This window comes from Nonlabens xiamenensis (assembly GCF_003865345.1).
GTDB lineage: Bacteria > Bacteroidota > Bacteroidia > Flavobacteriales > Flavobacteriaceae > Nonlabens > Nonlabens xiamenensis.
In genome coordinates, this window is the sequence record NZ_RMVE01000002.1 from 461,370 (window position 1) to 692,055 (window position 230,686).

General features: G+C 41.7%; 225 protein-coding genes, 2 tRNA genes and 1 pseudogene (2 of these 228 only partly in view). 106 read left to right on the forward strand and 122 right to left on the reverse strand.

Features of this window, described 5'->3' with window-relative positions:
* On the reverse strand, nucleotides 1-2,427 hold the 5' portion of the coding sequence (locus EGM47_RS06985) for a GEVED domain-containing protein (protein WP_124980058.1). It extends 1,323 nt beyond the left edge of the window; the window shows 2,427 of its 3,750 coding nt (coding positions 1-2,427); it begins with the start codon at nucleotides 2,425-2,427; the stop codon falls past the left edge of the window.
* A gap of 464 nt (nucleotides 2,428-2,891) precedes the next feature.
* Between EGM47_RS06985 and ffh the strand changes: the two genes are divergently transcribed.
* Complete coding sequence (gene ffh / locus EGM47_RS06990; RefSeq protein ID WP_124980059.1) at nucleotides 2,892-4,220, forward strand: signal recognition particle protein; 1,329 nt, start codon at nucleotides 2,892-2,894, stop codon at nucleotides 4,218-4,220.
* An 18-nt stretch (nucleotides 4,221-4,238) separates the two neighbouring features.
* Nucleotides 4,239-5,126, forward strand: coding sequence for a bifunctional 5,10-methylenetetrahydrofolate dehydrogenase/5,10-methenyltetrahydrofolate cyclohydrolase (locus EGM47_RS06995; RefSeq protein ID WP_124980060.1), 888 nt, complete (start codon nucleotides 4,239-4,241; stop codon nucleotides 5,124-5,126).
* Nucleotides 5,127-5,274: 148 nt separating this feature from the next.
* Here EGM47_RS06995 and EGM47_RS07000 read toward each other — a convergent pair whose 3' ends face one another.
* Nucleotides 5,275-6,066 (reverse strand): membrane metalloprotease, encoded by a 792-nt coding sequence (locus EGM47_RS07000; RefSeq protein WP_124980061.1) that lies wholly within the window; start codon nucleotides 6,064-6,066, stop codon nucleotides 5,275-5,277.
* 37 nt (nucleotides 6,067-6,103) lie between these two features.
* On the opposite strand from EGM47_RS07000, the gene EGM47_RS07005 reads away from it, so the two are divergent.
* From EGM47_RS07005 to EGM47_RS07050, 10 genes are all read left to right on the forward strand, one after another.
* Nucleotides 6,104-6,667, forward strand: a complete 564-nt coding sequence (locus tag EGM47_RS07005; RefSeq protein WP_124980062.1) for a DUF2059 domain-containing protein — start codon at nucleotides 6,104-6,106, stop codon at nucleotides 6,665-6,667.
* A 2-nt stretch (nucleotides 6,668-6,669) separates the two neighbouring features.
* The gene (locus tag EGM47_RS07010) at nucleotides 6,670-7,164 is read left to right on the forward strand and encodes a YkgJ family cysteine cluster protein (protein WP_124980063.1); all 495 of its coding nucleotides are present in this window, start codon (nucleotides 6,670-6,672) and stop codon (nucleotides 7,162-7,164) included.
* A gap of 135 nt (nucleotides 7,165-7,299) precedes the next feature.
* Entirely contained in the window at nucleotides 7,300-8,067 is a 768-nt protein-coding gene (locus EGM47_RS07015; RefSeq protein WP_124980064.1) for a TrkA C-terminal domain-containing protein, read from the forward strand.
* A 216-nt stretch (nucleotides 8,068-8,283) separates the two neighbouring features.
* Nucleotides 8,284-8,760 carry a TlpA family protein disulfide reductase gene (locus EGM47_RS07020; RefSeq protein ID WP_124980065.1) on the forward strand — a complete coding sequence of 159 codons (477 nt, stop codon included), beginning with the start codon at nucleotides 8,284-8,286 and terminating at the stop codon, nucleotides 8,758-8,760.
* On the forward strand, nucleotides 8,757-9,467 hold the full coding sequence (locus EGM47_RS07025; protein WP_124980066.1) for a thioredoxin family protein: 711 nt from the start codon (nucleotides 8,757-8,759) through the stop codon (nucleotides 9,465-9,467). Before EGM47_RS07020 ends, EGM47_RS07025 begins: the two co-directional genes overlap by 4 nt.
* Nucleotides 9,468-9,716: 249 nt before the next feature.
* Nucleotides 9,717-11,111 carry an MBL fold metallo-hydrolase gene (locus tag EGM47_RS07030; RefSeq protein ID WP_124980067.1) on the forward strand — a complete coding sequence of 465 codons (1,395 nt, stop codon included), beginning with the start codon at nucleotides 9,717-9,719 and terminating at the stop codon, nucleotides 11,109-11,111.
* An 11-nt stretch (nucleotides 11,112-11,122) separates the two neighbouring features.
* The gene (locus EGM47_RS07035) at nucleotides 11,123-11,440 is read left to right on the forward strand and encodes a rhodanese-like domain-containing protein (protein WP_124980068.1); all 318 of its coding nucleotides are present in this window, start codon (nucleotides 11,123-11,125) and stop codon (nucleotides 11,438-11,440) included.
* 1 nt (nucleotide 11,441) lies between these two features.
* Nucleotides 11,442-11,846, forward strand: a complete 405-nt coding sequence (locus EGM47_RS07040; RefSeq protein WP_164510836.1) for a rhodanese-like domain-containing protein — start codon at nucleotides 11,442-11,444, stop codon at nucleotides 11,844-11,846.
* 4 nt (nucleotides 11,847-11,850) lie between these two features.
* Nucleotides 11,851-12,669: a 3-deoxy-8-phosphooctulonate synthase gene (gene kdsA, locus EGM47_RS07045; RefSeq protein WP_124980070.1), complete on the forward strand. Its 819-nt coding sequence runs from the start codon at nucleotides 11,851-11,853 to the stop codon at nucleotides 12,667-12,669.
* A gap of 171 nt (nucleotides 12,670-12,840) precedes the next feature.
* Nucleotides 12,841-13,314 carry a GIN domain-containing protein gene (locus EGM47_RS07050; protein WP_124980071.1) on the forward strand — a complete coding sequence of 158 codons (474 nt, stop codon included), beginning with the start codon at nucleotides 12,841-12,843 and terminating at the stop codon, nucleotides 13,312-13,314.
* Nucleotides 13,315-13,412: 98 nt separating this feature from the next.
* Here EGM47_RS07050 and EGM47_RS07055 read toward each other — a convergent pair whose 3' ends face one another.
* Together EGM47_RS07055 and EGM47_RS07060 are read right to left on the reverse strand one after the other, a co-directional pair.
* Nucleotides 13,413-14,168: a glycoside hydrolase family 25 protein gene (locus EGM47_RS07055; RefSeq protein ID WP_240642326.1), complete on the reverse strand. Its 756-nt coding sequence runs from the start codon at nucleotides 14,166-14,168 to the stop codon at nucleotides 13,413-13,415.
* Nucleotides 14,161-14,535, reverse strand: a complete 375-nt coding sequence (locus EGM47_RS07060; RefSeq protein ID WP_124980072.1) for a DUF1801 domain-containing protein — start codon at nucleotides 14,533-14,535, stop codon at nucleotides 14,161-14,163. Before EGM47_RS07060 ends, EGM47_RS07055 begins: the two co-directional genes overlap by 8 nt.
* Before the next feature lie 241 nt (nucleotides 14,536-14,776).
* Between EGM47_RS07060 and EGM47_RS07065 the strand changes: the two genes are divergently transcribed.
* The 6 genes from EGM47_RS07065 (at nucleotide 14,777) to EGM47_RS07090 (ending at nucleotide 19,047) form a co-directional block, all read left to right on the forward strand.
* A complete protein-coding gene (locus tag EGM47_RS07065) occupies nucleotides 14,777-15,415 on the forward strand; it encodes a hypothetical protein (RefSeq protein ID WP_124980073.1) in 639 nt (212 codons plus the stop codon).
* A gap of 23 nt (nucleotides 15,416-15,438) precedes the next feature.
* Complete coding sequence (locus EGM47_RS07070) at nucleotides 15,439-15,732, forward strand: winged helix-turn-helix domain-containing protein (protein WP_124980074.1); 294 nt, start codon at nucleotides 15,439-15,441, stop codon at nucleotides 15,730-15,732.
* 10 nt (nucleotides 15,733-15,742) lie between these two features.
* Nucleotides 15,743-16,270 carry a hypothetical protein gene (locus EGM47_RS07075; RefSeq protein WP_124980075.1) on the forward strand — a complete coding sequence of 176 codons (528 nt, stop codon included), beginning with the start codon at nucleotides 15,743-15,745 and terminating at the stop codon, nucleotides 16,268-16,270.
* Nucleotides 16,271-16,274: 4 nt separating this feature from the next.
* Nucleotides 16,275-17,678 (forward strand): DUF4153 domain-containing protein, encoded by a 1,404-nt coding sequence (locus tag EGM47_RS07080; protein WP_124980076.1) that lies wholly within the window; start codon nucleotides 16,275-16,277, stop codon nucleotides 17,676-17,678.
* Nucleotides 17,679-17,966: 288 nt separating this feature from the next.
* Entirely contained in the window at nucleotides 17,967-18,671 is a 705-nt protein-coding gene (locus EGM47_RS07085) for a DUF1361 domain-containing protein (RefSeq protein WP_240642327.1), read from the forward strand.
* Nucleotides 18,649-19,047 (forward strand): ribosomal maturation YjgA family protein, encoded by a 399-nt coding sequence (locus EGM47_RS07090; RefSeq protein ID WP_124980077.1) that lies wholly within the window; start codon nucleotides 18,649-18,651, stop codon nucleotides 19,045-19,047. The genes EGM47_RS07085 and EGM47_RS07090 overlap by 23 nt, the downstream gene beginning before the upstream one ends.
* Here the strand turns inward: EGM47_RS07090 and ctlX are convergent.
* The 38 genes from ctlX to rpsL form a co-directional block, all read right to left on the reverse strand.
* Nucleotides 19,044-19,982 (reverse strand): citrulline utilization hydrolase CtlX, encoded by a 939-nt coding sequence (ctlX, locus tag EGM47_RS07095; RefSeq protein ID WP_124980078.1) that lies wholly within the window; start codon nucleotides 19,980-19,982, stop codon nucleotides 19,044-19,046. The genes EGM47_RS07090 and ctlX overlap by 4 nt on opposite strands.
* Before the next feature lie 3 nt (nucleotides 19,983-19,985).
* Nucleotides 19,986-20,906: a dimethylarginine dimethylaminohydrolase family protein gene (locus tag EGM47_RS07100; RefSeq protein ID WP_124980079.1), complete on the reverse strand. Its 921-nt coding sequence runs from the start codon at nucleotides 20,904-20,906 to the stop codon at nucleotides 19,986-19,988.
* A 216-nt stretch (nucleotides 20,907-21,122) separates the two neighbouring features.
* The gene (locus EGM47_RS07105; RefSeq protein WP_124980080.1) at nucleotides 21,123-22,409 is read right to left on the reverse strand and encodes a citrate synthase; all 1,287 of its coding nucleotides are present in this window, start codon (nucleotides 22,407-22,409) and stop codon (nucleotides 21,123-21,125) included.
* A 385-nt stretch (nucleotides 22,410-22,794) separates the two neighbouring features.
* A complete protein-coding gene (locus EGM47_RS07110) occupies nucleotides 22,795-28,005 on the reverse strand; it encodes a reprolysin-like metallopeptidase (protein ID WP_124980081.1) in 5,211 nt (1,736 codons plus the stop codon).
* A 237-nt stretch (nucleotides 28,006-28,242) separates the two neighbouring features.
* Nucleotides 28,243-29,529: a phosphopyruvate hydratase gene (gene eno / locus EGM47_RS07115; protein ID WP_124980082.1), complete on the reverse strand. Its 1,287-nt coding sequence runs from the start codon at nucleotides 29,527-29,529 to the stop codon at nucleotides 28,243-28,245.
* Nucleotides 29,526-30,644 (reverse strand): glutamine-hydrolyzing carbamoyl-phosphate synthase small subunit, encoded by a 1,119-nt coding sequence (gene carA / locus EGM47_RS07120; RefSeq protein WP_124980083.1) that lies wholly within the window; start codon nucleotides 30,642-30,644, stop codon nucleotides 29,526-29,528. The genes eno and carA overlap by 4 nt, the downstream gene beginning before the upstream one ends.
* 83 nt (nucleotides 30,645-30,727) lie before the next feature.
* Nucleotides 30,728-31,198 carry a 50S ribosomal protein L17 gene (gene rplQ, locus EGM47_RS07125; RefSeq protein ID WP_124980084.1) on the reverse strand — a complete coding sequence of 157 codons (471 nt, stop codon included), beginning with the start codon at nucleotides 31,196-31,198 and terminating at the stop codon, nucleotides 30,728-30,730.
* Between the two features lie 30 nt (nucleotides 31,199-31,228).
* Entirely contained in the window at nucleotides 31,229-32,221 is a 993-nt protein-coding gene (locus EGM47_RS07130) for a DNA-directed RNA polymerase subunit alpha (protein WP_124980085.1), read from the reverse strand.
* 24 nt (nucleotides 32,222-32,245) lie between these two features.
* Nucleotides 32,246-32,851, reverse strand: coding sequence for a 30S ribosomal protein S4 (gene rpsD / locus EGM47_RS07135; RefSeq protein ID WP_124980086.1), 606 nt, complete (start codon nucleotides 32,849-32,851; stop codon nucleotides 32,246-32,248).
* Nucleotides 32,852-32,936: 85 nt separating this feature from the next.
* A complete protein-coding gene (rpsK, locus tag EGM47_RS07140; RefSeq protein WP_124980087.1) occupies nucleotides 32,937-33,326 on the reverse strand; it encodes a 30S ribosomal protein S11 in 390 nt (129 codons plus the stop codon).
* A 12-nt stretch (nucleotides 33,327-33,338) separates the two neighbouring features.
* A complete protein-coding gene (gene rpsM, locus EGM47_RS07145; protein WP_124980088.1) occupies nucleotides 33,339-33,713 on the reverse strand; it encodes a 30S ribosomal protein S13 in 375 nt (124 codons plus the stop codon).
* A 3-nt stretch (nucleotides 33,714-33,716) separates the two neighbouring features.
* A complete protein-coding gene (gene ykgO / locus EGM47_RS07150) occupies nucleotides 33,717-33,833 on the reverse strand; it encodes a type B 50S ribosomal protein L36 (protein WP_009779203.1) in 117 nt (38 codons plus the stop codon).
* A gap of 2 nt (nucleotides 33,834-33,835) precedes the next feature.
* Nucleotides 33,836-34,051: a translation initiation factor IF-1 gene (infA, locus tag EGM47_RS07155; protein WP_008613577.1), complete on the reverse strand. Its 216-nt coding sequence runs from the start codon at nucleotides 34,049-34,051 to the stop codon at nucleotides 33,836-33,838.
* Entirely contained in the window at nucleotides 34,051-35,385 is a 1,335-nt protein-coding gene (secY, locus tag EGM47_RS07160) for a preprotein translocase subunit SecY (protein WP_124980089.1), read from the reverse strand. Before secY ends, infA begins: the two co-directional genes overlap by 1 nt.
* A gap of 9 nt (nucleotides 35,386-35,394) precedes the next feature.
* Nucleotides 35,395-35,847, reverse strand: a complete 453-nt coding sequence (gene rplO / locus EGM47_RS07165) for a 50S ribosomal protein L15 (protein ID WP_124980090.1) — start codon at nucleotides 35,845-35,847, stop codon at nucleotides 35,395-35,397.
* Between the two features lie 11 nt (nucleotides 35,848-35,858).
* Nucleotides 35,859-36,038, reverse strand: coding sequence for a 50S ribosomal protein L30 (gene rpmD, locus EGM47_RS07170; protein ID WP_124980091.1), 180 nt, complete (start codon nucleotides 36,036-36,038; stop codon nucleotides 35,859-35,861).
* Nucleotides 36,039-36,049: 11 nt separating this feature from the next.
* Nucleotides 36,050-36,574, reverse strand: coding sequence for a 30S ribosomal protein S5 (rpsE, locus tag EGM47_RS07175; protein ID WP_124980092.1), 525 nt, complete (start codon nucleotides 36,572-36,574; stop codon nucleotides 36,050-36,052).
* Nucleotides 36,575-36,592: 18 nt separating this feature from the next.
* Nucleotides 36,593-36,940, reverse strand: coding sequence for a 50S ribosomal protein L18 (rplR, locus tag EGM47_RS07180; protein WP_124980093.1), 348 nt, complete (start codon nucleotides 36,938-36,940; stop codon nucleotides 36,593-36,595).
* A gap of 12 nt (nucleotides 36,941-36,952) precedes the next feature.
* Nucleotides 36,953-37,495: a 50S ribosomal protein L6 gene (gene rplF, locus EGM47_RS07185; RefSeq protein WP_124980094.1), complete on the reverse strand. Its 543-nt coding sequence runs from the start codon at nucleotides 37,493-37,495 to the stop codon at nucleotides 36,953-36,955.
* 9 nt (nucleotides 37,496-37,504) lie between these two features.
* Nucleotides 37,505-37,903 carry a 30S ribosomal protein S8 gene (gene rpsH, locus EGM47_RS07190; protein WP_124980095.1) on the reverse strand — a complete coding sequence of 133 codons (399 nt, stop codon included), beginning with the start codon at nucleotides 37,901-37,903 and terminating at the stop codon, nucleotides 37,505-37,507.
* Between the two features lie 18 nt (nucleotides 37,904-37,921).
* A complete protein-coding gene (gene rpsN / locus EGM47_RS07195; RefSeq protein ID WP_124980096.1) occupies nucleotides 37,922-38,191 on the reverse strand; it encodes a 30S ribosomal protein S14 in 270 nt (89 codons plus the stop codon).
* Nucleotides 38,192-38,197: 6 nt separating this feature from the next.
* Entirely contained in the window at nucleotides 38,198-38,749 is a 552-nt protein-coding gene (gene rplE, locus EGM47_RS07200; RefSeq protein ID WP_124980097.1) for a 50S ribosomal protein L5, read from the reverse strand.
* A gap of 1 nt (nucleotide 38,750) precedes the next feature.
* The gene (gene rplX / locus EGM47_RS07205) at nucleotides 38,751-39,062 is read right to left on the reverse strand and encodes a 50S ribosomal protein L24 (RefSeq protein WP_124980098.1); all 312 of its coding nucleotides are present in this window, start codon (nucleotides 39,060-39,062) and stop codon (nucleotides 38,751-38,753) included.
* Nucleotides 39,063-39,071: 9 nt separating this feature from the next.
* Nucleotides 39,072-39,440, reverse strand: a complete 369-nt coding sequence (gene rplN / locus EGM47_RS07210; protein WP_124980099.1) for a 50S ribosomal protein L14 — start codon at nucleotides 39,438-39,440, stop codon at nucleotides 39,072-39,074.
* Entirely contained in the window at nucleotides 39,440-39,697 is a 258-nt protein-coding gene (gene rpsQ, locus EGM47_RS07215) for a 30S ribosomal protein S17 (RefSeq protein WP_124980100.1), read from the reverse strand. The genes rplN and rpsQ overlap by 1 nt, the downstream gene beginning before the upstream one ends.
* A 6-nt stretch (nucleotides 39,698-39,703) precedes the next feature.
* Nucleotides 39,704-39,886 carry a 50S ribosomal protein L29 gene (gene rpmC / locus EGM47_RS07220; RefSeq protein WP_124980101.1) on the reverse strand — a complete coding sequence of 61 codons (183 nt, stop codon included), beginning with the start codon at nucleotides 39,884-39,886 and terminating at the stop codon, nucleotides 39,704-39,706.
* 9 nt (nucleotides 39,887-39,895) lie between these two features.
* Nucleotides 39,896-40,315 carry a 50S ribosomal protein L16 gene (gene rplP / locus EGM47_RS07225; RefSeq protein WP_124980102.1) on the reverse strand — a complete coding sequence of 140 codons (420 nt, stop codon included), beginning with the start codon at nucleotides 40,313-40,315 and terminating at the stop codon, nucleotides 39,896-39,898.
* A gap of 12 nt (nucleotides 40,316-40,327) precedes the next feature.
* On the reverse strand, nucleotides 40,328-41,050 hold the full coding sequence (gene rpsC / locus EGM47_RS07230; protein WP_124980103.1) for a 30S ribosomal protein S3: 723 nt from the start codon (nucleotides 41,048-41,050) through the stop codon (nucleotides 40,328-40,330).
* Nucleotides 41,051-41,057: 7 nt separating this feature from the next.
* Nucleotides 41,058-41,468, reverse strand: coding sequence for a 50S ribosomal protein L22 (gene rplV, locus EGM47_RS07235; RefSeq protein ID WP_124980104.1), 411 nt, complete (start codon nucleotides 41,466-41,468; stop codon nucleotides 41,058-41,060).
* Nucleotides 41,469-41,474: 6 nt separating this feature from the next.
* Nucleotides 41,475-41,753: a 30S ribosomal protein S19 gene (rpsS, locus tag EGM47_RS07240; RefSeq protein WP_124980105.1), complete on the reverse strand. Its 279-nt coding sequence runs from the start codon at nucleotides 41,751-41,753 to the stop codon at nucleotides 41,475-41,477.
* 3 nt (nucleotides 41,754-41,756) lie between these two features.
* The gene (gene rplB, locus EGM47_RS07245) at nucleotides 41,757-42,581 is read right to left on the reverse strand and encodes a 50S ribosomal protein L2 (RefSeq protein WP_124980106.1); all 825 of its coding nucleotides are present in this window, start codon (nucleotides 42,579-42,581) and stop codon (nucleotides 41,757-41,759) included.
* Nucleotides 42,582-42,593: 12 nt separating this feature from the next.
* Nucleotides 42,594-42,884, reverse strand: coding sequence for a 50S ribosomal protein L23 (rplW, locus tag EGM47_RS07250; protein WP_124980107.1), 291 nt, complete (start codon nucleotides 42,882-42,884; stop codon nucleotides 42,594-42,596).
* Between the two features lie 4 nt (nucleotides 42,885-42,888).
* Entirely contained in the window at nucleotides 42,889-43,518 is a 630-nt protein-coding gene (rplD, locus tag EGM47_RS07255; protein WP_124980108.1) for a 50S ribosomal protein L4, read from the reverse strand.
* Nucleotides 43,518-44,135, reverse strand: coding sequence for a 50S ribosomal protein L3 (rplC, locus tag EGM47_RS07260; RefSeq protein WP_124980109.1), 618 nt, complete (start codon nucleotides 44,133-44,135; stop codon nucleotides 43,518-43,520). The genes rplD and rplC overlap by 1 nt, the downstream gene beginning before the upstream one ends.
* 90 nt (nucleotides 44,136-44,225) lie before the next feature.
* Nucleotides 44,226-44,531: a 30S ribosomal protein S10 gene (gene rpsJ, locus EGM47_RS07265; RefSeq protein ID WP_084061557.1), complete on the reverse strand. Its 306-nt coding sequence runs from the start codon at nucleotides 44,529-44,531 to the stop codon at nucleotides 44,226-44,228.
* Between the two features lie 12 nt (nucleotides 44,532-44,543).
* A complete protein-coding gene (fusA, locus tag EGM47_RS07270; RefSeq protein WP_124980110.1) occupies nucleotides 44,544-46,685 on the reverse strand; it encodes an elongation factor G in 2,142 nt (713 codons plus the stop codon).
* A gap of 3 nt (nucleotides 46,686-46,688) precedes the next feature.
* Complete coding sequence (gene rpsG / locus EGM47_RS07275; protein ID WP_124980111.1) at nucleotides 46,689-47,165, reverse strand: 30S ribosomal protein S7; 477 nt, start codon at nucleotides 47,163-47,165, stop codon at nucleotides 46,689-46,691.
* 67 nt (nucleotides 47,166-47,232) lie between these two features.
* A complete protein-coding gene (rpsL, locus tag EGM47_RS07280) occupies nucleotides 47,233-47,607 on the reverse strand; it encodes a 30S ribosomal protein S12 (RefSeq protein WP_015361172.1) in 375 nt (124 codons plus the stop codon).
* A 171-nt stretch (nucleotides 47,608-47,778) separates the two neighbouring features.
* Between rpsL and EGM47_RS07285 the strand changes: the two genes are divergently transcribed.
* The 5 genes from EGM47_RS07285 to rlmB all read left to right on the forward strand — a co-directional run bounded on the left by EGM47_RS07285 (nucleotide 47,779) and on the right by rlmB (nucleotide 55,849).
* Nucleotides 47,779-49,443 (forward strand): BamA/TamA family outer membrane protein, encoded by a 1,665-nt coding sequence (locus EGM47_RS07285; protein WP_124980112.1) that lies wholly within the window; start codon nucleotides 47,779-47,781, stop codon nucleotides 49,441-49,443.
* Nucleotides 49,444-49,559: 116 nt separating this feature from the next.
* On the forward strand, nucleotides 49,560-52,583 hold the full coding sequence (locus EGM47_RS07290; RefSeq protein WP_124980113.1) for a SusC/RagA family TonB-linked outer membrane protein: 3,024 nt from the start codon (nucleotides 49,560-49,562) through the stop codon (nucleotides 52,581-52,583).
* Nucleotides 52,584-52,597: 14 nt separating this feature from the next.
* Nucleotides 52,598-54,088 (forward strand): RagB/SusD family nutrient uptake outer membrane protein, encoded by a 1,491-nt coding sequence (locus EGM47_RS07295; protein WP_124980114.1) that lies wholly within the window; start codon nucleotides 52,598-52,600, stop codon nucleotides 54,086-54,088.
* A gap of 14 nt (nucleotides 54,089-54,102) precedes the next feature.
* Nucleotides 54,103-54,945 (forward strand): hypothetical protein, encoded by an 843-nt coding sequence (locus EGM47_RS07300; RefSeq protein WP_124980115.1) that lies wholly within the window; start codon nucleotides 54,103-54,105, stop codon nucleotides 54,943-54,945.
* Between the two features lie 172 nt (nucleotides 54,946-55,117).
* Nucleotides 55,118-55,849, forward strand: coding sequence for a 23S rRNA (guanosine(2251)-2'-O)-methyltransferase RlmB (rlmB, locus tag EGM47_RS07305; RefSeq protein ID WP_124980116.1), 732 nt, complete (start codon nucleotides 55,118-55,120; stop codon nucleotides 55,847-55,849).
* A gap of 4 nt (nucleotides 55,850-55,853) precedes the next feature.
* Here the strand turns inward: rlmB and EGM47_RS07310 are convergent, their stop codons facing one another.
* Nucleotides 55,854-56,534, reverse strand: coding sequence for a rhomboid family intramembrane serine protease (locus EGM47_RS07310; protein ID WP_124980117.1), 681 nt, complete (start codon nucleotides 56,532-56,534; stop codon nucleotides 55,854-55,856).
* Nucleotides 56,535-56,656: 122 nt separating this feature from the next.
* Here EGM47_RS07310 and EGM47_RS07315 point away from each other — a divergent pair, with 122 nt between their 5' ends.
* Nucleotides 56,657-57,949, forward strand: a complete 1,293-nt coding sequence (locus EGM47_RS07315; RefSeq protein ID WP_124980118.1) for a replication-associated recombination protein A — start codon at nucleotides 56,657-56,659, stop codon at nucleotides 57,947-57,949.
* On the opposite strand, the gene EGM47_RS07320 is transcribed toward EGM47_RS07315, so the two are convergent.
* The 9 genes from EGM47_RS07320 to rsfS all read right to left on the reverse strand — a co-directional run bounded on the left by EGM47_RS07320 (nucleotide 57,931) and on the right by rsfS (nucleotide 65,534).
* On the reverse strand, nucleotides 57,931-58,629 hold the full coding sequence (locus EGM47_RS07320) for a YjjG family noncanonical pyrimidine nucleotidase (RefSeq protein WP_124980119.1): 699 nt from the start codon (nucleotides 58,627-58,629) through the stop codon (nucleotides 57,931-57,933). The genes EGM47_RS07315 and EGM47_RS07320 overlap by 19 nt on opposite strands.
* Nucleotides 58,619-59,926, reverse strand: a complete 1,308-nt coding sequence (locus EGM47_RS07325) for a DUF7033 domain-containing protein (RefSeq protein ID WP_240642329.1) — start codon at nucleotides 59,924-59,926, stop codon at nucleotides 58,619-58,621. Before EGM47_RS07325 ends, EGM47_RS07320 begins: the two co-directional genes overlap by 11 nt.
* Complete coding sequence (radC, locus tag EGM47_RS07330; RefSeq protein ID WP_124980120.1) at nucleotides 59,923-60,621, reverse strand: RadC family protein; 699 nt, start codon at nucleotides 60,619-60,621, stop codon at nucleotides 59,923-59,925. The genes EGM47_RS07325 and radC overlap by 4 nt, the downstream gene beginning before the upstream one ends.
* Nucleotides 60,622-60,687: 66 nt before the next feature.
* Nucleotides 60,688-60,966, reverse strand: coding sequence for an acyl-CoA-binding protein (locus EGM47_RS07335; protein WP_124980121.1), 279 nt, complete (start codon nucleotides 60,964-60,966; stop codon nucleotides 60,688-60,690).
* Entirely contained in the window at nucleotides 60,967-61,617 is a 651-nt protein-coding gene (locus tag EGM47_RS07340; RefSeq protein ID WP_124980122.1) for a phosphatidylserine decarboxylase family protein, read from the reverse strand.
* Nucleotides 61,607-62,440, reverse strand: coding sequence for a phosphatidate cytidylyltransferase (locus EGM47_RS07345; RefSeq protein ID WP_124980123.1), 834 nt, complete (start codon nucleotides 62,438-62,440; stop codon nucleotides 61,607-61,609). The genes EGM47_RS07340 and EGM47_RS07345 overlap by 11 nt, the downstream gene beginning before the upstream one ends.
* Nucleotide 62,441: 1 nt before the next feature.
* Complete coding sequence (locus EGM47_RS07350; protein WP_124980124.1) at nucleotides 62,442-63,059, reverse strand: LUD domain-containing protein; 618 nt, start codon at nucleotides 63,057-63,059, stop codon at nucleotides 62,442-62,444.
* A 63-nt stretch (nucleotides 63,060-63,122) separates the two neighbouring features.
* The gene (ftsH, locus tag EGM47_RS07355) at nucleotides 63,123-65,147 is read right to left on the reverse strand and encodes an ATP-dependent zinc metalloprotease FtsH (RefSeq protein ID WP_124980125.1); all 2,025 of its coding nucleotides are present in this window, start codon (nucleotides 65,145-65,147) and stop codon (nucleotides 63,123-63,125) included.
* 15 nt (nucleotides 65,148-65,162) lie between these two features.
* The gene (gene rsfS / locus EGM47_RS07360; protein ID WP_124980126.1) at nucleotides 65,163-65,534 is read right to left on the reverse strand and encodes a ribosome silencing factor; all 372 of its coding nucleotides are present in this window, start codon (nucleotides 65,532-65,534) and stop codon (nucleotides 65,163-65,165) included.
* An 86-nt stretch (nucleotides 65,535-65,620) separates the two neighbouring features.
* On the opposite strand from rsfS, the gene EGM47_RS07365 reads away from it, so the two are divergent.
* A complete protein-coding gene (locus EGM47_RS07365; RefSeq protein ID WP_124980127.1) occupies nucleotides 65,621-66,328 on the forward strand; it encodes a biotin--[acetyl-CoA-carboxylase] ligase in 708 nt (235 codons plus the stop codon).
* On the opposite strand, the gene EGM47_RS07370 is transcribed toward EGM47_RS07365, so the two are convergent.
* Nucleotides 66,325-66,711, reverse strand: a complete 387-nt coding sequence (locus EGM47_RS07370) for an SRPBCC family protein (protein ID WP_124980128.1) — start codon at nucleotides 66,709-66,711, stop codon at nucleotides 66,325-66,327. The genes EGM47_RS07365 and EGM47_RS07370 overlap by 4 nt on opposite strands.
* A gap of 9 nt (nucleotides 66,712-66,720) precedes the next feature.
* On the reverse strand, nucleotides 66,721-67,362 hold the full coding sequence (gene pyrE, locus EGM47_RS07375) for an orotate phosphoribosyltransferase (RefSeq protein WP_124980129.1): 642 nt from the start codon (nucleotides 67,360-67,362) through the stop codon (nucleotides 66,721-66,723).
* 103 nt (nucleotides 67,363-67,465) lie between these two features.
* Between pyrE and EGM47_RS07380 the strand changes: the two genes are divergently transcribed.
* Nucleotides 67,466-67,981 carry an NUDIX hydrolase gene (locus EGM47_RS07380; protein WP_317126871.1) on the forward strand — a complete coding sequence of 172 codons (516 nt, stop codon included), beginning with the start codon at nucleotides 67,466-67,468 and terminating at the stop codon, nucleotides 67,979-67,981.
* Here EGM47_RS07380 and EGM47_RS07385 read toward each other — a convergent pair.
* From EGM47_RS07385 to EGM47_RS07400, 4 genes are read right to left on the reverse strand one after another with little or no spacing between them, the layout of a single operon-like run.
* Nucleotides 67,961-68,779 (reverse strand): hypothetical protein, encoded by an 819-nt coding sequence (locus EGM47_RS07385; RefSeq protein ID WP_124980131.1) that lies wholly within the window; start codon nucleotides 68,777-68,779, stop codon nucleotides 67,961-67,963. The genes EGM47_RS07380 and EGM47_RS07385 overlap by 21 nt on opposite strands.
* Nucleotides 68,776-70,530, reverse strand: coding sequence for a M14 family metallopeptidase (locus tag EGM47_RS07390; RefSeq protein ID WP_124980132.1), 1,755 nt, complete (start codon nucleotides 70,528-70,530; stop codon nucleotides 68,776-68,778). Before EGM47_RS07390 ends, EGM47_RS07385 begins: the two co-directional genes overlap by 4 nt.
* Complete coding sequence (gene coaD, locus EGM47_RS07395) at nucleotides 70,527-70,979, reverse strand: pantetheine-phosphate adenylyltransferase (RefSeq protein WP_124980133.1); 453 nt, start codon at nucleotides 70,977-70,979, stop codon at nucleotides 70,527-70,529. Before coaD ends, EGM47_RS07390 begins: the two co-directional genes overlap by 4 nt.
* Nucleotides 70,976-71,959 carry a D-alanine--D-alanine ligase gene (locus EGM47_RS07400; protein WP_124980134.1) on the reverse strand — a complete coding sequence of 328 codons (984 nt, stop codon included), beginning with the start codon at nucleotides 71,957-71,959 and terminating at the stop codon, nucleotides 70,976-70,978. Before EGM47_RS07400 ends, coaD begins: the two co-directional genes overlap by 4 nt.
* Nucleotides 71,960-72,121: 162 nt before the next feature.
* Between EGM47_RS07400 and EGM47_RS07405 the strand changes: the two genes are divergently transcribed.
* The 3 genes from EGM47_RS07405 (at nucleotide 72,122) to yaaA (ending at nucleotide 74,682) form a co-directional block, all read left to right on the forward strand.
* A complete protein-coding gene (locus EGM47_RS07405) occupies nucleotides 72,122-72,703 on the forward strand; it encodes a PASTA domain-containing protein (protein WP_124980135.1) in 582 nt (193 codons plus the stop codon).
* The gene (locus EGM47_RS07410) at nucleotides 72,696-73,745 is read left to right on the forward strand and encodes an RluA family pseudouridine synthase (protein WP_124980136.1); all 1,050 of its coding nucleotides are present in this window, start codon (nucleotides 72,696-72,698) and stop codon (nucleotides 73,743-73,745) included. Before EGM47_RS07405 ends, EGM47_RS07410 begins: the two co-directional genes overlap by 8 nt.
* Before the next feature lie 175 nt (nucleotides 73,746-73,920).
* Entirely contained in the window at nucleotides 73,921-74,682 is a 762-nt protein-coding gene (yaaA, locus tag EGM47_RS07415; protein ID WP_124980137.1) for a peroxide stress protein YaaA, read from the forward strand.
* A gap of 62 nt (nucleotides 74,683-74,744) precedes the next feature.
* On the opposite strand, the gene EGM47_RS07420 is transcribed toward yaaA, so the two are convergent.
* On the reverse strand, nucleotides 74,745-75,632 hold the full coding sequence (locus tag EGM47_RS07420; protein ID WP_124980138.1) for an aldose 1-epimerase: 888 nt from the start codon (nucleotides 75,630-75,632) through the stop codon (nucleotides 74,745-74,747).
* Between the two features lie 328 nt (nucleotides 75,633-75,960).
* Entirely contained in the window at nucleotides 75,961-78,591 is a 2,631-nt protein-coding gene (locus tag EGM47_RS07425; protein ID WP_124980139.1) for a valine--tRNA ligase, read from the reverse strand.
* Between the two features lie 113 nt (nucleotides 78,592-78,704).
* Here EGM47_RS07425 and EGM47_RS07430 point away from each other — a divergent pair, with 113 nt between their 5' ends.
* Nucleotides 78,705-79,097 carry a DUF1573 domain-containing protein gene (locus tag EGM47_RS07430; protein WP_164510837.1) on the forward strand — a complete coding sequence of 131 codons (393 nt, stop codon included), beginning with the start codon at nucleotides 78,705-78,707 and terminating at the stop codon, nucleotides 79,095-79,097.
* 7 nt (nucleotides 79,098-79,104) lie between these two features.
* Here EGM47_RS07430 and EGM47_RS07435 read toward each other — a convergent pair whose 3' ends face one another.
* Entirely contained in the window at nucleotides 79,105-80,472 is a 1,368-nt protein-coding gene (locus tag EGM47_RS07435; RefSeq protein WP_164510838.1) for an aspartyl protease family protein, read from the reverse strand.
* Between the two features lie 77 nt (nucleotides 80,473-80,549).
* Here EGM47_RS07435 and EGM47_RS07440 point away from each other — a divergent pair, with 77 nt between their 5' ends.
* The 7 genes from EGM47_RS07440 to EGM47_RS16540 all read left to right on the forward strand — a co-directional run bounded on the left by EGM47_RS07440 (nucleotide 80,550) and on the right by EGM47_RS16540 (nucleotide 88,586).
* Entirely contained in the window at nucleotides 80,550-81,740 is a 1,191-nt protein-coding gene (locus tag EGM47_RS07440) for a pyridoxal phosphate-dependent aminotransferase (RefSeq protein ID WP_124980142.1), read from the forward strand.
* Nucleotides 81,737-82,768: a UDP-N-acetylmuramate dehydrogenase gene (gene murB / locus EGM47_RS07445; protein ID WP_124980143.1), complete on the forward strand. Its 1,032-nt coding sequence runs from the start codon at nucleotides 81,737-81,739 to the stop codon at nucleotides 82,766-82,768. The genes EGM47_RS07440 and murB overlap by 4 nt, the downstream gene beginning before the upstream one ends.
* A 94-nt stretch (nucleotides 82,769-82,862) precedes the next feature.
* Nucleotides 82,863-83,069 (forward strand): membrane or secreted protein, encoded by a 207-nt coding sequence (locus tag EGM47_RS07450; RefSeq protein ID WP_124980144.1) that lies wholly within the window; start codon nucleotides 82,863-82,865, stop codon nucleotides 83,067-83,069.
* Between the two features lie 5 nt (nucleotides 83,070-83,074).
* Entirely contained in the window at nucleotides 83,075-84,184 is a 1,110-nt protein-coding gene (locus EGM47_RS07455) for a glycosyltransferase (protein ID WP_124980145.1), read from the forward strand.
* 46 nt (nucleotides 84,185-84,230) lie between these two features.
* A complete protein-coding gene (gene lipA / locus EGM47_RS07460; protein ID WP_124980146.1) occupies nucleotides 84,231-85,106 on the forward strand; it encodes a lipoyl synthase in 876 nt (291 codons plus the stop codon).
* Between the two features lie 9 nt (nucleotides 85,107-85,115).
* Entirely contained in the window at nucleotides 85,116-86,099 is a 984-nt protein-coding gene (gap, locus tag EGM47_RS07465; RefSeq protein ID WP_124980147.1) for a type I glyceraldehyde-3-phosphate dehydrogenase, read from the forward strand.
* A gap of 159 nt (nucleotides 86,100-86,258) precedes the next feature.
* On the forward strand, nucleotides 86,259-88,586 hold the full coding sequence (locus tag EGM47_RS16540; RefSeq protein ID WP_240642334.1) for an ATP-binding protein: 2,328 nt from the start codon (nucleotides 86,259-86,261) through the stop codon (nucleotides 88,584-88,586).
* Here the strand turns inward: EGM47_RS16540 and lpxK are convergent.
* Nucleotides 88,566-89,549, reverse strand: coding sequence for a tetraacyldisaccharide 4'-kinase (gene lpxK, locus EGM47_RS07475; RefSeq protein ID WP_124980148.1), 984 nt, complete (start codon nucleotides 89,547-89,549; stop codon nucleotides 88,566-88,568). The two genes, EGM47_RS16540 and lpxK, sit on opposite strands and share 21 nt — an antisense overlap.
* Nucleotides 89,550-89,589: 40 nt before the next feature.
* Here lpxK and EGM47_RS07480 point away from each other — a divergent pair, with 40 nt between their 5' ends.
* The 3 genes from EGM47_RS07480 to msrA all read left to right on the forward strand — a co-directional run bounded on the left by EGM47_RS07480 (nucleotide 89,590) and on the right by msrA (nucleotide 92,290).
* Nucleotides 89,590-90,708: a Nif3-like dinuclear metal center hexameric protein gene (locus EGM47_RS07480; protein ID WP_317126872.1), complete on the forward strand. Its 1,119-nt coding sequence runs from the start codon at nucleotides 89,590-89,592 to the stop codon at nucleotides 90,706-90,708.
* 3 nt (nucleotides 90,709-90,711) lie between these two features.
* Nucleotides 90,712-91,491, forward strand: coding sequence for a zinc ribbon domain-containing protein (locus tag EGM47_RS07485; RefSeq protein WP_124980149.1), 780 nt, complete (start codon nucleotides 90,712-90,714; stop codon nucleotides 91,489-91,491).
* Between the two features lie 124 nt (nucleotides 91,492-91,615).
* Nucleotides 91,616-92,290 (forward strand): peptide-methionine (S)-S-oxide reductase MsrA, encoded by a 675-nt coding sequence (gene msrA, locus EGM47_RS07490; protein WP_124980150.1) that lies wholly within the window; start codon nucleotides 91,616-91,618, stop codon nucleotides 92,288-92,290.
* On the opposite strand, the gene EGM47_RS07495 is transcribed toward msrA, so the two are convergent.
* A complete protein-coding gene (locus EGM47_RS07495) occupies nucleotides 92,287-93,552 on the reverse strand; it encodes an NRAMP family divalent metal transporter (protein ID WP_124980151.1) in 1,266 nt (421 codons plus the stop codon). The genes msrA and EGM47_RS07495 overlap by 4 nt on opposite strands.
* Nucleotides 93,553-93,900: 348 nt before the next feature.
* Here EGM47_RS07495 and asnB point away from each other — a divergent pair, with 348 nt between their 5' ends.
* The 20 genes and pseudogenes from asnB (at nucleotide 93,901) to EGM47_RS07595 (ending at nucleotide 111,384) form a co-directional block, all read left to right on the forward strand.
* Nucleotides 93,901-95,562 (forward strand): asparagine synthase B, encoded by a 1,662-nt coding sequence (asnB, locus tag EGM47_RS07500; protein ID WP_124980152.1) that lies wholly within the window; start codon nucleotides 93,901-93,903, stop codon nucleotides 95,560-95,562.
* A 181-nt stretch (nucleotides 95,563-95,743) separates the two neighbouring features.
* Nucleotides 95,744-97,171, forward strand: coding sequence for an anthranilate synthase component I family protein (locus EGM47_RS07505; protein WP_124980153.1), 1,428 nt, complete (start codon nucleotides 95,744-95,746; stop codon nucleotides 97,169-97,171).
* Between the two features lie 2 nt (nucleotides 97,172-97,173).
* A complete protein-coding gene (locus EGM47_RS07510; RefSeq protein ID WP_124980154.1) occupies nucleotides 97,174-97,653 on the forward strand; it encodes a hypothetical protein in 480 nt (159 codons plus the stop codon).
* A complete protein-coding gene (locus tag EGM47_RS07515; RefSeq protein WP_124980155.1) occupies nucleotides 97,650-98,219 on the forward strand; it encodes an anthranilate synthase component II in 570 nt (189 codons plus the stop codon). Before EGM47_RS07510 ends, EGM47_RS07515 begins: the two co-directional genes overlap by 4 nt.
* On the forward strand, nucleotides 98,216-99,220 hold the full coding sequence (gene trpD / locus EGM47_RS07520; protein WP_124980156.1) for an anthranilate phosphoribosyltransferase: 1,005 nt from the start codon (nucleotides 98,216-98,218) through the stop codon (nucleotides 99,218-99,220). Before EGM47_RS07515 ends, trpD begins: the two co-directional genes overlap by 4 nt.
* Nucleotide 99,221: 1 nt before the next feature.
* On the forward strand, nucleotides 99,222-100,025 hold the full coding sequence (gene trpC, locus EGM47_RS07525) for an indole-3-glycerol phosphate synthase TrpC (RefSeq protein WP_124980157.1): 804 nt from the start codon (nucleotides 99,222-99,224) through the stop codon (nucleotides 100,023-100,025).
* Nucleotides 100,022-100,663: a phosphoribosylanthranilate isomerase gene (locus tag EGM47_RS07530; protein WP_124980158.1), complete on the forward strand. Its 642-nt coding sequence runs from the start codon at nucleotides 100,022-100,024 to the stop codon at nucleotides 100,661-100,663. Before trpC ends, EGM47_RS07530 begins: the two co-directional genes overlap by 4 nt.
* Nucleotides 100,656-101,828, forward strand: coding sequence for a tryptophan synthase subunit beta (gene trpB / locus EGM47_RS07535; RefSeq protein ID WP_124980159.1), 1,173 nt, complete (start codon nucleotides 100,656-100,658; stop codon nucleotides 101,826-101,828). Before EGM47_RS07530 ends, trpB begins: the two co-directional genes overlap by 8 nt.
* A gap of 8 nt (nucleotides 101,829-101,836) precedes the next feature.
* Nucleotides 101,837-102,601, forward strand: coding sequence for a tryptophan synthase subunit alpha (trpA, locus tag EGM47_RS07540; protein WP_124980160.1), 765 nt, complete (start codon nucleotides 101,837-101,839; stop codon nucleotides 102,599-102,601).
* A 282-nt stretch (nucleotides 102,602-102,883) separates the two neighbouring features.
* Complete coding sequence (hisG, locus tag EGM47_RS07545) at nucleotides 102,884-103,735, forward strand: ATP phosphoribosyltransferase (RefSeq protein WP_124980161.1); 852 nt, start codon at nucleotides 102,884-102,886, stop codon at nucleotides 103,733-103,735.
* Nucleotides 103,735-105,027: a histidinol dehydrogenase gene (gene hisD, locus EGM47_RS07550; RefSeq protein ID WP_124980162.1), complete on the forward strand. Its 1,293-nt coding sequence runs from the start codon at nucleotides 103,735-103,737 to the stop codon at nucleotides 105,025-105,027. Before hisG ends, hisD begins: the two co-directional genes overlap by 1 nt.
* On the forward strand, nucleotides 105,024-106,214 hold the full coding sequence (locus tag EGM47_RS07555; protein ID WP_124980163.1) for a pyridoxal phosphate-dependent aminotransferase: 1,191 nt from the start codon (nucleotides 105,024-105,026) through the stop codon (nucleotides 106,212-106,214). Before hisD ends, EGM47_RS07555 begins: the two co-directional genes overlap by 4 nt.
* A 30-nt stretch (nucleotides 106,215-106,244) precedes the next feature.
* Nucleotides 106,245-107,357 (forward strand): bifunctional histidinol-phosphatase/imidazoleglycerol-phosphate dehydratase HisB, encoded by a 1,113-nt coding sequence (gene hisB, locus EGM47_RS07560; RefSeq protein ID WP_124980164.1) that lies wholly within the window; start codon nucleotides 106,245-106,247, stop codon nucleotides 107,355-107,357.
* Nucleotides 107,354-107,950, forward strand: a complete 597-nt coding sequence (hisH, locus tag EGM47_RS07565) for an imidazole glycerol phosphate synthase subunit HisH (protein WP_124980165.1) — start codon at nucleotides 107,354-107,356, stop codon at nucleotides 107,948-107,950. The genes hisB and hisH overlap by 4 nt, the downstream gene beginning before the upstream one ends.
* Nucleotides 107,951-108,024: 74 nt before the next feature.
* Nucleotides 108,025-108,756 (forward strand): 1-(5-phosphoribosyl)-5-[(5-phosphoribosylamino)methylideneamino]imidazole-4-carboxamide isomerase, encoded by a 732-nt coding sequence (gene hisA, locus EGM47_RS07570; protein WP_124980166.1) that lies wholly within the window; start codon nucleotides 108,025-108,027, stop codon nucleotides 108,754-108,756.
* A gap of 61 nt (nucleotides 108,757-108,817) precedes the next feature.
* Nucleotides 108,818-109,642 (forward strand): imidazole glycerol phosphate synthase subunit HisF, encoded by an 825-nt coding sequence (hisF, locus tag EGM47_RS07575; RefSeq protein ID WP_124980167.1) that lies wholly within the window; start codon nucleotides 108,818-108,820, stop codon nucleotides 109,640-109,642.
* A 138-nt stretch (nucleotides 109,643-109,780) separates the two neighbouring features.
* Nucleotides 109,781-110,089, forward strand: coding sequence for a phosphoribosyl-AMP cyclohydrolase (hisI, locus tag EGM47_RS07580; RefSeq protein ID WP_124980168.1), 309 nt, complete (start codon nucleotides 109,781-109,783; stop codon nucleotides 110,087-110,089).
* Nucleotides 110,090-110,139: 50 nt separating this feature from the next.
* Nucleotides 110,140-110,682: a DinB family protein gene (locus EGM47_RS07585; protein WP_124980169.1), complete on the forward strand. Its 543-nt coding sequence runs from the start codon at nucleotides 110,140-110,142 to the stop codon at nucleotides 110,680-110,682.
* A gap of 62 nt (nucleotides 110,683-110,744) precedes the next feature.
* Nucleotides 110,745-111,008: pseudogene (gene hisE, locus EGM47_RS07590) on the forward strand (phosphoribosyl-ATP diphosphatase); the annotation flags it as partial.
* 46 nt (nucleotides 111,009-111,054) lie between these two features.
* Nucleotides 111,055-111,384, forward strand: coding sequence for a YegP family protein (locus tag EGM47_RS07595; RefSeq protein WP_124980170.1), 330 nt, complete (start codon nucleotides 111,055-111,057; stop codon nucleotides 111,382-111,384).
* Between the two features lie 185 nt (nucleotides 111,385-111,569).
* Here EGM47_RS07595 and EGM47_RS07600 read toward each other — a convergent pair whose 3' ends face one another.
* The 19 genes from EGM47_RS07600 to EGM47_RS07680 form a co-directional block, all read right to left on the reverse strand.
* On the reverse strand, nucleotides 111,570-111,749 hold the full coding sequence (locus EGM47_RS07600; protein WP_124980171.1) for a hypothetical protein: 180 nt from the start codon (nucleotides 111,747-111,749) through the stop codon (nucleotides 111,570-111,572).
* 31 nt (nucleotides 111,750-111,780) lie between these two features.
* Nucleotides 111,781-112,377: a hypothetical protein gene (locus EGM47_RS07605; protein ID WP_124980172.1), complete on the reverse strand. Its 597-nt coding sequence runs from the start codon at nucleotides 112,375-112,377 to the stop codon at nucleotides 111,781-111,783.
* Between the two features lie 411 nt (nucleotides 112,378-112,788).
* On the reverse strand, nucleotides 112,789-113,091 hold the full coding sequence (locus tag EGM47_RS07610) for a hypothetical protein (protein ID WP_124980173.1): 303 nt from the start codon (nucleotides 113,089-113,091) through the stop codon (nucleotides 112,789-112,791).
* Between the two features lie 59 nt (nucleotides 113,092-113,150).
* On the reverse strand, nucleotides 113,151-113,342 hold the full coding sequence (locus EGM47_RS16300; protein ID WP_164510839.1) for a hypothetical protein: 192 nt from the start codon (nucleotides 113,340-113,342) through the stop codon (nucleotides 113,151-113,153).
* A gap of 90 nt (nucleotides 113,343-113,432) precedes the next feature.
* Nucleotides 113,433-113,753, reverse strand: a complete 321-nt coding sequence (locus EGM47_RS07615) for a hypothetical protein (protein ID WP_124980174.1) — start codon at nucleotides 113,751-113,753, stop codon at nucleotides 113,433-113,435.
* Nucleotides 113,754-113,929: 176 nt separating this feature from the next.
* A complete protein-coding gene (locus EGM47_RS07620; protein WP_124980175.1) occupies nucleotides 113,930-114,940 on the reverse strand; it encodes a hypothetical protein in 1,011 nt (336 codons plus the stop codon).
* Between the two features lie 151 nt (nucleotides 114,941-115,091).
* Nucleotides 115,092-115,265, reverse strand: coding sequence for a hypothetical protein (locus EGM47_RS16305; RefSeq protein ID WP_164510840.1), 174 nt, complete (start codon nucleotides 115,263-115,265; stop codon nucleotides 115,092-115,094).
* An 87-nt stretch (nucleotides 115,266-115,352) separates the two neighbouring features.
* A complete protein-coding gene (locus tag EGM47_RS07625) occupies nucleotides 115,353-117,545 on the reverse strand; it encodes a hypothetical protein (RefSeq protein WP_124980176.1) in 2,193 nt (730 codons plus the stop codon).
* 154 nt (nucleotides 117,546-117,699) lie between these two features.
* Complete coding sequence (locus tag EGM47_RS07630) at nucleotides 117,700-118,716, reverse strand: hypothetical protein (RefSeq protein ID WP_124980177.1); 1,017 nt, start codon at nucleotides 118,714-118,716, stop codon at nucleotides 117,700-117,702.
* Nucleotides 118,717-118,788: 72 nt separating this feature from the next.
* Nucleotides 118,789-120,210: an RHS repeat domain-containing protein gene (locus tag EGM47_RS07635; RefSeq protein ID WP_124980178.1), complete on the reverse strand. Its 1,422-nt coding sequence runs from the start codon at nucleotides 120,208-120,210 to the stop codon at nucleotides 118,789-118,791.
* A 227-nt stretch (nucleotides 120,211-120,437) separates the two neighbouring features.
* Nucleotides 120,438-121,433 carry a hypothetical protein gene (locus EGM47_RS07640; protein ID WP_124980179.1) on the reverse strand — a complete coding sequence of 332 codons (996 nt, stop codon included), beginning with the start codon at nucleotides 121,431-121,433 and terminating at the stop codon, nucleotides 120,438-120,440.
* Nucleotides 121,434-121,616: 183 nt separating this feature from the next.
* Nucleotides 121,617-123,377, reverse strand: a complete 1,761-nt coding sequence (locus EGM47_RS07645; protein WP_206052136.1) for a C1 family peptidase — start codon at nucleotides 123,375-123,377, stop codon at nucleotides 121,617-121,619.
* Nucleotides 123,378-123,389: 12 nt separating this feature from the next.
* A complete protein-coding gene (locus EGM47_RS07650; RefSeq protein ID WP_124980180.1) occupies nucleotides 123,390-124,310 on the reverse strand; it encodes a hypothetical protein in 921 nt (306 codons plus the stop codon).
* Nucleotides 124,311-124,313: 3 nt separating this feature from the next.
* The gene (locus EGM47_RS07655; RefSeq protein WP_124980181.1) at nucleotides 124,314-125,051 is read right to left on the reverse strand and encodes a hypothetical protein; all 738 of its coding nucleotides are present in this window, start codon (nucleotides 125,049-125,051) and stop codon (nucleotides 124,314-124,316) included.
* A 39-nt stretch (nucleotides 125,052-125,090) separates the two neighbouring features.
* On the reverse strand, nucleotides 125,091-126,089 hold the full coding sequence (locus EGM47_RS07660; RefSeq protein ID WP_124980182.1) for a hypothetical protein: 999 nt from the start codon (nucleotides 126,087-126,089) through the stop codon (nucleotides 125,091-125,093).
* A gap of 26 nt (nucleotides 126,090-126,115) precedes the next feature.
* Nucleotides 126,116-126,766: a hypothetical protein gene (locus tag EGM47_RS07665; RefSeq protein WP_124980183.1), complete on the reverse strand. Its 651-nt coding sequence runs from the start codon at nucleotides 126,764-126,766 to the stop codon at nucleotides 126,116-126,118.
* Nucleotides 126,767-126,838: 72 nt separating this feature from the next.
* A complete protein-coding gene (locus EGM47_RS07670) occupies nucleotides 126,839-127,174 on the reverse strand; it encodes a hypothetical protein (RefSeq protein WP_124980184.1) in 336 nt (111 codons plus the stop codon).
* A gap of 1 nt (nucleotide 127,175) precedes the next feature.
* The gene (locus tag EGM47_RS07675) at nucleotides 127,176-128,129 is read right to left on the reverse strand and encodes a hypothetical protein (protein WP_124980185.1); all 954 of its coding nucleotides are present in this window, start codon (nucleotides 128,127-128,129) and stop codon (nucleotides 127,176-127,178) included.
* Entirely contained in the window at nucleotides 128,126-129,079 is a 954-nt protein-coding gene (locus tag EGM47_RS07680; protein WP_124980186.1) for a hypothetical protein, read from the reverse strand. The genes EGM47_RS07675 and EGM47_RS07680 overlap by 4 nt, the downstream gene beginning before the upstream one ends.
* 172 nt (nucleotides 129,080-129,251) lie before the next feature.
* Between EGM47_RS07680 and EGM47_RS07685 the strand changes: the two genes are divergently transcribed.
* On the forward strand, nucleotides 129,252-130,370 hold the full coding sequence (locus tag EGM47_RS07685; protein ID WP_124980187.1) for an alkene reductase: 1,119 nt from the start codon (nucleotides 129,252-129,254) through the stop codon (nucleotides 130,368-130,370).
* 125 nt (nucleotides 130,371-130,495) lie between these two features.
* Here EGM47_RS07685 and EGM47_RS07690 read toward each other — a convergent pair whose 3' ends face one another.
* Nucleotides 130,496-131,599 carry a hypothetical protein gene (locus EGM47_RS07690; protein ID WP_124980188.1) on the reverse strand — a complete coding sequence of 368 codons (1,104 nt, stop codon included), beginning with the start codon at nucleotides 131,597-131,599 and terminating at the stop codon, nucleotides 130,496-130,498.
* Between the two features lie 322 nt (nucleotides 131,600-131,921).
* Complete coding sequence (locus EGM47_RS07695) at nucleotides 131,922-132,503, reverse strand: TetR/AcrR family transcriptional regulator (RefSeq protein ID WP_124980189.1); 582 nt, start codon at nucleotides 132,501-132,503, stop codon at nucleotides 131,922-131,924.
* A 103-nt stretch (nucleotides 132,504-132,606) separates the two neighbouring features.
* Here EGM47_RS07695 and EGM47_RS07700 point away from each other — a divergent pair, with 103 nt between their 5' ends.
* Nucleotides 132,607-134,262, forward strand: coding sequence for an aromatic amino acid hydroxylase (locus EGM47_RS07700; protein WP_124980190.1), 1,656 nt, complete (start codon nucleotides 132,607-132,609; stop codon nucleotides 134,260-134,262).
* Here EGM47_RS07700 and EGM47_RS07705 read toward each other — a convergent pair.
* From EGM47_RS07705 to EGM47_RS07730, 6 genes are all read right to left on the reverse strand, one after another.
* Nucleotides 134,259-134,906, reverse strand: coding sequence for a sensor histidine kinase (locus EGM47_RS07705; RefSeq protein WP_124980191.1), 648 nt, complete (start codon nucleotides 134,904-134,906; stop codon nucleotides 134,259-134,261). The two genes, EGM47_RS07700 and EGM47_RS07705, sit on opposite strands and share 4 nt — an antisense overlap.
* 3 nt (nucleotides 134,907-134,909) lie before the next feature.
* On the reverse strand, nucleotides 134,910-136,853 hold the full coding sequence (locus EGM47_RS07710) for an ATP-binding protein (RefSeq protein ID WP_124980192.1): 1,944 nt from the start codon (nucleotides 136,851-136,853) through the stop codon (nucleotides 134,910-134,912).
* A gap of 52 nt (nucleotides 136,854-136,905) precedes the next feature.
* Complete coding sequence (locus EGM47_RS07715) at nucleotides 136,906-138,891, reverse strand: tetratricopeptide repeat-containing sensor histidine kinase (protein WP_124980193.1); 1,986 nt, start codon at nucleotides 138,889-138,891, stop codon at nucleotides 136,906-136,908.
* A 44-nt stretch (nucleotides 138,892-138,935) separates the two neighbouring features.
* Nucleotides 138,936-139,583, reverse strand: coding sequence for a response regulator (locus EGM47_RS07720; RefSeq protein WP_124980194.1), 648 nt, complete (start codon nucleotides 139,581-139,583; stop codon nucleotides 138,936-138,938).
* Between the two features lie 9 nt (nucleotides 139,584-139,592).
* Nucleotides 139,593-139,955, reverse strand: coding sequence for a hypothetical protein (locus EGM47_RS07725; protein ID WP_124980195.1), 363 nt, complete (start codon nucleotides 139,953-139,955; stop codon nucleotides 139,593-139,595).
* A 98-nt stretch (nucleotides 139,956-140,053) separates the two neighbouring features.
* Complete coding sequence (locus EGM47_RS07730) at nucleotides 140,054-140,443, reverse strand: hypothetical protein (RefSeq protein ID WP_124980196.1); 390 nt, start codon at nucleotides 140,441-140,443, stop codon at nucleotides 140,054-140,056.
* Nucleotides 140,444-140,726: 283 nt separating this feature from the next.
* On the opposite strand from EGM47_RS07730, the gene EGM47_RS07735 reads away from it, so the two are divergent.
* Together EGM47_RS07735 and EGM47_RS07740 are read left to right on the forward strand one after the other, a co-directional pair.
* Complete coding sequence (locus EGM47_RS07735) at nucleotides 140,727-141,041, forward strand: rhodanese-like domain-containing protein (RefSeq protein ID WP_124980197.1); 315 nt, start codon at nucleotides 140,727-140,729, stop codon at nucleotides 141,039-141,041.
* 22 nt (nucleotides 141,042-141,063) lie between these two features.
* Complete coding sequence (locus EGM47_RS07740; protein WP_124980198.1) at nucleotides 141,064-141,897, forward strand: helix-turn-helix domain-containing protein; 834 nt, start codon at nucleotides 141,064-141,066, stop codon at nucleotides 141,895-141,897.
* Here the strand turns inward: EGM47_RS07740 and EGM47_RS07745 are convergent.
* Nucleotides 141,894-142,394, reverse strand: coding sequence for a 2-dehydro-3-deoxyphosphooctonate aldolase (locus EGM47_RS07745; RefSeq protein ID WP_124980199.1), 501 nt, complete (start codon nucleotides 142,392-142,394; stop codon nucleotides 141,894-141,896). The two genes, EGM47_RS07740 and EGM47_RS07745, sit on opposite strands and share 4 nt — an antisense overlap.
* A gap of 169 nt (nucleotides 142,395-142,563) precedes the next feature.
* Nucleotides 142,564-143,112: a carboxymuconolactone decarboxylase family protein gene (locus tag EGM47_RS07750; RefSeq protein WP_124980200.1), complete on the reverse strand. Its 549-nt coding sequence runs from the start codon at nucleotides 143,110-143,112 to the stop codon at nucleotides 142,564-142,566.
* A 189-nt stretch (nucleotides 143,113-143,301) separates the two neighbouring features.
* Between EGM47_RS07750 and EGM47_RS07755 the strand changes: the two genes are divergently transcribed.
* Complete coding sequence (locus EGM47_RS07755; protein WP_124980201.1) at nucleotides 143,302-146,478, forward strand: VPS10 domain-containing protein; 3,177 nt, start codon at nucleotides 143,302-143,304, stop codon at nucleotides 146,476-146,478.
* A 196-nt stretch (nucleotides 146,479-146,674) separates the two neighbouring features.
* Nucleotides 146,675-146,875 (forward strand): hypothetical protein, encoded by a 201-nt coding sequence (locus EGM47_RS07760; protein ID WP_124980202.1) that lies wholly within the window; start codon nucleotides 146,675-146,677, stop codon nucleotides 146,873-146,875.
* 12 nt (nucleotides 146,876-146,887) lie between these two features.
* Here the strand turns inward: EGM47_RS07760 and EGM47_RS07765 are convergent, their stop codons facing one another.
* Entirely contained in the window at nucleotides 146,888-148,915 is a 2,028-nt protein-coding gene (locus EGM47_RS07765; protein WP_124980203.1) for a TonB-dependent receptor family protein, read from the reverse strand.
* 376 nt (nucleotides 148,916-149,291) lie between these two features.
* On the opposite strand from EGM47_RS07765, the gene EGM47_RS07770 reads away from it, so the two are divergent.
* The 12 genes from EGM47_RS07770 to EGM47_RS07825 all read left to right on the forward strand — a co-directional run bounded on the left by EGM47_RS07770 (nucleotide 149,292) and on the right by EGM47_RS07825 (nucleotide 158,182).
* Nucleotides 149,292-149,365 (forward strand) — tRNA-Arg (locus tag EGM47_RS07770).
* Between the two features lie 541 nt (nucleotides 149,366-149,906).
* Complete coding sequence (locus tag EGM47_RS07775) at nucleotides 149,907-150,305, forward strand: hypothetical protein (RefSeq protein WP_124980204.1); 399 nt, start codon at nucleotides 149,907-149,909, stop codon at nucleotides 150,303-150,305.
* Nucleotides 150,306-150,481: 176 nt separating this feature from the next.
* Nucleotides 150,482-151,174, forward strand: coding sequence for a VIT1/CCC1 transporter family protein (locus tag EGM47_RS07780; protein WP_124980205.1), 693 nt, complete (start codon nucleotides 150,482-150,484; stop codon nucleotides 151,172-151,174).
* 32 nt (nucleotides 151,175-151,206) lie between these two features.
* Nucleotides 151,207-151,767: an HD domain-containing protein gene (locus EGM47_RS07785; RefSeq protein WP_164510841.1), complete on the forward strand. Its 561-nt coding sequence runs from the start codon at nucleotides 151,207-151,209 to the stop codon at nucleotides 151,765-151,767.
* Nucleotides 151,760-152,452, forward strand: coding sequence for a Crp/Fnr family transcriptional regulator (locus EGM47_RS07790; protein WP_124980207.1), 693 nt, complete (start codon nucleotides 151,760-151,762; stop codon nucleotides 152,450-152,452). The genes EGM47_RS07785 and EGM47_RS07790 overlap by 8 nt, the downstream gene beginning before the upstream one ends.
* 73 nt (nucleotides 152,453-152,525) lie before the next feature.
* Complete coding sequence (locus tag EGM47_RS07795; RefSeq protein WP_124980208.1) at nucleotides 152,526-152,966, forward strand: thioredoxin family protein; 441 nt, start codon at nucleotides 152,526-152,528, stop codon at nucleotides 152,964-152,966.
* A 1-nt stretch (nucleotide 152,967) separates the two neighbouring features.
* On the forward strand, nucleotides 152,968-153,948 hold the full coding sequence (locus tag EGM47_RS07800; protein ID WP_124980209.1) for an FAD:protein FMN transferase: 981 nt from the start codon (nucleotides 152,968-152,970) through the stop codon (nucleotides 153,946-153,948).
* Nucleotides 153,945-154,157: a DUF4266 domain-containing protein gene (locus tag EGM47_RS07805; protein ID WP_124980210.1), complete on the forward strand. Its 213-nt coding sequence runs from the start codon at nucleotides 153,945-153,947 to the stop codon at nucleotides 154,155-154,157. Before EGM47_RS07800 ends, EGM47_RS07805 begins: the two co-directional genes overlap by 4 nt.
* A 12-nt stretch (nucleotides 154,158-154,169) precedes the next feature.
* On the forward strand, nucleotides 154,170-155,486 hold the full coding sequence (locus tag EGM47_RS07810) for a DUF3570 domain-containing protein (RefSeq protein ID WP_394341788.1): 1,317 nt from the start codon (nucleotides 154,170-154,172) through the stop codon (nucleotides 155,484-155,486).
* Nucleotides 155,487-155,522: 36 nt separating this feature from the next.
* The gene (locus EGM47_RS07815) at nucleotides 155,523-155,750 is read left to right on the forward strand and encodes a hypothetical protein (RefSeq protein ID WP_124980211.1); all 228 of its coding nucleotides are present in this window, start codon (nucleotides 155,523-155,525) and stop codon (nucleotides 155,748-155,750) included.
* An 843-nt stretch (nucleotides 155,751-156,593) separates the two neighbouring features.
* Nucleotides 156,594-156,941 (forward strand): KH domain-containing protein, encoded by a 348-nt coding sequence (locus EGM47_RS07820; protein ID WP_124980212.1) that lies wholly within the window; start codon nucleotides 156,594-156,596, stop codon nucleotides 156,939-156,941.
* A 140-nt stretch (nucleotides 156,942-157,081) separates the two neighbouring features.
* The gene (locus EGM47_RS07825) at nucleotides 157,082-158,182 is read left to right on the forward strand and encodes a DUF3616 domain-containing protein (protein WP_124980213.1); all 1,101 of its coding nucleotides are present in this window, start codon (nucleotides 157,082-157,084) and stop codon (nucleotides 158,180-158,182) included.
* Between the two features lie 37 nt (nucleotides 158,183-158,219).
* Here EGM47_RS07825 and EGM47_RS07830 read toward each other — a convergent pair whose 3' ends face one another.
* From EGM47_RS07830 to EGM47_RS07840, 3 genes are read right to left on the reverse strand one after another with little or no spacing between them, the layout of a single operon-like run.
* Nucleotides 158,220-159,053: an MORN repeat-containing protein gene (locus EGM47_RS07830; protein ID WP_124980214.1), complete on the reverse strand. Its 834-nt coding sequence runs from the start codon at nucleotides 159,051-159,053 to the stop codon at nucleotides 158,220-158,222.
* Between the two features lie 20 nt (nucleotides 159,054-159,073).
* A complete protein-coding gene (locus EGM47_RS07835) occupies nucleotides 159,074-159,892 on the reverse strand; it encodes a DUF2490 domain-containing protein (protein ID WP_124980215.1) in 819 nt (272 codons plus the stop codon).
* 12 nt (nucleotides 159,893-159,904) lie between these two features.
* Nucleotides 159,905-161,836, reverse strand: coding sequence for a hypothetical protein (locus EGM47_RS07840; protein ID WP_124980216.1), 1,932 nt, complete (start codon nucleotides 161,834-161,836; stop codon nucleotides 159,905-159,907).
* Between the two features lie 304 nt (nucleotides 161,837-162,140).
* On the opposite strand from EGM47_RS07840, the gene EGM47_RS07845 reads away from it, so the two are divergent.
* Nucleotides 162,141-164,495, forward strand: a complete 2,355-nt coding sequence (locus EGM47_RS07845; RefSeq protein ID WP_240642335.1) for a chondroitinase-B domain-containing protein — start codon at nucleotides 162,141-162,143, stop codon at nucleotides 164,493-164,495.
* A 51-nt stretch (nucleotides 164,496-164,546) separates the two neighbouring features.
* Here the strand turns inward: EGM47_RS07845 and EGM47_RS07850 are convergent, their stop codons facing one another.
* The 8 genes from EGM47_RS07850 to EGM47_RS07885 all read right to left on the reverse strand — a co-directional run bounded on the left by EGM47_RS07850 (nucleotide 164,547) and on the right by EGM47_RS07885 (nucleotide 172,372).
* On the reverse strand, nucleotides 164,547-165,848 hold the full coding sequence (locus tag EGM47_RS07850; protein ID WP_124980217.1) for a TRAP transporter large permease: 1,302 nt from the start codon (nucleotides 165,846-165,848) through the stop codon (nucleotides 164,547-164,549).
* The gene (locus tag EGM47_RS07855) at nucleotides 165,845-166,324 is read right to left on the reverse strand and encodes a TRAP transporter small permease (RefSeq protein WP_124980218.1); all 480 of its coding nucleotides are present in this window, start codon (nucleotides 166,322-166,324) and stop codon (nucleotides 165,845-165,847) included. Before EGM47_RS07855 ends, EGM47_RS07850 begins: the two co-directional genes overlap by 4 nt.
* A complete protein-coding gene (locus tag EGM47_RS07860; protein WP_124980219.1) occupies nucleotides 166,324-167,301 on the reverse strand; it encodes a TRAP transporter substrate-binding protein in 978 nt (325 codons plus the stop codon). The genes EGM47_RS07855 and EGM47_RS07860 overlap by 1 nt, the downstream gene beginning before the upstream one ends.
* 12 nt (nucleotides 167,302-167,313) lie before the next feature.
* Nucleotides 167,314-168,531, reverse strand: a complete 1,218-nt coding sequence (locus tag EGM47_RS07865; RefSeq protein WP_124980220.1) for a DUF4861 domain-containing protein — start codon at nucleotides 168,529-168,531, stop codon at nucleotides 167,314-167,316.
* On the reverse strand, nucleotides 168,532-169,320 hold the full coding sequence (locus tag EGM47_RS07870) for a gluconate 5-dehydrogenase (RefSeq protein ID WP_124980221.1): 789 nt from the start codon (nucleotides 169,318-169,320) through the stop codon (nucleotides 168,532-168,534).
* A gap of 6 nt (nucleotides 169,321-169,326) precedes the next feature.
* On the reverse strand, nucleotides 169,327-170,166 hold the full coding sequence (gene kduI / locus EGM47_RS07875) for a 5-dehydro-4-deoxy-D-glucuronate isomerase (protein WP_124980222.1): 840 nt from the start codon (nucleotides 170,164-170,166) through the stop codon (nucleotides 169,327-169,329).
* 141 nt (nucleotides 170,167-170,307) lie between these two features.
* The gene (gene uxuA / locus EGM47_RS07880) at nucleotides 170,308-171,492 is read right to left on the reverse strand and encodes a mannonate dehydratase (protein ID WP_124980223.1); all 1,185 of its coding nucleotides are present in this window, start codon (nucleotides 171,490-171,492) and stop codon (nucleotides 170,308-170,310) included.
* Between the two features lie 52 nt (nucleotides 171,493-171,544).
* The gene (locus EGM47_RS07885; RefSeq protein WP_124980224.1) at nucleotides 171,545-172,372 is read right to left on the reverse strand and encodes an SDR family oxidoreductase; all 828 of its coding nucleotides are present in this window, start codon (nucleotides 172,370-172,372) and stop codon (nucleotides 171,545-171,547) included.
* A 300-nt stretch (nucleotides 172,373-172,672) separates the two neighbouring features.
* Between EGM47_RS07885 and EGM47_RS07890 the strand changes: the two genes are divergently transcribed.
* The 4 genes from EGM47_RS07890 (at nucleotide 172,673) to EGM47_RS07905 (ending at nucleotide 183,302) form a co-directional block, all read left to right on the forward strand.
* Entirely contained in the window at nucleotides 172,673-174,349 is a 1,677-nt protein-coding gene (locus tag EGM47_RS07890; RefSeq protein WP_240642336.1) for a hypothetical protein, read from the forward strand.
* Between the two features lie 184 nt (nucleotides 174,350-174,533).
* A complete protein-coding gene (locus EGM47_RS07895) occupies nucleotides 174,534-178,541 on the forward strand; it encodes a hybrid sensor histidine kinase/response regulator transcription factor (RefSeq protein WP_124980225.1) in 4,008 nt (1,335 codons plus the stop codon).
* Between the two features lie 208 nt (nucleotides 178,542-178,749).
* Nucleotides 178,750-181,761: a SusC/RagA family TonB-linked outer membrane protein gene (locus tag EGM47_RS07900; protein WP_124980226.1), complete on the forward strand. Its 3,012-nt coding sequence runs from the start codon at nucleotides 178,750-178,752 to the stop codon at nucleotides 181,759-181,761.
* Between the two features lie 17 nt (nucleotides 181,762-181,778).
* Complete coding sequence (locus tag EGM47_RS07905; RefSeq protein ID WP_124980227.1) at nucleotides 181,779-183,302, forward strand: RagB/SusD family nutrient uptake outer membrane protein; 1,524 nt, start codon at nucleotides 181,779-181,781, stop codon at nucleotides 183,300-183,302.
* A 19-nt stretch (nucleotides 183,303-183,321) separates the two neighbouring features.
* Here EGM47_RS07905 and EGM47_RS07910 read toward each other — a convergent pair whose 3' ends face one another.
* Entirely contained in the window at nucleotides 183,322-183,510 is a 189-nt protein-coding gene (locus tag EGM47_RS07910; RefSeq protein WP_124980228.1) for a hypothetical protein, read from the reverse strand.
* Nucleotides 183,511-183,513: 3 nt separating this feature from the next.
* On the opposite strand from EGM47_RS07910, the gene EGM47_RS07915 reads away from it, so the two are divergent.
* The 6 genes from EGM47_RS07915 (at nucleotide 183,514) to EGM47_RS07940 (ending at nucleotide 190,825) form a co-directional block, all read left to right on the forward strand.
* Entirely contained in the window at nucleotides 183,514-184,710 is a 1,197-nt protein-coding gene (locus tag EGM47_RS07915) for a glycoside hydrolase family 88 protein (RefSeq protein WP_124980229.1), read from the forward strand.
* A 24-nt stretch (nucleotides 184,711-184,734) separates the two neighbouring features.
* Entirely contained in the window at nucleotides 184,735-187,146 is a 2,412-nt protein-coding gene (locus tag EGM47_RS07920) for a glycoside hydrolase family 2 protein (protein ID WP_124980230.1), read from the forward strand.
* A 52-nt stretch (nucleotides 187,147-187,198) separates the two neighbouring features.
* Nucleotides 187,199-188,404: an alginate lyase family protein gene (locus tag EGM47_RS07925; RefSeq protein WP_124980231.1), complete on the forward strand. Its 1,206-nt coding sequence runs from the start codon at nucleotides 187,199-187,201 to the stop codon at nucleotides 188,402-188,404.
* Nucleotides 188,405-188,455: 51 nt separating this feature from the next.
* The gene (gene cdaA, locus EGM47_RS07930) at nucleotides 188,456-189,232 is read left to right on the forward strand and encodes a diadenylate cyclase CdaA (RefSeq protein WP_124980232.1); all 777 of its coding nucleotides are present in this window, start codon (nucleotides 188,456-188,458) and stop codon (nucleotides 189,230-189,232) included.
* 98 nt (nucleotides 189,233-189,330) lie between these two features.
* Nucleotides 189,331-190,029: a DUF3667 domain-containing protein gene (locus EGM47_RS07935; RefSeq protein WP_164510842.1), complete on the forward strand. Its 699-nt coding sequence runs from the start codon at nucleotides 189,331-189,333 to the stop codon at nucleotides 190,027-190,029.
* 85 nt (nucleotides 190,030-190,114) lie between these two features.
* Nucleotides 190,115-190,825: a DUF3667 domain-containing protein gene (locus EGM47_RS07940; protein WP_240642337.1), complete on the forward strand. Its 711-nt coding sequence runs from the start codon at nucleotides 190,115-190,117 to the stop codon at nucleotides 190,823-190,825.
* A 10-nt stretch (nucleotides 190,826-190,835) separates the two neighbouring features.
* Here EGM47_RS07940 and EGM47_RS07945 read toward each other — a convergent pair whose 3' ends face one another.
* Genes EGM47_RS07945 through truA form a run of 3 tightly spaced genes read right to left on the reverse strand, consistent with a single transcriptional unit; the run spans nucleotide 190,836 to nucleotide 193,817 of the window.
* Complete coding sequence (locus EGM47_RS07945) at nucleotides 190,836-192,608, reverse strand: ABC transporter ATP-binding protein (protein WP_124980235.1); 1,773 nt, start codon at nucleotides 192,606-192,608, stop codon at nucleotides 190,836-190,838.
* Nucleotides 192,598-193,065 (reverse strand): hypothetical protein, encoded by a 468-nt coding sequence (locus EGM47_RS07950; RefSeq protein WP_124980236.1) that lies wholly within the window; start codon nucleotides 193,063-193,065, stop codon nucleotides 192,598-192,600. Before EGM47_RS07950 ends, EGM47_RS07945 begins: the two co-directional genes overlap by 11 nt.
* Nucleotides 193,062-193,817: a tRNA pseudouridine(38-40) synthase TruA gene (gene truA, locus EGM47_RS07955; RefSeq protein ID WP_124980237.1), complete on the reverse strand. Its 756-nt coding sequence runs from the start codon at nucleotides 193,815-193,817 to the stop codon at nucleotides 193,062-193,064. Before truA ends, EGM47_RS07950 begins: the two co-directional genes overlap by 4 nt.
* A gap of 294 nt (nucleotides 193,818-194,111) precedes the next feature.
* Here truA and EGM47_RS07960 point away from each other — a divergent pair, with 294 nt between their 5' ends.
* Nucleotides 194,112-194,600: a metallophosphoesterase family protein gene (locus tag EGM47_RS07960; RefSeq protein ID WP_124980238.1), complete on the forward strand. Its 489-nt coding sequence runs from the start codon at nucleotides 194,112-194,114 to the stop codon at nucleotides 194,598-194,600.
* Between the two features lie 102 nt (nucleotides 194,601-194,702).
* Here EGM47_RS07960 and EGM47_RS07965 read toward each other — a convergent pair whose 3' ends face one another.
* On the reverse strand, nucleotides 194,703-195,113 hold the full coding sequence (locus EGM47_RS07965; protein ID WP_124980239.1) for a DUF4293 domain-containing protein: 411 nt from the start codon (nucleotides 195,111-195,113) through the stop codon (nucleotides 194,703-194,705).
* Between the two features lie 188 nt (nucleotides 195,114-195,301).
* On the opposite strand from EGM47_RS07965, the gene rho reads away from it, so the two are divergent.
* Complete coding sequence (gene rho / locus EGM47_RS07970) at nucleotides 195,302-197,017, forward strand: transcription termination factor Rho (protein WP_124980240.1); 1,716 nt, start codon at nucleotides 195,302-195,304, stop codon at nucleotides 197,015-197,017.
* A gap of 291 nt (nucleotides 197,018-197,308) precedes the next feature.
* Nucleotides 197,309-197,896, forward strand: coding sequence for a coiled-coil domain-containing protein (locus EGM47_RS07975; RefSeq protein WP_124980241.1), 588 nt, complete (start codon nucleotides 197,309-197,311; stop codon nucleotides 197,894-197,896).
* A 186-nt stretch (nucleotides 197,897-198,082) separates the two neighbouring features.
* Here the strand turns inward: EGM47_RS07975 and EGM47_RS07980 are convergent, their stop codons facing one another.
* From EGM47_RS07980 to EGM47_RS08005, 6 genes are all read right to left on the reverse strand, one after another.
* Nucleotides 198,083-198,625 carry a hypothetical protein gene (locus tag EGM47_RS07980; RefSeq protein WP_124980242.1) on the reverse strand — a complete coding sequence of 181 codons (543 nt, stop codon included), beginning with the start codon at nucleotides 198,623-198,625 and terminating at the stop codon, nucleotides 198,083-198,085.
* Nucleotides 198,626-198,641: 16 nt separating this feature from the next.
* Entirely contained in the window at nucleotides 198,642-199,130 is a 489-nt protein-coding gene (locus EGM47_RS07985; protein WP_124980243.1) for a hypothetical protein, read from the reverse strand.
* A gap of 19 nt (nucleotides 199,131-199,149) precedes the next feature.
* Nucleotides 199,150-200,460 carry a hypothetical protein gene (locus EGM47_RS07990; protein WP_124980244.1) on the reverse strand — a complete coding sequence of 437 codons (1,311 nt, stop codon included), beginning with the start codon at nucleotides 200,458-200,460 and terminating at the stop codon, nucleotides 199,150-199,152.
* A gap of 25 nt (nucleotides 200,461-200,485) precedes the next feature.
* Complete coding sequence (locus EGM47_RS07995) at nucleotides 200,486-200,977, reverse strand: hypothetical protein (RefSeq protein WP_124980245.1); 492 nt, start codon at nucleotides 200,975-200,977, stop codon at nucleotides 200,486-200,488.
* A gap of 77 nt (nucleotides 200,978-201,054) precedes the next feature.
* A complete protein-coding gene (locus EGM47_RS08000; RefSeq protein ID WP_124980246.1) occupies nucleotides 201,055-202,260 on the reverse strand; it encodes a hypothetical protein in 1,206 nt (401 codons plus the stop codon).
* 10 nt (nucleotides 202,261-202,270) lie between these two features.
* On the reverse strand, nucleotides 202,271-203,593 hold the full coding sequence (locus EGM47_RS08005; protein WP_124980247.1) for an OmpA family protein: 1,323 nt from the start codon (nucleotides 203,591-203,593) through the stop codon (nucleotides 202,271-202,273).
* A 97-nt stretch (nucleotides 203,594-203,690) separates the two neighbouring features.
* Between EGM47_RS08005 and EGM47_RS08010 the strand changes: the two genes are divergently transcribed.
* The 4 genes from EGM47_RS08010 (at nucleotide 203,691) to EGM47_RS08025 (ending at nucleotide 209,599) form a co-directional block, all read left to right on the forward strand.
* The gene (locus EGM47_RS08010; protein ID WP_124980248.1) at nucleotides 203,691-204,233 is read left to right on the forward strand and encodes an RNA polymerase sigma factor; all 543 of its coding nucleotides are present in this window, start codon (nucleotides 203,691-203,693) and stop codon (nucleotides 204,231-204,233) included.
* Complete coding sequence (locus tag EGM47_RS08015) at nucleotides 204,233-204,967, forward strand: hypothetical protein (RefSeq protein ID WP_124980249.1); 735 nt, start codon at nucleotides 204,233-204,235, stop codon at nucleotides 204,965-204,967. The genes EGM47_RS08010 and EGM47_RS08015 overlap by 1 nt, the downstream gene beginning before the upstream one ends.
* Nucleotides 204,968-205,039: 72 nt before the next feature.
* Nucleotides 205,040-207,943: a CHAT domain-containing protein gene (locus tag EGM47_RS08020; protein ID WP_164510843.1), complete on the forward strand. Its 2,904-nt coding sequence runs from the start codon at nucleotides 205,040-205,042 to the stop codon at nucleotides 207,941-207,943.
* Nucleotides 207,944-207,994: 51 nt separating this feature from the next.
* On the forward strand, nucleotides 207,995-209,599 hold the full coding sequence (locus EGM47_RS08025; protein ID WP_124980251.1) for a T9SS type A sorting domain-containing protein: 1,605 nt from the start codon (nucleotides 207,995-207,997) through the stop codon (nucleotides 209,597-209,599).
* 84 nt (nucleotides 209,600-209,683) lie between these two features.
* Here EGM47_RS08025 and rpsT read toward each other — a convergent pair whose 3' ends face one another.
* The 3 genes from rpsT to proS all read right to left on the reverse strand — a co-directional run bounded on the left by rpsT (nucleotide 209,684) and on the right by proS (nucleotide 211,608).
* A complete protein-coding gene (rpsT, locus tag EGM47_RS08030) occupies nucleotides 209,684-209,935 on the reverse strand; it encodes a 30S ribosomal protein S20 (RefSeq protein ID WP_124980252.1) in 252 nt (83 codons plus the stop codon).
* A 41-nt stretch (nucleotides 209,936-209,976) separates the two neighbouring features.
* Nucleotides 209,977-210,048, reverse strand: a tRNA-Glu gene (locus EGM47_RS08035).
* 81 nt (nucleotides 210,049-210,129) lie between these two features.
* Nucleotides 210,130-211,608 carry a proline--tRNA ligase gene (gene proS, locus EGM47_RS08040; protein ID WP_124980253.1) on the reverse strand — a complete coding sequence of 493 codons (1,479 nt, stop codon included), beginning with the start codon at nucleotides 211,606-211,608 and terminating at the stop codon, nucleotides 210,130-210,132.
* Nucleotides 211,609-211,719: 111 nt separating this feature from the next.
* On the opposite strand from proS, the gene EGM47_RS08045 reads away from it, so the two are divergent.
* Both EGM47_RS08045 and EGM47_RS08050 read left to right on the forward strand, forming a co-directional pair.
* Nucleotides 211,720-212,790, forward strand: coding sequence for a hypothetical protein (locus EGM47_RS08045; RefSeq protein ID WP_124980254.1), 1,071 nt, complete (start codon nucleotides 211,720-211,722; stop codon nucleotides 212,788-212,790).
* Between the two features lie 17 nt (nucleotides 212,791-212,807).
* Nucleotides 212,808-214,322 (forward strand): OmpP1/FadL family transporter, encoded by a 1,515-nt coding sequence (locus EGM47_RS08050; protein WP_124980255.1) that lies wholly within the window; start codon nucleotides 212,808-212,810, stop codon nucleotides 214,320-214,322.
* 329 nt (nucleotides 214,323-214,651) lie between these two features.
* Here the strand turns inward: EGM47_RS08050 and EGM47_RS08055 are convergent, their stop codons facing one another.
* Nucleotides 214,652-219,199, reverse strand: coding sequence for a T9SS type B sorting domain-containing protein (locus EGM47_RS08055; RefSeq protein WP_124980256.1), 4,548 nt, complete (start codon nucleotides 219,197-219,199; stop codon nucleotides 214,652-214,654).
* 166 nt (nucleotides 219,200-219,365) lie between these two features.
* On the opposite strand from EGM47_RS08055, the gene folE reads away from it, so the two are divergent.
* The 4 genes from folE to EGM47_RS08075 all read left to right on the forward strand — a co-directional run bounded on the left by folE (nucleotide 219,366) and on the right by EGM47_RS08075 (nucleotide 223,383).
* Complete coding sequence (folE, locus tag EGM47_RS08060) at nucleotides 219,366-220,037, forward strand: GTP cyclohydrolase I FolE (protein ID WP_124980257.1); 672 nt, start codon at nucleotides 219,366-219,368, stop codon at nucleotides 220,035-220,037.
* A gap of 119 nt (nucleotides 220,038-220,156) precedes the next feature.
* Nucleotides 220,157-221,641 (forward strand): cysteine--tRNA ligase, encoded by a 1,485-nt coding sequence (gene cysS, locus EGM47_RS08065; protein ID WP_124980258.1) that lies wholly within the window; start codon nucleotides 220,157-220,159, stop codon nucleotides 221,639-221,641.
* Between the two features lie 5 nt (nucleotides 221,642-221,646).
* The gene (gene yidD / locus EGM47_RS08070) at nucleotides 221,647-221,868 is read left to right on the forward strand and encodes a membrane protein insertion efficiency factor YidD (RefSeq protein WP_124980259.1); all 222 of its coding nucleotides are present in this window, start codon (nucleotides 221,647-221,649) and stop codon (nucleotides 221,866-221,868) included.
* Between the two features lie 39 nt (nucleotides 221,869-221,907).
* Nucleotides 221,908-223,383: a sodium:solute symporter gene (locus tag EGM47_RS08075; protein ID WP_124980260.1), complete on the forward strand. Its 1,476-nt coding sequence runs from the start codon at nucleotides 221,908-221,910 to the stop codon at nucleotides 223,381-223,383.
* Here the strand turns inward: EGM47_RS08075 and EGM47_RS08080 are convergent.
* Nucleotides 223,358-223,720, reverse strand: a complete 363-nt coding sequence (locus tag EGM47_RS08080) for a CoA-binding protein (RefSeq protein WP_124980261.1) — start codon at nucleotides 223,718-223,720, stop codon at nucleotides 223,358-223,360. The two genes, EGM47_RS08075 and EGM47_RS08080, sit on opposite strands and share 26 nt — an antisense overlap.
* 268 nt (nucleotides 223,721-223,988) lie before the next feature.
* On the opposite strand from EGM47_RS08080, the gene EGM47_RS08085 reads away from it, so the two are divergent.
* The 4 genes from EGM47_RS08085 to EGM47_RS08100 all read left to right on the forward strand — a co-directional run bounded on the left by EGM47_RS08085 (nucleotide 223,989) and on the right by EGM47_RS08100 (nucleotide 228,635).
* Complete coding sequence (locus EGM47_RS08085) at nucleotides 223,989-224,837, forward strand: DMT family transporter (protein ID WP_240642339.1); 849 nt, start codon at nucleotides 223,989-223,991, stop codon at nucleotides 224,835-224,837.
* A 437-nt stretch (nucleotides 224,838-225,274) separates the two neighbouring features.
* Nucleotides 225,275-227,500 carry a heparinase II/III domain-containing protein gene (locus tag EGM47_RS08090; protein ID WP_124980262.1) on the forward strand — a complete coding sequence of 742 codons (2,226 nt, stop codon included), beginning with the start codon at nucleotides 225,275-225,277 and terminating at the stop codon, nucleotides 227,498-227,500.
* Nucleotides 227,497-227,865 (forward strand): cupin domain-containing protein, encoded by a 369-nt coding sequence (locus tag EGM47_RS08095; RefSeq protein WP_124980263.1) that lies wholly within the window; start codon nucleotides 227,497-227,499, stop codon nucleotides 227,863-227,865. Before EGM47_RS08090 ends, EGM47_RS08095 begins: the two co-directional genes overlap by 4 nt.
* Nucleotides 227,866-227,873: 8 nt before the next feature.
* Nucleotides 227,874-228,635, forward strand: coding sequence for an SDR family NAD(P)-dependent oxidoreductase (locus EGM47_RS08100; protein ID WP_394341790.1), 762 nt, complete (start codon nucleotides 227,874-227,876; stop codon nucleotides 228,633-228,635).
* 99 nt (nucleotides 228,636-228,734) lie between these two features.
* Here the strand turns inward: EGM47_RS08100 and uxaC are convergent, their stop codons facing one another.
* Nucleotides 228,735-230,138 (reverse strand): glucuronate isomerase, encoded by a 1,404-nt coding sequence (gene uxaC, locus EGM47_RS08105; protein WP_124980265.1) that lies wholly within the window; start codon nucleotides 230,136-230,138, stop codon nucleotides 228,735-228,737.
* A gap of 112 nt (nucleotides 230,139-230,250) precedes the next feature.
* On the reverse strand, nucleotides 230,251-230,686 hold the end of the coding sequence (locus EGM47_RS08110; RefSeq protein WP_164510844.1) for a polysaccharide lyase family 7 protein. Its footprint extends 485 nt past the window's final position; the window shows 436 of its 921 coding nt (coding positions 486-921); the start codon falls outside the window, past its right edge; its stop codon occupies nucleotides 230,251-230,253.

Sequence of the window (230,686 nt, forward strand, 5' to 3'; positions counted from 1 at the left end):
TTGCTCAAGATTGCTAACACTAAGACCGGTGGGGACGCTCGGGGCTGTGGTATCAGCGGTGGCATCAGTAATCTCCACACTGTAATCTTCTACCTCACCATAGTCAAAGCTTCCACAAGCGGAAGGCGATGTGTTATACCTCATGATGATACGCATTCTGGTTGTTCCGTTAACTGCACCTTGAGGAATACTAATGCTTCCCGTTGCCGGACTCACCTGTGAGGCTGCGAGGCTCCACACCTGCTCTCCTGCATCACCAAAATCACCATCCTGGTTATAATCAATCCAGGCGGCATAAGCTTCGTTGTATTGAGTACCTGTCCAAGTAGGCGTAACAGAAATAGAGTAATCCGCACCCTTGCTTACCGTAGTGGACAAATTGGTGAAATTAGAATATCCACCTGTTCCCGCACCGCTGGTTTGATCAATACTATTAAATACAACTCTGGAAATATATTCGTCGTTGGTATTGTTTCCATTGGCCGAGCAATAGGATACCGCAGTTGTTGCAAAACTTAGGCTGCTGCTGTAAGAACTCAGACTACCATCTGCGCAACGGCTACGTACCTGTGCCTCATAATTGGTATTTGGGTTAAGACCTGAAATACTAATACTTGAAGTTCCAGCAGTTCTGTTGGTCCATGTAGTGGATCCGCTTTCGCGAAAGCGGAAATCATAACTCGCTCCTGCAACGGCATTCCAAGCAAGAGATGCATCCGTGCTACTAGCTCCTGAAAGGTTTAAGCCTGTAGGTGTAGTGGCATTACAAACAGGTGCTTGGGTAGTCGCACCCGTGATAATCAAGCTGTAATTTTGGCTTCCACCAGTAAGACTTCCTTTATGGGTTACTCTAATGGTATAGGTACCTGAAGGGTTGGATACTTCTACTCTTTCAAAAGGATCTCTGGTATTGTCTCCTTTGCCATTGGTCGTCACTCCGGTCAATCTCCATGGATTGTAGGTCGTTCCAGATTGGATGATCCTAATATCCAAATCATTGACCAATCTTGCACTGGTCACATTCACACTCGTAGTAGCATCCCCAGGACGGTCTGTCCATGAAATAGATGCCATCAAATCTTCCAACCCGCTGGCGGTAACTGTAATTTCGTAGGATTGACCACTATTAAGGGTCAACTCAGAAATTGTGGATCCATTACCATTATCGGTGATGGCTTCAGCAGCTCTTTTAGCATTCATCAATCCCCATCCATATACTGGATCTGGTCCTACTGGGCCAGCATCATCGGCCGTATGCAGAGCCAGACCTTTTAAACTGGCGGCACGCATAAAGGAACCATTCAGGTTGTTATAATGTTGTTGAAGCAAGAGTAAAGAACCCATTACATTGGGTGAAGCCATAGAAGTTCCTGAAATGCTAGCGTAGGCGGTATCACTGCTCTCGTAGCTGGAATAAACTCCTGTTCCATTTCCCGTGAGGTCTGGTTTAATACGGTAGTCATCGGTAGGTCCCTCGCTGCTACCAGAATTGATAGTAACTGAATTCAGGCTACCGTCTCCATTGATACTGGCATCCTGAGCGTTGGCAATCACCAGGTTATTCTTTGAGGTAGCAGATCCAGTAAGTTTGTTATAATTACTATTCCCATCCAGGGGAGATGGATCGGCGGTGTTGTCGTTTCCATCATTTCCACCGGCAACGACCATCATATAATAAGGCGCATTGAACATGATCTCATCCCAATCTCTGGATTCTTGGATATAACCTCCGAAAAAATAATCCGGTAATTGGACGCGACCAAACCGATCGCGGAAGGCATAACCATAAGAGTGGTTAGACAGCAACATCCCGCTGGCCGCCTGAGCGGTAGCTTCTGATTTATCATTGTTCCAATCATGTCCGACAGCACTAGCTCTGGGTGCCATTCCTTTGGCATTTGGTTGTGCTCCATAGGCAATCACTGTACCCGTAACATGGGCAGCATGGAAATTCAGGGTACTGGTTCCGTCACCTATACTGAAACGGTTGTTCCCTCCAGGACCGTCGTACTCTTGGTGTGTACTTCGGGCGAGTCCGCCATCCCAGATATAACCAGTCATGTTTTGTCCTTCCACGTTCAATCCTAATCCGCCATTATTGTGCAGGTAATTGGTACGTGTAGATCTGGCGGCAGCCACATTGAAGGTAGTGTAATAAATAGGCTGTCCGTCGACCACCTTTTGTAGTTCGACCAAAGTTCCATCTTCCAGCGTTGTGCGTAGGGGGAGGTTATTGGCTTTGGCAAAGGCAACAGCTTTTTCTTTTTCCTCTAAAGAGATCGTCTTAAATCTTTGCTCTAGGGAGTTTAACGCGTTCAGATCCATTCGACTGGTCATCTGCTGGCGTTGCTTTTGGGTCTGTGCAGTCGATGTAATGCATGAAAATGCGATCAACGACACAGCTACCCATAGGGTAATGTTTTTCATCGTATAAGGGTTATTAGTTTGTAGGTATTCTAGATAATTCAATTTTTACATTTCTGAAAAGATTTGGATCATATTTTTTAACCATAAATTAACGCTTGACTTTATCCGATTCACGCAGCTTATTCATTTTCAGAAAGTTGATAAAATAAAAAACATCATTTATCAAATAGTTAATAAAACTGCCATTCGTCTAATCGAATTCTAAAAAAACAAGACAGTTCTGTAGTTATTCAATAAATAAATAGGCTATTGATTGATAATTAGCATTCCGTTGAGCGATGTAAAACTTGGATGTACTGTATCCATGGTTAAAAAATCAATCCAACAAAGTAAAATGACCGGGTTTTGTAAATCCCAATTCCTGCGGTGAGACCATCGGAATTAGCTCTCATTATCCTATTGAAAACCTTGACGCTAACAGTGTGAAACTGTATCTTTGCGACCTTCAAAATCTGAGTATACCTATGTTTGATAATTTAACAGACAAGCTCGATAAGGCCATGCACCTGCTCAAGGGACATGGAAGTATTACCGAGGTCAATGTAGCCGACACCCTTAAAGAAATTCGTCGTGCCCTTGTGGACGCCGATGTCAACTATAAAATCGCGAAAGATTTCACCTCTAAGGCCAAGGAAAAAGCTTTGGGACAAGGGGTGTTGACAACGCTCAAACCTGGCCAGTTACTCACCAAAATTGTAAAAGATGAGTTGACCGAACTCATGGGAGGGGATGCCACAGGACTCAACCTTCAAGGAAATCCTACCGTCATTTTGATGTCAGGACTGCAAGGTTCAGGTAAAACCACTTTTTCTGGAAAATTGGCCAACTTCCTAAAAACCAAAAAGAGTAAAAAGCCATTATTGGTCGCTTGTGATATCTACCGTCCGGCTGCGATTGACCAGTTACACGTCGTAGGAGAAAGTGTTGGTGTCGAGGTATTCTCCAATAAAGAGGAAAAAGATCCAGTCAAAATCTCCCAGGATGCTATCGCTTATGCGAAAGCCAATGGATTTAATGCCGTAATCATCGATACCGCCGGGCGTCTTGCCGTGGATGAGCAAATGATGACTGAAATTGCCAATGTACACGCTGCCATCAAGCCTCAGGAAACACTTTTTGTGGTAGATTCGATGACAGGTCAGGACGCAGTAAATACCGCCAAGGCTTTTAATGATCGATTGAACTTTGACGGTGTTGTTCTTACTAAATTGGATGGAGATACCCGTGGTGGTGCAGCGCTATCCATCAAGTCTGTTGTTGACAAGCCCATCAAATTTATAGGTACCGGAGAAAAAATGGAAGCCATTGATGTGTTCTACCCAGAACGTATGGCCGACCGTATTCTAGGGATGGGAGATGTTGTATCCTTAGTAGAAAGAGCTCAAGAACAATTTGATGAAGAGGAGGCTAGAAAACTGAGCAAAAAGATCGCCAAAAATCAATTTGGCTTTGATGATTTCCTTTCCCAGATCCAACAAATCAAAAAAATGGGAAACATGAAAGATCTGATGGGAATGATCCCAGGGGCCGGAAAAATGTTGAAAAATGTGGATATAGATGATGATGCCTTTAAGGGAATTGAGGCCATTATTCACTCCATGACCCAGGAAGAACGCACTCAACCTCAAATCATCAATGGCTCACGTAAAAAACGAATTGCCAAAGGAAGCGGAACTACTGTAACGGAGGTTAACCAACTACTCAAGCAGTTTGATCAAATGAGCAAGATGATGAAAATGATGCAAGGTGGAAAAGGTAAGGCGATGATGAATGCATTGGGCAAAATGAGGTAAACACAAAAACTAACTAACATGACCATACTTGACGGAAAGAAAACCAGTAATGACATCAAGGACGAAATCACCCAGATCGTCAGTGAAATGAAATCAAATGGTGAAAAGGTTCCTCATCTTGCCGCAGTGATTGTCGGGAATGATGGAGCCAGCCTTACCTATGTGGGCTCCAAGGTTCGTGCTTGTGAACGCGTTGGTTTTGAAAGTACCATGGTACGTTTACCCAATACCACCAGTGAGACCGAATTGCTTAGGGAAATTAAAAAACTGAATGAAAATCCAGACATTGACGGTTTTATAGTACAGTTGCCACTGCCTAAACAAATTGATACGCAAAAAGTGTTGATGGCGGTAGATCCTGACAAGGATGTTGACGGATTTCATCCTACCAATTTTGGACGCATGGCATTGGACATGAGCACTTTTATTCCCGCCACACCATTTGGAATCCTAGAGTTATTGGATCGATATAATGTAGAAACCAAAGGAAAGCACACCGTAGTGATTGGACGTTCTCATATTGTAGGTCGGCCGATGAGTATTTTGATGGGTAGAAAAGGTTTTCCAGGAAATTCTACGGTAACCTTGACCCATAGTCATACCAAAAATATCACCCAAATCACTTCGCAGGCCGATATCATTATTACCGCACTAGGTGTCCCCGGATTCCTGAAGGCCGAAATGGTCAAAGATGATGCAGTAATTATTGACGTAGGAATCACACGTGTACCCGACGAAACCAAGAAGAAAGGCTATTACATCACGGGCGATGTGGATTTTGAAAACGTTTCAAAGAAAGTTAGTCATATCACACCAGTACCTGGTGGTGTCGGCCCTATGACCATCGCTATGCTGCTAAAAAACACATTGTTGGCTCGTGAACGCCACCGCGCGGGAGGCAAATAAGCCAGCCTTTGATCAACTATAAAAAAGTAAAAGCCGATTGACTAGTAGTCAATCGGCTTTTTATGTTCAACCAAAACTCATTGGGTGGGATTGATTATTTTCCTGTCAAATAAGTCGTTTCAGCAAAAACCGAGTTACGTAAACTCAATTATTTACCGCCGTTGGCTTGAAGGTCGGCAATACACTCGGCGTCCAATGCTGGAATACCACTACCCATCAATCCCATCATATCGGTGATGTTTCCTCCCTCTAGTTCGGCCGCCATTAAACAACCATCCACGTTACAATGTCTGCTGTTATCTGGATCTTCATGTTGGGATTGCAAGGGAGTACCCAAGTTAACCAGCCCCATGATGTGACCAAACTCGTGTTGATAAACCGCAGATTCTGTGGTGACACGTCCAGGCTGTCCCAAACCACCGCTAAACATTTCAATGGTAGGCTGAAAAATCACCAAGGAAGTATTTTTATATGCGGTTCCCAAGGTTACCCGATTACCTTCATCGTTGGCACTGGCTTCATCTGTAAACAAGACAAAAACAGCGATACTGTTGTCACTATTGAATTGGGTTCGGAACTCGTCTTCCACCTCAATGACCTCATCAATGGTGTAGGTGCCATTATTTTGTGCTGGTATTTCACGCTCTACAATTCTAATGCCTGCTGGTTTGTTGAGCCTATCGTTCAGAAAAGAGACCAAGTTATTTAGGGAAGCTGCCTCAGGGCGAGAACCACCTTCATAAACCGCCTCTATCACCAACTCTTCAAATACCTGATCACTGAGTAACTCATTAGCGCTGGCGCCTGTAGTTCTATTATTGGCATTGACACCATTCCCTCCATTACCACCTGCTCCATCATCACCGCTATCGCTTTCAGAACAGGCCGAAAGACTTAAAATCATGACAACTATAGCCAGTAAGTTCTTTATCTGCTTCATTTCAATTATTTTTAGACACCAATAATATCAATTTACCATGGATAAGATTATTAAAGTTATACTAAGTGTGTTTTTATGTGCCGCTTTCGCGAAAGCACAAGACGCCCCTTCCTATCAGTCACTGATGATGGAATATTTTGAGGTGAGCGGCATTGATGAAGAATACCAAATCGCTTACGACGGTATGATAAAAATGCTCAAAGATGGCTATCAAACCCAAGATGTTCCAGAAAGTATTTGGACCGCATATGCCCAACAGGGTCCAGCATCTATAGCTAAACTTAAGGGGATTTTGGCTGCTGAATACAGATCCATTTTTGAAGACAAGGAAGACCTTAAAAACTTGATTAAATTTTACAAATCTCCTGCCGGTCAACAATATAGAAAGGATCCCTCTGGAATGACCAGCAGCCAGCAGGCCGATTTGCAAGCCTTTATGAAATCCAATACAGGTGTAAAGCTATACAGTCGCCTTAACCAAATCAATAAAGCAAAACAAGACGCCAGTGTGTATTGGTCACGCGAACTCTTTTGTGGAGTAGTGAGTGACTTAAAGGAAAAAGGCTATAAGAGTGGAATGCCCACCGGGAATTGCAATTAAAAATGGAAGACATCTTAAGGCAATTACCAGAAATCGCCCGACAGCGTAAAAAAGAAAATACAGATTTCTTTAAACGCCTGCGCAAGAAAAAACCCAAAGGTCTGGATGGAACCGTCCAACAAATCCACGATCAGGTGTTTGAAGAAGTAGATTGTTTGAAATGCGCCAACTGCTGTAAAACCACTGGTCCTTTGTTTACCCACAATGATATCAACAGGATCGCTAAACATTTTCGGATGAAGCCAGGCGATTTTATCGACCAGTTTCTAAGAGTAGATGAAGAGGACGATTTTGTACTGCAGCAGACCCCCTGCCATTTTCTGGGAGCGGATAATTATTGCTCCATTTATGATGTAAGGCCAAAAGCCTGCCGGGAATACCCACACACGGATCGCAGAAAACTCTACCAGATCGGGAGCTTAACCGTAAAAAACACCAGTATTTGTCCAGCTGCCTTGGAAATAGTAGAGCGCATGAAGGCAGCTATATCGGTTTGATATCAGTTTTTATGGCGGTAATTTAAAGATCAAGATACGCTTACCCACGTCATACTCTTTTGAGGGATTGAACTATTAATTATAAGAGAAGACTCACGATAAATTGATAGTTTTACCATTGTAAACTTATACATCATGGTTGCAGCCTTTACCTTGTTTTTAATTGTTTCTCTATCGGCCTTGATCACCAAGATAGCCGCAATAGCCCTGGAACATACAGGCCTATCCACTGAAAGCGCTAAGTTCCAGGCCAGGTCTGCGTATACGAGCACAGGTTTTAGTACAGCTGAATCAGAAAGCATCATGAAACATCCAGTGCGACGCAAGATTATTTACAATCTAATGTTGATTGGAAATGCTGGTATTGTAACCGCTATGTCTTCGCTTATCCTGACTTTTGTTCTGCCAGACACACTGGCTTCTAGGCTTTACGGACTTTTGATTATCATTGCTGGTATGACGGTCATTTTTTGGGCCATACGTAGTAAATGGGTGGATCGCGGTCTATCAAGAATCATCAACCGACTCTTGCGTAAATACACGGATTTAGAAATACATGACTTTGCCGCAGTCTTGCACCTCAAAGATGATTATACGATTACAGAAGCGAGGGTAGATCATGATGGCTGGATGGCCCATCGCACATTGGAGGAGCTGTGTTTACGGGAAGAAGGCATCACCATCCTGGGTGTAGATCGCAAGGATCAAGGTTATTTTGGCTCTCCCTCAGGCGCATTTAAAATGCTACCTGAAGACCTGGTTACTCTTTATGGCAAGGCAGAAGGCATCAAAAGTCTATACAGTCGAAAAAACGACTGGTATGCCCAACGCGAACATGAACTATTCGTAAAAAAAGAAGAAGAACGCCGTCAGGAAGAACAGGAAAAACAGTCGGCGACTTGATTTATAGTCGGGATGAAAATGGCATTTCAGCACCTACTGGTAGGTTTTCTGCTTTAGATTTTTAAATGGAGTACTGATCCTTGCTTTATATTTCCTATATGAAATGTGAAAATTTATAACTTTTCTTACTTTTTTTATGTTAGAAGGTAGCGGGTTTAGCCAATTCTAGTTAAAAAGAATAAGAAGTCCTGAGAGGCGCTTTATATTTGATAGGATATGAAAAAAATAGTATTTCTTTTGATGGTTTTGATGGTTATCGGCTGTGATGATAGGCCCATCGCCCAGGCTACAGCCATTGATCGTGCTGACCTTCAGGAATTATTAGCTAAAGAAACCAATCAGGTCCAGGTTATTAATTTTTGGGCTACTTGGTGCGCCCCCTGTGTGGAGGAGTTACCTGCATTTGAAAAATTGGGGAGTAACTATCAAGATGAAGTAAAAGTAACATTGATCTCTCTGGATGAAGAAGCAGTACTGGAAGAAAAGGTGAATCCTTTTTTAATAGAACATGAGATCAAAAGTGAGGTAGTCGTCTTAGATGATCCTTATGCTGCAGAATGGATACCCATGATTGACGATCATTGGGACGGGGCTATTCCCGTAACCTTGATTCAGGCCAATGGAAAAAAAAGGTTTTACAACCAATCATTTACTTACGATGAATTGGAAAATGCATTAAAAGAATTTCTATGAAAACTTTAAAAGTACTTACGTTAATATTGATCGTCGCCTTAGTCGGTGTTATGGTCTCTGGAATGTTGGATTTTAATCAGCAAACCAATTATTATGCTGAACAACCGAAATCCACTGAGATTACAAACGATACATCAAATTTGACCACGATGTCAACTTCCTCCAGTGCGATTAGTGGTTATGAGATTGGGGAAGCCACCGCAGATTTTTATCTAAAAAATGTAGATAACACCATGGTTTCCATGTCCAACTATGAAGACGCTCGAGGATTCATTTTGATTTTCACCTGTAATCACTGTCCATACAGTGTGGCCTATGAGGATCGAATTATCGCTTTGGACCAAAAATACAAGCAGCAAGGCTATCCCGTTATCGCAATCAATCCAAATGATCCAGTGGCTTATCCCGATGATAGTTTTCAAAAAATGCAAGAAAGAGCCAAACAAAAAGGTTTTACGTTCCCTTATCTATTTGACGCCCAGCAAAAGATTTACCCTAAATACGGTGCTACCAAAACACCCCATGTATTTATCGTAGAAAAAGAAGGAGATCAAACCATACTCAGGTACAAAGGCGCCATTGATGACAACTACCAGGATGCTAAGGCTGTCAAAAATAAATATGTAGAAAATGCAGTGAATGCTTTGATCAGTGACCGACCGGTTGAAGTAGCAGAATCTGTAGCCATAGGTTGTAGGATCAAATAAACACCAAAGTTTGACCATACTCGTTGATCCTGTTGACCATTCCTTTACATCACATTCCAAATAATGATCTACTACCAAGTGAGTGGTAAGCCTTAAGATTAAGCTATCCATTATTTTCCAGATGGAGAGGATAAAATGATTGATAAAAGTTGCCATCAGTTTTGCTTGTCCCCACCCTTCTACCCTGCATGGTTTGCGCTTATGATATGCTTTTAATTCTTTGTATTTTTGCAGAATAATTGACACCACATGATCCTAGAGCAATATTATACCAAATGTCTTGCCCAAGGCACTTATTATATAGCCTCGGCAGGTGAAGCTGTAATCATAGACCCCTTGCGTGAGGTACAACCCTATATAGATCGTGCAGCTGCAGATGGGGTAACTATAAAATATATCTTTCTAACCCACTTTCATGCCGACTTTGTCTCCGGACACGTAGATTTGGCAGATAAAACTGATGCGACCATTGTGCTGGGTCCCAATGCGGTAACCAGTTACGCTTTCGCGAAAGCGGAACACGGACAAATATTTCAAGTGGGGGATATCAGCTTCGAATTGCTACATACGCCTGGTCATACCATGGAGTCTTCCTGTTATCTGCTAAGGGATGAGCACGGAAAGGAAAAAGCGCTATTTACCGGTGACACCTTATTTATTGGCGATGTGGGACGACCTGATCTAGCAGCAAAATCCGACTTATCCACGGAAGATTTGGCGGGTCATCTTTACGACTCTTTGCGTAAACATATCATACCATTACCAGATGATATTATCATTTATCCAGCCCACGGTGCTGGAAGTGCATGCGGTAAAAATATGAGCAGCGAGACCAGTGACAGTTTAGGTAATCAAAAGAAAACCAACTATGCATTGGCTCCCGAAATGACTAAGGAAGAGTTTATTGCTGAATTGACGACTGGCATTGCGGCTCCACCAGCCTACTTCCCCAAAAATGTTTCTATGAACAAAGGGGTCAACTCTAGTATAGATGAAGTGGTTCGTCGCGGAACCACTCCTATCAAAATAGCGGCATTTAAAGCGCTTTCAGTAGAAGAAGATGTTTTGGTGCTGGATGTGCGCAGTCCGCAGGAGTTTACCAAAGCCACCGTTCCAGGTGCGTGGTTCATAGGCTTGGACGGCCAATTTGCTCCATGGGTGGGTGCTTTGATTGAAGATATTGATCAAAAGATTATTCTGATCACACCTCCAGGAAGAGAGGAAGAGAGTGTAACCAGACTGGCACGTGTTGGCTATGACAATGCGTTGGGATATCTAGACGGAGGTATGGAAGCATGGATTGAGGCTGGTGAAGGTGTTGAGACAATGAGCAATATCAGCGCCCAAGAGTTTGTTCACGGTTTGGAGAAGCAGGCAATCGAGCACCCCATCGATGTCAGAAAACCCGGAGAATACAATACCAGTCATATTGCCGACGTACCGCTTCACAGTCTTGACGAGGTACATCGCCAAATTGAAAAATTGAATCCGAACAACACCTATCACATCCATTGTGCGGGTGGCTATAGATCCGTCATTTTTGCGAGTATTGCACGTTCAAAAGGTATTTCAAAAGTGATCAATGTAGAGGGCGGATATGCTGCCATTAAAAAAGCGACCAGAAAACAATTGGAATTAACTTAATAAGATGTTTTATGCAAAACCTCAATAATCAGGAGTGGAAAGAAAAAATTGCTGAAGATACTAATGCCGTCATCATCGATGTGCGTACAGAAGAAGAAGTAGCCGAAGGCACAATGGAAAATGCACTACATCACGATATCCTTAACCCTCCTGCATTCATGGACGCCATCAATGCCTTGGACAAATCAAAGAATTACTACCTTTTCTGCAGAGCAGGGAGTCGGAGTACGCAGGCTTGTCAAATTATGGAACAAATGGGGTTTGACCAAACTTATAATCTGACCGGTGGTTTCAGCGATTGGGATGGACCTGTTACCCAGAATTCATAGAATGAAAAAGATACTTTCCCTATTACTTGTCATCATGACAATTGCTGCTGTTTACTCCTGTAAAGATAAACAGACTGCCACTATAGTAAAAGTTTCGGCAGAAGAGGCTGATACCTTGATTAAATCTGATGATGTGACCTTGGTAGATGTCCGCCAACAAAGATTCTTCCAAGACCGACACCTGGCAAACGCCATTAATATTCCCGTTGAAAATGACAGCTTAAATGAGGCATTGGACCGTTTGGATCCAAATCAGCCTATCCTTATTTATTGCAATACGGGAAAAAGCAGTGAGCGATGTGCAACCATCCTAAAGGAAAAAGGGTTTAAGAAAATCTATGACCTTGAGGGCGGACTGGAGCAATGGGAAGCCAGCGGTCGTCAGGTCATCATCAAAAACAACTGATTTTATGGAACTGAACAAGATTCCGCAATTGAGGCATACCTCATCCGATAACTTTTTTCTGCTTTCAGGGCCTTGTGCCATTGAAGGAGAAGATATGGCCATGCGTATTGCCGAGCAGGTTGTCAAAATCACTGACAAGCTGGAAATACCCTATGTATTTAAAGGGAGCTTTAAAAAAGCCAACCGCAGTAGGATCGATAGCTTTACAGGGATCGGTGATGAAAAGGCACTAAAAATATTGAGAAAGGTATCAGAGCGATTTGAAATCCCAACAATTACCGATATTCACGAGGTTTCTGACGCCGCCTTGGCCGCCGAATACGTGGATATTCTCCAAATTCCAGCTTTTTTGGTAAGACAAACCGACCTAGTGGTAGCCGCGGCTGAAACTGGGAAAACCGTGAACTTAAAAAAGGGCCAATTCATGTCGCCCGAGAGCATGAAGCATGCTGCCAAAAAAGTAACAGATGCTGGGAACGCACAAGTTATGGTCACTGATCGAGGTACTATGTTTGGTTATCAGGACATGATTGTGGACTTTAGAGGTATACCAACGATGAGGGAGTTTGCACCTACGGTTTTGGATGTGACCCATTCTCTACAACAACCCAATCAATCCAGCGGTGTTACTGGAGGAAGACCGGATATGATTGAAATTATTGCTCGTGCTGGAGTAGTTAATCATGTAGACGGACTTTTCATAGAAACCCATTTTGATCCGAAAAACGCAAAAAGTGATGGTGCAAACATGCTAGATCTTCAATATTTGGAGGGATTATTAAGCAGATTGACAAATATTAGACGCTGCATTCAAACTTTTTAACAAACTTTTATCAATTTACCTAACAGCCCGAATTCAGTAAGAAGCGGGCTGTTTTTTTTGTTTAATTTTTGAATTTTACGGGTTAAATTTCTTAAACAGACATGACATCTGTAACAATGGGCATTTCTCCCAGTCTAATAAGTATTACTCTAATTGTCAAAAACTTATACTATGAAAAATGCATTTCTATTACTAGCCATTATGGCCACCAGTGTATGTGTGGCCCAATCCATTCAAGAGGTGGACTCCTTTTCCAAAATAATGATCCAGGCAGACGCAGATGTAACCATCATGAAATCTACCAAGGACCAAGTGGTTTTTAATGCTCCAGATGATCAATTAAGTGGTTTTACCATTGATTCTAAAAATGGGAATTTGGTGATCAAACAAAACGCCAATAGTATTGATGGTCTTAAAATACGTATCTACACCAACTCGCTCAAAGCCTTATCGGTTTCTGGAAGATCGGATGTTAATCTTCAAAACTTTACCTATGAATCAAATATGGTAATTCAAGCGTCTAACTCTGCAACAGTGAATACTGGAAACACCCAGATCAACGATCTTAAGGTGATCAGAAGTGAAGATAGCAAAGTAGTGGCCCTAAAGGCAGACAAGACTGACGAGGTTATACGCAATGGCTAATCCTATCAAGTCAATTTGATCTATCTCCTATCACTTGCCAAGAATGATAAGGTGGGACGTAAAGCCCCATCTAACAGCAAGTTATAGGAGATTGCTTTTTATTGGATCAACAGTTCCCGAAATGAACTGAGCGAACCTTTGTAAACATTTCCATCTACTAGCGTTTCTATCCCTTGCACGGGAAGTCGATCAGTAAATTGCCAAATCTGCCATGAAGATTCGGGTGCCACCACATTGTTATAGTTTGCGATCCATAATCTAGGATAAGATTTAAAGAAGGGATCAGGTTGCAGGTAATCTAGGTAAAACCTATCACCCGTGTAAATGATGGGATCCACGCCAAACTCTTTTTTTACAATTTCAATCCAGTTTTTGATGCCTTTCCGCAGGGAGGCAAGACTTTGTTTGCTAGACAAATCTTCAATATCCAACACCGGTGGTAAATCTCCTTTCACCAAATTGACTTGATGGATAAAGTTTTGGGCCTGCACAGTGCTATTGACATCTGACCAGTAATAGTGATAGGCTCCTTTAGCAATTCTGCGCTCTCCAGCCGCTTTCCAGTTTTCTTTAAAACGCTGGTCTTTTTCAGTTCCTACACTTGCCCGTATAAAAACAAATTTCAACTGTTTGAGCGTATCTGGGTGCTGCACCTTTTGCCAGTCTATTTTGCCCTGGTGATGTGAAATATCAATGCCTTGTACGGGATACTTTCTAATGTGTTTTTTCAAATAAGCATTACTAGGCAGATTGGTCAACTGCCTGTAATCGTAGCGCTCCCAAACAATTATTCCAAGAATAAGAACAATTCCCATCAAAACGATCGCCGCACCCAACCACCATTTTTTATTCATGGGAAGACAACTTTGGGGTAAGCCTTATTTGCTCCAATTCTTCAAGACAATCCAGAACCACTTGATCATCGATGGTTTCCAAACGATCAAACCTCAATGAACGCAGCATCTTGCGCTGCTCCCCTCCTACCAGTTGATCAACTTGCCGGGTAAGATGTATACCATAAGGCATACCGAGATCAACAAATTCCTTTCGAAAATTAAAAAAACAGAACATCGTCTTGTCATCGAGATAATAAAAAGGCAAGTGCCATTTAAATTTCAATTGAATGTCTGGAAAACGGGATTCAATAAGCATTTGTAAATGCAGCATTATCGCACGATATGGCTCGGGTTTTTCATGAATATAAGTATGGGCTGGGTTCATGAGATAAAACTATTGGTTTTTCCGCTTTCGCGAAAGCGGAATTTGACTAAAATATATACGAGCCTATCAGTGCCAACTAATTTGAATCAACTCCTATCTGCTGTAAAAAGGTAAACGCCCACTATATTTTAATCATTTGCTATGGATAGTCATTCCAAGTTGAAGTTGTCTAGTCGATCTGAAAAAAAAGTTTGCACAATCCACTTTTTTAATTTTACTTTGTATTTCAAAGTACTTTTTTATGACAACAGATCGTTATTTGGAAGACATCAAGGAGATCAAGACCTTAATGAACAAATCCACTCGGTTTATATCGTTAAGCGGGATGAGTGGTATTATGGCTGGCATTTATGCTTTGGTGGGAAGCCTCATTGGTTATTATATCATTACCAATGCGAGGATCCGTGGTAAAGGCGATACGCTGGACCGACTCTTTTCTACTCCGTGGGAATATAATTATAGTTTACAGATATTATTGGTAGCCGCTGGTGTTCTGTTTCTAGCTGTGGTTACCGCCTATTTTCTGACCCGAGCAAAGGCCAAAAAACATCGGCAAAAAGTTTGGACTAAGCAGTCCATCAGATTGGTAAAACACTTTTTAACACCGCTGATTATTGGCGGTGCCTTTACGGTGTGCCTTTTGAATTACAGTCTGGTCGGTTTGATTGCCCCTTGTATGCTCATCTTTTACGGGTTGGCCTGTATTCAGGCGGCTCCCTATACATTGGGAACCGTAAAATACTTGGGGTGGAGTTGTGCTATTCTTGGGTTGATCAACAGCTTATGGATAGGCTATGGATTGTATTTTTGGGCTGCTGGTTTTGGCCTCTGTCATATCATCTATGGAGCAGTCATGTATCTGAAGTACGATAGAAATTAATTTGATGATTAAAAGCACCACTCTTGAGTCTTATCCATAAATTAAATAAAGCCTTTGACCATCGTATCAGATTGGGCATCATGTCTATTCTGGTTGTCAATGATTTTGCCGATTTTAAAGAACTCAAAGAACTGCTTGAAGTTACCGATGGCAATCTGGCCAGTCACGCCAAAGCCCTAGAAAAGGGAGATTACATCAAGGTAGAAAAGTCATTTATCGGTAGAAAACCCAACACCAGGTACCTGGCTACAGACCTGGGTAAAGCAGAATTTTCCAAGCATATCGAGGCACTGGAACAAATTATTAAAGGTCGATAAACCCAATCTTATGAATTCTTTGAAAACATTTTTTTTATCCTTGTACTTTGAAATACAAAGTACTTTTATATTACTAAGAGAGGTATTTGTTACCCACTCCTTTTCCTTGTCTAGTAAAATATATGTGTTTTTCAAATCAGGTCCCTCTTGGAAGCTCCATACAAGGCAATTACTTACCTACCCTCCAAAAAGCTTAGGCTATCACCTGGGATGTTTTTTATTACAACACAAGTTTGAACCTCAACCTAAGTGTGAGGACCATGACATTTTTCACGTCATCACAGGCTATGGTGTGACCACTGCAGATGAAATAGCCATGCAGTATTGGCTTTGGGGAAATGGGAAGCGAAGTCCCTTTGTACTTCTAGCCATGGCGGTCGGCTTGGTGTTATATCCTGAAAAGTATCAGTCATTTAAAACCGCTTATATCAAAGGCCGTCTATCCAGACCCATACATCAATTGGACTTCAAGCGCCATTTGTCATCGCCTATGGATCTCTTTGCAACTATCACTACAACTCAAATCATCAAAAATTAGTACCATGAAAAAATCATTGATTATCTTCTTAGGGGGTATTCTATTTGCCACCTTATTTCACCAGCAGCACTGGGGTTTGAACGCCCTTCTCTATTCGATTTGGCTGGCAGTAACCTTGGCCATACTGAATCCTGGTTCCTTCAAAAAACCTGCAGTAAGTCTGAGTGCGCTGTCCATGTTGGGAAGTTCTACTGCCATTTGCTATCACGGATCTGGCCTCAGTAAGACAACTTTTATACTGAGCTGCCTATTGTTTATAGGCTTTGTGGCACAAGGTCGTTCCAGCGTATATGTGGCTTGGGTAAACGGTTTGTACAATTTTGTTTTTGGTGTTTTCCATGGGGTAATTCATTATGACCCCAAAGCACCAAAGAAAGAAAAGGGCCAATCAGCGCCCACAGGACAAATAATTAAAATCGTTATCATCACTTTGATTCTGGTAGTTCTGTTCACTTTATTATATAGCGGTTCCAATCCGATCATTGAACAAATGTTGGCCAATTTAGACTTTTCTTTTATTGATGTGTTTTGGGTCTTCCTCAGTACGTTAGGTGCATTGATCATGGCCAATATTGCCCAACCCAACTCAATTGAGCACATGACAAACGCAGACCTTGCTCATGGTAATCTATTACATCCGCAAGCCATGAGTGATGCAGATCAAATCTCCGCAAAAAATGAGACTCAAATCGGCACTGTAGCTATTGGGGCATTGGACCTGCTCCTCATCCTCGTACTGGTCACCGAAGTGATATTTCTCACCTCATTGACGGATTACCCTGCTTCGGCATTGTCTGATGCTGTACACTCTGGTGTTTATGCTTCTATTGCGAGTATAATACTGGCGATCATGATCATCGCCTTCGTATTTAGAGGTCGGGTCAACTTTATCAAATCCAATACAAGATTGCGCCAATTGACATACTTGTGGATTTTCTTGAATCTGCTGTTAACAGCAAGTATTTTCTTGAAAAATTTTGCTTACATCAACGACTATGGATTGACCCATAAGCGTCTGGGAGTAATGTTGTACCTGATGTTGGTTGTCATCGGATTAGTCACCACTTACCTCAAGGTTTCTTATCGTCTGAACTTCACCTACCTCATCCGGCGTAACGTCCTTCTGGGCTATTCAGTAATCGCCATTTACGCTACCATCAACTGGTCGGCCATTATATCTCAAGACCAAATTAATACCGGTAAGCCCGACAAGAAATACCTCGCTAAACTGATGCCGCAAAACATTTTGGTATTAGAAGAAAATGGTTTGTTGGAAGAAATACAAGAACAAGAAACCGAGCCCTACAAAACAATTTACCGATTGAAATCGGCCAAATTCATGAAGGAAAGAAATTGGCAGGAATTTAATTACACACTGTACAGATTTCATGAACTAACCAATGACTAGGATCAATAAATTCTCGAGTCACTCCAGTACTGCCTTGAAGTTAGCTTTCGTTTCCTTTGCAAGTGGGACTTTGATATTCATCATCTTTCAGCTGACAGCTTGGAAGGTCATGATACCTATTGGTCTGGGTTTACTGATCATTGCCTTCATTTTCAATTTGCTGTTGTTTGTCCATATGCTCATACAGATAGTTTCAGAAAAAGTCCCCTACGAGGAAGGCCTATTTGTCCTGTATTGCCAATTATTAAATCTACCTATTGCCATTTTTTATATTTCAATCTGTTTATCATGAAAACAACAAATCAATTTGTCGACAAGCAACGCAGAAGTATCGGACTGCTGTGTTTATTATCTGTCCTGTTATTGGGCGCACGTATTAAATTAACCCATGAATTTTTTATGTTGTTCCTGATCTGGAACCTTTTCCTGGCTTTCATTCCTTGGCTGATTTCCCAGTCTTTGGACCGATATATTAGTCAGCTCCAACGTAAAGAATTGAAATGGTCACATCACGGCATCCTATTAGGGGCAACGCTCTTGTGGTTGGCTTTTCTGCCCAACGCACCTTATATTATTACCGACCTGATACATATCAGACACATTCAAGGTCCTTGGCTGATTTATGAAATTTTAATGATTGCTAGCTTCGGGATCACTGGTACCTACTTAGCTTTTCAGAGCCTTCGAGAGATACAAATTATTCTTCAATGGGCAGGATGGCTTCCTAGTCACCTATGGAAAAGAATGTTTTCCTTGCTCGTACTATGCTTGTGCTCGCTTGGTATTTATATAGGTAGGGTACTCAGATACAACAGTTGGGATCTGATCACCCAACCTCAATCTTTGCTGCGAGATATGGTCAGATTGATAGGGTTCCCACGCCAAAATTTGTCCGCGTGGTTAATGATAGCTAGCATGTCCTTGTTTTTATGCCTCAGCTTTATCGTTTTTCAAAAACAAACTACACATCATGATACATCAAAGATTCAGTAAATCATTTTACCTGGTGGCTGCCGTCGCTTTATTTCTAATGGAGACAGCTATTGCCCTCTACGTAACAGATGGGTTTGTGAGGCCATTTTTGGGTGACTTCTTGGTGGTTTGGTTGGTCTATGCCTTGCTGATGTTGATAACTCCATGGCGTCCTATATTCACGGCCGGCCTTAGTCTCTTCATCGCATTTGTTGTAGAATTTGGTCAATACGTAGGTATGATTCAATTCTTGGGACTACAAGATCAAGTATGGGCCAGATGCATTTTAGGCACTAGTTTTTCGGTTTGGGATCTTCTCATGTATACCCTGGGGTGCGTAGGAATTTTGATATTGGAATCACTTCCCTCGCATTTTAAGCCTTTGATTGAGCACTAATTCTTTTTGGGTAAAAAGACCTCGGCCATCATACAACGTACGGAACCGCCTCCCAAGGTCTCAATCGTGTTAATAGACGGATGAATTATCTCGTTATACCGTTCTAGTCGATTGATTTGATCTTGGGCCAGCGATCTGTAAGCCTGATCACTCATGACCAGGAATCGTTTGCCTTCCTCATTGTGCACTTGCATCATGTTGCCAGCAAAAGCGCTGACCTGTTCTTCAGTAATCGCAATGATTTCTTTCCCGTCTTCTTTGAGATGGCGCAACATGTTTTTAGCTTCTTTTTTATCATCTATACTATCCAAACAAACAACAGCAAATTCTTCTCCCAAAGCCATCATGACATTGGTATGGTAGATGGGTAAACGCTGATCGCCAACATTCTGAAAGGCCGTAAAAATCACAGGCGTATATTCAAAATCCTCGCAGAATTCGATGAGAAGCTCCTCATGTGCTCTTGGGGATAAGCTACAGTAAGCTTTTTTATGAACCCTGTCCAGTAACAGACTTCCGGTTCCTTCCAAAAAAACTCCTTCGTCCTCGGCACTGGTGTAGTCAATGATATCTTTAATTTCGAATCCTTCCTTTTCCATCAGCTCCATGGCTTCAGGTCGACGTTCCCTACGTCTGTTTTCGGCAAACATGGGGTAAATGGCCACATCACCATTGGCATGGGTAGAAATCCAATTGTTCGGAAAAATGGAGTCTGGGGTATCATCTTCTTCCCTGTCCTGAACGATCAATACATTGATTCCTTTATTTTGTAGCGCTTTCGCGAAAGCGTCAAATTCTTCTATCGCACGCTGATTGGCATTGATAATCTTAGTTCCTGGGTCCTGGTAATAGTTATTAACCGCGGTTTGCTCGTTCAATCTAAACTTATAGGGACGAACCATAAATATGGTATCTGTAATTTGTTTGAGTTTCATGAATTAATCTCTGATTAAGGGAAGGGTTGAGCATCTCAATAAGCCTTCTTGTTTAGCAATCTCGGCATAGGGAACTTCTTCGACAGTTATGCCGTGACTGCGCAGCCATTGGTTCAGTCTTGTAAAATTTTGCTCAGAAACCACCACATCTGGAGCGATGGAGAAGACGTTGGAATTCATATGATACATCTCTTCAGCGCTGATTTCAAAACAGTTTTCTTTGCCAAAAAAGTCCACCAGGTATTCGTATTCACTTGGCTCCAGAAATCCGTTTCTATGGATAATGCATTTATTTTCGCCTACCGGTTGGAAGCAACAATCCAGATGCAATGCGTTTTGGTACGGGTCCAAATTATCTTTCCTTAAATTAAAGGACACCACCTTTTTATGCGGAAACTGTTGGGTCAACCATTCCACGCCTTCTACATTAGTCCGGGCAATGATGTAATCAGCATAATCAGCTCCTCTATAGGTCCCGACAAAAATATGATCACCGTGAAGCATCACATCTCCACCTTCTATATGAACTTCTTCAGGTGGGCGGATGACCTTTGAAGGCTCAATTTTATCGAGGACATATTGAATGGCATCTAATTCTTCTTCTCTATCAGGCAAGATATTTGCCTTGACAAATGTATCCTCAATGACAAACCCGATATCTCGGGTAAAAATTTGATTACAATCTTCGATCTGCCGTGGTCGAAAAACCTCTACCCCATATTTATGAAATACTGCTGCGACAGCGTCCATCTCTTTGACCATATCCTCATTTTTTGGATACGTGCCAGCTAGGATATGCTGTCGGGACTTGGGATCATACGCATCCTCTAAAGCGGGAACCGGACCATTGCTTTGGGCCGTTCCCAGCACTACTGCCCGCAAGCGGGAGGTCTCGTCTGTGACATGCAGTTTGATTTTTTCCATGCTGCGAATTTAATAATTCTTAGGCAGTGAAAAATGGCCAAAATCATTCCAGAAAACTTGAACTGAATGTGGTATTAAGCTAAAAATTTTCAAAATAACCAACCAAGAATGTTTGGCCAACTGACTATTTAGTCAGGTTCAACATCAAAAATTAAAACATAAAAAAACTCCCAACTTGAAGCCGGGAGTTATTTGTATGATCAGAAGTCTTATTAATTAACGCTCTGCTCTTTCTTTAAAAGCCCTGTGGTTCTCACCGGTATACACCTGACGAGGACGTCCAATAGGCTCCTTGTTTTCTCTCATTTCTTTCCATTGGGCGATCCAACCTGGTAAACGTCCTAAGGCAAACATCACGGTAAACATCTCTACGGGTATTCCCATAGCGCGATAGATGATTCCTGAGTAAAAGTCCACATTGGGATACAACTTACGATCTACAAAATAAGGATCGTTCAATGCTTCTTGCTCTAAACCTTTAGCGATATCAAGGATAGGATCTTCTACACCCAATGCGCCCAATACCTCATCAGCAGCTTTTTTGATGATTTTGGCACGTGGGTCAAAGTTTTTATACACACGGTGACCAAAGCCCATCAAACGGAATGGGTCACTTTTGTCTTTGGCCTTGGCCATATATTTTTTTGTATCACCACCGTCTTCTTTGATGGCTTCCAGCATTTCAAGCACAGCTTGATTCGCACCACCATGCAGCGGTCCCCAAAGGGCATTGATGCCCGCACTCAAGCTGGCAAATAAACCTGCGTGGGAGGATCCAACAATTCTTACGGTACTGGTCGAACAATTTTGCTCGTGATCTGCATGCAGTATCAACAATTTATCCAATGCGTTTACCACCACCGGGTCAAGGTCGTAATCGGCATTGGCCTTTTTAAACATCATTTTAAGGATATTTTCTACATACCCAAGATTGTTGTCACCGTAATCCAATGGCTGACCAGTTCTCTTTCTTAACGCCCAAGCAACCAGAACGGGAAATTTCCCCATAACTTTAACGATGGCCTTGTACATGTCCTCCTCGCTATCCACATTGACAGAGCTAGGATTAAAGGCAATCAAGGCACTGGTGAGTGAGGAAAGAACACCCATAGGATGGGCAGACTTTGGAAAACCGTCAAGTATCTTCTTGACATCCTCATCTACATGAGACTCGGCTTTGATATCATTATGGAATTTCTCCAGTTGTGATTCATTAGGCAGTTCACCAAAGATTAACAGATAGGCTACTTCAAGAAAATCAGCTTTATCGGCCAGGTCTTCGATCGCGTATCCACGGTATCTCAAGATCCCCTCTTCTCCATTGAGAAAAGTAATCGCACTCTGGCAACTACCAGTATTTTTGTATCCAGGATCAATGGTAGTCAACCCACCAGTCAGCCCTCTCAGTGCTTTAATATCAATTGCCTGCTCATTTTCTGTTCCCGTGATGATAGGAAACTCATATTTTTGACCTCCTACCTCTAATATCGCCTTATCTGCCATTGTTTAGTTTTGAATTTAGTGCTTGCGAAAATACATCACAGTCTTTGATTTTCATACGATTTGCGAGCGGAAGTTGACGACTTTAGTATAATTTTTGGGTTTCATTTATACAAATGACAGTTCGGGTGCATGATATTTATATTATTGGGATTCAAAGTGGATAGGTATAGATTTCCAGCCAACTCTTTAAAATAGCAAGGCTTTGTTACGTCAAAAATTGTCCTCATGATAAATTAACCCTAGGCTAGTTGATCAATTTCCAGAACATAAGCAAGAAAGAGAATGGTATAAATGACGCTTTCGCGAAAGCGAATACAAACAAAAGCGACGACCCTTAAAGGACCGCCGCTTGACAGATTCATGTTTCCCAAAAACTAGCTGAATCCTATTTAATAATCAATGGAATGGTAGCTTTCTGAGATGATGCACCCACCACTTGTAGGAGATACATCCCTGAACTAAGGTCATTCCCCAGATGAATCGTTTGTAGACCACTGAACTCGACGCTTGAGGCAAAAATGCGTTGCCCCATTGCGTTGAATAACGTCAGTTTTACAGTCTCACCTTCCAGCTGATCACTGGCGATATAAATGGTACCATCCTGTGTTGGATTAGGGTAAAGGTTGAGGCTATCGGCCAGGCTTTGGTCTGGTTCACTCAGCGTAACATTATCATACTCGATACGGAAACGATCTTCGTTATTCACTCCAGCAATCAACTGAAATGCATAGCTGTTAGTCCCCTGAGTTAGTTGCACCCTTGCATTGGTCAATTGATCCACCAGTGTTGCCGAAATATCTGTAGGTAAATTCAATTGAAGATTCAACACATAGTCATTGCTTCTCATTCTGGTCATGTGTACAAAGCTGGACTCACCAGCTGTTGGGATATCTCTGCGTTCAATACTTAAACGATCAGCACCTACCTGGATAGACATGGTCTCATCCTGATTTGCAAATTTTATCGCATCCTCCTGATCTACCGCGTTGTTGGCGCCAGATTGAAATCTGATGTAAAATTGATCCAAGTTGGTCATCGCATTGACATCCTGTAAACTCACCAAGATACTATAGGTTTGTTGTGGTGTTGAGAAAACATTTAAACGATCCTGGTCTATTGCTTTGTAAGCCTCTTCAAAACGAACACTGGCGGCTCCCGTCGTAGCCATGAACAAGCTTTGACCAGGTTGCAGGTATTTATTGGCTGCACTTAACGGTACAGAAAAACCATCTCCAACTGTCAAATCGATGGTAGTATAACCTCCTCTTACATTGAGTGTTGGATCGAAAATATAAAGGAAGTTGGAATTTAATCCAGTAGTTCCCGCATCGGCCACTACTTGCGTCATATCTACTACTGCCTGATAAGGGTTAGCCAACATGACGAACTCTTCATTTATTGTGGAAAAAGACTGACTGAAAGTACCTTGATGCACGGTACCAGTTGTCCGCAGTGTGGTAGGCGTCGCTGGTGGATTATTTACGGTTATATCTACGGTTCGATCTCCGCGAACCATCAATCTGTAGGGCTCGCCGACTTGTAGATTGGTCATATTGGTATTACCTGGGGAAAACCATGATTGATTATTATTATCAAATCCAAAAAGCGAATAATTTCCGGACGAAGTCACATCAAATCCATCGGCCGCACTTGGCCCAGTAATATGAGTACCAAGACCAGGGGCGTTGGATCCTCCCTCCTGCCAGTTGTCATAAATACTTGTACTGGTATTTACTGAAGAGGCGACAAACCTAAAGGCGCGTCTGGCCGGTATATAACTTTCTACGTTAAAGCTACCGTTGATAGTTGCGGCGCTTGCATCAGCCAGTTGTCCGGTATTGGTGTCGTTACTTTTAAACGTCATCATGTTTCCAGTAGACAGATTTGCTGCTCCCGGATCCAAGACACCATAAATTTCTGTAAGTACAGTAAAGCTGAGATCTGCAGTATCTGCTAGACTAAGATCATGCACCTCGATTGCACCCGTTCCTGAGATGCTTTGCGCACCGACGCCATTCAGTTGAAGACTACCATCTTTGGCATCCAGGAGACCATCTACCGACAAATTTCCTAACACTTCTAAATTCGCATCCACATCCAATCTGCTCATGCTTCCCTGAATGCTTAGGTTATTGATCAATGCATCCGTACCCATCACCGCCACACCGCTCAAAACTTGGGCATCCAACCCAGCTGTTTCCAGATTAGGGGCAAAAGGCGTCCATGAACCAGCGTCATACGTCAAGATAGGATCTTCAATATTGATTTGGAATTCGCCACCCTCCATGATTGTCTGGCTGTCTCCCAGTACAGTAAATCCGAAATCGTCGGTATTGACCAATTCCAAACTGGTATGCGTATAGGTGATTCTATTGTTATTGAGATCATCTTGGGTAAAACTATCTCCCAAATCCAGATCTGCACCACTCAGCTGTAATTCACCGTGAAATACATTCTTGGTAACGATATAAGTCAGGTTGGCATCATTAAAGCCCTCTTGCGAGACCGACAAATCTGCATCATTGATCGTACTTGAGGTATTAAAAGGTAAAGTTTTTCCAATATTCACCGGATTGGTGATGTTGTTGACATATTGTAATCTCCCACATACATCAACACTGAACTCGTGAAAGGTTCCGCCGGTACCAGAAGTTCTGTCGGTAGCCAGCAAAACCCACTCTCCCTGGGCACTTAATCCGTTGAACCTGGAAAAGGCCTGACCTGGACGCTGTACACCAGTAAGCGGTCCTGTATAACCTGGATTACAACCAAATGATTGGGTTCCGCTGTCGCTTACAATCAAGTCAAAATTCTGACCGGCTGCGCACTCCCTATTGTATACTTCTGAGAAACGACCTGATGGTGCACTCAATTGCATCTTGATATGGCCGGTATCGCCATGAGTAGCCCGCATGTAAAAGCTCAGTTCCGTGATTTCGATATCGTCTGGAACGAATACCCTTGCACTTACCGCATTTACATTGGTTTCCCAAACATTATCATTGTTTTCAAAATATTCTTGATCATAAGTATTACATACATCTTGGGACGTCTGGAACGCGCTGATACTGGATAAAGTACCACCTACACAACCGTTGGAAGGCGTGACCCTCCAGTAATAAATTTTACTATGGGTCAAATTAGATGGTTGATATTCCGTCTCGGTCTGAATGTTAGCCGATTCCAAGATAACAGAGAAATCACTGAATTCTGATACCTCGACCAAATAACCAGAGGCACTGGCCAGGTTCTCCCATTGCAGCAGTGGATTGGCCACTTGGTTTCCCGCCCCATTGATAGGTGAGGTTTGGACCACCTTGCCGACTTCGTTGTCAAAAATCTTAAATACAAAATCTTGGGTAATGGTTGCACTAGTAGCAACAGCCTCTACTGTAATATCATATTGACCTGCTTCAACAGCACCGGTGCCACTTATAACAACATCGACCAGTGTATCTGCATTGGCTGTAGCTGGAGTAAATACAGCGGTAAGACCAGCTGGTAAACCTATAGCATTAAAAGTTACCGTTTCATTGAAACCAGGAGCAGCGTTGTAGGTAAAATCAAAATCTGCGTCTGCAGGCTGGCAAGTATTTACTGCAATGTCAGTGGTCGTTAATTCAAAGGTTCCTTCCTTGATTTCAAAATCTGCATTGGTAATATCAAAGAAGTAATTATTCTCTGCCTCAACCATAATTCGTGCCTGCGTGGTTTTAGCGCCCACTGGAAGAGTAACTGCTTGTGAACCATCATTGTTAACTCCACTGGCCAGCGTGATAGGATAAGTTAGACCTCCATCCTGGGAAAGTAAAATATTGACTGTAGTTGAGTAGGTTGAATTATTAGTGCCGTTCACGTTCCAGGTGATTGTTTGGGTTTCACCTTCGTGCCAAATTTCTCCACCTGAGGGCGCATTTACCTCAAATGGTCCGGCAGAGCCGACGGTTAATGTAACACCTGCGTAACTTGTTTGACCTCCATTTGGATTATTATCCCTGATAGTACAGAAGAATCGCATACCTCTTCCCACCGAGGGAAGTGTTTCCCAGGTTGGATCAATGTTGTTGACCAAATCAGGAAGATTGGGGAAATAACGAGTTGGATCAGTAGTAGCAAATTTAGACCTGAAAAGCGGTCCATCTGTGTTGGTGGATACGGGCGGCTGGGTATTTCCAACGGCATTGTCAGCAGCCACATCCAGTTGTTCCCAGTTATAGGTGTATACCTCACCTGGATCAGGTGCGATATCAGATACACCAGTAAGTTTAAATGGGGTTGATCTTGGTACAGTTCTATTGGTCAATCCAACAGAATTGGGAGCTGTGGGATTATTACTACCCAAAGAAACTTGGGTATCACAGTTGTCTCCATCTATACTACCTTGCATTTGAAACAAGCTAATTAGATGGAAATAGGCATCAGAATTGTCTTGAACATTAGGTGCACAAATACCTGCATACCCCATGATCGTAGATGCACTACCTGTTTCATAGGGTTGAGGTGAGGGACTACCTCCAAAGCAACCATTATAAAAAGTGTGATCAGCGCCATATTGATGACCTATTTCGTGGCAAACATAATCAATATCAAAAGGGTCAAACTCTGGTGTAACGATTCCAGTTACCCCACGTTCTTTTCCTGTTCCACATGGACTGACACCAGCTATACCTCCTCCACCGGTCGAAAAAACGTGACCGATATCATAATTAGACGAACCTATTTGATTTTGTAGTGTGGTAACATTCTGGCCCAACATGGCAGATCCAGAATAATTGTCGTATGGATCTGTATTTGGGTTGGTATAAATAACCTGATCATTATTAGGGATCAGTTCAAACTGCATTGACATTTCCTGCTCATACACAGAATTCACACGTGTTAGGGTGACAATGATACCAGCAAGTGCATCTGCCACAGCATTTCCATTTGAATTATCTCCGTCATCATGATAGGCGGTATATTCGGCAGTTGCAGCAATAGCGATTCTATACCTTCTGAAAAATCGATCTTCAAAAGCTTTAGAGAAATCTTGCTCCTCAAAAGCTCTGGCAGTATTATCATCAACAACATCCATCACATGACATTGGAAGTCATCATCAGGGCTGCGGTGTAAATTCCTGCGATTATAAATAACAATAGTATTGGATTGTGATTTGGACAGAGGATCCATGTATTGGATCTGTTCACCGGTCAACAAGCCGTGAAAGCCTTTTGGCGTTATGGTGAAGTACATCTTGTTCAATGCATTATTTACGCTGTGTCCAAAGTAGGACTGAATATTGGGATACTTGGCCTGCAGACCAGGCGATACTGCTCCAGAAGTGTACACTTTAAAAGTTTCAAATTTCCCTGAGCCAACTGGAAAATCTACGGGTATACCCTGCGCACCATCGGCAAAGCGATCCACAGCATTGACCAGTTTGTTGGAAAGCGCTTGCGGATTGACATCGTAAACCTCTATATCATTTGGGGTTTTGAATCTGGACTGATGGCTCACCTTATCTGTCAACCCTGCCTCTGGAGCCAACCATATGGTTTGTGCAGTAGAAGAAATTGCAAATAAAGCACCAATTAGAAATAAGTAAAATCTATTCATTATACTAGTTTTTGGGAATACAAATAAAAACCATACATCTATGATATCTTAATTTTATCCCAAAAACTTGCATTTCAATGGTGTTTATATGCATTTGGTCGACATTTATAAATGCTGAAATATTACCTAAAACAACGAGCCACCTCAATTGAGGTGGCTCGTTCAATAAGAATATAGCTTTAAATTAGATGACCTGATCAGCCGTTTGATTAGTAAAAGGGCTGTATCAGATCGTACTTATATTTGGAAAGCCTTTCTACCTGGGTAGTAGGCGTTTTCAGCCAATTCCTCCTCAATACGGAGCAATTGATTATATTTTGCCATACGATCTGATCTGGAAGCTGATCCTGTCTTGATCTGACCAGTAGAAAGCGCTACTGCAAGATCTGCAATAGTATTGTCTTCAGTTTCCCCACTTCTGTGTGACATCACTGAAGTATAGCCAGCTTTATGAGCCATGGTTACCGCAGCAATCGTCTCGGACAATGTTCCGATTTGATTGACTTTAATCAGAATAGAGTTAGCGATATCCTTTTCAATTCCTTTGGAAAGACGTTCTACATTGGTCACAAATAAATCATCACCCACCAATTGGACACGTTCACCAGCTTTTTCTGTCAACATCTTCCAACCATCCCAGTCATTTTCATCCATACCATCCTCAATAGAGATGATGGGGTACTTATCAGCAAGTTCGGCAAGGTAGGTAGCTTGTTCTTCTGACGTACGGACCACACCTTTGTCGCCTTCAAATTTAGTATAGTCGTACTTGCCGTCTACAAAAAACTCGGCTGCCGCGCAGTCCAGGGCAATCATAATTTCCTTTCCAGGCTCATAACCGGCATTGCGTGTGGCTAACAAAATGGTATCCAAGGCATCTTCTGTTCCATCCAACGTAGGAGCAAATCCACCCTCGTCCCCTACTGCGGTACTCAAACCACGATCATGCAGTACTTTCTTCAAGTGATGGAAGATCTCAGTACCCATTTGCAGGGCTTGTGAAAAGGATTCAGCTTCCACAGGCATGACCATAAATTCCTGAAAAGCAATAGGTGCGTCACTGTGCGATCCACCGTTGATGATATTCATCATGGGAACCGGCAAGGTTGCAGCGCTGATACCACCAATATATTTATATAAAGGTTGGTTAAGTTCGTTGGCTGCTGCTTTCGCGCAAGCGAGAGAAACCCCAAGGATTGCATTAGCACCCAATTTGGCTTTGTTAGGTGTACCGTCCAAATCAATCATCAATTGATCGATATAGGCTTGTTCGAATACAGAAGTTCCTAGTAGCTCTTCGGCGATAAGGGTATTCACATTATTCACTGCCTTACCTACACCTTTTCCCATATAGGAATTTCCGCCATCTCGGAGCTCGACAGCTTCATGTTCACCTGTTGACGCACCAGAAGGCACTGCGGCCCTTCCTAAAACGCCATTGGAAGTAATGACATCTACTTCTACTGTAGGATTACCTCGTGAATCAAATATTTGTCTTGCGTGTACTTCTATTATTGTACTCATGCTGTTACTTCTTTTGTTGAGTTGATTAGATTGATAAATTGGTCAAATAGATAAGTTGCATCATTAGGACCAGGACCAGCTTCTGGGTGATATTGTACAGAGAAACAAGGCTTGGTGTTATGTTTCAGTCCTGCGACGGTATCATCATTGAGATGATAATGAGTAATGCTGATATCTTTATTTTCTTCGGTAGCCTTACGATCTACCGCAAAACCATGGTTCTGTGAAGTGATTTCCCCTTTACCAGTGGCTATATTCATGATCGGGTGGTTGATTCCTCTGTGGCCATTATGCATTTTAAAAGTAGGAATACCGTTGGCCAAAGCGATAACCTGGTGCCCCAGGCAAATACCAAATAAAGGAGCGCCTTCTTCCAAAATATCTTTGGCTACCTGAATAGCATTGGTCAACGGTTCAGGGTCGCCGGGGCCGTTAGACAGAAAGTAACCGTCAGGTTGAAAAGATTTCATTTCCTCAAAACTTGTGTCGTACGGAAATACTTTGATATAAACCCCTCTAGATGCGAGATTACGCAAAATATTCTTCTTGATACCCAGATCTAAAGCAGACACTTTGATCGGTGCGTTTTCATCACCAAAATAATAAGGTTCTTTACAAGAAACTTTAGAAGCCAGCTCCAAACCTTTCATAGAAGGCACATCAGAGAGCTGTTGCTTTAAAGCCTGGATGTCAGTAATATTACTTGAGATGATGGCATTCTGGGCACCGTGATCTCTGATATAAGAAACCAATGCTCTGGTATCCACATCGGAAAGTACCACAAGGTTTTTCTTTTTAAGGAATCCCTGCAGGTCTCCTTGTGCAGCTTCTCTAGAAAATACCTCAGAGAAATTTTTACAAACCAGACCAGCGATCTTGACGGAATCCGATTCATCATCCGCATCAGTCGTTCCATAATTCCCGATATGGGCGTTAGTGGTTACCATGATTTGGCCAAAATAAGAAGGATCGGTAAAAATTTCTTGATAGCCGGTAGTTCCCGTGTTAAAACAAATCTCGCCAGTGGCGGTTCCACCGTCACCTACTGCTTTTCCGTAAAAGATTGTACCATCCTCCAGGAGTAGAATCGCATCTTTTTTCTCTAAATATCCCATAGTGATTGTTTTTCAAAAATATTCAAAAAAAAAAGGATCAATGAACTAATCATTGATCCTTTTTCTACATTTTATAAAGAATTTTACTCTTCTTCATTGGTCGCTTTCTCGGCTGCAGGAGCAGCTGGTTTGGAAGACTTGCTTCTACGACTTCTTCTGGTGGACTTTTTGGCACCAGCTTCTAGCTTATAGGTTTCATTGAAATCAACCAATTCGATCATCGCCATGTCGGCGTTATCACCCAATCGATTACCCATTTTAATGATCCTGGTGTACCCACCTGGACGATCACCTACCTTAGCCGCCACCTCACGGAACAATTCCGTAACAGCTTCCTTGCTTCTTAACTTTTCAAAAGTAAGTCTGCGGTTGTGCGTGGTATCTTCTTTTGATTTGGTCACCAAAGGCTCGACAAATTGCTTCAATGCCTTTGCTTTTGCCACTGTAGTATTGATGCGCTTGTGCTCGATCAATGAACAGGCCATATTGGCCAACATCGCCTTGCGGTGCGCTGTTTTTCTACTTAAGTGATTTCCTTTTTTTCCGTGTCTCATTGTATTATATCTTCTTGAACCAGTCCAGGACTAGTCACGGTCTAATTTATATTTTGCTAGGTCCATTCCGAAGTTAAGACCCTTTACATTTACCAACTCCTCCAATTCAGTCAAAGACTTCTTACCGAAGTTTCTGAACTTCATAAGATCGTTTTTGTTGTAGGACACCAAGTCACCCAAGGTCTCTACCTCTGCAGCTTTCAAACAGTTCAATGCACGAACTGAAAGCTCCATATCAACTAGTTTAGTCTTGAGCAGTTGACGCATGTGCAAGCTCTCCTCATCATAGGTTTCAGTCTGCGCAATCTCGTCTGCTTCCAGCGTAATTCTCTCATCAGAGAACAACATAAAGTGGTGGATCAGAGTTTTGGCAGCCTCAGTAAGGGCATGCTTAGGGTGGATACTACCATCAGTGATAATTTCAAAAACCAATTTTTCAAAGTCGGTCTTTTGCTCAACACGATAGTTTTCGATACTATACTTTACATTTTTGATTGGAGTAAAGATAGAGTCGATAGCGATAGTACCGATTGCGGCATTGGGATTTTTGTTCTCTTCTGCAGGAACATAACCACGTCCTTTTTCAATTGTCAATTCTAAATTGAGGTTGACATTACTCTCTGTATTACAGATCACCATTTCAGGATTCAACACCTGAAAACCAGAAATATGCTTTTGCATATCACCAGCAGTAAACTGATCTTTTCCAGAGAAGCTTACGTTAACAACTTCACTGTCCACTTCATCAATCTGACGTCTGAATCGAACTTGTTTAAAGTTCAAAATAATTTCAGTTACATCTTCCACTACGCCCTCAATGGTTGAAAACTCGTGATCAACTCCTTCAATTCGGATAGAAGTTACTGCAAAACCTTCCAAAGAAGATAAGAGTACTCTTCTAAGCGCATTACCAACGGTAAGTCCGTAACCTGGTTCTAGCGGCCTGAATTCGAATTTACCTTCGAAGTCAGTGGAATCAATCATGATTACTTTATCCGGCTTTTGGAAATTTAATATGGCCATAAGATTACTTAAATGTGTTGGTTATTATTTAGAGTACAATTCAACGATCAACTGCTCCTTGATATTTTCAGGGATCTGCAAACGTTCTGGGACAGAAACAAAAGTTCCGGTCAAGTTTGCCTTGTTGAAAGTAATGTAGTCATAAACGTGCTCGTTGCTAGAAAGTGCATCATCGATCGCTGTCAAAGACTTGGACTTTTCACGCACCGCTACCTCGTCACCTGGCTGAAGCTGGTAAGAAGGGATGTTGACCAATTGGCCATTTACGGTGATGTGTCTGTGTGAAACCAGCTGTCTGGCACCTCTTCGAGATCTGGCCAGACCCATTCTGTACACCACGTTGTCTAAACGCGACTCGCAAAGTTGAAGCAATACTTCACCGGTAATTCCAGTGCTACGTACGGCTTTCTCAAACATCAAACGGAATTGCTTTTCAAGGATACCGTAAGTGTACTTTGCTTTTTGTTTTTCTTTGAGCTGAACTGCGTATTCAGACTCTTTTCCACGGCGTCTTGCGTTACCGTGCATTCCCGGAGGATAGTTCTTCTTCTCCAGCGCTTTACTAGGGCCAAAAATCGGTTCTCTAAATCTACGTGCGATTTTTGCCTTAGGACCTCTATATCTTGCCATTTTAAAAAATTATTGTGAGCGGTGTGTTACGAATTCAGGTCGATATCCTTCGGTAACCATATAACCACTCGATATTAATAGATAATTATACTCTTCTTCTTTTCGGTGGACGACAACCATTGTGTGGTAGTGGCGTCACATCGATAATCTCAGTAACTTCGATACCAGAGTTATGAATGGAACGGATGGCGCTTTCACGTCCGTTTCCTGGCCCCTTCACATAGGCTTTTACCTTGCGCAAACCAGCTTCATGTGCTACTTTGGAACAATCCTCAGCCGCCAATTGTGCAGCGTAAGGGGTGTTTTTCTTAGAACCACGGAAACCCATTTTTCCTGCAGAGGACCAAGCGATCACTTCTCCTTTTTTGTTGGTAAGGGAGATCAAAATATTGTTGAAAGAAGAAGAGATGTGTGCCTCTCCTACGCTATCAACGACTACCTTACGTTTCTTTGCTACTGTTTTAGACTTTGCCATATCAGTTACTTATTATTTGGTTGCTTTTTTCTTGTTGGCAACCGTCTTACGTTTTCCTTTACGAGTACGAGAGTTGTTTTTGGTACGCTGACCTCTCAATGGAAGTCCTGACCTGTGACGGATTCCTCGATAGCAACCGATATCCATCAAACGCTTGATGTTGATCTGAGTTTCGGATCTCAATTCACCTTCTATGGTAAATTCACCTATAGCTGCACGAATTTTTCCGATTTCGTCATCATCCCACTCGTTTACCTTTTTGTCTAGGCCAACACCTGTAGATTCAAGAACCTCTTGAGCGCGACTTCTACCTATACCAAAAATGTAAGTCAATGCTACTTCTCCACGTTTATTTTTAGGTATGTCTACCCCTGCAATTCTAGCCATAGCTTAACCTTGTCTTTGTTTAAATTTTGGATTCTTTTTGTTGATGACATAAAGACGCCCTTTGCGACGTACAATTTTACAGTCAGCACTTCTTTTTTTAACTGATGCTCTTACTTTCATAATTAGTATCTATAAGTGATCCTTGCTTTTGTCAAATCGTAAGGACTCATTTCTAATTTTACTTTATCTCCAGGTAAAAGTTTTATATAATGCATGCGCATCTTACCTGAAATATGCGCAGTGACTACGTGACCATTTTCGAGCTCTACCCTAAACATTGCGTTGGATAATGCCTCGATGATGGATCCGTCTTGTTCTATTGCTGGTTGTTTTGCCATTATGCTACTGCTTTTCTATTTTTCCCAGTCTTGATCAAACCATCATAATGACGATTGAGTAGATAGGAATTTATTTGTTGCATTGTATCAATCGCAACCCCCACCATAATTAGTAACGAGGTACCACCGTAAAACAAAGCCCATGCTTGATTAACCCCCATAAGAGAGATAACGGCTGGAAATATCGCTACAGCAGCAAGAAACAAAGACCCAGGTAATGTGATCTGGGACATGATCCTATCCAAATATTCTGAAGTCTCAGTTCCAGGACGTATACCCGGAATAAATCCTCCGTTGCGTTTTAAATCGTCAGCCATCTTATTAGTAGGAACCGTGATAGCAGTATAAAAATAAGTAAAGACGATAATCAATAATGCGAAAGTCAAGTTGTACCAGAAACCAAATATATCGCTATAAGCAGCTCCGATTGACTTCGCCCATTCAGCTTCCATTTGACCTATGGCCGATGGAACAAACATGATTGCTTGCGCGAAGATGATAGGCATTACCCCAGAGGCATTAAGCTTGAGTGGGATATACTGTCTTGAACCGAAAACATTCTTTTCGTACCCACCAGTGGCTGTACGTCGTGCATATTGCACAGGTATTCTTCTTACTCCCATGACCAAGAACACACAGGCCGCGATCACTAACAACCAAATCACCAATTCGATAACAATTAAAAACAAGCCACCCGTACCATCAAATCGGGCAACTGTTTCCTGAGCAATAGCTTGGGGAAGGGTTGCAATAATTCCCACCATAATCAATAGTGAGATACCGTTCCCAATTCCTTTATCTGTGATCTTTTCTCCCAACCACATGGCAAACACACATCCAGTTACCAAGATAATTGTGCTTATAACCAGGAACAAAGTTTGTTGATCTTTCATCATAAAGGCAGATTCCGGAACTCCTAATGTATCCAGAGTCAACAAATAACTTGGTGCTTGAATCAAACAAATACCAATGGTCAGCCATCGTGTAATTTGGTTAATTTTTCTTCTACCAGATTCACCTTCCTTCTGCAATTTCTGCAGATACGGAATAGCGATACCCATTAATTGAACAACAATACTGGCAGAAATGTATGGCATAATACCTAGTGCAAATACAGAGGCCTTTGCAAAGGCTCCCCCAGTAAAGGCATTCAATATCCCGCCAATTCCGGTTGAAAAATTAGACGCAAAACCACTAAGCTCCGTTGAATCAATTCCAGGCAACGTGATTTGGGCACCAAACCTATAAACAAGAAGTAAACTGAAAGTCATAATAATACGATCTCTCAGTTCTTCTATCTTCCAGACATTTTTTAAGGTTTCAATTAATTTCATCCGGTACGATTATACAGTTTGTGCTTGTCCTCCTGCTTTTTCTATAGCAGCTTTCGCGGAAGCGGTAAATTTATGAGCCGTTACATTAACGGAAGCTTTGATCTCACCACGACCAAGAACCTTGACCATATCGTTTTTCCCAACAATACCTTCAGCGATCATGTCATCCACAGTAATAGTGTCTGAAAGACGACCTGCTTCGTGGTAAGCCTGGATAACATCAAGGTTGACTCCAGCATATTCCTTACGATTGATATTAGTGAAACCAAATTTAGGCACACGTCTTTGAAGCGGCATTTGACCTCCTTCAAAACCGATCTTTTTAGAATATCCAGAGCGCGACTTGGCTCCTTTATGACCACGGGTAGCTGTTCCTCCTTTTCCAGAACCTTGACCTCTACCTATAATCTTACCTGCTTTCTTAACAGATCCTTCAGCCGGTTTTAAGTTATTTAAACCCATTGTAAATATTTTTAAGCCTTCTCTACAGAGACTAAATGTGAAACTTTTGCAATCATACCTTGTATCACAGAATTATCTTCATGCTCCACAACCTGATTCATTTTGCGCAAGCCTAATGCGAGCAAGGTCTTCTTTTGTCTAGAAGTCCTGTTGATCGCGCTGCGTACTTTTTTTACTTTTAACTTTGCCATCGTAGTAGGGATTATCCGTTAAATACTTTATCAATTGAGATACCACGTTGCTTTGCTACGGTCTCTGCGCTGCGCAATTGTAACAGTGCATCAAAGGTAGCTTTTACCACGTTATGTGGATTGGAAGATCCTTGGTTTTTACTCAATACATCATGAACACCTACAGCTTCCAATACGGCACGAATAGCACCACCTGCGATAACTCCAGTACCCGTTGAAGCAGGCATTAGAAGAACACGCGCTCCACCAAATTTACCTTTCTGCTCGTGCGGAATGGTTCCGTTTTTCAATGGAATTCTAACCAAGTTCTTTTTGGCGTCTTCAACAGCCTTAGCAATGGCTTCAGAAACTTCTTTGGATTTTCCAAGTCCGTGACCTACAACTCCATTTTCATCACCTACAACGGTAATCGCAGAGAAACCAAAGGCACGTCCACCCTTAGTCACTTTTGTAACACGTTGAACACCGACAAGACGGTCTTTTAAATCCAAGCCACCTGGCTTAACTACTTCTACGTTTTTATATTTTTGGTACATTATCCTAAATGTTTCAAATTAAAATTTAAGCCCAGCTTCTCTTGCTCCTTCTGCAAGGGACAACACGCGGCCGTGATACAAATATCCACCACGATCAAAAGAGACTGCCTCAATTCCCGCTGCTTTTGCCTTTTCGGCTACAGCTTTTCCAACTTCCTTGGCGACATCTTTTTTAGGGGAGTTGGAATCCAACTCTCTTGAAGATGCAGCAGCGATAGTCACTCCATCCACATCGTTAATCAATTGGGCATAGATTTCCTTATTACTTCTGAAAACCGAAAGTCTAGGACGACTTGAAGTTCCAGTAACAGTTCTACGCACTCTCTTGCGGATTTTTTCTCTTCTTGCTGACTTTGAAAATGCCATAATAACTATAAATTATGCTGATTTACCAGCTTTTCTTCTAATGATTTCACCCACAAACTTGATTCCTTTTCCTTTATAAGGCTCTGGCTTGCGGAATTCCCTAATCTTGGCAGCTACTTGTCCTACCAATTGCTTGTCAAAGGACGTCAACTTAACGATAGGGTTTTTACCTTTTTCTGACACAGTTTCCACCTTGACCTCTGGTGCAATATCCAAGATGATATTGTGAGAGAAGCCTAGCGCCAAATCAAGTTTTTGTCCTTGATTGGAGGCACGATAACCTACTCCTACTAATTCCAATTCCTTGGTAAAGCCTTCAGACACGCCTTGAACCATATTTTGGATCAGTGAGCGGTATAAACCATGCTTGGCTCTATGATCTTTTGCATCAGACGGGCGCGAAAGTACAACATTATCACCATCTACTTCAATATTAATATCAGAATATGGCTGGGAAAGTTTTCCCAACTTACCTTCGACATTAATTGTGTCGTTTTCAATCTTTACTGTTACACCAGCAGGTATAGCTACCGGACTTTTTCCTATTCTAGACATAGCTGTTTATTAATATACGTAACACAAAACTTCACCACCTACATTCTCAGAGCGAGCCTGCTTGTCTGTCATAACACCTTTAGAGGTAGAAATGATCGCTACACCCAAGCCGTTAAGCACACGTGGAAGTTCGTTTGCACCAGCATACTTACGAAGACCTGGCTTCGACAGACGCTGTAAATCTTTAATTACCGACTCTTTGGTATCGCGGTCGTATTTCAAAGCGATTTTAATATTCTGCTGTGCCGAAGTGTCTTCAAACTTGTAGCTCAAGATATAACCTTGGTCAAACAAGATTTTGGTGATCTCCTTCTTTACTTTGGAAGCAGGGATATCTACCACTCTGTGATTGGCACGCACTGCGTTTCTAATTCTAGTTAGATAATCTGCGATTGGATCTGTATTCATAATAATATCTTTAAGCCGTTACCAACTAGCCTTTTTAACTCCTGGGATTAAACCTTTATTTGCCATTTCCCTGAACAGTACACGAGAAATACCAAATTGTCTCATATAACCTTTAGGACGTCCTGTCAACTTACATCTGTTGTGCAATCTAACGGGAGAGGCATTTTTTGGAAGCTTTTGTAATGCTTCATAATCTCCAGCTTCCTTTAGAGCTTTGCGCTTTTCAGCGTACTTGTCTACTAGTGCTTGACGTTTGCGCTCACGCGCTTTCATTGATTCTTTTGCCATCTCTTCTTAGTTCTTTTTGAAAGGTAATCCTAATTCAGCAAGTAAAGATTTAGCCTCTTTATCAGTGTTTGCTGACGTTACGAAGGCGATATCCATACCCGCAATCTTATTTACCTTATCGATGTTGATTTCAGGGAAAATGATTTGCTCAGTGATTCCCAGGTTGTAATTTCCACGACCATCAAAACCATCAGCTTTAATCCCTTGGAAGTCTCTTACACGTGGAAGCGCTACAGTTACCAAACGATCCAAAAACTCATACATGCGCTCTCCCCTCAACGTAACTTTGGCACCAATAGGCATCCCCTTACGTAATTTAAAGGAAGCCACATCCTTCTTGGAAAGTGTAGCTACAGCTTTCTGACCTGTAATGGCAGTCAACTCTTCTACTGCATAATCGATCAATTTCTTATCAGCAACAGCTGCACCGACACCACGGCTCAAAACGATCTTCTGCAACTTAGGGATCTCCATTACATTCGAGTAACCGAATTCCTCCTTAAGAGATGCGCTGATACGCTCTCTATATTCTTCCTTAAGTCTAGGTATATACGACATGTTATATAGCTTCTTTTGTTGTTCTGGCAATACGTGTCTTCTTACCACCTTCTACATCATAACCTACCCTGGTAGTTTTACCATTCTTGTCAATCAGTGCTAGGTTGGATACATGCAAAGGAGCTTCCATTTCCTTGATCCCACCCTGCGGATTTGCAGCGCTGGGCTTTTCGTGTTTGGAAACCATATTTACACCTTCTACGATCGCTTTATTCTTCTCAATAAACACTTTGGTCACCTTACCTTCTGCACCTTTGTGCTCACCGGCAAGAACACGAACGGTGTCTCCTGTTTTGATTTTTAACTTTGCCATAATTTCTTGTTATAGTACTTCTGGAGCAAGTGAAACAATTTTCATGAATTGCTTATCACGCAACTCACGGGCAACTGGACCAAAAACACGAGTACCTCTCATATCAGATGTTGGATTCAACAGCACACATGCGTTGTCGTCAAATCTGATGTAAGAACCGTCTGGTCTTCTTACCTCTTTTCTGGTACGCACCACAACAGCTGTAGAGACGGCACCTTTTTTAATGTTACCATTGGGAGTAGCTTCCTTAACGGATACAACAATTTTGTCTCCTACAGAGGCATAACGTCTTTTAGTTCCTCCCAGAACTCTGATACACAAAACCTCTTTGGCTCCGGTATTATCTGCAACCTTTAATCTTGATTCCTGTTGTACCATTACTTAGCTCTTTCTATGATTTCTACTAATCTCCAGTTCTTAGACCTACTCAAAGGACGGGTTTCCATGATGCGTACGGTATCACCTTCGTTACACTCGTTCTTCTCATCATGAGCTACGTACTTCTTAGTCTTTAGTACGAACTTTCCGTACATAGGGTGCTTTTGTCTTTTAACCTCGGCAACGACGATACTCTTATCCATCTTGTTGCTCTTTACAACCCCAATACGCTCTTTTCTTAAATTTCTTGTCTCCATGTCGTACTATTTGTTATTGATAGCAGTCTTGATTCTTGCAATAGTCTTGCGCAGTTTAGTAATCTGCGAAGGATTATCAAGAGGTGACATACTATGAGTCCTCTTGAGGTCACCGTAAGCTGCCTGTGATTCTGCCAGCTTGTCCTTTAACTCATCCAGTGAGTAATTCTTTACTTCTGATTGTTTCATGACTCAATATTATTCTTGATAATCGCGAGCGACTATGAATTTGGTTTTAACGGGCAACTTTTGAGCTGCAAGCCTCAAAGCTTCCTGGGCTGTAGCCAATGGCACACCAGATACCTCAAAAAGGATACGTCCTGGTTTAACAACGGCTGCCCAATACTCCACATTACCTTTACCTTTACCCATACGTACCTCAAGAGGCTTTTTGGTAATCGGCTTGTCTGGGAAAATTTTGATCCAGATAGATCCTTCCCTTTTCATATAACGTGTAGCTGCAATACGAGCTGCTTCAATCTGTCTTGAGTTAATGAAATTAGAATCCAAAGATTTAATTCCAAAAGTCCCGTAGGCTAGCTGGTTACCGCGTCCAGAGTCACCTTTCATGCGACCTTTTTGCTGCTTTCTGAATTTTGTTTTTCTAGGTTGTAACATTTCTAGCTATTATTATTTTCTACGACGACGGTTTCCTCCACGACCAGAGCCACCACCTTTGTTTCCTTGTTGTTTCTTGGCAAGTCCTACAAGCGGAGACAACTCACGCTTACCGTACACTTCACCTTTCATGATCCAAACTTTCACACCTATTCTTCCATAAGTGGTATGAGCTTCAACCAATGCATAATCAATATCTGCACGGAAGGTAGAAAGGGGAATACGTCCATCTTTATAAGACTCTGAACGTGCCATTTCAGCTCCGTTCAAACGACCAGAGATCTGTACTTTAATACCCTCTGCATTCATTCTCATTGCTGCAGCGATAGCCATTTTGATGGCACGACGGTAAGAGATACGATTCTCGATCTGTCTAGCGATACTAGCACCGACCAAATGTGCATCCAATTCTGGACGCTTGATCTCATGGATATTAATTTGAACATCCTTACCAGAGATCTTCTTCAGCTCTTCCTTCAATCGATCAACTTCCTGACCACCTTTACCGATAATGATACCAGGTCTAGCGGTAGTAATTGTGATAGTAACTAACTTCAAAGTACGCTCGATGATCACACGAGATACACTGGCTTTAGAAAGACGTGCGTGAATATACTTTCTGATTTTATCGTCTTCAGCAAGTTTATCACCATAGTCGTTTCCACCGTACCAGTTGGATTCCCATCCTCTGATGATCCCTAAACGATTTCCTATTGGATTTGTTTTTTGTCCCATACCTGTTTTAGTTAGCCTCTACGTTATTGGTTTGACCTAACACAAGAGTAACATGGTTTGATCTTTTTCTAATTCTGTGCGCTCTTCCTTGCGGCGCAGGACGCAATCTCTTCAACATGCTTCCGCTGTCTACTCTGATCTCCTTGATAAAAAGACCAGCTTCGGCTGGATCAGCATCTTCATTCTTTGCCTGCCAGTTAGCGATGGCACTCAACACCAACTTATCCAATCTTCTGGCTGCCTCTTTGGAAGAAAACTTAAGAATGTTCAATGCATCCTCAACCTTCTTACCTCTGATGATATCGGCCACTAATCTCATCTTTCGAGGAGATGTCGGACAGTTATTCAACTTGGCCATTGCCCATTGGCTTTTTGCCTCTCTCAGCTTTTCGGCCGATTCTCTTTTACGAACTCCCATAGCCTATTATTTTTTTCCTTTGTTCTTTGCACCACCGTGACCTCTATAAGATCTCGTCGGTGAAAATTCACCAAGTTTATGTCCAACCATGTTTTCCGTAACGTATACTGGTACAAACTGACGTCCGTTGTGTACGGCGATGGTTTGTCCAACAAAATCTGGAGTGATCATAGATGCACGTGACCAGGTTTTGATTACCGATTTTTTTCCAGACTCAACATTTTGAGCCACCTTAGCTTCCAGCTTATGAAATACGTAAGGTCCTTTTTTTAATGAACGAGCCATAATTTATTTCTTTCTACGTTCTAATATATATTGAGTACTCGCTTTATTGAGGTCACGTGTGCGATAACCTTTTGCAGGTATACCGTTACGCGATCTAGGATGCCCTCCAGAGGCACGACCTTCCCCACCACCCATTGGGTGATCTACCGGGTTCATCGCTACTGGACGTGTTCTAGGTCTTCTACCCAACCATCTTGATCTACCGGCTTTACCACCTACGATCAATTGATGATCAGAGTTAGAAACCGCACCGATGGTTGCAAGACACTCCTGAAGAATTAATCTGGTTTCACCAGATGGCATCTTAACTGTTGCATACTTACCCTCACGAGCCATTAATTGTGCAAAAGAACCAGCACTACGAGCAATGATCGCTCCTTGACCAGGTCTTAATTCGATACAACTAATGATCGATCCTAGAGGAACCTGAGAAAGCTTCATTGCGTTACCCACATCTGGTGTTGCAGTTTCACCGGAAACAATGTTCTGACCTACTTGCAAACCATTTTGAGCAATAACATATCGCTTCTCACCATCCTGATAGTTCACCAAAGCAATAAAAGCAGTCCTGTTTGGATCATACTCAATGCTAGCAACCGTTGCAGGAACTCCGTGACGATCTCTTTTAAAATCAATCATACGGTAGCGGCGTTTGTGACCACCACCTTTGTAACGCATCGTCATACGACCGCTAGCGTTACGACCACCTGAGCGTTTTTTCGGAGCGAGCAAGCTCTTCTCCGGCTTATCAGTCGTGATGGCGTCGTAGCCATTCACAACTCTAAATCGCTGCCCAGGAGTAACAGGTTTTAATTTTCTTACTGACATTATAGTCTTTTATTATAGATTACTATAAAGGTCGATGGTATCTCCATCCTTCAGTTGTACAAATGCTTTTTTACGAGCAGATGTTTTACCAACTTGTATCCCTGATTTAGTGTATTTAGTATTGCGATCAATACGCGTGTTCATGGTTCTTACTTTAACCACAGTCACGCCATAAGTCGCTTCAACTTCGTTTTTGATTTGAACTTTATTTGCCTTGGGAGACACTTCAAAACCGTAACGATTTAGCAACTCACTATCGCGGGTTGCCTTTTCTGTAATGATAGGTTTTATTAAAATGCTCATGGCCTTATTTACTTAAAGTTTCTTGAATTCCTTCTAGCGAACCCTCTAAAACAACAACATTTGCTGCATTTAGAATCTTGTAAGTGCTTAATTCTGAGCTAGTTATAACATCAGAGCGCTTCAAATTTCGCGAAGACAAATATACGTTTTTATTTGATTCACCCAAGATAAAAAGGGATTTTTTGTCAGCAAGTCCCAAATCCTGAATTACCTGGATAAAATCCTTGGTTCTTGGCGCCTCAAAATTAAAGTCCTCAACCACGTGAAAATTACCTTCAGCCACCTTCTGACTCAACGCACTTTTACGTGCCAAACGCTTTTGTCCTTTGTTTAGTTTGAAGGAGTAGCTTCTTGGTCTTGGACCAAAAATACGCCCACCTCCTCTAAAGATCGGAGACTTGATAGAACCAGCACGCGCGGTACCAGTACCTTTTTGTTTCTTGATCTTACGCGTACTTCCAACAATGTCAGCACGTTCTTTGGCGGCATGGGTTCCCTGACGCTGATTGGCCAAGTACTGCTTTACATCCAAATAAATGGCATGCTCACTAGGCTCGATTCCAAACACCTCATCAGACAGTTCTACCTGACGACCTGTTTCTTTTCCTTTGATGTCTAATACTGCTACCTTCATTATTTCTGTACGATTACATAAGAGTTCTTGTGACCAGGCACACATCCTTTCACCACCAGTAGGTTCTTTTCAGCCACTACTTTCAATACTCTTAAATTTTGAACTTTTACTTTTTCATTACCCATCTGACCGGCCATGCGCATTCCTTTGAATACACGTGCTGGATAAGATGCAGCACCAATGGATCCTGGAGCTCTCAAACGGTTGTGCTGACCGTGGGTTTGCTGTCCAACACCACCAAAACCGTGACGTTTTACAACTCCCTGGAAACCTTTTCCTTTTGAAGTTCCTGATACATCGACAAATTCACCTTCAGTGAACATCTCTACAGTGATACTATCACCTAGTTTGTACTCCTCATCAAAACTTTTGAATTCGGCAACCTTTCTCTTGACAGCAGTACCAGCTTTCTTAAAGTGACCTTGAGCCGCTTTTGAAGCATTCTTGTCTGATTTGTCATCGAAACCTAGTTGCAGGGCAGCATAGCCGTCCACATCTTCAGTTCTGACTTGGGTAACAACGCAAGGACCTGCCTCGATGATCGTACATGGTATGTTTTTACCATTCTCGTCATAGATGCTAGTCATTCCGATTTTTCTTCCTATTAACCCAGACATATTTAAAAAATTAATTGTTGTTTGAAATATTTAAAAAAGTGTTGCGCTTTCGCGAAAGCGCAACACCCTATAACTCTAATGTGTGATCAATTACACCTTGATCTCTACTTCCACACCACTGGGAAGTTCCAACTTCATCAACGCATCGATAGTCTTGGATGAAGAACTGTAGATATCCAACAATCTCTTGTAGGAACTAAGTTCAAACTGCTCACGTGACTTCTTATTAACGTGCGGAGATCTCAAAACAGTAAAGATCTTTTTGTGTGTAGGCAATGGAATTGGACCCGTTACCACAGCACCTGTTGTTTTTACGGTTTTTACGATTTTTTCAGCAGACTTATCTACCAGATTATAATCGTACGACTTGAGTTTAATTCTGATTTTTTGACTCATCTCTTGAAAAAATTAGTTGTTACCTTTTGTTGCTGCGATCACTTCTTCACTAATATTAGAAGGAGTCTCAGCATAGTGTGAAAATTCCATGGTAGAAGTTGCACGCCCAGAGGAAAGTGTACGTAAAGTTGTTACGTATCCAAACATCTCAGAAAGTGGTACTTCAGCCTTGACGACTTTTGCACCGGCACGGTCACTCATATCGTTTACCTGACCACGACGACGGTTCAAGTCTCCTACGATATCTCCCATGTTTTCTTCTGGAGTAATAACTTCCAACTTCATGATAGGCTCAAGAATTACAGCACCAGCAGATTTAGCCGCAGCTTTGTAACCCAATTTTGCCGCAAGTTCAAAGGACAACTGGTCAGAATCTACAGGGTGGAAAGATCCATCCTTAAGTGTAACTCTCATGCTATCCATTTCAAATCCAGCCAAAGGTCCAGTCTTCATTGCCTCGCGGAATCCTTTTTCTACAGAAGGGATAAATTCTTTAGGAATGTTACCTCCCTTGATTTCATTCACAAACTGAAGTCCTTCTTCTATCTTACCATCTTCATTTTCATGAGCTGGTTCAAGGGTAAATACGATATCACCAAACTTACCACGTCCACCAGACTGCTTTTTATAAGTTTCACGGTGGTCAGCGCTTCTAGTGATAGCTTCTTTGTACTCTACTTGAGGAGCACCTTGACTAACCTCTACCTTGAATTCACGCTTCAAACGATCCACGATGATATCCAAGTGAAGCTCACCCATACCAGAAATGATCGTTTGACCAGAAGCCTCATCAGTTCTTACTTGGAAAGTAGGATCCTCTTCGGCCAATTTAGCCAATGCCATACCCAGTTTATCTACATCTGCTTTGGTCTTAGGTTCTACCGCGATACCGATTACAGGATCAGGGAAGTCCATAGATTCAAGAATGATAGGATGCTTCTCATCAGACATCGTATCACCAGTCTTGATATCTTTAAAACCTACGGCTGCTCCAATGTCTCCTGCCTCGATAAAATCAATGGCATTTTGCTTATTGGAGTGCATCTGGTAAATACGAGAGATACGCTCTTTCTTACCAGATCTGTTGTTCAATATATAAGAACCTGCGTCCAAACGTCCTGAGTAGGCGCGGAAAAATGCTAAACGACCTACAAATGGGTCCGTAGCAATCTTAAAAGCAAGTGCTGCAAACGGAGCGTCTACATCTGGCTTACGCAATTCTTTCTCTTGTGTGTCAGGATTAACTCCGACAATACCTTCCTTATCTGTTGGAGCAGGCAAATAGCGACATACAGCATCCAATAAGAATTGAACACCTTTGTTTTTAAATGCAGATCCACAAATCATAGGGATGATGGACATATCCATAACCGCGGCACGCAAAGCGGCGTGTACTTCCTCCTCGGTGATGGAGTCTTCATCTTCCATATATTTCTCCAAAAGATTCTCATCATAAGCAGCAACCTCCTCGATCAAAAGACCACGGTATTTGCGCGCTTCTTCCTTCAACTCCTCTGGAATGTCAATCACATCAAATGTAGCTCCCTGAGTCTCATCATGCCATACGATCGCACGGTTCTTAACAAGATCAACGATACCTTTGAAATCTGCTTCTTCACCGATGTTCAAAACGATCGGCACCGCATTGGACTTCAACATATCCTTCACTTGCTGACAAACAGCCAGGAAGTTAGCACCTTGACGGTCCATTTTGTTCACAAAACCAATACGTGGCACTTTATAGTTATCGGCAAGTCTCCAGTTGGTTTCGGACTGAGGCTCTACCCCATCCACCGCACTGAACAAGAATACCAATCCATCCAATACACGCAAGGAACGGTTTACCTCTACAGTAAAGTCAACGTGACCTGGAGTATCGATGATGTTAAAGTTATAATCTTTTGTTTCTGGTAATGGCTGGGCGTTTTCCATGGGAAACTTCCAAGTACAAGTAGTAGCCGCCGAAGTAATGGTAATCCCACGCTCCTGCTCCTGCTCCATCCAGTCCATGGTAGCCGCACCATCGTGAACCTCTCCAATCTTATGGCTTACACCTGTATAATAAAGGATACGTTCTGTCGTGGTGGTTTTCCCTGCGTCAATGTGCGCAGCAATACCTATGTTTCTAGTATATTTTAAATCTCTTTGTGCCATTTCTTAGAATCTAAAGTGTGAGAATGCCTTGTTTGCTTCAGCCATTTTGTGCGTATCCACCTTCTTCTTAACAGCAGCACCTTCTTCTTTGGCGGCAGCCAAAATTTCAGAAGCCAACTTAACCGAAAAGGATTTCTCGTTACGCTTGCGCGCATAGCTGATCAACCACTTCATAGCTGTAGAAATCTTTCTATCAGGTCTGATCTGCATCGGAATTTGGAAGGTCGCCCCACCTACACGACGGCTTCTCACCTCTACGTGTGGCATAACATTGGACAATGCATCTTTCCAGATTTCCAAAGCGGTTTTTTCTTCATCTTGATTTTTTTCTTCCACGATATCCATTGCATCATAGAATAGCTTGAACGCGGTAGATTTTTTACCGTGCAACATCATCATGTTGACAAAACGCGTTACCAGCTGGTCGTTAAAACGTGGATCCGGAAGGATAGGACGTTTCTTGGCCTGTCTTTTTCTCATTTCTTCTTGTTGAAATTGTTAAATAAAAAGACCAAACATCACTAATGTTGGTCCTTTATAAAATTGTTTACTTCTTAGGGCGCTTTGCTCCGTATTTGGATCGACGTTGTGTACGGTCTGCAACACCAGCTGTGTCCAGAGCTCCGCGTACAATGTGATACCTAACACCAGGCAAATCCTTTACCCTTCCACCTCTAACCAATACTATCGAGTGCTCTTGTAGATTGTGACCTTCTCCGGGAATGTAGGCGTTTACCTCCTTACCATTGGTAAGTCTCACACGCGCAACCTTTCTCATCGCTGAGTTAGGTTTCTTAGGCGTAGTGGTGTAAACACGAGTACAAACTCCACGACGTTGAGGACAGGAATCTAAAGCAGCCGATTTACTCTTCTTGGTTATTTTGGCTCTTCCTTTACGTACTAATTGTGAAATCGTTGGCATATTGTTTTACGCTAATAAATTAATCCCTATTTTTAGGGTGCGCAAAGGTATAATAAAAAACCAGTTATTCAAACCTCAGTTTCAAATATTTAGAATAACTTTTTTCAACCGACAAGAAACCTGGTCTTTTTGACGTTAACTTCCTGATTTCCCATCCTAATAAATGTATTGTTGAAATACTTATTTGTCCTTATTATATATATACTATTTGTACTACCGCTTTCTGCGCAGCAACTTTATCTTGAAATCAGCCAGCTAGACCCAATCACTACAGCTAGCGACTCCCTCACTAAAGTCGGTCCATTTATCAATTACGCGCAAATAAACAAAGCCTCTGATAGCCTGGTTAAAACCTACCAGCGCCGTGGTTATTTGAACTTATTGACGCAACCTATTCAAAAGAACAACGATAGTACATATCAACAATCATGGATCTTAGGCAAACGGACATCCCATGTTAAGCTCATCCTTGAAGGCCCAGAAGACTCCACCCGTTTAGCAGTGATTCCGCTTTCGCGAAAGCGAGAACAAACCATCCCCATCACATCCCTGGACAGCCTGTTGAACAAATCCACCAATGACCTGTATGCCGCTGGATACTCTTTTAATCAAATAAACCCGATACAAGTCGGCAGACTTGGTCAAGATACCCTTGAATTGACTTATCAATTGAAACTGAACCAGCAACGCCGGCTCAATCAAATTATCGTCAAAGGTTATGACAAATTCCCCAAGAAAGTTCTAGGTAAACAATTGAAGCAGAACAGTGTCTTTAACGATCGCACCATCCAACGGGTGAACAACGCAATTGCTTCTATGCCATTTGTAAACCAGACCAGAGAGCCTGGAATTTTATTTAAACAAGACAGTACCCAAATCTACTTGTATTTAGAAAAGAAAAACAACAATACGGTAGACGGGATGCTAGGCTTTAACAATGGTGAGAGTGACAAACTTGAATTGACCGGATACTTGGACCTCTTGTTGCAGAACAACCTGGACGCCGCCGAAACTTTACATTTGATTTATAGAAACGATACTGGCGAACAAAGTCTACTGGATGTTCAGGTAGAAGTACCTTACTTACTGGGATCCAACTTTGGGTTCAAAGGTGAGCTTAACTTGTTGCGTAGAGATAGTACTTATCAAAACACAAGAGTGAGTGCAGGTGCATTTTACAAACCTAATTGGGAGAGTTCGTTCGGTCTAGCTTATGAAAATAGGTTGTCTACAGCCACTGCTTCTATCGAGACTACCCCCACCGACGACATCAGTTCAAACGGGTTGGTAGCCAACTACTCCTTACTCAGGCAGAATCTTAATGATCTCTTGATGCCAGAAAAAACTGCGCTAACTGTTGAATTAGGAATACGCAGACGCCTTCTATTGGAAAAAAATGAAAATCAGCAGATCATCCACGCAACCTTTCGACGTTTATGGCATCTATCCCATAAGAGTTCAGTTTTTACCAGTGTAAACGCTAAGTGGCTCAACTCTGACAATATACAGTTCAACGAGCTTTATCAATTCGGCGGACTGGGCAGTATTAGAGGATTTGCGCAACATAGCTTTGATAGTTCCAAATACGGAACCCTGATGACAGAATTTCGCTACCGCTTGGGAGAACAGATTTACCTACATTCTATTATAGATTACGGTGTTTTTCAAAGCTTTTTCGATGAAAGACCGGTAAACATATACGGTTTTGGTGTAGGAATGGGAATTTTAACACAGGCTGGAATATTGAAATTAGGCATAGCCAATGGGCAATTTGACGATGCTAATGTGGACTTTTCCAGCACTATAGCACATTTAAACTTAAAAATAAGGTTTTAAATGTTAGCAAATCGTTAAGTAAGGCTTAAGTAAATGAGGAAATAGATGAATTAAAAGTTGTTTTATTAACTTCTTTTTTTGATTTTTGGCGCTGGCTAATTCAAATAAATCTAAACATGAAAACAAAAATCAATGGAATTTTGACGCTATTACTAGCGTTAGTTGTGCAAGTAGCTTTTGCACAGCAAACCGTTACCGGTACGGTAACTGATGCCGACGGGCCGCTTTTCGGAGCCACTGTTGTGGTGAAGGGAACTTCCACGGCAACAACAACAGATTTTGATGGAAATTATACCATTCAGGCTAGTCCAGAAGACGTATTGGTATTTTCTTTCTCCGGATATGATACTAAAGAGGCTGCGGTAGGAAATCAAACAGTGATCAATCAAAGCTTAAGCACTTCTTTAGAAACTATTGTAGTTGAAGGATATAGAACTGTTGCAAAGAAAAAATCTAACGTAGCATCAAATACCATAACTGCTGAGCAAATCGAGAACAGACCCAACGCATCCTTTATCCAAAGGATTCAAGGTCAAATTCCTGGTTTGAACATTCAGACGGCAACTGGTCAGCCTGGAGGAAACAGTTTAGTTCAACTTCGTGGACCCAGTTCTATCAACGGTAACACTGAACCTTTATTCTTAATTGACGGTGTACCAGTGGACGAAGACAACTTTCGTTCTTTGAACCCTAATGACATTGACACTTTCACTACTTTGAAAGATGCGGCGGCAACAGCTATTTTTGGTAACAGAGGAGCCAATGGTGTTATCGTAATTACCACCAAGAGTGGTAAATATAATTCTCCGCTTCAAATCAATTATTCAGGATCTACTGGTTTTGCAAGTATTCTAGATAATGATTATGATTTATATAGCGCTCAAGATTATTTGAGGTTAGAGCAACGTACTGGTAACGGATTGGGAGCAACCCTTACTGATGATCAAATCAACACCTTCACCGAAGGATCAGATTGGTCAGACGTTTTCTATAGAACAGGTGTTACCAATTCACATAACCTTTCTTTTTCACAAGGGGGTGAAAAAACCTCAAGTTTTACGTCTTTGAGTTACACTGAGCAGGATGGTACTTTGGTACAAAGTAAACTACAAAGGTTTACCCTTCGCTCTAATCTTCAAGGTAAAAGCGATAACGGAAAATTCAGATATAATACAAACCTAACCACGGGTTACTCTAAGAATGATACCCCTGGAAGTCTAGGTAGCGGATTGGTCTTTTTTAACTATGCGTTTGGTGCCTTCAATTCATTGCCTTATTTAGACGTATCCAATTATGACCCTCAAGCACTTACTGGAATTAACGCTTTCAACATTCAAGCGTCTCCATTTGTATTGTATGACAATTTATTCTTTACAGGACGTAGAGTTGACGAATTGAAGATCGTAGGTGGTGCTCAATTTGAGTATGATTTGACTAGTGATTTTACTTTAAAATACAACTTGGGAACAGATTACACGCAAACGGCTCTCTTAGATTACGAGGGTCCTGAATCAGCACTTTCCAGAGTAAGAGCAACCTTGGATGGTCGTACTACTCCTATCGATGGTAATCAGACAGAGAGTTATACAAGAGACTTTAGGTTTAACTCCAACTTGAGCCTTAACTACGCTAAATCTTTTGGTGCTGAGGATAAACATTCTGTTTCTGCGTCTGCCTACATAGAATATGTGAAAGCTCACTTTAAGTCTTTCAATTATTCAGTCGATGGTCTAAACCCTCGAACTTTTTCTCCAGGAGATGGCTCTTCATTTATTGGGGATAATGGAAACGAAGATATCTTTGTACCCACAATTGGTTCTGCCAAAAATGAATTAGGATTGTTGTCTTATTTTGCACAAGCAGATTATGACTTTGACAGTACCTACGGAATTGGAGCTACAATTAGACGTGATGCATCAAGTAGATTTACTGATGACAACAAATGGGGAACATTTTGGTCTGTTGCAGCTAGATGGAATATTGACCAGGAAGACTTTATGGATGGTTCTGTTTTCAACAACCTGAAATTGAGAGTGTCTTATGGTAGCACAGGAAACGACAGAATTCTTGGTGGTTACTACGGAGCCTTGTCCAATGTGAGAACACTTTTCGGTACAGGTCAGGGTTATGCAAACAACCAAACCTTCGTACTTGCCCAACTTGGTAACCCATCGCTAAAATGGGAAACCATTACCACAACTAACATTGGTGTAGAATTTGGTCTTTGGAATAGCCGATTAAGAGGTACGCTTGATGTTTACAATAGAGATACCACAGAGTTATTCTTCCAGCAGCAATTGTCAGCTATCGTTGGTGTAGGTACATCTAACCCTGCTAACGTAGGTGATCTTAGAAACCGAGGTATAGAACTTAGTGCTTCTTACGACATCCTTAAACCATTAGATTCTAAAGATTTCGGGCTTACGGTATTTGCTAATGTAGCATACAATGAAAATGAAATTACAAGAGTAAATGTTGAAGGAGGCCTATTGGATAACGGAAACACGGCTATCGCAGAAGGTAGAAGTTTGAACGAATATTATGTAATCCCTTTTGCAGGTGTTAATCCAGCAAATGGAGAGGCTTTATTTTTAGACATTGATGGTAACATCACTGAAGCTCCAACAAATGAGGATAGAAGGTTTACAGGAACTGATGCGACTCCAGACGCCCAAGGTGGTTTTGGTTTCAACTTGAGTTGGAATAACTTCTTCTTTGAAAATCAATGGAGTTTTATTACTGGTATTGACAGATTCGACTTTGACTACTCAGGCTATGTTGACCCTAATGACATTGGGGTGACACAATTGTCCACTGATCTTGAACGTGCTTGGACTGTCGATAACAGAGTGACAGACATCCCTTCCTTGACTGCGACAAACTTGAATGTTCCTAACAATGGAAGATTCTTGAAAGAGGCAGATTTCCTAAGACTTCGTTTCGTACAGTTAGGTTACAACCTACCAACAGACTTACTGGAAAAAATCAGCTTCAACAGCGGAAGAATTTATGTGAGTGCTGAAAACCTTGCTACTTTCTCTAAGTGGAGAGGTAATGATCCTGAGCGTCCTGACGGAGCTACACAATATGATTATCCAACACCGCAAATCTATAGTGTTGGTATTGATTTATCGTTTTAAAAAAAAAAGAAGACATGAAAAAAATAAAATTTATTGCATTAGGTGTTTTCGCACTCCTGGTTGGGTGTGAAGATGCTACGGACATTGTTCAACCTGGTGAGTTTCTAGAACCTGCAGCTTTCCAAAATGTTGATGATTTGCAAGCAGGTATTTTTGGGGTCTATTCCTCATTAGACAATTCTGCTGTCATTTCATTTACTTCAATCTTTACAGATGAAGTAAGTATTGGGCGAGCTAACGGTGGTCAGGGAGTTACTAACGATGCCGTTCACCTTTATAATTTGACTCCAAACACTGGAGCGATTTCTGGTATTTGGTATAACACCTATAGTTTCATAAATAGAGCCAACAGACTTCTTGCTGCAGCAGATGCGATCACTCCAGAAATGGGTGAAGAAGATGCTTACAATCAAGTAAGAGCAGAAGCTTTGGCGATGCGAGCGTTCGGACATGCTCAACTTATGACTTTTTATTCAGAAGATCTAACTGACCCAAGTAGTACTGGGATTGTCAATGTAGATTTTGTACCTGAATTGGGTGCTGTACTTCCTAGGAATACAGTAGGAGAAAACTTGACGTTTATATACGATGATCTCAACCAAGCTGAGAGTTTATTTCTAGGGTTGAATAGCCCAGTAATGAACCCTTCTCGTATCTTCATCAACGAAGACTTTGTACGAGCCCTTAGAGGAAGAGTGGCACTATACACAGAAAATTATCCAGTTGCAGAAGATATGGCTGACTTGTTACTAGCAGATTACTCTGTGAGTTCAAGAACTAATTTTCCAGCTGTATGGGCTGATCAGTCTACGGACGGAATTATCTTTAAGGCAGAACGTGTTGATGGAAATGGTGCGATTGGTGGTGTTTGGAACACCAATAACAGTACCGCTGGAGGAGCTCCTGTATATGAATTAAGTAGAGAGGTATTTAACACCCTGGATAACAATCCAAATGACGTAAGAAGAACTACATACGTAGATCCTACTTCTGTTATTAGTCCAACTTACATGACGGATGTTAATCCACGATTTACTGATATCCTTGTCATCGACAAATATCCTGGAGATCCCTCTTTGTCAAGTGTTCTTATCAACGATTTAAAAATCTTCCGTGCCGCCGAATTTAGATTTGTAAAAGCCGAAGCTAGAATCAATGATATGGATTTAACTGGTGCTGCAAATGAAATTAAAGCTATTCGTGATAACCGATATGGCAGCCCAGCTGCGCTACCAGTATATGCTAACGCTCAAGAGGCTTGGGCTGATGTTCTTGCTGAAAGAAGACTTGAATTGTACCTTGAAGGTCATAGATATATTGATGTTTCAAGATTAGCGAGTAAAGCCGGAGTGACTGGATACGACAGAGATGATACTGACTGTAGCATTGCAGGTTTAGCTAATTGCGATCTTTCGGTTACCGAAACTATCGCTCAGTATTGGCCTATCCCACAAAATGAAGTATCTGCAACTAATAACGTAGTAACTCAAAACGACGGTTACTAATAAATCCTATAATCATGAAAAATATATCAAAATTTTTGTTTGCTTTTCTTGCGATTGCCCTGATTGGGTGTGAGGAAGATTTAGTAATATATGACAACGTGAATGGACCCGCTTTGGTTGCATTCAGTAACTCATCCTTCGATCTAGAAATTGAGATCGATGCTACTGGTTCCGTAACGGTTCCTGTTAACGTGTCCACCATTTCTGATATGGATAGAACATTCAATATTGAAGTTTCTCAAGATCCAGAAGAGAATACCTTAGTTGATATGTCGGTGATGATACCTTCAACGGTAACGATACCAGCCAACTCTTATACTGGGGAAGTGGTGATTACCGGACAGGATGTTCCTGGTGTTGATACCGCAGTAGAGACGGTAGTTTTAAGAATCGAAGATGGTGCCGGGTTTTCTGTAGGTCAACCCACCACTATCAATGTGTTTCAGGTATGCCCTATCCCAGCAGATTATATGGTAGGCGATTATAGTTTATTTAATCTTAGTGGTGTTGTAGGACCTGGAAATGGAACGGAAAACTTTGAATCTGGAACAGTGACATTGAGTGTTGGATCATCTCCCTCTCAACGTGTTTTTTCAGCGGCTATCTATCCTGGATTTAGACCCACGGCAGTGAACAACACTATCAACCTGGTTTGTGGTAATCTCGTTTTGGGTCAAACTGGGCCATCACCTGCTCTAGGTTGTACAGCCACGCCTCTTTTATTTGGTCCTGCTACTAATCAGACGACCTATGACTTATCGGATGACACGAATATCATCGTGGCTTACAACGAGGATATCGATGGAAGTTGTGGTGGTCCATTTGCAAATCAAGCGATCTTATTACAGAAGCTCTAATCCATTTTAAGCAACTGTTGCAAAAGGCCGTTTCATAAGATTATGAAACGGCCTTTTTTTTACTTGTATTCTACAACCAGGATCTTAATGTAATAGATGAAAGAAATACATAATTTTGGTGAACAGATTAACATTGGTACATTTAACTTTAAACCTAGATTCAACTTAAATCATGCAAGAAACCACCTATATCTATGGGATCAGGGCCATAATTGAGGCCATTGAAAGCGATAAAGACATCTCAAAAATCTATCTACTCAAGGATGGGGATGGAGTGCTATTGAACCAATTAAAATCAGTAGCTCGAGAAAATAATATAAACGTGTCCTATGTGCCATCAGAAAAACTGGATCATCTCGCCAAAGGAAATCACCAAGGAGCGGTAGCCAGCATCTCTCCTGTAAAATTTCAAGACTTGGAGCAATTACTGGAAAATACCGACTTGAGCTCGCAACCATGTTTCCTTTTGCTTGATGGAGTGACAGATGTTAGAAACTTCGGTGCAATTATACGTACTGCAGAATGTACGGGTGTTCAAGGCATCGTGATAGCAGAAAAAGGAAGCGCACCCATCAACGGCGCAACTGTAAAGACCAGCGCAGGAGCTGTGTTTAATATTCCTATTTGTAAAGTTGCACATATCAAAGATGCTGTCTATTTAATGCAGGCCTATGGTATACAAACTGTAGGTGCAAGCGAGAAAGCTGATCAGTTGATTTACGATGTGGATCTCAAACAACCTACGGCCATTGTTATGGGAAGTGAAGAACGTGGTATCAACCCCTCTACCCTCAAAGTATTGGATCATACCATTAAACTACCTATGGCGGGTGAGATCGCCTCATTGAATGTGTCGGTAGCCTGTGGAGCCATTTTATATGAAGTGGTACGACAGAGGTTATAGCTCCCTATTCTTCTTCCTCTTTTGAGAGTTCAAAGAAATTACCATCCTCGTCAAATTGGCGCATAAAAGGATCATCTTGTGCATTGTAAGAATCCTCTTGCCAATGAAACCTCTTGGCGCTCGGAATCGCATGGGTTGTAACTACAGAGAGCAATAAACCTACCACTGCACCACTAAGATGTCCTTCCCACGAAATACCATCTTTGACTGGCAACACATACCAAACCATGCTTCCATAGAGAAAAACAACCACAAAACTCAAAGCCATTAATTTGTAGTGCCTCAACCAAACACCTTTAAAAAAAAGAAACGAGGTAAGCATGTATATCACCCCACTGGCCCCAATATGATAAGACGGTCGACCGATGCACCAGGTCAGCACTCCGGTTAGCAACAATCCCCAGAAAAGAATCCTTATAGATATAGGCCTGTAAAAATAGACCAAGGCGGATAATAGTATAAGCGACGGCAATGTGTTGCTCCACAGATGTTCCAAGTTACCGTGAATAAATGGTCCAAACAATATGCCTTTTAGACCATGCCATTCCAGCGGATAAATCCCTAATCTGGTCCATCTGAAATGAAATTGTATTTCAAGCCAGTAAACCAGCCACATCAAAATGACAAAACCAAAAGGGATCAACACATTTTTGGTGTCAAAACGGAAATATTCATTTTCGTCCATACCCCAAATTAACAATAAAGAAGCCAATTGTAATTAAGCTATTATGACATGACAGCTTGCCCTGAATACAATATTCACCTTATATGATTGTAGCAGGTGCCATAAAACTTTAATTTAGCAATATGCAACACACACCTCTGGCAGAACGTATCCGACCTAAGTCATTAGATGACTACCTCAGTCAAAGTCACTTGGTAGGCAAAGGCGGGTCATTGAGACAGCACATCCTAAACGGCACGATTCCGTCATTGATTCTCTGGGGACCTCCAGGAACAGGTAAGACCACTCTGGCGCAAATCATCGCTGAGGAAAGCAAGCGACCATTTTATACACTCAGCGCCATCAATAGTGGAGTCAAGGACATTAGGGAGGTGATCGACAAAGCCAAAAACTCTGGCGGTCTCTTTACTTCCAAAAATCCGATTCTATTTATAGATGAAATCCATAGGTTCAGTAAATCTCAGCAGGACTCACTGTTGGCCGCAGTCGAAAAAGGTTGGGTCACATTGATTGGTGCAACCACTGAAAACCCAAGTTTTGAGGTGATTCCAGCTCTTTTGTCGCGTTGTCAGGTATATGTGTTAGACGCTTTCGCGAAAGCGGATCTCGAAAAGCTATTGCAAAGAGCCTTAACTAAAGACGATCAACTTTCTAAAAAGGATATACAGATCAAAGAATCAGATGCTTTGATACGAATTAGCGGTGGTGACGCTAGAAAACTACTCAATGTATTTGAATTGGTGATCAATGCACAAAGTGATGCTCCGGTCGTAATTACGAATGAATTAGTGCTAAAACAAGTACAGGCCAATCCCGCCCGCTATGATAAAACGGGTGAGCAACACTACGATATCATTTCTGCCTTCATCAAGTCTATTAGGGGAAGCGACCCTAATGCCGCGGTATATTGGCTTGCACGGATGATAGAGGGAGGTGAAGACCTCAAATTTATCGCCCGTCGTATGCTGATACTGGCTAGTGAAGATATAGGAAATGCTAACCCCACAGCCCTGATCATGGCTAATAACACCTTTCAGGCGGTATCTACTATAGGTTATCCAGAATCCAGAATTATCTTAAGCCAGTGCGCCATCTATCTAGCCACATCCTTGAAAAGCAATGCCAGCTATCTGGCCATCGGCACTGCTCAACGATTGGTCAAAGAAACCGGAGATTTATCCGTACCGCTAGGACTGCGTAATGCTCCGACAAAACTAATGAAGGAATTGGGCTATGGAGAGGAATATAAATACGCGCACGATCATCCAGGCAACTTTGCCCATTATGATTTTATGCCTTCAGAAATCAGCGGAAAGGCTATCTACCAGCCCGGTGACAACCCAAGGGAAAATGCTCAACGCGAATTCCTCCAAAAACGCTGGAAAGATCACTACAATTACCGCAATAAGGATTGAATTTCTGACAATTCATGCACGTATACTTCCCCTTCTGGGATTTCCTGGTCAGTGGTATGGAACCAAATAGTAGGTATACCTACCGTCCTTGCTCCCAGTATATCTGCCTCATAACTGTCACCTATCATTAAGCTGTTTTCTGGTATAGCTCCCGACAATCGCAGGGCTTGGTGAAAAATTTCAGGTGAGGGCTTTTTTACCCCAGCAGCTTCCGCCGTAAGTACTACATCAAAATAATCTTTAAGTCCAGCCATTTTTATTTTGCGTTGTTGTACCCCATTAAATCCATTGGTAATCAGGTGAAGCTTATATTTCTGCTTTAGTTGTTCCAGCATGGCGATGCAACCGGCAAATAGATGATTGTTATTGGGCAAATACTCGATATATAGATCAGCAAAAAGATTGATCTTTTCAGGAGATACATGAAAACCACAAGCCTCAAAAGTTTGATGTAGACGTTGAAATCTCAGATCTTCCTTACTGATCTTATTTTCCCTGAACATTCTCCAAAACTGGAGATTTAAAGGTTGGTAGACCTCGATAAATTTCTCCAAGTTCAGATCTACATTATGCTCAGTAAAAATTTGCTGATAAGCTAACTTACTATTCAGATCAAAATCCCACAATGTATGGTCCAGGTCAAAGAATATATGCTCCACCTGTTCAAATCTATTCTTCATAAATATCCTGCAAAATAGTATAAATGTGGCTCTTGAGCCTTTTGTCAAACTGCCCATATTCAAACATTACAATAAATTGTCCAGAGACGTTGCGCACTTGACTTTTTAGTCGTTGCAACATATGGCTCTGACCATTGAGCATATGTCCTTCTATGCTCTTATAATGCAATGCATACGGGAATACCAGCAGCGGTGTTTGGACCTCATAGTCCAGGTCATAAAAATAAAATGGGTTGCAGGTACTGGCTCTAAAACCTGGAATAGTTTCATAACCCATACTGTAATCCTCAATCTTCTCCGTTTCCACTAAACGCTTATAGTGACCAGGCATAGCAATTTTAGAAAAGGCCGACATGGTTTTCTTTAAAGGTCGGTTGGCCAGATTCTCAAAGCGTTTTCCCTCACGTTCAATTTGTTTTTGACCCGCAAAGAAAGAATACCGCAAACCGATGTCCACATAATCTGCGATGTGTTTGATCCCTTCTCGGTACGATCTAATTCTATGCGATGTACCGTTATCTACGCGGTTGTAATTACCCAAATGAAAGAAAAAAAGCATGTCAAGCGTACTTCCCACTGGTTTTCGACTGCCTTTCCAGCTGTGCTTTAGCATCTGTATAAGATCATCATAATTCATATAAGGATCCTGACGTACGCGCATCAATACAGCTATTTGGGTCAATAATTTACTTAACCTGAACTTTTTGAGATTGTGCCAAAACATGGACAAATTCTCAATCACGCCGCGATTGCGGAATTTAAAAAAGCTACTCACTTCAACACAGACCGTTGTATGGGGTCGTTGATTGACCGTCAGGTCAACCTCAAAATAGGCAATGAGATCTAGTCTAAACGCCTTTACCCATAGGTCGACCAAGGGCAATTCAAGAAAACCAGCTTTGGCAGCCAGGCTCTCATTGGCATCATATCGACCCAGTTGATCATTGACCTGGGGAAGATATTCTTCATATCTGGTCAGTAGATAAAAGGAGGCTGAAAACAAATCAAAGGGCAGATGACTGGACTCTGGAGCTGGAAAAAATGCAGGTAATTCACCCCAAGAAATCATATCGGTGTCATGGTCATCGATACCATGCTCGTCCAGCAAACCATGGGCATAGACAAAGTATTCATCACCAACAGGTTTTTCCCCATAAGAAAACTTGATGCCAGAGTGTCCGACAAAGGCGCTCAAATCCGTTGTAAATGAGAATTCCTGCTTCATCAATCTTTTGAAAATATGTTTGAAGATATATTCCTTGCGGGCAGTTATGGTGGAGCAGTAGACTAATATCATGGCATCACATTGTTATCGGCAAAACTATAATAATCTTGTTGGGTAATGATTAAATGATCCAGCACGCGTATATCTAGTAAGCTTGCAGCAGCACATAATTTCTTGGTGAGTTGCTGATCCTGAGTGCTGGGCTTTAGATTACCACTGGGATGGTTGTGGGCCAAAATCATGGCTATGCTACCTGCTATTACCGCTTTTTGAAATACCATTCTTACATCCACCATAGTTCCCGTAAATCCACCAGCACTGATGCGATGCTTTTCTATCACCCGATGCGAATTGTCCAATAGCAACACCCAGAACTCCTCGTGGGGTAATTCACCCAATAGGGGCTGTAATAATTTAAAGGCAGCGTCGCTGGAGCTAATTTTGGGCAGTTCGGCTGGAAGCTCCATGGCCCGTCTTCTACCCAATTCCATGGCTGCTGCTATACTGATCGCCTTTGCCTCTCCTATTCCTTTATAGCTCATCAGGTCTTTGATAGATCTTTTCCCCAAAAGGTCAAGCGAATTCTGTGCATCGCTGACGATTTTCCGGCTCAGTTCTACAGCACTCATATCTGGCGTACCACTGCCGATGAGTATAGCGATTAACTCTGCCTCAGAGAGCACTTTGCTCCCTTGCTGCAGCAGTTTTTCCCTGGGTCGGTCATGAAGTGACCAGTCTTTAATGGATACACGCCTGGATGGAGTCATGAAGGAAAGATAGGGTATTGTGGAGCCTAGCATCAAATTTTCCCTCCTAAAATTCTTGAATTTCGCCTACCATGGCTTTGGATAGAGCTCTTCGATGATTTGGATGTACCGGCGTTTGGCCTCTTTTTTAGAAATTGACTGTACTTGAATTAAGGCATTCATTTTAAATGCGCTGCGTAAGTCATTGGATTCAAAACTGCGATTACTCACATAGGGTTCGTCGATGGCCCTTTTATAATACGCATAGAGATACAACTGAAGATCGGCCGGTACTTCCGACTGTTCTTCTGATGACGCTTTCGCGAAAGCGGCTTCAAAGGCCTTATCCAAATCAGAGGTTGACATTTAAAACTGGGCGAGGACGGTTTCTCCTCCTCTTACTTTTTGATTGAGCTTTACTGATACAGGCGTGTCTACTGGTAGGTAAACATCCACCCTACTCCCAAATTTAATAAATCCGCTATCTGCACCCTGAACCACAGACTCGTTTTCTTTGGCATAGTTAACGATGCGTTTGGCTAGAGCACCAGCAATTTGTCGGTACATTACCTGGGTTTTATTTTTGTGGTTAATTACCACGGTAGTGCGCTCATTGTCCTCACTGGCTTTTGGGTGCCAAGCCACAAGATATTTTCCAGGGTGGTACTTGCTATAGGCCACCTCACCTGAGATCGGGTATCTGGTCACATGTACATTTATTGGTGACATGAACACTGAAATCATGAGGCGTTCCCCCTTAAAATACTCCTTATCGTGAACCTTTTCAATGACTACCACCTTACCATCTACAGGAGATACCACCGTAGCATCATCCAAGACGATATTTCTTTTAGGGTTTCTGAAAAACTGCAATATGATGAACAGAAAACCAATAATCAGAACACTCAAGGTGATCTGCAGCCATTGGGGCACAGCCAGTAACCAGATGGCACACATCACAGTGGTGACCAAAATAAATGAAATAAGTATGATCTTGTTTCCTTCCTTATGAAACATGGTTAATGATTAAAAAGGTTAAATAGGCAAATGGTGCTGCAAAGATAATGCTATCCATTCTATCAAAGATTCCGCCGTGTCCAGGCATGATACTACCACTATCCTTTACTGCAGCTTGTCGCTTGATCTTTGATTGTATCAAATCACCAATAGTTCCAAAAAGGGCCACCACAAAAGCAATAATCATCCAATCATAAATAGAATAGCCTTCAACTTCAATCGACTTTAAATAGTAAAAAAGTCCAGCCCCTGCGACAATTGCCATTACAAGCCCTCCTAAAAAGCCTTCAATGGTTTTTTTAGGAGAAATTCTTTTCATGAGTTTGTGTTTACCAAACGTCCTTCCAGTCAAATAGGCAAAGCTATCGTTGACCCAGATGATGGCGAAAATCCCGATGAGCAGTTGTGGCTGGTAATCAGTAATGTAGTTACCATTCCTGGCTACATCAGGGATCAAAGCGAGAAACAGGCTGCTACCAATCAAATAAAGTAAAGCAATCACGTGCTTTTTGGTATTAAAGAGCGCGATGCGATCGACCAGGACCAAATCCCTAATCAAATAAAGGTTGACTAAAATGGTTGCGCCTAATAACACATAAACGTAGATCATGGGAACCGTTTGCCAAACTATGAAATAATAGGCCAAAGGAAGTATGGGATAGATCAACCATTGCTTCAGCCTAATCATAGGCATGAGTTCAATCAGGCAAAAGAACGCAAAAACACAAAAAAGCAGAATAAAAACATCTCTATGAAACGCACTGAGTACGACAAGAGACACATAAACGATTCCCGAAATGGATCGTACCAGCAGTTCCCTCATACTAAAGATCTTCTAATAAAAGTAGATACAGGCGCTTATTGGGCGTGCCGTAACTCATCAGGTCTTTCTCCTGCTGATCTGCCTGTTCCTTAAAATTCTTCAGTGTGGTGATGTTGGATGGTATATGGGTATGACTATGATGCTTAATCCCTCTCAATCCTTCACCGATAGACTCTACTATCTGGCTGGTACTCGCCAAAATGACATAGGTACCTGGAAGGTCGGCTGATTTAGTTTCTTTGATCTGTCGAGAAGAAAACAGTATCGCTCCAGTGTTGGCAATAACGTATTCACAGGTACCCAGAAAAAAAGCACTGTCTTTATTATTTTGATTGAACTGAAGATTAAAATCACCGAATCGCTCCTTCAGTCCATCGTCAAAACAAAAAACGGGTTTTTCAAAAAAATCGTGCTCCACTAAGATATCCTCAAAGTGTTGCTGGATCTCGGATTCATCGATCGCATATAGAAACCGACCACCCTGCTGGGTAAAATTATGTATGAACATTTCATCCAAAGGCAGTTTTTGTTCGGGCATGTATTTGGAGCGCTCTTCGTTAGAACGAATGCTCTCGTCATCCTCGGCCGACTTATTAAACAGCTTCTTGAAAATATTCATTGTTGGGAACAACGGTTTTAATGGATCAACGTAAATATAGGTACTTCTCGAGTGGTTGGCAAACTATTCTTCTTCATCAGTAGTAGAGATGCCATTTAGGTCGCTCCTCACCGATGATTTGAGGGCAACTGCCTGCTCTTTGACAAAGGGTCGCTCACCAAAAATCTTTTCTAGATCATCTTTGAAAATCACCTCTTTTTCCAACAAAATATCAGCCAGCTGTACCAATTTATCCTTATTCTCTTCTAGAATTTTAATGGCGCGCTGATACTGTTCTTCGATCACCTTTGAGATCTCCTTATCGATAATAACCGCAGTTTCCTCACTGTAAGGTTTAGTCATCGAATATTCCTGCTGTCCACTGGAATCGTAATAAGTTACGTTACCAACTTTATCATTTAATCCGTAGATGGTGACCATAGCCCGAGCCTGTTTGGTCACTTTTTCCAGGTCACTCAATGCACCGGTAGAGATATTGTCAAAAATCACTTTTTCGGCAGCCCTTCCTCCCATAGTAGCACACATTTCATCCAACATCTGCTCCGGACGTACAATCTGGCGCTCTTCAGGAAGGTACCAAGCAGCGCCCAGGGACTGTCCTCTAGGCACGATGGTCACTTTAACCAGTGGAGCGGCATGTTCAGTCATCCAGCTCACCGTAGCATGCCCTGCCTCATGATAGGCAATGGTCTTTTTTTCTGACGGCGTAATCAACTTATTTTTCTTTTCAAGTCCGCCGACAATACGGTCAACAGCATCCAAGAAATCCTGTCGATCTACTGCTTTCTTACCCTTCCTAGCAGCAATCAGAGCGGCCTCATTACAGACATTGGCAATATCTGCTCCAGAAAAACCAGGTGTTTGCTTGGCCAAAAAGGATACATCTAACTCATCATCCACCTTTTTTAAAGGTCTTAGGTGCACCTCAAAAATTTGTTCGCGCTCTCTTACATCTGGTAAATCCACATAAATCTGACGATCAAACCTTCCAGCACGCATCAAGGCCTTATCTAAAATATCGGCACGGTTAGTAGCAGCAAGTACGATAACATTGGTATTGGTCCCAAAACCGTCCATTTCGGTTAACAGCTGGTTCAACGTATTTTCTCGCTCATCATTGGATCCGGACATGTTGGATTTACCTCTGGCACGTCCGATGGCATCAATCTCGTCTATAAAAATGATAGACGGTGACTTTTCTTTGGCCTGTTTGAACAAATCCCTCACACGACTGGCTCCTACCCCAACAAACATCTCGACAAAATCAGAACCACTGAGTGAGAAGAAAGGCACTTTGGCCTCACCGGCCACAGCTTTGGCTAATAAAGTTTTACCTGTACCAGGCGAACCTACTAATAGGGCTCCCTTGGGTATTTTTCCTCCCAAGGATGTATACTTTTCCGGATTTTTTAAAAAATCAACAATTTCTTGTACCTCTTCTTTAGCTCCTTCCAAACCTGCGACATCCTTAAATGTGGTTTTAACATCCGTCTTTTGATCAAAGAGTTTGGCTTTAGACTTTCCGATGTTAAATATCTGGCCACCGGCGCCACCACCGGCGCCGCCGCTCATACGACGCATCAAGAAAATCCAAAGGGCAATGATAAAGATGAAGGGCAGGAAGCTGATAATCATATCCATGAAGTCTTCCTCAGCCAAATCATAGTTCAGCTTCGTCTTGGGACTGTCCTCCCGAATGGTTTGTTTTAATTGGGTTTCAAAGGTTTCACCATCACCGTATTCTACTGTATAATTGGGCAACCTCACATTGCTAAAACTAGAGGTGTTCTTGGCTTTTTTATGGGTATCGGTCTGCAGGGCTTCTTTGGTAAGAAACACCTTCGTAATCCGCTGATTGCTCACTACCGACAAACTGTCTACATCACCGTTTTCCAAGTATTCGAAGAAAGTATTGTAGTCAATCTTCTTGACCTGATTGTAGGAGCTGGAAAAAAAGTTATATCCAATAAATAGGAGTGTAATCGGTACAACGATCCACCAAATATTGATTTTCGGCTTTCCGGAGCCACCCGTTAGGTTAGGACGTTTTTTATCCTGACCTGGAGTTTTATTTGAATTTTCTGACATGCTTGTTTTGCTATATTAGTAAGTACTCTCGATGACCGTTGTTTTGGCATCACCCCAAAGACCTTCTAGGTCGTAATATTCTCTGATGTGTTTTTGAAAAACGTGTACCACGACGTTGACATAATCCATCAACACCCACTCTGCCTGATCAGTACCTTCTACGTGCCAGGCATTTTCCTTGAGTTCCTTACTTACTTTTCTTTGAACAGAATTTACGATCGCGTTGACCTGGGTATTGGAGGAACCATTGCAAATAATAAAATAGCTCGTCACCGTATTCTCGATCTCCCTCAGGTCCAGTATAGTAATATCATTCCCCTTAACATCCTCGATACCTGCAACGATTTGCGTGATGAGGGCGTCGGTGGAAACTTTGTCTTTAGTCATTAAAAATTTTTTGTATCCACAAATTTATTCTTTTTTTGAACTCGGCTTTATTAAATAAGCCATAAACTGCGGAATCCTATTATATTTTGGATATAGTCAAATTACATGCCACCGGATCAACCAACGAAGCCTTGCGGTCACGCTTTCGCGAAAGCGAGCTCCCCCACTTCACTTGTTTATATGCTCTTGCGCAATCTGAAGGCAAAGGACAACAGCAAGCACAGTGGGAGTCTGAACCTTATAAAAACCTTACTTTCAGCATTTTAATAACTGAAACTAAAGATTATTCTCATCCTTTTGAACTGAATCAGATTGTTGCCGTGAGCCTGGCCGAGTGGCTGGAATCCCGGCTTAAAATTCAAGCAAGGATTAAATGGCCCAACGACATCCTGTCAGTCAGACATAAACTGGCTGGAATTTTAGTTGAGAATTTCTTCAGCGGCCTGAATCATACTCATTCTATCGTTGGCATCGGATTAAACGTTAACCAAACCCATTTCCAATATGCGCCCAAAGCCATATCTCTATCTTTATTGACAGGAAATAGTTTTGTCCTGGAGGAACTTTTGATATCTTTTCTGGAACACCTAAAACGTAACCTTGAGCGCCCAAAAGAGGTCAAAAACCTTTATCATCAATACATGTTCAAATACTTACAATTCACCCAGTTTGAGGATGCTGATGGTGGTTTTGAGGCCAAGGTCTTAGGTACAGACGAACAAGGTCAACTTTTATTGGAACGAGAGGGAAAAATACAAAGGTATGACTTGAAGTCCTTGCGATGGTTGTATTAGAGCTTCTCCAAACCGGAAGCAAGTTGTTCCAAAAACTTTTTGATTGGTCCTTTGATCATCATGGCCATCATGGCGTTAAAATCTCCATCAAAAATAAGTTGTGCCTCAGACCCTTCTCCTGCTTCTATGATATTACAAGTAAGAGTGAATGCCAGTTTGTCACTGGTGGAACCCAACACTACTTGTGAATATGGATTTTTCTCTTTGATACCTAATGCGATTTCAGGCATACCTTTAAGTCCGAAAAGGAACTTATCCTCTCCTTGAAGCTCAAACTTGGTATCTTCTGGCATTAATTTTTTAAAATTTTCTACCTGGGTTAGGAATTCATAGAGTTCCTGTGGGTTCTTTTGCGTCTTTACGACACGACTTTCTAGATTCATTTTCAATTTTTATGCATTCCACTCGCTGGGATCTCTTCTCCAGCTTCTCAACAGCTCGATCTCGGCCTCACTAAAGTGACCCGCTTGCACTGCCTGCTCAATCAGGTGGTCATAATCACTAAGGGTGGTCAGCTCCAGATCGTACTGCTTGAAATTCTCTACAGCAAAATCGAAGCCATAAGAAAAAAGCGCCATCATTCCCTTCACTTCGGCACCTGCTTTCTTGAGGGCGTCGACTGCGTTGAGACTACTTTTTCCTGTACTGATTAAATCTTCCACTACTACTACCTTCTGACCTTTATCGAGTCGGCCCTCGATCTGATTTTGCCGACCGTGTTTTTTGGGTTCGGGTCGTACATAAATAAAAGGCAGATTCATATAGTCAGCAACGAGCATACCAATACCAATGGCACCGGTCGCTACTCCCGCAATTACATCAGGCTTTCCGTACCTGTCCTCAATTAAATGGGATAGATGCTCTCTCAAGAAATTGCGGATAGTGGGATAGGACAATGTGATCCTATTATCACAATAAATGGGTGACTTCCATCCGCTCGCCCAAGTAAAGGGTTCTTGTGGTTGCAGTTTTATTGCTTTAATTTGCAGCAATAATTCAGCAGTCTTAATTGCTATAGCCTTATCTCTTACCATGGGACAAATGTATAAAGTTTTTGTTAAAGAAGTTGCCATAATCGTTACCTCTAACAAGAGCAATTACCCGGATCACAACATCTTCAAATTGAAGAATGTAAATATGAAGAAACTGGTAAAAAAAATCGAAAAGCAGGAGATAGACAAGGTGGTGCTTTATTCTAAAAGTGATGAGAAGCTATTAAAAAGATTGCACAAACTCTTACCTGTAGTTGTAGCGGGTGGCGGCCTGGTAATCAATCAGAACAACGATTACCTATTTATCCATCGCAATGGTAAGTGGGATCTCCCCAAAGGAAAGGCAGAGAAAAATGAAACTATTGAAGAAACCTCTATACGTGAGGTAAAAGAAGAAACCGGTGTCAAAAAGCTGCGCATAACCAATTATTTGGGAGTGACCTACCATGTCTTTTCCCGCAAGGGCAAAATGAAACTTAAACAAACCCACTGGTATGTCATGGAAACTGATTCCACTAAACCACTTAAACCACAAAAAAAGGAAGGAATTGATAAGGCAGTCTGGCTCAATAAAGATTTAGCTACGGTCGCCTTACAATCTTCCTACGGTAACATTAGGGAACTCTTTCCAGATGATATGTTAATCGATCAGATCAGATAAATCTAAATAAGGCTTCAATTCGCTCGTTGCAATATCCAGAGCTGCGGTTTGGTTCAGCTCATTGAATTCTGAGGGGAGGACTAAATCGTATAGCACTCTAAGGACTGTAGTTCCATCTTCTTTACTGTAGAGTGTCCAATCCAGATCTTCCATCTCTTTGTCTTGCATCTGATACGGTGTGGTACTTAAATGTGTTCTAAAGGCTTCTGCTTTTTGAGAATCCTCAATCTCTGAAGTCATCGATGCTACTACTGGTTGCAGATTAGCATTGAGAATAGTGAACACATCCCTCCTGCGATCCTTTCTGATCAAATCGGTAAACGCAATAGAATTGAGTCTGGGCATTTGATATAGGGCAGCCAATCGTCTCTGGATTCCTTTTTTGGTGTAAGTCAAATCATAACCTACCCAGCTTTCACTTGAATTTACATGCATCAATTCTATCGCTTCTAATTGAGGATCCAATTCACTACAAAACATATCTGGATCGCTGCCATTTAGGTCGTCTAATGTAATTTCTTTATCTACCAGGATGGTAGCAATAATATCGGATTCTAAAATCTGCTTTGCCTCAGGTGTTGTTTCAAAAATGGGCAAATTAACCAGGATCGATGCACCATCACAATAAAATTCAGTGGTGAAACTGTTGGTTTTTACTTGATCGGTAAGGTCCTCTTGAAGGGCAGTTTGGGTAGACTTTCCAGCAGAGTTTTCGGATTTTACGATAGTGCTGGTATACTTGTCGTCTTTACAAGCAATCAAAAGACATAGCAATAGGGCTGTCATCAATTTTCTCATGGACGTTGATATTTATAGATGGGGTAAGTGAGATGTGCAGATTCATAATTTGGACTGTGTTTATGGATCCAGTCCAGTTGTGCAGCATTGCTTTTGGCAAAGTTGGGCAAGGCTTGTTTCAAGGAATCAAACTTTTTTTGGAGCGCTGGATGATCATCCAATAATTTCTGTGCAGTAGATTCAAACACATAGGCTGAAAAGCCTTCTTTTTGCTGGAGGACCGTATCAAAATAATTCCATTTGAAGTAAGAATCTTCTGCCAGCGGCTCTAGGGTTTCTAGAATATATCGAATTCCAGGTTGCCTCGTGGGTATCATGACATCGCTTTCGCGAAAGCGCAATTCAAATTCCTGCTCGTCAAGTTCTATATCGTAGTGTGGATAATGTCCTTCATAAGGCTTGGAACTTGTATCATAGGAAACGATTTTATAGCCAGAGACCATCATAGTGCTGTCGCTGGGTAACAATTCCATTTGGATATGGTTGTGACGCATTAACTCAATAATTTCCCACTGCCCTCTAGGCACGACATAATAATCTGGAATACGAACGGAATCTGCCGCTTTAAAGTAGTTGTGATAAACGGTCTTGCGTGTAAATGGTTTATTCCTATCATAGGTGAGCAGTTCCTGATCAGTAAGATCACTTTTGGAATTCACAGCTTCATAACCCATAAAATCCAGTGTGTCGGCTTGCGACTTATCGTTAGTGTATTTGATCGGATAGTAATTTGCCTTTTCCAATCGATCAAAAGAGGCTTTTCTGGCTTCCTTAATGGCCTCGGTATTTGTGCTACCTAAAGTAATGATTTCCTCCATGATCGCATGCGTTCCCTTTACCCTGTCTTCATAGGCTTTAAGCATGTGGGTTTCTACCATCATTCCCATAACGTTCCATAAACTCGTATAACCGGTGGAATACCTGGGATGGTCCATAAATTGTGAAAAACCCTTCTCTGGAGCCGCTCCATGTACATTGACATAAGGAGTGATGGGCAAACCTCTATCTGCCAAACGTTTTTCCAAGGCGGGCTGCAGGTTATGATGCAAGTAGGTCCCAGCAGCGCCACCCAATTTGTTGTGCTGTGTGAACAAATGAGTCAAGGTATACTGGTAATCAGCTCCGTTACTGACATGGTTATCAATAAATATATCTGGTTTGACCTTGTGGAAAATATCATAAAACGCCAATGCATTGCGGGAATCGGCCTTTATAAAATCCCGATTTAAGTCGTAATTTCTGGCGTTTCCCCTGAAACCATACGCCTCTGGGCCATTTTGATTGGTTCTGGTAGTGGAGTTACGGTTCAATGCTCCACCAATATTGTAAACAGGGATCACAGAAAGTATCAAGTTATCTGGCGCCTCCAATTTTCCAGTGGCTAGGTCTCTCATCAGAATCATAGAGGCATCTATTCCGTCGCTTTCTCCTGGATGTATACCATTGTTGATCAATATCTTGATCCGATCTTCGTTTGCTTTGTTCCATTTGATCTCTTGTTTGGAAAAACTGATGAGATGCAAGGGTTCACCATTGTCGGTTTGTCCAACATGATCCATTTCAACATTAGGAAAATCGTCTACCAAACGCTCGTAAAATTCGATAGTTTCTTGATATGTGGCAGTTTGATTACCGTTACCTAATTCAAAAGGTGTTAAATATTCCTGTACTTCCTCCTTCACTTGTTGTTCAGAATTCTTGCAGGACATTAGGCCTAAAACTGCCAATGCGATGGACAAAACTTTTTTCATATTCTTACTGTATCAGGTACCAGGCTGGTATAATCGCCATTATTTCTAATGACATCGCGAACGATGGATGATGAAATGTAGCTTTTACCAGAACTGGTGAGCAAAAATACGGTTTCGATCAAGGATAATTTTCTATTGGTATGTGCAATGGCTTTTTCAAATTCAAAGTCGGCTGGATTGCGCAATCCCCTGAGGATAAAACTTGCATCCTGTTCCTGACAAAAATCAATGGTCAATCCCGAATACGTCATCACTTTAATTTTGCGCTCACCTTCAAAAGCTTTTTCTATAAAAGCTTTTCTGTCGTCTAGGGAAAACATATATTTTTTGTCGGCATTCACACCGATAGCGATAATGATTTCATCAAAAAGTCCTAAACCCCTTTCAATAATATCATAGTGCCCTAAAGTGATGGGATCAAAACTTCCTGGAAAAACTGCTCTTTTCATGATTGATATTTTTTGATGCTGTCTTCAATGACCAATGTCAAAACTTCCTGTAAACTCCTACCAGCAGCTCTAACTTGTTTAGGAATAATACTTTCCTCACTCATTCCAGGGTTGGTATTGATTTCTATGAAATGTGGTGTCCCGTTATGGAATATAAAGTCGGCTCTGGCGATGCCTTTAAGTTTTAAAATGCTGTAGATACGTTTACTCAACTCCTGAACAGCTCTGGTAGAAGTAGTGCCGATCCGAGCGGGTGTAATTTCTTCAGACTTCCCTCCATACTTGGCCTCATAATCAAAGAAATCATTTTCACTAACAATTTCAGTGGGCGGAAGCGCGATGACCTCATCACCGATCTGGTACACACCTACAGAGACTTCTGTACCTTCTAAAAAAGATTCGATAATAATCTCGTCATCCACATCAAATGCGACTTGTAAGGCATCTGGCAACTGGCTAGCTTCATATACCTTGGACACTCCAAAACTACTTCCGCTGCGGTTAGCCTTTACAAAACATGGCAACCCAACATGTGACAAAATACGATCTACATCTACCTCTTCCCCCTGATCCATATAAAAATGTTTTCCGGTGGTAATACTCCATGGTTTAAGCACGGCAATGCAATCCCTTTTGTTGAAGGTGATTGCACTTTGGTAATAATCACAGGATGTTTGTGGGATGCTGAGTAATTCCAGCATGGCTTGAATCATACCGTCTTCTCCAGGAGTGCCATGAATCGTATTGTAACAACAATCAAAGTTGATTTTTTCCTTTCCTATCTTTATGCTGAAGTCGTTTTTGTCAACGGGCAGTTTTTGACCCTGCTCATCCGTATAGTACCATCCATCTTTAAGAATAGAAATAGGGAATACCCTGTATCTGGTTTTGTCCAAGTGCTGGGATACCACACCACCACTCTTCATTGAAATTTCCCATTCACTGGAGTACCCCCCCATCAATACCGCAATGTTCTTCATTCAGTTCTTTTAGTGGACATAAGTATGAGATCATACCTTTCCATAGACAACAAAGTTAAAAAAGTTGACGTTTCAGGAAAGATATCAATCCTTATCTTTGTTCTTTTATTAACGGTCGTACGTTAAGATTAAATTTCCACGACCAGCAATCTTTTCAACGCTATGAATTTTTTCAGATTCATCTTTACCAAAACCTTTTGGATCCAAATACTGATTGCAGCGGTAGTCACTGTTCTGTTGTGTTTTGCCTATTTATTTTGGTTGGATTGGTATACCAACCACGACCAGCGCATTCAGGTTCCTGACTTAAAAAAAATGTCTCTGACGGTTGTAGATGAAAAACTGGAAGAACTGGAACTGCGTCGCAAAATCATCGACAGCACGAGTTACAATCCTGACTTCCCACCAAGATCAGTGATCGAACAAGATCCTGCTCCAGGTAAATTTGTCAAAGAGAACCGCCAAATTTATATTAAGCTCAACCCTTCAGGATATGGTAAGATTGCCGTGCCCAACTTGATTTATAAAACAAAACGACAAGCGGTACCTACCCTCGAGGCCTTGGGTTTCAAAGTGGGTGAAATTACCTACAAGCCCAACATTGCTGAAGGCACCGTGCTGGAAATGCGCTATGAAGGTGAAAAATTGGAACCTGGAACAAAACTCAGTAAAACTTCTGTGATTGACCTTGTACTGGCCGATGGGAACCGCCCTGGTACCTATGATAATGATGCAGATGAGTGAACATTCTGATTTTGAAGAGGAAGTGGATGATGTAGAAGACTCCAAATACGAGCACCACCACTTTATAGCTGGAAAGGAGCAAAAACCATTAAGGGTCGATAAGTTCTTGATGAATTTTATAGAGAATGCGACCCGAAACAAAATTCAGCAAGGTATCAAGGATGGAGCCGTTACAGTAAATGACCAGGTGGTCAAAGCCAACTACAAGGTGAAGCCCCTGGATGAAATAAGTGTCTCATTTGAGCACCCACCCCACGAACTACTTCTGGTCCCAGAGGATTTAAACCTCAACATCATTTATGAAGACGACCATTTATGTGTGGTAAATAAACCTGCGGGCATGGTCGTACATCCGGGTCACGGAAATTATTCAGGCACCTTGATCAACGGACTAATCCATCATTTTGAAAATTTACCCAATAACTCAAGTAACCGACCTGGATTAGTACATCGGATTGATAAAGATACCAGCGGTCTTTTGGTAGTCGCCAAAACCGAACATGCAATGTCCCATCTTTCGGCCCAGTTTGCTGCTAAAACCAGTTCCAGGGAATATATCGCCATCGTATGGGGCGATTTTGAAGAAACTAAAGGGACGGTTGAGGGGAATATTGGCCGTCATCCTAAAAATCGCCTACAGAACGCAGTCTGGAGTGGTGAGGATGCAAATAAAGGAAAACCTGCGGTTACCCACTATGAGGTAGTGGAAGATTTGGGTTATGTTTCTGTGGTGAAATGTCGTCTGGAAACGGGACGTACCCATCAGATCAGGGTACATATGAAACATATCGGACATACATTATTTAACGACGAGCGATACGGTGGGGACCGAATACTTAAAGGTACCAATTTCAGTAAGTACAAGCAGTTTGTAGACAACTGTTTTAAAATCTTGCCACGTCAGGCGCTGCACGCCAAAACCTTAGGATTTGAACATCCGGACACCAAGCAATGGATGAGCTTTGACAGTGAAATTCCAGAAGACATGTTACAATGTATGGAACGCTGGCGGGTTTATGCTACCCATGCTAAGGAAAATTAAAGGCCAGTCAAGACTTCAATCAAGGCAAAATTTAAGCTCTTCATTGTACAAATGCCGCCTTCCTTCTTCCTTGAACCCGGATCGCCATGCTTTTGGGCTCAACTACATTAATTAATTGCAAATTTATCGTGCTGTCCGAGCAGGCTAATGTATTTTTAACTCAATTACAAAATTCATGAAAATACTTCTGTCGCCCGCCAAGTCATTGGACTATGAAAGCCCTTTACCTACACAACGAGGTACGCAACCTAAATTTGCAGAAGATGCTATCCAAATCAATCGCAAGTTGGAACGAATGAGCAAAAAAGAAGTCTCTGAACTCATGAGTATTTCAGATAAGTTGGCTGATCTGAACTATCAACGCTACAAAGACTTTGAGGAATCTTTTGATAAGAAAAATTCGCGGCCAGCCATCTATGCTTTTGCAGGAGATGTGTATACAGGCTTTGACGCCTATAGCCTGGACGAGAAATTGCTAGATGATGCGCAGGATAAAATCCGCATACTATCCGGTATGTATGGTTATTTGCGCGCCTTGGACCTGATTCAACCCTATAGACTGGAAATGGGCACTCAGCTGCCGATCAATAAACGCGAAGATCTATACGATTATTGGCGCGATAAGATCACTCCTACCTTGAATAAGGAGATAGAAGAAGGTGAGCTGTTGGTCAACCTGGCCAGCAATGAATATTTTAAAGCCATTGATAAAAAGAAGCAGAAAGGAAAACTTGTTTCGCCAGTCTTTAAAGATTATAAAAACGGCAAACTGAAGATTATTTCTTTTTATGCTAAAAAAGCCCGTGGTACCATGGCGAGATACTTGGTAGAATCAAAGGCTGAGAGTCTGGATGATATCAAAGGCTTTACAGGTGATGGTTATCAATTCTCTGCTTCGGACACCCAAAAAGAGCACGAGCCTGTTTTCACCAGATAAACATATTTCATTTTAAGCTTGTTCCACACCTAGGAGTAGAACTTGTCCCTGAGCAATTCATATTACAACAGCTTTAGCCTAAAGGTAGTTTGGACAGCAGCTCCTGGTTCAAGGATTTCCAACCCTTCCCCGTTGTTAAAAGCGTCTACACCGCCTGACATAGGCTCAATGGCTATAACATGGTCATAAGGAGGCCGATAGAGCTGTAGATAGGCTTCTGGTGAATCGGTAGTGAGTTCCAATTGGTAGGTGGGTGCAATCAGTCTTACCGAATTATCGGTCAAATGATAACCGTCATCCAGCATTTTACCCTGGAGTTCCATTGGATTTGTATCTATGGCCGGTTCAGATCCTACTGGTAATTGCCTACTGTCGTAAATAAAATGCTGGTCGGCATTGAATGCTAACTGACAGGCATCAACATCAGAAACATAAAAGTAGGGATGCCAACCTAAAGTAAAAGGAAAAGCCTGTTTTCCAGTATTTACTGCTTTCATTTCAAGCTCCAAAGAGCCTGCTCTCCAAGTATATGTTAGAATAATATCAAAACTAAAAGGAAAGCCATCGGCGCCAGCAAAACTTGAAGCCAATTCCACTTGCACTGAATTTTCGGTACATACTTCATTAAAAACCTCAAATTGTTGCTTGCAGACAAAACCATGAAGCGCATTATGAAACTCAGGATCGTTGATCTGCATTTGGTATTCGCTTTCGCGAAAGCGATATTTACCATCTTTGATCCGGTTGACAAAAGGAAACAATATGGCCGATGGGTAAGTAACTTCATAAGTCATACCGTCCACAGGCTGAATGAGCTTATGACCCGCCAATTGTAATTCCTGAAGGCTTCCGCCTTGATGCAAGCTGATCCTACCTATCAATTCTTGATGTTTATCCTTTATCAGTAACTGCGGAAGATGATGATGCGTGGTACGTTCTGTTTTGTACATGGATTATTGGGATGTCAATTGGATCATCTTTGAAATGCTCTAGGCCTATATCTAACATCAAAACTCAGAGGTACACCGCCTTAGTTTTATCAATTAGACATTGGGAATTACTCTCGCTATTATTCCTTTCTCCAAACATAAATCGCCAAGACAATCAAGCAGAGAAAAACAGCGATCATAACGATCGCGATGGTATTGATAGGGTTCATCTAATCCTTTGTTTTTTTAAGCAAATATTTCATCAACCAGATCACTGCCAGCACCAAGAGCACAACGCCTATGGTGCTTGCCAGTAGAACGCTTAGAGCGATGTTGTCGGTTTCATTCATTACTGCAGTGCTTTGATACTGGACTCCAAGGTTTCGATTTTAGCCAATGCATCAGCCTCCTTCTTTTTTTCCATGGCGACGACTTGTTCAGGCGCATTGCCTACAAATCGCTCATTACCCAGTTTTTTCTGCACTCCTTTAAGGAAGCCTTTGGCTCGTTGCAATTCTGCATTGAGTTTTTCAAGTTCTGCCGTTACATCAATATTTCCTTCTAAGGGAATGAAATATTCATTGGATTTAACCCTGTAACTGGCAGCACCGCCCACTTGCTTTTCTACAACTTCAATACGATCGACATTCCCCATCTTTTTAATGAGCAAATCGTAACGACTGTCCAGATTTTCATTATTGATGTGCATCAGATCAATGCTATTTTTAAAGCTGATCTGCTTATCCTTACGTACATTTCTAATACCAGAAATGACATCTTGTATCAATTCAAAGTCGGACAACAGCGCCTTGTCAATGTCACCGACACTGGGCCAGGTATTCACACAAAGTGCCTGTGCTGGGGTACGTTCTTTTATAGCTTGCCACAATTCTTCGGTAATGAATGGCGTAAACGGATGCATGAGTCTCAAGTTGTCCTCTAACAAAGCGATCACCTGTGATAATGTCTTCTGATCAATCGGCTGTTGGTATTCTGGCTTTATAATCTCGAGCAACCATCCGCAAAAATCATCAAAGATCAGTTTATATCCTGTCATCAACACGTCGCTGATGCGGTATTTGCTGTAATGATCCTCCATTGTGGCCAGCACCTGATTAAATTTACTTTTATACCAAGAAATTCCCTGAGCGCTATGCTGGGGTTGTTCAAGTTTCGGATCTACTTCCCAACCTTCAATCAATCTGTAAGCGTTCCAGATCTTATTGACAAATCCTTTCCCCTGCTGACAAAGATCTTCATCAAACATAATGTCATTTCCTGCACTGGCACTGAGTAAGAGTCCAACTCTTACACCGTCGGCACCGTACTGATCAAGAAGCTTTAGCGCATCTGGAGAGTTACCCAAAGATTTTGACATCTTGCGACGTTGTTTATCCCTCACCAGTCCCGTCAGATAAACCTTTTCAAATGGTTTCTCGTCCCTTAACTCATAACCCGCCACAATCATACGCGCGACCCAGAAGAATAAGATATCCGGTCCAGTAACCAAATCTCTGGTAGGATAATAGTAATTGATCTCCTCATTTTCTGGTTCTAGCACCCCATTAAAAACACTGATCGGCCACAGCCAGCTAGAAAACCAAGTATCCAACACATCCACTTCTTGCCTGAGGTCAGTTGCTTCTAGAGATGTATTGTTGGTTCGCTTTCGCGAAAGCGATACCGCCTCTTCCAAACTTTCTGCAACGACAAAATCCTCTTTTCCATCCCCATAGTAATAAGCAGGTATACGCTGACCCCACATGAGCTGACGACTGATATTCCAGTCGCGCACATTTTCCATCCAGTGAAAGTAGGTGCTTTTAAACTTGGGCGGTAACAATTCTATAATGTCCTCTTTGACTGCCTTGATGGCTGGCTGAGCCAGGTCCTCCATTTTAAGAAACCATTGGTCGGAAAGTCTGGGCTCGATCACGGCTTTGGTACGCTCACTGGTACCCACTTTATGTACGTGGTCTTCTTTCTTAATGAGGTAACCTTTTTCTTCCAATTCGACGGCTATTTCCTTGCGCACCACAAATCTGTCTTTACCCTCATAATGCAATCCATTACTATTAAGACTTGCATCTGGATTAAAAATATCTACCACATCCAACTGATGAGTTTGTCCGATCTTCTGGTCATTTTCGTCATGGGCAGGAGTAATTTTCAGCGCGCCTGTCCCAAATTCCATATCTACATATTCATCGGCAATCACTGGAATCTCTCGATTGACGATCGGGACGATCACCGTTTTTCCCACCAAATGAGTATAACGCTCGTCTTCTGGGTGAACACAAATCGCAGTATCTCCTAAAATAGTCTCAGGTCGGGTGGTAGCAATGGTAATATGTTCATCACTGTCCTTGATGGAATAATTGAGGTGATATAAATGGCCGTTGCGTTCTTCATAGATTACCTCTTCGTCGCTCAACGTAGTCTTTGCTTCTGGATCCCAATTCACCATACGGTATCCGCGGTAAATCATTCCTTTGTTATAAAGATCAACAAAGACTTTGATCACTGAAGCAGACATATCCTCATCCATAGTGAATTTGGTACGCGACCAATCACAGCTAGCACCTAACTTCTTGAGTTGTTCCAGAATCACTCCACCATACTCGTGGGTCCAATCCCAGGCATGTTTCAAAAACTCCTCACGGCTCAAATCATTTTTATCAATACCTTGGTCTTTGAGTTTTTTGACCACTTTGGCCTCAGTAGCAATGGACGCATGATCTGTTCCAGGCACCCAACAAGCGTTATAACCCTTGAGTCGGGCACGCCTGATCAATACATCTTGAATTGTATTATTGAGCATGTGTCCCATATGCAAAACTCCAGTTACATTGGGTGGTGGTATCACAATGGTATAACTTTCTCTCTCATCAGGCACTGAACGGAAAAAATTTTTGTCCATCCAGTATTGATACCATTTTTCTTCTGTAGAAATTGAGTCGTATTGTGGGGCTAAAGGCATGTTTGGCTCAGTTTTTGAAAATATCGACAAAAGTACTATTAACTTAAAAATTACACAGCATTAACAGCCGTTTTAAGCCCAATAGATTACTTTTAACCTTTAATACAAGGATGATGAAAAATGTACTGTTGATTCTGGCGCTTATGGTTTTAAGCTTTGGCGCACAAGCTCAGGAAAAAAAATCCCTTGATCCTCTGACTACTATCTCATTTGATACTCGGACCATGGATTATGGAACGATCACTAAGAATAGCGATGGGATACGCAGCTTTAAGTTCACCAATACTGGGGAAAATCCACTGAAAATTTACCGTATTTATTCCTCCTGTAGTTGCGACATCGTATCGCAACCTGAGGAACCAATTGCTCCTGGGGCTAGTAGCGAGATCAAGGTAAAATACGATACGATGAAAGTAGGACCCATTGTAAAAACTATTACAGTTTATGCCAATATCGAGGACAAATTGGTTCCTTTGCGTATGAAAGGTAAAGTCGTTGATCCTTAAATCTTATTCACTCGATTAAGGGTGCAAGCCTGAACTGTTTTTTGAGCTCAACACCTTGACGCGTCAATTTCAATCTTATTTTTTTTCCAGGATTGTGTTTAAAAATTTCGGCGATTTCTCCGAGTCCCATGATACTGGCATTTCTTCCGTTGATTTTCGTGATAACATCTCCTTCTCGGATATCGACCTTGTCCGCTGGGCTGCCCTTTGTTAACCAATCTACTTCCACAGTCGGTAGAATTTTATAACTGATGGTAAAAGAGGTAGAAAAACCAGATGCACTGGACATGCCAGAATCAGAGCTGTTATACCCCAAGTTGACGTTTTCACTGGACGGAATACTGTTATGATTTTGGGTGACAATTATGGTATTGTCATTTCCATACTTGACATGAATACCAGACATATTATAGTAAAAACCTTGGTCAACTAACTTGGCAATAGGCTGGACAAATAACTTGTTATTTTGATAGTCAAATAAAACGTTGGTTCGTCTTAAAATTTCGCCTCCAATGGAACCTTCTTCATACAAATCATTTTCACTCGCATTGATTAAGCTTTGGTCGTTGGGAAAAGCGACGGTAGGTTTTTTAAATTCGACACCAGAAAAACTCAATTTTTCTATTTTGCTTCTCCAACCTTCAATTGGACCACTGACTCCCCATCCCAAATAATCATTAAAACCTCTCTGTGGCTTTGCCAGAGCTGTTGAATCTTCAGCAATCCCATAGTACCAGAACGAGCTGCTACTACCTGTATCTAATAATGTATTTACAGTATAGTTTTCACCCGCTTGTTTTACTTCAATTTTTACATACGGTTTATCTCCATGAATATCCAGCGGTATCGAATTGTACCTTTTATATCTTCTGGGAATAGCTGTACTGTCTTTATAAAATTTCAATTTTTCACTTTCATAATTGACTTCGACCGCCAATTTTCTAAATAGATCTGACCCAATTACACCATTGACATCTTCTCCCAACTTTGTATTTATATCAATAGCAGCTGCATCTAAAAAAATAATATGAGCATCTTCATTAATTAATTTTCCCAACTTCATCTTATTGCCTTTACTATAAATAGCTTCAATAGGCTCTTCTTGTCCAAAACCTCGAATACTGGTGCGGTAACCCTCTTTTATCGTCAAAGAGTCGCCTTGCTTCAAATTGAAAATGATCGTGCGTTTCAATCCCGTATCTACTAAAAATTTCAGATTTAATCCATTGACTTCGGCTTCAACCTTGATCAGATTGAAACTGAGGTCAAATGATTTTGTAGCTCTTTTCTTTCCATCTATGATACGGAAAGCATCCTGAGACCAGCTCAAACTGGACAACAACATTAAAAATAGTATGACTAGGGATCTCATCATCATATAAATATATACAATTGTCTATCCTTTTTGGCTTTCCTGACACTTGGCTTACCTTTGCTTGATAAAAAGAATTCATGCCAAAGATTTCCCATAAAGGACAGCAAATGCCGTCCTCGCCCGTACGTAAACTCGTTCCCTATGCCGAGGCTGCAAAGGAACGTGGAATCCATATCTACCAACTCAACATTGGTCAACCCGATATTAAAACTCCGCCACAAGCTATCGCTGCGGTTAAAAATACCGACATGGACGTTCTGGAGTACAGCCATAGTGCCGGTAACCAATCCTACCGTGATAAATTGGTACAGCATTACAACAACAATGGGATGAACCTGAAAAGTGAGCATATCATTGTTTCCACAGGAGGTAGCGAGGCCTTGCTTTTTGCTATGGGTTCCATTTGCGATTATGGAGACGAGGTCATTATTCCAGAGCCTTTTTATGCCAATTATAATGGTTTTGCTACCGCAAGTGGAGTGACCGTTCGCCCGATACCTACCAGCATAGACAATAATTTTGCACTACCGGCTATCAGCGAATTTGAAAAGTTGATTACCGACAGAACCAAGGCGATCCTAATTTGCAATCCTGGAAATCCTACAGGTTACTTATACACCCAAGAGGAAATGGATCAGTTGACCGAACTCGTACAGAAGCATGATCTGTTTTTGGTTGCCGATGAAGTTTACAGAGAATTTGCCTATGATGGTCGCCAACACATTTCTGTAATGAACTTGGAAGGATTGGAGGATCACGCCATTATGGTAGACTCTGTTTCCAAGCGCTACAGTATGTGTGGTGCTCGGGTAGGTTGTATGGTTTCCAAAAATATGGAGGTAATGAACACCGCTATGAAATTTGCTCAAGCCAGGCTGAGTCCACCCACTTTTGCACAAATAGCAGCCGAAGCTGCACTGGACACCACTCAAGCTTATTTTGATGAGGTAATTGCCGAATACATTGAAAGAAGAGATATCCTCATTCAGGGACTTAAAAAAATTCCTGGGGTCCAAGTGGCCAATCCAGGCGGTGCATTTTATTGTGTGGCCCAACTACCTGTAAAGGACACTGACGTTTTTGCCCAATGGTTACTGGAAAATTTCCAGGTAGATAATGAGACGATTATGGTTGCACCTGCTGCAGGATTTTATAGTACACCTGGCGTAGGGAAGAACCAAATACGTATTGCTTATGTGTTGGAAAAGGAATCGCTAAAAAAATCAGTGCAAATTCTAGAAGAAGCACTCAAAGTTTATCAGGATTGATAGAGATCCACCACAATTATAACCTAAAAGAGCTGAATACTTTTGGTATTTCCGCTTTCGCGAAAGCGTACACTGCGCCTAGCTCCAGACAACAGTTGATGGAGACCCTGGGCTATTATGTGGCCGAAGATATATTTCTGATGGGTGGTGGGAGTAACATGCTGCTTTTGGATGATATCCAAAAACCGGTAGTACACGTTTGCCTGAAAGGTATTGAGCGTGTAGAAGAAAAAGACGGGAAGGTGCTCTTAAAGGTAATGGCTGGAGAAAACTGGCACGAGTTGGTGATGTACTGTATCGATCAACAACTAGCCGGAATCGAAAACTTGGCCTTGATCCCAGGCAATGCAGGAACAGCACCTATTCAGAATATTGGCGCCTATGGTGTTGAGTTAAAAGATGTATTTCACAGTTGCGAGGTAATCGATCTCAAAAGCTTGGAGTGTAAAAAGTTAAGTCTGGAGGACTGTAAATTCGGCTATCGGGATTCCATCTTTAAAAATGAAGCCAAAGGTCGCTATGTAATTAGTTCGGTGCAGCTGGAATTAACGGATCTTACTCAGGTAGAAAATTACACCATGAAAACCGATTACGGTGCGATCAAACAGGAGTTGGATATTATGGATGGTGAGCTAACAATTTCCTCATTGGCACAGGCTGTGATCAACATCCGCAGCAGCAAGTTACCTGATCCTAAGGTCATCGGTAACAGTGGTAGCTTTTTCAAAAACCCGATCATTAAAAAGGAAAAATACGAGGACATATTGCGGATGCACCCGCAATTACCGTCCTATCCTGTAGATGAAATGCATGTTAAAGTACCAGCAGGATGGCTAATTGACCGTTCAGGATTTAAAGGTAAAAGAAACGGAGATGCGGGTGTTCATGATAAACAAGCCTTGGTCCTGGTTAATCACGGCAAGGCCACCGGAAAAGAAATCCTCGAATTGTCCAAACAAATTCAACAAGCCGTCAAGGATCGCTACGGTATTCAAATTGAGACAGAAGTAAATCTGATCAACGAGTAGAAATAATAAAATGAAGACTAAATATTCACATCAGTCTTCCCAATTTTAGCATCTCATTGTATTGTCTCGAGGGCACAATATGTATCTTTGCATTATGGATTTAAAACTTATTTTAATCTCGTTTGGTTTGCTCCTGCTGGCTTTTGCGGGAATAGCCATTAAAATTTGGGCTAAAAAGGATGGTAAATTTGCTGGTACCTGCGCCAGCCAAAATCCTTACCTGAATAAAGATGGTCAAGCCTGCAGCATGTGCGGAAAACTACCGGATGAACAAGATTGTAAGAAAGAGGCCCAAGCCTGAATTCCATGGAGATAGGAATTGAGTACTATATTCTGGGAAGCTTTGCCCTGATAAACATCGCCTATTATCTCGCTCTATCAAAGGCTGGTTTCATGGAGCCTGTAGAGCCCTCTGGAAATACCACAGACCCTTGTTCGGTGATCGTTTGTTCTAAAAACGAAGTAGAAAATCTCAAAAACCTCGTTCCTCAGCTACTGCGCCAGGATCACCCCAACTTTGAAATCATTTTAATCAATGATGCCAGCGTAGACGGCACAGGCGATCTGATTGAACAATTTAAGCAGACGGACCAGCGGGTCAAAATGGTTAATGTCGTGAACAATGAGAATTTCTGGGCCAATAAAAAATATGCTTTGACCCTGGGTATTAAAAAAGCCGTCAACGACAAACTCATTTTTATAGATGCAGACTGCAACCCTGCCTCTGATAGCTGGCTTCGTCTGATGGCCCAGCAGTTATCAGAACATAAAAGCATCGTACTAGGTTATGGCGGTTACCACCAGATCAAAGGTTCGATACTCAACTCCTTAATTAGATTCGAGACAGTTTTTGCTGCGGTACAATATTTCAGCTTCGCTGCCTTAGGGAATCCTTACATGGGTGTAGGCCGCAACTTAGGCTTCACGGCTAAGGAGTTTTACGACAATCGGGGGTATATGAGTCACATGAAGGTCATGGGTGGAGATGATGATTTGTTTGTCAATGAAGCGGGAAATTCAAAAAACACAAGTCTAGTCCTAAATCCCGAAGGATTTACTTACAGCCTCCCAAAAACGAGTTGGTCCAGCTGGTGGAAACAAAAGAAAAGACATATCTCTACCAGTAGTTTTTACAAGAAAAAGGATCAATTGCTGTTGGGCCTGTTTTTTTTCTCCCAATGCGGATTTATAATTTCAGCAATAGTAGCGCTGTTTTTGGCCCCTAGCATACTGGCAGTCTTAGGTATAATTGTATTGAGATACACAATTTTCTGGATTGTTTTAGGTCGTGGTATGTATCGCTTTCGCGAAAGCGATCTTACACCATGGCTACCCTTATTGGAAATAGTGCTGGTGCTCAGTCAGCTCTTGCTATTTGTCTCTAATATGGCTCATCGACCAAAACAATGGAACTAGTCAGGTATTCAACTGGCAACGACTACATATTTACTAACTTTGTCATATGGAATTAGCAAATACATCGGTAGCGCCACCAACAAAGGGAAAGCCCAAATGGTTGCGCGTCAAGTTACCGGTAGGTCAAAAATACAAAGAACTCAGAAGCACGGTTGACAAATACGATCTGCATACCATCTGTACCTCAGGAAGCTGTCCAAATATGGGGGAATGTTGGACTGAAGGTACGGCTACCTTTATGATATTGGGTAATACCTGCACCAGATCTTGTGGCTTTTGCGGTGTAAAAACAGGCAGACCAAATACCATAGATTGGGCCGAGCCTGAAAAGGTTGCCAGATCAATCAAACTCATGGGAATCAAACATGCGGTCATCACAAGTGTAGATCGCGATGACCTTAAGGATATGGGTTCCATCATATGGAAAGAAACCGTGGCAGCCATACGCCGCATGAATCCAGAAACCACACTGGAAACACTTATACCTGATTTTCAGGGCAATAAACGGAACATCAACCGAATTGTCGAAGCTAATCCTGAAGTGGTTTCTCATAACATGGAGACCGTTAGGCGTTTAACCAGAGAGGTGCGTATACAAGCCAAATACGATAACAGTCTTGAAGTACTGCGTTACCTCAAAGAGCAAGGTGTCAATAGAACCAAATCTGGTATCATGCTGGGACTGGGTGAGCGTGAAGATGAAGTCTTGGAAACCATGCGCGACCTGAGAGAAAACAACGTAGATGTAGTCACTATCGGCCAATATCTGCAACCTTCAAAAAAACACCTGCCCGTCAAGGAGTTTATTACTCCAGAGCAGTTCAAAAAGTACGAAACTATAGGGCTAGAAATGGGTTTCAGGCACGTAGAGAGTGGTGCATTGGTGAGAAGTAGTTATAAAGCACACAAGCATATTTTGTAAAATCAGCTCATGATTAAAGTAGGGATCAACGGATTTGGAAGGATCGGACGCACTTTTTTTAGAACCGTGTGGAATCATCCAGAAATCCAAGTTGTTGCCATCAACGACCTGGCCGCTGTCGAGACGATGTCCCACCTGCTCCAATACGACTCTATTCATGGTATCATGGATGCCGTCGTTACACACGAGAAACAAGGTTTAAAAGTTGACCAGCAATCCATCGGCTATAGTCAACATGCCCATTTGAAAGACTTGGATTGGCAGGATGTGGATGTTGTGATTGAGTCCACAGGAAAATTTAAATATCGGGCGGATTTGGAGAAGCATCTGGAGGCAGGAGCCAAAAAAGTAATCCTAAGTGCTCCTCCTCTTGAAGATGATATCAAAACCATCGTATTGGGAGTAAATGATGATCTCTTAAGAGATGATGACCTGATTGTGTCTACCGCTAGTTGTACCACAAATAATGCCGCCCCCTTGATCAAGGTGATGAGAGATCTTTGCGGAGTTGAGCAAGCCTATATCACAACTGTACACAGTTACACCACAGACCAAAGCCTACATGACCAACCACATCGAGATTTGCGCAGGGCTCGAGCAGCAGGTCAATCCATCGTACCGACCACCACAGGTGCCGCCAAAGCCTTGACCAAAATCTTTCCAGATTTAAGTGATGTGATCGGTGGTTGTGGTATTAGAGTCCCGGTTCCCAATGGAAGTCTGACGGATATGACGATCAACGTCAAACGCGAAGTAATGGTAGAGGAGGTCAATGAGGCGTTTGCCGCTTTCGCGAAAGCAAATCCAGAAATATTCTCTTATACACGAGTTCCGTTGGTTTCCATAGACATCTCAGGCAGCCCTTTTTCTTGTACTTATGATGCTAATATGACCAGTGTAATCGGTAAATTGGTTAAACTTATAGGTTGGTATGACAATGAAAGCGGTTATTCCAATCGATTAAAAGATATGGTGTTGCGCATGAACAGATAAATCAGGGTAATTTCTGGTTTAGTATCGATGAAATACCCTTTTTTATCGATTATTTATTATTTTCAGACTAAATAGGGCAGTAAAAATTATATTTGGTAATTGAATAGATATCCAATTTTGTATCGTATCTCCGCATATCTGTGTTTGTTTTGGATCTACATGTCCTCTTTTACGGCTTTCGCCCAGGAAGATGCGGCTGCTATTTCCACAGATAACCAGCGTATCGCGGTTGATCTGATTTTGGATCAGGCAAATTTAGCCATGCAAAAGGCCAACTATTCAGAAGCGATCAAATTCATTAACAGCGCTAGTGAAATCGCAACGGATTCTGCGGTATATGCCAGTACCCAACTCTCCAAGAGCCGTTTACTGATCGCTACCAATCAATATGAAAAAGCCGATATACAACTGGATGACATTAAAAGTCTGCTGGATGTTGATTCTGAGGATTATTTGGAGTACATGCTCCTGAAGGCTTTTATATTTCTCGAAAATGAAAATTATATCAGAGCCAACCAATACATCTCTAGAATAGAGAAGCTGGATAACATCAATACCTCTGGTGAAATCCTTTTGGAAACAAAGCTGCGTAAAGCCCAATTGGACCTGGCCGTAGAAAATGAATCCAGAGCAGCAGTTTCTCTGTTGGAACTTACACCCTTATTGGAGGACGCTGAATTGTTTGAACTTAGCGCCCAGGCCAATTATTTGCTGGCGACGATATATGAGGATCGTGGTGAACTGGAGGATGCTGGACTGTTTTTAGACCGATCCATTTATCTCGCAGAAACCTACGATTTTGATCTGATCAAAGGAGATATCTATAAATTGAAATCTTCCATTTTAAAACAACAGGATCGCCTGGAGGAAAGCATATTGTTTTTAGAGAAGTACTATGAACTTACTAACAAATCTGATGTGCTCGAAAACGGTGCGATAAGCTCGGTGCAAGTGGAGCAATTGAAGAGGGAAAACGAATGGCTTAAGGAGGAAAATATGGCGGTCAATGCTGAACTCAAGGGGCATGATACCAGTTATATATTACTTTGCGTATTTATTACTCTCCTATCGTTGTTGACCCTTTCCTTATTTAAAAATAATAAACTCAGGGCCAAAAGTAACAGTGCGTTGGAAAATAAAAATTCGGCACTGATCGATGAAAGAGACCGCGCTCAAGATGCTGCCAAAATCAAAGCTGATTTTCTTTCTACCATCACCCACGAACTGCGTACACCTATGTATGCGGTAACAGGATTGACGCATTTATTGTTGGAGACAAACCCTAGGAAAGATCAACGTGAGCATTTGGAAACCCTTCAATCTTCTGGAGAATACCTACTATCACTGATTGATAACATTTTAGACTTCAACAAGCTTGAAGCTAACAAAGTAGAGCTGGAAAGCATCCCATTTGACCTTAAGAAACGTATTCAAGACATCACGGTATCGCTTAAAGGACAATCCAGTGACCACAAAAACAAGCTACATATCTCCTACGACAACAGCATACCAACACGATTGGCTGGTGACCCGGTAAAAGTATCGCAGATCTTGATAAATCTGATTGGTAATGCAATTAAGTTTACCAGAGGTGGGGATATCTGGATTCGCGCGCAACGAGTAGAAACGCAAGGTCATCAATGCAAGATTCATTTTGAAGTGGAAGATAATGGTAAAGGTATTTCAGGTGAAAAACAACAGGCCATTTTTGAAAACTTCACTCAGGAAGGTTCTAGCGTGACTAGAGAATACGGAGGAACAGGTTTAGGATTGGCCATTGTCAAAAATCTGGTCGAGTTGATGGGAGGTAACGTTCAATTAGAAAGTAAAGTGGGCAAAGGAAGTAAGTTCTCTTTTGATATCACCTTTGACCTTCCGGATTCCAATAAATTTTATAAAGAAAATGGTATTGGAGCCGCCAAGGATATCTCACAGGGCATCATTTCAGAAATTACCAATGAGACCATAGAGCCCATTGAATCTAACAAACCTTTCGCCGATACTACTACCGACACTCCTGCCTCACAAGAGACTGCACCAGTTCCTGCCAAAGAACCATCAGGATCTCAGGATGACGTTATCAGCTCCAAGCCACCATCGCCTAAGGACTTACTAAACAAACGCATACTAGTTGTCGAGGATAACAAGATCAATCAAATGATTACCCGGAAAATCCTGGAAGGTAAAAACTTTAATTGTGCTGTTGCTAACAACGGATTGGAAGCTGTAGAAATGGTCAACCGGGAGTCTTTTGATCTGATCCTTATGGACATACATATGCCTGTCATGGATGGAAAAGAAGCGACAAAAAAAATACGAAGTTTTGACCGTGAAATTCCAATCATTGCATTGACAGCAGTGACACTTAACGAATCTGAAAAAGAATTCTATGAAATCGGGTTTGATGACATCATACCCAAGCCGTTTAAAATGGATGATTTCTTCAGCAAAATCCAACGCGCATTTTCAAACTACCAAGTCCTCTAGTACTAAATTATCACCAATGAACTTGGTGGAAATAGACAGGTAATACAGATGGGGTAATTGATAGGTTTCCAATCTTCGGTAATCCTTTTCCGTCGTAATTACGATGTCAAACTTTTTTATTTGATCTACTTCAACCTCTTTGAACCGGTGATGATCTCCAAATTTAAAGTGTTTGAACACAAAAAATTGATTCAAGTGATTCAGAAATGGTTGTGGGTTGGCAATACCTGTCACCACCGAAATTTCTTTACCTTGAAGTTGATCAAGAGCTAGAGACCCTGCAACGCCTTGCACATAATGCTCATAAGCGATGGTGGCAAAATATAAATCTTGATCGGCGGTCGGATTCAATTTGTGAGCAATACGCACTTGCTCTTTCTCAGATAAGTCCGGCGGACATTTGGTAACCACGATCTGATCAGCGCGTTGGGCAGCACGAGAAGATTCCCTTAAATTCCCTGCAGGGAGTACATAATCATCTACATACAAATCATTAAAACTTGTCAATAAAATATAGTGGGCAGCTTTGACGTACCTATGTTGATAGGCATCATCCAATATAATGAGGTCAGGAGAATGGTCGTTCATTAGTCGCTCAATCCCATCAACTCTTTTTTCACAGACGGCGCTGATAATGGCGTCACCAAATTTTCTTTTGATTTGGAGTGGCTCATCTCCAACTTCATCCGTTGAATGATCTTCGTTCAATAAAATATAACCCTTAGTCTGCCTACCATAACCACGGCTGAGCACGGCTACTTTTTTAGGGAGATATGTGTGGATTAAATATTCTACCATTGGTGTCTTGCCAGTTCCTCCAGTAGAGAGGTTTCCTACTGCTATAACCGGTACATCAAAGCTTTGTTGGGAAAGCCAACCCTGGTCAAAAGCCAAGTTCCGCAACGCGGTAACCCCATCGTAAAGTATGGAAAACGGATATAAAAGCAGACGCAATTCTTGCATGCCTTCAAAAGTAGGTTAATTTTACAACAGACGTAAAATTATGAGCAATATGATGATCAAGGAAGTGATCGCCAGTATAGAGCAATTGGCGCCCAGGTCTTATGCAGAAGACTTTGACAATACAGGTCTACTTACAGGATCTTCTGATATGAAGGTGAAAGGTGTTCTGGTGACGCTGGATTGTTTGGAACAGGTAGTGGATGAAGCTATTGATACAGGATGCAATTTGATCGTGAGTTTTCACCCCATCATTTTTTCCGGACTGAAAAGTCTGGTAGCCAAGGATTACGTCAGCAGGGCTGTGGTCAAAGCCATCAAAAACGATATTGCTATCTATGCCACTCATACGGCATTGGATAATGCCAAAGGAGGAGTAAGTTACCGCATGGGGCAGGCCATAGGCTTGAGCGGCATGAAAACTTTGATCCCCAAAAAAAAATTAATCAAAAAATTAGTGACTTATGTTCCAACAGCTCAATTGGAACAGGTGCAGGAAGCCTTGTTTCAGGCTGGAGCAGGCAAGTTGGGCAACTATGCAGAGTGTAGTTTTGTGAGTCAGGGACAGGGTACCTTTAAAGGGAATGAACAAAGTAATCCCGCCCTAGGAGAAAGAAATAAGAGATCCACAGAGATAGAGTCACAGCTATCATTAACATTCTTACCTCATCTGGAAAACCAGATTCTACAAGCTTTACATAGTTCCCATCCTTATGAAGAAGTCGCCTTTGAAATCACCGAATTAGAAAATAAATATCAAGACATCGGAATGGGCGCTATAGGAAATCTAACCGACCCATTGGAAACCCAAGCATTTTTAGATCTGATCAAGCGATCCTTTGATACAGGATCAGTCAGGTATTCCCATAACTTTCAATCTAACAAAGGCCAGAGAAAGATAATTAAAACGGTAGCCGTATTGGGAGGTTCAGGTGCTTTTGCGATCAATGACGCCAAGGCTGCTGGGGCTGATGCCTATGTCACGGCAGATTTAAAATATCATGATTTTTTCCAGGGCGAACGATTATTATTGTGTGATGTGGGACATTATGAAAGCGAGCAGTTTACAAAAAATCTACTATATGAATATCTTAGTGAAAAATTTAGTAATTTTGCAGTTCTTTGCGCGAAAGCAAGAACAAACCCAGTAAATTATTTTTAGACGATGGCAAAAAAGACCGAGGCGACTGTAGAAGAAAAGTTAAGAGAACTTTACAACCTACAACTAATCGATTCCCGTATTGACGAGATACGCAATGTGCGTGGTGAATTACCTCTGGAAGTTCAGGATCTTGAAGATGAAGTGGAAGGATTGAAAACTCGTTTGGCAAAGCTGGATGGACATGTAGATGAACTCAATGAGAACATCAAGTCCAAAAAGAATTTGATTGAAGAAGCCAAAGCCCTCATCACCAAGTACTCTGAGCAACAGAAAAACGTACGAAACAACCGAGAGTTCAATTCTCTTTCTAAGGAAATAGAATTTCAGGAGTTGGAAATGGAATTGGCTGAAAAGCACATTAGAGAATTCAAGGCACAGATCGAGCAACAGAATGAAGTGATCGATCAAAGCAAAGAGCGCCTGAATGAGCGTGAAGAGCATTTGAAGCACAAAAAGGCTGAACTCTCAGAGATTCTTAAGGAGACCGAAAAAGAAGAGCAGGCCTTGCTCAAAATGAGTCAGGACCATGCCCAAAGTATTGAAGATCGTTTAATCAAAGCATACACCCGTATCAGAACAAGCGTTAAAAACGGACTTGCTGTGGTGCCCATCGAGCGTGGAGCATCTGGAGGATCTTATTTTACGATTCCCCCACAGGTTCAGGTAGAAATTGCCAGCCGTAAGAAAATCATCACCGATGAGCATTCTGGGCGTATTCTAGTTGATGCTGCCTTGGCCGAGGAACAGGTGGAAGAAATGGAAAAGACGTTTGCCAAACTATAGTAGTATCAGGTACTTACCCTATTTAAAAACCCTTTAACCTTTCGGTCTAAAGGGTTTTTATTTAACGATGCTTTAATACTGCACTGGCACAAGCATTGATAGTTTTGTTAAAAATACCCTATAAATGAAGACCTTATCCTTACTCCTATTAATGATCATTGCAAGCACTTGCGATACTAAAAGTGCTGAAAAAGATCAAGCATCAAATTCTACCTCAGAGACCCAGTCCACGCAAGCGCCTGTTGAAGTGCCTAGTCAAGACGGTTTAGAACGCGCCTATTTTGCCAGTGGCTGCTTTTGGTGTGTAGAAGAAATTTATGAATCTGTAAAGGGTGTTGAAGAAGCTATCTCTGGATACTCAGGTGGTCATACTAAAAACCCAACTTATGAGCAGAGCAACACTGGTAGAACAGGGCATGCTGAGGCCAACGAAATAATTTATTATCCATCAGTAGTTGACTTCAAGACTTTGGTGGATGTTTATTTTGCCTCACAAAACATCGAGCAGGTAAATGGACAGGGACCTGATCGAGGCTCTCAATACCGCAGTATTATTTTCTATCAAAATGATCAGCAGAAAAAAATCATCGAAGACAAAATTGCTATGCTGGAAAAAGACGGATTGAATGTAGCTGCTGAGGTTAAGCCGTTCGAAAAATTTTGGAAAGCTGAAGATTATCATCAGGACTACGCCAAAAAGCACCCTGATAATGGCTATATCCAGAATGTATCAATACCTAGATTTAAAAAGTTTGCTGCTAAGATGCCAGAGGTTATCCGAGAAGATGCCATGCACTAATCAAATCCGCCAAAATAGTACGCGACATAAACCAAAGAGAGTAGGCTTAGTACGACAATCCCCACGACGCTGAGTAGTTTCATCCATAGCTTTGGTTGAGCAGCTGCTGGAAAATCTTTACGGGTGACCAAAATATAGTTGAGCACGGCCACCACAGGAGCAAAAAGGAAAGATAAAATTGTTGCAATGTCCACGATCAACAAAAAACCTTTGGGTTGGTCTTTTAATAACCAACACAACAAAAATGCACCCAGGGCAGTCATAAGTAAAGCAGACAGGTAAAATCGATCTCCAAGGGAATTACCATTTCTGAAGGCTACTTCCCAACTTCGTTGAAAGGCTCTGGAATAGCCGTCCAATACCCCAATACTGGTACCAAACATGATACAAAAAGCCGCTACTGCAATGAGGTAATACGACCAAGCTCCCATGGATTCAGTGAATAAGGAGATGACCTGGTTGGCAAAACCACCACTCCCTCCCATCACTGGTATCGAGGTTCCATAAACCAAGTACGCACCCAACGTCAAAAACATCACCGCAAGTGCCGCACTGATCCAATAGCCCAGACTAAATTCTCTTACAGCTTCCTTGACTGTAGAATGATAGCCAGATGTTTTTCGTTTTTCTAGTGTCCACAAACTATTCCAGGTGCTGAGATCAACCGCGGTAGGCATCCAACCCATCAACGCTATGGCAAAAGGAATCGTGGATACCACCCAAAGCGATGGCTCTTCAAAACCAGGCTCGATAGATACTGGCCCTTTCCACAACACCATCAAAAAGGCTATTGCAGTACAGCCAATCATAACCAAACCAACCACCTTAATCACTTGGTCCAATGCTTTAAACCTTCCAAAGGCAAGAATTAAAAAGCAGATCATGACGGTAAGTACTAAGGGTAACCAAGAGAGGTCGGTCCATTGCTTGAATCTAAACAATTCTTCCATAAAAACTGCGGTAACTTGAAATACAGCAGCACTGACAAAGAATAAACTGATCAGCATGACCAAAAAATAAGCGGCAATTGCCCATATACCTAACTTACGATAGCCGTCTATTAAACTCTTCCCGGTAGCGGCAGCGTAGCGGGTACCATATTCAAAAAATGGAAATTTGAGCAGGTTGATCAGGATAATTGGCATCAAAAAGCCAAAACCATACATCATTCCAGCGCGGGTACTTTGCACTAAATGACTTACCCCTATGGCTGTACTGGCGAAAATAAGCCCAGGACCCAAGACCTTATAAAATCCTTTCATATCAACAATATACTACAGTCCGCTGAGTCGCCAAAAAACTTGGTCTTAACTAAAAATGACAATTATTTATAGATTAGACGAAAACTGGTCTAAAAATGTAGTTCAGATGTTGAGTTACCACTGTTCAGTGGTATTCCTACAAGTGAAGCCAAGTAAGTATAATTTTAATTTTTTTTAATTAATTATTTTTTTATCGAAGCTTATTTATATATTTACCTCAGTTATGACAACCAACAATAATTTCGGATTCAATAATAATTCTTTGCCCAAGGTGAAGTAGGATCTGATATATAAACTAACTCAAGGCCTACTTTCACGAGTAGGCCTTTTTTATTTAAAACTTTTATTATGTGTGGAATCGTAGGAATGTTCAACTTAAAGAAGGACAGTCAGGAACAAAGAGAAAGCGTACTGGAACTCTCAAAAAAATTAAGACACAGAGGACCTGATTGGTCGGGAATCTACTGTGGTGAAAACGCTATACTCGCTCACGAAAGATTGACCATCGTCGATCCCCAATCTGGTGGACAACCATTATACAGTCCTGACGGTAAAATTGTTTTGGCCGTAAATGGAGAGATCTATAACCACCAGGACATAAGAGCAAAATACCCAAACTACCAATTTAAAACCAAGTCGGATTGTGAAGTCATTTTGGCACTTTATGAAGACAAAGGCGTCGATTTTCTGGATGACTTGACTGGTATGTATGGATTCGCATTGTATGACAGTACCAAAGATATATTCTTGTGCGCTCGCGATCACCAAGGAATTATCCCTTTATATTACGGGACGGATGAAATGGGACAATTCTATGTAGCTAGCGAACTCAAAGCACTGGAAGGAACCTGTAATGATATAGCACCTTTCCCTCCTGGACACTATTACTATAGTGTGGATGCCGATTTTACCCCATGGTTTGACAGGGATTGGAAGGACTATGCTGCAGTACGTGAAAACAGTAGTTCAGTAGAAGAACTTAGAAAAGCTATGGAAGATTCGGTGCACAGACACCTGATGAGTGATGTACCTTATGGTGTTTTGTTGTCTGGGGGATTGGACAGCTCAATCGTGAGCGCAGTCGCCAAAAAATACGCGGCCAGAAGAATTGAATCCGGCGATTATGCCGAAGCCTGGTGGCCACAGCTGCATTCTTTTGCTATTGGACTGGAAGGCAGCCCGGATTTGGATGCTGCTCAAAAGGTAGCAGATCATATTGGCACTGTGCATCACAGTGTAAATTTTACGATTCAAGAAGGCCTGGATGCTATAAAGGATGTCATCTACTATTTAGAAACTTATGATGTGACCACTGTACGCGCTTCTACCCCTATGTATTTACTGGCCAGAGTAATCAAATCTATGGGAATCAAAATGGTGCTTTCAGGTGAGGGTAGTGACGAGATATTCGGTGGTTATTTGTATTTCCACAAAGCCCCCACTGCCGAAGAATTTCACAAAGAGACCGTAAGAAAATTGGAAAGTCTCCACCTTTATGATAACCTAAGGGCCAACAAATCTTTGGCGGCATGGGGAATCGAGGGAAGAGTGCCTTTCCTGGACAAGGAATTTATGGACATTGCCATGCGACTCAACCCTAAAGATAAAATGTGTGGCAACGGTAAAATGGAGAAACATATTCTAAGAGAAGCTTTTGAAGACTATCTGCCTAAAAGTGTAGCCTGGAGGCAGAAAGAGCAATTTAGCGATGGCGTAGGATACAATTGGATCGACACTTTAAAGGAAGTAGTAGAAAAAGAAGTAACAGACGAAATGATGGAAGCAGCCTCCTTTAAGTTTAAAATCAATCCACCGCAAAGCAAGGAAGAATATTATTACCGCAGTATTTTTTCTCAGCACTTCCCCAGCGACGCAGCGGCCAGTTGCGTACCTTCGGTTAAGTCGGTAGCTTGTTCGACACCGATTGCCCTGGAATGGGATGAGGCCTTTAAAAATATGAATGATCCGTCTGGGAGAGCGGTCAGTGGTGTACACGATGATGGATATTAAAAAAAACCTTATTTCTTGCCAGTTTAAACTGCGGTAACTACTTTTACAGTAATGAAAAGAACAACACAACATACTTGGTGGTGGAATAATACAGCTCAAAAGCCGTAAAGTTGCCCCTATGTTGAAATCATAAAAAAGGTCTACTTCACGGTAGACCTTTTTGTTTTTAGCCTATTTAAACATGACAACAACAAAACATAAATACCATCCAAAGAGTGAGCATCGGGTCATACTGGCCGATACGCTTACACCGGTGGCAATCTATATGAGGCTAAGGGACAAATACCCCAATAGCATACTCCTGGAAAGTAATGAATACGGACAGCGCAGCAATAGTTATTCTTTTATTTGTTGCAATCCAGTAGCAAATTTTGAGGTCAACTATGAGGAACTAACCCGGGAATATCCCGACGGAACCAGCGATGTATCAGATTTCTCCAGAGGAATGAACTTGGCTGATGAACTCCAGGCTTTTAAAGACAGGTTTAAACCTTCTGAGTCCAATTTCCCGTTTCCAACCAATGGAATGTTTGGGTATTTAGGCTATGACGCCGTACAGTTATTTGAGGATTTAGCATTGCGCTTTCGCGAAAGCGAAACAACAAAACAGTCTACCCCACCCATACCACTAGCCCATTATCAGGTCTTTCAAAACGTGATAGTTTTTGACCATTATTACAACCAACTTTATGTTTTTGACCACGTCTATGGAGTGCAACACCCAAAACTGGAAGAGCTCATGGCAGTTATCAATCACAGGGATGTTGCCCAATACGGTTTCCAAATTCAGGAAGAGGAAAGTTCTGAGATGACTGATGAAGAGTTTAAGGAAATGGTTCAAAAAGGAAAAGAGCATTGTAAGCGTGGTGACGTTTTTCAGATCGTGCTCTCTAGGAGATTTGAACAGGAATACAGAGGTGATGATTTTAATGTATATCGCCAATTACGAGCAATCAATCCCAGTCCGTACCTGTTTTATTTTGATTACGGCAATTTCAGGATATTTGGATCTTCTCCAGAAGCCCAATTATTGATACAGGGAGATCAAGCCAGCATTCAACCGATCGCAGGTACCTACAAGAGATCGGGAGATGACACCGCAGATCTAGCAGCAGCAGAACGTTTAAAACAGGATCCCAAAGAAACGGCTGAACACGTCATGTTGGTAGACCTGGCAAGAAATGATCTGAGCAGACATGCCAGAGAAGTAAAAGTCCAGGACTATCAAAACATTCATTTTTATTCTCATGTGATCCATATGGTGAGCAAAGTAACGGGAAGTATAGACGAAAATGATAAAATTCAATTGATAGGTGATACCTTCCCTGCGGGCACCTTGAGTGGAGCTCCAAAGTTCAGGGCAATGCAACTTATAGATTCTTATGAGCGATCAGCAAGAGAATTTTACGGTGGTGCAATAGGCTATCTAGGATTTGACGGAAATTTCAATCACGCCATAATTATTCGCAGCATCCTGTCCAGAAACAACAAGTTGTACTTTAGAGCTGGTGCGGGAGTGGTGGTTGAAAGCGATCTGGAAAGTGAAACCCAAGAAGTATACAACAAAACCAATGCCCTTAGAAAGGCAATACAAAAAGCAAATCAATGAATATGAATATCAAGCCCCTTTTTCTACTCATGATCGTTTGCATGAGTCTTCTACTTTCTTGTAAGAATGACAAAACAATCATTTATGAGTCCTATCCAAATGAGTCCAACTCAATAATGATTACCCGATCAGAAGAGTTTAAAGACAATAAGTTTAAAACTGCCGACTATTTAACTAGTGATGAGGTGTACAATGCCATGATTTTTGAATATAACGTTGGCTCTACCATACAGGCTACGGATAAGTATATGCTCAAACCTATGCTGAAACAATATATTGTAGATGATAAGTCGGTTATGGAATTGGAGTTAAGAACCTATACCTTTTCCCTGGACCTTATCGACAAAGTAACGCTCTCAAAATCAAGAAATCCAAAGATATCAGGAAAATTATTTTCCAACTTTGAGGTACAGATTCAGCAGGAAGATGAGGTAACCCTATACCGATTGGATGAAGAAGGCTATTTTAAGAAGAGCTCATGAAAAAGATATTGATCATCGACAATTACGACAGCTTCACCTATAATCTCGTGCATTATCTGGAGGACCTGGGCGCCAATGTTACCGTTTACCGCAATGACCAGATTACACCAGAAGAGTGTGCATCTTATGATGCTGTGGTGTTATCTCCAGGACCAGGGATTCCAAAAGAAGCTGGAAATCTATTGGAGATTATAAAATACCTGAAGGATAAAAAACCTTTATTAGGAATTTGTCTGGGACATCAAGCAATAACAGAAGTTTATGGAGGGAAAATAATTAATCTTGAAAAGGTTTATCATGGACTTTCGACTACCATGACCCATGAAGGTGACGCTTTTTTTAAATCTATTCCCATTAGCTTTCAAGCGGGTCGATACCACAGTTGGGTAGCCGATGCCTCAAACTTCCCCTCTGAATTAGTGATTACCGCTAAAGACGAAAATGGTCAGATCATGGCCTTAAAAGATAGAACCCTACCCATATATGGGGTACAATTTCACCCAGAAAGCATCATGACTCCCCAAGGAAAATTAATGCTGAAAAACTTTTTGGAACTCATTGCATGAAACATATACTTAATAAATTATTTGACCACGACATACTCACTAGGAGAGAAGCATATGATGTTCTAAAAATTATCACTGGGGGTGAGGTGAATGACGGTCAGATCGCTGCATTTCTCACCGTTTTTGGAATGCGCAGCATCACCGTGGAAGAACTGGCAGGGTTTAGAGACGCTATGCTGGAACAAGCTTTGTTGATCGATTTGTCAGCCTATAACCCTATTGATCTTTGTGGAACTGGTGGCGACCAGAAAAACACTTTTAATATCAGTACACTGGCCAGTTTTGTTACGGCCGGGGCTGGGATTCCCGTAGCTAAACATGGGAATTATGGGGTAAGCTCCGTCAGCGGATCCAGTAATGTGATGGAACATTTGGGCTTTAGATTTACAAATGATACCACATTGCTCACCAGACAAATTGAGTCCGCCGGCATCACCTTTCTCCACGCTCCCCTATTCCACCCTGCCATGAAAGCAGTCGGCCCTATCCGCAAGCAACTGGGCGTGAAGACCTTTTTTAATATGTTGGGACCCTTAGTGAATCCTGCTAAGCCGAAATTGCAAAGCGTGGGGGTATTTAGTTTACAGTTGGCCAGGAATTATGAATATCTGTTCCAGAACGAACCAGAAAAGCAGTATGCCATCCTTCATTCACATCAGGGATATGACGAGGTAAGTCTCACCGGCAAAACTCGTCTGGCCAGCAATAATGGAGTAAGTGATGTTTTGCCCAAAGATTTTGGTCTTCAAACTTTGCAACCCGAAGATATTTATGGGGGAGACAGTATTGTCGAAGCAGCAGAAATTTTCATGAATGTTTTGAACAACGAGGGAACTGATGCACAAAAAAATGTGGTGATCGCCAATGCTGCCACAGCTATCGCGGTGGCCAAACCTGAATTAAACTTGCACCAGGCCTCCATCACCGCAAGAGGCTCCCTAGAATCTGGAAAAGCGTTGAAAGCTTTTGAAGCACTCTTAAAACTTACTCCCACCGTATAACATGGCAGATATTCTTAAAAAAATAGTGGATCATACCACGCAGAACCTAAGGAAGAGAAAGCAGGAGATGCCCTTGCAAAAATTGCGGGAGATGCTTTTTTATTCCACCCCATGCTTATCGCTGCACAAAGCCCTTGAGGATGGAAGCGGCATTATTGCCGAACATAAACGCCAAAGTCCAAGTAAAGGATCTTTTGATTGTCCGGCCAGTCTGATTGAGATAGTTACAGGCTATGAAAAAGCTGGGGCCAGTGCGATCAGTTGCCTGACCAATCAGCATTTTTTTGGTGGTACACTGGATGATTTAAGGGATGTAAAAAAACACATCAACATTCCTGTATTGCGCAAGGATTTTATGGTCGATCTATATCAGGTCCATGAAGCCAAAGCTTACGGCGCAGACGCGATTTTACTCATCGCGGCCTGTCTGGACAAAGAACAAATGCAGGCCCTGGCGCTGGAAAGTTTGAATCTGGGCTTGGACATATTATTTGAGGTCCACCATGAAGATGAGTTGGACACCGTTAAAAAATTAAGTGCTCAGTTTCCTAAAAACAAGTATATCATAGGTGTGAACAATAGGGACCTCAAGCGATTTAAAACTGATATTCAAGTCAGTAAAGATCTGTTTCCACATTTTCCTGATGGAGTATTGGCCATCAGCGAGAGCGGAATATCAGATCCTGAAACGGTCAAAGAATTACAACTTGTCGGCTACACCGGATTTTTAATGGGAGAAGCCTTTATGAAAACGGATGATCCTGGTCGCTCCTGCGATGAATTTATTAAAGCTATACGGTCATGATGATCAAAGTCTGCGGCATGCGGGAATTGGACAATATCCAGGAATTACAACAGTTGGATCTGGATTTTATGGGACTGATCAGGTATCCAAAATCCAAAAGATTTGTAAATCATCAACGCAAGCAGGAGATCGGCCAGCTGCAAATGAACAAAGGGACTGTGGGTGTATATGTCAATGAGTCGTTGGAGAACATACTGAAGGATATCATCCCCTTACAATTGGATGTCATACAGTTACACGGTGATGAGGATGTCGCTTTCGCGAAAGCGATATTAGAGTTAGACTTGAAAGTTTTTAAGGCGATTTCGATGGGTACAGAGATGGATATGAATAGGGTAAAAGAATGGTCGAATCTGGGTCAAAGATATCCTGGGAAGTTTTTTCTTTTGTTTGATACAGCTACTCCCGAATATGGTGGATCTGGAAAAAAATTTGATTGGTCCCTGTTGGCCGATTATAATGGAAAAGTACCGTTCTTGCTCAGCGGCGGACTGAGCCCAGACGATGTGGAAGCCGTCAAGGCCTTTAAAAACGAAATGTTTCTGGGGGTCGACCTTAATTCAGGCTTTGAATTGGCGCCCGGAGTAAAAGATATCGAGGCTATTAAAAGCTTCATTAAACAAGTTAGAGATGAGTAAATATCAAGTTGATTCCAATGGGTTTTACGGCGAGTTTGGCGGTGCTTTTATTCCCGAACTCTTATACCCCAATATTGAAGAATTGAGGGACAATTACCTAGAAATTGAAAAGTCCGCCGAATTTCAGCAAGAGTTCAAAGCCTTACTGAAAGATTATGTGGGCAGACCCACACCTCTTTTCCTGGCACGGAGACTTTCAGAAAAATACGGTGCTCAGATATACCTTAAACGAGAAGACTTGTGTCATACCGGCGCTCACAAAGTCAATAATACCATAGGTCAGATTATTTTGGCTGAAAAACTGGGCAAAAAACGTATTATCGCAGAGACCGGTGCTGGTCAACACGGTGTTGCCACCGCTACTGTTTGTGCCCTAAAAGGCTTGGATTGTATCGTGTATATGGGAGAAAAGGATATTGAACGTCAGGCTCCCAACGTCGCCCGTATGAAAATGTTGGGTGCCGAAGTCAGACCGGCGACAAGCGGATCAAAGACCTTAAAGGATGCCACCAATGAGGCGATGCGGGATTGGATCAATAATCCAGAGGACACCCATTACATCATCGGATCCGTAGTAGGCCCACATCCCTACCCTGATATGGTCGCCAGATACCAATCTGTCATTTCCGAAGAAATAAAAAACCAGTTGGAAGGCCTGCCCGATTATGTGATTGCCTGTGTAGGTGGTGGTTCCAATGCCATGGGTGCATTTTATCATTTCCTGGATGACGAGGAGGTTCAACTTATAGGTGTAGAGGCAGCTGGCTGGGGAGTTGAAACGGATAAAACTGCCGCAACGCTCAGCTTGGGAACACCTGGTGTTCTGCACGCCAGTAGGTCTATTATGATGCAGGATGCCGATGGGCAAGTCATTGAGCCTCACAGCATCTCAGCTGGTTTGGATTACCCGGGTATTGGTCCTGCGCACGCCTGGTTAAAAGTAAGCCAAAGAGCAACTTATATGGCAGTTACCGATCAATCAGCGCTGGAAGCGGCCACTGAGGTGAGCCGACTGGAAGGAATTATTCCCGCGTTAGAAACCGCTCATGCCTTCTCCGTGCTGAAGGATCTTAATTTAAAGCCAACTGATAAGGTCGTCATCAATCTTTCGGGAAGAGGTGATAAGGACATGGATACGTATATGAAAGAACTCAACCTTAGATAACACAAGCCATGAAAAACAAGCTGACCGAATTATTAGCTACCAAACCCAGCCAACTACTTAATATTTTCTTTACTGCAGGATATCCGCAGATAGAAGATACCAATCGAATTCTTTCTGCTCTTGCTACTGCTGGGGTAGATCTGGTAGAAATAGGTATTCCATTTAGCGATCCGTTGGCCGATGGACCTACCATACAAGAGAGTTCAAAAAAAGCCTTGGAAAACGGTATGTCTATCGAGCGTCTATTGAGCCAATTAGAAAAGCAGGACTTAGACTTGCCCGTATTATTAATGGGGTATCTCAATCCTATACTGCAATATGGTATGAAGAATTTCTGCAAGCGATGTCAAGAGGTGGGCGTGGATGGTTTGATTATTCCCGATCTTCCTCTTCAGATTTATCTCAACGAATTTTCAGGTGTGTTTGAGGAGCATAGTCTAAGTAATATTTTCTTGGTAACTCCGCAGACTTCAGAACAGCGAATTCGGGAAATTGACCGACATAGCACTGGATTTATTTATGCTGTGAGTTCTGCCAGTACTACAGGTAGCAAAAACCAATTTGCAACCGCAACTGACTATTTGAAGAAGTTAAAGGATATGCAATTGGAGACACCCATACTCACAGGTTTCAATATCAAAACCCAATCTGACTTTAAAACTGCTTGTGAATACGTGGACGGCGCCATTATCGGTAGCGAATTTATCCGACAAATAAGCCATGGTGAGCCACTAGAGGATAAGGTAAAAGGTTATGTTCAGTCAATCAGGTAAGTTCGTTTTGCTGTAATTGCTGCTATCATAGGAATAAATTCTTAAGAAAGGATTAATTTTTATGGATTCGCTTTCGCGAAAGCTGAATGCGTCTTACCTTTACCCCATCATGAAAGTAGAATTTACACATCATCATCATTTTTACACATCGCAACAGGCGTAGTAGAAATGTATTGATGTCACTCAACATATTATCAACCGTCTGTTATACAGGCGGTTTTTTTGTTTTATAACTTAAGATTTGCTTGCATACAGACCCAAAAGCTGAAACGCACAAACAAAATGATCAGAATAGCAGTACAAAAATCAGGCAGATTGTCCGACAAATCCCTTCAACTCTTGAAAGACTGTGGGATTAAATTTGAAAACGGTGGACGCAAACTCTCCACCCAGGCCAAAAATTTCCCCATGGAAATCCTCTTTTTAAGAGATGATGATATTCCGCAATATGTAGCCAATGGAGTAGCAGATTTGGGAATCCTGGGATTGAATGAGGTAGAAGAAAAAGACCAAAAGGTCGACGTGATTAAGCAATTGGGGTTTGCCGGATGCCGATTGAGTCTCGCAGTGCAAAAGGATGTCGATTATCCCGGCCTTGAATGGTTCAATGGTAAGCGGGTAGCCAGTAGTTACACCACTATCGTAGAAAAGTTTTTTAAAGATAAAGGCATCCAGGCTACCACTGAAGAAATCGGCGGATCAGTAGAGATCGCTCCGGGAATAGGCCTTGCCGATGGTATTTGTGACATTGTTTCGACCGGATCAACTTTGATCATGAACGGACTGAAAGAAGTAGAAACAGTAATGTATAGTGAAGCTGTACTGATTTCCAATCCAACATTAGATAATCAGAAAAAGGAATTGTTGGAGAAATTGATGTTCAGGATGGAAGCCGTGCAAAATGCCGCAAAGAGCAAATACATCCTACTAAATGCCCCCAACGATAAGATAGAGGAAATTTCCAGCCTATTGCCAGGAATGAAAAGTCCGACCGTATTACCACTCGCAGAGGCAGGTTGGTCCAGTTTGCACTCCGTGATCGAGGAAAACGATTTTTGGAATGTGATTGATCAACTAAAGGATGCCGGTGCTCAGGGAATTTTGGTAAGTCCTATTGAAAAACTGATCGCCTGATGAAGATTTATACCCATCCAGTCCCTTCGGATCAAATTTCGTTACTGGAACGTCCACAACAACAAAAGCAACAAGTTGATGAGGCGGTACAAGAGATTATCGGACTGGTGCGCCGGAATGGCGACAAAGCCTTGTTGGCTTTTGCAGAAAAATTTGACAAGGCTCAATTGAACCAGCTCCAAGTGTCTCCCGAAGAAATTCAGACCGCAGCCGAATTACTATCGCCCACGCTCAAAGCAGCCATTCAAACTGCCTATGAAAATATATATAGGTTTCACGAGGCTTGTTTTACGAGGGACTATCCTGTGATCAATACCATGCCAGGTATCAAATGTTGGCGCAGGTCCATGCCAATTCAAAAAGTCGGACTTTATATTCCTGGAGGTACCGCTCCCCTATTTTCTACAGTTTTGATGCTAGGGATACCAGCCAAAATTGCCGGAAACGAGCAAGTCGTTTTATGCAGTCCTACAGATCAGCAAGGTAACATTCACCCTGCGGTTTTATATACGGCGCAACTTTGCGGTATCTCAGAGATCTACAAAACCGGAGGTGCACAGGCAATAGCAGCCATGACCTATGGAACCGAGAGTATTCCTGCAGTCAACAAAATTTTCGGACCTGGAAATGCCTTTGTAACCCGAGCAAAGGAGCTCTCACAACAAGCTGGTGTTGCGATTGATATGCCGGCAGGACCCAGCGAGGTTTTGATCATCGCAGACGCCCAGGCTGACCCAGCCTTTGTAGCGGCAGACCTGTTGGCGCAGGCAGAACACGGTCCAGACAGTCAGGTGATCTTGTTGACTGATAGTGTCGATCTGGCTCAAACTGTCCAGCAGAACATTGAAGAACAATTGGAGTCGCTTCCGCGAAAGCTAACCGCACAACAAGCACTGAAAAACAGTAAAAGCATTATTTTGACCAGCATTGAAGAATGCGTTGCATGGTCTGATGCCTATGCTCCCGAACACCTGATCATCAATACACAAAATGCAACATCTTTAGCACAATCCATCAAGGTAGCCGGTTCGGTCTTTATCGGTTCATTGACCTGTGAGAGTTTGGGTGACTATGCCAGCGGTACCAATCACACCTTACCTACCTATGGCTATGCACGTAATTACAGCGGAGTAAGCGTGGATAGCTTTGTCAATAAAGTGACCTTCCAGGAGGCAGATGCACAAGGCATTCAATTATTGGGACCAGCCGTGGAAGCCATGGCCGCTGCCGAAGGATTGGATGCTCATAAAAATGCGGTAAGCCTTAGATTATCAAAAATCAAGAAATCATGAAAGCCTTTGACCTAAAATCCATCGTACGCCAAAACATTTGGGAATTACAGGCTTATTCCAGTGCTCGCTCTGAATTTGATTTATACAGCAGTGACAAGAGTGATCTCACGCTACTTGATGCCAATGAAAACCCAGAATCCGAACAACAACTCAACCGGTACCCAGATCCGCTGCAATCCGATCTCAAAGAGGCATTGGCCCAACAGAAAGGCTTATCCGTAGATCAAATTTTTGTCGGCAACGGGAGTGACGAAGCCATAGATTTGCTTTACCGCATATTCTGCCGGCCAGGAAAAGATAAAGTGCTCATTTGTCCACCTACCTACGGCATGTATGAAGTCAGCGCCGGAATCAATGATATTGAGGTATTGCGTGTACCGTTGAAGGAAGATTTTTCTCTCAATGATGAGGAAATCGTCAAACGTTGTCAGCAAGACCAAGACAGTATTAAAATACTATGGATTTGCTCTCCAAACAATCCCACAGGAAACTCCTTGCTGAAAGCAGATCTCAAACACGACTGGCAAGCAGAAAACTACACCAAAGCTGGAATCATGGACGTAGCTTTTGCACCCGAATTTGAACAGGAATTACTGGACAACCAACAACGTTTGGATCGCTTGTTTGGGAATTTCCATGGAATCATTGTCGTGGATGAAGCCTATCAAGACTTTACCGAACATAAAAGTTTTATACACCGATTGGCCGATTACCCCAATTTGGTGGTTCTCCAAACCATGAGTAAAGCACAGGGGCTGGCCGGTGCTCGGGTAGGATTTGCTTTTGCCAGCCCAGAAATTATCCAGTTGTTCAATAAATCAAAGCCGCCTTATAATGTGAATGAGCTTTCCCAAAAAGCTGCGTTAAAGGCTCTGAGTAATATCAAAACCACGCAAGAGGCCGTCAAACAGTTGATTGACAACCGCAAGTGGCTATCTCAGGAGTTGGCTCAGTTTGATCTTGTAAAAAAAGTCTATCCCAGTGAAGCCAATTTTGTGCTGGCAGAAGTTGAACAAGCCACAAATCTCTATAATTATTTAAAAGAACAGGGAATTATTATCCGTAATCGCAGTAGTCAGATACCGAATAGCCTCAGATTTACGGTAGGAACCCAGCCAGAGTGTAAAGCAGTAATTAAGGCCATGCGAGAATTTCAAAGCGCTCAGCAACAAAACATTAACCAATAGATCAACCAACCTCCAAAGACGATCATCTTCATGAAAAAAGTACTTTTTATAGACCGAGACGGAACCATTGTCAAAGAGCCTACAGTGGATTATCAACTGGATAGTTATGAGAAACTTGAATTTTTGCCCCAAGCAATCACTCAATTGCACCGCATTGCTCGGGAACTGGATTACGAACTGGTAATGGTCACCAACCAAGACGGATTGGGAAGCGATAGTTTTCCCGAGGATACGTTCTGGCCAGTACACCAATTGATGATGAACATCTTAGAAGGTGAAGGAGTACATTTCAGCGAGGTCGTTATCGATCGAACTTTTCCAGCTGATAATGCGCCCACCCGAAAACCAGGAACAGCCTTGCTGACTCACTATATCAAAGGTGATTATGACCTGGCAAACAGCTTTGTCATCGGCGATAGAAATAGTGATATGCAGCTGGCCTTTAATTTGGGTTGCCGTGGTATACAATTACCCAGTATTACCGATGATAGTGACTTTGAAAAAGCTGAAGTGGTGGCACTAAAAACCGACAGTTGGAAAGAAATTTTTCAGTTTCTACGCGGACAACCTCGTAAAGCTAGTGTCAAACGCAAAACCAAAGAAACCGATATTCAAATTGACTTGAACCTGGATGGCTCTGGTAATGGTACAATCGATACAGGACTCAAATTCTATGACCATATGCTGGAGCAGTTACAGCGACACGGGTCCTTGGATCTGGACATCCATGTAGATGGGGATCTTGAAATTGATGAACACCATACCATTGAAGATACGGCAATTGCTCTGGGAGAGGCCTTTGCCAAAGCACTCTCTACCAAAAAAGGAATCAACCGTTACGGCTTCCTGTTGCCCATGGATGATAGCCTGGCTCAGGTAGCTATTGATTTTGGGGGCAGACCTTGGATCGTTTGGGAGGCTGATTTCAAACGTGAATATATAGGGGATATGCCCACAGAACTATTTTTCCACTTTTTTAAAAGCTTTAGCGACGCAGCAAAATGCAATCTGAATATGAAAGTGGAAGGCGATAACGAACACCATAAAATTGAGTCACTATTTAAAGCTTTCGCGAAAGCGATAAAAATGGCAGTCAAACAAACTGGGGATGGAAAATTACCCTCAACCAAAGGAGTATTATGATCGCTATCGTAAAATACAATGCAGGAAATATTGGTAGCGTCACCAATGCCTTGAACCGTTTGGGTGTAGAAAATAAGGTTACTGATGTTCCCGCTGAATTACGTGAGGCCGACAAAGTAATATTTCCTGGAGTAGGAGAAGCCAGCACGGCGATGTCGTACCTTAGAGAGCGAGGTTTGGATCTTGTCATCCAATCTTTGACCCAGCCAGTCTTGGGTATATGCTTGGGCATGCAGCTCATGTGCCAGCACAGTGAAGAGGGTGACGCAGATTGTCTGGGTATTTTTGATACAAAGGTCAAGCGCTTTCCTCAAAATAAAGGACTGAAAGTACCGCATATGGGATGGAATGTAATTCATGGAAGTACCCCAATGAAAAATTCAGTCCTGATGAATCACCTGGACGGCAGTGAGGATGTATATTATGTCCACAGCTACTATGCGCAGCCCAGCGCGGATGCGGTAGCTATTTGTGATTATATACTCGAATTTGCCAGTGTCATGCACAAAGATAATTTCTATGCCACGCAGTTCCATCCAGAAAAGAGCGCAAAAGTAGGTGAGCAAATGCTCAAAAACTTTTTAGAATTGTAATTTAACCGTTGCCTTAAGGCACAACAATAATAAGTCGGAAGGGAGAACTGTTTTTCCGCTTTCGCGAAAGCAACATGAGAATAATTCCAGCAATTGATATCATAGACGGTAAGTGTGTACGCTTGAGCCAAGGTGATTATCAAAAAAAGAAAATTTACAGCAGCAATCCCGTTGAGGTCGCCAAAAAATTTGAAGACCACGGTATTGAATACCTGCATCTGGTGGACCTGGATGGAGCCAAGCAATCTCGGGTGGTAAACTATTCAATTCTGGAAGACATCGCCAGTAAAACCAGCCTAAGGGTAGATTATGGTGGCGGTATCCGATCTGAAGAAGATGTAAAAGTGGTATTGGAAAGCGGAGCCAGACAATTGACCGGTGGTAGCGTGGCGGTCAAGAATCCTAAAGATTTTGAACGCTGGCTGACGATCTACGGTAGCGACAAAATTATTCTGGGTGCAGATGCAAAAGACGGCAAGGTGGCGACACATGGCTGGCAAAAAAGCAGCGAACTCGAACTGGATTCCTTTGTTGCAGAATGGTGCGCCAAAGGCATTGAATATGTTATCTGTACCGACATTTCCAAAGACGGAATGCTGGACGGTCCGAGTATCCAACTCTATGAGCAACTTTTACAAAACGACGAAACTGGTCGTTTGAACTTAATTGCGAGTGGTGGTGTTACAACCATGGATGACCTGTACAAACTAGAAGAAATAGGTTGTGAAGGAGCTATCATAGGCAAGGCGATCTACGAATCCACCATCAAGTTAAAGGACCTAAGAAAATTTATTGAAGAGTCTTGAATTTGAGCCCCAACTTTCCAGAAAGAAAAAACCACCTAATGCATAAACGACTAATTATTTCATGCTGAAAAAAAGAATCATCCCTTGTTTAGACATTAAGGACGGGCGCACGGTTAAAGGAATCAACTTTGTAGGCTTGAGAGATGCTGGTGATCCAGTACAGTTGGCGCGACAGTATGCCCAACAAGGTGCCGACGAATTGTGTTTTCTTGATATCACGGCTACGGTAGAAAAACGAGAAACCCTGATCCCTTTGGTAAAAGACATCGCAGCTGTATTGAATATTCCGTTTACGGTAGGTGGCGGAATCAACGATGTGCGACTGGCCAAGGAAATCATCAAGGCTGGAGCAGACAAAGTAGCTGTCAATAGCGCTGCAGTTAAAAGACCTGAGTTAATTAACGAACTTGCACAGGAGTTAGGGAATCAGTGTGTGGTCGTGGCGGTAGACACCAAACGATTGGAGAAGTCGGCGTCAAACCCGCCACAAATGCAAAAAACCAAGAAAGAAACTGAATCAGGCTATCAGAATACGGTATTTGTCGGCGGCGGTCGCTATGAAACCGACAAAGAAACCATTGCCTGGTGTAAGGAATGTGAGACGCGAGGAGCTGGTGAAATCTTGTTAACCAGTATGGATCACGATGGCACGAAAAATGGTTTTGCGCTCGAAATTACAGAAAGGATAGCTGATCAGCTCAGTATTCCAGTCATTGCCTCAGGAGGTGGAGGAAATACAGTACATTTTGTAGACTTATTTTCAAAAACCCAGGCCAGTGCAGGGTTGGCGGCAAGTATATTCCATTTTGGCGAATTGCCAGTACCTCAACTCAAACGTGAGCTTGAGGCGACAGGGATTGCCGTGCGGTTAATAGCTTCATCATAATCAAATGAGCTTTGAAGGAGTTTGACCATTCCTTACAACCCATTGAAATGCCTGAATATTGATGCTTACAGAAAAAAATAAAGCTAGTTTGGTTGCGGTTAGTGGTCTAACCCGAATTTAAAGAAGATAAAAGTTATAATGCATACATCACCTAATTTTTCAAAATACCCAGACGGACTCGTGCCAGTGATTGTTCAAGATGACGACAGTCTACAGGTATTGATGCTCGGATATATGGATGAAAAGGCATTCTCGCTTTCGCGAAAGCAAAACAGAGTCACCTTTTATTCCCGCAGTAAAAAACGTTTATGGACTAAAGGAGAAACCAGTGGAAACTATTTGGACATCCGGGAAATACATTTGGACTGTGATCAAGATGCATTATTAATTAAGGTAAAGGCACTCGGCCCCACTTGTCATCGCGGAACTACCAGCTGTTTTGACTAAAATGTTGGTTAAAGTGTTTAATTTGTAGAGATGACCCAATGACCAAACCTATGAGAATTCTTTTTGTTTACTTTCTATTTATCCTTGGCTTTTTATCACCTCAACAAGTTCTAGGTCAAGACCAAGTTTATGTCGATCAATATCTAGAACGGCTCGAACAATCCAAAAAGTACCTGATCACCGTAGCCGAATTAATGCCAGAAGAAGAATATCACTATCAGCCAACTGAAGCTTCGATGACATTTGCAGAGCATCTCATGCATATTACTTGGGCCATGGACTGGCATAGTCAATCACTGATAGGCGATCGACCGGCTAGGGATTGGGAAACGGATAATCTGCTTAAGGTGGCCAATAAATCCAAAAAAGAAATGATCGCCACCGTGATCCGTACCTTTGATAACACCATCAGCTTTATCAAAAATTTCAACCCGGATAGACTGGATGAACGACTGGATTACTTTGGCCAGAACAGATCTAAGAGGCAAATTCTCATGCTGCTCTCAGATCATGTCACTCACCACAGGGCCCAGATGTTGGTCTACCTAAGACTTAAAGGACTGCAGCCTCCCAGGTACGTACTTCATCAGTAAAGAATGCTGATACACATCATCATTGACTTATTAAAACTACTTATATGTTTAGCATCAAGGACCTTGAAAAAACCATTCACCAACGCATAGACGATCAGGTGGAAGACTCGTATACTTACTCTCTGGTTCAAAAGGGTATCAATAAAGTCGCCCAAAAAGTGGGTGAAGAAGCTGTGGAAACAGTGATCGATGCCGTTAATGGAACAGATGAAGACTTTTTATACGAAGCCAGTGATCTGATGTATCATTACCTGGTTTTATTAAAAGCCAAAGGGTTTTCACTAACCGATGTTGAAGCCGAACTGGCTAAACGTCAATCCAAATAGTAAGTTTCAAAAATGATTATTATATTTATTGAAAATTAATTTAACCATGGGAAAATTTGAAAAGTACAACGGATCCAACGGCGATTTTAGATTTCGCTTAAAAGCAGGTAATGGACAAAACATTCTTGCTAGTGAGGGATATACCTCTGCATCTGGACGCGACAACGGTATTGAGAGCGTAAAAAAGAACAGTGCCGACGAGAATCGTTATGAATTGAAAGAAACTGCATCTGGAAAATGGCACTTTAACTTAAAAGCTTCTAACGGACAAGTGATTGGCTCCAGTCAATCCTATTCTAGTGAAAGCTCTGCCAAGGCTGGAATGGAAAGTGTCATGAACAACGCTCCTGGAGCTGATGTTGTAGATGCTGACTAGCTTTCTATCTTCTTATTAAAACAATAAACCGCAAGCCTTTAAAGCTTGCGGTTTCTCTTTCTATACATCTTTTAAAACCCCTTATTTTTTGAGATGATAGTCCAAGCCACCCACATGGGTGGAATGAAATTTACTCATGGCCATTTTAACCCCTTTCTTATACGCCTCGGCATTGGTAGAGATAGCTAAGTTCGCGTTACACGATCTCCAGAAGTAGCTATAGGCTCAAAACTGGCTACTCCCGTAGTGAGTCCCTGCCCTTGCGATACTTTTGCTTTTGTTTTTTCTATTACACCGTCGATTTCAAGCGCTTTTTTGATCAGCCCATTATAGGTATTACCTCTTTCATCGGTAAAATTGATCACTGATTGAATTTTCCAGATGTCATTGGAGCCTTTAAACCTGAGACCTTTCTTTTTTTTCGGCACTCTTATAATCATAAGCGACCAGGCGCAAGTTAGTTTTTATTTTTACAGTAGCACCACTAGGATTCCAGCCTTCTTTCATTTCTTTAAACATGACGTAAAGATTTACTTTGGCCACCAACGCGTTCCCTAATTCTTTGGAAAGACTTTTATTGGAATTGATTTCGGCGTCCCCCAGCAATCCGAAACCTTTCTTCTCTCTTCCTTTTTTGTTCAGACCTTTCACATAATACTCATGCCCAGTAGGTGTTACGGTAATCATTCCTGGGATCTCAGTAGGTATTACTTGTCCACCAGTTCTTTTGGTAAACTCGGCATAAGTTTCTGTGCTTCCTACTTGATCTATACCTATGATTTCCAGGCCTTTACTTTGAAGGTCGGCCACAAATTCTTGATATAATTCATCAGTAATCTTTTGTAAATCAGCCGCAACAATACCTTCCAAGCTTAGGGCTAGTTTGGCTTTGGCGCCATCTCTTGCGCTTCCATCTCGATTATTGCTACCAGCCTTGTAGCTTACCGCATCCCTAAACATTTCAAAATTTGTTCTGAATTGCGCTATGTACACCTTTTTTTGAGCTTTTTAGGTGACATGCTTAAGTGTGTCGATTCTTTAAATTCTCCTAATGACTGCGCTTTCGCGAAAGCGAAACAACAGGTAGCGAAAAGGACACATAAAATCGTTTTTGTATTCATAGTTATTTGTGTTTTAATTTGAAACTAAATTCTATTCATTGAGCGGCTGAGACAATAAGACAAATGACGTAGATTAATGCAATTATTATTGTCGGCAGTTGGGAGCAAGGCTGATTTGAGCTTATTATTCTCGTATCGACCGGCTTTATAAATCTTACTTTGTTCCATGTATCCCAGCCCGTTTAACAGATGTTCTTTATAATTAGCGAGGATCCTGAAGTTCTGGTCAGGACCAGTGAAAAACATGTAAAGGCAGTCTTCAGAATAAGCATAGAAAAACCGATCAATACATTTTAATCCCTCTGACCAGGCATATGGGTTTTCCGTATTTGTTAGGAATCTTAAGTAGGTCTTTACCTTCACCGATGGAAATCATAGTCAAGTGCTTCCCAATATTTTCTATGGTGAAGGTTGCTTTTGAATACAGTATTTGTAAGTATTGTTTGGTCATAGGATCATAGGTATAGTAATGCCCATCGGCCTTTTGGGTACTGAGTTTGATGCCGTTTAGGCTCACCAGAATCGTATGGCTATATTTACCTCTTACCACTTGAGATTTATAGGTATAGGGTAGTTTAAGTTCCACGCGATAATGGATCTTTCTTACTGTTTCAGGATAGCTACTGCCATTTTTAAACTTTTGACTTAATTTGATTGGTTGTCATATTCATAGGTATAGGTTACCTTCTCCTGTCCTAACTCTTCCCTGGCCTCCAGTTTACCATCGCGGTAGGTATATATGAAATGGTTTACTTTGGTTCCCTGGGCATTCTGAGTGATTTCTTCAATTACACGCTGCTTTCCCTTTCTTCCATACACATACGCTGTGGTATACACAAAATCTTTTCATTTATAAACAGATTGAATTATCTGCCCCTGATCATTGTAGGAGTAAGTAGTAATTTTTGCCTCTGTGGTCTTATTTCTTTACAGCAATTTTCCCTGATCATTGTATGAAAAAGTGGTGGCAATGACCTTACCGCCAGTATACTCGTATTTGGCAATGGTACGACCACTGGAATCCCGATCAACGCTAACTGCATTATAGCTAGCTGCTTGGTCTTGCGTGGTAAGCAAACTGGAATTGATAAGGATGCCATCTGTATCAAACCATTCGTTGTCAATTTTTAACACATCGCCAAATAAGTATCCATGTCTGGTTTTGTGGTTCAACTCATCTGGAGTCAACGAATTTAATGGTGCGCGATACCAATCATGGACTACTGGTGTTTGGGCCAGAGCAATCATTTATAGGCAACAGATGGTTATAAACAAAATAGAATTTCTCAATACAATATTAATTTGAAAGCAAAGCTTCTGTAATTGAAGAGGGAATACAATGCGTCAATTGCCCTATTCTGTTTTTGCCTACATGAAAAAAAGATGTGAAAAGTTGAGAGGCGATGCCTAGATACTTTACTTGGTTAAGCCAAAGTCAAACGGGTAGCCAATACAATCTCTAGAATTGCCGACTTTTCCACCACAATTTGTTCTGAACCTTGTATTTTTTGATAGAAAGCTTGATCTACCTCAAATTCCCCTTCCTTGGTGAGAATGGTAAATGTATTTGATCCACCGTTGAGCGAACTCGAATATTTATCTAACACATAGGTATGCACAATCTTCTTTGAATGTTGTGACAATTCCCTGCGGTATTTAAAGTACCATTTAAGTAAGCTTATCAATTGCCAAATAACGATGATGGGAACTGGAAATAAAAAGATGAGTAAACCCCACCAACCCGAACTGATCAGGCTGATCATAACCCCCAAGGGCAATCCGCCAAACCAAATTGCTTTCCTCAACTTTTTATACCAGGCTTTTCTCAAAATTCTGTAATCTGAATTCGTGAGGCTGGCGTTTTTGACTCCAGGTTGAGATAAGGTATGGGTGGGCTTTTTTCCAAGGATTTGTTCATCTAACGATTCGTTTCTCTTTAATAACTCAAATTGCAAGATCATATTAGCCCGGGGAGTCACCGTAATTTCCACCAGGTCCCCAACGTGATGATTCTGATAACGCTCTGGTGCAACCTTAAATTCTTTATCCTTAATTTTAATGTAGTAAGTAACTGTAGTCTTGGTTCGGCTGCCAGCGCTACTTCTGCTAGAACCGCTTGAAGATTTACTGACCGCTTTTCGCTTATTTTGAATAGGTCCTTGGTAGACATGTTTTAGACCACCCGATAGATCTTTATATTTTTCCCAAAACATAAATCCGCAAAAGCCGACAATCATCGACATAAATCCCAGAATGATAAATTCTGGAAAATCCATACCCTTGTTGAATAGGTATTCACCGCTTACCCATCCAAAGCCAAAATAGATGATTAAGCCAAAAATCAAAGGAATGACCACAAAGCCCAACATTCCCATACGGATCAAACGTTGATCGGCCCTGGTCAGATTTTTTTCTACATAGGTGCTAGACGACATCATAACATTTAGTATTTAGTTAATCATTGAATCAATACTTAATTTTGCGAACCTTTTTTGTAAACAACCTGTCAAACATGGCACTGTCTACGGCAGTGCTATCTGGATAATACAACTTTCTAGATATGAAGCGGTCGTCTAGCTGACCCATTTACTTGTAGACTTTGTGACGTTTGATCCAGCCTTCCGTGCGATTTTCATGATTGATGGAATACGGCTCCACCATAATTTCCTTCTTAGAGAAATTCCTGCGGGTTTGAATCAATGCCCGGTCAGAAGATGCAGCGGCAGCCCTCAAAGCAGCAATGGTATCATTAGTAGGCAATGATAAGCGGCTGTGTTATGACATTGATTTGATGTCATAAAATTGCGAACAAAAAATAAGTTTTAAAATAGATCAAGTTCATTAAGATCAATACTTTACGCTTTTATATTTTTTTAATTCTTCTCGACTGCGCGTTCTTATTGCCGAACGTTTATCTGCGTCTATTTTAGGCAGCAATTTTTTTGAAATGTCAGTGGGTACCAGCATCATAAATTCAAAACCTTCCTCAAAATCATAGTGATATAATTCATTGAATATTTCCAGATAGTACTGGTCGATCTGTTCTTGGGATTTACCGGCTGCTTTGAAGGATTCGATTTCCTTGGCAAATAGAGGCCTTGCTTTATAGGAACCCAAGGCTCTCATTTCTACATATTTTTTTGCTTTTTCACTTAATGACGAACTTGTGGATGATCCAGTGCTTACCATGGAAGACTGCGACTGACCGGTAAGCGATAAAGCATACACATTTTCATTCTTTAGGTTTGAATAATTAGCCAATTCATAACTCAACTTTCCGTTGATGAATATTTGAGCGGTACCATTCTTAAGGCTCCACTTGTAAATATTATTTTTCAAATAACCCGTGGGCGTTAAAACCGATAGGCCTTTGGCAGTCTTGTAAGCAAAATATAGATTTTGACTTACAGGTGAGCCCGCATAGCCGCTGTAGCCTGGGCGCTCTTTATCGACATGCATCGTAAGATTAAGTTGGGTGAGATACACCATCCATTTACCTGGTGACGTGGTGTAAATCTTGTATTCATCCTTTGTAAGCGCCTTGCCGAAATTATAAAAATGAGTGAGTTTGCCCTGATCGTATACCAGCAGTAATTCACCTTCTTTTGCTGCAAAAGGTACTTCAGTAGGAACGTCTACAGGTAGTTCATAAATATTACGAATCAAATAATCGTAATTCCCATAACCTGCTACTGCATCCTTTTCATTTGGTAAAATCTTCAAATAGGCAGGTATGGCCAGATTTTTATCTTTTTGAGAAAACTCAAAGGTATTGTTTGACTTGCGTGCCACCAACAATGGAAGCGAAGGCTGAAACTCAACTACATCAACGGTGTTCGTTTTAGTAGATTTCTTGTCTAAAGGTTCTCCATTATAGGGTAATACGGGTTTGAGTTCTTTATCCTTTGCCTGATAATAATCATTGAGAATATAGGTAGGCTTGTTATTAACGGTTATAACTGGATCTCCATTTTCCAAATAGATCCATTTGCCAAAATGAGAATAGTCTTTTAGCTTTTCTCCCTCGTCATATACCACATAACTTTTACCGGCAATGTTGCGATAGTAAGCCATTTGCGTGTTGTAAACGGCTTGAGCATTTGCTTTTGTAACCTTTCCACCCAGTATAGAAAGTGCTTTTGCATCTGGTATGATGTAATAATTTACTTCAGGTAAATAATGAAACATATAGGCTTGATCGTTCTTACCTATTACTTCTATTTTAGAGCCTCTTAAGATCTTTCCATTAACGTAGGGAAACAATATAGGGCTGGAGGTGATGGATGGATCGGGTTCAAAATGAAATTTAGGATTGTCAAAATCTGAATAATAAATAATAGACCGTTCTTTTTTTCCAAATTTTTCATTCTTTGAAAACCGATTATACACCCAGTTGCCCTTATCATCAAATTTATACTCGTATTCATAATCATCATCGACAGAATAAATAGGTAAGCCATTCTTATAGTGGTAGGCGTAGTTAGAAATGCTCCCATCATAATTTTGGCGTTCTGTATTGACCTTAAGAACTCCATCATCAAGCGGCTGATAGGTGTATTTGCCATAGGTTGATTTTTCAGGTCTATCCTTTGATGCTTTATAAGTAATGATTTCTTTGATTATTCTTCCCTTGGCATCATATTCAAAATTCTGAATGTTTGAGCTGTGTTCTATCCTAATTAATAAGTCATTTATATAGGTATAACTGGAAAAACTTAAGACTCCATCCTTAAAGTATCCTTTCTCAACCAATCGTCCCTTATTGTCTCTCAGGCAATAAGATGAATTTAATTTTTTAGCCTCTTGTTTGGTATAAGCACAAACTTCATAGATTTTACCAGAATGACCATTCCAAACATGCTTTCCCTGTTTGTCATAAATCTGACCATCAATGGCATATACATCACCTTTGACATGTTCAGCATCCAAGGTGTGCATGTCTGCCACTGGATTTTCAGGAGCCTTATTGAAATCAGGTTGATATTGAGCAAAAGCTCCAAAAAATAATAAACAACAAACAACCGTATATAACTCTCTCATTTATGAGTTTTAATAAAACTAAATTACTTTATTGTAGAAGAAAGGTAAATAAGGCAAATGCCGTAAAGTCACGTTTATAATTAGAGCTCTGTCATGCTATCTGATGGCAAGAGGAAATCAAATAATAGACAAACGCTTAGTACTGGCTGTTACCTCATTTCTTGATGCTGGGCACACGTCTCTGGAACAATAAATCAAATTCTGTACTGCCACTGGTGGTGCTATCTGGGTAGTATAGTTTGCGGAAGATGAAGCGTTCATCCAGTCTACCCAGATTTTTATAAGTCTTATGGCGCTTAGTCCAGTCACCAGTACGCGTGTCTGTGCTGGTGCTGTACTGCTCGATCATGATTTCATTTTTGGCCAGTTCTTTTCTTTTTTCAAAGAGCGCTTGGGGCGATGTCTGGATGGCCTTTTTCAATTCTTTAATGGTTTCTGCGCTGGACTTACTGCTTCTAATCTTATAAAGACCTGTGAAGTCCAAAACATGGATCAATGGCCTGTTTTGAGTCGTACGGGCAAAAGGTTGTCCGTCGTGATAATAGATCGTTTTAGACCTCAACATCTCACCAGTTTCTGAAAAGGTTTCTTCTACCACGCTAAGTAAATGGTTGCCTGTACCGCCGTAATAAAAATAGGCTTCCTTGCGCTCGCCTTTGCGAGGTGTCATGACAGCGCGCACGACCAGATCATCTTCATATTCATACGTAGTGGCGTAATTTGTATAACGGCCTGTAGCTTTTTCCTTGAGGATCCTACCCTGATCATCGTGCTCAAAGGTGATAAGGGCATCAAATCCACCTGCGCTGGTTTTGCGCACGATGCTGTCCAGTCGCTTACCGGCGTAGAAAAATTCATCAAAGGTTTCTGACTTGTACGATCCTAAAATTTGGCGGTAATCCTGAATTTTAAGTCCGTTTTCATTATAGTTCAATACTTCCAGCATCACAGGTTCATATCCCAGACTATCTGCTTTGTAGGTCGCCGTTTGAACCCTGTACACTCGATTTTTTGACGGTGCCTCATCCTGGTAGATTGCTGGTAGTCCTATATGTTGTAAATCTGCAGGTGTTTGTGATGATACCGCTTTCGCGAAAGCGAAAAAAACAACCACCAATAGCGTTTTTATGTTTCTTTGAGGTAGGCATAAGCCGTAGTGTAAATTGATCATAATTGCCATTTTTATTTAAAAAGTCTCGTGCTTATTACATCCACACACCGACTCATCATATCTTTGTTAGTTTTATTGCTTGTAGGACTGGCCGTTGTAGAAATCTCCAGTAATGATTTGCATGGGTTTTGCATCGTCGATGGGTACATAGGTGTATTTGGGGACTTTGTTTTTAATGATCACGACCTCGCCTGTATCTGCTTTTTTGAATTCATAACCGTAGGTGCTTCTAATCTGTTCACCTTCTGCAATGAGGATCCACTGCTGTGCTGCCGTATCTGCATAAAGGATAAAGGGTGCCTTAATCACCTCAGGCTCTATGAACGCTCCATCTACAGCAGTTACATCCTTCTTGACACGGTAGTAGGTTGTGTTTTCTTTTGCATAATAGAGCCAGTGGTTGTTGTCTTGAAAGAGTTTGATATCCTCATTACCATAAAGCGAATACCGGATACTATTACCATGAAAAACTTCGATTTTATTTTGATTCCATTTCAATAATAGCGGCATATCCTTTTTAAACAGCTCCAATGGCAACAGCTCATTATTAGGCAACCCATTAGGCATGAAGTTTCTTTTGATGTAATAATTACCATCGTAAGGAAAGTGAACAATCACATCATCGCCATGGACTATATAAAGCGTGTTATACTCTTTTTTGTTTAGGTAGAATTGAGGTCTTTTACCAGGCACCCTTTTTATGGTGAGCAGTTCAGGACGTAACTCATCATGATAGAAAATTTGCTTTATCATGTAATAATTGGGTTCTTTTCCTTTTTCTGCATCTGCTATATAAGTCCCGCGATCATCCCGTACGGCATAGTATGTCTTGTCATACCAGTCTGTACGCCATTTGATTTTTCCGTTTTCAAATGATTTGATTTCTATTTCACGTGCATTTTTCTTGTCAGGCCAGGTGGTCGTCATGGTCACCACGACTTCTTTACCTTTTGTTTCGTAACTGTAGACCGTTTTCTTTTTTCCTTCCAGTACTTCTTGATCCAACCTTCCTTTACGGTCGTAGGTATAAGTATGGGTTCCCGCAAAGTCTGTTTCTGTAATCAACCTACCGCCGTCATCATAACTGTAAGTGTATGATGTTGATGACTTTCCATCATTATAGCTGGTAACTTTAATGATTCTGCCTTTTTCATCCAGATCAACTATATAGGTATTGTCACGTGCAGCATCTTCAGGCGATTGATTGATAAAGTCCATGATGGTTTTACCGCCATCAAAAATCTGTAGGCCCTGTTCATTATATCTTTTTTTATCTGCAATGGCAATACCATCTGCATACTCATGCCATTTTACAAATAACCCTGTTGCAGTTGGGTTTAACGGTGCGACGGCTATATCTACGGCAGGTTCAAGATCAATCTTTTGTGCAGAAACGTTGCTCCATCCCACAAAGAAAATACACGCGATTGTCGCAGTAAACTGCAATCCCGTGAATCTGATTATCGCCCTGTAATAATGTATGTTGCTCCTCATTAGTGTTTGTTTGAAAGCAAAATTGCCTTAATTCCAGATGCTGTGAAATAAGGCCATTGGCCTAGATTTCCACCGATCAATGTTCTTCTCATCTTTGGCAAAGCAGGTATTAAAGCGCTCTGGATCATTAAAAACTCGCTAATACTATAAACTTGCATTTGCTACATATACTGCATAAAAACATTTTCCATCTTCCACCACAGGTTTTAAGAACCACTCAACCAAAATCAATTGTCCTTCATAAAAGAATCGTCAGCTTCTAGCTTGCCAGCGGTCGATCCATCTGGATAGGTTATCTTACGCATAATTAACCGAGGCTTATCATAGAACCAATGCCTGCGATTGTAATGAGCGATCCAATCTCCATTTTGATGGGTATAGAATGTGATGTGATTTTTAAATCCCTCTTTCTGTTTCTCTGAAAGATCATAAAGGTGGTAGTCAATAAGATTCTTGTAAGCTTCCAGATTGAACTCAATTTCCTCCGTCAATTGATTAGGATGAATATTTGGATACACATCAAAGCTTTTCATAAAGAAAGAAGGATTGTCTGGCATGTAGATATTCACTCGTCCTATTTTATTTCCATTGCTAGTATAATCAAAGACTGGAGCCATGTCGTCCCCGTATGATACCGCTGTGGTTTTCATCCCAGTTAAACCCAGGATGCGATTGGTATGCTCCCATTTAATCGTTTTCCCATTATGCACGTAGTGCATCATCTCCTTGCGGTTCCCATCAGTGGATCCATTAAAGGCAAGTGTGTCATTATTCTTTATATAACCTACCAGACCGTTCTCGTCCAGTAAGAACTCTATGTTTGTGTTTATGGTACCCGTATACTTATAGTCAGCAATATGCACGCTACTTGGCACGCCATTCTCGTGCTGGATGATGGTTTTAACATGTTTAGACAAATTATTGAACGAATATTGCTTTGCGGTAAATAGGGTCACGAAACCCGCTTGGTTGAAAGTAAAATCATTTTCTGCGACCTTTTGCCAAGTCGCTTTATCTTTTTCCCACACATAGACTGCCTCTTCAATCGCAGTAGGAAGATTCTTTTGATTGATCTGTGAATAAGACAAATATGGTACTATGGGATCGGGAAAGGATCTATACGCATCGACCATTAGATCTTGGCCTGCGACATCGCACAAACCCGCAATGATGAACACCATTGCTAAGAAAATTTTTAATTGCTTCATTTGTTGAACTATCATATTCATTGTATTACAAACACCAAATTTGCTATAAAGGGAGTGATCATGAAATAGGGCAACTGCCGTAACCTGAACTTGAGATATTAAGTTCACGCATTCGCGCCTTGTCTGGCGGCAGGCAGGAAAGCCATGATCCCACAAGCCACTTCACTATTATCCTTCATCACGTTTCTTAAATTGATTCTACAAATTACCCCACTTCCCACCTGGCAACTTCACGGCCATAAAAATCTTGTTATTGAAGTGCCAGACTTGTGCTTTCAAGGGCATGGTTTGTCTGTAGACCGTAAGTTCTTTTTTGGAACTGTTGACTTTAAGGGTATCACTTGTAAATTTGAGATAATGCTGGTTGAAGTAATCGGTTGCTTGCTGTGCGCTCTCAAAAACCAATTCCACCTCTTCCAAAACTCGTGGGGCGCTGCTGGTAAATTTGTACTGCGCATACTTGAAAGGTGCACCGGTATAGATCACGGCATGATTGGTCTGTCCAGGAACGGTGTTGAAGTCCACAGGACTGTTTTGGATCGCATTGTGAAATTCTACGGCGCTCACATTGAATCCCATTTTCTTTCCATCAAATACAAATAGCTCATTAAATGCCGCTCCAGACATTTCTGGCGGATTGATCTTGTGGGCATTTTCAAGATCTCTTGTTTTGTACTGTCCTACTCCTGCAGTAATTGCGCGGTAGTAACGTATGGTCTCCAAACCATTTTCTCCCGTTATCTTCACATTGACATTGATGTGACCATTATTCAAGAGAAAATCTGGAGGCATCAATTGATCCTCAAAAGGTTTGAAGCCCAAAAGTTTTTGCCGATCGTTTTCAAAAGTGATGGTTTCTGTCATCAGTTCCTGATTGCGGGAATCGTACACCCTAAACTCGGCTTGCTTGATCTTTACGGGATCAAAAGATTGATCCAGCGTCAAATAAAATTGTGGTTGTGCCTTCTCATCCAGAAACAAAGTGCTCTTCAGGTCGATGCGGGAGTCTGGTTTTAAATCGGCATACTTTTCTGGGTAGAGAATGTTAGCCTCTGCAAAAAATAAGGCCTCACGCGCCATGATTTTATGAGCTGCATAAGAGATGTAACCGTAGCCTTTATCGCCCCAACTGGTTCCCCAAGAGTTTTTGAAAATAAAGCCTTTGTCATTAAAACCTACGATCGTCACCACATGACCACCGTAATTTTGACGGGTGCTCCCATCTTCCATTTTGGTCGTAGGTTCGATCAGGTAATAGGGAACTTTACCGCTAAAGATATCTGCGGTAAGATCACCTTCATAGGAATTGAAAACATCTACATAGCGTTTGTTACCTTCAGGCAGCTTTAAACCTATTGTGGGCAACAGCGGATTCTCTGCAGAAATCTTTGCCTGCGACCAGGCCGGTGCGTGAACATAAGTATAATGCACAGCTATACTGGGCACGCCTGCGGTAAGCAGTCGCTTCATCTCATCAATATCATGAGCGACAGTTTGATCATAATAGATAAAATCCTTTTCTAAAATTCCGTTGCTGGCAAACTGCTGAAACTGATATAAACCTATGCTTCCTACCTGTGCGCCCTTGATCAATCTGGTAAAATCGTTGGTATCGCTTTCCCACTCGAGTGGCTCCCCATGGTACGGCATGACCTCTTCGCTCACCACACCATAAGTGGCCAGTGGTTTTTTGTAGCTGCTTAAAAAAGCGCCTTCTTCATAAGTCACGCCCGGCTGGCTGTGCTTTAGCGCTGCATATAGATATTGCTCGCTCACATCTGCTGGCATGGCGGGTACGGTTTCCAGAGCCGCTGCCACCCCAAAAGCCGTACAAGTCCCACGCAATCCCTGGTGTTTTACCGGCGTTTGTACGTGACGATAATCTATGCCTTGGGCTGTTGAGAATTCCGCTTTCGCGAAAGCGAGAACAACTAAAAAAATGGGTAAAATTTTATTCATGATCAGGGATGTTTATTTCTCGATGGACTCCAGCGTTTTCTGGTCGAGAGTAGTGTTTCCAGAGACGCTACCGTCTGCATAGGTTATCTTTCTCAGGTAATACCTTCTTACCGTCTGGTCGTGTTTAGGCTTATAGATGGTGGTCGTCCAGTCGCCTTTTTCGTTGCGTATGGTTTTTGAAAATGGGTATTCCTTTTCGCTGGCACTCATTTGAGCATTAACCAGCTTATTGTAAGCTTCGGGATCGTTTGCTGCCATTTCAAAAAGATCATACCATTTCTTACCAGTTCTTTGCAGGTTGAAAAACACCTCATGATTATCAAAAGGGATGTGATAGGTAGTGATATAGTCGTTGTCATCACTCTGTACTGCCACCAGTTGATCGTCCACATACAGGTAGTTGCGTTTGTCATGTTTTGAATAAACAGTATAGGCGTTTGCTTTATACTTATAAGAGTCGGTACGGTCTGGATAGGCAGCGTCAGTGACGTTTGACAACTTGTCGTTTTGATAATAGAGCCTGTATCTGGGCACCTCTATAAATTCACCCTTATCATTTCTTTTAAACTTGAATTCATCGACACCAAACTGGGAACCATCAGATTGACTGACCAGTTTGCCATTCTCGTACTTGAACATTTTTACTGTTTGCAAATATTGATTGGCCTCAAGGAGCCTTTCAAGATTGCCGTCGCTTTTGAAAACATAGGCCATGGCGTCCAGCGGCACGATGCTATCGCCATCAACCACCTTGTAGGCTACGAGCTCGATTTGTTTGGGCATTTTGGAAACATCATAATGTTTCCACGAGGTATCCGGCCAGCTCAAGGGCTTTTTGTTGCCGTCCAATAGAACATTCAGTGGTTGTTGTGGGTACGCTTTCGCGAAAGCGAAAACAACAACAAGAAATATAATAAAACGAGATGCTATCATGACTTAGAAATAAATGATTTCACGAGTCACCTCACCTCCAAAACGCTCGTCAGTATAACTGATCCAGTTGCCCTTGTCATCATATTTTACGTTTGACATGGATCTTTGCCCCAAAACGGCATGATATACGTTTTGATAAGCGCCGTTGCTGTAATAATAGGTGGCCCTGCGAGTGCTATCATTTTTGTCTGACTGCTCGACTTGAAGGTCATCGGGTTCACCGTAATATCGGTAGTTAATCGTGTTCTGAAAATCATCATTCCAATAACTGGTTTTTTCAATAACCCGATTTTGCTCATCATACTTGAAGACGACTTTCTCCGTATAGTCACTGCCGTTGTAAATAATCTCAGTTAGATTATTGTTATTGTCGTATTTGTATTCCTTAACGGCATCATCCTCATAGGTGGTCTTGACGATATTTCCATCTTTTAAGTGATACTTTCTATTGCCATTATTGGTTTTAACCAAAATTTCATTTTCAGCATATTGGATCTCCAGAGGCTCATACTCAGAATCACTTGAGATCAATCTACCCTGCTCGTCGAATAGATAGGTTTCTACACTGGTACCGACATCTCTCACTGTCGTGGTCACACTTTTCTTGGCATTACCCGCTAGTCCAAAGTCCTGATTCCAAAAGTTGAGCGCAGTAGGATTATGAGGTGCATTAGGATGGGGCTTGTTTTGAGCCTGCACGCTGCCGCAAAAAAAAAATAGAAGGAATAGGTATTTTATCATGATGTATTGATTTAAGGATTGAAATGTTGAAGGTTTGTATTAATACTGTCTCACGCCATTCACAAACCGCATATTCTGAATCTTTAATAAGGATTTGTTTTCGCCAAGACTATTGAGCGGCAATTCCTTGCCTAAATTGGCCTCGATAAGTTGTTCATCTACTTTGAAAAGGGTATGGTATTCCTTTTTCAACGGGTTGTAAATCAAATGGTAGTCACCCGCCTTAACCGTCTTTACAGGAATTCCAGCAACACTTGCTTCAAGGATGTATTTTCCGTAATTACCCTTGGCTACTTTGGCAACTACTTTTCCAAAATCATTGGGGTCAACTTGATCGTAGTAATAGATTGTGCGCTCGTCATCCACGTATTTACTTCCATTTTTGTAGCGTTTTACCCAATTGTATTTGTTGTCGAATTCGTAGGTGAAGGTATCCTTGCCCTGCCCTACTTCTTCAGATGACCTGATCAATCCCTCGCGGTATTCTTTGATGTAATGATTGACAAGTACGCCGTCTTTATTGGTCTCCTTTTTATCGACCGCGAGTGTCTTGCCCTTATTGCTGTAGGTGTACACGGTAGTATATTCAAAGGTGTCGCTTGAAAAAACTTCCTTGATTACACGACCGCGATCGTCATAGGTGTAAACCGTCTTTTTATTGCTGGGTGTCGACGCATAGGATAGCATATTTCCATTTCCATCATAGGTATAGACTTTAGTCTCAGCCTTTCCGGCAGTGTAGGAAATCTCGGTAACAATGCGTCCTTGAGCGTCTCTTTCTACAGCAGTAGCACTGTGGGATGCTGCAGTATTTCTATTCTGAACGATACCAGAGTTAAGCAAATTCCCCTCGCGATCGTACCACTTGTCGCCAGTTGCTATGACTTCGCCAAAAAATTCGCCTTGTCGATCAATACGCTGCAACTGATCTGGAGTAAAAGGGTTTTCAGGAGCCTTACGCCAGTCGTAGGCTTTAGGCTGTGCCATGGCAACAACCTGGAGTAACACCAGTCCAAAAAGCATTATATAATTTTTCATAAATGTCAGATTTAGATATTCCAGTCTTATTGTATAGTGAAATCAATGGAGCTCACTACAAGTGCCGTACAGGCTTTTGAATAGAAATCGTCGTGAGTTTTGACATTAGAATCCGGCCCTGCAATCTGCACAACACTTAATCCTGTACTGGCGGTATCGCTGGGAGCCATGATGGTGACACGCATCAGGTATTTGGATGGATTTCCACTTTCTGCATCAGATTTTTCCATGGCTGTAGCATCGGCAACCCAAAATTCCTTACCAGCCATCGACTGTTTGCTTTCTTGAATATCTTCAATTTTATAATTGAACTCAAGAACGCTCGTGGAGTTAGAAAGGATGCTCTGCATCATCTTATCCTTGTTATCTACATTCATTCCCGTGGCGCTCCAGCTGTTGAGGCGCACCTGTTCTACGATTTTGTCTCCATCGCGTTTTACAAACTTGGCATAGGTACCGTAACCTTTGCCTTCTTCTGGCAACTCGTGTGGTACATCGCTATAATAAGAGATCGTGAAATGGAGGGGATCTAATCCGTATTTCTGGTTGTAGGCATCGTCTACAACAAGCGTTTTTTCTTCGCCACAGCCCTCGACGGTGACTTTGTTAGATTTTTGGTCGCAACTGATAAAGAAAGTTGCGCAAAAAAGAGAAAGAAGGATGATTCGGTTTTTCATGATCTTTAAATTGATATCGTAAAGATCAGATGTTGCCGGTGGCTATACCATAGGGCAACTGTCGTATTTAGACTACTGAAACCACCACAGGTAACAAGCCAAATTACACATGGCAGCAGCGATCAATATCCCGGCACTTATTTTATTGAAAAGTAACCAGCCCATCTTCTTAATACTGTAAATCAATAATGTAATACCCAAGAATAAAACAGGTAAACTCAAATAGGTGGCCATGGCATAAAACCACATCCAGCTGGTGCATAGCGACCATACCGCGGCTGTAGTAAGTACGATCCTTACCAGCACAAAACCTACGCGCTTGCTGTACTGGGCGATAAGTATAACGACCAGGGCGACACCTATTGCGATACCAAAAACCGTTGCAATAAATGGAAGTAAATCTTTCATATTATTCCTGTTTAAGCGTCGTGGGTAGTGTACTTACCCATGAGACATCTGCCGACGTGTCGCCCGCAGTAGTGCCATCACTATAATAGATCCTGCGGAATTTAAATTCGCGCAATGGTCCTTTAAGATCTGATCCAAAGAGATGATAGTACATAGTCCAGTCGCCCTTCGGCGCAGTAATCCTTTTGCTTTTCAAGGTAAATTCCGATGTTTCCCTTATGAAATGAATAAAAGGATCATTGGGTTGCTTGGCCATTTTACTTGTGGTCTTTAAGTCCTGCTCGATCCATTGCGTTGTTGTATCATAATCAGCGTTTTTTTGCTCGAGTCTCCTTCCATCGCTGTAAATTGTGAGCAGGCTGTCATAGGCACTTATTGTTGCATAAAGCTTTTCGCCGTAATAATATGAGGCTTTTTTTACCACGCGCCTACCAGACATGACACCATCAGCAGTTTTTACTGTTTTGTACCAGCCATCGTGGTAGCTGTACGTAATCGTGTCTTTGGACATGATCGCATTTTGCGTAAGTCTATGGATACGTCCATTTTTATCATATTCTACTTGATAAGATCCCATGTTTTTAGATCCATAGGTTGCTGGCCTACCCTTCTCGTCAAAATCATAAACTGTTTCTCCCGTGCTATTACTTATCGTTTTGGCTAGGTGGCCATTCTTATAAGTATAGTCAATCTGGTAAAGGCTGGTATCGCCATTTGTCACCCAGCTCCTGATCGCTCTCGAGAGCAGCTGATCTGAATTGTAGTAATGTTTATCAGTAATGCTGGGTACCAACTGATCATCTACCATTTTATAGGTAATTGTCATGATGCTGTCCACAGGCTTACGAAATTTTACTGGCGAGTGCTCCTTTCTCACTTGTGCCTCTACTGCCATAATGGGCATGAGCAAAAGCGTCATCGCTATAATAACGAGGCAATTGGTTCTATCCATCATGATTGTGGTCTTTTTGATTTTAATTCTGCGCGATAAGCATCATAGGCAGCTTTGTCATAGGTCAGATTCAATTTCTCAGCGATTTTTTCGGGTGTCCATTCTTCACCGGTAATCGTTCCATCTTTATAGGTGATCTCTCTGTGCGTAGCATAATACTGACCATCCTTAGATTTATCCACACGCAAAACCCAGTTGCCACGCTCGTCATATTCATAGCTTAAATCTCTTGTAACGCGCAATTTTCCAGTGGTTTTCAAATCGTCTCCATGGTCGTTCACCGTGATGGTCCTTGAGAGTTCTTCCTCACCATTTTTGATGTTGTATTGGGTTGTTTCGCTTTCGCGAAAGCGAGAGATCAACGACATCACCGGCTCACCAGTCTTATGCATATAAAACTCCTCTCGTTCCAGCTCCTGGCCGTCATAGACATACTTTGTGGTCCATTCTTTATTGCCATCTCTTGAATAGGACTTCTCTATAAGCTTATTATCCTCATCATAAATAAGATCGAGTAATCCAGAAAGACTGGAGGCCTTGATCATACGGTCTTGATTATCATATATCAAACTGTCTTTATACTGAACTGTGCCGTTGCGGTGATAGGTGTAGACCTGTGGTAGTCTATTGCCAGAATCCCAAAGTGAGCTGGTCTCCAGCATTTGATAGCGACCACCGTTAACTTTTTCTTCCCTGAAATTCTCCAGATAACCCTCATTGAAAACAAAGTATGAGGTTGCGTATCGATTGAGTTTTGACTTGTCTCGGTACGAATTGTATTCCGTTTTCTCTACAGTGAGTACGTTGTTGTTCTTCAGCTCGTATTTCTGTAGGAGATAGGGAATCTGATCGCCCTCGGCAAGTTGTGTATACTCAATCTGGCAACAGGTTTGCTCGCATGAAAGCAACCTAGTTACTACAGATACTATCATCATTTTTGAAATCCACGTCATGTCTTAAGTTTTCTTCAAAACTAATTTCAAGCTCCATTTTGCACCATTAGGCAATTGGCGTATTCCATCAACAGAAAAATGTAAAAAGGATGACCGCTAGCCTAAAAAAAACTCAATTAACTTGTAATTAACCCGAATTACTTGTAGCAACATTAATTTTAGAAAAAACAAGATGATGAGTGATCAAGCTTTACTACAATCCATCCAATTAGGAAATGTTTCTCTAAAAAATAGAATAGTCATGGCCCCCATGACCCGTTGTCGTGCAGACAATGAAAAAAACGCACCCGAGCAAAAACACGTAGATTATTACACCCAACGCACCGGTGCAGGACTGATCATCACCGAAGGTAGTGAAGTAGCTCCTGGTGGGCGTGGTTATCCCAATGTAGCAGGTATATATAACGATGCGCAAGAAGCTGGCTGGAAGAAAGTGGTGGAAAGCGTACACAAAGCCGATGGTAAGATATTTTTACAGTTATGGCACGTAGGGAGAATGTCTCTACCAGATTATCACGACGGCAAGAAACCATGGGCACCAAGTGCTATTAATCCTGAGACCGAAATGCGTAACGCTCAAGGCGAAAAAAAGCAGACCGTCACGCCACATGCCATGAGCATTGAAGAAATCAAGATGGTGGTCGAAAGCTTTGGAGAAGCAGCAGGTCGCGCAAAAAGAGCAGGTTTTGATGGAGTGGAAATCCACAGTTCCAATGGCTATTTGTTACATCAGTTTTTTAATAAAAACAGCAACACCAGAACAGATGAATATGGTGGGAGTATGGAAAACCGTTCGCGTATTTTCTTTGAAGTCTTGGAAGCTATTAAACAACACTTTCCAGAAGGAAATATTGGTTGCAGATTCAATCCGTCGCTTCATGGTACTTTTGGAATAGAAGCTACTGAAGAAAGTATTCCATTTTTTGAATACATCATGGATAGACTTAACCGACACCACCTGGCCTACGTACACTTGAGTGAGCCCTTTACGGATGTAAGTGATGTAGATTACCTGGTCACTGATATTGCCAAACACTTTAGACCCATTTACAAAGGTAACCTCATGATCAACAACGAATTTGATCGGGAGTCAGGGAACCAGGTGATTGAGGAGGGACATGCAGATTGTGTGGCTTTTGGAAAACTATTTATCTCCAACCCTGATCTGCCCAGACGTTTTGACCTCAAAGCTGAAACCGCAGAATGGAATGAGGATACTTTCTATACCCCAGGTCGTGAAGGATACACGGATTATCCTACATTGAAAGAGAAAAGAACATTGGAAGCATAAACCAATTCAAGTTGAAAAGCAAAAAGGACCACTCTTAAAAGTGGTCCTTTTTTATGCCAAAGCTTAAGGAGAATAAAATTTCTCTACCATAGTATGCGTATATTAATTTCTAGTTAGCCACTATCTTAATAGCCTTCAAAATCGAATCCGATATTTAAAAATACCGCATGGGATGTACTTACTTGGTCATGTTTGATCCACGCACCAACACCTAAATTCAATTTACCTAAATCAGCTGTCAACTGAACTTTCCCTGGTATACCGAACTTATTGCCGATAGAGTCGGAATAGTTGGTATTACCAACACCTGTAAAAACTTCAAAAGCCAATTGTTGATTTAAAGGAAGAATGCGACCGTATTGTAGAAATTGATGATTGTAGGAAATACCATCGTTCTCTGAAGCACCAATACTCAATTCCAAAAGGTTTTTCTTGTACCCTACAGATAGCGCAGTGCTGATGTAGAAATTATCAAAATTAAACAAGCGAAAACCAGTTTCTTCTTCCCTCATATTTAAAGCCTCTGAGACAAAATTGGCCTGGGCACGACCTAAACCCACATCAATTCTATGCACATACACCTCTGATTTTTCCCCGTCAGCTTTGTTATTAATGGCGCTAGCTTCCTTGATTTGTTGTACAGAATCAACCTTCTCTTGACGTCGAAGTCGGTCTTCCTTGCCGGGAATTCTCACCAGCGCATTGACGCCCAACTCAGGTATAATCTTTTCCTGATAGATATTTGCTCCTAAGTGCGTAGAAACAGCGAAAGCTTTAGAGAAGTTATAAGTCAAATCTGTTGAAGTCCACAGTACTGGATAAATTTTTTCATCATGCGTTGTGAGCTCATTCACTTCGCTTGTGTATTCCCCTTCATATCTTAGTAACCCTAGACCTCCATAACCTTTCCATTCCAAGATTCCTGGTTTTGTTATAAAGGACCCTATGTTTAAAGAATTGAACCAGTATTTGTTGAGATCACTAGAAGATCGCCTGTCCGTCGTCGATTCGGCATAAAGTCCATTTAATTGAAAAAAAGTGTTTTTATACCTGGCGTTGACGACATAGTTGTAATTCTCAATATGATTATCCGTCGGTAGATAAATCAACGACCCTCCTATACCGAGAGATGTAAGTCTAAATTTGCCGTTAGAAGTTTTTTGGACAATTTCCTGTGCATTAGATACTACCACGCACAGCAGTAAGGCGACAATTATTAATTTTCTCATTTTTAGTTGGTTTAGTTTAAAATATAAACTATTTCCATCAAAACGTTGTTTTCAGTAAGAATAGTATAATTATTTAACGTTAAACATCGTTACTAGATATAAGTTCTAAGGTTATTCTTTACGTCAGATCCTAATGGAAGTTAGCGGTAGAATTACAAATAAAGATGGAGGTTGTGACGAAGTATGGGATGATCAGTCAAAAGACAACAAGGATATGAAATGACATACAGCGATATCCGTATGTTCTAGTGATGATAAAACTGTCAGATGAGGAGCTCATCAGCTGGACTACATGCAACATGAATTGTAGCTTCTGAAGCAGCTATCTTTTGACCAATCCCAAAAGTAACAACTGCGGTAGTTCTTGCTCCATCCCTTGAATTTCTTCCTCAGAACGTTTAGGTATAAAAAGATATAATGACCTTAAAGTACTTAACAAACTATAGAGCAAAGTTTCCACATTCATTTCTTGAAATTCGCCATGTTGTATACCGGCGTTTAGAATTTCTCTAAAGTCCTGCTCATACTGTTTTCGCATCTCCATGTATAATTCATATTCACGACCTTCCAAATGCATCCAATCATTATTCAACACAGCAAGCTCATTGGTATATGTTATAGCGATACGTATGTGAAGAGCAATGAGCTGTTCGGCTTGTTTGGCAGAAGACGGACCGGCAAATTTTTGATCAGATTTTACCCTATCCATGCCTAAAGTAAATTCCTTAGCCACTTTTAAAATCAACAGCGATAAAATTTCCTGTTTCCCAGAAATATGGTTGTAAAGACTCGCCGCTTTCATGCCCATGGCGTTGGCCAAATCCCTCATAGTAACGGCACTATACCCGCGCTCTTTAAAAAGTTGGGCAGCTATTTTAAGAATTTGGGATTTTCTATGGGTCATCACAAACAAAGATAATTCACAAAAAATGATCAATTGGTAAAAGAATGTCAAACCCGTGTTTTACAACAGTCAAACTTTTAATTTTGTAAACTAACTCAATGCCATGCCCGAACAAATTCCGTCCAATCCGCTGATTGATCGTTTACCGCCGCATCTTAAACAGTTTATCAAACCCCAAAATTACGAGCTTTACACAGCACAGGATCAGGCGGTATGGCGACATGTGATGCGTAAAAATGTGGAGTATCTAGGGCAGGTGGCTCATGGTTCTTATTTACAGGGGCTTAAAAAAACTGGTATATCGATAGAAGAAATTCCTTCTATGTACGGAATGAACCGTATTCTTAAGGAAATTGGATGGGCCGCAGTAGCCGTGGACGGGTTTATTCCTCCGGCTGCCTTTATGGAATTTCAGGCCTACAAAATTTTGGTGATTGCGGCAGATATACGCCAATTGGAAAACATTGCCTACACCCCTGCCCCAGATATCATTCACGAGGCGGCAGGCCATGCCCCCATTATTGCCAGTCCAGATTATGCAGAATACTTGCGGCGTTTTGGGGAAATAGGTAGCAAAGCGATTTCCAGCGCGCACGATCATCAGATGTACGAGGCAGTCAGACAATTATCCATTCTCAAAGAGGCAGGAAGTTCACAGGTAAAACAAGAGCTGGATCAACAAATAGAAAATGCTGAAGCCGAGGTAGAACGCCTTCAGGCCAAAAAAGTGGCCCCCAGCGAAATGTCTCTCATACGCAATTTACATTGGTGGACCGTGGAATATGGACTAGTAGGCTCATTAGAACAACCCAAAATCTATGGAGCCGGACTACTGTCCAGTATTGGTGAAAGTAAAAGCTGCCTATCTCCAGCGGTTGAAAAACGTCCTTATTCCATTGATGCCGCATACCAAGATTTTGATATTACAAGGCCTCAACCTCACCTTTATGTGACTCCGGATTTTGCTTATCTAAGCGAAGTGTTGGAGGAGTTTGCCAATACAATGGCCGTACGCAAAGGAGGGCACCGAGGCCTGCAGAAATTAATCGACTCTAAAAGTTTAGGCACCATTGAATTGAGCACCGGACTTCAAATTTCTGGCATTTTTAAGCGCATGATCACCAATGAAGATCACGAAGTGGTATATGTGGAAACCACTGGAAAAACTGCCTTAGCTTACAGGGAAAAGGAATTGATCGGCCACGGCACCGCCACTCATCCAAAGGGTTTTATCAGTCCGCTGGGAAAATTAAAAGGTATCAATCTCGCTATTGAGGATATGGGACCTAGAGATCTCCAAGCATACAATTTTTACGACAACCAGCGCATCGAATTCACTTATGAGAGTGGAATCCGGGTGGAAGGATTGAATGTGACTGGTATGCGTAATATCAAGGGGAAACTGATGCTGATCCAATTTGTAGATTGTACGGTAACTTATAGAGATGAACTTTTATTTGCTCCTGAAGACGGCATGTTACACTTGGCTGTGGGGAAGGAAATCCTGAGTGCTTATGCAGGTCCAGCAGATCATCATAGTTTTGAACTGGTTGATCAAGAAAGCCCTTCCAAAACCATCAAACCTAAATATTCCAGACGCGAAGAGGAAATACACCAGCTTTATCAAAAAATCAGACGATTAAGGGAAGAAGATAAAATCAATCAGGATCAGTTGGTTCGCTTTCGCGAAAGCGTACAAACCCAATATCCAGAACAATGGTTGTTGCTCGAAGAAATAGACGAATTACTTGAGCATTAGACCGAATTGATCACTCGCACCACAGTTCCATTTCCTGTAATGGAAGAAATTTCCAGGGAAGCGTCTAATTTTATTACAGCTCTTTGAACCATGTCCAATCCAGATCCATCAGGAAACGCCTCCTGCTGAAATCCTGTACCGTTATCATGAATGATCAAGGTAAATACATTTTCTTCCCAAGTAGCAATGACAAATACAAAATCGGCTTGTGCGTGAATGACCGCGTTGTGCAAACACTCCGTTAGGATTCTTAAATAATACCAAACTTCTAAAGCAGAAAACCTCAGTTCCCCTTGCTCTGGGAAATTGATTTTATAATCTAAATCTGTATCTATTTTATCTCGACAAAAGGCTTGCAATCGTTTGGTATAATCTTCAAGGTCAGATAATAAATGTACTGGCTTTGCCGATGCCCATTCAACATACATCAGGTTCATCTCTTGTTTGTAGGGGTCAGTTATGGGTAAGCTGGACTTATTTTCTGCCTGTATGATTTCCCACTGATGTTTCCAGTGTGCAGATGAATAGCTTCCTGTTCCTCGATGAATACCTAATTGTCTTTGATGGGCTTCCCACTCTTCGCCCATCCAACTAATGATAAACCCAATGATCAAACCAAAACATATGTAAATGACCACTTCCATCAATTAATGACTTTGCAAAGGCATGGTTAATGTAATATCTGTACCGACCTTTTTGGCAGTATTTATCTCCAACTGGGCTCCTAACTGCTGAGCACGTTCCTTCATATTGTGCAATCCATTGCCACTATTGGCGTGTTGAGGGTCAAATCCTTTTCCCTGATCCCAGATTTTTACGGTAAGTTGATCCTGATCATCACTCAGGTGTATTTGAATATTTTCCACATCGGCATATTTTACGGCATTGTGTATGGCTTCCTGAATGATTCTAAAAATATGCATCCCCTGTACAGCATTAAAAGCTGGGTTATGGGTAATCTCTATGTCTAAATGCACAACAGGCATACCTTCTTGATTCTGGCTTAAAGGAGCAATAAATGTAACTATACGATCTTTGATATCCTCCAAACTAATCGCCGATTTATTCATGGCCCAAATGGTGTCCCGCAACTCGCTCATGGTTTTCTTGGTGAAATGACTTAGACCGTCTAGTTTTTCATTGGCCAATTCAGGTTCTAGGTTTTGGGCGTATTTTAAATTGTCCAGGGAACTACTTAAAAAAGTGAGTTGGCTACCAATATTATCATGCAAATCCCTTGAGATACGCAGGCGTTGTTCCTGTAGTTGTTGCTGGGTTTCAATCTCTGCCAGCGCCAATTGTAATTCGTTTTTTTGTTGGCGCTGTATATTCCTGATACGTTGTTGTCGATAAAAAAAGAAGCCGAGCAGGATAATAAAAATGGCAGCCGCAATTAATAGCGAAATATATCGGTTACGCTCGGTGATGGCCAGTTCCTTTTCTGCCAGCTCTGCCCTTTGTTCTGCGATTTCCTGTTCCTTTTGTGCTGTCTGGTATTTTTCATAATACTCCTGCGCTTGTGCTGTGCGCGCTGTTTCTTCATATGAATCGCGCAATCGCAATGCCCTGGCATAGGCAGCAGCACTACCACGGTGGTTTTGATCCAGGGCCAGTAATCTCGCGTAAATGGTCTCTATTTCTGACATTCGTTTGTACTCAGTGGTATCCATAAGAGTGATCGCCCGTTCGACGGTAGCTATTCCTTTATCATACTGACCGTCCAATTGATACATTTCGGCCAGAGTGACTAGACTATTGGCATGCATGATCCTGTTGTCCAATTCGGCATAAATTTTCTGTGACTTATCGGTATAGTAAATAGCGCTATCCAACTGACGACTTATTCTAAAGTCTACGCCAAGATTTTGATATACTATAGCGAGTCCCCTGCGGTCATTGCTTTTCAATTTTGCCTGAATGGCTTTTTTGTGATAAAAATAGACAGAGTCCTTATTACCTAGTCTGGTATGAGCGTTGGCGAGATTGGTATAACTGGCCCCCAAACCATAGAGATCGTTCGTCTTTCTGCGAATTTTTAAAGCTTTGAGGTGATTATATCTGGAGTCGGCATATCGGCCCAGATCATATAAGATCAAACCCATATTATTGTAAATACTGGATAGTCCGCGCTCATACCCCACGCGTTCAAAGGCTTCTGCACCTTTGACATATTCTGACATGGCCATTTCCAGTTTATCTTGCTTCCAATAGACCAGACCTTTGTCATTGTGCACATTTCCCATCGAAATATAATCCTTGCGAGGGGCAGCAATCGCAAAAGCCTGATCATAGAGTAGTAAAGCGCTATCCTTTTTTGAGGTGACATCATAATAAATCCCCTTACGTATCAAGGCCTGTGTATGCAGATAAGGATAATCAGTTGGTGAGGTTCTTGCCATCACTTCTTCTGCCAAAGCCTTTGCAACCTTAGGCTGAGAGTATACATATTTAAAAAAGTTCTGATTGAGCTCCTGGTACTGCAAGGAATCTGTCGGTTGCAAGGCTGCGGCCCTTATCAAAGAATCCACCACAGCTTGTTGAGAAAAGGCCGTTTGCAAGCAACAGAACAACGAAAATAAATAGACTCTCACGAAGGAAAAGTAGTATTTTTTTTGGATTTTTAGTTGAAGTCTGCCTTTTTGCCTACTGAGCTATTTTCTTTGACGTTTCGTGCTGATCATGATCATATCGCAAATTTACCTGACTTCCCTTATCAGGCTTGGACTGAATATCAAGTGTGGCACCCATTTCTTCAGCGCGCTTTTGCATATTGGACAAGCCGTTACCTGCCTGTACCTGCTCTTTATCAAATCCATTGCCGTCGTCTGTTACCTGAATGTTTAGTTGTTTTTCTTTATTGGCTATTCGAATTTCAATAGTAGCCGCACCCGCATGCTTTACCGCGTTATTAATAGCTTCCTGAATAATACGATATAAGTGCATGCCGTTAATATTACTAAAAATAGGTAAAGGTGATTGTAGAAGACTATCCACTGTAATTTGTAATTCACCACCCATGGCGACGGTCAATTGTCCAGCCAAAGCACTGGTACGATCTGCAATTTCTTGAAGATCGATCCGCTCTTTATTCATCGCCCAGATGGTATCTCTTAGTTCGCTAATGGTTTGTCGGGTGAATTTGCTCAGATTGGTAATGGTCATGGCAGCGGGAGAATCTGCGGTGCTCTGTCGGAATTTTAGATTATCCAACGAAGAAATCAAGTAGGTGAGTTGGCTCCCGATATTATCGTGCAGATCTCTGGATATGCGCGATCGCTGATCTCGAAGACGCTTTTGGTTATCTACTTCGGCTTGGGCTACGGCAAGTTGTTTCTCTTGTCGTAGTCGTTGTTGCTTATACCTGGATTGTCTCCATAAAAAAAGTGTGCCCAACGTAAGTAGTACCAACCCCATCAACACCCAACTGATGATGCGGTTGCGTTTTTCCAATTCAAGCTTATTTTCTACCAGACTATTTTGTTGTTTTAGTATTTTCTTTTGTTGTTCTGCGGTTTTATAGCGTATTTCTAAATTGGCAATTTTTTCTTGCAGGTTAGCATTGGATATGGAATCCTTCAGGGCCACATAGTTTTCCAGATAAGAATAAGCTTTGTCTTGACTGCCACGCTCGTTGTAGATTTTTGATAGGTATTTATTCAAGCGCATTCTTTCAGAGGCCATCCCATTATTTTCAATGAGTGGTTCTGCGATCATTAAATATTGGGTTGCCAGATCCTCCTGACCTTGCTGGAAATAATTGATCCCTAAATTGAGGGCAGCAACCCGCTCTACTTCTAAATCACTTTGATCACGCCCCATATCATATAATTGTTGATAGAAGTGCATCGCCGTATCCTGTTGGCCCAGGTATTTTTTGACCAGGGAAAGGTTATTCAAGGCTTGAAGTTGGATCTTACCCAACTGCAGGTATTTTGCGGTCTTGCTGATAGATTTGAGTTCTGGTTCCAATTTTCTAACACTGGTCGTATCAGCAGATTGGGAAGCTATTTCAAATCGTACGCCAGCCATATTAATCCTGGTAGTTAATGCCTCTGCTTCCAAACCTAATTGGGATTTTAGGCTGGCTGACTTTTCATAAAAACCCAAGGCGCGCTCGGGTTGTTTCATTTCGTCATAGATCAATCCCAGATTGTTATAAGATTTGGCCAATTGCAAAGTGTCTTTTAATCGAGTAGCCAGTTCGGCCGATATTTCATGCACCTCGAGACCACCTTCTAGATCTCCCAAATAAGTCATGGCAGCGCCCATATTATTCAGGTAGCGCATTTGGTCCTTGTCTTGATTTGCTTTGACCGCTTGCTGATAGGCTTTTTCAAAAAGATCGTAGGCTCCCTTAAAATCCCCTTTATAGAATTTCAATATCCCCTGATCGCCCAGGTATTTGACCGTCAAGTCATAATTTTCCATCAGCAGGATGTTGTCTTCAATTCGGTCATAGATGATCTGAGATTCCTTGTATGTTCCTTGTTGTGTGGCTTGCATGGCTTTATCCAACTGGGCGACCAAAAAAGTAGAATCCTGGGCACGGTCTTGCGTTTGTACTGTCTGAGTTAGAATAGTAACAATTAAATAGACAAACTTGTAGAAAAGGGATAGCGATATTTTCATGCGGGTAGCTTTAACATTGTAAAAAGATCATCTAAGCAGCTAGATCAAATTAAGTTATTGCGTTTGGCTTTTTCTACCGCTTCCAGTTTGGAATGCACTTGAAGTTTTTTGTAGATATTTTCGATGTGTTTTCTCACAGTACTGGGAGAAAGAAATAAATTATCGGCAATTTTAGTATAACTCAGTCCTTTTCCCAATTGCTCTAGCACTTCCACTTCCCTGGCCGATAATTGGAATTGTTCTTGATCCTTTAGCTCAAAACTTCCAGGATTGCGCAATAACCTCAGTGTCTTTTGTGCGATAGATGGTGTCATGGCGGCGCCGCCTGCAATGGTTTCTTCTATACCCTTTTTTAAAGATTCTGGATCTATATCTTTAAGCAAATAACCATCAGCTCCAGCCTGAATCGCATTAAAAATCAATTCGTCGTTGTCAAAAACGGTAAGCATGATCACCTTAATTTGCGGATAAGTTTTCTTGAGAATGTCTGTAGCATCCACACCATTCATGACTGGCATTTCTATATCCATCAACACGAGATCCACATGCGGATTATCCTTTAAATTTTCTAAACATTCCTTTCCATTGTTGGCGGTAAATCTGAGGTCAAAATCCTCAAAAAAGCTTAGTTTCTCTTTGGTGCTATGGATCAAAAAACTGTTGTCATCCACAATGACATAACGTATAGGCATGGGTTGGTTTTATAATTGTTTCCAGATTCTGGCATAGGTACTGAGTAGTTTTTCATTCAGTCGTGCTAATTCTGTTAGACCCAGCCCCTGGAGTTTTTCATTGTTCTTCTGATTAAAGGTATAAAAAGAATGGCTTAGTTCATCCAATTCCCTTAGCATCAGTCGGTCTTTGTCGGTCAGGTCACGCTTTCGCGAAAGCAATTCCTTTTTCAAACACTGCAACCTATATTTTTCAGTGACTAGCATTTTTTGATACAGCCTTTCCTGTCTAAAAAAGATACCGCCAAGTACAAGGGCGGTAAGCCCCACCAGGATTACCCCTAACCAATCCTGGGTTGCCGCACGCGCCGATATCTGAATAAGTGAAAGCATGGAGGCCATAAGTAAATGAGATCATCTAGATATTTAAATGGTCAATATCAAAAAAGCCATGTACTTATTTGTTGAAATAATGATGACATTAATGCACCCTAATTATTATAGACCTCCAAGGATCTTTTTCTAGTAAAGGTTTCATCACAAACATGTAATTGAACCTTATCCTTTTTAAAGATCTCCATGGAAGACATGATAGAGATGGCATTCAAGGCATAATCCATAGATGTGTCAACATGATATTGATCCATCGTCACCATATTGATGTGTACAATACTGTCTTTTACCACCTGGAAGCTCACTTCTCCCTCTTTACCATAACCTAAAGTATCCAGCATCTCAGAAAGTGATTTGGCTTGCTCTTTTAAGGCATCAGGTTGGTAGTACACTTCTACACCACCAGTTTGCTCCTTAGGTCCATACCCAGTCAAATCACAGGAAATTAATATACAGGTCATGGCCAAAAGCATGAATAACTTTTTCATTATTGATTATTTTAAATTACAGAGACAAAATTGCTGATCTATTCCATTAAAGACAATAGGGCAATTGACGGATTAAGTCATACAGCAACACTTGAATGGATTCAATCAATGAGTAATCCTCAACTCCACGTCAACCACATAACAGAAAAATCATCAATATTTTTTTTAAATCAGTTTCACGGAAACAAGTAATTTGTATATTGTAAATCCTACATCAAAAAGCTATTTGCCATTTGTATAAGAAGAACAAAGGCAAGGTTGTTAAAATTGAAATCAAAAAAATATGTTTGGAATTTTCAGAAGCAAGAGAAAAGACAAAATCAATAGATACATCAAAGAAGGAGCGATATTATTAGATGTGAGATCTACCACTGAATTTGAGGGAAATCACATTGAGAATTCGCTTAACATTCCCGTGCAGTCGCTGGATAAGCACCTGGATCAGTTGGACAAAGACCAACCTATTGTCACCTATTGTGCCCGTGGTGGTCGCAGTACGTTGGCCGCTGCAAAACTCAGAAAGTTGGGCTATCGAGTTGTAGATGGCGGTGGAATTCGCAATATGAGGCGCCAGCTGAAGGCCATTCTGCGACAATGATATATATCTCCTACTTTTAGACATGAAATTAGAATACCACAACATTAAGGACAACGGTAGATTCATTGTTACCAGCTTTCAATGCGGTCCCGCCCTGCAACTGCTTCAGGAGAAGGATCTCTACAAAATTGTGTGGTGTAGAAGTGTCGCCACCACCTTGATCGTGGACGGTTATGAAGTGAAATTAGATAAAGACCAGGTGTTGTTTTGCACTCCGGTCAATGTGGTTGATATTCCTAAAGATAATATTGGTCTGATGGCCTTTGTATTTAACCGGGAGTTTTATTGCATCCAACATAACGATTCTGAGGTTTCCTGTATGGGATTATTGTTTTATGGATCCTCCAGCGCGCCCATCGCCTACTTAAATGAACAACATGTGCAAAGTTTTGAAGCAATGTTGACGTTGTTCCAACAGGAATTTCAAACCAAGGACCATATCCAGGGAGAAATGCTGCGCAGTTTGCTCAAAAGAATGTTGATCATGTCCACCCGATTGATCAAAAAAGATCAATATCACGATAACATGAGTATCAAACAAGTGGACCTGATACGACGGTATCATATTCTGGTAGAACAACATTTTAAGGAAAAGCACCAAGTCACGGATTATGCCGAGATGCTCTTCAAATCTCCTAAAACGCTGGCCAATTTTTTTAAAAAACACGAGGTTTCCTCCCCATTGAAAATCATCAATGAACGTATTGTCGCCGAGGCTAAAAGGCTTTTGAGATATTCTGATAAAAGTGCTGAAGAAATATCCTATGAACTAGGTTATAACGAGCCCAGCCATTTTTCCAAGTTTTTTAAGAAACAAACGGGTATAAGCCCACTTTCCTATAGGAAGCAGATTTAATTCGGAAATTCCCTTAGACTAAAGCCTACTGGTGCCAGTAACTTCTCAGAATCATACATGTTGATATACAACATCACAGTATCCTGGGCCCCTTTGTAATACACCGCATATCGGTCCAGCACTGCACTACCAAAAGCCGAATTCTTTGAGGGCTGCGGACAACAACTGCCATAACGCTGATAATCAATTTCCTCACCATTGGGTCCAGCTAGGGCATTCAGGAACCTGCGCTCATTCAGCGGACCTTCACCTTCACTTGAGCCACCAACTTTGATCGCATTTTCTGGGCTATAGCCATAGGTGGAATCCGTAGACACAGCATCGACTAAAAAAGCATAGGAATTGATCAAGATCTGCGGTTGTCTGCCACCTGTATCATTAGAAGGATTTGTTTTTACTTCCATCGCTGGACTGTTTGAAGCCTGAACCTTATTCTTCTGGGAACCACAGGCTGTAATCAATGCAGCAACAAGAATCAACAACATTGTATTTTTCATAAGTCGGAAAATTAGCTTATCAAATATAATCTAATCTCCTTTTTCTGCTAGGGGGTCTACTATCAACACTACCCATCCAAACAATTTCAACATCAACCAAAATTAACCTACAAAAAACAGAACCCGCAGCCTTAAGCTATACGGGTTCTTCTTCAACTAAATATAAAAACTATACTACTGTTTTTTCAAGGACTGGAACTTCTGGGAAGTCAATAGGTACCTGCGTCAGGTTGTGTATATAGTTGGAAATGGTTTTGTCACCCACTTGTACAATCAGATCAACCAAATTTTCTTGTGTATAACCAGCTTGTAAAAAGGAAGTAATCAAGACCTGATCTGCTCTACCTCTATTCTCAGTTATATTTTTAGCCAAAGCCACTAAATGATCCAGGCGCTGGTCAAAATCGACTTCGCCAGCACGTATTTGAAGGATCTGTGGATCTGTAAATCCGTTTCCTTTTGCGATCGCCGTATGTGCGGCTAGACAGTAGGCACATTGATTCACCTCGCTTACCACAAGGTTGACCACCTCCTTCTCCTTATTACTTAAAGAGGATTTGGCACTTGAAAAGCTCAAATATCGCTCCAATGCGTTGTCGGATAGTGCGTAAGTTGCATATAGATTGGGAACAAACCCCAACTGCTTTTCCAGGTGATCAAATATTCCCTGATTTTTAGTATTTACTTCTGATCGAGTAGGTACGCTGAATGTTGTCATAATAGGTGATTTCTAATTGATAATTATTAATTACTTGTTTATTGTACCTACAAAGTTGCAGCAAAGTAGAAATTACTCAACACCACATCCTTCCTGATCGATGTTATATTTTTCCCTAACCCAACTCCATCATATATGTATTGGTCACTGAACGCGTAGAGTATTATCTTTAAAGCCAATATTCATTCCATGAGCAACATTTATTCTTACTTGACGGTTTTGGTTTTCTTCGCTTTCGCGAAAGCGACCACCGCACAAACCACTGCCAACAACGCATCAAATCGCATCAACACCAGCCAGCTTGCTATACCAGCAGCACCAGAAGAAGAGAAGTTTTATGCATCTCAGGAATTCAGGCTTTTGGGACCTTTCAGGGGTGGAAGAAGTGCTGCAGTAACCGGAGTACCTGGAAAACCCAACCTTTTTTATTTTGGAAGCACAGGTGGAGGTGTTTGGAAAACTGAAGATGGTGGTCGCAGCTGGAGGAATATTTCTGATGGTTATTTTGGCGGCTCAATCGGGGCAGTAAGTGTAGCTCCCAGTGATCATAACGTAATATACGTAGGTGGTGGTGAAAAAACACTCAGAGGAAATGTATCCAGCGGCTACGGGATGTGGAAGAGTGTAGATGCAGGAAAAAGCTGGACTCCTTCTGGACTGCCCACCAGCCGTCATATCCCGCGAATTGCTATTGACCCCAACCATCATGATGTGGTCTATGCGGCCGTTCTGGGTAATATCTATCAACCTACCGATGAACGCGGCGTATATAAATCTGTAGACGGTGGAAAAACTTGGACCAAGAAGCTTTTTGTCAATGACATGGCTGGAGCGGTTGATCTGATCATAGACCCCAGCAATCCCAGAAACTTATATGCCACAACCTGGAGAGTCCAGCGCACCCCTTATAGCTTGTCCAGCGGCGGTGAGGGAAGCGCGTTGTGGAAAAGTACAGACTATGGAGAAACATGGAAAGAAATATCCACCAATGAAGGCTTTGCCGAAGGCACGTTGGGAATCATGGGAATCACCGTTTCACCCCTGGATGGCGACAGACTTTATGCAATTGTAGAAAACAAAGACCAAGGTGGGGTTTACCGCAGCAATGACGGTGGACTCAGTTGGACCAGGACAAACGATGATCGCAGCCTAAGGCAACGCGCCTGGTACTACACCCGGATTTATGCCGACACTGAGGATATTGACAAATTGTATGTGGTCAACGTGTCCTACCATAAAAGTACCGATGGCGGAAATAGTTTTTCCAGTGCAAGGGCGCCACATGGGGATCACCATGACCTCTGGATTGCACCAGAAGACCCGAACCGAATGATTATTGGCGACGATGGTGGCGCACAAATCACCTACGATGGCGGAACCACCTGGAGCACCTATCACAATCAGCCCACCGCACAATACTATCGCGTAACTACAGATGATTCATTTCCTTACCGCATTTATGTTGCACAACAAGACAATGGAACTATCAGGATCCCACACCGCACCAGCGGCTATAGCATCACCGAATCTGACTGGGAAGGGACGGCTGGCGGAGAAAGCGCCCATATTGCGGTAGACCCTACGAATAATGATATAGTTTTTGGTGGTAGCTACGGCGGTTTCCTGACCAGATATAATCACAAAACTGGATCTGTAAGGGCAGTAAACGTTTGGCCAGATAACCCTATGGGACATGGCGCAGAAGGAATGAAATACAGATTCCAGTGGAACTTCCCCATCTTTTTTTCCAAACACAGCCCTGAAAAATTATATGCATTTTCCAACAATGTACATGTGACCACCAATGGAGGTCAAAGCTGGGAGACCATTTCCCCAGATCTGACCCGCAACGACCCGACAAAATTAGTTTCCAGTGGAGGTCCGATCACCCAAGACAATACTGGGGTAGAATATTATTGCACCATCTTTGCCGCAGCGGAGTCCCCAATAAAGGCTGGCGAACTTTGGGTAGGTAGCGACGACGGTCTGATCCATCTTTCCAGAGATGGCGGAAAAAAGTGGGAAAATATCACGCCAAAAAAACTACCCGAATGGGCCCAAATCAATAGCATTGAGCCCAGTAGATATGATCCTGCTACTTGTTATGTAGCCGCTACCCGTTATAAGTTGGGTGATTTTACACCCTATCTATACAAAACCAGCGATTACGGTAAAACCTGGAAAAAAATTACCAGTGGTATTGCACCTGAACACTTTACCAGAGTGGTACGTGAGGATGATGAAGTCAAAGGCATGCTTTATGCTGGAACCGAAACCGGCTTGTATATTTCTACCGATGACGGCCAGTCCTGGCAGTCTTTTCAAATGAACTTGCCCGTTGTTCCCGTGACTGATCTGGCAGTCAAGGAAAGTAATCTGATAGTGGCCACCCAAGGTAGGAGTCTGTGGATCCATGACGATTTAGGTTTGGTAAGACAGTCTTTTGATGACAACAAAGCCACTACCAAAGATGATATATATCTTTTTGCTCCTAAAACTGCCTATCGAATGGAAGGTGGATCGCGAGCAGGCTCACTTACCAGTGGAACCAACCACCCTTCTGGTGTTCTGGTAAATTTTTACTTGCCAAAAAATGTATCTAAGGACAGTGTTTCTCTTTCTTTTTACGACAGCAAAAAAGAGCTGATCAAGACCTTTTCTACCTATGATAAAGAAAACAAACTCAACGTGCAGCAGGGTGCCAATCAATTCCAATGGGATACCCACTATGATGGTGCAGAAAAACTACCTGGGATGATTCTTTGGTGGGCAAACTTATCTGGCCCCAAAGCTGTCCCAGGCGATTACACAGTCGAATTAAAAGTCCAAGATCGCAGTCTAAGTAAGGATTTTGAAATTATATCAAGTCCAGAAAGTGAAGCCAGCATTGCCGACATGCAGGCGCAATTTGAATTTGTTAATGAGGTAAATGCAACGGTGAATCAGGCGCATCAGTCCATCAAAAATATTCGGTCTTTTACCCAAAAGCTCAATGATTTTGAACGTATTTATGGAGATCGGGAAGAAGAAGGTATCAAAGAAATGCTGGAATTGTCAAAAGCCATGAAGAATAAATTCTCTGAGGTGGAAAAAGCATTGTATCAAACCCAAAATCGCAGCGGGCAGGACCCGTTAAATTTCCCCATCAGACTGACTAATAAATTGGCCCACCTTAATAGCCTGGCCCAGATTGGAGACTTTGCACCTACCCAGCAAAGTATCGAAGTGAAGAATGAACTCACCCAAGAGATCATGAAGGAGCTCAACGCCTTTGATCAAGTGTTGAATTCGGATATACGGGAATTCAATAAACAGTTCAACGCGCTGGAGTTGGAATATTTGGTCATAGAAAAAGATAAAAAATGATGCTAGCTCCAACGGCACCTGGGAAGGCTTTTATGAATACGGACTGGGATATGAGCTGCCTTATTTTGGTGAACGGGTAAAGATGAAGCTGCAATTGACCTCTAGTCAAGGAAATTTGCTTGGGGAGACGACAGAGGAAGCTTCAGTAGATGCAGTTCCTTATGCGGCAAGTATAAAAGGTTTTGTAGAAGAATAGTTGATCTCTTTTATCAAGGCCTATCCCGTTTACCCTTATATCAACGAAGATCAGGAAGTCATAACTAAAAAAGGTGAATTAAGCATCTTCCATACAGGAATTTTGGATATGGGAGGGATGTGTATGTACGGACATTGGAGTGTCGATATGGACGAAGAAAATCCACCCGAAGGAATCTGGTGGCTCAAGAAGATCAGCTGAGCGTGGAATTAATCAAAAAAGCCATCGGATTCCGCCATATAAATTGATGGGCGCTGCCGGCTCAAAGTACCTACCTCCAAAGGCGTTAATACGTATATTATCATTATAAGACTGATCCAGCAGATTGTTGATTCCCAAAAATGGAGAAATCACCTGTTGTTTCCAGTGTAGATCGTAACTGGTATTTACATGCAGGAGAAAAACTTCAGGTTCAGTAACTGTGTTTTCATTGTCTGCATAGAGTGAGCCTCTATAATTAGCTGTTATTTGAAATTGAAAATCCCGACGCCTGTGATCAAGTGTCAGGGCAGCATTATGCTTGGGAATTCCTGGTAGCGTCTTTCCATCCAGGTTACCAACTGGCGTCTGAAATTTTCTATAGGAAAAATCAGAAAAGGTATAGGCACCTAACAGTTGAAAACTTTTGGACAGCTGTCGTTGATAACTAATTTCTATACCCAATCTTTCGGTGGAACCAGCGTTCCGGTAAAAAGTACGATCTGGAAAATCCTGTAGTTCAAAAGGCACCAAATCATCGTTGGTCCAGGTATAAAAACCCGTTACTTGAATCCGATCAAAAGACCGGTCAATTTTATAGGCCAACTCGATATTTTGTGCTCTTTGAGGCCTTAAATCTGGGTTAAATCCGCCGTCATTGTTGGGATTAGCACTCAATTCGCTCAAGGCAGGTGTTTCAAAACTGGTGCTGTAACTCAGGTGAAATGCCTTTTCCTGGTTGATCGAATAATTGGCTCCCAGGCTGGTACTCCAGGCATTGAGATTGGTTTGCGCGGTGGCATTCCCATCTGTCAACAAGCGATCTGCTACGGCTAGCCGATTCACATCATAGCGCAAACCAGCCACTAGATTCCACCGACCACTGGACCATTTGTCCAGCAGATACGTACCCAAAGCACTAAATCGCTCATGCTGATTCAGTCGTAACTCCCCTTGATCGCCCTCTAGATTATCAAAACGTTTCCGCAAGTCATTCTGATGACCAAAAGTGATACCTCCCTGGACTTGATTCTCAAAAGCTTCTTTTTTCCATTGGTGCTTGATAGAAGAACCTACCCCAAAATAGTTGCGATTCACCCCTACCTGTCCTCCATTCTCAAAGGGAAGTCGAGCTGCAAAATCTCTGTAACTATAAAAAGCATAGGAAGACCATTCAAAATTTGACCATCGATATTCCTGTGATGCGCCTACCTTAACTTGAGATACGTTTTCTCCCGCCTCAAAAATGAGGTTTCTATCCCTGGCCTGTCGCCTTTGCGCTTCTACTTCGGTTGCGGTGAGTGATCCCGCATCCTGGGCCAGCGGACTATGTGCATAATTGACCAAGAAGGTATACGTCGCTTGGTCACTTGGTCTATGATGCCATTTGGTATTGAAATTATAGGTTTCAAATCCGCTGTGGTCACGGTAGCCATCAGATTTTGTGTGGCTACCTTGAATCACCAAATCCTGCTGTTCACCCGCCCAGCCGACCACCACTTGCTCCTGTCGCAAACCATAAGCCCCAAGCATCACTGAGGGTTTGACAAAACTACTATCGATATCCTGCAAGGTGGTAATGGAAATGGCACCACCGGAAGCATTGCCATAAAGCACAGAAGAGGAACCTCGTATGACTTCGATCTGATCGATGATCGCTAGATTGAGATTATCTAATTGACCTTGTCCATCGGGTGTAGTTTCTGGAATTCCATCGACGATAAGTTGGATTCCTCTGATCCCAAAAGCACTGCGACTCCCGAAGCCTCTGATAGAAATTCGAAGATCCTGCGCATAATTTTGGCTATTGAGATTAAATACGCCCGGGACACTATTCAAATACTCATCCAGGTGTAATTGTTGTTTGTTGTTTCCGCTTTCGCGAAAGCGCAATTTTGAAACACTAAAAGGAAGTTGCTGAACCTGTGACGGCAAGCGGTAGGACTTGATCAAGGTAGAGTCTAGGGTCTGTACAACCAGTGAATCCTGCTGGGAAAACACCGGTGCACCAACAAAAAATAAAAGCCAGAGCAACCTCTGCATATAGCAAATGATTTAAGACCAAAGGTAACAAGTGCGATGTAGGCCTGGTAGACGAAACCAAAAATTATCAAGATTTTAGGGAATTGATCAACCGATTCCAGCACTTTTGAGAGGTGGAATGCTAGTATTTTCAGCATGGTATTTTCGTTTGATGATGCATTTGCAGGAATGGTTATCTTGCTGGGAAAGGCCCTCTATATAATTCGGTAGGCAGCATAAAAATTGTCTCTTAAAGGTGTTTCGAAGAAGTAAAGTCGAACAGTTCTCACTAATATGCTGTAGTTTAAATGATTAAAGACGACCCCATACCCAAATATATTTTACTTCCAAAGCTGCCCCAATTCATCCGTTCCCTTTATATTTGTGCCATAGAATCGGCCGCGTGGCGCAACTGAATAGCGCATCAGATTTCGGCTCTGAGGGTTGGGGGTTTGAATCCCTCCGCGGTCACAATCACTCACAACTGCATTGTGGATGAAAACATAAGATCCCCATCAAGCTCGCTTGAATGGGGTTTGTTGTTTTTAGACACCTGGACGGAAAGGACAGGCAGTTGTATTTGCATCATGTAGCGTCCAGGGATCTGAAATCCCTCCGCGGTCACGAATGAATAGTTCAATAAGAAGAAACGCCAAGTTCGCTTGAGCGTTTTTTTGTTTGAAGTATTCTCAAAGCGGAGCTTTGTGGGATCTGTAATCCCTCCGCGGTCACAATCACTCACAACTGCATTGTGGATGAAAACATAAGAACCCCATCAAGCTCGCTTGAATGGGGTTTGTTATTTTTAGACACCTGGACGGAAAGGACAGGCAGTTGTATTTGCATCATGTAGCGCCCAGGTATCTGAAATTCACCGGGGTCAGCAATGTGCACACAGGGTGAAAGAAGGGATCTAATTTTACCCAAGTATTTTACTTATAAATTCTGTCTTTTCGAAAGATAAAGTGTTACTAAAGTTGAAGGATTTGTTCAAATTAGTATCTTTATATCATTGAGTAAACTATTCTCCATATCATTTTCCATTATCATCCTGATGCAAAGCTTTGGGTTGAACTTTGGTGATTTGTCACAGATAGATAAATTTATTGAGCACGCGCAATTTCATAGTGAGCAATATGGTGATAACGTATTTGTTTTTATTTCTAAACATTATGGAAAATTAAAGAAAGAGCACAATAAAGAGCATCAAGAGGAAAAAGAAGATCACGAACAGTTGCCTTTCCAGCATCATTCTTCTATTTCTAGTGTGATTGCATTTTTTGTTAATAGTTCAAATGAAGAGTTTAAAAAAGCTGAGGTTTCTGAACTCAGGGCACATAACTTCTTCTATCAAGAAACTATTTCTTCAATACATCTTAAAGGATTATTCCAGCCACCTAGGCAGTCATAATTTATTCGTTTAAAATTTTCGGTCCTCTGTACTCTTTTGTAGCTAATCATGGTTATTTAACCAAATTGAAGTAAAAGAAGGACGTTCTTACGTAGGAAATACCTACTTAATTTCTTTAGATAATCTTATCACAACAGACAAAGTATTAACCAGTGGCGCATTTAACATAGTAGCAAATGAATAACAAAGAGAAACATTATATCAATCGGAGTGGCTGGTTGCGTGCGGGAGTTTTAGGAGCAAATGATGGTATTCTATCTACCGCGAGTATTATAATAGGTGTAGCTGCAGCGAGCAGTACACGCGAACCAATTATTATTGCTGGCGTCGCAGGATTAGTTGCAGGAGCACTTTCTATGGCAGCAGGAGAATATGTTTCAGTGAGTTCTCAAACAGATATTGAAAAATCAGATTTGGAACGAGAAAAAAAAGAGCTCATCGAGACGCCCGAAAAAGAACTCATTGAGCTAGCAAAAATTTATGAAGAAAGAGGTTTAATTCCTGAAACTGCTTTAGAAGTAGCCACCCAGTTAACAGCTTATAATGCTCTAGAAGCACACGCCAGAGATGAGCTTGGAATTATGGAGCTAACCGAAGCAAAGCCTTTATTAGCAGCCTTATCCTCAGGAATAGCGTTTACCGTTGGAGGATTTTTACCATTGGTGGTTGCTTATATCGCACCTTTAAATAGTATGGAATACGTGCAGTATTTGGCCGCAATTATTTTTCTGATTGCTTTAGGTATTATTTCTGCAAAAACAGGTGGCTCTAAAATTTTGAAACCTATTCTACGAATCACTTTTTGGGGAACACTGGCAATGGGTATAACTGCACTGATTGGGTATTTGTTTAATGTAAATATGATTTAGTTATGATAGAAAGAGTCGAAAAATACTGTTCTATGTTATTATCTGATGCTGAGATAAAAAAGCTGCCTTTTCATAATCTTGAACATACAAAAGAAGTAGTGCAACATGTGAAATACTTATGTGAGGCAATGGATATCAATTCCGTGGATACAGAATTGTTAATCATTGCAGCTTGGTTTCACGATACTGGTTTTTCAAAAACTTATAAAGGTCACGAAGCCGAGAGTAAATTGATTGCTACAACATTCTTAAAAGAGCAAAATGCGAATAAAAGTTTCATTGATGAAGTTTGTAATTGTATAGATGCTACTAGAATGCCACAAAGTCCTACAGATAGATTGTCCGAAATTCTCTGTGATGCAGATATATACCATATTAGTACACCTCATTTCTTTTATAGAAAATTATTGCTTCGTCGAGAATGGGAAGTATTTTGTGATATCAAAACAACAAATAAAGAATGGCATTTGTTGAATCAGAAATTCTTACAAGAACATCACTTTAGAAGTGAATATGGAGAGCAAACTTTAGAAATTGGCAAGCAAGAGAATATTCATAAAGTTGAAAATATTTTAACCTATTTTAATGAATAAGAATTTTCCATACTCAAAATACAGTTTTGATAATCAAGATTTATTATCTGGGTTAACAGCATCTGAATACAATATATTAACCAATAATAAAGAAATACGTCATTTTAAGGCAGGCACACAAATATTTAAAGAAGGTACAGAGCCTAAAGGTCTTTACAGAGTGCTTTCTGGAAAAGTAAAGAAATATACAGCGACCAGTTTTGGCACGGAACATATTTTTTATATCTGTGGAGAAAACGAATATCTAGGGTACCACGCTATTTTAAGTAAAGAAGAGTATCCAGACTCAGCAATTGCATTGTTCGATTGTGAAGTAGAATTTATCCCTAAAAATGATTTTTTAAACGTAGTAAGTACATCTCACGTGTTATCACAAAGCTTGCTTAAAAATTTAAGTCACGAATTTGGAGTTTTTTTAAACGCAACTAAAATATTAGCGCGTTTTTCAGTTCGAGAGCGTACAGCGATAAATCTATTGATTTTACAAAGAAAATTCAGCGTTAAAGAGGGCCTTTCAGAAATTGAAATGAACAGAGATGACCTTGCCAATATGGTGGGTACTGCTAAAGAGTCCTTGGTACGAATGTTGAAAGATTTTAAAGAAGAAAAGCTTATTTCAACTAAGGGTAGAATCATTGTTATTGAAGACCTTGAAGGGCTTGTAAAAGCAAGTAATTATAAATAAAATTGATAAATGTCAATATAAGAAAAATAGCTTTTACCGTTAGACTAAATATCTTTATAGAATATTAATTGTTATGAAAAAAAACATCTTTACATTACTTGTGCTTCTATTAACTATTAGCGGAGTAACTGCCCAAGAATGGCATACAGATTTCGCAAATGCAAAGAAAGCAGCAGCAGCAGAAAATAAACCTATAATACTTGTTTTTCAAGGATCAGATTGGTGTGCGCCTTGCATAAAATTAGATCGTGAAATTTGGAGTACAGAAGCTTTTAAAAAGTATGCAACAAAAAACTATATAATGCTTCAGGCAGACTTCCCACGTAAAAAGAAAAATGCGTTAAGTGAAGCTCAAACTGCCGCAAATGCAAAACTGGCTGAGACATACAACAAAAATGGGATCTTCCCTTTTGTCGTTGTACTGGATTCAAAAGGAAAAGTGCTGGGAGAAACGAGTTATAAAAAGACCACACCAGAAGATTACATTAAAGAACTAAATACTTTTACCCAGTAAATTGAAAAATATAACCACATTATTACTAGTATTCTTTTCTGTTGCCTGTATAGCGCAAAAGCCATACAAACGCACGCTCAAACTAATGGGCAGTCGTTTTGATATTACGGTTGTTGCAGAGAACGAAAGTATAGGGAACAAATATATCGATACCGCTGTAGCGGAAATAACAAGAATAGAAAAATTGATTTCTTCTTGGGATCCAAATTCTCAAACATCAGAAATTAATCGACATGCTGGTATCAAGGCTATTAAAGTGAATTCAGAATTATTTCAGCTTATTGAAAGAGCAATAGGTATTTCTAAATTAACAGATGGCGCTTTTGATATTAGCTATGCATCTATGGATCGTATTTGGAAATTTGATGGGAGTATGACCGAAATGCCTTCTGAAGAAAAAATCAAAACTTCGGTATCAAAAGTCGGTTTTCAAAATATTATTCTTGATAAAGCAAAAAGCACGGTCTTTTTGAAGTCGGAAGGAATGAAAATAGGTTTCGGAGCCATCGGTAAAGGCTATGCGGCAGATAAAGCCAAAGATTTACTAATTTCTAAAGGAGTGCCTTCAGGGATTATAAATGCCTCTGGCGATATGAATACTTGGGGAAAACAACCCAATGGAAAGGAATGGAAAGTAGCCATTACAAACCCGTTGGATAAAAACAAGATGTTTGCCTTGCTACCTATAATAAACGGAGCAGTGGTAACCTCTGGGAATTATGAAAAGTATGTCAATTTCAATGGTAAACGATATACACATATTATCGACCCCAGAACAGGATATCCATCTAGCGGAATTATCAGCGTAACGGTTTTTGCTCCCAAGGCAGAACTCGCAGATGCACTTGCCACTTCGGTATTCGTTATGGGAAAAGAAGCAGGTTTAGACAGAATTAATCAATTACCAAAAATAGAATGTATCATCATCGATGATAAAGGAAATATCACAAGATCAAAGAACATAGAAATAGATAAACTATGATGAAGAAGATTATCATGCTCACTATGATTACTTGCTTTTTTAGCAGTTGCGTAGTAGTTAAGGAATATGAGAAGGTTAATATAAATGACCCAGATATGGCGCTCGCAGATAAGAAATGTGACCGTAATGTAACAACTGTACATTCATATAGAGAAGCTGCTGTAGGAGCAAACGGTGGAAAAACTGGAGGAGGCTGCGGCTGTAATTAAAGCAAACAATAATTGAAAAAGATAATTCTATTTCTATGTGTGTTCGCTTTCGCGAAAGCATACTCACAATCAAGCCCAGACTCAACCAAAGTCTATAAAAAAAGAGTTCTAGAAACGACCGAGGTAGATTTTTTGTCAAGCTATTACAGTCAAGATGGAGATAATGCTGCAGTAAGTGGTGGTATCGGTACAGAAGAATTAACTGATGTAACAGGCACTTTTGTAATCTCTATCCCTTTAAATGATGATGATGTATTAACCATTGATGCAGGTGTATCGGCTTACACCTCTGCTTCATCAAGTAATGTAGGTCCTTTTGATGACGGTCCAGCAGATCCTTTTCAGGCCTCTTCTGGAGCATCTGCGAGTGATTTATGGGCAAACGTCACAGGAAGCTATAGTCATAGTTCTGATGATAGAAATGATATTTGGTCTGCCAAAATATCTGTTTCCACTGAGTACGACTACTTTTCTCTCGGTGTGGGTGGTACTTATACGAAACTCTTTAACAAAAAAAATACAGAACTAAGTGTCAGTGGGAACGTTTATTTAGATACTTGGAACGCAATTTACCCAACCGAATTAAGACCATTTGGAGAAGGTGGCAACGGGCTGAATAATCGTCTTTTTACCGAAAACACCATTACAGGCAACACTAATTATGCTCCGATATTTTCAAAGTTTTCTGATGAAGGACGAAATTCTTATTCCTTAGGTTTTGGCTTTTCGCAGATACTTCATAAAAACGTCCAAGGGTCGTTGGCCTTAGATTTTGTGCAACAACAAGGTTTACTATCTACACCTTTTCAACGTGTTTATTTTGGCGATCTGGCTGATTCATTTATCGATAACTTTCAACTTGCAGATGCGATTGAGCGTTTACCAGATTCCAGATTTAAAGTGGCTGTTGGTGGTCGTTTAAATTGGTTTCTGAATGAAATGTTTACCGCAAGGACATTCTATCGTTATTACTTTGATGATTGGGGAATCAATTCGCATACAGTCAGTATTGAAGTTCCTGTGAAAATTACAGATAAATTTACTTTATATCCATCATATAGATTCTATTACCAGACCGCAGCAGATTATTTTAAACCGTATGAAGGTGCTTTATCTACAGATGAGTATTACACTTCAGATTATGACTTATCTAAGTATAGTGCAAATCAATTTGGTTTTGGATTATCTTACACCGACATTTTCGCGAGAGCGCATATCTGGAAATTGGGCTTAAAAAGTATAGACCTTAAATTCTATCAGTACGATAGGGATACCACATTTAGCTCAAACATTATAACCACTGGATTTAAGTTTGTATTGGATCAATAAAAAATTCTTTTATTAAAACTATTTAATCCTGACTCAATGTTTAGGACAAGAATCATATTGTTTTATATAAAAAAAAGATTTTATTGTAGCTTTCGTCCTTTTTTGAGCGGAATAATTACTGCTCAACAAGGTATTATAGATCCTGAAACCTGGGAATCTAGTATTACTAATATGTTAGAATCCGAATACGACGTGATACTCACAGGATCAACTGGTGAAGATTGGCACGTATTTCTCAGTTTACAAGTGAAAATGGCGCATTAAGCTTTGAGTAATTGAAGGGCAACTATGAGCTACTAGGCACAGCAACTGAGAGTGAAACTTTAAAAGGGTTGAATGACGTTCTTGAGGCAGAAAAAAACTGATTATCTGAGCAAAGTTGATTTTACCCAGCGTGTTAAAGTTTTAAATAGTGGATTAAATACTTAAAAGTTGATAATAAATGGAGAAATGTTAGAAGAAATATCTAGTTATATTACTGAAGTTTTTTAAAAAATTTATAAAGGAAAAAATAACACCTATAGCATTAACATCAATGATGAGTCAAAAACGTTTTCGGAGGTTGAGATTGAAATTTGGAATGGTAATAATTTAGTTTATTCAAACTCAATAATTGTTTTGTTAAACGGAAGAGAACAAGAACCAAAGAAGAATTATTAAAACATTTTTTGTACGACTTTTTTGAAAATACTAGTATTGTAAGTTAACAAAGCAACTTATGATGGTACTTTGAAATAGTATATTGGTTTAGAAAATCTGGACAGTTAAAACTAAATTTTAAATTATTGTCCTTATCAAATAAACAAAACAAACCTTCAGCAGCTCCTCTAAGTCTAAAATCGCCCTTGAGTCTATAAAAGGCATAAAGACGATTTAGGTGATAGCCTCTATAGTGATCTAGTTGATCTGAACAGTAATAAAATGAGTAAGATGTATTCTTTCTCACCCTACAGAATTACGTGGTATACATAACTCAATATCCATTCAACCCCATGCCAACTCAATTTTGTCAAGATCATGTTAAGGGTTTGATGGACTGATGTCGATTTATTAATTTTATAAAAATTGAATGATTTATTATCAATTACATAATTAAATTGATCGATTATGAAGAAAACAATAATTACAGCCGTTATCGCATTGACCAGCATGGCATTACCTGCCCAGGTGAATGCCAGTGAAATAAAAAAGGGAGATACGTTGGAAATTTCTAATCCTTCGGGCAGCAGTTACCAGCACATTCATTTTCCCAAAGACAACCTCATCATCAAACGTGGGGGAATAAATAATGATGCCTCGGTCATCGGAAAAAAAGTAGTGGTGACTGAAATTATTACCGAAGAAACTGGTACCAAAGTTCGCATATCTCCAACAGATAACAGCCGCTTTTACAATGCGCTCAGATCCGTGACAGTAGATATAGAAGCTGCATTAAAAGAAGGCGAAATCAAATAAATCGCATAGGATTATACTGATCAAAATCCTTCCCTATTCCGACGGGGAAGGATTTTTTATGACCCGTCTGATCTACTTTATTATTTCCTTGACAGGTAGGTTCAATTGAAGGTGATATCTTACACAAAACCAAAGAACAGATGAAACCACAAGGAAAGGATGTCAAGGAAACTGCCCTACTTAAATTTCAAAAAGATTTTGACCAACTCGATGATCTGCGCGGAGAAATATCTAGCTGCTTGATTACAGGCAGTGATCTATGGCTCAGTTATGACGAGGGAGCTGGTATAGAACGCCTGAGCAGAAGTAAAAACAAGGATAAATACAAATACAAATCCCATAAGCATTATGACCTCAAGGATTTTTTTGACCTGACCGATGACAGCGAGATGGACATGGAAGCCCTGGCCTATGCCCCACCCTATTTGTGGTTTTCTGGCAGTATGAGCCTCAAAAGAGACCAGCCGGATCCAGAGGATAGTACTGAGGACCAACTCAAGGCTCTCACCAAAATTAAGGTGGATGCCAATCGATTTTCTTTGGGCTGTATTCCCTGTCTGGAGGAAGATGGACATTTCAATTTGTACCAAGAAGCTTCTTTTTTGGATCATACCGTTACTGCCAAGATGATGCGTGGAGGCGCTACCAGTTCAGAATTGCACAACGCCCTTATGGCCGATGAACACTTGGCCGATTTCATGGACATACCCAGCAAGGACAACGGATTTGATATTGAAGGAATGGCCGTGGAAGATCAAAGAATCTTCTTGGGGCTGCGAGGTCCCGTCCTCAACGGCTATGCGCTCATTTTGGAAATAATTTGTGAACCATTGAATGGAGAGCTCATCATGCAGCGAAGAGACGGAGAAGCAAAACTTTACCGCAAACACTTTATAGACCTCTCTGGAATGGGAATACGCGAACTCAACATTGATGAGAAAGGGGATCTGTATATTCTGGCAGGTCCGACCATGGATTTGGATGGCACCATATCTGTATACAAAATTGGCGGCGGACTCCCAGATCAAGAACATAGCGTTACCCATGATCCTGAACGTATGTTTGATGTGGCTAGAGGCGCAGAAATTAAACATGGTTACGATAAGGCAGAGGGTATGGCCTTTATCGACGATGAGCACGTATTGATCACTTATGACAATCCCATTGAAGAGCGTCTGAAATCAAAGCATAAAGTTAAAATGGATGTCTACGAAATGTCACCTAAAGAAAACCAATCCTAAATAATAGAAAAACTAAACTTTGGGTGAGTTCGTTGAATTATTCGGCATCCTCAATGGTTAATTCATCGTTTTCCCAGATACCACTGGTGACCACACTGCCATCTGAAGCATAAAATACCCCACGCCCGTTGCGTTTATCATTTTCCCAGGAGCCAACATATTTCTCACCGTTGGTCCAATAATAGGTACCTTGACCGCTGCGCTTGTCATTTACGTATTGCCCTTCATAATGTTGGCCATCGATCCAGTAAAAAGTTCCCTGACCATGGCGCATATTGTCTTTCCATTCACCTTCATAGCGGCTACCTGAATCAAGAATGGCGATACCTAATCCGTTGGCTTTTTTGTTTTTGACCTCGCCTACATAATGCAAACGGTTGCCTTTGGTGCTTTTAAAAGTGATATACTCTCCAAAAGCTTTTTCCATCATTTGCTTCTTGATGCTTTGTAATTGCATCTGGGCTTTTTCTAAAGCAAAACTCAAGGAATCATAAGCCTGTATTTCTGGTGTTTCAATCATACGATCCACCGGTACTCGCAAGGTGTCTCTGGGAGTAGAGGCGGTATCCAGGATATAAAGCCGGCGTTCCATCACGCTGAATTTCTGGGCCAGTTGACGTCTTAATTCCAAATCCATCGCCAGGTCTGAAGGCAAACTGTCGTATGTGGAAAGTACCTGTTCAAATTCACCTATTTCCAAAAGCGAATCTAATGTGCTGGTATAGCGATCACGGTCATAAGTGTTGGATTGCTCCGACAAGGATTGTCTTAATTGGACCGTCTCTTCTTCCAAGCTAAAATATTGATAAGCAAAGTAAGATCCGAGCAGGATGACCAGGGCCAAAATTATATAATAAAGACTTCGTTTCATGATTGGCTCAAATTAAGCAATTAATCCCTAAAGTGGATTTCCGGCAACTTATTCTTGACCTTCCTGATGTCAGGCGAGAAATACAGGTGCATGCGCAATGTGTAATTCTGGTTGTAAAAAGCTGGATTGTCTAGGGTCTGTCCAAAACTATACATAAATCCAGCCGCCACGGTCAGTCTGGGATTGATAATGTATCCCAAGGTTGTATTCAATCGCAGATCTTCCAGCGGACTACCTACAACGGGTTTACCACTTTGCATGATCAATTCTGATTCTGGGGCTATATAAATGGCTTTGGATTCAAGCTTCGGTTTATTCAATGGGATTTTCATTCTGAACATATATCTCCAGCGGTTGCGGAACATATATTCATCCTCCTGATCAAAACCTTTGGACCAACGGTGCTCAATACGCAAGCGGTGATACGCCATCGCACTCCACAATGGGACGGCAAACTGATATTGATGCCAGATCCGGTATTCGGGAATCATATTCTCTCCCGTAGATCCTGGATTGGTGTTGAAGTTTAAACGCAACACGCCTCCCAGGGCAAAATTGGCTTTTTTGTCGTAGATGTAACCGATGGCATGACGATTATATATCTGTCCTACCTGGCCGATAAATGGAGTGTCTTCAGTCTCCTCAAATCTAAAATGGGTTTGGGCTACCCAAAACAGCCTTTTGGATATTCTAATATTCCCGTAGGTATTTACCCAATATTTTGTTTTGGGTTCCTTGAACTTGGACTCCTCCGGCAGCACTTCTCCTGGTTGCGCTTTCGCGAAAGCGAACACTAAACAAACCAGTGCAAGGACTAAATATTTAATCACTTTATTCATCTCTGCTGTGGTTTAGGAAAGGGATAAGCCGAAGAGTTTCAAGAGTTCGGGAATGCTGTCGGTGCGTTTGATCTTGCGTTCAAGCCTCTTGGTATCTTCTTTACGCAACTCCTTCATACGGTCGTGTAATTGTTGTAAATCTTTTTCCAGTATGAGAATTTGGTCGCAGTCCATATCTGGCTGGACTTGGTTCAAGTAATGGGGTATCAACTTTTCATTGTAGGCCTCTACGATACGTTTTTTTACCTCTTCATCCATGATGGTGGCCGTAAAGGGATTCCAAACCTGATCCTGATAAAGTTCCTGGATTTCGGATTGCTGATCGGGCATTTTATTGATCGCTGTGGCCAGATTTCGCGCCTTATCATAACAATCAGCAAGCTGTCGGACACGATCTAGTTTGGTCACGGATTCCTCCATTTTGGAATACTGGCTTAGGGATTCATCCGTGAATTTTTTGAGACGACCATAACTATTGCTGATGTATTCCGGCTGATTTTGATCGATGGAATCCAGCAACTGTTTGAGCTTATTGGCCTGATCAATCAGCCTTTTTTCTTCACTAATAAAGGCCTTTTGCCGCTTATCTCCAGTGATTTTTTGGTCCAGGGAAGATTTGAGTTTTTCGGCCATTTGGAGTGAATATTCTGTAAAATCTGCCAACTGCTGTAGATGGAGTTCATCCTCTCCCTCATACTTGGAAGCTTGGTCTAATTTATATTTCTTGATCATACCACTGGAGTCTCTCACCTGGATGACCGAAGCTGGAAGTCCTTTTGGCCACAAGCCTTTCAACAACTCATTTCTGGTAATATGCTGGGCAACACCTTCCTTATAATATCTGAGCAATTGCTCGGTAGGTCGGATATAACTGGAATCCAATTGCATGCCTACCTGATAAAGAAAATCGGTTTCAGGATCGGTAAGCTTCAAGATATTTAATTGTGTATTGGACAATACAGATTCGATTATCTCTTGGGCTTGTTCTGTATTGGTTTGGATTTCTTCCAGGGCTTTGATCTCTGACTTAGTAAAAGGGTATTCTGGGACTGCCACCTTAAAGTTGGTCAAGCTGGTGATCAAGCCCATTTCATTCATCAGATCCTCTACTTCGTGCAGATAGGCTGCGTTCTTTTTCAGAAGCACACTCAATCCATGATCGAAGACATGGGTAGTATCCCTGACCTGCAATCTCAGTTCCATCACATCCAAATAGTGTTGGTCTAATGCGATTTTCCGACTGCCTTGATCGGTTTCCATTTGTAGCGGAATTATTTTACTGCCATCTTCTGTCGCGATAACTATGTTTTTCAACACGGATTCGTCAAATTTCCAACTTTCGAGTTCGCCCACCCCATCCTTATCGAATAAGGACCATGTGTCATGTGCATCTCCGTTGCGCAATAATCTCCCCACCATAAAGGACTGGCTGGTCTCGATCCTGAAACTACGCTGCGGAACCCCATTCTCATACGCCATTTCACTTTGAAAAAGTCGGCTGGTTTTTTCTGATTCAACAATACTGTCCACAAGGACCGTCCAGGCTCCTGTGGGTTTACCATCTTTAAAACTCCCGTTGATGCTGCGCTGGGTACCATTTATGGGCGTGATATATTTATAATCTACTAATTTTTTTTGGGCACCTGGCTCGTAATTTCCAAATTCAAATTCCCAGCTACCAGAGGGCTTATCAGCTTTAAAGCCACCTCTTATTTCTATGACCTTTGTTGGACCTTGACTGGAGTTGTTCTTTTGAAAAACAAATGCTCCGGATTTTATAGTATCACCTTTCTGCAAAATATACTCGTAGGTGGCGTTTCCCCTTTCACTCCCGATAGTTAATGGTCCATCGTACGTAAAAACTTCCTGAGCCCTGAGTGGACATACAGACAAGACTGTCATCAGGGTGGAAATTACTATGAATAACGATTTTATTTCCTTCATGCTTGGGTATTACGACATCCTGACCTCATCCGCTATCGCAGAACAATTCTTAATTTAAGAAGCTGCAAATATAGGATTTCGAGAACGAGCAGCATTTATCTAACTTATCTTGAACGAATTAATTAAAAATATTTTAACAAAAGTCAGCATTTAAAAGTGCGCTGCTCACTCCCTTCTGATGAATACGATCAACTTCAAATGACGGATAAAATTCGCCGGCATGTCGCTGACGTTCTTCATATTCGTTCTGTCAGGTTTCGCAAAAACCTCCTCTTTTGATTACATTTAATGCAAACCCCAATACATGCTCCATAAACAACCTATATCAAGGGCTATTCTGACAGAAATGAAGATTTACACCCTTTTATTGATAGCATTGCTTGTTTTTTCTTGTACCCAACATGCAGATTATCGTGTTATTCCAGTACATACGGAAGCAGAATTAAAAGACGCGATCAAAAAGGCACAACCTGGAGATGTCATCAGTATGCAGGAAGGGGTTTGGAAAGACCAGGTGATCAAGTTTCACGGACAAGGGACGAAAGAAAAGCCGATTGTACTTAAAGCTGCCACCGCGGGAAAAGTTAGTCTGGAGGGGACCTCTGCTATAATGATTAGTGGAAAAAATTTGATCGTAAAAGATCTGTATTTTAAAAATGGATATACCCCAGAGGAAGCGGTCATCATTTTCCGAAATTCACCTGATTCTGTAGCTAATCACTGTCGGGTAACTGGAACCGTGATCGAGGAGTTCACCCAACCCGATCGACACCGCAAAGACCATTGGATCGAATTTTATGGGAGAAACAACGAACTGGATCATTGTTATATCGCAGGGAAATCAAATGAAGGACCTACCTTGAAAGTTTATTTGAACAATAATCGCCACATTAATAATTATCACAAGATTCATCACAATCATTTTGGCCCCAGACCTAGAAAGGGTGGCCCAAAAGCAGAAACCATGCAATTGGGAGCCAGTACAACCTCGATGACCCCTTCTTATACCCAAGTCACCCACAACCTGTTTGAAAAATGTAATGGTGAAGTAGAAATTATATCCAGTAAATCCAACTACAATAATTTTAGCCATAATGTCTTTTTGGAAAGTGAAGGTTCAGTGGTGACCAGACATGGGAATTATGCTACCATCAATGCCAACATTTTTATCGCAAATGATAATCCGTTTGTGGGCGGAATTCGCGTGATCAACACTGGTCACTGGATTACCAACAACTATTTCTATGGGTTAAAAGGGAAGGAATTCCGGAGTGCACTGGCCGTCATGAACGGCATTCCAAAATCACCGTTAAACCGATACAACCAAGTGACTGACGTAGTTATCGCCCACAATAGTTGGATCGATTGCCGCCAGCCTATCCATTGGAGTGTCGGTGCCAATCTGGATCAAGCTGATGTACTTCCAGTTTCTGAAATACGCTCTGCCCGACCCAAAAGATTAATCTTTGCCAATAATCTGATCGCTCATCGAGCAGATAGCTCCTATCCCTTTAAATTATATGACCAATTGGACGGCGTAAAATTTAAAAACAACTGGTTCATTGCGCCCAAACCCAATGACAGCCTAACCATAAAAGGCCTATCTTTTAAAACATGGACCTCCAATCTCATGCAGCATGCGGACTCCTCTAAATTTATAGCTATTACAGACCAAAGTCTTCCTTTGTACCGAGGATTCTCTTTTGAGGATATCGAAAATGATTTATATGGAAAACGTCGCAACGAAAAAACCAACAGTATAGGAGCCATTATATCACCTATTGCCAAAAAGCATCAGCAAATAGATCGTTCTATTTATGGAACTACCTGGTACCAGCCTCAAACCCGCCTTGCCACCAACACCTGGAAAGCTACGAATACAACAGAATTCTTAGAGCAACTTGAAAAAGCAGACGATGGAGATCTGATTCAACTGACACCAGGAAATTACCTCATCGACCAAAAGGTCCAAATAGAAAAAAAGATACGTGTGGAAGGCTTGGAAGGCGATGCTGATGTTCTTGTTCAACTTACCGGAGCAAGTACTAGTTTTCAGCTAGCACCTAAAGGAATACTAACCCTCAAAAATTTAACACTAGTAGGTACAGGGGAACAAGACCTATTCATCACACTGGACCAGCATATGTCCATGGCTTACGGGCTGCAACTACAGGATGTAGAAATAAGGAATTTTAGAACAGTATTGAACCCCTCCAAATCTTCCTTTGCCGATGAAATAATTATAAAAAACTGTACAATTTCCGATAGCAAAAATGGCCTGTTATTCAACAAGGAAACAGACGATAAGGGAGATTATAATGTGGAGTTTTTGACCATTACCAACTCTCGATTTCAAAACATCTCTCACGAGCTGATTAACTACTATAGAGGTGGCTACGACGAATCCACCATCGGCGGAGTGCTCACATTTGAGAACAATGAAGTTGTTCAATGCGGGGGTCAGGATCCAGACGAACTACTGATCAATACATATGGAATAGTCAATGTTTCAATAGAAAACAATGTGTTTAAAGACAACCCCATCAAACTGGTGGCGGTTTTATGGGGCGCCAAAGGTCAACAGCCTATCAATAACGAACTGAAAAATTCAGGTGACATCGTGATCGAAGAAAAACTAAAGCAAAAGCTAGTGTATTAGGTGATATCAAATGGCCTGAAAGGACAGGTTCACTGGATAAATCAACTATTCCTAATCAATCAAGTCAAAAATTCTGGGCAACCATAAAGTGATGTCCTCAAAATAAGTCACCATAACCAGCACAGCGATCATGGCCAAAAATAAAGGCAACATCGGCCGTATCACTTTCTGTATTTTAAGATCAGCTACACTACAGCCAACGAATAAAACAGACCCCACCGGAGGCGTACACAACCCTATACAAAGGTTCATGATCATAATGATCCCAAAATGTACTGGATCCATTCCCATAGCGGTAACGATAGGTAGAAAAATCGGAGTAAATATCAGTACCGCAGGAGTCATATCCATAAAGATACCCACGAACAAAAGTATCAAGTTGATCAAAATAAGGATCACAATAGGGTTTTCACTGATCCCTAACAACGCAGCACTTATTTCCTGAGGGATGTTTTCATAGGACATTACCCAACTCATAGCTATTGATGTAGCGATCAAAAGCAAAACAATAGCACTGGTTTTTACGGTTTCCAGTAATATTGGAGCCATGTCTCTGAAACTTATTTCCTTGTAAAGCATTCCCAGCACAAAAGTGTAAATTACCGCCACAGCACTTGCCTCAGTCGCAGTAAAGATTCCTGCAACAATTCCGCCGATCACGACCACAAGTAACATTAAACTGGGCAAGGCGGCCATAAATCTGCGTAAAAATACTTGAACACTGACCAATTTATCAGTAGGGTACTTTTTGATGATAGAATAAACCGCTGCAACAATCATCAAGGCTAGACCCAGTAGCAAGCCTGGTACATATCCCGCTATAAATAATGCCGCAATGGAAACTCCACCACTGGCCAAAGAATAAACAATTAAAACATTGCTAGGGGGAATAATCAAACCTGTGGTTGCACTGGTGATATTGACCGCCGCACTAAAAGGTTTGCTATACCCATCTTTTTCCATCATTGGGTTCATAAATCCGCCGATGGCACTGGCCGCGGCGACCGCACTCCCAGAAATGGCACCGAAAAGCATACAGGAAATGATATTAACAAAGGCCAATCCTCCTGGTAAGGGTCCTACAATTGCCTTGGCAAAATTAATCAACCGTACGGCTATACCACCGCGGTTCATGATTTGTCCGGCCAATATAAAAAAGGGTATTGCGCTGAGCGTAAAACTATCCAAAGAGGTAGCCATACGTTGGGCGAGTGTGGTTACCGACGGTAAGAAAGGCATAGAATACACCAAAGTACATAGCGCAGCTAGTCCAATGGAATAAGCAATAGGTACTCTAAGGGATAAGAACACCAAAAAACTCAACACCAGAATCAAAACTTCTATATAGTTCATACGTTGGTTGTTTTAGAAGATTGGATGCGGTTGAAAAAAGAATCAAGACTGAAGTAACAGATCAGTAGTCCAGAAAAGGGCACTACGAGATAGACAAATCCTAAGGGAATCTCCAAGGAGGCAGAAGTCTGCCCAAATTGAAAACTCAACATACACAACCTGACACCTCCGACGATCATTACCAATAAGGCAAAAAGAAACACACATAAATAAACAAAGCCATCAAAAAAGGCAATATTCTTATTGACCATTTTCTCTGGTAGCAGATCAATGGCGAGATGAAGGTGTTGTCCAGTAGCATAGGCAGCTCCTAATAAGCCCACCCATATCAAAGAGTAGCTGGATATCTCATCTGTAACTGTACTGGGAGATTGTAGCACAAATCTTGAAAAGACCTGCCATATTACCGCCGCCAGCATAATAAACAAAATCGTTAGACACAATTTGCCCAGAAGGGAATCAATGGTTTTTCGCATCAGGGTTGTTTTTGTATGGATCTGATCAAATCACCTAATAGAGGATCTTTTTTGTATTCTTCTACCAGGCCTTTGGTCGCCTCTTGAAATGGTTTCTTATCTGGATAAGCTACTTGAACTCCACTTTCTTTGGCCAGAGCCAAGCATTCTTTCTCAGAATCATCCCAGAGTTTACGTTGTAGAATTTTGGAGTCCTGCACGGCTGCTTCAAGCCATTGCAATTCCTTTTCATTCAATCTGCTAAGCGTGCCTGTACCTATGACCAACACATCAGGTACAGAGGTATGTTCATCCAAACTCAAATATTTGCAGACCTCAAAATGTTTGGAAGTATAGAAACTGGGAATATTATTCTCTGCGCCATCCACGACTCCTTGTTGTAAAGCTGTGTAGAGTTCGCCAAAAGATATAGGCGTCGGTGCACCTCCCAAATCATTGATCATATTGATGGACATATTACTTTTCATCACCCTGATCTTCTTGTCCACAACATCATCTGGCGAATTGATCAGCGCTGATTTAGTATAGAAACTGCGGCTACCAGCATCGTAAAAAGTCAGACCTTTTAGGTTAAACTGCTCACCTTTGTCGAGAATGGTTTTACCCACTTGCCCATCATAGACTTCGTGGGTGTGGGCTTTATCATTAAATAAATAAGGGACACTAAAGACTTTGTATTCTGGTATAAAGTTTTCCAGTACGCCTGCGCTCACCTTGGCCACATCGAGACTGCCAATTTGTAGCAATTCGATACTTTCACGTTCTCCTCCCAACTGTCCATTGGGGTAAATGCGTACGTTAAGCGTTCCACCTGAACGTTCTTTTAGACTTTCGCCTAACCGCTCCATGGCTTTGTGAACGGGATGTGAAGTATCCAATCCATGGGCCAATCGCAGTATTTTAATCTCATCAGTTGATGTACAGCCAGCCAGACCGATCAGCGCGAGAATAAATAATATGATTCTACTTTTTTTCATGTGTGTGATTAATCAATCCAGTTGAACCGGATTAAATATTTGCTGTGCTGCAGTGGTCGCCTCTGTCCGAAAGCCTTCCATGCTGGCAAACTTATTGTCGCTGGCTTCCCAACCCGCCATAAAGTAATAGGTGTTATCTACAGCAGCGGGCAATTTGACCAAATGCGTATTGATAATCCCCTCTCCCTCGCTAGGTGCGGCAGATAATTCAATTTTTGATTGAGGCACAATCACTGCCATTCCCAATGCGTCCTTATTTTCCGACTGCTGGCCATGAGATAGCACAAGACTGCCATTTTCCAGGGCCAGGGTTTCTGCGCTGTTGGGTTTTAGGTTAACAATTCCAGTCACCAAAGCCATGCCCTCCTTATCACCCATTAGTTGTACCTGATTTTTACTGTACCATTTTGATTTCTCAATACTGATGGTGTGCAGAACATCAATTGTTTTATCTGCAATAAGCTCGTCTTTATAAGTCATTGTAAATATGGCTCTGACCGGTCCTTCTGTAATCGTTTTAAAAGTTGTTGTACCAGTTCCCTTCAACCTGTAAATAGAATCATTGTATTGAATTGCCACTGAGCCAGCGCCCAGGGAATTCCCCACTTTCAGCACATCCATGCCCCAGTCCGCTTTTTCATGGTAATTGGTAGTCAAACCTTGTTTTGCCAAAACAGGCTCAGCTGTAGTTTTGCCAAAAATGTCTATTCCATTGCGAGGATCAAAATACATTCTAAAACCCAGTTTATCATTTTCCCAGGCAGGTCCTTCCATCTGCAAAAACAAACTGTCTTGCTCTCTGGGATCGGTAGTGCGTTCATAGTTTTGAACTTCCATGGCTTTGGGTTTCGCCTTCCCTACTCCAAAATGTACATCGGTAGTTTTTGTAAAGTTGGGCTGTTCCGCTTTCGCGAAAGCGTGCACAAAAAACTCCTTGGTTTCCTTTTTTCCGAGGACGACTTCGACAGCCATCTCGTCCCAGTTTCCGTCTTGATCTAGATCATCCAATTGAAACGGTAGAATCTCACCTTCCTGGGTTTTGATTACTGGCACCTGGTCTTCTTTCATATCAGGCAACAGCGAATTGACCTGATCACGTGACAACACCACAATTTCTGTGCGCTCAGTATCGAGATCATTCGACATTTTTATACCAGGAACTTCTTTTTCCTGTTCACAAGATATAGCAACCGCAGCTAGTATACCGAGAAATATAGCTCTTGCATTCATCTAGTCTTCGTTTGAGGGTTTACCGATGGTAGCCAAAATTCCGCCATCTACATATAAAATGTGCCCGTTGACAAAATCACTGGCTTTGGCCGATAAGAAAATGGCTGCACCAGCAAGGTCGTCAGGATTGCCCCATTTTGCTGCTGGTGTCCTATTGACGATAAATTCGTTGAAAGGATGTCCGTCCACGCGGATCGGAGCCGTTTGAGAAGTGGCAAAATAGCCAGGGCCGATGCCGTTTACCTGTATATTGTGTTTGGCCCATTCGGTAGCCATATTTTTGGTAAGCATAACCAGACCTCCTTTCGCGGCAGCATAAGCGCCTACAGTATTGCGACCCAATTCACTCATCATTGAGCAAATGTTGATGATCTTTCCTGATTGGCGTTTGATCATGCCTTTTACGACATGTTTTGAAACGATAAATGGACTCACCAGGTCAATATTGACTACCTGTTTAAAGTCATCAACTTCCATGTCCTCAAGAGGAATACGTTTGATGATGCCGGCATTGTTGATCAATATGTCGATAGCACCTACTTCAGTTTCAATGCGCTCTACCGCCTTTTTGACCGCAGACTCATCAGATACGTCAAATTTATAACCAACAGCCTTGATACCAGCGTCGTTGTATTGCGCTACTGCATCGTCAATTTTCTGCTGAGAAGAATTCCCATTCACGACGATAGTCGCCCCTGCCTTTCCTAAGCCCATAGCCATGGACATTCCTAAACCGTGGGTGCTTCCAGTGACCAGCGCCACCTTTCCCTTCATATCAAATAAATCCATGGGTGACTATTTTAGATCGGTTATTTTGGCAACATCCATATCGTTGTAATCCAAGTTTTCACCAGCCATTCCCCAAATAAAGGTGTAATTAGAAGTACCTGAACCAGAATGAATAGACCAAGGTGGAGAAATCACCGCCTGATGGTTGTGCATCCAGATATGCCTTGTTTCTTGGGGCTGTCCCATAAAATGACAAACGGCTTGATCCTCTGGAAGATCCAGGTAGAAATAAACTTCCATGCGCCTGTCGTGGACGTGAGCCGGCATCGTATTCCAAACACTTCCCTTTTTGAGTTCGGTCATTCCCATTTGCAGCTGACAAGTAGTAATGATACCACCTATAATCATTTGGGATACGGTGCGATGATTGGCGGTTTCCAAACTACCCAGTTCAATTTTATTTGCCTCGGCCAAGCTGGTTTTTTGGGTAGGATACGCCTGATGGGCTGGTGCAGAATTGATATAAAACTTGGCTGGATCACTGGCATTTTCACTGTGAAAAACTACCTCTTTGGCGCCTTTACCTATATAAAGAGCATCTTTATGGGCCAATGAAAATGATTCTCCATCGACGACCACTTTACCGGCAGCCCCCACGTTAATGATCCCCATTTCCCTGCGCTCTAGAAAATATTCGGCTTTTAAAGGATCGATACTTTCTAACTTCAAGGGTTGGGTAGGTACGGCCCCACCAGCGATATAACGGTCATAGTGGGTGTAAACAAGATTGATCTCCCCTGATTTCATGGGTTGCTCGATCAAAAATTCATCTCTTAATTGGGTAGTATCGTACTGCTTTACCGCCTTTGGACTGGAGGCATAGCGCGTTTCATAATGCGTTGACATACTTTTATATTTATGTATCTGTCAGAAGGATAAGACCTACGTACAGACAGCTGTTTGATTTACTTTAATTGTACCATGTTGCAGCACTGTTGGCAGACAGAGGTTTTCCGCAAACTGGTTGACCAATTTCAATCCCTAATATTACAAAATAGATCGTCTTACTCCTAGTTCCAGCCCACGTAATTCTGCCAGACCTCTCAAACGTCCAATTCCAGAATAGCCAGGATTGGTTCTTTTATGCAGGTCATCCAACATTTTATGGCCGTGATCTGGTCTAAAAGGCATACGCACATCCTTGCGACCTGATTTTTTGCGTTTTTCCTGTTCCAGGACAAGTGCCTTCATAACTGCATACATATCTACATCACCATCAAGATGGTCGGCCTCATGGAAATTGCCTGCCTCATCTCGCTTGGTGGACCTTAAGTGAATGAAATGAATACGCTCACCCAAGCGCTCCACCATGCCTGGCAAATCATTATCAGCTCTTACCCCAAACGACCCTGTACAGAAGGTTAAACCATTATTGGGACTATCCACCGCTTGGTAAAGCTCCTCAATATCCTTTTCAGTACTCACCACCCGAGGCAGACCAAGTATAGGAAACGGGGGATCATCCGGATGAATACACATCAAAACACCAGCTTTTTCAGCCGTTGGGATTATTTCAGATAGAAAATAAAAAAGGTTTGCTTTGAGTTCGGCCGGACCAATGCGATCATAGGTAGACAGGATTTGGTTAAATTCTTCAAGTGAATAGCCTTCCTCTGCCCCTGGAAGTCCCGCAATAATATTGTTGACCAATTGCTCCTGTTCTTCTGGCGATGTATTTTTAATGTAGGCTTCAGCCTCCAATTTTTCATTTTCAGAATAGGTAGCTTCGGCTCCAGGTCGTTGCAGTAAATAAAGTTCGAAAGCAGCAAATGCAGCGGCTTCAAAACGCAGGGCGGTAGAACCATCGGCTACTTCATAGTCTAAATTGGTACGTGTCCAATCCAATACCGGCATAAAATTATAACAGACAATATCAATTCCGCACTTCCCTAAGTTGGCCAGGGTATTTTTATAATTCTCGATATATTTTTTATAATCTCCAGATCTGGTCTTGATATTTTCATGAATAGGTACACTTTCCACAACAGACCAGGTTAAACCCGCCTGCTCGATGCTGTGTTTACGTTTAGAAATCTCTTCTATACTCCATTCCTTGCCGTTGGGAATATGATGAAGTGCACTTACAATGCCCGTAGCTCCCGCTTGTTTTATATCATTTAGGGAGACCGGGTCTTTGGGACCATACCATCTCCAGGTTTGTTCTAATGTCATGATTGATGCTATTGCATTATTGATTTAAGATTGATCTGCGTTTTCTCAAGTATCATACACCGCTGTATGCACTGAATCCGCCGTCAATTGGCACAACGATTCCTGTGATAAAGGAGGCTCCATCTCCACAAAGCCACTCTACCGTACTCACCAAATCCTCTGGTGTTCCATATCTTCCCATAGGGGTCTGCCCTATGATTTGATTTCCTCGATCAGTCGGACTCCCATCCTGGTTTGTCAACAGCTCACGGTTTTGGTCAGTTAGGAAAAAACCTGGCGCAATGGCGTTGACACGTATTCCTACTTTGGAAAAATGAACTGCTAACCATTGGGTAAAATTAGATACAGCGGCCTTGGCGCCACTGTAAGCCGGTATTTTTGTCAAGGGTGTAAATGCATTCATCGAGGATATGTTCAGAATACTACATCCTTCTCTCCCCACCATATCTGTTGCAAACACTTGTGTGGGCAACAAAGTTCCTAGGAAGTTCAGATTAAAAGTAAACTCTATACCTTTAGGGTCCAGATCAAAAAAGCTTTTAAAGCCATCTTCTTTATTTTGCAGATCTTCCATGGCAAAAAATGGATTGCTGGTTGTTCCTAACGGATGGTTTCCACCTGCTCCATTCACCAGGATATCCACTGGACCATATGCCTCATTGATCTCTTTCTTGGCCGCCTGTAAGGACTCCTTTTCTAGCACGTTTCCGGATACGCCAATGGCATTTCCACCCTCCTGTTTAATCTCAGCGGCGACGGCGTCTGCTGCTTCTTTTCGCAGATCCAGGACTGCAATTTGGTGCCCCATTTTGGCCAAAGCCTTGGCCATAGTACTACAAAGCACACCACCAGCACCAGTTAAAACAATAATTTTTGACATATGTAAGCTTGTTTTTATCGAATTTGTAAAATTGGTTGACCAAATATGGTAAATTCTTAAGAATATCTTAATCGACCTCTTAATTTATATTATTCAAATTAGGGAGAATTATGTTCAGCACACTGTTAATCAGCTATTTGAAAACATCTCAATATATCGATTGTACAATTAGCTAAGCTGTTCTCAAACGCTGCCTCCAGTTCAAGCAGCATCTGGTCAATGGATGATTACCTACTATCAAGCGTACGCAATATGACTTGCAGACAATTATATTTACCAGAATAAAACTTAAATTTCAGAATGAAGCGAATCGTCCGTTTATTTTCTATTAGTACAACCCTCGCTATAATGGGTTGCCTTTTATCTTGTCAAGCACAACAATTACCAGCTATTCTCAGCAAGAAATCGGTACAGGAACAACATTACTTACCTGATTTTAGCTATGCAGGATATCACAATGGAGAAAGGGCTATCCCATCTAACTTTGCCACCATAATTCAAGCCGAGGACTATGGTGTTCTCGCGAATGACGGTTTGGACGACAGCATCAACCTTAAAAAAGCCATTCAGGCAGCCTACGAAGTGGAAGGACCAGTTTGTCTACAGTTGCCAGCGGGAAGGCTGATTTTGAGTGACATCATCTACCTTGAACGCAGCAATTTTGTGTTGAGAGGAGCGGGTACTGATGCTCAGGGTACGGAAATTTATTTCCCCAGACCCTTGATGTACGAACCAGACCCAGAAGCATTGCAGGAGCTCAGGGAATACCTGGTCAAGTTTGACAAAGTTCAGCGTGAAAAGGACAACAACATTTCTCTTCCGTTCTCACAATACGCATGGTCTGGTGGATTTATTTGGACGCAAGTGCCCGGTGAAAGAGTGAAGTCCTATCTCAAAGAATATGAGCGACCCATACATGAACTAACAGCGGTCGGTTCAGGAAACAGAGGTGAAAAAACCATTCAAGTGGAGGATGCCTCAAACCTGTCCTTGGGTGATGTTTTAGAACTTCAGCTTTTTAACAAGGAAGGTGAGCAGGGCCAAATCATCAGCGAACTCTATAAAGATACGAATGTTAAGATAGGATCTCATCATTGGAACTTTCCAGACCTCCCGATCGTGCGCCAACAAGTAGAGATCAAAAAAATCCAGGGAAATACTGTTACACTCAATACTCCCTTAACGATATCTATACGTGCTTTCCATAAAGCAAGACTAGTGGAATGGAAGCACTTGGAAGAAGTAGGAATTGAAAATTTCCGCATCTCCTTTCCGATGACACCTAGGGTAGCTCATCATGTGGAACAAGGATGGAACGGTATCAACCTCACCAGATTGTACAATAGTTGGGTCAAGGATATTGTGATTGACAATGCCGATAGCGGCGTCCTATCAGAGGAAATTGCCAATGTTACCATTAAAAATATTACCACCACTGGTGATCATTATGCCCATTATACGGTCGCAATGGCTGGTGTGCACAATGTTTTGGCAGAAAATATTGTCGTGCAAAACAAAGCTGAGCACCCCTTAAGCTTCAATACTTTCTCTACAAAAAACGTCTATAAGGATTGTGAGGTATTGGTAGACCCCATACTGGATCAACATAGTGGTGCCAATCATCAAAATTTATTTGATAACGTAAAAGTCCATTTACCAGAAAACTTAGAAGATAGCTACCCACTTTTTGCCGGCGGTGGGGCTGGGTACTGGAAACCTTCCCATGGAGCTTATAGCACCTTTTGGAACACCCAAGTGATTCTACCAGAGACCGTGATGGCACAGAAAACTTTTACTCTGAATGGCATGAAAGATGGTCCTCTTGCTAGGGTCATCGGTACTCACGGTAACGGGAATTACCAGATAGAATACGGTCCAGACGCCTACATTTCTCATACCAATCAAGCCCTAAATGCTGCACCTTCTCTGTACACATACCAGCTAGAACAGCGCATGAAGAACATGGTGAAGGAGTAAATTTTGCTCTACATCCTTACCCGCACTAGATAGAAACTTCAAAACATTACAAAGCATTTGGTCATTAAAGTTTTCTTTGGAAAACTATTCTTGAAATTTTCAATCAGTCGTCAGTGGTGATTATTATGTTTAACAAAACTTAATAGCTACATTTAAACCCGAATTCCAATTGTCAACTTCCCCTATGGTTCGAGTATTATTTGCGCTCTTTTTTGTCTTTACCAGTCTTTCGCAGGCCCAAAAAAATAATTTCCAATTTCAGCGCCTTAACACTGACGACGGCTTATCGCAAAGCAGTGCTGTTGCGATCGAGCAGGATAATCGTGGTCTAATTTGGATTGGAACAAGAGATGGTCTAAATCGGTATGACGGGGTAGATATTAAAATCTTTAAGACAGAAGAAGATGACCCAAAAACGCTGAGCAGTAGCGACATTCTAGCGTTGGAAACCGGAATAGACGGTAGGATATGGGTAGGAACCTATAATGGCCTAAATGTTTACGACCCGTCGACGGGTTATTTTAAACGCTTTTTTAAAAATGACGATGCTAACTCCCTACCTAGTAACCGAGTTGAAGAAATTTTGGCAGCCAGCGATGGCGACATTTGGGTAGGAACAACCCAGGGACTTGCCATTTATCGACCAAAAACAGACCAATTTCAGAATTATTTAGTCGATTCTCCCCTATCACCTGTGGTGGTAGAAAGCTTACTGGAAATTGACCCGAATAACTTTTTGGTGGGTACGAATGCTGGATTTTGGCGATTTTCCCGTCAGGGCAATGGTGAGTATTCCATGAAGTTGATTCCTTATGAAAAAGATTTACAAATCACAGATATTACACGTATCCACCAAAATTCCTTTCTGCTAGGTACCAAAAATAATGGTGTGTTGGTATACAACGGCCAAGACATCTCTAGCCATCCTGTGAATAATATCACTCAAATTGAAGGGATCAGACAAGTCCTGGTGGACGACTATCAGCGCATCTGGATTGGTACCTATGACGGTGTTTTCATCTACGATGAGCAAGCGGTGATCCAGCTTCAAAGCGATTTGGAAAATAAGCAGAGTCTTTCCAAGAATTCGGTCAAATCACTTTTTAAGGACGATAGCGGTTCTATCTGGGTGGGAACTTATTATGGTGGTGCTAATATTTGGAATGAAGCCAATGGCAATTATATCAATTATGAACACACACCAGGCGCCAACGGACTAAATTACAGTGTGGTGAGTTCACTCCAGGCAGATCCTGATCGCTTGTACATAGGTACTGAACAAGGCGGACTCAACATATTGGATCGCCAATCCGGATCGTTTAGCTATATCACCACTAGCAATAGCGCACTCCGTGATAATAATGTAAAGTCTTTATTGTTAGCAGAGGGAAGTTTATTGATTGGAACTTTTAGTCAAGGCTTACAGATTTATGACACAAAAACTGGCCGATTCAGAGATGCAACCCAGAAGTTTCCAGATGTTCAAGCTTTAGAAAATGTAGGGGTTTATAGTATCCAAAAACGTGGCTCGAGCTATGTTCTGGGAACTTTTGGCCAAGGTGTGTATGACTATTCCGCTCAGGACAATAAAGTATGGAATGTCAGTAATGGCCTAACCAGCAATTTAGTGCGCAGCCTGCTGGTGGACCGCAATGACCAGCTTTGGGTAGGTACTGAAAATGGCTTGAATAAGATTGTGAAAGGCCAGATCACACAATATCTCTATAATAAAGATAGAGGCAGCGGATTTGATATACTCAGCACTTTTCAGGATAACCGTGAAGATATTTGGATTGGTACGAAGGCGCACGGCCTATACAGGATACAAGACGATCAACCTATACGTGTAGCGCTATCCTATGAAGGTAAAGAAATTACGACTATTCATGCCATCACCCAATCGGCAAACAATCACCTTTGGTTAAGTAGTAATCAGGGCATTCTGGAATATGATGCAGCTCAGGCCAAGATTATTGCTCTAAAGGATAAGAAAGACGGACTGGTCGGAAACGAATTCAGCAATGGGGCTGTGCTCAATCTGGATGGAGATTTAATATTCGGTGGTATCGCCGGAATTACCAGATTCAACCCTTCCAACTTGAAAAAGGATACTTATGTCACTGATGTACTGATCACAGGATTCTCGACTGGTCGGGGGAATGAACCAGAAATGACCAGTAACAATCGGGAGGTAGATGATATCGCTTTCGCGAAAGCGGTACAACTAGATCACAACCAGCGCAACTTCACTATCGAATTTGCGATGCCCAGCTTTCACAACGCTTCAAGTAATTCCTATGAGTATAGATTGGAAGGCTTAGAAGACAATTGGACACAAAGCGTACAAAACACGGCAATTTACACCCTTCAAAATTCTGGTAATTACACCTTTGAGGTACGTGGAATCAATAGTGATGGAATAAAGAGTGAAATCACCAGGTTAGAGATCGATGCAAAACCAGCACCTTGGTTCAGTTGGTGGGCGATTGCCATATATGCGATTGCATTTGCCTTGCTGTTTTATTTTATGATCAACATTCTCCAATCTAAAACAAGATTGGAAGAAGAGTTGAAATACGAGCAAGTACAAAAAGAAAGAGACCGCGGGATAAATGAGGCCAAACTCAAGTTCTTTACCAATATTTCCCACGAATTTAGAACGCCTCTTACCTTGATCCTTGGACCACTGCAACAACTTTTGGCTGATTATAAAGGCAGCAATAAAATGTATAAGAAGCTTTTGGTAGTGGAGAGTAATGCCAATCATTTGCTTCAACTCATCAACCGATTGATGGACTTTAGAAAACTAGAGCAAAACCAGTTTGAGCTCCAGACTGCCGAGGGCAATATCATTAAATTCCTCAAGGAAATATATTTGAGCTTTGAAGAATATGCCAAGGTTGGAGAGTACGATTACACTTTCAAAACCACGGATGAGGAAATTCTGGTGTATTATGATCGCAAAAAATTGGAGCGTGTCTTTTACAACCTTATCTCCAATGCGTTCAAATACACCCCTAAAGGCGGTAAAATAAAAATACGTATTTCTAAAACGGAAGATGAGATCGTTATCAAAGTTAAGGATAGCGGAATTGGAATTTCACAGGACGAACAAAAAAAGGTGTTTGATCGCTTCTATGAAGTAGAAGCCAGTCGGGAAAAAGCCAGCCCCTATCATCAAGGCACCGGTATTGGGTTGAACATCGCAAAAAATATTGTCGAACTGCACCAAGGAAATATAGAGATCGCAAGTGAAGCGGGTGCAGGATCTACTTTTTCTGTAAGATTGAAATTAGGAAGGGAACATTTGAAAGACGAGCAAATCATTGAAGATTTCAAATTCAGCGATGATGTTTCACAATATGTTTCACAACTGGAAGGCCTGGCCTCTCCAACAGACGAAATGGATTTAGAATTGTTAAGCGATGAAGATAAACCCACTGTGTTGGTCGTAGAAGACAATACTTCCCTGCTTTCCTTTATGGTCCAACTCCTTAAGCAAGATTACAACGTATTGGAAGAAGAAGATGGTGAAGAGGCCTTTAAAACTGCTGTTAAACACAGCCCGGATCTGATCATCAGTGATGTAGTGATGCCTAAAATGGCCGGAACAGAATTATGCGCCAAAATCAAGGAAGATATCAGGACCAGCCATATTCAGGTTATCTTACTCACCTCCAGATCCTCTTTAATATACAAATTAGAAGGATTGGAAAGTGGTGCAGATGATTATATCAGTAAACCCTTCAACGTCCAGGAATTTAAACTGCGCATTCAAAATCTATTACAAAGCAAGAAGCGATTGAAGGAACGCTTTGCAGAAAAAAATGACTTCTCACCAGAAGAAGTCCATGTCACCAGCGCAGATGAGCAATTGTTGAAAAAGGCAGTAGCTATCGTAGAAGAAAATATCCCCAACGAGCAGTTTGACATACCTACATTTAGTTCTGAATTAGGAGTTAGTCGTACCATGCTGTTTATTAAAATCAAGGCATGGACTAATTTTACGCCCAACGAATTCATTCAGCATTTTAGAATGAAAAGAGCAGCGCAATTGCTAGAATTGGGTACCCTCAATATTTCTGAGGTGAGTTATAAAGTAGGGTTCCGAAATCCTAAGTACTTCAGTAAATGTTTTCAAAAAGCATATGGAGAAACTCCTTCTAACTATTCAAAAAAATTCTCTGAATAAAGTGGCTCTAAAATTGAAATCTGAATCAAACAGGTTGATAATTACGTATTTCGGATTTTTTTACCCCCATTTCTGAATGATTCATTCAATATGTTAGATTAATTTTAAGAAATCGATTAGAGGCTCCTTGCTGCCAATACGTTATTTCAAACGTTTTCGGGAATTCTGATCGTGTCAAACTAAAATTAATCAACTAAATGAACCACTCATGAGAAAAAAGTCAATTTCCCACTTTTTCAAATACGGGCTGCTGCTGTTTTGTTGCCTTCTAAGTACCTATGCGGTAGCTCAAAGTACCATAAGCGGTCGTGTAGTGACCGAAGATGGTGAAGGCATACTAGGTGCCAACGTGTTACTTAAAGGAACTGGCGTAGGAACCACAACCGACATTAACGGAGATTATCAGTTAGATGTACCCGACGATCAGGGCACGCTGGTGATCAGTTATGTCGGCTACACCACCCAGGAAGTACCAATTGGAGGTGAAACCACCATCAATATAACCTTGTTCGAAGATCTATCTGCTCTGGAAGAGGTGGTAGTCATTGGTTACGGGACGGCCAAGAAAAGCGATATCACTGGTGCCGTATCATCCGTTGGTGCAGAAGAGCTCAATGCATTTCCTGTACAGACCGTTCAGCAAGCCTTGCAAGGTAGGGCTGCCGGAGTAGCTGTATCCACTTCCAACGGAGGCGAGCCTGGAGCACCTATTAATATACGTGTCCGAGGTAATACGTCCATTGGGGCAAGTAGTGCTGCATTGATCGTTGTAGACGGATTCATTGCTGGCTCATTGCCACCTCCAACCGATATTGAATCCATTGAAATCCTTAAAGACGCCAGTGCAACCGCTATTTACGGCGCCAGGGGTGCTAACGGAGTAATCCTGGTAACTACTAAAAAAGGAAGAGAAGGTAAAACAAGGGTAGAAATCAATAGCAGTTATGCCTTTCAATCTACTACCGATCGCTTGGACCTGCTCAATGCAGATCAGTTTGTAGCCTATCAGCAAGAAATCAATCCCAACTTTGAGGGTGGAGGAGCCAATACGGATTGGCAGGATTTAATTTACCAAAATGGAGCCACCCAACAACATCAGGTATCTGTTTCTGGTGGAGGGAATGGGATTAATTTCTATACTTCCCTCAACTATTTTGATCAGGAAGGTGTGGTCATCAACTCAAATTTTGACCGTTTTTCCATCACGGGAAATGTACAGGCCCAAGCCACTGAAAGACTTCAATTGGGTGCTAATCTTTTTATCGCTAGAAGCGAAAAAGACGGGATTTCCTCTCAAGCAGATACCGGAGGAACTGGTAGCGGTGACGTCATTTCTCTGGCCGCAAGGTTCAATCCATCCTTAGGTATTCGGGATGCTTCCGGAAATTTTACCCAAAATGATGTGGGAGATACTGTGGATAACCCATTTGCGGTAGCCACTGAGGAAATTGAAAACACCAAAAGGGATGTCGCAAGGATCAATGTGAGTGGAGAGTTTGACATTGTGGATGGTCTTTCCATTAAATCCACCTTAGGATTTAATTCGACCAACCAGACATTGGGAACCTACTCTCCTTCTACGTTGCTTTCAGGAGCAAACGGAGGCGAAGCTACCATTGAAAATGCACGTACCACCAATGTTCTAACCGAAACTTACCTCAATTATGAAAAGACTTTTGGAAAGTTAGAGTTTGCGGGTTTATTGGGGTATTCCCATCAAAATGAATTAAGGGAAGACAGTTTCGCCGGAGCGCAGAACTTTATTACTGACAGTGGTTCATTTAACGCCTTGCAGCAAGGTTCGGTACCACTACCCTCGCAATCTGAACGGACAGAAAGGATCTTTCAATCCCAATTTGGAAGAGTGAATTTTACTTATGACGATAAATACCTGCTTACCGCAACCTTGAGACGGGATGGTTCTTCTGTATTTGCCGAAAATGAGAAATATGCCCTCTTCCCTTCTGCAGCCATTGGATGGAAAATTAGTAGCGAACCCTTCTTGTCGGAAAGTGAAAAGATATCCAACTTAAAGTTGCGAGCTTCCTATGGAGCCACAGGTAATCCTGCTATCGGAGCATATGCCTCACTGGCAGCATTTGAATCTATTTACGCGGTCACAGGAGATCAAACCGTAAATGCTGTAGTGCCATTACAAATCGCAAATCCAGATCTCAAATGGGAAACTACCTATCAAGGTAACCTTGGTGTGGATCTCGGATTCCTACGAGATAGAATCACCATGAGTGTTGACCTCTACAACATGGATACTGAAGATCTGATTTTAGGTGATAGTGGATTGCCAGAATACTTTGGGTTTCTTAATCTTGACCGATTGGTCAATGTGGGTGAGATCAACAACCGCGGAGTTGAAATCGTGTTTACCTCGCGTAACATTGTCAAAGAAGATTTTACTTGGACTACAGACCTCAACTTTTCTAGAAACGTGAATGAAGTCGTATCTCTGATTAATGGAGAAGATATCTTTCTGGACGCGTCTCCTGGAAGTTTCCTTATCGATCAAACCCATTTATTAAGAGAGGGAGAGCCAGTAGGCGTCTTTTACGGTTATGAATACAGAGGTGTGAATACCACGGGAACCGCACCTGCTGGTACGGCCACCTTTGATAGTGATGCAGCCGCTGGAGGAGAACTTTACACTGATATCAACAACGACGGAATGCTGAATGACGATGACCGTAAAATTATAGGAGATCCGAACCAAGACTTTACTTTTGGTATCAACAATACTTTCAGATACAAAGATTTTGACCTGAATGTCTTCTTCCAGGGAGCTGTAGGTGGAGACATCTATAGTTTCACGTTTAGCGAACTTGCTGGAGGTGCTGCCAATGCTACCACAGAAGTGCTGGATCGTTGGTCCCCATCTAATACGGATGGTTCCGTTCCTAGCGCGGCTGTTAGAGCCCAACGTGTTTCCTCGAGATTTGTATATGATGGCTCCTATGTAAGATTGAAAAACATCGCCTTGGGATACAATGTTCCTGAATCAGCTTCCAACAGCTTAGGATTTGACAGCATCAGATTAGGGGTTAGCGCACAAAACTTGCTAACTTTTACCGACTATCCTGGTGTCGATCCAGAAGTGAGTTATAAAAACAGGGGCAACAACCTACAGAGTAACACCAGCCAAGGATTTGAATACGGTAACTTCCCCAATGTCAAATCAGTCACTTTCAGTCTTGGCCTTAGATTTTAATTTAAAAAATTGATGATATGAAAACCTTTAAATATTACGTACTTGCCGCTGGCCTGGCATTCCTAGGTTGTTCAGACCTGGAAGAAGAGCCAATAGGACGATTGTCTCCCAACGGATTCTATTCGACACCTAAGGATGTCCAAACTACTGTAAATGGTGCCTACGGATTAATGGCTGAAGAAGCTTTCTGGGGGCGCAAGTTATCGCTGCCTCTTATGGTAAGAGGTGATCTTGCAAGAATTGGTATCAACACCGCGCAACGTCGTCTTGATCATGATGAATTTACTGTGTCCGATGATAATGGGATGATTACTGAATACTGGCCTAGAGCTTATCAGATCATTGCTACTTGTAATCAAGCCATCGCAGGCGCCGAAAGTGTCAGTGCAGAAGCAGATGTACTCAATGCCATTACCGCCCAGGCTTATTTTGTAAGAGCTTATGTGTATTATCACCTCGTTAGATTGCATGGAGATATCCCCTATTTAGATGAACCGGTTTCTAACTTGGAAGAAGCCTCAAGCATCTCCAAAACTCCAGCTGCGGAAGTGTACCAAAACATTATCACCGATCTGCAATATGCAGAACAGTGGTTACCAGATACACAAAGCACACGTGCACTTCCCTCAAAAGCAAGTGCCATGGCGTATCTAGCTTCTGTATATCTCACGCTAGGGGAATACCCCATGGCAGCGAGTAAAGCGCAAGAAGTCATTAATAATGAGGGTCGTTTTGACCTGGCACTAGAAGATGATTTTGCCGACTTATGGGATTTCTCCAAACAACAGGCATCCAGAGAACCATTGTTTGCTTTTGATTTCAACGGGTTCAGAGATGGGAACTTTGGACAGGACTATATGCCACCACTCACCGGTATACGTGATAATATCACCCCTGTTGGGGAAGGCTGGTCAGTGATCATGTCCAATGAGGAATTCTACAACGCCTGGCCTTCTGATGATTACAGAAGAGATATCAGTTTTGTTACAGAATCCACCTTTAGTGTCAATGGAACTCCAACTATGCTCCCTTATCAAAACTGGTCGCAAGCAGATTCCAGAAATCTACCTGAGCCTTTTATAGCCAAGTATAACCGTAACCTGGGGAATACCTCCAACGGAAATGGTAGGGGTTCTGAACTTAATTACGCCCAAATGCGCTATGCCGAAGTCTTATTGATCGCCGCAGAGGCTTTGAATGAAGCTGGACCCAGTCCGGTTGCCGAAGGTTATCTTAACAGGGTACGTGCGAGAGCTAGAAATGCAGGAGGTGTTATCAGAACCGCCCCATTAGATATTACAGGACTTTCTCAGGATGATTTTAGAGATGCGGTCTTGACCGAGCGCACCTACGAACTCGCTTTTGAATTTAAACGATGGTATGATATCAAAAGAAGACAACTGGGCCCAGAAGTGTTTTCTGGTCCTGATGCCTATGAACAACGACCCAATTTTGACCCCAACAGGGACTACCTTTTACCCATCCCAGGGGACGAAATTGCCAGAAATCCTAACCTAGGACCCAACAATCCAGGATATTAGATATTAGTTAGCCAATTCTTCAATATCCCAATAGCAATGCGTCATTGGGATTTTTGAAGACCATATTATGAATTTTTGAAACCATCATATCTTTTACATTTACCCAACGAGCAAGAGGTTCTGCTGCCACTTCGTCCTGTACGATTTTTGAACCATTGTTCTTACCTTTAAAGGTATCAACTAAGAGCGTTTCTCTTTTAAATTTCAATGAATGATTTTGATTAAAAAATCAGTTCTTATTCTTGGACTTGCATGTTTGTTTACGGCATGCAAGTCACAAGATGAAGAAACTTCAGAAAACAACAGATCAAAAAACCAGATCCAGGAATTATTGACGGCCAGATACGAGCAAGTATTAAATTACCCTGTAGATTCCACGGCCTTTCCGCGTAGTTACAACCCAACTACCCAGCAGATATTAAAAAGACCATCCAAAGACTGGACCAGCGGATTCTATGCTGGAAACCTTTGGCAGTTATTTGAATTGACCGGGGATGATCGCTTTCGCGAAAGCGCCACAACGTGGACCAAATTTATTGAAAAAGAAAAATTCAATGACGGTACGCATGACATGGGCTTCAAAGTCTATTGCAGTTTCGGAGCGGGCTACAAGGAAACCGGTGGGAAGTACTACAAGGATGTCATCATCAAAAGCGCCCAAACCCTCGCTACCAGATTCAATGAAGATGTTCAATCTATTCGCTCTTGGGATTTTCGAAAGGATCAGTGGGAATTCCCAGTAATCATCGACAACATGATGAACCTGGAACTTTTATTTGAAGCAACTAAACTTACCGGCGACAGCACCTTCCACAAGATGGCAGTTACACATGCCAACACTACCCTGAAAAACCATTTCAGACCTGATAACAGCACCTATCATGTGGTAGTTTATGACACCATCAACGGACAGGTGAAGGACAAAGTGACCCATCAGGGATTCAGTGACGATTCAGCCTGGGCGCGTGGACAGGCCTGGGGAATTTATGGCTATACGATGGCCTACAGATATACCCGGGATCAACGCTATTTAGATCAGGCAGAAGCTACGGCCCAATTTTTTCTCAAGCATCCCAACTTACCAGAAGATGGAATACCTTATTGGGACTTTGACGCACCTAATATACCTGACGAACCCAGAGATGTATCAGCAGCAGCCATTGTTGCCTCGGCTTTAACTGAATTATACCAATACACGGATCAAAAAGAGTATCTGGATTACAGTAGGCAAGTATTACAAAACCTAAAATCGACCGAATATATTTTGCCGGCTGACTTAGAAATACCGTTTATCTTACAACATAGTTCAGGCGACTGGTCCAAGCGTTCCGAAATGGATGAGCCCATCATCTACGGAGATTATTATTTTCTCGAATTGATGCGCCGACTAAAACAAATGGATCAATAATTACCTCAAACAATCAAGACACCCATGACTTATAGATTTGTCATTTTATGTATCGCATTAACATTGCTGGTAGCCTGTGGAGATCGACAGCGTATAGCCCCTACAGAAATATCCAGAGTTAAAACCAACATCAATCAGGATTGGAAGTACCTGGAAAACCCTGCAGAAACTCCTGATAAAGCCCTAGAACATGACTACTGGCAGTCCATCGATTTACCGCATACCTGGAATGCTATAGATGCCACGGATTTGGATCCTGGATATCGCCGCAGTGCTAGTTGGTACAAAAAAGATTTGGAGATCGACCAGGTCATAGAGGATATGGTCTACCAACTTTATTTTGAAGGAGCAAACATTGTCTCAGAAGTTTACCTAAACGGGAACAAAGTAGGCGGTCACATAGGCGGATATATTGGCTTTGAAGTGGATATCACCGATGCCGTTCAATCTGGCAGCAATGAATTGATGGTGCGTGTAGACAATAGCTATATGCCCGAGGTCATCCCTAGCCAAAAAAGCGATTTTTTCATCTTTGGTGGTATCACAAGGGATGTGTGGTTGATCAATTTACCTACCAACCACATCGATCGCGTGAAAATAAGTACGCCTGAAGTTAATGCTCAGATGGCACAGTTGGTTGCCGATGTACAGGTATCTGAGAAAGTGGAGGGTTTGAAGGCAAAAGCAGTATTAACCGATCCGGAAGGAAAAGAAGTAGCCACCACAGAAGCAGATGTAGTCGACGGAAAGGCCAGTCTTAGTTTTGCCAGGATTGAAGATCCCCAGCTATGGGACACTACCAATCCCAATCTTTATACGTTAACTACCCATCTTGTAAAAGACGGATCTACTTTAGACCAAACAGAAGAACAAGTTGGATTCCGTTGGTTTGAGTTCAAAGATCACGGTGCCTTTTATTTGAACGGCAAAAGATTATTACTCCGCGGAACCCACCGCCATGAGGAACACGCTGGAGTGGGCGCAGCCATGACCAATGAGCAACACCGGGCTGATATGGAAATGATCAAGGGAATGGGAACCAATTTTGTACGTCTTGCTCATTATCCGCAGGATCCAGAAATCTACAAAGCTTGTAACGAGTTGGGGCTTATTGTTTGGGATGAATTGCCTTGGTGTCGTGGAGGTATTGGGAATGAAACCTGGAAAGAAAACACCACCCAAATGCTCAAGGAAATCATTGATCAGAACTACAACCATCCCAGCATCGTGTTTTGGTCATTGGGGAACGAGATCTATTGGTTACCAGATTTTGAGGATGGTGGGAACACAGACCGGATCAATACTTACCTGAAATCCTTAAATGATCTGGCCCATGACCTGGATCCCTACAGGGTGACTTCCATCAGAAAATATTACGAAGGAGCAGATATCGTGGATGTTTTCTCCCCTTCCATCTGGTCTGGTTGGTATTCTGGAAGCTATAAAAGCTACCAAAAAGCAATCGATCAGTATAAAGCGCAATACCCTCATTTTATTCATACTGAATACGGTGGCAGCAGCCATCTGGGACGACATACAGAAAACCCGATCACTGGAGAAGGACAAATACAAGCCGACGGCTGGGAAGAAGCCATTGTGCAAACCGATGTAGCTAATATCGCACAAATCGGTGATTGGAGTGAGAATTATATGGTGGATCTTTTTGATTGGCACCTGCGCATATCAGAAACCGATTCTACTTTTATAGGTAATGCGCAATGGGCATTTAAAGATTTTGGAACCCCACTGCGTCCTGAAAATGATATCCCATACATTAACCAAAAAGGTTTAGTGGACCGCGATAACAATCCAAAAGACGCTTACTACGTCTTTAAAAGTTACTGGAGTGATGAACCTTTTGTTTGGATTGAATCCCATACCTGGACTGAACGCCAAGGACCTAAAGGATTGGCCAGAGAGATCAGTGTATATTCCAATGCGCAGCAAGTGGAGTTTTTCCTCAATGGCGAAAGCCTGGGTACGAAAACTAAGGATATCAATAAATTTCCTGCCTCCGGACTTACTTGGGATATTAATTTTAAGGAAGGCCAGAATACATTAAAGGCTGTATGCATTGCGTCAGATGGTAGCCAGGTAGAAGATGTCCTGGAAGTCAACTACAGATTTGAAAAAAATGGAAAGGCAAAATCCCTCGAGTTGGAATACGAGCAGCTCGAGAATGGCAATTATTTGGTGACCGCTTACGCGAAAGATGCCAACGGTATGAGATGCCTCGATTACGAAGAGCGGGTGTATTTTCAAGCCTTATCCGGCGGACACACCAAAAAGCACCTGGGAACACCAACGGGTAGTGAATCCATACGCATGGCTAACGGTAAGGCTAGCATCGAAGTTGTCCCGGAAGAAGGAGGAATTCCTCTGGAGGTCATGGTACTGAACCAAAGCTTCAAAGGTACCTACCTTACCATTCAATAATTAGACTCAACCAATGCCAGGCCCCACAGCTTGGCATTTTTTTTACCATATCATGAAAAATTCGCCGTACCTACTATTGCTAATTGGGTTGATGTTGATGTTGACTTCCTGCCATCAAGAAGCCGAGCGAAAGGCAGACCGTGTATCCTTTGATCTATTTGCCTTTGAGAAAAAACGAATTTTGGTAAAAGCCGACAGCCTCAAAGATTTCACTCCTGTGACCATCACGGCCAATATAGCAGAACGTAGTGCTGGTGGACCACAAGACTTCTACTCTGAAGGTGATTATTGGTGGCCCAATCCAGAGGACCCAAACGGACCTTATATCAGAAGAGACGGTCAAACCAATCCAGATAATTTTACAGCCCACCGACATTCACTGATCCGATTTGCACAGATTGTAGGCGCATTGACCAGTGCGTATCAGATTACTGGCGACAACTCTTATGTAAATCACCTGGAACCTCATCTGCGGGCATGGTTTGTCAATCCCGACACCAGGATGAATCCAAATCTCATGTTTGCCCAAGCCATTAAAGGTAAAGTGACAGGAAGAGGAATAGGAATTATAGACACTGTTCATTTGGTGGAGGTAGCCTTGGCCGTTGAATTATTAGAAAAACAAAAACAACTTCCTGCTGAGGATCTCAAAGTCATAAAAAATTGGTTCAGCGATTATAGCTTGTGGCTTACCACTCACCCCTTTGGTCTTGAGGAGAAAAACAATGGTAATAATCATAGCGTGACCTGGGCTCTACAAGTGGCTGCCTTTGCAAAAGCCAGTGGAAACACCAAACTGATAGAAGAAATGAGAGCATTTTACAAAGAGGTGTTGCTTCCTGAACAAATGGCGCTGAACGGCGGATTCCCAAAAGAACTTGACAGAACTAAACCTTATGGTTACTCTATTTTTAATTTGGATGCTATGACTGCATTGGTCCAATTGCTTTCTACACCACAGTCTAATTTATTTACGTACCAAACTGATGATGGTAAGGGATTACAAATAGCAATGGAATTTTTGTATCCTTACTTGAAGGATCAGTCGACTTGGCCTTATCAAAAAGATGTCATGTATTGGGACCATTGGCCAGTAGCACAACCTTGTCTCCTATTTTCCTCACAAGCTTTCAAAAATGATAAGTACTTACAACTTTGGAAAGAACTTGACCGGAACTTCGACGAGACAGAAGTCGTACGCAATATGCCAGTAAAACATTATACACTTTGGTTCCCAAATAATCCCACGGAATCATAAACAACATGGACTAGCTACTGTGCAAACAAAAAATAATTCTATTTTAGCTTTATGGAACTCCCGGCTTTTAGAATTATTGATATTGTTGACATTTTACTGGTCGCCGCTGTGATCTATTACCTTTATCGTTTGCTCAAGGGCACAGCAGCCATCAGTATTTTTATTGGGATTTTTATCATCTTTCTTATCTATCAGCTCACCGTTTTTTTAGAGATGGAAATGTTGAGTAAAGCCTTGGGGGCTTTCACTGGTGCCGGTGTTGTTGCGCTGATCGTCGTATTTCAACAGGAAATACGGCGGTTCCTTCTGATGCTGGGATCTACAAAATTTACCTCCAAGCGACGCTTTTTACGCCAACTACGGATTTTTCAAGAAGAAAAGGATACCAACAATGTCGTTGTAGACGAAATCGTCAAAGCCTGTAAACGAATGAGTGCCACCAAAACAGGAGCCCTTATCGGGATCAAGAGAGATGGCTCCTTGGAGTTCGTTAAAAATACGGGTGACGAACAAGACATTGTGGTAAACGCTTCCATTATCCAAAGTATTTTTTATAAAAATAGTACGCTACACGATGGTGCGATGATCATCGAGAACAACAAGATTACGGCAACCAGAGTCATCCTACCCGTATCAGAAAACAGAAAGATTCCCCAACGATTTGGTTTAAGACACCGTGCAGCGCTAGGCCTGACTGAACGCAGCAGTGCCATTGCCATCATTGTGAGTGAAGAGACTGGGCAGATATCCTTGGTACATGAAGGTGAGTTTGAATCCTATACAGATACCGATCAACTGGCCGCGAAAATAAAAACCTTACTCGCCTGATGGAACGTGAATGTAGAAATTGTAACAGGACGCTTTATGCAGGCCATCAATACTGTGCTGGCTGCGGAGCCCCTTGGGTAGCGCGCAGAATCACTCCCATGAGTGTCACGGCAGAGTTTTCAGAACGCTACTTGGGAACCGATAATGTTTTCCTCAAAACATTGGTTGATTTATTTATAAGACCGCATAAAGTCATCAATGGATATATCAATGGACAGCGAAAAACCTACGTTAACCCAGCAAGTTTCTATTTTATAAGCCTGACGCTGATCGGATTACAGGTGTTTCTACTGAAAAGATTTTTCCCCGAGTTATTGGGCTTGAATGGATTATCTGATCAAAAGAATATTTTCCAGCTCATGAACTTCTTTTATGACTATATGGGTTTACTCACCTCCATCTTTATTCCAGCATACGCCCTTACTGGATGGATTGTGTTTCTGGATATCAAAAAATTCAACTTTGCTGAACACATCGTTTTCTATATCTATGTGTTAGGATGGTTCAACATTGTGATCGCTATTTCCACGCCATTGATCATGTTATTTAACATTCCGTACTCTTTCATGTCCTTCTTGATATCTTTATTTTCAGTGGTTATGATTGCATGGAGTTATAAGGCCTGTTTTCAATTAAACTTCGGTCAAACCTTGTTAAAAACTTTATTTGCGATCCTATTATACGGCGTTGTTCAATTGATATTTATCCTCATAATTATTTCGATCGTCATGGCCGGTTTATATTTTTTCTCGCCAGAGACATTAACTGATTTTAAAATTTTTACCAGTGGAACGTGAATGTAAGAATTGTAAGGAGATGATATATGCTGGAAAAGGCTATTGTGCCAATTGTGGATCCAAATGGATAGAAAACAGGATTACAATGAAACAGGTAGCCCGGGATTTTTCAGATATTTATTTGGGATTGGACACTAAGTTTGGACGCACCTTTATCGACTTATTTAGGCGACCCGAGGCGGTGATCAATGGCTATATCTACGGCCGCAGGGTCAATTATATGGATGCCATTAGATACTTGCTTTTAGCGGTATTTATGACCGGTATTTATAGCTATTTTCTGAAAAGTGCTCACATTTATGAAGACATGATGGCGCAGCAACAGGCCCTGTATGAAGATTTAAATTATAGCCAAGAACAGATTAGATTCACCCAAGAGTTCAATGATAGGTACGTCAAGTTTCTTTACGATTTTCAAGGATTTTTTCTGATGCTTACCATTCCTGTACTTGCTTTAGTGGCCCGATTTAGCTTTTGGGGAAAACGCTACTATAATTTTACCGAGCAATTGGTCTTTTTTATGTATACCTACAGCCATGCGGTACTAACCACTACGCCCTTTTCCTTACTCCTTTTATTGATCTACCCTGAGTATACCATTTATGTAGGTACGATCACGTTACCCTTGATGTATCTCTATAATGCTTACTGCTACAAACAGTGTTTTAGATTGTCTAACACAGAACTACTCAACAAAACATTACTCAGTTTGGTTATAGGCTTTGCGGTGATAATCGCCCTTACTGTCATAGGCATGTTAACTGGAGTATTATTGGCTTTATTATTTAAGACCTAGGGAGCAAACTTTAGGCGACCTCTTGTTGCAGGAACTGTACTTCGTATAGGTTTTTATAGTAGCCATCTGGACGTGACAACAATTCGGTATGCGTCCCCATTTCAACAATTACTCCCGCATCCATGACAATGATTTTATCGGCTTTTTTAATCGTAGCCAAACGGTGTGCGATAACTATTGATGTCCGACCCTGTGTAATCACATCTGTAGCCTCCTGAATCAATTGCTCGCTGTAGGCATCTACAGAGCTGGTAGCCTCATCCAGAACCAATATGCTAGGATTGGATACATAGGCTCTCAAGAAAGCGATGAGTTGTCGCTGACCTGAACTGAGCATCACTCCGCGTTCCTTAACGTTATACTGATAACCACCAGGTAAGGAAGAAATAAAATCGTGCACTCCAATAGCTTTGGCAGCTTCGACCACTTGATCCTCGGTAATATCAGGATCTTGCAGGGTGATATTGTTAAAAATGGTATCCGCAAAAAGAAATACATCCTGCAGGACAACCGCTATTTGTGTCCTCAGTGATTTTAATTGGTACGCTTTCGCGGAAGCGTTATCGATCAAAATTTCTCCGCCATCAATTTCATAGAATCTAGAGAGCAGATTGATGATGGTAGATTTTCCAGCACCAGTGGCTCCTACAATGGCGACAGTTTCACCAGGCTGAACCTTAAAGCTGAGATCTTTCAGCACTAATTCGCCGGTTACATAACCAAAGTTCACGTTTTTAAATTCGATCGACCCTTCCAGATCTCCTGCAATCAAGGAGCCATCATCTTCAATTTTGGATTCCGTATCCAGGATGCCGAAAACTCTATTAGCAGCTACCATCCCCATTTGCAGTGTATTGAACTTATCGGCAATTTGACGCAGCGGGCGGAAAAGCTTTTGGGACAAATCGATAAACATGACGATAGTACCGATCTCAACCATAATGACAGAATCTCCTAAGTTCATGATTACGCCTATATAAACTATCAGTCCGATCGTAATACTGGAGGCCATTTCGGCAATAGGAAAAAAGATAGAGTTATACCAAACGGTCCGTATCCAGGCATTCCTATGTTTATTATTGATATTTTTAAACTCTTCATATTCAATTTTTTCCCGATTGAAAATTTGAACAATCTTCATCCCGGTAACCCTTTCCTGCACAAAACTATTGAGGTTACTCACTTGGTTACGAACTTCTTCAAAAGCTACCTTCATGGCTTTTTGAAACACGCGGGTCGCATAAAGGATAAAAGGCATAACGATCAGGGCTATTAAAGTCAATCGCCAATTGGATAATGCCATAAAGCCCAACACGACAACCATTTTGAGCAAATCAGAAATAATAACAAACAATCCTTGGGAGAAGATACTGGCGATGGTCTCAATATCACTGACAGCGCGGGTTACCAATTTACCGACGGCACTTTTATCAAAATATTGCATTTTGAAGCCCATCATATGATCAAATAGCTTAAGTCTCAAATCCCTGATGACTTGTTGTCCCAACCAGTTGGCATAAAATATAAAACTGAGCTGTAGCAAGACATCTGCCATCAAGACAGCGATCATCAGGCCAATAACAGTGGTAAATCCATCGTATTGTTTGGGAATGATATGCTGATCAATGGCAACCTTAATCAAATAGGGCATACCAATGGCCACTGCCGCAATGAGTACAGCACTTAATGCAACGAAATAATAAGTCCAACGATAGGGACGTGTGAACGAAAGAAGGCGCTTGAACAGTCCTAAATTAAATGCGTTTCCCGTACTATTTGCCATATTTTTTGTCTAAAATGGATTGGATAACTGTATGCAGTGCTTCTTCTCGTTGAGTACCAATCAAATATTGCTTAGAGCCTACTTTTATATACAAACCTTTGGAGCCTCTGATATTATAAACGGTGCCATAGTCGGTCCATAGTCTGATTCCCCAACCACCTACAAAACCATAATCCAGTGTCTCGGCATGTGTAATATGATCCCAAGAAAAACTACGGTAAACCAAAGGAAAAAAACGCACTTGGATCCGGGTATCAGAAATCACTGTTGTCATCTTTATACTTAGGAAAACAACAAGAACACCAACGGCTACCAGACTGGTTACAATATTTACTGTCGACCACGTCAAATCACTGAACAACAACCCAAATGGAATAACACAAAGTCCCATGACAATTGCCCATAACCACCATTGGGTAAATCGTTGTTGCTCTAAAAAAAGAACTTCTTCCTTCATAGATAAATATCTTTAGGGTACTCTACCTGAGTCAAATATAACCCTTGGGCTGGAGCGCTGGCACCGGCCTCACTTCTGTTCTTTGAAGCGATGATGCGTTCAAGATCTGCTAAATCTAATTTACCATATCCAATTTCTAACAAAGTACCCACCACTGCTCTCACCATATTTCTTAGAAACCTATTGGCAGTGATATGGAAAACCACATGATGTCCTTCAAGCACAAACCTGGCTTCACTGATATCACAAAGGTAGGTTTTCACATCTGTATTGGATCTAGAAAAGCATTGAAAGTCCTTATGCTTTAATAAAAGCTGGGCCGCCTTGTCCATCAATTCAAAATTAGGCTCTCGATACAGTATGTAGCTGGTGTGGTTGTGAAAAGGATCTGGTCGCAAATGAAAATGATATTCGTAGGAACGACTCAATGCATGGAAACGTGCGTGAGCCTTAGGCGCCACGGGAAGAATCTGGTAAACAGCGATATCCTTAGGAAGCCAACGATTGATGCGGTAAGCAGTCTGTTCCAGATCCAAAGATTGATCAGTGATAAAATGGGCTACCATCATCCTGGCATGCACACCAGCATCTGTACGTCCAGCACCTACCAGAATAATGCTCTCTCTTAGGATTTTGCAAAAACCTTCTTCCAAAACTTCCTGCACTGTAATACAATGTGGTTGTCGCTGCCACCCATGGTATGCAGCGCCATTATAGGCAAATTCAACAAAATATCTTGGGGCTTCCAGCATGCTGCAAAGGTAAGCAGGAAATAGTAGCTGAATACATTGATCATCTAATTCACAACCGATGACATCTTACAGACTTATATACTTTTTGCTCCTCTTCTCCTGAAGAAGGACCTCCAAACTTGAGCTGTAGTATAGCTGATTGATTGAAAGATTAAGATTACGGATGAACAATTGAAGCGATATCAATCCATTGAGCCTTAAAAGTTGTGTATCTTATGAGATCTCTGGTAGAAAACCACCACGAATTTTTGGCCGATTCTATGTTATCCCTGGTTTTTAAATCATCTTTGTCTCATGAAGATTTTGCTATTATCAGATACCCACAGTCATATCGATGATTTCATTCTTAAATACGTACACCAAGCAGATGAGGTCTGGCACGCTGGCGATATCGGAGATTTGTCCGTGACAGATCAAATTATGGCTATCAAACCACTGAAGGCTGTCTATGGAAATATCGATGATGAATCGGCCAGAGGACAGTTTCCAGAACATTTAAAATTTGATTGTGAGGGCATAAAGGTTTGGATGACCCATATCGGTGGTTATCCAGGAAGATACAATCAACGCGTGCGGCCCGAGATCTATGACAATCCGCCTGACCTTTTTATATGTGGTCACTCGCATATATTAAAGGTCATGATGGATAAAAAGATTCAATGCCTGCACATGAATCCCGGAGCCATTGGATGTCATGGCTTTCATAAAAAACGTACTATGCTCAGGTTTGAGATCCACAATGCCAAGATCAGAAACCTAGAAGTGATAGAAAAAGATCGATAGAAGGGATGGAAGCGCATGGGCAAAAAAGACTTCAGTTAAAAAAACAAAAACCCGTAAGGTGGCGCCTTACGGGTTTTTCACTAATATAACTAAGACTTCTGTTTAACGCAGACGATCCACAGATTTTACAAGTTGTTCATCCTTTCTTATTGCCTTGTTAGCCAAGACGATTAAAACGATAGATAGGATAGGAATGAACATCCCAATGCCTTTCTCTGAGACCGCCGTCTCTCCAGACATGGTTAGCGAACTGTATACGTAAACTCCTAGTATAAAAAGATTCAATAAAATATTTAAACGGTTGACTACGGTTTGCAATTGTCTGTTTTTATACAGAAAAATGGCAATCGAACTCATCACCGCACTGAGAACGAAAATACCAAAATATAAACTTTCATCCATCCCCACAAATTCATTTCCCTCTCCGTCTATAAAATCCTCCACAACCCAAATTAGACCACCAGAAATGGCAGCAGCGATCAATAAATAAATGGTCTGTATACGTTGGATCATACGGCTCTTCTCTAAAAGCAGGGCAAAAATAACATATAGAACGTTAAAAGAACAATGGATATGATTTTTTTAGCGTATCATTGCATCATCAATGTGATAACCATCTCTTACTTAGGTTATCCCATGGATCTTTTTTTTCTGATAAAACTGATCCATTCAATCCCCAAACTTTTTTTTTAAAAAATTACATGTTTCAAATCGCCGATTTAAAATCAAAAAAGCTTCCTGAATTACAGGAAATCGCTAAAGGTCTCAATATTCCAAAATACAAACAAACCCGAAAATTAGACCTGGTCTACAAAATACTGGATGTCCAGGCTGAAAACCCTGAAAAGGTTCAACAATTGGACACGGATACCGACGGAAAGGATAATTCCCAAAAACAGCAAGAAAACAAAGCATCTGACGACAAGGCTGCGCCTAAAAAACAAGAGCCAAAACCGCGTGCTGAAAAAAGAGAAACCAAGTCCAACGACCCTGCTGGGGAAGACAAGGACAATAAACCTAAACGCCCGAGAAAATCCAACACTCCTAAAGATAAAGAACAAAAGAATACGAAGCAGTCGGATAAAAAAGATAATGACTCGAGGAATTCCAAAAGCAATTCCAGAGACAACAAAAACGACAATAGGGACAATAGGGACAACAAAAGTGACAAAGGTGAAAAGAATGATCACCGGAACAATCGTCAGAAAAACACCCGTAACAACAATAACAACAACAATCAAAACAACGTCCCCAAAGGAAACAAGGACACCAGGAATCGCTATCGCGACCCAGATTTTGAGTTTGATGGAATCATAGAAAGTGAAGGGGTATTAGACATGATGCCTGATGGATATGGGTTTCTGCGCAGCAGTGATTACAACTACCTAGCCAGCCCTGATGACATATATGTATCCCAAAGCCAGATCAGGCTATTTGGACTTAAAACTGGTGACACTGTTTTGGGAATGGTTCGTCCACCTAAAGAAGGTGAAAAGTACTTCCCACTAATCAAAATATCTCAGATCAATGGTCTGGATCCCAAAGTAGTTCGTGACCGCGTATCTTTTGAGCACCTCACACCATTGTTCCCAGATGAAAAGTTCAACCTCGCAGATCGCAGGGCTTCTGTTTCTACTAGGATCATGGATCTTTTTGCCCCTATCGGTAAAGGACAACGTGGGATGATCGTCGCCCAGCCTAAAACAGGTAAAACCATGTTGCTGAAAGATATCGCCAACGCTATCGCAGCCAACAATCCCGAGGTTTATCAATTGATCCTACTCATTGACGAGCGTCCAGAAGAAGTTACGGATATGCAACGTAACGTGGATGGAGAGGTGATAGCTTCGACTTTTGATAAGGAAGCTCACGACCATGTAAGGGTAGCCAATATCGTGCTTGAAAAAGCAAAACGAATGGTAGAATGTGGACACGATGTAGTCATACTCCTTGATTCCATTACCAGATTGGCCAGAGCTTACAACACCGTACAACCTGCTAGTGGTAAAGTACTTTCTGGAGGGGTGGACGCCAATGCATTACATAAACCAAAGCGCTTTTTTGGAGCTGCACGTAACATTGAAGGCGGTGGATCACTTTCCATTATCGCTACGGCATTGACCGAAACCGGTTCAAAAATGGACGAGGTAATTTTTGAGGAATTTAAAGGAACAGGTAATATGGAATTACAGTTGGATAGAAACATTGCCAACAGACGTATTTTCCCAGCTATTGATCTGACCTCCTCTTCTACCCGTCGCGACGACTTACTTCTTGATGAAAAAGTCGTTCAACGCATGTGGATCCTAAGAAAATACCTGGCCGATATGAACCCAGTAGAAGCCATGGAATTCATCTCTCAACGCATCAAACAAACGCGTAATAATGAAGAGTTCCTAGCCACTATGAACGATTAATCATAGGTTAACAAACAAGTGAATGCCCTACTTTATGTGGGGCATTTTTCGTCATAGGAGTCATTTCGCTTAAAGCGAAAGGGCAATCAGGGCGATTATTGAAAAACTTGACAATAGAAAAAATATCATTTTTAAACCCTATTTACAGATTATCTCAGCTTGTTTAACCAGCTTTCTTAAATTTGCACGGAGTTATCATCAACTATCTCCAAAACCGTTTTTAACATGATTTAAAGAATTCGGCATACAATGAGGATAAATTTCCGTCGTTTGCCTACGAATCCCTTACTTATGAAAAATTTATATATCATCATTATCTGTCTTTTCGGCTTCTTTTCCCAAGCCCAGGACGCAACATCCGACAAGAATAAAATAGACAACCAATTTAAGGAAGTCATTGAGTCTTCTAACGATTTTCAAGAATACAAAGTCGTCAAACGCACAGCCTTAAATACCTTAAGAAAAAATACCAATGACCATATCCAGCAACTGAACCAAAATATTGACAATTTGGAGCAGTCTATTGACACCAAGGACACCAGGATAGAGCAATTGGACCAGGAATTGGCCTCTGTAAATGAAGAATTGACCAATGTCAATGCCGAAAAGGATAGCATGAATTTTTTAGGCATCCAGACCAATAAAACCGTATACAATACCATAGTTTGGTCCATTGTTGGAATACTGGCCTTTTTATTTGTCTTAATGACCTTGCGATTTAAAAACAGTAATGCAGTCACTAAGGCGGCCAACAAGCAACTCAAAAGCACTGAAGAGGAACTGGAAGACCTCAGACGTAAATCCATTGAAAAGGAACAACGCTTGGGACGTCAGCTGCAAGACGAGCGCAATAAGCTCGCCAGGCTGAAAAATGATTAAAAACCCATAAAGAAAAAGAGGCTATCTCAAAATCTCACAAATACCAGTGTCGCCCGTCTGAGCTTGTTTAATTTGTGCTACAAACAAAGAGTTTACAGCTTTGACAGACGCAATTTAAACACCCAATTTGTTGGATAGACAGCCCCTTTTTTAAATCAATCCATCTTTAGGATTAGGAACTAAGGTCTAGGACTGCAAATATGCCCGCATCAAACTAAGGCCTACTTCCCTATGCTGCTCTTGGGTAAGAAAATCCCTGGCTGGAAAGGAAACACTTATTTTCACACCGTCGCTGAATACGATCAAAGCCTCTTGTATTCCAGGGGAATGTAACCAAAAAGCGATATTACCAAGTCCATCAATTCGTTCCATATCTTGAGATAGGTGCCTAGACAATTCCTCTTTTAAGGCAATTTGGTCCTTAAAATCCTGTAGATAAATGCCTACATTGGTGTTTTTACCACCGACAAAAAAGGCCACGTTGCAACTGTTTTCAAGTCCCATACTGTTAGGTTTTGACATCAGTTGAATAGCATCAGAACCATACCATTTTTCCAAGTTATCTAGGGTCAGGATATCACAGGTTGAAGGCATATTTTCTACTTTGCGCATGACATCTCCATAGCTGATTGATCTGTTGATCTCAGAACTTTTCGTATCTGAGGCTTTGTTTAGGTTTTGCTGGCAGCTTATCAGTACCAAACAAATTAAGGCAATTGTAAATTTCATAAGTTTTATTGTTTGATTAAATATGAACAACAAGGCTTGCTGGAGCAATCTCACCCACCGCGTCTATCGTCCTTGCCAGGATTTTGATTTCATAGTGACCAGACGCTAGTTGACCTGGATAGGATGATTTACTGGATGTACCTGCTTTCATGAGCAAATTGATGATATCAAAGGTCTCAACAGGCTCCAGCATTTCCCCAGGAAAGAAAGGCATAGGGGCTCGCTTCCTAAACCCAATGAGTTTGCCGTTCTTGTATACTTGGGTTTCAAATTCAACAAGTGCAACTTGCCTCTTTTGATTGTCTATGGCTAGGCCTTCTGCTTTAAAAGTGAAAACAATTTGATGTTTACCTTCTTTAAATTGCTTGAATAAATCTACTGCATTGGCATTTTTGAGTTCGATCTTGATTTCCCTCAATTGATCAATGGACAGACGCCCATCAACTTTTTGTGCCCACATCTGAGAAATACATAGAAAGGTAATAATCGGAATGATATTTTTCATGTTTGATAAAATGTAAAGATTAGTCAACAAGTTCAATGGTGTAGTGGTACCCAAATCGAATTTTACCCTTCTTAGGATCAATTAAATCACCATAACCTCTTACGTAACGTTTCCCACCTGAAGTCTCTAGCCGAAAGTAGTCTGGCGAATTAGGGAATTTACGACGACCGCTATTTCCGGAAGCCAATGGATAATCGCTGGCATTGGTTTTGCCCTCTAAAAATTTGACAATCTCTTTTAAATTGAGCGATCGATCCACAAAAATGGCATCTTTAAGAGCACCTTCTGAAAAATGAAATCCATTGACCCACTCCATTTTGTCCCTATCGACTTTGCTTCTTTCTATGGTGTAAATTCCCCATTCCCCTAATTCTACCGATACGCCTTCGGCAAATCGCCTTTTACCAGAATTGTGTAAGGTTTGACGATCACCCCAGTCATCATTCATCACCGCCGTTGGACTAGATAGATCACGACCATATTTCTTTTGGGTGAACTGATAAGCAGTAAGACCTTCAAATATCCTGTTGTCCAATGACAATTTACCATATTCAAAGCCCCTGATGTTATCAGCGCGATTGCATTTCACACTGTTCATGGTGACTTTAATCTTTAAAGGTTTAGGGGCAGTAGTCGCTTGTCCTTGCTGACCATTGGACGAATGGCTGTTTTCACGTATGCGTGTTCCGTTCCAGCTGCCGTATTCTCGGTCTTCAAACTTGCCTTTAAAATCATAGTTACTGAAAATAAAAGAACAGGTCTTGATACGACCGCCCTTATTGCTACAGTATTTTCCTTTAAAAATTTTTGTATTGTTGTTAATGTTGCCCCATAGCATACCTCCTTTTTCTCCATAGTGAGCCACCATGACTCCAGTCTTGCTATGAATAAAATCAAGGTTACCGTATGGCGTAGACCACATCCCCTTGATATAATTTTGTGCAGCATCTGGCACCTTTTTACCGTTCCAAGCCCCCTGGTTCATGCTGTTGTTCCAGCCCCACTTCCCTTGAAAACCATTGGAAGTTTTGGTCCACTTGGCGTATCCGGTAGTCCCCTTGTTATCAAATTCTATAAAAAGATCGGAACCATTCACGCTTAAGGACCTGATAGCACCCAAGTCCCGATAAGTACCTACGATATATTTTTTTTTCTGCTTTAGAATGACCTGACCAAAAGTAGTATCATAGGTTCCCGTCCAGTTGACGGCTATCCCTTCTTCTCCACATTCATCAATTGCATAAAGCACCTTTGGATGTTTGACGCTAGCTTGACAGCATACACCCATAAATAGGGCTAGTATGATGCTATAGATTTGTTTTCTTTTCATGATTTTTTGTTTTTTAAGTAGTTGATTAATGCCTTATATTCACGTCGATCAGGTAGTTATAATCTTCAATAAGAGGTAGATCTAGGATTTCGCGATTTTTCCATACATAAGCGCTGATTCCTGTACCAGGTAAGACCTTACGACCAGTGATGAAATGAATACAAGCACTGACTGTATTATCTGTGGTATATGTTCTGATGGTGGTCGATGGAAAGGTCAAAGCGTCTCCATCCACCCAGTTTACTCCATTCCATTCTGCAGCGTTTCTATAATATCCTGCTGTATAAAGGGAGTTGTTGTCACTGGCCAGCGAGGTAGTATAGTGCTCACCGATATTTTCCAGCGGGATTATCCGACCGTTCGTGAAAAGGTCAAAGGTATCGGTGGCTCCAGATTTGGCCAGCAGCAAACTTATTTGCGGTCCTGAGAGCCCTGCATCATCATCATTACTGAATGAGCATAGGAGTGCCATTATCGACAACGCGAGGAGCAGATGAAATGAGAAAGTTCGTTTCATAATAGTAGATTTTTGTTTAAATGATTTGTTGATGATATCGCTTTCGCGAAAGCGCATAACTGATCCATGCATGGCTATTAATTCAACTCGATGGTGTAGAAATAAGCCCATTTATCGTTGTCTCCATATTTGATAAAAGCGTATCCGCGCACTTTACGGGAACCATTGGATTCACTCAGCCAAAAGGTGTGACTAGTGCCTGGCACCACCTTGCGCCCATCCGAGGCATTGGCAAATTGAGCTGCAGAAAGCTGATAAGTCAGGTATTGCATAATAGGTTTCATAGGAACCGCTTCCTTTACTAATCTGTCTCTGGCATTGGATAGGGTTCTGGCCCGATCGTGTATAAAACTCAAATTGAGCATGGTATTGGAATAGTAACCCACAGGTTGATAGGCATGCAACAAATCCACAGGTATGATTGTATTGACTGGGTAATTATCTCCCTGTACATAGTTTCTGTTATTGGTATCCTCATACAAATTGTGGGAAAACTGGTGACCTTTTTCGTCATGTAAGGCCATATCAATCTTGATCTTGCCGAGTTCGCCTTGACCAATTCCTCGGTTTTCGTAGTTGGTAATACTCTGTAAAGTGATTTTTAATGGTGACTTGACCTCAGCGCCACGCTGATTCAGGTAGGTGATTCCATTAACGGTAATACGCCCGTATAATCCACGATCCCAACTCATCCTGATATCAAATTCGCCGCTGGTTTCCAGTTCATCTTCACTCGACGCAATTCTGGCATTGAATTCAAGACTGTTATATCCACCAAATACACCATATACATAATACTCCTTGCCATTGTAGTATAAGAATCCGCCTACCTTCCCAGCGGCATTTTGGATCAAATCCATATCGCCTAGTGAGGTGCGATAAGTTTTCCACATTTCCATGCCGCCCGGCTTGGTGGTCGTTCTCAAGGTGCCATCCCAATCTCCATCCCAATTGCGCACGCCAGGAGTGGTATCCCATTGCCAATCTCCTTTCCACGATTGGGACGTATGATTTTCTAGGGCCAGTTTGCCCGTGCTTGTACCGTTAGAAAAATCACCAGCAAGGATGGTTCCCCTGTCGCTTATGCTAAAGCTATTCAGCAACATATGGCCTCGTTTTTGGTAAAGCCCCACCGCTTTTTTTCCTGATCTGGATTTGATGAGATGTACCTCTCCATGGGTTGTATTGTAGATTCCTGTCTGCAGTTGTATGGCATCTGTGGCAAATGCATGGGTTATCCATGAACTGGCGAGCAGTAGGAGTAATGATCTAATAGTTTTCATTTGTTTTGATTTATAATTCGATGATTTCCACCCGACGGTTCAAGGCTTTTGCTGTCGCATCTTGTGAATTGGACAAAGGTTGTGATGACCCCACGCCTTCCGTTGATAATCGGTGGGCAGCAATTCCAAAATGTTCTTGCAACAATTGGCTGACCGCCTCTGCCCGCTTTCGCGAAAGCGACAGATTCATAGCTGCATCGCCATCCTGATCTGTATGTCCCACCAATTGATAATTTCGGCTGGTCTTTTCCATGGCTTGAGCGATGGTTTTAATCGTCGCATAAGATTGTGGCTGCACTTTACTGCTATTGGTATCAAACGTGATCCCATGTGCTTGATAACGGCCATCATCAAATAGACTTTGCGGGATGTCCACCTCACAAGCATATTTGATATTGCTGATATAAAAATGTTGATCAGCTGGACTAATTTTTGAGGCAAATCTCAGAGTACGGTAGGTGACTGTAGGATCAATGGCTTTGATGATATCCAACACTTTGTCTTTGTTGATATACATCTTGAGCCGCTCTCCTTTTTTTACGATAGAGATGTGGTTGACCGCGCCAGCCACTGCAGTCTTATTGGCCAATACAGGGTGTGGCGTCAAAGCACGAGCATCCCATTGCTTATTCGTAGTTTTCTTATACAGGATAGCCCCTTTTCCGCTTCCAGAGCCTAAACCTACGCGCAAATAAGTGTACGCTTTTCCTTTATAAGGTCTGCTGATGTAAGCATTGGGATCATCCAGATCGCTTAGAATGACATCAAAATGACGCGCAAAAGCATATTGATCTACTGGAAAATCATAGATGATATCAAATTCCAGGGTAAAATCGTCCTGCCATTGCTTGGCGATAGGTTCAGCCACTAGTGTTTTTTCCCCATTACCTAATCGCAACCACTTACCTGGCACCTCGCTAAGAGATACCACCTCTGCCCCTGCATTGGTATTCCAATGACTGGGAAAATCGCCAATTGCAGTTTGCTCAAAATTTTCAAAATACACTAATCGGTTGCCTGGTGTAAAATCAGAGGTTGAGTAAGCTTGAAAACTTGAAGCAGCGTCACCTGTGCTCATCATACTTCCCTCTGCATCTGAGGTTGAGGAATCGTTGGACATCATTCCAGGGTAGTCCTCACCAGCATCGGCTGGAACAGAATCTTGCCCAAAAAGCAAGTCGTCCACACCGCGATCTACTTTATCTTCAATTTTCTTTTCGGTTTGTTTGATTTTTTTGTTCACCTTGTCCTTTAAGTTCTTAAAGAGTTGTGCCTGTGCAGTTGTCATACTTAAAATGAATAACAAAGTCAGGATGGAAGTACATTTATTCATGATTTTGATTCTTTGGATTTGTAGATTGATGGGAGCGATCCAGAAAAGGTTAACATGTTCCTAAAAAATGTATCTTTAAACCAGTAACCAACTGCCCATGAATAAACAAGAGGTCATCCATCTGCTTAAAAAAGGTGATCGACGGTTTTTTGAAGAACAGTACCTACTCTACCAACAAGAGTTTCTGGGATTTGCTCACAAGCGCGGCATAGCGACCGACGATGCCGTAGAGATATACCAACAATCCTTTATCGCGCTGTTTGAAAATGCTGCCTCTGGAAAATTGACCGTACTCACCAGTAGTTTAAAGACCTACATATTTGGTATTGCCAAGTTGAAAATGCTGGAATATTTCAAAAAGCAACAGAAAACTGTTAACCTAGAAGAGATAACGAGCATTAACGAACAGCAGATAGATCCGTTTATTGAAGAAGGTCTTTCTACCGAAAAACAAAACCGGATGCAACAAGCGCTTCTGGACCTAGGAAAACGATGCAGGAATCTGATCGAGTTGTTTTATTTGCAAGGATTGAGTATCAAAGAAATCGTTCAAGCCGAATCATACACCAATGAAAATACGGTCAAGGCTCAGAAAAGCAGATGTATGAAGCAATTGCGCGAACTCGTAGAAAAAAGCTAATGGAAAAAGACGAACTCATACAGAAATTAATACTGGGTACAGCCAAGGACGAAGAGCAAGCCGAAGCTGAGCGCTTATTAAAAACGGATGCTGATTTTAGGCGAGACTGGGACGAAGCCAAGGAGGTGCATGCTGCGCTCATCAAAAACAAGAGTGCCGAACTCAAGGAAATGTTTCAGGACTTAGAAAATAAGACCCAGTCTTCCTCAGATCAGACGCCCGGTGATAAAGTTCGCTGGTTGTGGCCATTGATGGCAGCATCAGCTGCCGCTGTATTATTTTTGGTGTTCTTTGATTTGGGTAGCTCTAATCAAGAATTATATGATGCGTATTACGAGCCATACCGAAATGTGGTAACGAGTATAGAACGCGGAGATAACCTTAAAGACGATCTGGTCAGTCGTGCCTTTTATAATTATGAATTAAAGAAATACGATTTGGCTTATGAGCAGTTGGGTGAACTATACAGCAAGGATTCACAAGGGATTTATTTGTTTTATCAGGCCAATTCAGCCTTAGGGAACGAAGATTTGGAAAATGCCATCAAGCTCTACAAAGAACATCAACAACTTCAAGATGATTTTTACGCCAGGTCGAGATGGTATCTAGCGCTGTCTTATTTGAAAAATGGACAAGTGGAAATGTCCAGACACTTGTTGAAAGAGATTGTTTCTAGCGCTAGCTATAACTACAAAAATGCAGCCATCTTACTAAAGGAGATCCAGGATAAATGATTGGTCCTTATGAACCTATTGAAATTAAGACAAATAAACCCCTTCCTCTTCAGATGGCAAAGAATATCTGGCATGGCCCTAATTCTTTTGTTGATGGGATCAGTATGCATCAGCTGTAAAGACAGTACGCCAACAGATCAACCATCCATCAAATTAAGGGATCATCAAGAATTCGAGATCAAACATTCTGTGGATAGTCTATTAGTAGTCCTCGATTCTACCTCTAAAGCTAAAAAGTTTCAGGAGGCAAAAGAACTGATAAAGCATATCGCGGCCGCAATTCCAAAGGATACCAGCGCTTCTGAAAATACCATCATGGGCTGGTATTATGACACCCTTGACATGGTGCAAAGCGATGATGAATTGTGGCGTGAAACGTACACTTCTTTTGCAAAATCATATGCCAATCGCAAGGCTCCAGATTCTATTTTACTTATGGAAATGAATTTTAATGCAGCAGATGCAGTGAGTCAATCCGGGCATTATGCTATGGCTCAAAATTTTTACCTTAAAAACGCCAAGCAGATCTACAGCCAAATTAATAAAGAAATCTTGAGTGAGGAAGACCTTCAATATCTGAAGTCTGGCCGTATTGCTGTATTGAATTTGGAATTCAGACTGCACGATATCCTTGAAAACTTTGACGGATTCACCAACGAGTTGGCCCACATTAAATCCTCTATTGAACTTCATCCAGAAACACAATTCATCAAATCCCAAAGCTTTGATTTAATCACTAAAATATTTCAGAAAGAATTGCTTTCGGGCAAACTCCGAGAGGCTGATCTTTCTCTCAAAATGATGGAAAATTTACAGGATAAAAACAATTTTTCAGATCAGATCACCTATAAATACAGCCAGTTAAAATTACATGCTGCCAACAACAACTTGGCTTTGGCACTCGCAGAATTGGATAATATGATTTCCATATACAATAACTACGAATCCGAAGTAAATACCGTTGATCATCGCGTTGCCACAAATTATGTTCAAATAGCCCACGAGAAGATTTATGACCTTACTCAACAGGTAGATGCCAACAATATGCACTTGGAAGACCTACTATCCAAAGCACAATATTATAGCCAGAAGTATCCAGAAACCAGTATCAGTAATACCAACGGAATATTGCAAAGGCGAGTAAACAGGTATATAGACCTGGGCAAACTAGCCAAGGCAGATTCTCTTTTGGTAGCATATAAAAAAAATGCAAAGTTGTGGAATGATTTGAATCACCTAGAAAATATAAAAGTCCTCGAACAAAAATTAAACCTTTCCAAGAAAGATCTTCAAGGGGCCATTCACTCGATCAAACCCTGGCTGACTGCCGATTCCACATCACTGGTGATCAACGACTTGAATAAGGTGAAAAGAATATTGAAAGTCGTCCAGCATTTTCAGGAGTCACCCTTCCATGAACAAACAGCAAATGCCCATCGCCAACTATTAAACAACGCCATCACAGTAATTAATGACTATCGAGCCTTCAAAATCCCAGAGAATCACGAATTACAATTAATCGCTGAAATAAAATCTTCGCTTTTAACCTTAATGGCAGAATCAAAAGTACCATGGACTCATGATGAGAAACTTACAAGTCTGCTAAATCTTGAGAAATTGATTACTAAACAAGTAGACTTTAAAAGGTTTCTTCGGCACAACTTTAATACAGAAAACTGGGAACATAGGCTTGCAGAAATTCGCGAATTAGAGGTAAGACGGAACTTTTTGCTTGAAAAGCAATTCAATTCAAGTGATGGTCAACAAAAGATTTCAGATTCTCTAGCATCTGTCAATCTTAAATTACTAAACTCCAAAAAAGTACTGAAAAAGATCTTCCCTGATTATACCAATCTATTCGAAACTACTAATGTGTTCAACCAAATGGATGAGGACACGGATATCTTAAGAATTTATCAAACGGATAGTTTATCCTACGCGGCAATAATGAATCATGACAAGCTATTGATTTATTCATTAGGCAAAACTTCATTGCTAAGAAACGACATACATCAGATTCGAAATCAGATAAGTCTTAATTCTTCATTTGAAATCAACCAATTTGAATTACTGAATCGTCTTAAACAAATTGTAGACTCAAATTTTAAGTCCAGTAAGTATTTGAGTATAATTCCAGACGGTATGTTTGCCTCTTTACCTTTTGATTTGGTGACCAGCAAGCCTTTTGTTAGCAAGAGCCTAATAGGCGAATTCTCTACAAAAAAGCAACACGACCAACTCAATACCATTGCATTCAGCCCTTCTTACACCGGTGAAACTCCTTTGGCCTTAAGAACCAGAATTCGATCCGGCGCCTATGCATTACCATTTGCTCAAGAAGAGGCGCTTGAAATTTCTAAATTGTTTGATGCTGACTATTTTGAAGGAGGACAAGCAACTAAACAAAATTTTTTACAATTGGCTCCAAAGTATAATATGCATCATCTCGCAATGCATGCCATCGTGGATTCTGAGAAAGATAATAAGGCCCTACTAGTTTTTAATGGTGATGAAAACGAAGGACTATTAAACATAGAGGAAGTCTATGGTCTTAATTTAGATTCAGAATTGGTAACACTTAGCGCTTGTAATACAGCGATGGGAAAAAAAGATCCTATCGAGGGGTCCATGAGTTTATCCCGGGCATTTCAATATGCCGGTGCACGATCCACACTTACCAGTTTGTGGAGAGTTCCCGATCGGGAGACTTCGCAGATCATGAAGAGCTTTTACAATCATTTGAAAAATGGGGAACGCAAAGACGTCGCCCTGAAAATGGCTAAAACCGAGTATCTAGATAGCCAAATAGAAGAGCAATTTAAACAACCCTACTACTGGGCAGGTTTTGTTCTTACCGGTGATCCGTCACCAGTGGTAGACGATGGAACTCATTGGGTTTTAATTCTTATAGGTTTATCTGTCCTTGTCGGTATTATCTTGTTGGTGGCGCTTTCGCGAAAGCGGAAAAAAAGTTGATCCGTCTGTTAACCTTTGGGCTAGGGAGTACATCAAGTAAAAACTATACCCATGAAATTTGTGTTTATCTTATTATTCTTCTGCGTATACTCGACGGCCCAAAACTTGAGTTTGGTAGAAAAAATCAAACCTATGGACCAAAGCGGCGACCATCAATTCGGCAATGCTATTGACATTACTGGAGATTTAATGATCGTGGGAGATCGCAACAACAGGTATCAATTGGACGGTACACTTACCCCCAATCGATCTGGAGCCGCCTACATCTATCGCAAGGACGTCAATGACCAATGGCAGTTTGAGCAAAAATTGGTTTTTCCTGGCAGGCCTAATGAGGTTTCCTATGGCTGGGAAGTGGAGATCGATGGTGATTTGGCTTTTGTATCTGCTATTTTCGGGAATTTCAGCTCGGGATCCACTAATTTATTAGATCCCGGGTACCTTTTTGTTTATGCCTATGACGCATCGACCTCAAGTTGGTCATTATTACAACAATTACAAGCCCCAACCCAAGAATCAACTGCCTACTACGGCAGGGACTTTTCTTACCAAAATGGAACGCTTATCGTAGGAGAGCCCTGGCAAAGCCTGGATCCCATTACGGGTACAACAACCAATGCAGCTGGTGCGGTACACGTATATAAACGTGCGACTACTTCTGGGCTTTTCACCTTGCAACAGACCTTGGTCGCACCGAATCGGGTTTCAGGCGCCGGTTTTGGATGGGGATTGGACTTTGATCAGAATCGTTTGATCGTAGGGGCAGCCAGGGAGATGGATGCAAATAACAATTCTAATGTAGGAGCGGCCTACTATTTTGAAGAAAATCCCACCACGGGTTTCTATAACTTTAAGCAGCGCCTACTACCTGCCAATGCAAATGTCGGTGACTTTTTTGGGCATACCATCTGTACATTTGGAAGTTTTCTCGCGATTTCCTCTCCTGAAAAGGATATTCAAACCCCTACAACCACATGGTTTGATCAAGGGCTCGTGTATCTGTATAAATTCGATTCCACAACATCCACATGGACTGAAACTCAACAGATCACAACAACCAGCGCAGGTGGTAATATGAAATTTGGATTGGATATGGACTTAGAAAATGACCGGCTGGTCGTGGGATCACATAAAGATCGATATCCTTTTCCCACCAATCAGTTTCCAGCAGCGGTAGGAAGTGTATGGTATTTTGAGCTTGATGCTCAGGGTATAGTAGACCGGAGTGTACAGCGCTCAGTTTATGATGACAACAACACCAATTTTTCTGGAGATTTCGGATACGCTTGTGCTATTTCAGGCGATTTGATCGCAGTCGGTGCGATAAGGGATGAATTTGACGAGAATGCTATGTTTACAGGAATAGAAACAGGAGCTTCTTTTGTTTATCATTTGAACAATACTGCTGATGTTGAGAACCATAAGGAATCTGTTCTGATTTACCCCAATCCGGTAAAAGATTGGCTTCAAATAGAGGCACCCACCAGCATTCAGAGTTTACAAATAAGAGATATCAACGGTCGACTAATCCATAGTCAAGATCTGTCCAGAGCCTTGATGAAGTTGGATCTATCGACATGGAAACCTGGAATATACTTGCTCACTTTGGTGAATAATCAGGGAAATCGACTTTCTTATAAAATAATCAAAGAATAAGGGAACTGACTTTTACTAAAATTATTGATGCATAAAAAAAGCCTTTCAACAATGAAAGGCTTTTTTTAAAATCGTTATTTTGACTTACAAAGCATTAACATGCTTAGCAAGTTTAGACTTCAAGTTACTGGCTTTGTTATCGTGGATAACGTTTTTCTTAGCCAACTTGTCAATCATAGAGGTAACCTCTACAAAAAGCTTTTCAGCAGCCGACTTATCTTCCGTCTCCTTCAACTTTTTGATTGCATTACGTGTAGTTTTGTGCTGGTACTTGTTTCTAACTCGTGCCGCCTCATTTCTACGTATTCTCTTTAAAGCACTTTTGTGATTTGCCATATCTTTTTAAACATGGTTTCCAAAGAAACCGATTTATTTAGTAGCCCGTAGGGGAATCGAACCCCTCTTACCAGGATGAAAACCTGGCGTCCTAGCCGATAGACGAACGGGCCATTTATTTGTTCGTTTTAGCGGATGCAAAAATACATACATTTTTCAATTCTCCAAGAAGGAATCAAAAAAAATTAAAAAAATTAATACGCCTTGGCAAATAGCACCCGCCTATTCGACTTTTCACCCGTTAGCACGCATTTCCCTTCCTCCATTTTTGCATCCATCGGAATACATCTGATCGTTGCTTTGGTCAATTCCTTGATGCGCTCTTCTGTAGCTGCCGTTCCATCCCAGTGGGCGGAAATAAAACCACCTTTTGTTTTCAGGACTTCTTTAAATTCATCAAAGCTATTGACCTCTGTAATGTGTTGTTCCCTGTAGTCCATGGCCTTTTGCAGCAATGTCTTCTGGATTTCATCAAGTAAGTCTTTGACCTTTTTAGGGAGTCCATCTAAGGCCACAGTTTCTTTGGTTAAGGTATCTCTACGCGCCAATTCGACTGTTCCGTTAGCAAGGTCTCTTGCACCTATGGCGATACGTAAAGGTACGCCCTGAAGTTCATGCTGGGCAAATTTGGCTCCCGGACGTAAGGTGTCCCGAGAATCATATTTGACACTAACACCTTGTGCTCTAAGGTCTGCAGCAATTTTTTCGGCCGCTTGGGAAACTTCATCCAATTGATCTTGCCCTTTGTAAATAGGAACTATAACTACCTGATTTGGGGCCAAATTAGGAGGCAATACAAGCCCCTGATCATCGCTATGGGTCATAATTAAAGCCCCCATTAATCTTGTGGAAACACCCCATGACGTAGCCCAAACATATTCTTGATGGCCTTCTGAGGTAGCAAATTTGACATCAAATGCTTCAGCAAAGTTTTGGCCTAAAAAATGACTGGTTCCTGCTTGAAGTGCTTTACCATCCTGCATCAATGCTTCGATACAATAGGTTTCTACAGCTCCGGCAAAACGTTCACTTTCGGTTTTGATTCCCTTAATGACTGGTATAGCCATAAAATTCTCAACAAATGTTGCGTAGACATCATTCATTAGTTCGGCTTCCTGGATTGCTTCCTCTTTGGTTGCATGAGCGGTATGCCCTTCCTGCCAAAGAAATTCTGCAGTACGCAGGAACAGTCGAGTACGCATTTCCCAGCGCACCACATTGGCCCATTGGTTGATTAATAAAGGTAAATCACGGTAGGATTGAATCCAACCTTTGTAGGTATTCCATATGATCGCCTCACTAGTCGGTCGCACGACCAATTCCTCTTCGAGTTTGGCTTCTGGGTCCACCCGCAGTTTTCCAGGCTTATCAGGATCATTCTGCAGACGATAATGGGTCACAACAGCACATTCTTTGGCAAAACCTTCGGCATTCTTCTCCTCTGCTTCAAATAGACTTTTGGGAACAAATAATGGAAAATAAGCGTTTTGATGTCCGGTTTCCTTGAACATACGGTCCAATTCAGCTTGCATTTTTTCCCAAATGGCAAAACCATAAGGCTTAATTACCATACAACCCCTTACGGCACTATTCTCGGCTAAATCGGCCTTGACAACCAATTCATTATACCATTTTGAATAATCTTCTGCTCTACTCGTTAGGTTTTTTCCCATAATTATCGAACATGGCACAGAACTTGTGCTATATTTAGAAGTTTGTTAAAAGCTTTATCAGCCAGGCAAAACTACTTATTTTTATAATAAAAGTTATCAAAATTAAACGTCATGAATATATCTTACACTTATCGGTCCCATTTATCACAATGGGGAATTTTAATACTTCTGACGTCCCTTATTATTTCATGTGGTTCTTACGAGAGCGTTTCCTATAATGATGGAATTTACGGCGACAGCCCTGCACAAACTTATGTAGAGGACAACGAAGAGCAGGTGCCAGCCTATGAGGACAACTCAAGTGCTTATTACCAATCTCTCTTCGCTCAGGGTGCTGAAAAACATGGAAACAACTTTGTACAAGACACAGTATTTACGGATGTAGAGGCGTACACCTCTTCCAGTTATGATGAAACGAATCCTGATTACACGGCTTCCTATGGAGGTGGTCAACCCGCTTGGGGTTCTAATCCTTCCGAAATTAACATCAATTACTATAATGGTGGTTGGGGATGGAACAACTGGCGTTGGAATGCTGGCTTAGGATGGAACAATTGGGGCTGGAATGGCTTTTATGGTCCAAGATGGAATCGCTTTGGATGGGGTTGGAATGCCGGATGGGGATGGAATAACTTGGCCTGGAATGGAGGCTGGGGTTGGAATGCTGGTTGGGGATGGAACACCTGGGGCTGGAATAATGGCTTCTACGGAGGATATCTTTACCCTTATAATGGTTACAGATATGCTTACCACAACGCACGCAATTATAGAAATTATGCTTACGGCACAGATCGTTATGGACGTACACGTTATGATCGCAGTGCTGTGAACAGTAGAAGTACTTCCAGAAGTGCGAGATCCTCACAAGTTAATAGAGCTGGCAGTTACGGGCGCAATAGAAGCGGTGTATATGATCGATCCAATGGAACGAATACCAGAAGAAGTACCACGACCCGTCGCAGTTCATCGCGCAGTAGATCGGTAAGTCCAACAAGATCTAGTCGCAGCAGATCAGCAAGTCCCTCAAGGTCTAGTCGCAGCAGCAATGCACGCAGTGGCTCTTCCAGATCTAGTAGATCATCTGGATCTATGCGTTCAGGATCCTCTAGTAGATCCTCATCAGGACGTTCTTCTGGTGGTGGCGGTAGAAGCAGCGGTAGATCATCTGGAAGACGAGGCTAATTAGAATCCCATTTATTATGAAGTATATAATTTTTTACAGCGCACTCTTCTGTGCGCTTTTTTCTACGGCGCAAAACCTTGCTGACGGATTGGAATACACTGGCACTGATTTATCAGGTACAGCCAGATACAGAGCTTTAAGTGGTGCTTTTGGCGCATTGGGTGGAGATCTAAGCGCGATGGGGAATAACCCTGCTGGATCCGTAGTTTTCGCTAACAATTATGCAGGTTTTACCTTAACCTTAAATCGAAACAATAATTCCACAACCTATTTCGGTTCAGGGCTGGAGTCCAATAACTCTGATTTTACAATTGGTCAAGCTGGAGGTGTATTGGTGTTCAAAAACACAGAAGAAACAAGTTTGACAAAATTCGCTTTTGGACTCAATTATGACATGACGCGCAATTACGATAATAGTGTCAACTTTAGGGGGACAAGCCCAACTTCTGTATCCAACTACTTTCTTAATAATGCCAACGGAATAGCTTTAGAAAATTTCACGGTCATGAACAATGAAACCGTCGGCGGTCTTTACCAATTTTTAGGAGAAGAATTTGGTTTCGGAGGACAAATTGGTTTTTTGGGATATGAATCATTTTTGTTAAATGCTGTCGATGAAAACGATCCCAATAATACCCAATACTTATCAGCGACAGGTACTGGAAGTTTTGATCAGGATTATCTTCGGGAAACCACTGGTAGCCAAAGTAAGATAAGCTTTAACGCTTCTATGCAATTAAATAATAAATGGAATTTTGGAATCAACCTGAATTCGCATGTACTGAATTACGAACGCCTGTTAAGCATTATTGAGAACAATACCAATGCGGACGCCTCAGTTAATAACGTACGCTTTGACAATCTGTTGGTAACAGAAGGCTCTGGGTTTTCTGCTCAGTTGGGGTTTATAGGTAAAATCACGGAATCATTTCGGATAGGCGCCACTTACGAGTCTCCTACTTGGTACCGTATCAACGAATCAAATAGCCAAGATATTAGCACGATCAGCAATAATGGAGGCAATTCAAGCTCTGCATTTGTACAACCCAATGTTATCAACGTATTTGCCCCCTATGATTTGAGATCTCCAGGTAGCTTAACGGGAAGCTTGGCTTATATCTTCAATAAAAAAGGCTTGATCAGTTTTGATTACACCACCAGAGATTACAGCCGTATTAAATTTAGTCCTGATTCTGATCCATTATTTGCTACAAACAATGATTTAGCCTCTAGCGAACTGACTCGAGCTAGCAGCATAAGATTGGGAGCCGAATATCGCATCAAGCGCTTGTCCTTAAGAGGAGGTTATCGTATAGAACAAACACCGTACGAAAACGAAGATATTATGGGAGATTTGACTGGTTATAGTCTAGGCCTAGGTTATACTTGGGGCTCAACAACTTTGGATTTATCCTATGACCGTGCTGAGCGGGATTATTCACAGCAATTATTTGATACTGGACTCACCACCAGCGGTAACGTGCAAAACACTAGGAATAACATTGTACTAACTCTAGGTTTCAATCTATAGCCATCAATTATAGTAAAGAAGTAAAAAACTCCCAAATCTTAGATTTGGGAGTTTTTTTTATTGTGAGACCTCTAGATCATCATATCAATAATTAAATGATAAGTACAAACCTCTTTTTGTATCGTATACGTCACGCTCGGAACATATAACTAAACGGCTATGGACTGATCATTCTGTACTTATACTTGGTCAATACTAAAATTAAATAACAGTCTAAAGCCTACAGGGATCAGATAAATTCTAATTTGCGACGATGACCCCGCTTTCGCGAAAGCGAATTAAGAAACACCAGAGACCAAAGTAATCACTAAGGACAAAATAACCATTGATCAACGCTTCATCGCAAAGTGTCCACTGGCCTCTCTGGTTTGTCCATCAAAGGAATATTCTATCTTGAACCAGTAATCCGTACTTGGCAATGGCTGTCCATTATAACTACCATCCCAACCAGGACCTGTAGTATCTAATTGTTTGATAAGCTTGCCGTATCGGTCAAAAATATAGAGTTTGGTGCCTGGCAGGCGATCACCTCCAACAATATTCCAGGTATCATGAATACCATCTGCATTAGGAGTAAAATAATCTGGGTAGCCAAAAACAAATATTTCAACAACTATCTCTCCACAACCACTACGCTCGGCGATCGTAACTGTATGGGGTCCTGGAGATACATCATTAAAGATTCCAGTATACAGGTACGGGCCATCATCCAGACTGAACCAATAGTTGTCTGGTCCTTCTGCAGTTGCGATAACTTGATGAGTTTTATCAAATGGATCCGTAGTAACCTCTACGTTGTAGATGTCAGGAACACTCGCCACCCTTACATTGGTAGTAGTAGAGCCCTGACAACCAGTAGCTATCTCAGTAGCAATTACCTCATAATTCCCTGCATCTTCTACCTCGATGGCAGCAGTATTATCGGCCAACACAGTTCCATCACGCATCCATTCAAAATCATACATTGCATCACTCAGGCCTGTATCAAGAATTTCAGGACCGTTGACCAGATTACCGTTTTCATCTTTACAAACGACATATTGAGGTAACAAAACAGGCTCAGGTAACTCATTAAATACTAGATTGAGTGTCGTAAAGCTCACACAATCGGTGTTATTATCATCTACCCTGGCAATAATGCTGGTATTTTGAGTAAAGGTAAAATTGTTTGACAGCTCATTGATTTCGGCATCTGCATCGGACTGGGAAGCAAAGAAGCTAACCGTGTTGCCTAATTGACCAGCGGTAATTTGGTCTACTGTGGAACTTAAGTCGGCTACCGCAGAACCGTCGCCTGAATCACAAACCTCAAGATCCATGGGCATCACTGCAATAGGAGCATCAACCGCCTCCAGCTGGAGCGTGCCTGTCGTAAAGCAACCCGTATCAAAAACAATCCTATAATGAATGGTTTGTGGATTGGCCGTGCTGTTGTAAGCATTTTCATCTAATACTGCGTTTCCTGCCAATGCATCTGCAAGGTTTTCGTGATAAGTTATATTGACATTAGATTGACCAGCGATGATAGCCGTAGTTGCGTCAGACAAACTAAAAGTGGCGCTACCGTCCATATCAGCATCACACTCCTCCAGAACAACCGAATTATTGGTATCGGGTACTGGACTTACAATCAAGTCAAACATGACGCTATTTGTACACAGGGTTAAATTATTTGTAACCGTTGCAGTGATGGTTTCAGGACTGGACACATTGTTATAAGTTGCGTTAACAGCGTTTCCTCCACTAGTGTACGTGATGGTATAATCATTTGGGTTCAAACCATTCAACAAGACAAGGTTGTTCTGGGTCAGGTCAAAAGACTCCGTTCCGTCTGCAGAAGGGTCATCACACAAGGTGAGATCTGGAGGCGTAGTTAAATCGGGTACTGGATTAACAATGAGATCAAAATCCGTGAAGGCCTCACATTGCATAGCGTTATTATTTTCTACCCTTACCCAGATGGTCTGCGGACTAGTAGTATTATTAAAGCCAGCCGTATTGGTAATTGGTGAATTCCCGCTAGCCGCATCAGCCTGGGATTCATGATAAGTAACAGCATAAAGCATAGGATCTTGAGCTCCCAGAACAGTAGGAGTCAAAACATCAAGGGCAAAGGAAGCTACACCATCATTAGAAAGGTCATCACAGACTTCTATATCAGCAATGGGATTAGCCTGAGGTTGGGGGTGCACTATCAAATTAAATGAGTCTATACTGTAGCAAGCTGGTGACGAATTGTTTTCTATGCGCACGTGAATGGTTTCCATGTTTGGTGTTGCATTGGCATAGGCCATCGGGTTGACTATAGGATTATTTCCTACCATCGCATCTGCCTGAGACTGGAAAAATCTAATACTGTTTTGTGCAGGATCTTGAGCACCTAATATGGTGGCGTCAAGTGTGGTGAGATCAAAGACCTCAATACCATCATTGGACAAGTCGTCGCAGGTCTCCAAATCGTTCACACCAGCGACCACCGCTCTTCTATTAACAATAAGGTCAAAGCTATTGGTGTCGGCGCAGGAGGGATCAAACACACTTTCTACCCTTGCATAGATGGTCTGCGGGGAGGTAGTATTGGAATAGGATGTGGCATTAATAGGATTGGCACCAGAGGCCGCATCAACGGGTAATTCATGAAATGTCACCACAAAATCAGCAGGGTTCTGAGTACCAAGAATTGCTGGAATTTGAGTAATAAGATTAAATAGTTCCACACCATCATTGGTGACATCATCACAGGTTTCCAAATTATTGACCGGATTAGCGACCACATTGGCAGAAACGTTAATCATAAATGGCAGAATAGCGTTACAACTAGGATCGGCAGTACTTTCAACGCGTATATAAATTGTTTGTGATCCAGACAATTGAGTATATGGGTCTGGTAACGCATTTGAACCTGCCTGAGCATCTGCCATGGTAGGATGAAAAGTCAAATTAAAACCGCTCCCACTGGTTCCACCTCCACCAGAGCCCATCAAATTGGCATTGACGTAAGCGGTTAAATCAAAATTGACCAATGGCCCACAATTGTTTAAATCAGGTACACTGAGCTGCCCAAAATCAACAAATTCTACCGTAAACCCTCCTGGATCTACCGTCAGACAATTGGTTGTTAAATTCGTAATGGTAGCATAAATAGTTTGTGGGTTGGAAGTTGGTGTAAAAGTAGCTGGATTGGTGATGGAATTCACCGCATTTTCCGCATCTGCCAAGGAGGTATGATAAGTCACCACATGATCTGTGGTAGACAATCCATTCAGCACCACAGCATCATTTTGGGTAAGATCAACGTTTCCAGTAGCATTACACTCCACAATATCGTTAGGTACCGCATCTAAAATCTCCTGCTCAACGTTAATACAAACGTCAGTGGTATAAGTACAGCCAAAATCATCAATAAATTCAAAAGTGTAACAATTTTGTCCACTAGTGGTTGGAGTTACTGTGATTACATTTCCATTGTTAGCAGTAATAGAAGGATCCGGCAACCACTGTTCACTACTACTGGCAGGGGTAAAGGACAAATCACCAGGAATAATGGCCGGATTAAAATTGATTCCCCAATAAAAAATATATCCATTGTCAGAACCTAAATTGTCTGTTACCGTAATACACCATTGTCCGTTAAGTGGACTCCCAATGAAATTGGAATAGGGATCCACTGGCAGATAATCACCTGCTTGAATAGTCCCATTCCCTATGGCCGCTTGAGCCCAAGTTTGCGCAGCAGATTCGTTGAAAACATAATCAAATCCCGTACCCGGAGTCAAATCAGAATCAACATCTATAGGTACACCGAGAAAGGTATTACCTCCATTACTGAATTCATGTAAACTGACCTGGCTTCCGTTTGGCGCAGTGATCAACACCTCCAAGTCCCCCAGATAAGAATGCTCCATATTGAGGAAAAAATCCACGATGTCACTTGCCGCATTCACCGAGGCTCCTTGCGGGAACAAGTCGACGTCGATGCAAGTTTGGTAAGACACCCCACTTCCATCAGGTAGGAAAGTTTGACCCGTTACTGGAGGTGAAGGGGAAATCGCAAAGTTTTGTGGGGTTACCACTCCGGTAAGATCGGTAGATTCTCCAAAACAAATATTGGGATCACTGGCCATAGTTCCTGTAAAATCAGGGGTAGTGGAAACAAATACGGTCAGGTCAATTTCCTCTCTATCGGTACAACCGGTGTTGTCGGTAACCACAAAACGCGTTTGATAAATACCTGGGGTGGTATAGGTAGCTGTTTGTACCTGCCCTGGATTCAAGCCATTGCCATCCGCAAGGTCCCATTCATAGGTTGCACCTGTACCGTCCGTCCCAAAGGTCGCAGAACCATCAAATGTAACAGTATCTCCCTGACAGATTTTGACAATTCCGTCAGATGGATCTGCGGCAGGTGTGGTGACGATATTGGTGGTTATCGATTGACATGGGTCAAAACAGGTGCGGTCCGCACGCCATCCTGCGTTGTTATTATCAACACTGTTTGAAGTAAAGGTCACCAAAAGACAACCTGTAGGATTTGTAGGCGAGGCTCTAAGCATACCTAATGGCATCGTTGTATTGGTAGCGGTAGCAAGAACAGGAGAAGTTACGCTATCACCATCATATATGGTTAAAAAATCACCTGGACCAATATCCACAATGGGAATGTTCATCTGCACTCTGTCAGTGGGTATAGTCGGGCACAAAAGGATCTGACCATTTTCATTGATTCCATAATTACCCGTAGACCCTCCACTATCGTTAACAAAGGCATACGCACAACTGTTACTTCTGATTTGACTATTGGCAGGCATATTGAGTACCTGTTGAGCAAATAAGGGAAGACTGAAAAAAAGCAATGCTAATTGAAGGAAGAGTCTCATCTGACTATAGTTTTGAAAAGGATTAAAACAAATATCTGAATTTTCATTAACATAGACTTAACTTAAAGCTTTAAATTTCTATCACAAAAAGCCTATAATAAGGCTTACTAATTTGCTTCTTTGTAAATTTGCTCCCATTGTTGTATACAGCTTGAGACAAGATTCCATGAAGATAGAAGACCTATTAGAAAACATCGAGGACCACGATCACTTGTCCTCTAATGAAGAAACCCCTTTGCGCGCTGATGCGTTTGCCCTGAGTGATGCCGAAAAGATAGAAAGCATCAAAAAAGATGTTCATCATATCCTGGAAACCTTGGGCATGGATATGACGGATGATTCGTTGAAGGGTACGCCCAACAGGGTAGCTAAAATGTTTGTGCAAGAGATTTTCGGCGGATTACGACCCGATAAAAAACCCAGTGCCAGTACTTTTGATAACAAGTACAAATACGGCGAGATGCTGGTGGAAAAAAACATCGTAGTATATTCGACCTGCGAGCATCACTTATTACCTATCGTAGGTAGAGCTCACGTGGCTTACATCTCCAATGGTAGCGTGGTAGGTCTGTCCAAAATGAATAGGATTGTAGACTATTATGCCAAACGCCCACAAGTACAAGAACGTCTAAACATTCAAATCGTACGCGAATTGCAAAAAGTCTTGAATACCGATGACGTTGCCTGTGTGATTGATGCCAAACACCTTTGTGTCAACAGCAGAGGAATACGCGATATTGAAAGCAGCACCGTGACCGGCGAATTCGGTGGTAAATTTAAAGAAGCTGGCATCCGTAGAGAATTCTTGGACTACATCAAAATGGACACTAAATTCTAAAGCGAAATGTCGCTAGAGGAGCTGGAGATTTAAGTCAATTTTTTTTGTTTCGCTTTCGCGAAAGCGAACACCATCCACTGCAACCAGAACAATACCTAGAATTAATCAATATCATCCCCATGGCCTTATACCAAGAAAACGAAGTCAAGATTTACAACTCTCTTACCGGGAAAAAGGAGGCTTTTAAACCCATTCTTCCAGGCCGGGTGGGGATGTATGTTTGTGGACCAACAGTCTATAGTAATGTTCATTTGGGTAACTGTAGAACGTTTATCAGTTTTGATATGATCTTTAGGTACCTCAAGCATTTGGGCTATAATGTGAGATACGTGCGCAATATCACAGATGCAGGACATCTTACCGATGACGCAGATCAAGGCGAAGACAAAATTTCCAAAAAAGCAAGATTGGAAAAAATTGAGCCCATGGAAGTTGTCCAACAATACACACTGGATTTTCACAAAGTAATGGCGCAGTTTAATGCCCACCCACCTAGCATAGAGCCTACCGCCACAGGCCATATCGTTGAGCAAATCGAGATCATCAAAAACATCTTGGATAAAGGATATGCCTATGAAAAAAACGGTAGTATCTACTTCAATGTACTCAAATTCAATCAAGACCATGAGTATGGCAAACTGAGCGGCCGTAAGCTGGAGGACATGATTGCGAATACCCGCGAACTCACCGCACAAAGTGAAAAAGAGAATCCGCAGGACTTTGCCTTGTGGAAAAAAGCCAGCCCAGAGCATATCATGAGATGGCCCAGTCCGTGGGGCGATGGATTTCCCGGATGGCACCTGGAATGTACGGTAATGAGCTCCAAGTATCTGGGAGAAACATTTGACATCCATGGTGGTGGGATGGACCTGAAATTCCCGCACCACGAATGCGAAATCGCACAAGGAGAAGCTGCCCATGGACACTCTCCAGTTAATTACTGGATGCATGCCAATATGTTGACGCTCAACGGTCAAAAAATGTCCAAATCCACTGGAAACAGCATCTTACCTCAAGAGCTTTTTACCGGAGAAAATGATTTCATGGAAAAGGCTTTTGCCCCAAGCGTCGTCAGATTTTTTATGATGCAAGCACATTACGGCTCTATACTTGACTTTAGTAATGAGGCCATACTTGCGGCTGAAAAAGGCTTTAACCGCCTGACCGAAGCCATCAAAATCATGGATCAATTATCGCCCGTTGATCGATCCAGCGTGGACATTGCTTCTTGGAAATCCAGTTGCTATGCTGCGATGAACGATGATTTTAATACGCCTATTTTGATTGCCGAATTGTTCAATGCGGTCAAATATATACATGCCATCAAGGAGGGGACCGAGCAAATTTCAACCCAGGACCTCAAGGAATTTAAAACTTGTATGCAGGCTTTTTATACTGATGTTCTAGGTTTAAAAAACGATCAGGATGCCACCACACAAGACGGAAAGCCTCTGGATGGAGCCATGAAATTGATTATTGAACTCAGGGCGCAAGCTAGGGCCAATAAGGACTGGGCTACTAGTGATAAAATAAGGGACGAATTGGCTGCAGCAGGCATCCAGCTCAAAGATGGGGCCGAAGGAACCAGCTACAGCTTGGAATAATACTTATGAAAAAAAAATTGGCAACTCCTTTTTTGGGATTGATCAGGCTGTATCAACAGCTGATCTCTCCCTGGACGCCTGCGAGTTGTCGGTACCAACCCACCTGTTCCCAATACAGCAAAGAGGCTTTGGAAAAATATGGACTCTGGAAAGGCGGTAAACTCGCGCTGAAAAGGATATTGAGTTGTCATCCTTGGGGAGGAAAGGGATATGATCCCGTGCCTTAAATGTTGGATGCATAATGTACCTTAGCAAAAAAAACAACGGTGTCTTCATCCCAAATTTTGTTAACCATTGCTGCCTACTTTGCTGTGTTGGTGGCTATTTCATTTGTCGTAGGTCGCAAAGGTGATAGCGCTACCTTCTTTAGAGGAAATCGATCCTCTCCCTGGTTTGTGGTCGCATTCGGTATGATTGGAGCTTCCTTGAGCGGAGTGACCTTCATCTCGGTTCCAGGAGCGGTAGAGGAAGGCGCAATGAATTATTTTCAGGTGGTACTGGGATATGTGCTGGGGTATCTTGTAATCGGCACCGTACTCTTGCCATTATATTACCGTAAAAACCTGACCTCTATATATTCCTATCTGGAAGAACGCTACGGCTCGGCCGCACAAATTACGGGTTCCAGCTTTTTTATTTTGTCCAGGATAGTCGGTGCAAGTTTTCGATTATATCTGGTAGCGGGAGTATTACAAACTTTTGTCTTTGAACAAATGGGGGTAGAATTTTGGCAGACGGTCACATTTACCGTATTGTTGATCTGGCTGTACACCTTTAAGTCTGGTATCAAAACAATTGTTTGGACGGATACCCTTCAAACTCTTTTTATGCTATTGGCCGTGGGTGTAGCCATATACTACGTAGCCCAAAGCATGGACCTCAACGGATTTGGTGAGCTCACTGATTTTATTGCGGAAAGTCAATATTCTCAAATCTTCTTTTTTGACGATTGGAAAAGCGGGCAATATTTTTTCAAGCAGTTTTTATCTGGCGCGTTTATCGCCATTGTGATGACTGGTCTGGATCAGGATATGATGCAGAAAAACCTGACTTGTCGAAGTCTGGGTGACGCACAGAAAAACATGTTTTGGTTCACCATTGTTTTGACGATTGTCAATTTGGTGTTTCTAGGACTAGGGGTATTATTAACCGCTTTCGCGAAAGCGGAACAAATTACTGCCAACAAGGATCAATTGTTTCCCGCAATCGCCCTGGACCAAAATCTGGGTATTGGTTTAGGACTGTGTTTTATATTAGGACTGGTGGCTGCGGCCTATTCCAGTGCAGACAGTGCGTTGACCTCTCTGACCACTTCTTTCTCTGTCGATTTGTTGGACCTTGAAAAAAAATATAATCAGCAACAGCAACAAAGGATTCGCAAATGGGTTCATGTAGGCTTTTCTCTTGTACTGATTGGTGTGATCGTGGGTTTTGAATATTTGATCAAGGATGACAGTGTGATCAACAAATTGTTTCAGTTTGCTGGATACACCTATGGTCCATTACTAGGGTTATTTGGTTTTGGAATATTGACCAAGAGAAGACTTCATCATTGGGCAACCCCCATCATTGCGATATGTTCGCCATTTTTAGCCTACGGAATTAGCGTCTGGGCCATGGCTGCCTATGAATTTGAATTTGGCTTTTTTATACTGTTGGTCAACGGTGCCTTATGCTTTTTGGGACTGTTTATAGCGTCCCTGTTTCAGCCACATTCTAATACTGACGTGTCCCCAGCATAACCAGTGTACAAGCTACTTCAGGAAAGATACCATTCTCTTTCAACAGCTGTTGGAATTCAGGATTTTCCGTTCCCGGATTAAAGATCACGCGCTCTGGCCTCAGATTGAGGATATAATCATAATAAGAAACTTGTCTTTTGGGGTTTAAATACAGCGTCACCGTATTGATATCAGTAAAAGGAACCATCTCTGTATGGATTTTTACGTCATCAACCACCCCTTCCCGCAGACCTATAGCTACAGTTTCTATGTTGTTTTTGCGCAATCTATGAATGGCTATATTGGAATATCGCTCCACCTTAAGTGAGGCTCCCAATACCAAAGTTTTTTTGGACATTTTTATCATTTAAGCTGTAACAATATACAAAATGTATCGTCTTTTAATTGAAGGAAGTGATAAAGCCTTCTGATTTATTTGGTAATTGAATTTTATGAAAAAGAAAATTCAAAGGTTAATAATCGTATAGTTCATAATTAATGGTTAGTGTTATTATACGATTTAGAAATCCCGGGCTTGCAGGCCCGGGATTTTGTTTGTAGCAAATTAGGTACTCTCCTCTTCTTTGCAAATTTTGGTTGATCTTTGATGCCAAATTAACTTCCGGATGAACCTGCTGCGAAGAGCTATTTTATTTATGATATTGAGCACCATGGCTTTTGCCGTGATGAACACCCAAGCCAAACACCTCTCTGAACAAGGCTTTAGTGCCTACCAATTGCTCTTTTTCAGATCACTGGGTACCTTGATGATTACTATGCCTTATTTGGTTTGGAAACGCATGTCTATTTGGGGGAATAAAAGAGGTTTATTGGTGTTGAGAGGAGTAGCGGGAGCTGCCTCACTATTGTTATATTTTGCCTCGTTGTCTCATCTTCCTGTAGGTACGGCTGTGGTCCTGCGTTACCTCTCTCCTATTTTTGCAGCTTTCATTGCCGTGGTATGGCTGAAAGAATCGGTACGCCCCATTCAATGGTTGTTTTTTCTGTTGGCTTTTGCAGGCGTGCTGCTCATTAAAGGAGTAGGCGGAGACATGAGTTGGCTGGGGCTCGGACTGATTCTTTCCTCTGCTATAATCTTGGGGTTGGTATTTGTGAGTATTGCCAAGATTGGAACTTCCGATCATCCCATGGTTATCATCAATTACTTTATGGCTATGGGAACCATTTTGGGAGGTTTGCTCAGTATTTATTTCTGGAAAAACCCCATCGGTACGCAGTGGTGGTGGTTGATCGGTCTGGGATGGATAGGCTTTATAGGCCAGTTATTTATGACCAAAGCTTTCCAGATGGCAGCAACGCACCAAGTCGCCCCCTTAAAATACCTGGAAGTTCTTTTTACCGTAATGATGGGTATCGTTTGGTTTGGCGAATTTTACAGCCTGTGGGCTTTACTAGGTATGGTAATGGTACTGACGGGATTACTATTAAATATGTTTTTTAAATCCGCTAAATAGTCTAAGTCTTTTTTTAGCCCAAATGCACGGGACGCACATTTGCAAGGCTTGCCCCTCATGGGCTAAAAGTTTCAGCTCATGTTGTATTTGACAGCAACTCTCGTCTATTTCAGAATCATTCTAATAGAAATATCGGTGAGCCACATTCGTAAGATTTTCTTCTCTTCAAGCTATTCTTTCACCACCTACTTTCAACGGCTGTATATCCTGTACAACCAGTTTCCTTTTCCCATGAAAACCAAATCAAAAATCCCATTTTAAACCACCTCCCTCTTTTGTAAAACGGATCAAAGTATTAACAAAACGATTCTATTTTTTTCATTTTCGAAAAAATAAATAAGAAAATTTGCCAAAAACCTAAAATCCGCTTATTTTGGGTGACCAAACTGGTCAACCAATTTTTTGCTTTATCCGATCGACACCACTCCTTTTTGCCCATGAAAAAACTATTGCTCGTATTATTGCTTTGCTGCTGCGTCTCCTGTCAAAAAAAATCAAATGATGAAGTCAAAAAGGACTCGACATCTTCAGAGAATGATGCATCGCCCCAACTCTTGTTAACCAAGAGCGGCATTGAAGCTTTTAGACAATCAGATGCAGCACTCTTGAACAATTCTACCAATGAATTAAAGCGTCAAGTGAACCGTATCCTTAAGGACGCTATAAATATTCCCTTACCCAAAGACGCTGGTGGAGGATACACTCATGAACAGCATAAAAAGAATTACGCTTCATTATATCAGCTGGCTATCTCCCACAGATTAACTGCTGACAGTACTACATTGGCTTATATCAAAAAGATGTTGAAAGGCTATGCTGATCTTTATCCGCAGTTACCCCTTCACCCTAAAGCCAAGGAAAATCATCCCCCAGGAAAATTGTACTGGCAAGGTCTTAACGAGGCGGTTAGTCTCTTTTATATCATACAGGCTTATGACCTGAGCAGGGAGTTTATGACGCCAGAAGAACGCAAGCATGTAGAGGATAACCTACTTCGGCCCATGGCCGATTTTCTGAGCGTGGACAGCTACGACATATTTAATAAAATCCATAACCACGGGACTTGGTCAGTGGCTGCCGTTGGCATGACCGGTATGGTTTTAAAAGATGACGACATGGTTGAGCGGGCCATAAGAGGATCCAATAAAGACGCCAAGACTGGATTCCTGGCCCAATTGGACCAATTATTTTCTGCAGATGGTTTCTATGCTGAAGGTCCGTACTACCATCGTTATGCGATTTTACCGTTTATCGCTTTCGCGAAAGCGATCCAACAAAACCGCCCAGAGGAACAAATATTTAGCTACCGTGACAGCATCCTCCAAAAGGCGGTCAAAACCTTGCTACAATTGACCGACGAGCAAGGAAGGTTTTACCCCATCAACGACGCGATTAAAAGTAAAACCTGGGATTCCCCCGAAGTTTTATTTGCCACAAATATTGCCTATGCAGCTTATGAAGACCCAACTCTGTTACCAGTGATCAAACATATGGGAAAGGTTTCCTTTACCGATGCTGGTGCACAGGCCGCTGCAAACATTAATTCAGAAACGCCCATCGTCTATGACCGACCCAGCCAAGTCATCAGGGATGGCGTTGAAGGTAATAAAGGAGGAATTGCCCTCTTAAGAAGTCCGCAATTTGGAAGCGGACAACTACAGGCCGTATTCAAATTTTCTACCCAGGGCATGGGTCATGGGCATTTTGATCGATTAAGTCTTTCCGTATATGACCATGGGGAGGAGATCATCCCAGACTACGGCGCAGCCCGTTTCTTGAACATAGAGGCTAAACGTGGCGGCAGATACTTACCAGAAAATAAATCCTATGCCAGACACAGTATTGCCCATTCTACGGTTGTCCTCAATGAACGATCTCACTACAACGCCCAAGTTGAAAACTCTGAAGACCATGCTTCCATTTTAGTAGATGCCCAAGTTCAATCGGATAGATGGCAAAGCGTGACCGCAATAGACAGTACCGCCTACGATGGTAGTGATTTAAAACGCAGCTTGGTCATGATCAACGATAGCAGCATCACCCATAGACCTTTTATTATTGATTTTTTTGAAGTTACCGCTGAGGAAAAAACGAGCATGGATCTTAACTATCCTTTCGAGGGGGATATTATTCACACTGGATTTGACTACACCAGGCCTTTAGAAAAAGAAATTTTGGGCGTGCAAGATGGGTATCAACATTTGGAAGTGCTGGCAAAAGGCCAGCCCAAGGACGGGACAAATTTCATTAAGTTTACTTTCTTACAAGCCGGGAGGTTCTATACGATTAGCAGTTTGACAGATCAGAACACCGAAATACGTCTCACCCAAACTGGCGCCCTGGACCCAGAATTTAACCTGAATAGTCAACGCCATTTACTGCTTCGACAAACCGACAAGGTCCATCACAATTTTGTAACGATTATTGAACCACACGGTTTTTTTGACCCGATCAATGAAACAGTTGGCCAACCAGAACCTACAATCCGTGGATTGAGTTACGAACGTCAAGGCAACGTTGACATTGTTAGTTTTGAGGCTGATGGAAAAACCTATCTTTATGTAAAAGTTAGAGAAAATGATCGCCTAAAAAATCACCGTATTAACTATAACAAAAAAACATACACTTGGGAAGGACCTAAGTATTTAATCAAGATACCATGAAAAATCAAAAAATCATTACTCCTTCATTTTTTAAAGACAAAGATCACCCTTGGGAGACTGTTGGAGAGGGAATCTCTCGGCAGTTTGTAGGTTATGACACGCAAATCATGATGGTCAAAGTGAAATTTGAAAAAGGAGCACAAGGTTATGTACATGACCACTTTCATTCACAGGCTACCTATGTGGCCTCTGGAAAATTTAAAGTAAGTATCGACGGACAAGAAAAAATATTGGAAGCTGGTGATGGCTTTTACATACCGCCCAATCTTCCGCATGGAGCTATATGCGAGGAAGCGGGTATGCTGATCGATGTTTTCTCTCCGATCAGGGAAGACTTTTTAGACATCAAAGTGAATAAAAAATAAAACACATCATGAAAAATAAAGGAAGAGTAGCCATAGTTACAGGAGCAACAGGCGGGATTGGATTTGAAACTGCTAAGCGCTTGGGCACGGAAGGATTTATTGTTGTTCTGAATGGTCGTAATGATGAGGAGGGAGCAAAACGTGTCCAGGAGCTTAAGGAACTGGGAATTGATTGTGCTTACGCTGGATTTGATGTCACGGACGAATCACTTGTAACTCAGCATATTGAACGCATAGGTAAGCAATATGGTCGTATTGACGTGCTGGTCAATAATGCCGGCGGATTAGTAGGCAGATCCAGATTTGAGGAAATGACTACTGAATTTTATAAATCCGTTATGGCTTTAAATCTAGATTCGGTCTTTTTCACCTCCCGGGCGGCCATCCCATTTTTGAAAAAAGGAACCCATCCAACGATTATAAACTACACCTCCAATGCAGGTTGGACTGCTGGAGGTCCTGGAGCCGGAATCTATGGAACTTCTAAAGCCGCTGTTCATGCAATGACCAGAGCACTGGCCAAAGATCTGGCCGAATATGGCATCAGAGTCAATGCTGTTTCTCCAGGAACCATAGATACCAATTTTCATGCTCAGATTAAATCCACTAAACCCGAGGTTTTTGCGTCTTGGGCCAACAATATCTTGTTGGGCAGGTTAGGTAAACCAGAAGATGTAAGCGGTGTAATTGCTTTCCTCGCCAGTGAGGATGCCTCTTTTATTACTGCAGAAACCATCCAGATAGGCGGTGGACAAGCTTTGGGTATCTAATCAAAACAACTTTAAAAAAAGAGGCCGTCCAAAAAGAAACTTCATACTGTGTATGGACTTTTTGGACGGCCACTTTTAGTTTTTGGTATCAACTAAATCTCAGTCGAAATTAAAGTAAGCCTTGGCATTGTGGTAACAGATATCACCCACTATTTTACCCAGCCATTGTTCATCTGCTGGTAGCTCTCCTTTTTCTACATCTGCACCTATCAGGTTACAAAGTATCCTTCTAAAATATTCGTGACGTGGAAAGCTCAAAAAGCTGCGTGAATCAGTGAGCATCCCAACAAAAGTACTCAGCACACCCAAGCTGGATAAAGCATTTAACTGTTTCTCCATCCCATCCTTTTGGTCCAAAAACCACCAGGCTGCTCCATATTGCACCTTTCCTTTGATGGTTCCATCATTAAAATTACCCACCATGGTGGCGATCATTTCATTATCTGCTGGATTCAAATTGTAAATAATGGTTTTTGTCAATTGGTCTGTGGAATCCAGGGCATTGAGGAAATTACTGATCGCTCTGGCGTGAGAAAAATCACCCATGGAGTCAAATCCAGTATCTGGCCCCAAGCGTTGTAGGAGGCGCTTATTGTTGTTTCTGATAGCACCCAAATGAAACTGCTGGGTCCATCCTTTTTGGTGATACATACGACTCAATTCAAGGCTCACGACTCCGATAAAATATTTAGCTTCATCGGCAGTGAGGTGTTTCCCAGAACGAATGGTCGTGAATAGGGCTCCTGCGGTCAAGTCATTACGTTGTTCATAATAGAGTTGTTCCAACCCATAATCGGCCAAACGGCAGCCTTGATCATGAAAATAATCTACCCGATCCTGAAGGGCCTTGAGCAAATCTGCATACGTATGAATGTCAAAACCTACACAATTACCTAGTGTCTCCAAATAGGCGTTGAAGGCCAATGGATCATCTACCCCAAAGGCTTTATCGGGTCTGAAGGTAGGTCGTACCTCAGGATTTAAACCCTGCTTTTTGATGGATTGGTGGTCACCCAGATCATCGGTAGGGTCGTCAGTTGTACAAAGAATCTCTACTTGTTGCTGTTGAAGCAGTCCAACGGTAGCATGTGAATTCTGCTGCAACTGTTCGTTGATTTGCCCGTATACTGTCTTGGCGTTTTCGGCAGTCAATAATTGATCAATACCAAAATACCGTAACAATTCCAAGTGCGTCCAATGGTATAAGGGATTGCGCAATGTATAAGGCACAGCACCAGCCCATTGCTCAAATTTTTCTTGATCGGTGGCATTACCCGTGATATATTTTTCATCGATTCCTAGAGCTCGCATGGCTCGCCATTTGTAGTGATCTCCTGCCAGCCAAACCTGGGAAATATTATCAAAAGAGCGATTGGTCGCAATATCTTGAGGTGACAGGTGATTATGGTAATCAATGATCGGGAGACTTTTGGCTACATCGTGATACAATCGTCTTCCAAATTCATTCTGCAATAAAAAATCATCAGTGATAAAAGTCTTCATTCAATCAGTATTCTCGGTTTAGATGAAGCAAAGATGGTATGAATTCCGCTGATCAGCAATTTTGGACGTGTAGGAATAGACACCTGAGATCTATATCAGGTATAGGATTGTACTAATGGGTCACTTCCAACGCATACAGCTTTACCGTTGCGGCCGAACGCTCATCCGTACTTTGCATATAGACCCCAGCTTTAAAGTAGCTGTCGAATTTCCATTTGGCCAAACTTACATCCTGGAATACATGCGTATTGCCATTGACCTCAACATCTAACCTGCCAGCACTGGCTTTAATTTCAAGATCAAAAGGTTCATAGCCTACATAACCAAAATTATGGGAAATATCAGTCCAGATCGTATTGCTTCGACTATAAAGATCATCTCCAGTTGTATTCTCATCCCGTAATGTTTTTTTATAGGCATAAAGATATCCATCACGCCACTGCATCTTCAACAGAGGTGGCGCAGAATCAGAGCTAAGACCAAGCCTAGACATCTCTGCAGGTGGTACAATTCCATGAATCTGTGCGATAATGAATCTATCCTTGTTT

Coding starts and splice junctions, on each gene's coding strand:
- lpxK (WP_124980148.1), bottom strand. CDS start 89,549: ATGCAAGAATTGCGTCTGCTTTTATATCCGTTTTCCATACTTTACGAT.
- rsfS (WP_124980126.1), bottom strand. CDS start 65,534: ATGACTAAAGACAAAGTTTCCACCGACGCCCTCATCACGCAAATCGTT.
- EGM47_RS08000 (WP_124980246.1), bottom strand. CDS start 202,260: ATGAAAACTATTAGATCATTACTCCTACTGCTCGCCAGTTCATGGATA.
- yidD (WP_124980259.1), top strand. CDS start 221,647: ATGAAAAAAAAATTGGCAACTCCTTTTTTGGGATTGATCAGGCTGTAT.
- rplO (WP_124980090.1), bottom strand. CDS start 35,847: ATGGGTTTAAATAACTTAAAACCGGCTGAAGGATCTGTTAAGAAAGCA.
- EGM47_RS07400 (WP_124980134.1), bottom strand. CDS start 71,959: ATGAAGAACATTGCGGTATTGATGGGGGGGTACTCCAGTGAATGGGAA.
- EGM47_RS07980 (WP_124980242.1), bottom strand. CDS start 198,625: ATGAAATTTACAATTGCCTTAATTTGTTTGGTACTGATAAGCTGCCAG.
- EGM47_RS07835 (WP_124980215.1), bottom strand. CDS start 159,892: ATGAATAAAGTGATTAAATATTTAGTCCTTGCACTGGTTTGTTTAGTG.
- EGM47_RS07765 (WP_124980203.1), bottom strand. CDS start 148,915: ATGCAGAGGTTGCTCTGGCTTTTATTTTTTGTTGGTGCACCGGTGTTT.
- EGM47_RS07025 (WP_124980066.1), top strand. CDS start 8,757: ATGAAAACTTTAAAAGTACTTACGTTAATATTGATCGTCGCCTTAGTC.
- EGM47_RS08020 (WP_164510843.1), top strand. CDS start 205,040: ATGGCCCTAATTCTTTTGTTGATGGGATCAGTATGCATCAGCTGTAAA.
- EGM47_RS07805 (WP_124980210.1), top strand. CDS start 153,945: ATGATGAAGAAGATTATCATGCTCACTATGATTACTTGCTTTTTTAGC.
- EGM47_RS16540 (WP_240642334.1), top strand. CDS start 86,259: ATGTCCTCTTTTACGGCTTTCGCCCAGGAAGATGCGGCTGCTATTTCC.
- EGM47_RS07905 (WP_124980227.1), top strand. CDS start 181,779: ATGAAAACCTTTAAATATTACGTACTTGCCGCTGGCCTGGCATTCCTA.
- gap (WP_124980147.1), top strand. CDS start 85,116: ATGATTAAAGTAGGGATCAACGGATTTGGAAGGATCGGACGCACTTTT.
- EGM47_RS07740 (WP_124980198.1), top strand. CDS start 141,064: ATGAAATTAGAATACCACAACATTAAGGACAACGGTAGATTCATTGTT.
- rplQ (WP_124980084.1), bottom strand. CDS start 31,198: ATGAGACACGGAAAAAAAGGAAATCACTTAAGTAGAAAAACAGCGCAC.
- EGM47_RS08005 (WP_124980247.1), bottom strand. CDS start 203,593: ATGAATAAATGTACTTCCATCCTGACTTTGTTATTCATTTTAAGTATG.
- EGM47_RS07655 (WP_124980181.1), bottom strand. CDS start 125,051: ATGATAAAATACCTATTCCTTCTATTTTTTTTTTGCGGCAGCGTGCAG.
- EGM47_RS08025 (WP_124980251.1), top strand. CDS start 207,995: ATGAAATTTGTGTTTATCTTATTATTCTTCTGCGTATACTCGACGGCC.
- EGM47_RS07895 (WP_124980225.1), top strand. CDS start 174,534: ATGGTTCGAGTATTATTTGCGCTCTTTTTTGTCTTTACCAGTCTTTCG.
- EGM47_RS07090 (WP_124980077.1), top strand. CDS start 18,649: ATGATACATCAAAGATTCAGTAAATCATTTTACCTGGTGGCTGCCGTC.
- lipA (WP_124980146.1), top strand. CDS start 84,231: ATGGAATTAGCAAATACATCGGTAGCGCCACCAACAAAGGGAAAGCCC.
- pyrE (WP_124980129.1), bottom strand. CDS start 67,362: ATGGTAAGAGATAAGGCTATAGCAATTAAGACTGCTGAATTATTGCTG.
- ftsH (WP_124980125.1), bottom strand. CDS start 65,147: ATGTCAGAAAATTCAAATAAAACTCCAGGTCAGGATAAAAAACGTCCT.
- EGM47_RS07890 (WP_240642336.1), top strand. CDS start 172,673: ATGAAGCGAATCGTCCGTTTATTTTCTATTAGTACAACCCTCGCTATA.
- folE (WP_124980257.1), top strand. CDS start 219,366: ATGAAGATAGAAGACCTATTAGAAAACATCGAGGACCACGATCACTTG.
- hisH (WP_124980165.1), top strand. CDS start 107,354: ATGATCGCTATCGTAAAATACAATGCAGGAAATATTGGTAGCGTCACC.
- EGM47_RS07730 (WP_124980196.1), bottom strand. CDS start 140,443: ATGAAAAAGTTATTCATGCTTTTGGCCATGACCTGTATATTAATTTCC.
- rpsK (WP_124980087.1), bottom strand. CDS start 33,326: ATGGCAAAGTCTAAAACAGTAGCAAAGAAACGTAAGGTAGTCGTTGAT.
- rpmC (WP_124980101.1), bottom strand. CDS start 39,886: ATGAAACAATCAGAAGTAAAGAATTACTCACTGGATGAGTTAAAGGAC.
- uxuA (WP_124980223.1), bottom strand. CDS start 171,492: ATGACATTAGAACAAACCTGGAGATGGTATGGTCCCAAAGACCCGGTC.
- EGM47_RS07685 (WP_124980187.1), top strand. CDS start 129,252: ATGATGAGTGATCAAGCTTTACTACAATCCATCCAATTAGGAAATGTT.
- rplP (WP_124980102.1), bottom strand. CDS start 40,315: ATGTTACAACCTAGAAAAACAAAATTCAGAAAGCAGCAAAAAGGTCGC.
- EGM47_RS07385 (WP_124980131.1), bottom strand. CDS start 68,779: ATGAGAAAATTGATGACAGCCCTATTGCTATGTCTTTTGATTGCTTGT.
- EGM47_RS07650 (WP_124980180.1), bottom strand. CDS start 124,310: ATGATAGCATCTCGTTTTATTATATTTCTTGTTGTTGTTTTCGCTTTC.
- EGM47_RS07335 (WP_124980121.1), bottom strand. CDS start 60,966: ATGTCAACCTCTGATTTGGATAAGGCCTTTGAAGCCGCTTTCGCGAAA.
- EGM47_RS07620 (WP_124980175.1), bottom strand. CDS start 114,940: ATGTCGTCTAGCACCTATGTAGAAAAAAATCTGACCAGGGCCGATCAA.
- infA (WP_008613577.1), bottom strand. CDS start 34,051: ATGGCAAAACAACCAGCAATAGAACAAGACGGATCCATCATCGAGGCA.
- rpsJ (WP_084061557.1), bottom strand. CDS start 44,531: ATGAGTCAAAAAATCAGAATTAAACTCAAGTCGTACGATTATAATCTG.
- eno (WP_124980082.1), bottom strand. CDS start 29,529: ATGAGTACAATAATAGAAGTACACGCAAGACAAATATTTGATTCACGA.
- EGM47_RS07745 (WP_124980199.1), bottom strand. CDS start 142,394: ATGAAAAATACAATGTTGTTGATTCTTGTTGCTGCATTGATTACAGCC.
- EGM47_RS07325 (WP_240642329.1), bottom strand. CDS start 59,926: ATGATATTAGTCTACTGCTCCACCATAACTGCCCGCAAGGAATATATC.
- EGM47_RS07995 (WP_124980245.1), bottom strand. CDS start 200,977: ATGAAACGAACTTTCTCATTTCATCTGCTCCTCGCGTTGTCGATAATG.
- cdaA (WP_124980232.1), top strand. CDS start 188,456: ATGGAACTCCCGGCTTTTAGAATTATTGATATTGTTGACATTTTACTG.
- rpsE (WP_124980092.1), bottom strand. CDS start 36,574: ATGTACCAAAAATATAAAAACGTAGAAGTAGTTAAGCCAGGTGGCTTG.
- EGM47_RS07820 (WP_124980212.1), top strand. CDS start 156,594: ATGAAGAAAACAATAATTACAGCCGTTATCGCATTGACCAGCATGGCA.
- fusA (WP_124980110.1), bottom strand. CDS start 46,685: ATGGCACAAAGAGATTTAAAATATACTAGAAACATAGGTATTGCTGCG.
- EGM47_RS07040 (WP_164510836.1), top strand. CDS start 11,442: ATGAAAAAGATACTTTCCCTATTACTTGTCATCATGACAATTGCTGCT.
- EGM47_RS07390 (WP_124980132.1), bottom strand. CDS start 70,530: ATGAAAAAAGTTTTGTCCATCGCATTGGCAGTTTTAGGCCTAATGTCC.
- EGM47_RS07830 (WP_124980214.1), bottom strand. CDS start 159,053: ATGAAACGAAGTCTTTATTATATAATTTTGGCCCTGGTCATCCTGCTC.
- secY (WP_124980089.1), bottom strand. CDS start 35,385: ATGAAATTAATTGAAACCTTAAAAAATGTCTGGAAGATAGAAGAACTG.
- rplF (WP_124980094.1), bottom strand. CDS start 37,495: ATGTCTAGAATAGGAAAAAGTCCGGTAGCTATACCTGCTGGTGTAACA.
- EGM47_RS07840 (WP_124980216.1), bottom strand. CDS start 161,836: ATGAAGGAAATAAAATCGTTATTCATAGTAATTTCCACCCTGATGACA.
- EGM47_RS08050 (WP_124980255.1), top strand. CDS start 212,808: ATGAAGTATATAATTTTTTACAGCGCACTCTTCTGTGCGCTTTTTTCT.
- rplC (WP_124980109.1), bottom strand. CDS start 44,135: ATGTCTGGGTTAATAGGAAGAAAAATCGGAATGACTAGCATCTATGAC.
- proS (WP_124980253.1), bottom strand. CDS start 211,608: ATGGGAAAAAACCTAACGAGTAGAGCAGAAGATTATTCAAAATGGTAT.
- EGM47_RS07425 (WP_124980139.1), bottom strand. CDS start 78,591: ATGCCTTTAGCCCCACAATACGACTCAATTTCTACAGAAGAAAAATGG.
- rplB (WP_124980106.1), bottom strand. CDS start 42,581: ATGTCAGTAAGAAAATTAAAACCTGTTACTCCTGGGCAGCGATTTAGA.
- EGM47_RS07000 (WP_124980061.1), bottom strand. CDS start 6,066: ATGAAGCAGATAAAGAACTTACTGGCTATAGTTGTCATGATTTTAAGT.
- rpsH (WP_124980095.1), bottom strand. CDS start 37,903: ATGAATACAGATCCAATCGCAGATTATCTAACTAGAATTAGAAACGCA.
- EGM47_RS07440 (WP_124980142.1), top strand. CDS start 80,550: ATGCCAAAGATTTCCCATAAAGGACAGCAAATGCCGTCCTCGCCCGTA.
- EGM47_RS07495 (WP_124980151.1), bottom strand. CDS start 93,552: ATGAAAGGATTTTATAAGGTCTTGGGTCCTGGGCTTATTTTCGCCAGT.
- EGM47_RS07290 (WP_124980113.1), top strand. CDS start 49,560: ATGAAAACAAAAATCAATGGAATTTTGACGCTATTACTAGCGTTAGTT.
- rpsM (WP_124980088.1), bottom strand. CDS start 33,713: ATGGCTAGAATTGCAGGGGTAGACATACCTAAAAATAAACGTGGAGAA.
- EGM47_RS07735 (WP_124980197.1), top strand. CDS start 140,727: ATGTTTGGAATTTTCAGAAGCAAGAGAAAAGACAAAATCAATAGATAC.
- EGM47_RS07350 (WP_124980124.1), bottom strand. CDS start 63,059: ATGAATATTTTCAAGAAGCTGTTTAATAAGTCGGCCGAGGATGACGAG.
- hisG (WP_124980161.1), top strand. CDS start 102,884: ATGATCAGAATAGCAGTACAAAAATCAGGCAGATTGTCCGACAAATCC.
- EGM47_RS07060 (WP_124980072.1), bottom strand. CDS start 14,535: ATGAACCCAGCCCATACTTATATTCATGAAAAACCCGAGCCATATCGT.
- EGM47_RS07795 (WP_124980208.1), top strand. CDS start 152,526: ATGAAAAAAAACATCTTTACATTACTTGTGCTTCTATTAACTATTAGC.
- EGM47_RS06995 (WP_124980060.1), top strand. CDS start 4,239: ATGACCATACTTGACGGAAAGAAAACCAGTAATGACATCAAGGACGAA.
- EGM47_RS08090 (WP_124980262.1), top strand. CDS start 225,275: ATGAAAAAACTATTGCTCGTATTATTGCTTTGCTGCTGCGTCTCCTGT.
- rpsD (WP_124980086.1), bottom strand. CDS start 32,851: ATGGCAAGATATAGAGGTCCTAAGGCAAAAATCGCACGTAGATTTAGA.
- EGM47_RS07780 (WP_124980205.1), top strand. CDS start 150,482: ATGAATAACAAAGAGAAACATTATATCAATCGGAGTGGCTGGTTGCGT.
- EGM47_RS07755 (WP_124980201.1), top strand. CDS start 143,302: ATGAGCAACATTTATTCTTACTTGACGGTTTTGGTTTTCTTCGCTTTC.
- yaaA (WP_124980137.1), top strand. CDS start 73,921: ATGAAAATACTTCTGTCGCCCGCCAAGTCATTGGACTATGAAAGCCCT.
- EGM47_RS07635 (WP_124980178.1), bottom strand. CDS start 120,210: ATGAGGAGCAACATACATTATTACAGGGCGATAATCAGATTCACGGGA.
- ffh (WP_124980059.1), top strand. CDS start 2,892: ATGTTTGATAATTTAACAGACAAGCTCGATAAGGCCATGCACCTGCTC.
- EGM47_RS07340 (WP_124980122.1), bottom strand. CDS start 61,617: ATGTTTCATAAGGAAGGAAACAAGATCATACTTATTTCATTTATTTTG.
- hisB (WP_124980164.1), top strand. CDS start 106,245: ATGAAAAAAGTACTTTTTATAGACCGAGACGGAACCATTGTCAAAGAG.
- EGM47_RS07515 (WP_124980155.1), top strand. CDS start 97,650: ATGAAAAAGATATTGATCATCGACAATTACGACAGCTTCACCTATAAT.
- truA (WP_124980237.1), bottom strand. CDS start 193,817: ATGCTGGAAGCCCCAAGATATTTTGTTGAATTTGCCTATAATGGCGCT.
- rplX (WP_124980098.1), bottom strand. CDS start 39,062: ATGGCAAAGTTAAAAATCAAAACAGGAGACACCGTTCGTGTTCTTGCC.
- EGM47_RS07640 (WP_124980179.1), bottom strand. CDS start 121,433: ATGATAGTTCAACAAATGAAGCAATTAAAAATTTTCTTAGCAATGGTG.
- rpsQ (WP_124980100.1), bottom strand. CDS start 39,697: ATGGAGACAAGAAATTTAAGAAAAGAGCGTATTGGGGTTGTAAAGAGC.
- EGM47_RS07920 (WP_124980230.1), top strand. CDS start 184,735: ATGACTTATAGATTTGTCATTTTATGTATCGCATTAACATTGCTGGTA.
- EGM47_RS07130 (WP_124980085.1), bottom strand. CDS start 32,221: ATGGCCATATTAAATTTCCAAAAGCCGGATAAAGTAATCATGATTGAT.
- EGM47_RS07885 (WP_124980224.1), bottom strand. CDS start 172,372: ATGTCAAAAATTATTGTTTTAACTGGTGCTGGTGGTGTGCTTTGTAGT.
- EGM47_RS07865 (WP_124980220.1), bottom strand. CDS start 168,531: ATGAATGCAAGAGCTATATTTCTCGGTATACTAGCTGCGGTTGCTATA.
- EGM47_RS07555 (WP_124980163.1), top strand. CDS start 105,024: ATGAAAGCCTTTGACCTAAAATCCATCGTACGCCAAAACATTTGGGAA.
- EGM47_RS07430 (WP_164510837.1), top strand. CDS start 78,705: ATGAAAAATGTACTGTTGATTCTGGCGCTTATGGTTTTAAGCTTTGGC.
- EGM47_RS07935 (WP_164510842.1), top strand. CDS start 189,331: ATGAGTGTCACGGCAGAGTTTTCAGAACGCTACTTGGGAACCGATAAT.
- radC (WP_124980120.1), bottom strand. CDS start 60,621: ATGACTCCATCCAGGCGTGTATCCATTAAAGACTGGTCACTTCATGAC.
- EGM47_RS07900 (WP_124980226.1), top strand. CDS start 178,750: ATGAGAAAAAAGTCAATTTCCCACTTTTTCAAATACGGGCTGCTGCTG.
- EGM47_RS07010 (WP_124980063.1), top strand. CDS start 6,670: ATGGAAGACATCTTAAGGCAATTACCAGAAATCGCCCGACAGCGTAAA.
- EGM47_RS07315 (WP_124980118.1), top strand. CDS start 56,657: ATGCAACACACACCTCTGGCAGAACGTATCCGACCTAAGTCATTAGAT.
- EGM47_RS07480 (WP_317126872.1), top strand. CDS start 89,590: ATGAGCAATATGATGATCAAGGAAGTGATCGCCAGTATAGAGCAATTG.
- EGM47_RS08080 (WP_124980261.1), bottom strand. CDS start 223,720: ATGTCCAAAAAAACTTTGGTATTGGGAGCCTCACTTAAGGTGGAGCGA.
- msrA (WP_124980150.1), top strand. CDS start 91,616: ATGAAGACCTTATCCTTACTCCTATTAATGATCATTGCAAGCACTTGC.
- EGM47_RS07510 (WP_124980154.1), top strand. CDS start 97,174: ATGAATATCAAGCCCCTTTTTCTACTCATGATCGTTTGCATGAGTCTT.
- rpsG (WP_124980111.1), bottom strand. CDS start 47,165: ATGAGAAAAAGACAGGCCAAGAAACGTCCTATCCTTCCGGATCCACGT.
- EGM47_RS07410 (WP_124980136.1), top strand. CDS start 72,696: ATGAGTGAACATTCTGATTTTGAAGAGGAAGTGGATGATGTAGAAGAC.
- hisD (WP_124980162.1), top strand. CDS start 103,735: ATGAAGATTTATACCCATCCAGTCCCTTCGGATCAAATTTCGTTACTG.
- rho (WP_124980240.1), top strand. CDS start 195,302: ATGTTTCAAATCGCCGATTTAAAATCAAAAAAGCTTCCTGAATTACAG.
- EGM47_RS07530 (WP_124980158.1), top strand. CDS start 100,022: ATGATGATCAAAGTCTGCGGCATGCGGGAATTGGACAATATCCAGGAA.
- EGM47_RS07700 (WP_124980190.1), top strand. CDS start 132,607: ATGCCCGAACAAATTCCGTCCAATCCGCTGATTGATCGTTTACCGCCG.
- hisI (WP_124980168.1), top strand. CDS start 109,781: ATGCATACATCACCTAATTTTTCAAAATACCCAGACGGACTCGTGCCA.
- EGM47_RS07695 (WP_124980189.1), bottom strand. CDS start 132,503: ATGACCCATAGAAAATCCCAAATTCTTAAAATAGCTGCCCAACTTTTT.
- EGM47_RS07420 (WP_124980138.1), bottom strand. CDS start 75,632: ATGTACAAAACAGAACGTACCACGCATCATCATCTTCCGCAGTTACTG.
- EGM47_RS07625 (WP_124980176.1), bottom strand. CDS start 117,545: ATGAGAGAGTTATATACGGTTGTTTGTTGTTTATTATTTTTTGGAGCT.
- EGM47_RS07105 (WP_124980080.1), bottom strand. CDS start 22,409: ATGGCAGATAAGGCGATATTAGAGGTAGGAGGTCAAAAATATGAGTTT.
- uxaC (WP_124980265.1), bottom strand. CDS start 230,138: ATGAAGACTTTTATCACTGATGATTTTTTATTGCAGAATGAATTTGGA.
- trpD (WP_124980156.1), top strand. CDS start 98,216: ATGAAACATATACTTAATAAATTATTTGACCACGACATACTCACTAGG.
- EGM47_RS07310 (WP_124980117.1), bottom strand. CDS start 56,534: ATGGACGAAAATGAATATTTCCGTTTTGACACCAAAAATGTGTTGATC.
- EGM47_RS07485 (WP_124980149.1), top strand. CDS start 90,712: ATGGCAAAAAAGACCGAGGCGACTGTAGAAGAAAAGTTAAGAGAACTT.
- EGM47_RS07035 (WP_124980068.1), top strand. CDS start 11,123: ATGCAAAACCTCAATAATCAGGAGTGGAAAGAAAAAATTGCTGAAGAT.
- EGM47_RS07055 (WP_240642326.1), bottom strand. CDS start 14,168: ATGAATAAAAAATGGTGGTTGGGTGCGGCGATCGTTTTGATGGGAATT.
- EGM47_RS07320 (WP_124980119.1), bottom strand. CDS start 58,629: ATGAAGAATAGATTTGAACAGGTGGAGCATATATTCTTTGACCTGGAC.
- rplE (WP_124980097.1), bottom strand. CDS start 38,749: ATGTCGTATATACCTAGACTTAAGGAAGAATATAGAGAGCGTATCAGC.
- EGM47_RS07925 (WP_124980231.1), top strand. CDS start 187,199: ATGAAAAATTCGCCGTACCTACTATTGCTAATTGGGTTGATGTTGATG.
- EGM47_RS07455 (WP_124980145.1), top strand. CDS start 83,075: ATGGAGATAGGAATTGAGTACTATATTCTGGGAAGCTTTGCCCTGATA.
- EGM47_RS07940 (WP_240642337.1), top strand. CDS start 190,115: ATGAAACAGGTAGCCCGGGATTTTTCAGATATTTATTTGGGATTGGAC.
- EGM47_RS07295 (WP_124980114.1), top strand. CDS start 52,598: ATGAAAAAAATAAAATTTATTGCATTAGGTGTTTTCGCACTCCTGGTT.
- EGM47_RS07985 (WP_124980243.1), bottom strand. CDS start 199,130: ATGAAAAATATCATTCCGATTATTACCTTTCTATGTATTTCTCAGATG.
- EGM47_RS07825 (WP_124980213.1), top strand. CDS start 157,082: ATGAAACCACAAGGAAAGGATGTCAAGGAAACTGCCCTACTTAAATTT.
- EGM47_RS07615 (WP_124980174.1), bottom strand. CDS start 113,753: ATGATTGCTCTGGCCCAAACACCAGTAGTCCATGATTGGTATCGCGCA.
- rplR (WP_124980093.1), bottom strand. CDS start 36,940: ATGGCATTTTCAAAGTCAGCAAGAAGAGAAAAAATCCGCAAGAGAGTG.
- EGM47_RS07785 (WP_164510841.1), top strand. CDS start 151,207: ATGTTATTATCTGATGCTGAGATAAAAAAGCTGCCTTTTCATAATCTT.
- rpsL (WP_015361172.1), bottom strand. CDS start 47,607: ATGCCAACGATTTCACAATTAGTACGTAAAGGAAGAGCCAAAATAACC.
- EGM47_RS08085 (WP_240642339.1), top strand. CDS start 223,989: ATGAACCTGCTGCGAAGAGCTATTTTATTTATGATATTGAGCACCATG.
- hisF (WP_124980167.1), top strand. CDS start 108,818: ATGCTGAAAAAAAGAATCATCCCTTGTTTAGACATTAAGGACGGGCGC.
- carA (WP_124980083.1), bottom strand. CDS start 30,644: ATGGGATATTTAGAGAAAAAAGATGCGATTCTACTCCTGGAGGATGGT.
- rpmD (WP_124980091.1), bottom strand. CDS start 36,038: ATGGCAAAGTTAAAAGTAAAAAAAGTACGCAGCGCGATCAACAGGACT.
- EGM47_RS07975 (WP_124980241.1), top strand. CDS start 197,309: ATGAAAAATTTATATATCATCATTATCTGTCTTTTCGGCTTCTTTTCC.
- EGM47_RS07870 (WP_124980221.1), bottom strand. CDS start 169,320: ATGGATTTATTTGATATGAAGGGAAAGGTGGCGCTGGTCACTGGAAGC.
- ykgO (WP_009779203.1), bottom strand. CDS start 33,833: ATGAAAGTAAGAGCATCAGTTAAAAAAAGAAGTGCTGACTGTAAAATT.
- EGM47_RS07675 (WP_124980185.1), bottom strand. CDS start 128,129: ATGATGGATAGAACCAATTGCCTCGTTATTATAGCGATGACGCTTTTG.
- hisA (WP_124980166.1), top strand. CDS start 108,025: ATGAGAATAATTCCAGCAATTGATATCATAGACGGTAAGTGTGTACGC.
- rpsC (WP_124980103.1), bottom strand. CDS start 41,050: ATGGGACAAAAAACAAATCCAATAGGAAATCGTTTAGGGATCATCAGA.
- rplD (WP_124980108.1), bottom strand. CDS start 43,518: ATGAAGGTAGCAGTATTAGACATCAAAGGAAAAGAAACAGGTCGTCAG.
- EGM47_RS07750 (WP_124980200.1), bottom strand. CDS start 143,112: ATGACAACATTCAGCGTACCTACTCGATCAGAAGTAAATACTAAAAAT.
- asnB (WP_124980152.1), top strand. CDS start 93,901: ATGTGTGGAATCGTAGGAATGTTCAACTTAAAGAAGGACAGTCAGGAA.
- EGM47_RS07050 (WP_124980071.1), top strand. CDS start 12,841: ATGAAAAATGCATTTCTATTACTAGCCATTATGGCCACCAGTGTATGT.
- EGM47_RS08095 (WP_124980263.1), top strand. CDS start 227,497: ATGAAAAATCAAAAAATCATTACTCCTTCATTTTTTAAAGACAAAGAT.
- EGM47_RS07860 (WP_124980219.1), bottom strand. CDS start 167,301: ATGAAAAAAAGTAGAATCATATTATTTATTCTCGCGCTGATCGGTCTG.
- EGM47_RS07030 (WP_124980067.1), top strand. CDS start 9,717: ATGATCCTAGAGCAATATTATACCAAATGTCTTGCCCAAGGCACTTAT.
- EGM47_RS07665 (WP_124980183.1), bottom strand. CDS start 126,766: ATGAAAAACCGAATCATCCTTCTTTCTCTTTTTTGCGCAACTTTCTTT.
- EGM47_RS07020 (WP_124980065.1), top strand. CDS start 8,284: ATGAAAAAAATAGTATTTCTTTTGATGGTTTTGATGGTTATCGGCTGT.
- kdsA (WP_124980070.1), top strand. CDS start 11,851: ATGGAACTGAACAAGATTCCGCAATTGAGGCATACCTCATCCGATAAC.
- trpC (WP_124980157.1), top strand. CDS start 99,222: ATGGCAGATATTCTTAAAAAAATAGTGGATCATACCACGCAGAACCTA.
- EGM47_RS07080 (WP_124980076.1), top strand. CDS start 16,275: ATGAAAAAATCATTGATTATCTTCTTAGGGGGTATTCTATTTGCCACC.
- EGM47_RS07945 (WP_124980235.1), bottom strand. CDS start 192,608: ATGGCAAATAGTACGGGAAACGCATTTAATTTAGGACTGTTCAAGCGC.
- EGM47_RS07680 (WP_124980186.1), bottom strand. CDS start 129,079: ATGACGTGGATTTCAAAAATGATGATAGTATCTGTAGTAACTAGGTTG.
- EGM47_RS07075 (WP_124980075.1), top strand. CDS start 15,743: ATGAATTCTTTGAAAACATTTTTTTTATCCTTGTACTTTGAAATACAA.
- EGM47_RS07595 (WP_124980170.1), top strand. CDS start 111,055: ATGGGAAAATTTGAAAAGTACAACGGATCCAACGGCGATTTTAGATTT.
- EGM47_RS08010 (WP_124980248.1), top strand. CDS start 203,691: ATGAATAAACAAGAGGTCATCCATCTGCTTAAAAAAGGTGATCGACGG.
- EGM47_RS08100 (WP_394341790.1), top strand. CDS start 227,874: ATGAAAAATAAAGGAAGAGTAGCCATAGTTACAGGAGCAACAGGCGGG.
- EGM47_RS07965 (WP_124980239.1), bottom strand. CDS start 195,113: ATGATCCAACGTATACAGACCATTTATTTATTGATCGCTGCTGCCATT.
- EGM47_RS07815 (WP_124980211.1), top strand. CDS start 155,523: ATGTTTAGGACAAGAATCATATTGTTTTATATAAAAAAAAGATTTTAT.
- EGM47_RS08055 (WP_124980256.1), bottom strand. CDS start 219,199: ATGAGACTCTTCCTTCAATTAGCATTGCTTTTTTTCAGTCTTCCCTTA.
- EGM47_RS07660 (WP_124980182.1), bottom strand. CDS start 126,089: ATGAAAAATTATATAATGCTTTTTGGACTGGTGTTACTCCAGGTTGTT.
- EGM47_RS07065 (WP_124980073.1), top strand. CDS start 14,777: ATGACAACAGATCGTTATTTGGAAGACATCAAGGAGATCAAGACCTTA.
- EGM47_RS07100 (WP_124980079.1), bottom strand. CDS start 20,906: ATGGAAAAAATCAAACTGCATGTCACAGACGAGACCTCCCGCTTGCGG.
- EGM47_RS07405 (WP_124980135.1), top strand. CDS start 72,122: ATGAATTTTTTCAGATTCATCTTTACCAAAACCTTTTGGATCCAAATA.
- EGM47_RS07950 (WP_124980236.1), bottom strand. CDS start 193,065: ATGAAGGAAGAAGTTCTTTTTTTAGAGCAACAACGATTTACCCAATGG.
- EGM47_RS07990 (WP_124980244.1), bottom strand. CDS start 200,460: ATGAAAAGAAAACAAATCTATAGCATCATACTAGCCCTATTTATGGGT.
- EGM47_RS07790 (WP_124980207.1), top strand. CDS start 151,760: ATGAATAAGAATTTTCCATACTCAAAATACAGTTTTGATAATCAAGAT.
- EGM47_RS07720 (WP_124980194.1), bottom strand. CDS start 139,583: ATGCCTATACGTTATGTCATTGTGGATGACAACAGTTTTTTGATCCAT.
- rpsN (WP_124980096.1), bottom strand. CDS start 38,191: ATGGCAAAAGAATCAATGAAAGCGCGTGAGCGCAAACGTCAAGCACTA.
- trpA (WP_124980160.1), top strand. CDS start 101,837: ATGAAAAACAAGCTGACCGAATTATTAGCTACCAAACCCAGCCAACTA.
- rlmB (WP_124980116.1), top strand. CDS start 55,118: ATGCAAGAAACCACCTATATCTATGGGATCAGGGCCATAATTGAGGCC.
- EGM47_RS07645 (WP_206052136.1), bottom strand. CDS start 123,377: ATGAATAAAATTTTACCCATTTTTTTAGTTGTTCTCGCTTTCGCGAAA.
- rplW (WP_124980107.1), bottom strand. CDS start 42,884: ATGAGCATTTTAATAAAACCTATCATTACAGAAAAGGCAACCCGCGAT.
- EGM47_RS07915 (WP_124980229.1), top strand. CDS start 183,514: ATGATTTTGATTAAAAAATCAGTTCTTATTCTTGGACTTGCATGTTTG.
- rplV (WP_124980104.1), bottom strand. CDS start 41,468: ATGGGAGTTCGTAAAAGAGAATCGGCCGAAAAGCTGAGAGAGGCAAAA.
- EGM47_RS07705 (WP_124980191.1), bottom strand. CDS start 134,906: ATGGAAGTGGTCATTTACATATGTTTTGGTTTGATCATTGGGTTTATC.
- trpB (WP_124980159.1), top strand. CDS start 100,656: ATGAGTAAATATCAAGTTGATTCCAATGGGTTTTACGGCGAGTTTGGC.
- EGM47_RS07725 (WP_124980195.1), bottom strand. CDS start 139,955: ATGCTTTCACTTATTCAGATATCGGCGCGTGCGGCAACCCAGGATTGG.
- EGM47_RS07300 (WP_124980115.1), top strand. CDS start 54,103: ATGAAAAATATATCAAAATTTTTGTTTGCTTTTCTTGCGATTGCCCTG.
- EGM47_RS07585 (WP_124980169.1), top strand. CDS start 110,140: ATGAGAATTCTTTTTGTTTACTTTCTATTTATCCTTGGCTTTTTATCA.
- EGM47_RS07110 (WP_124980081.1), bottom strand. CDS start 28,005: ATGAATAGATTTTACTTATTTCTAATTGGTGCTTTATTTGCAATTTCT.
- rpsS (WP_124980105.1), bottom strand. CDS start 41,753: ATGGCTCGTTCATTAAAAAAAGGACCTTACGTATTTCATAAGCTGGAA.
- EGM47_RS07960 (WP_124980238.1), top strand. CDS start 194,112: ATGAAGATTTTGCTATTATCAGATACCCACAGTCATATCGATGATTTC.
- rpsT (WP_124980252.1), bottom strand. CDS start 209,935: ATGGCAAATCACAAAAGTGCTTTAAAGAGAATACGTAGAAATGAGGCG.
- EGM47_RS08045 (WP_124980254.1), top strand. CDS start 211,720: ATGAATATATCTTACACTTATCGGTCCCATTTATCACAATGGGGAATT.
- EGM47_RS07085 (WP_240642327.1), top strand. CDS start 17,967: ATGAAAACAACAAATCAATTTGTCGACAAGCAACGCAGAAGTATCGGA.
- coaD (WP_124980133.1), bottom strand. CDS start 70,979: ATGAAAAGAGCAGTTTTTCCAGGAAGTTTTGATCCCATCACTTTAGGG.
- kduI (WP_124980222.1), bottom strand. CDS start 170,166: ATGTCAACGCATTATGAAACGCGCTATGCCTCCAGTCCAAAGGCGGTA.
- EGM47_RS07715 (WP_124980193.1), bottom strand. CDS start 138,891: ATGAAAATATCGCTATCCCTTTTCTACAAGTTTGTCTATTTAATTGTT.
- EGM47_RS07670 (WP_124980184.1), bottom strand. CDS start 127,174: ATGAAAGATTTACTTCCATTTATTGCAACGGTTTTTGGTATCGCAATA.
- EGM47_RS07005 (WP_124980062.1), top strand. CDS start 6,104: ATGGATAAGATTATTAAAGTTATACTAAGTGTGTTTTTATGTGCCGCT.
- EGM47_RS07345 (WP_124980123.1), bottom strand. CDS start 62,440: ATGAGGGAACTGCTGGTACGATCCATTTCGGGAATCGTTTATGTGTCT.
- EGM47_RS08015 (WP_124980249.1), top strand. CDS start 204,233: ATGGAAAAAGACGAACTCATACAGAAATTAATACTGGGTACAGCCAAG.
- EGM47_RS07380 (WP_317126871.1), top strand. CDS start 67,466: ATGAAGAAACTGGTAAAAAAAATCGAAAAGCAGGAGATAGACAAGGTG.
- EGM47_RS07505 (WP_124980153.1), top strand. CDS start 95,744: ATGACAACAACAAAACATAAATACCATCCAAAGAGTGAGCATCGGGTC.
- EGM47_RS07435 (WP_164510838.1), bottom strand. CDS start 80,472: ATGATGAGATCCCTAGTCATACTATTTTTAATGTTGTTGTCCAGTTTG.
- EGM47_RS07855 (WP_124980218.1), bottom strand. CDS start 166,324: ATGCGAAAAACCATTGATTCCCTTCTGGGCAAATTGTGTCTAACGATT.
- EGM47_RS07690 (WP_124980188.1), bottom strand. CDS start 131,599: ATGAGAAAATTAATAATTGTCGCCTTACTGCTGTGCGTGGTAGTATCT.
- ctlX (WP_124980078.1), bottom strand. CDS start 19,982: ATGAAACTCAAACAAATTACAGATACCATATTTATGGTTCGTCCCTAT.
- EGM47_RS07845 (WP_240642335.1), top strand. CDS start 162,141: ATGCTCCATAAACAACCTATATCAAGGGCTATTCTGACAGAAATGAAG.
- EGM47_RS07450 (WP_124980144.1), top strand. CDS start 82,863: ATGGATTTAAAACTTATTTTAATCTCGTTTGGTTTGCTCCTGCTGGCT.
- EGM47_RS07630 (WP_124980177.1), bottom strand. CDS start 118,716: ATGATCAATTTACACTACGGCTTATGCCTACCTCAAAGAAACATAAAA.
- EGM47_RS07370 (WP_124980128.1), bottom strand. CDS start 66,711: ATGAATCTAGAAAGTCGTGTCGTAAAGACGCAAAAGAACCCACAGGAA.
- rplN (WP_124980099.1), bottom strand. CDS start 39,440: ATGGTACAACAGGAATCAAGATTAAAGGTTGCAGATAATACCGGAGCC.
- EGM47_RS07015 (WP_124980064.1), top strand. CDS start 7,300: ATGGTTGCAGCCTTTACCTTGTTTTTAATTGTTTCTCTATCGGCCTTG.
- cysS (WP_124980258.1), top strand. CDS start 220,157: ATGGCCTTATACCAAGAAAACGAAGTCAAGATTTACAACTCTCTTACC.
- EGM47_RS07850 (WP_124980217.1), bottom strand. CDS start 165,848: ATGAACTATATAGAAGTTTTGATTCTGGTGTTGAGTTTTTTGGTGTTC.